Origin of the sequence: Paraburkholderia edwinii (assembly GCF_019428685.1) — a bacterium.
GTDB lineage: Bacteria > Pseudomonadota > Gammaproteobacteria > Burkholderiales > Burkholderiaceae > Paraburkholderia > Paraburkholderia edwinii.
In genome coordinates, this window is the sequence record NZ_CP080096.1 from 2936941 (window position 1) to 3167626 (window position 230686).

201 protein-coding genes, 2 pseudogenes and 1 riboswitch (2 of these 204 running past the window's edge) are annotated in these 230686 nt (G+C 62.6%); of the genes and pseudogenes, 100 read left to right on the top strand and 103 right to left on the bottom strand.

Annotation, left to right across the window (positions count from 1 at the left end; all coding sequences use genetic code 11):
* A protein-coding gene (locus KZJ38_RS34450) for an NCS2 family permease (protein ID WP_219801484.1) crosses the window boundary here: on the top strand, positions 1-1166 show its 3' portion. 136 nt of this gene lie to the left of the window's left edge; 1166 of the gene's 1302 nt are visible here — the last part of the coding sequence; its start codon lies off the left edge, out of view; its stop codon occupies positions 1164-1166.
* A 48-nt stretch (positions 1167-1214) separates the two neighbouring features.
* Positions 1215-1745 (top strand): cytochrome b, encoded by a 531-nt coding sequence (locus tag KZJ38_RS34455; protein WP_219801485.1) that lies wholly within the window; start codon positions 1215-1217, stop codon positions 1743-1745.
* 15 nt (positions 1746-1760) lie between these two features.
* Here the strand turns inward: KZJ38_RS34455 and KZJ38_RS34460 are convergent, their stop codons facing one another.
* Positions 1761-2051, bottom strand: coding sequence for a DUF1488 family protein (locus KZJ38_RS34460; protein ID WP_219801486.1), 291 nt, complete (start codon positions 2049-2051; stop codon positions 1761-1763).
* Positions 2052-2582: 531 nt separating this feature from the next.
* On the opposite strand from KZJ38_RS34460, the pseudogene KZJ38_RS34465 reads away from it, so the two are divergent.
* From KZJ38_RS34465 to KZJ38_RS34475, 3 genes and pseudogenes are all read left to right on the top strand, one after another.
* Positions 2583-4618, top strand: a pseudogene (locus tag KZJ38_RS34465) (sigma-54-dependent Fis family transcriptional regulator).
* Between the two features lie 38 nt (positions 4619-4656).
* Positions 4657-5823, top strand: coding sequence for a VIT1/CCC1 transporter family protein (locus KZJ38_RS34470; RefSeq protein WP_219801487.1), 1167 nt, complete (start codon positions 4657-4659; stop codon positions 5821-5823).
* A 179-nt stretch (positions 5824-6002) separates the two neighbouring features.
* On the top strand, positions 6003-6302 hold the full coding sequence (locus KZJ38_RS34475; RefSeq protein ID WP_219801488.1) for a 2Fe-2S iron-sulfur cluster-binding protein: 300 nt from the start codon (positions 6003-6005) through the stop codon (positions 6300-6302).
* A gap of 65 nt (positions 6303-6367) precedes the next feature.
* Here KZJ38_RS34475 and KZJ38_RS34480 read toward each other — a convergent pair whose 3' ends face one another.
* Positions 6368-6694: a helix-turn-helix domain-containing protein gene (locus KZJ38_RS34480; protein WP_219801489.1), complete on the bottom strand. Its 327-nt coding sequence runs from the start codon at positions 6692-6694 to the stop codon at positions 6368-6370.
* Positions 6678-6941 (bottom strand): type II toxin-antitoxin system RelE family toxin, encoded by a 264-nt coding sequence (locus KZJ38_RS34485; protein ID WP_425518396.1) that lies wholly within the window; start codon positions 6939-6941, stop codon positions 6678-6680. Before KZJ38_RS34485 ends, KZJ38_RS34480 begins: the two co-directional genes overlap by 17 nt.
* 348 nt (positions 6942-7289) lie before the next feature.
* Here KZJ38_RS34485 and KZJ38_RS34490 point away from each other — a divergent pair, with 348 nt between their 5' ends.
* Positions 7290-8534, top strand: a complete 1245-nt coding sequence (locus KZJ38_RS34490) for an NAD(P)/FAD-dependent oxidoreductase (protein ID WP_219801490.1) — start codon at positions 7290-7292, stop codon at positions 8532-8534.
* A 57-nt stretch (positions 8535-8591) separates the two neighbouring features.
* Here the strand turns inward: KZJ38_RS34490 and KZJ38_RS34495 are convergent, their stop codons facing one another.
* Complete coding sequence (locus tag KZJ38_RS34495) at positions 8592-9536, bottom strand: AEC family transporter (protein WP_219801491.1); 945 nt, start codon at positions 9534-9536, stop codon at positions 8592-8594.
* Positions 9537-9636: 100 nt separating this feature from the next.
* On the opposite strand from KZJ38_RS34495, the gene KZJ38_RS34500 reads away from it, so the two are divergent.
* Entirely contained in the window at positions 9637-10578 is a 942-nt protein-coding gene (locus tag KZJ38_RS34500; protein WP_219801492.1) for a LysR family transcriptional regulator, read from the top strand.
* On the opposite strand, the gene KZJ38_RS34505 is transcribed toward KZJ38_RS34500, so the two are convergent.
* Positions 10575-11318, bottom strand: a complete 744-nt coding sequence (locus KZJ38_RS34505) for a CbtA family protein (protein WP_219801493.1) — start codon at positions 11316-11318, stop codon at positions 10575-10577. The genes KZJ38_RS34500 and KZJ38_RS34505 overlap by 4 nt on opposite strands.
* Positions 11319-11332: 14 nt before the next feature.
* The gene (locus tag KZJ38_RS34510; protein ID WP_219801494.1) at positions 11333-11560 is read right to left on the bottom strand and encodes a CbtB domain-containing protein; all 228 of its coding nucleotides are present in this window, start codon (positions 11558-11560) and stop codon (positions 11333-11335) included.
* 41 nt (positions 11561-11601) lie between these two features.
* Positions 11602-11746: riboswitch (cobalamin riboswitch) on the bottom strand.
* Positions 11747-11805: 59 nt separating this feature from the next.
* On the opposite strand from KZJ38_RS34510, the gene KZJ38_RS34515 reads away from it, so the two are divergent.
* Positions 11806-12411 (top strand): histidine phosphatase family protein, encoded by a 606-nt coding sequence (locus KZJ38_RS34515; RefSeq protein ID WP_219801495.1) that lies wholly within the window; start codon positions 11806-11808, stop codon positions 12409-12411.
* Positions 12412-12567: 156 nt separating this feature from the next.
* Positions 12568-13092 (top strand): hypothetical protein, encoded by a 525-nt coding sequence (locus KZJ38_RS34520; RefSeq protein ID WP_219801496.1) that lies wholly within the window; start codon positions 12568-12570, stop codon positions 13090-13092.
* Positions 13093-13251: 159 nt separating this feature from the next.
* Here KZJ38_RS34520 and KZJ38_RS34525 read toward each other — a convergent pair whose 3' ends face one another.
* A complete protein-coding gene (locus KZJ38_RS34525) occupies positions 13252-14484 on the bottom strand; it encodes a dienelactone hydrolase family protein (RefSeq protein ID WP_219801497.1) in 1233 nt (410 codons plus the stop codon).
* A gap of 471 nt (positions 14485-14955) precedes the next feature.
* Between KZJ38_RS34525 and nirB the strand changes: the two genes are divergently transcribed.
* The 5 genes from nirB (at position 14956) to KZJ38_RS34550 (ending at position 22320) form a co-directional block, all read left to right on the top strand.
* On the top strand, positions 14956-17388 hold the full coding sequence (nirB, locus tag KZJ38_RS34530) for a nitrite reductase large subunit NirB (RefSeq protein WP_219801498.1): 2433 nt from the start codon (positions 14956-14958) through the stop codon (positions 17386-17388).
* Positions 17389-17400: 12 nt separating this feature from the next.
* A complete protein-coding gene (gene nirD / locus KZJ38_RS34535; RefSeq protein WP_425518397.1) occupies positions 17401-17730 on the top strand; it encodes a nitrite reductase small subunit NirD in 330 nt (109 codons plus the stop codon).
* Positions 17731-17770: 40 nt separating this feature from the next.
* Positions 17771-20461, top strand: coding sequence for a nitrate reductase (locus tag KZJ38_RS34540; protein WP_219801499.1), 2691 nt, complete (start codon positions 17771-17773; stop codon positions 20459-20461).
* Between the two features lie 103 nt (positions 20462-20564).
* On the top strand, positions 20565-21140 hold the full coding sequence (locus KZJ38_RS34545) for an ANTAR domain-containing response regulator (protein ID WP_219801500.1): 576 nt from the start codon (positions 20565-20567) through the stop codon (positions 21138-21140).
* 10 nt (positions 21141-21150) lie between these two features.
* On the top strand, positions 21151-22320 hold the full coding sequence (locus tag KZJ38_RS34550; RefSeq protein ID WP_219801501.1) for a CmpA/NrtA family ABC transporter substrate-binding protein: 1170 nt from the start codon (positions 21151-21153) through the stop codon (positions 22318-22320).
* 60 nt (positions 22321-22380) lie between these two features.
* Here KZJ38_RS34550 and KZJ38_RS34555 read toward each other — a convergent pair whose 3' ends face one another.
* The 7 genes from KZJ38_RS34555 to KZJ38_RS34585 form a co-directional block, all read right to left on the bottom strand.
* Entirely contained in the window at positions 22381-23307 is a 927-nt protein-coding gene (locus tag KZJ38_RS34555; RefSeq protein ID WP_246641919.1) for a dihydrodipicolinate synthase family protein, read from the bottom strand.
* A 12-nt stretch (positions 23308-23319) separates the two neighbouring features.
* Positions 23320-25032 (bottom strand): IlvD/Edd family dehydratase, encoded by a 1713-nt coding sequence (locus KZJ38_RS34560; RefSeq protein WP_219801502.1) that lies wholly within the window; start codon positions 25030-25032, stop codon positions 23320-23322.
* A 106-nt stretch (positions 25033-25138) separates the two neighbouring features.
* Positions 25139-26500: a TolC family outer membrane protein gene (locus tag KZJ38_RS34565; protein ID WP_246641920.1), complete on the bottom strand. Its 1362-nt coding sequence runs from the start codon at positions 26498-26500 to the stop codon at positions 25139-25141.
* Positions 26493-28613, bottom strand: a complete 2121-nt coding sequence (locus tag KZJ38_RS34570; protein WP_219801503.1) for a peptidase domain-containing ABC transporter — start codon at positions 28611-28613, stop codon at positions 26493-26495. Before KZJ38_RS34570 ends, KZJ38_RS34565 begins: the two co-directional genes overlap by 8 nt.
* 2 nt (positions 28614-28615) lie before the next feature.
* A complete protein-coding gene (locus KZJ38_RS34575) occupies positions 28616-29815 on the bottom strand; it encodes an HlyD family secretion protein (protein ID WP_219801504.1) in 1200 nt (399 codons plus the stop codon).
* Positions 29816-29908: 93 nt separating this feature from the next.
* Positions 29909-30862, bottom strand: a complete 954-nt coding sequence (locus KZJ38_RS34580) for a lysophospholipid acyltransferase family protein (RefSeq protein WP_246641921.1) — start codon at positions 30860-30862, stop codon at positions 29909-29911.
* A gap of 89 nt (positions 30863-30951) precedes the next feature.
* Positions 30952-31101 (bottom strand): hypothetical protein, encoded by a 150-nt coding sequence (locus tag KZJ38_RS34585; RefSeq protein ID WP_219801505.1) that lies wholly within the window; start codon positions 31099-31101, stop codon positions 30952-30954.
* A 454-nt stretch (positions 31102-31555) separates the two neighbouring features.
* Here KZJ38_RS34585 and KZJ38_RS34590 point away from each other — a divergent pair, with 454 nt between their 5' ends.
* Entirely contained in the window at positions 31556-32236 is a 681-nt protein-coding gene (locus tag KZJ38_RS34590) for a response regulator (RefSeq protein ID WP_246641922.1), read from the top strand.
* Between the two features lie 79 nt (positions 32237-32315).
* On the opposite strand, the gene rhaS is transcribed toward KZJ38_RS34590, so the two are convergent.
* The 6 genes from rhaS to rhaM all read right to left on the bottom strand — a co-directional run bounded on the left by rhaS (position 32316) and on the right by rhaM (position 38416).
* Positions 32316-33347, bottom strand: coding sequence for a rhamnose ABC transporter substrate-binding protein (rhaS, locus tag KZJ38_RS34595; RefSeq protein ID WP_219801507.1), 1032 nt, complete (start codon positions 33345-33347; stop codon positions 32316-32318).
* An 85-nt stretch (positions 33348-33432) separates the two neighbouring features.
* A complete protein-coding gene (locus KZJ38_RS34600) occupies positions 33433-34458 on the bottom strand; it encodes an ABC transporter permease (protein WP_219801508.1) in 1026 nt (341 codons plus the stop codon).
* Complete coding sequence (locus tag KZJ38_RS34605; protein ID WP_219801509.1) at positions 34451-35521, bottom strand: ABC transporter permease; 1071 nt, start codon at positions 35519-35521, stop codon at positions 34451-34453. The genes KZJ38_RS34600 and KZJ38_RS34605 overlap by 8 nt, the downstream gene beginning before the upstream one ends.
* Positions 35518-37047: a sugar ABC transporter ATP-binding protein gene (locus KZJ38_RS34610; RefSeq protein ID WP_219801510.1), complete on the bottom strand. Its 1530-nt coding sequence runs from the start codon at positions 37045-37047 to the stop codon at positions 35518-35520. The genes KZJ38_RS34605 and KZJ38_RS34610 overlap by 4 nt, the downstream gene beginning before the upstream one ends.
* Before the next feature lie 105 nt (positions 37048-37152).
* A complete protein-coding gene (locus tag KZJ38_RS34615; protein ID WP_219801511.1) occupies positions 37153-38046 on the bottom strand; it encodes an amidohydrolase family protein in 894 nt (297 codons plus the stop codon).
* Positions 38047-38080: 34 nt separating this feature from the next.
* A complete protein-coding gene (gene rhaM, locus KZJ38_RS34620) occupies positions 38081-38416 on the bottom strand; it encodes an L-rhamnose mutarotase (RefSeq protein WP_219801512.1) in 336 nt (111 codons plus the stop codon).
* Positions 38417-38615: 199 nt separating this feature from the next.
* Between rhaM and KZJ38_RS34625 the strand changes: the two genes are divergently transcribed.
* A complete protein-coding gene (locus tag KZJ38_RS34625; RefSeq protein ID WP_219801513.1) occupies positions 38616-39626 on the top strand; it encodes a LysR family transcriptional regulator in 1011 nt (336 codons plus the stop codon).
* Positions 39627-39657: 31 nt separating this feature from the next.
* Here KZJ38_RS34625 and lra1 read toward each other — a convergent pair whose 3' ends face one another.
* From lra1 to KZJ38_RS34650, 5 genes are all read right to left on the bottom strand, one after another.
* The gene (gene lra1 / locus KZJ38_RS34630; protein WP_219801514.1) at positions 39658-40440 is read right to left on the bottom strand and encodes an L-rhamnose 1-dehydrogenase Lra1; all 783 of its coding nucleotides are present in this window, start codon (positions 40438-40440) and stop codon (positions 39658-39660) included.
* A gap of 93 nt (positions 40441-40533) precedes the next feature.
* Positions 40534-41712 carry an L-rhamnonate dehydratase gene (gene rhmD, locus KZJ38_RS34635; protein WP_219801515.1) on the bottom strand — a complete coding sequence of 393 codons (1179 nt, stop codon included), beginning with the start codon at positions 41710-41712 and terminating at the stop codon, positions 40534-40536.
* 157 nt (positions 41713-41869) lie between these two features.
* Positions 41870-42622: an SDR family NAD(P)-dependent oxidoreductase gene (locus KZJ38_RS34640; protein WP_219803802.1), complete on the bottom strand. Its 753-nt coding sequence runs from the start codon at positions 42620-42622 to the stop codon at positions 41870-41872.
* A 219-nt stretch (positions 42623-42841) separates the two neighbouring features.
* On the bottom strand, positions 42842-43066 hold the full coding sequence (locus tag KZJ38_RS34645; RefSeq protein ID WP_219801516.1) for a hypothetical protein: 225 nt from the start codon (positions 43064-43066) through the stop codon (positions 42842-42844).
* Between the two features lie 141 nt (positions 43067-43207).
* Positions 43208-43942: an SDR family NAD(P)-dependent oxidoreductase gene (locus KZJ38_RS34650; RefSeq protein WP_219801517.1), complete on the bottom strand. Its 735-nt coding sequence runs from the start codon at positions 43940-43942 to the stop codon at positions 43208-43210.
* A 134-nt stretch (positions 43943-44076) separates the two neighbouring features.
* Between KZJ38_RS34650 and KZJ38_RS34655 the strand changes: the two genes are divergently transcribed.
* A complete protein-coding gene (locus tag KZJ38_RS34655; protein WP_219801518.1) occupies positions 44077-45183 on the top strand; it encodes a DnaJ C-terminal domain-containing protein in 1107 nt (368 codons plus the stop codon).
* Between the two features lie 49 nt (positions 45184-45232).
* Here the strand turns inward: KZJ38_RS34655 and KZJ38_RS34660 are convergent, their stop codons facing one another.
* On the bottom strand, positions 45233-45730 hold the full coding sequence (locus KZJ38_RS34660) for a DUF3280 domain-containing protein (RefSeq protein ID WP_219801519.1): 498 nt from the start codon (positions 45728-45730) through the stop codon (positions 45233-45235).
* 311 nt (positions 45731-46041) lie between these two features.
* Here KZJ38_RS34660 and KZJ38_RS34665 point away from each other — a divergent pair, with 311 nt between their 5' ends.
* From KZJ38_RS34665 to KZJ38_RS34680, 4 genes are all read left to right on the top strand, one after another.
* The gene (locus KZJ38_RS34665) at positions 46042-46584 is read left to right on the top strand and encodes an ankyrin repeat domain-containing protein (RefSeq protein ID WP_219801520.1); all 543 of its coding nucleotides are present in this window, start codon (positions 46042-46044) and stop codon (positions 46582-46584) included.
* 168 nt (positions 46585-46752) lie between these two features.
* On the top strand, positions 46753-47613 hold the full coding sequence (locus KZJ38_RS34670) for a MurR/RpiR family transcriptional regulator (protein WP_219801521.1): 861 nt from the start codon (positions 46753-46755) through the stop codon (positions 47611-47613).
* 165 nt (positions 47614-47778) lie between these two features.
* Complete coding sequence (locus KZJ38_RS34675; RefSeq protein ID WP_219801522.1) at positions 47779-49125, top strand: aspartate aminotransferase family protein; 1347 nt, start codon at positions 47779-47781, stop codon at positions 49123-49125.
* Between the two features lie 31 nt (positions 49126-49156).
* Positions 49157-49711, top strand: coding sequence for a carboxymuconolactone decarboxylase family protein (locus KZJ38_RS34680; protein ID WP_219801523.1), 555 nt, complete (start codon positions 49157-49159; stop codon positions 49709-49711).
* A 52-nt stretch (positions 49712-49763) separates the two neighbouring features.
* Here KZJ38_RS34680 and KZJ38_RS34685 read toward each other — a convergent pair whose 3' ends face one another.
* The 3 genes from KZJ38_RS34685 to KZJ38_RS34695 form a co-directional block, all read right to left on the bottom strand.
* A complete protein-coding gene (locus tag KZJ38_RS34685; RefSeq protein WP_219801524.1) occupies positions 49764-50657 on the bottom strand; it encodes a glutamate/aspartate ABC transporter substrate-binding protein in 894 nt (297 codons plus the stop codon).
* Between the two features lie 225 nt (positions 50658-50882).
* A complete protein-coding gene (locus KZJ38_RS34690) occupies positions 50883-51959 on the bottom strand; it encodes a DUF6765 family protein (RefSeq protein WP_219801525.1) in 1077 nt (358 codons plus the stop codon).
* A 225-nt stretch (positions 51960-52184) separates the two neighbouring features.
* Entirely contained in the window at positions 52185-53195 is a 1011-nt protein-coding gene (locus KZJ38_RS34695) for an alpha/beta hydrolase (protein WP_219801526.1), read from the bottom strand.
* A gap of 258 nt (positions 53196-53453) precedes the next feature.
* Here KZJ38_RS34695 and KZJ38_RS34700 point away from each other — a divergent pair, with 258 nt between their 5' ends.
* Both KZJ38_RS34700 and KZJ38_RS34705 read left to right on the top strand, forming a co-directional pair.
* Positions 53454-53801 (top strand): DUF4148 domain-containing protein, encoded by a 348-nt coding sequence (locus tag KZJ38_RS34700; protein ID WP_219801527.1) that lies wholly within the window; start codon positions 53454-53456, stop codon positions 53799-53801.
* Positions 53802-53830: 29 nt separating this feature from the next.
* Positions 53831-54325, top strand: coding sequence for a YkgB family protein (locus KZJ38_RS34705; protein ID WP_219801528.1), 495 nt, complete (start codon positions 53831-53833; stop codon positions 54323-54325).
* A 156-nt stretch (positions 54326-54481) separates the two neighbouring features.
* Here KZJ38_RS34705 and KZJ38_RS34710 read toward each other — a convergent pair whose 3' ends face one another.
* Positions 54482-55804 (bottom strand): TIGR00366 family protein, encoded by a 1323-nt coding sequence (locus KZJ38_RS34710; RefSeq protein ID WP_219801529.1) that lies wholly within the window; start codon positions 55802-55804, stop codon positions 54482-54484.
* Between the two features lie 91 nt (positions 55805-55895).
* Complete coding sequence (locus tag KZJ38_RS34715) at positions 55896-56096, bottom strand: hypothetical protein (RefSeq protein WP_219801530.1); 201 nt, start codon at positions 56094-56096, stop codon at positions 55896-55898.
* Here KZJ38_RS34715 and cuyB point away from each other — a divergent pair.
* The 8 genes from cuyB (at position 56095) to KZJ38_RS34755 (ending at position 64466) form a co-directional block, all read left to right on the top strand.
* Positions 56095-56904 (top strand): cysteate racemase, encoded by an 810-nt coding sequence (gene cuyB, locus KZJ38_RS34720; RefSeq protein ID WP_219801531.1) that lies wholly within the window; start codon positions 56095-56097, stop codon positions 56902-56904. The two genes, KZJ38_RS34715 and cuyB, sit on opposite strands and share 2 nt — an antisense overlap.
* A gap of 169 nt (positions 56905-57073) precedes the next feature.
* On the top strand, positions 57074-58402 hold the full coding sequence (locus KZJ38_RS34725; RefSeq protein WP_246641923.1) for a dicarboxylate/amino acid:cation symporter: 1329 nt from the start codon (positions 57074-57076) through the stop codon (positions 58400-58402).
* 323 nt (positions 58403-58725) lie between these two features.
* Entirely contained in the window at positions 58726-59391 is a 666-nt protein-coding gene (locus tag KZJ38_RS34730; RefSeq protein WP_219801533.1) for an NADPH-dependent FMN reductase, read from the top strand.
* Between the two features lie 241 nt (positions 59392-59632).
* Positions 59633-59848 carry a transcriptional regulator gene (locus tag KZJ38_RS34735; RefSeq protein ID WP_219801534.1) on the top strand — a complete coding sequence of 72 codons (216 nt, stop codon included), beginning with the start codon at positions 59633-59635 and terminating at the stop codon, positions 59846-59848.
* 240 nt (positions 59849-60088) lie between these two features.
* Positions 60089-60988 (top strand): ferritin-like domain-containing protein, encoded by a 900-nt coding sequence (locus KZJ38_RS34740; protein WP_219801535.1) that lies wholly within the window; start codon positions 60089-60091, stop codon positions 60986-60988.
* 101 nt (positions 60989-61089) lie between these two features.
* Positions 61090-62535 carry an indoleacetamide hydrolase gene (gene iaaH / locus KZJ38_RS34745; RefSeq protein ID WP_219801536.1) on the top strand — a complete coding sequence of 482 codons (1446 nt, stop codon included), beginning with the start codon at positions 61090-61092 and terminating at the stop codon, positions 62533-62535.
* A gap of 19 nt (positions 62536-62554) precedes the next feature.
* Positions 62555-63301 carry a CDP-diacylglycerol diphosphatase gene (locus KZJ38_RS34750; protein WP_219801537.1) on the top strand — a complete coding sequence of 249 codons (747 nt, stop codon included), beginning with the start codon at positions 62555-62557 and terminating at the stop codon, positions 63299-63301.
* Positions 63302-63434: 133 nt separating this feature from the next.
* Positions 63435-64466, top strand: coding sequence for a fatty acid desaturase (locus KZJ38_RS34755; protein WP_219801538.1), 1032 nt, complete (start codon positions 63435-63437; stop codon positions 64464-64466).
* Here KZJ38_RS34755 and KZJ38_RS34760 read toward each other — a convergent pair.
* From KZJ38_RS34760 to KZJ38_RS34770, 3 genes are all read right to left on the bottom strand, one after another.
* Positions 64445-65956, bottom strand: coding sequence for an aldehyde dehydrogenase (locus KZJ38_RS34760; RefSeq protein WP_219801539.1), 1512 nt, complete (start codon positions 65954-65956; stop codon positions 64445-64447). The genes KZJ38_RS34755 and KZJ38_RS34760 overlap by 22 nt on opposite strands.
* A 69-nt stretch (positions 65957-66025) precedes the next feature.
* Positions 66026-67426, bottom strand: coding sequence for an MFS transporter (locus KZJ38_RS34765; RefSeq protein ID WP_219801540.1), 1401 nt, complete (start codon positions 67424-67426; stop codon positions 66026-66028).
* Positions 67427-67596: 170 nt separating this feature from the next.
* A complete protein-coding gene (locus KZJ38_RS34770) occupies positions 67597-68328 on the bottom strand; it encodes an enoyl-CoA hydratase/isomerase family protein (protein ID WP_219801541.1) in 732 nt (243 codons plus the stop codon).
* Positions 68329-68486: 158 nt separating this feature from the next.
* Here KZJ38_RS34770 and KZJ38_RS34775 point away from each other — a divergent pair, with 158 nt between their 5' ends.
* Together KZJ38_RS34775 and KZJ38_RS34780 are read left to right on the top strand one after the other, a co-directional pair.
* Positions 68487-69242 (top strand): GntR family transcriptional regulator, encoded by a 756-nt coding sequence (locus KZJ38_RS34775; RefSeq protein WP_246641924.1) that lies wholly within the window; start codon positions 68487-68489, stop codon positions 69240-69242.
* 119 nt (positions 69243-69361) lie between these two features.
* Positions 69362-70162: a phosphate/phosphite/phosphonate ABC transporter substrate-binding protein gene (locus KZJ38_RS34780; protein WP_219801542.1), complete on the top strand. Its 801-nt coding sequence runs from the start codon at positions 69362-69364 to the stop codon at positions 70160-70162.
* 114 nt (positions 70163-70276) lie between these two features.
* Here KZJ38_RS34780 and KZJ38_RS34785 read toward each other — a convergent pair whose 3' ends face one another.
* The 4 genes from KZJ38_RS34785 to KZJ38_RS34800 form a co-directional block, all read right to left on the bottom strand.
* Positions 70277-72310, bottom strand: coding sequence for an acetyl/propionyl/methylcrotonyl-CoA carboxylase subunit alpha (locus tag KZJ38_RS34785; RefSeq protein WP_219801543.1), 2034 nt, complete (start codon positions 72308-72310; stop codon positions 70277-70279).
* A 33-nt stretch (positions 72311-72343) separates the two neighbouring features.
* The gene (locus KZJ38_RS34790) at positions 72344-73132 is read right to left on the bottom strand and encodes an enoyl-CoA hydratase/isomerase family protein (RefSeq protein ID WP_219803804.1); all 789 of its coding nucleotides are present in this window, start codon (positions 73130-73132) and stop codon (positions 72344-72346) included.
* 135 nt (positions 73133-73267) lie between these two features.
* On the bottom strand, positions 73268-74875 hold the full coding sequence (locus KZJ38_RS34795; RefSeq protein ID WP_219801544.1) for a carboxyl transferase domain-containing protein: 1608 nt from the start codon (positions 74873-74875) through the stop codon (positions 73268-73270).
* 18 nt (positions 74876-74893) lie between these two features.
* The gene (locus KZJ38_RS34800) at positions 74894-76075 is read right to left on the bottom strand and encodes an isovaleryl-CoA dehydrogenase (protein ID WP_219801545.1); all 1182 of its coding nucleotides are present in this window, start codon (positions 76073-76075) and stop codon (positions 74894-74896) included.
* 368 nt (positions 76076-76443) lie between these two features.
* Between KZJ38_RS34800 and KZJ38_RS34805 the strand changes: the two genes are divergently transcribed.
* From KZJ38_RS34805 to KZJ38_RS34825, 6 genes are all read left to right on the top strand, one after another.
* On the top strand, positions 76444-77226 hold the full coding sequence (locus KZJ38_RS34805; RefSeq protein ID WP_219801546.1) for a TetR/AcrR family transcriptional regulator: 783 nt from the start codon (positions 76444-76446) through the stop codon (positions 77224-77226).
* 154 nt (positions 77227-77380) lie between these two features.
* On the top strand, positions 77381-77599 hold the full coding sequence (locus KZJ38_RS36820; protein WP_425518432.1) for a hypothetical protein: 219 nt from the start codon (positions 77381-77383) through the stop codon (positions 77597-77599).
* 292 nt (positions 77600-77891) lie between these two features.
* Positions 77892-78686 carry a gamma-glutamyl-gamma-aminobutyrate hydrolase family protein gene (locus tag KZJ38_RS34810; RefSeq protein ID WP_219801547.1) on the top strand — a complete coding sequence of 265 codons (795 nt, stop codon included), beginning with the start codon at positions 77892-77894 and terminating at the stop codon, positions 78684-78686.
* A gap of 57 nt (positions 78687-78743) precedes the next feature.
* Positions 78744-80078, top strand: coding sequence for a glutamine synthetase family protein (locus tag KZJ38_RS34815; RefSeq protein ID WP_219801548.1), 1335 nt, complete (start codon positions 78744-78746; stop codon positions 80076-80078).
* A 17-nt stretch (positions 80079-80095) separates the two neighbouring features.
* A complete protein-coding gene (locus KZJ38_RS34820) occupies positions 80096-81544 on the top strand; it encodes an aspartate aminotransferase family protein (protein ID WP_219801549.1) in 1449 nt (482 codons plus the stop codon).
* Positions 81545-81689: 145 nt separating this feature from the next.
* The gene (locus KZJ38_RS34825; RefSeq protein WP_219801550.1) at positions 81690-82994 is read left to right on the top strand and encodes an NAD(P)/FAD-dependent oxidoreductase; all 1305 of its coding nucleotides are present in this window, start codon (positions 81690-81692) and stop codon (positions 82992-82994) included.
* Positions 82995-83034: 40 nt separating this feature from the next.
* Here KZJ38_RS34825 and KZJ38_RS34830 read toward each other — a convergent pair whose 3' ends face one another.
* Both KZJ38_RS34830 and KZJ38_RS37240 read right to left on the bottom strand, forming a co-directional pair.
* Positions 83035-84150, bottom strand: coding sequence for an FAD-dependent oxidoreductase (locus tag KZJ38_RS34830; protein ID WP_343223866.1), 1116 nt, complete (start codon positions 84148-84150; stop codon positions 83035-83037).
* Between the two features lie 45 nt (positions 84151-84195).
* Positions 84196-84315 (bottom strand): annotated as a pseudogene (locus KZJ38_RS37240) (NAD(P)-binding protein); the annotation flags it as partial.
* A gap of 221 nt (positions 84316-84536) precedes the next feature.
* Between KZJ38_RS37240 and KZJ38_RS34835 the strand changes: the two are divergent.
* On the top strand, positions 84537-84989 hold the full coding sequence (locus KZJ38_RS34835; protein WP_343223867.1) for a hypothetical protein: 453 nt from the start codon (positions 84537-84539) through the stop codon (positions 84987-84989).
* A gap of 3 nt (positions 84990-84992) precedes the next feature.
* Here the strand turns inward: KZJ38_RS34835 and KZJ38_RS34840 are convergent, their stop codons facing one another.
* Positions 84993-86312, bottom strand: coding sequence for a serine hydrolase domain-containing protein (locus KZJ38_RS34840; RefSeq protein ID WP_219801552.1), 1320 nt, complete (start codon positions 86310-86312; stop codon positions 84993-84995).
* 260 nt (positions 86313-86572) lie between these two features.
* Here KZJ38_RS34840 and KZJ38_RS34845 point away from each other — a divergent pair, with 260 nt between their 5' ends.
* Positions 86573-87778 (top strand): cytochrome P450, encoded by a 1206-nt coding sequence (locus KZJ38_RS34845; protein ID WP_219801553.1) that lies wholly within the window; start codon positions 86573-86575, stop codon positions 87776-87778.
* A 10-nt stretch (positions 87779-87788) separates the two neighbouring features.
* Positions 87789-88802, top strand: a complete 1014-nt coding sequence (locus tag KZJ38_RS34850; RefSeq protein WP_219801554.1) for a DUF2891 domain-containing protein — start codon at positions 87789-87791, stop codon at positions 88800-88802.
* On the opposite strand, the gene KZJ38_RS34855 is transcribed toward KZJ38_RS34850, so the two are convergent.
* The gene (locus KZJ38_RS34855; protein ID WP_219801555.1) at positions 88803-90233 is read right to left on the bottom strand and encodes a tetratricopeptide repeat protein; all 1431 of its coding nucleotides are present in this window, start codon (positions 90231-90233) and stop codon (positions 88803-88805) included. It lies immediately after the preceding gene.
* A gap of 312 nt (positions 90234-90545) precedes the next feature.
* On the opposite strand from KZJ38_RS34855, the gene KZJ38_RS34860 reads away from it, so the two are divergent.
* A complete protein-coding gene (locus tag KZJ38_RS34860) occupies positions 90546-91406 on the top strand; it encodes an alpha/beta fold hydrolase (protein WP_219801556.1) in 861 nt (286 codons plus the stop codon).
* Between the two features lie 395 nt (positions 91407-91801).
* Positions 91802-93172, top strand: coding sequence for an oxalate/formate MFS antiporter (gene oxlT / locus KZJ38_RS34865; RefSeq protein ID WP_219801557.1), 1371 nt, complete (start codon positions 91802-91804; stop codon positions 93170-93172).
* A gap of 112 nt (positions 93173-93284) precedes the next feature.
* Here oxlT and KZJ38_RS34870 read toward each other — a convergent pair whose 3' ends face one another.
* On the bottom strand, positions 93285-94277 hold the full coding sequence (locus KZJ38_RS34870; RefSeq protein ID WP_219801558.1) for an aldo/keto reductase: 993 nt from the start codon (positions 94275-94277) through the stop codon (positions 93285-93287).
* Positions 94278-94405: 128 nt separating this feature from the next.
* A complete protein-coding gene (locus tag KZJ38_RS34875; protein WP_219801559.1) occupies positions 94406-95320 on the bottom strand; it encodes a LysR family transcriptional regulator in 915 nt (304 codons plus the stop codon).
* Positions 95321-95459: 139 nt separating this feature from the next.
* Here KZJ38_RS34875 and KZJ38_RS34880 point away from each other — a divergent pair, with 139 nt between their 5' ends.
* Together KZJ38_RS34880 and KZJ38_RS34885 are read left to right on the top strand one after the other, a co-directional pair.
* A complete protein-coding gene (locus tag KZJ38_RS34880; RefSeq protein WP_219801560.1) occupies positions 95460-96824 on the top strand; it encodes an MFS transporter in 1365 nt (454 codons plus the stop codon).
* Positions 96825-96852: 28 nt separating this feature from the next.
* Positions 96853-98100, top strand: a complete 1248-nt coding sequence (locus KZJ38_RS34885) for a metal-dependent hydrolase family protein (protein ID WP_219801561.1) — start codon at positions 96853-96855, stop codon at positions 98098-98100.
* A gap of 19 nt (positions 98101-98119) precedes the next feature.
* Here KZJ38_RS34885 and KZJ38_RS34890 read toward each other — a convergent pair whose 3' ends face one another.
* Entirely contained in the window at positions 98120-98455 is a 336-nt protein-coding gene (locus tag KZJ38_RS34890) for a cupin domain-containing protein (protein ID WP_219801562.1), read from the bottom strand.
* Positions 98456-98646: 191 nt separating this feature from the next.
* A complete protein-coding gene (uilS, locus tag KZJ38_RS34895) occupies positions 98647-99507 on the bottom strand; it encodes a UilS family quorum-quenching N-acyl-homoserine lactonase (protein ID WP_219801563.1) in 861 nt (286 codons plus the stop codon).
* A 993-nt stretch (positions 99508-100500) separates the two neighbouring features.
* Here uilS and KZJ38_RS34900 point away from each other — a divergent pair.
* Complete coding sequence (locus KZJ38_RS34900; RefSeq protein ID WP_219801564.1) at positions 100501-100929, top strand: winged helix-turn-helix transcriptional regulator; 429 nt, start codon at positions 100501-100503, stop codon at positions 100927-100929.
* Between the two features lie 190 nt (positions 100930-101119).
* On the opposite strand, the gene KZJ38_RS34905 is transcribed toward KZJ38_RS34900, so the two are convergent.
* Positions 101120-102073 (bottom strand): helix-turn-helix domain-containing protein, encoded by a 954-nt coding sequence (locus KZJ38_RS34905; RefSeq protein ID WP_219801565.1) that lies wholly within the window; start codon positions 102071-102073, stop codon positions 101120-101122.
* A 65-nt stretch (positions 102074-102138) separates the two neighbouring features.
* Entirely contained in the window at positions 102139-103476 is a 1338-nt protein-coding gene (locus KZJ38_RS34910) for a hypothetical protein (protein WP_219801566.1), read from the bottom strand.
* Between the two features lie 361 nt (positions 103477-103837).
* Between KZJ38_RS34910 and KZJ38_RS34915 the strand changes: the two genes are divergently transcribed.
* The 3 genes from KZJ38_RS34915 (at position 103838) to KZJ38_RS34925 (ending at position 107744) form a co-directional block, all read left to right on the top strand.
* Complete coding sequence (locus KZJ38_RS34915) at positions 103838-105280, top strand: flagellin N-terminal helical domain-containing protein (RefSeq protein ID WP_219801567.1); 1443 nt, start codon at positions 103838-103840, stop codon at positions 105278-105280.
* A gap of 179 nt (positions 105281-105459) precedes the next feature.
* On the top strand, positions 105460-107043 hold the full coding sequence (gene fliD / locus KZJ38_RS34920) for a flagellar filament capping protein FliD (RefSeq protein WP_219801568.1): 1584 nt from the start codon (positions 105460-105462) through the stop codon (positions 107041-107043).
* Positions 107044-107300: 257 nt separating this feature from the next.
* Positions 107301-107744: a hypothetical protein gene (locus KZJ38_RS34925; protein ID WP_219801569.1), complete on the top strand. Its 444-nt coding sequence runs from the start codon at positions 107301-107303 to the stop codon at positions 107742-107744.
* Positions 107745-107847: 103 nt separating this feature from the next.
* Here the strand turns inward: KZJ38_RS34925 and ilvC are convergent, their stop codons facing one another.
* Positions 107848-108864, bottom strand: coding sequence for a ketol-acid reductoisomerase (ilvC, locus tag KZJ38_RS34930; protein WP_219801570.1), 1017 nt, complete (start codon positions 108862-108864; stop codon positions 107848-107850).
* A 372-nt stretch (positions 108865-109236) separates the two neighbouring features.
* On the opposite strand from ilvC, the gene KZJ38_RS34935 reads away from it, so the two are divergent.
* On the top strand, positions 109237-110655 hold the full coding sequence (locus KZJ38_RS34935; protein WP_219801571.1) for an amidase: 1419 nt from the start codon (positions 109237-109239) through the stop codon (positions 110653-110655).
* A gap of 354 nt (positions 110656-111009) precedes the next feature.
* Positions 111010-112593: a DHA2 family efflux MFS transporter permease subunit gene (locus tag KZJ38_RS34940; protein ID WP_219801572.1), complete on the top strand. Its 1584-nt coding sequence runs from the start codon at positions 111010-111012 to the stop codon at positions 112591-112593.
* 219 nt (positions 112594-112812) lie between these two features.
* Here KZJ38_RS34940 and KZJ38_RS34945 read toward each other — a convergent pair whose 3' ends face one another.
* Positions 112813-113388 (bottom strand): TetR/AcrR family transcriptional regulator, encoded by a 576-nt coding sequence (locus tag KZJ38_RS34945; RefSeq protein WP_219801573.1) that lies wholly within the window; start codon positions 113386-113388, stop codon positions 112813-112815.
* Positions 113389-113699: 311 nt separating this feature from the next.
* Here KZJ38_RS34945 and KZJ38_RS34950 point away from each other — a divergent pair, with 311 nt between their 5' ends.
* From KZJ38_RS34950 to KZJ38_RS34980, 7 genes are all read left to right on the top strand, one after another.
* The gene (locus KZJ38_RS34950) at positions 113700-115112 is read left to right on the top strand and encodes an amidase (protein WP_219801574.1); all 1413 of its coding nucleotides are present in this window, start codon (positions 113700-113702) and stop codon (positions 115110-115112) included.
* A 106-nt stretch (positions 115113-115218) separates the two neighbouring features.
* Positions 115219-116262 (top strand): alpha/beta fold hydrolase, encoded by a 1044-nt coding sequence (locus tag KZJ38_RS34955; RefSeq protein ID WP_219801575.1) that lies wholly within the window; start codon positions 115219-115221, stop codon positions 116260-116262.
* Between the two features lie 111 nt (positions 116263-116373).
* Entirely contained in the window at positions 116374-117003 is a 630-nt protein-coding gene (locus KZJ38_RS34960; protein ID WP_219801576.1) for a cysteine hydrolase family protein, read from the top strand.
* A 508-nt stretch (positions 117004-117511) separates the two neighbouring features.
* Positions 117512-118516 carry a sugar ABC transporter substrate-binding protein gene (locus KZJ38_RS34965; protein ID WP_219801577.1) on the top strand — a complete coding sequence of 335 codons (1005 nt, stop codon included), beginning with the start codon at positions 117512-117514 and terminating at the stop codon, positions 118514-118516.
* Positions 118517-118597: 81 nt separating this feature from the next.
* Positions 118598-119593: an ABC transporter permease gene (locus KZJ38_RS34970; RefSeq protein WP_219801578.1), complete on the top strand. Its 996-nt coding sequence runs from the start codon at positions 118598-118600 to the stop codon at positions 119591-119593.
* A 92-nt stretch (positions 119594-119685) separates the two neighbouring features.
* Positions 119686-120498: an ATP-binding cassette domain-containing protein gene (locus KZJ38_RS34975; RefSeq protein ID WP_219801579.1), complete on the top strand. Its 813-nt coding sequence runs from the start codon at positions 119686-119688 to the stop codon at positions 120496-120498.
* A 74-nt stretch (positions 120499-120572) separates the two neighbouring features.
* On the top strand, positions 120573-121796 hold the full coding sequence (locus tag KZJ38_RS34980; RefSeq protein ID WP_219801580.1) for an ROK family transcriptional regulator: 1224 nt from the start codon (positions 120573-120575) through the stop codon (positions 121794-121796).
* Here the strand turns inward: KZJ38_RS34980 and KZJ38_RS34985 are convergent, their stop codons facing one another.
* Positions 121797-124886 carry a transglycosylase domain-containing protein gene (locus KZJ38_RS34985; RefSeq protein ID WP_219801581.1) on the bottom strand — a complete coding sequence of 1030 codons (3090 nt, stop codon included), beginning with the start codon at positions 124884-124886 and terminating at the stop codon, positions 121797-121799. It abuts the gene before it with no gap.
* A gap of 286 nt (positions 124887-125172) precedes the next feature.
* On the opposite strand from KZJ38_RS34985, the gene KZJ38_RS34990 reads away from it, so the two are divergent.
* The 3 genes from KZJ38_RS34990 (at position 125173) to KZJ38_RS35000 (ending at position 127473) form a co-directional block, all read left to right on the top strand.
* Complete coding sequence (locus tag KZJ38_RS34990; protein ID WP_219801582.1) at positions 125173-126489, top strand: NAD(P)/FAD-dependent oxidoreductase; 1317 nt, start codon at positions 125173-125175, stop codon at positions 126487-126489.
* A gap of 157 nt (positions 126490-126646) precedes the next feature.
* Positions 126647-126997, top strand: coding sequence for a hypothetical protein (locus tag KZJ38_RS34995; RefSeq protein ID WP_246641927.1), 351 nt, complete (start codon positions 126647-126649; stop codon positions 126995-126997).
* A 266-nt stretch (positions 126998-127263) separates the two neighbouring features.
* On the top strand, positions 127264-127473 hold the full coding sequence (locus KZJ38_RS35000) for a hypothetical protein (protein WP_219803807.1): 210 nt from the start codon (positions 127264-127266) through the stop codon (positions 127471-127473).
* Positions 127474-127490: 17 nt separating this feature from the next.
* On the opposite strand, the gene KZJ38_RS35005 is transcribed toward KZJ38_RS35000, so the two are convergent.
* The 6 genes from KZJ38_RS35005 to KZJ38_RS35030 form a co-directional block, all read right to left on the bottom strand.
* Positions 127491-127826: a hypothetical protein gene (locus KZJ38_RS35005; protein ID WP_219801583.1), complete on the bottom strand. Its 336-nt coding sequence runs from the start codon at positions 127824-127826 to the stop codon at positions 127491-127493.
* 37 nt (positions 127827-127863) lie between these two features.
* Entirely contained in the window at positions 127864-128706 is an 843-nt protein-coding gene (locus KZJ38_RS35010) for a helix-turn-helix transcriptional regulator (RefSeq protein ID WP_425518398.1), read from the bottom strand.
* A gap of 197 nt (positions 128707-128903) precedes the next feature.
* On the bottom strand, positions 128904-130247 hold the full coding sequence (locus KZJ38_RS35015) for an FAD-dependent oxidoreductase (RefSeq protein ID WP_219801584.1): 1344 nt from the start codon (positions 130245-130247) through the stop codon (positions 128904-128906).
* A 6-nt stretch (positions 130248-130253) separates the two neighbouring features.
* Positions 130254-130547: a 2Fe-2S iron-sulfur cluster-binding protein gene (locus KZJ38_RS35020; RefSeq protein ID WP_219801585.1), complete on the bottom strand. Its 294-nt coding sequence runs from the start codon at positions 130545-130547 to the stop codon at positions 130254-130256.
* A complete protein-coding gene (locus KZJ38_RS35025; RefSeq protein WP_219801586.1) occupies positions 130540-131697 on the bottom strand; it encodes an NAD(P)/FAD-dependent oxidoreductase in 1158 nt (385 codons plus the stop codon). The genes KZJ38_RS35020 and KZJ38_RS35025 overlap by 8 nt, the downstream gene beginning before the upstream one ends.
* Before the next feature lie 103 nt (positions 131698-131800).
* Positions 131801-132766: a 4-hydroxyproline epimerase gene (locus KZJ38_RS35030; RefSeq protein ID WP_219801587.1), complete on the bottom strand. Its 966-nt coding sequence runs from the start codon at positions 132764-132766 to the stop codon at positions 131801-131803.
* Between the two features lie 371 nt (positions 132767-133137).
* On the opposite strand from KZJ38_RS35030, the gene KZJ38_RS35035 reads away from it, so the two are divergent.
* Both KZJ38_RS35035 and KZJ38_RS35040 read left to right on the top strand, forming a co-directional pair.
* Positions 133138-134043 carry a dihydrodipicolinate synthase family protein gene (locus KZJ38_RS35035; RefSeq protein WP_219801588.1) on the top strand — a complete coding sequence of 302 codons (906 nt, stop codon included), beginning with the start codon at positions 133138-133140 and terminating at the stop codon, positions 134041-134043.
* Positions 134044-134282: 239 nt separating this feature from the next.
* Complete coding sequence (locus KZJ38_RS35040) at positions 134283-135425, top strand: branched-chain amino acid ABC transporter substrate-binding protein (protein ID WP_219801589.1); 1143 nt, start codon at positions 134283-134285, stop codon at positions 135423-135425.
* An 85-nt stretch (positions 135426-135510) separates the two neighbouring features.
* Here KZJ38_RS35040 and KZJ38_RS35045 read toward each other — a convergent pair whose 3' ends face one another.
* Positions 135511-136248, bottom strand: a complete 738-nt coding sequence (locus KZJ38_RS35045; RefSeq protein WP_219801590.1) for a response regulator transcription factor — start codon at positions 136246-136248, stop codon at positions 135511-135513.
* 160 nt (positions 136249-136408) lie between these two features.
* Here KZJ38_RS35045 and KZJ38_RS35050 point away from each other — a divergent pair, with 160 nt between their 5' ends.
* On the top strand, positions 136409-137881 hold the full coding sequence (locus KZJ38_RS35050; RefSeq protein WP_219801591.1) for an MFS transporter: 1473 nt from the start codon (positions 136409-136411) through the stop codon (positions 137879-137881).
* Positions 137882-137885: 4 nt separating this feature from the next.
* Here KZJ38_RS35050 and KZJ38_RS35055 read toward each other — a convergent pair whose 3' ends face one another.
* Both KZJ38_RS35055 and KZJ38_RS35060 read right to left on the bottom strand, forming a co-directional pair.
* Entirely contained in the window at positions 137886-138158 is a 273-nt protein-coding gene (locus KZJ38_RS35055; protein ID WP_219801592.1) for a hypothetical protein, read from the bottom strand.
* A 67-nt stretch (positions 138159-138225) separates the two neighbouring features.
* Positions 138226-138657, bottom strand: a complete 432-nt coding sequence (locus tag KZJ38_RS35060) for a DoxX family protein (protein WP_219801593.1) — start codon at positions 138655-138657, stop codon at positions 138226-138228.
* 264 nt (positions 138658-138921) lie between these two features.
* Between KZJ38_RS35060 and KZJ38_RS35065 the strand changes: the two genes are divergently transcribed.
* Positions 138922-139647 (top strand): DeoR/GlpR family DNA-binding transcription regulator, encoded by a 726-nt coding sequence (locus tag KZJ38_RS35065; protein ID WP_219801594.1) that lies wholly within the window; start codon positions 138922-138924, stop codon positions 139645-139647.
* Positions 139648-139704: 57 nt separating this feature from the next.
* Here the strand turns inward: KZJ38_RS35065 and KZJ38_RS35070 are convergent, their stop codons facing one another.
* The 8 genes from KZJ38_RS35070 to deoC all read right to left on the bottom strand — a co-directional run bounded on the left by KZJ38_RS35070 (position 139705) and on the right by deoC (position 149664).
* Positions 139705-140754 carry an ABC transporter permease gene (locus KZJ38_RS35070; RefSeq protein ID WP_219801595.1) on the bottom strand — a complete coding sequence of 350 codons (1050 nt, stop codon included), beginning with the start codon at positions 140752-140754 and terminating at the stop codon, positions 139705-139707.
* Positions 140755-140822: 68 nt separating this feature from the next.
* On the bottom strand, positions 140823-142361 hold the full coding sequence (locus KZJ38_RS35075) for a sugar ABC transporter ATP-binding protein (RefSeq protein WP_219801596.1): 1539 nt from the start codon (positions 142359-142361) through the stop codon (positions 140823-140825).
* Between the two features lie 139 nt (positions 142362-142500).
* A complete protein-coding gene (locus KZJ38_RS35080; protein WP_219801597.1) occupies positions 142501-143505 on the bottom strand; it encodes an autoinducer 2 ABC transporter substrate-binding protein in 1005 nt (334 codons plus the stop codon).
* A gap of 92 nt (positions 143506-143597) precedes the next feature.
* Positions 143598-144641, bottom strand: a complete 1044-nt coding sequence (locus KZJ38_RS35085; protein WP_219801598.1) for an ABC transporter permease — start codon at positions 144639-144641, stop codon at positions 143598-143600.
* 36 nt (positions 144642-144677) lie between these two features.
* Positions 144678-145634 carry a ribokinase gene (gene rbsK / locus KZJ38_RS35090; protein ID WP_219801599.1) on the bottom strand — a complete coding sequence of 319 codons (957 nt, stop codon included), beginning with the start codon at positions 145632-145634 and terminating at the stop codon, positions 144678-144680.
* Positions 145631-146134 (bottom strand): RbsD/FucU family protein, encoded by a 504-nt coding sequence (locus tag KZJ38_RS35095; protein ID WP_219801600.1) that lies wholly within the window; start codon positions 146132-146134, stop codon positions 145631-145633. The genes rbsK and KZJ38_RS35095 overlap by 4 nt, the downstream gene beginning before the upstream one ends.
* Positions 146135-146207: 73 nt before the next feature.
* Positions 146208-148625 (bottom strand): aldehyde dehydrogenase family protein, encoded by a 2418-nt coding sequence (locus KZJ38_RS35100; protein WP_219801601.1) that lies wholly within the window; start codon positions 148623-148625, stop codon positions 146208-146210.
* 28 nt (positions 148626-148653) lie between these two features.
* Complete coding sequence (gene deoC, locus KZJ38_RS35105; RefSeq protein ID WP_219801602.1) at positions 148654-149664, bottom strand: deoxyribose-phosphate aldolase; 1011 nt, start codon at positions 149662-149664, stop codon at positions 148654-148656.
* A 442-nt stretch (positions 149665-150106) separates the two neighbouring features.
* Between deoC and KZJ38_RS35110 the strand changes: the two genes are divergently transcribed.
* Positions 150107-151003, top strand: coding sequence for a fructose bisphosphate aldolase (locus KZJ38_RS35110; protein ID WP_219801603.1), 897 nt, complete (start codon positions 150107-150109; stop codon positions 151001-151003).
* 34 nt (positions 151004-151037) lie between these two features.
* Here KZJ38_RS35110 and KZJ38_RS35115 read toward each other — a convergent pair whose 3' ends face one another.
* The 3 genes from KZJ38_RS35115 to KZJ38_RS35125 form a co-directional block, all read right to left on the bottom strand.
* Positions 151038-151718 carry a response regulator transcription factor gene (locus tag KZJ38_RS35115; protein WP_219801604.1) on the bottom strand — a complete coding sequence of 227 codons (681 nt, stop codon included), beginning with the start codon at positions 151716-151718 and terminating at the stop codon, positions 151038-151040.
* Positions 151719-152001: 283 nt separating this feature from the next.
* Complete coding sequence (locus KZJ38_RS36825; RefSeq protein ID WP_246641928.1) at positions 152002-152352, bottom strand: hypothetical protein; 351 nt, start codon at positions 152350-152352, stop codon at positions 152002-152004.
* A 32-nt stretch (positions 152353-152384) separates the two neighbouring features.
* Positions 152385-152753 carry a nuclear transport factor 2 family protein gene (locus KZJ38_RS35125; RefSeq protein ID WP_219801605.1) on the bottom strand — a complete coding sequence of 123 codons (369 nt, stop codon included), beginning with the start codon at positions 152751-152753 and terminating at the stop codon, positions 152385-152387.
* A gap of 317 nt (positions 152754-153070) precedes the next feature.
* Between KZJ38_RS35125 and KZJ38_RS35130 the strand changes: the two genes are divergently transcribed.
* The 3 genes from KZJ38_RS35130 (at position 153071) to flhC (ending at position 155673) form a co-directional block, all read left to right on the top strand.
* Positions 153071-153919: an MmyB family transcriptional regulator gene (locus KZJ38_RS35130; RefSeq protein WP_485020626.1), complete on the top strand. Its 849-nt coding sequence runs from the start codon at positions 153071-153073 to the stop codon at positions 153917-153919.
* A gap of 682 nt (positions 153920-154601) precedes the next feature.
* Positions 154602-154922, top strand: coding sequence for a flagellar transcriptional regulator FlhD (gene flhD, locus KZJ38_RS35135; RefSeq protein ID WP_219801606.1), 321 nt, complete (start codon positions 154602-154604; stop codon positions 154920-154922).
* Positions 154923-154935: 13 nt separating this feature from the next.
* Entirely contained in the window at positions 154936-155673 is a 738-nt protein-coding gene (gene flhC / locus KZJ38_RS35140) for a flagellar transcriptional regulator FlhC (protein ID WP_246641929.1), read from the top strand.
* Between the two features lie 119 nt (positions 155674-155792).
* On the opposite strand, the gene KZJ38_RS35145 is transcribed toward flhC, so the two are convergent.
* The 6 genes from KZJ38_RS35145 to KZJ38_RS35170 form a co-directional block, all read right to left on the bottom strand.
* The gene (locus KZJ38_RS35145; RefSeq protein ID WP_219801607.1) at positions 155793-157121 is read right to left on the bottom strand and encodes an Nramp family divalent metal transporter; all 1329 of its coding nucleotides are present in this window, start codon (positions 157119-157121) and stop codon (positions 155793-155795) included.
* Positions 157122-157189: 68 nt separating this feature from the next.
* Positions 157190-158416, bottom strand: coding sequence for an acyl-CoA dehydrogenase family protein (locus KZJ38_RS35150; protein WP_219801608.1), 1227 nt, complete (start codon positions 158414-158416; stop codon positions 157190-157192).
* 155 nt (positions 158417-158571) lie between these two features.
* Positions 158572-160116 (bottom strand): efflux transporter outer membrane subunit, encoded by a 1545-nt coding sequence (locus KZJ38_RS35155; protein ID WP_219801609.1) that lies wholly within the window; start codon positions 160114-160116, stop codon positions 158572-158574.
* Positions 160117-160138: 22 nt separating this feature from the next.
* On the bottom strand, positions 160139-163324 hold the full coding sequence (locus tag KZJ38_RS35160; protein ID WP_219801610.1) for an efflux RND transporter permease subunit: 3186 nt from the start codon (positions 163322-163324) through the stop codon (positions 160139-160141).
* A 55-nt stretch (positions 163325-163379) separates the two neighbouring features.
* The gene (locus KZJ38_RS35165) at positions 163380-164609 is read right to left on the bottom strand and encodes an efflux RND transporter periplasmic adaptor subunit (RefSeq protein ID WP_219801611.1); all 1230 of its coding nucleotides are present in this window, start codon (positions 164607-164609) and stop codon (positions 163380-163382) included.
* A 137-nt stretch (positions 164610-164746) separates the two neighbouring features.
* Positions 164747-165607 carry an alpha/beta hydrolase gene (locus tag KZJ38_RS35170; protein WP_219801612.1) on the bottom strand — a complete coding sequence of 287 codons (861 nt, stop codon included), beginning with the start codon at positions 165605-165607 and terminating at the stop codon, positions 164747-164749.
* A gap of 244 nt (positions 165608-165851) precedes the next feature.
* Between KZJ38_RS35170 and KZJ38_RS35175 the strand changes: the two genes are divergently transcribed.
* Both KZJ38_RS35175 and KZJ38_RS35180 read left to right on the top strand, forming a co-directional pair.
* Positions 165852-166856: a LysR family transcriptional regulator gene (locus KZJ38_RS35175; RefSeq protein ID WP_219801613.1), complete on the top strand. Its 1005-nt coding sequence runs from the start codon at positions 165852-165854 to the stop codon at positions 166854-166856.
* Between the two features lie 207 nt (positions 166857-167063).
* Positions 167064-167321 carry a hypothetical protein gene (locus KZJ38_RS35180; RefSeq protein WP_219801614.1) on the top strand — a complete coding sequence of 86 codons (258 nt, stop codon included), beginning with the start codon at positions 167064-167066 and terminating at the stop codon, positions 167319-167321.
* 255 nt (positions 167322-167576) lie between these two features.
* Here KZJ38_RS35180 and KZJ38_RS35185 read toward each other — a convergent pair whose 3' ends face one another.
* The 4 genes from KZJ38_RS35185 to KZJ38_RS35200 form a co-directional block, all read right to left on the bottom strand.
* Positions 167577-168743, bottom strand: a complete 1167-nt coding sequence (locus KZJ38_RS35185) for a purine-nucleoside phosphorylase (RefSeq protein WP_425518399.1) — start codon at positions 168741-168743, stop codon at positions 167577-167579.
* A gap of 129 nt (positions 168744-168872) precedes the next feature.
* Positions 168873-169778: a cation diffusion facilitator family transporter gene (locus KZJ38_RS35190; RefSeq protein WP_219801616.1), complete on the bottom strand. Its 906-nt coding sequence runs from the start codon at positions 169776-169778 to the stop codon at positions 168873-168875.
* Positions 169779-169876: 98 nt separating this feature from the next.
* Complete coding sequence (selD, locus tag KZJ38_RS35195; RefSeq protein WP_219801617.1) at positions 169877-170941, bottom strand: selenide, water dikinase SelD; 1065 nt, start codon at positions 170939-170941, stop codon at positions 169877-169879.
* Positions 170942-171013: 72 nt separating this feature from the next.
* A complete protein-coding gene (locus tag KZJ38_RS35200) occupies positions 171014-175885 on the bottom strand; it encodes an NAD-glutamate dehydrogenase (protein WP_219801618.1) in 4872 nt (1623 codons plus the stop codon).
* A gap of 430 nt (positions 175886-176315) precedes the next feature.
* On the opposite strand from KZJ38_RS35200, the gene KZJ38_RS35205 reads away from it, so the two are divergent.
* Positions 176316-177611 carry an acetate kinase gene (locus KZJ38_RS35205; RefSeq protein ID WP_219801619.1) on the top strand — a complete coding sequence of 432 codons (1296 nt, stop codon included), beginning with the start codon at positions 176316-176318 and terminating at the stop codon, positions 177609-177611.
* A 116-nt stretch (positions 177612-177727) separates the two neighbouring features.
* On the opposite strand, the gene KZJ38_RS35210 is transcribed toward KZJ38_RS35205, so the two are convergent.
* The 7 genes from KZJ38_RS35210 to KZJ38_RS35240 form a co-directional block, all read right to left on the bottom strand.
* Entirely contained in the window at positions 177728-179488 is a 1761-nt protein-coding gene (locus KZJ38_RS35210) for a hypothetical protein (RefSeq protein ID WP_219801620.1), read from the bottom strand.
* Positions 179489-179495: 7 nt separating this feature from the next.
* On the bottom strand, positions 179496-180242 hold the full coding sequence (locus tag KZJ38_RS35215; RefSeq protein ID WP_219801621.1) for a C39 family peptidase: 747 nt from the start codon (positions 180240-180242) through the stop codon (positions 179496-179498).
* A 6-nt stretch (positions 180243-180248) separates the two neighbouring features.
* A complete protein-coding gene (locus tag KZJ38_RS36830) occupies positions 180249-180662 on the bottom strand; it encodes a hypothetical protein (protein ID WP_246641930.1) in 414 nt (137 codons plus the stop codon).
* A 194-nt stretch (positions 180663-180856) separates the two neighbouring features.
* On the bottom strand, positions 180857-182086 hold the full coding sequence (locus KZJ38_RS35225; RefSeq protein ID WP_219801622.1) for a hypothetical protein: 1230 nt from the start codon (positions 182084-182086) through the stop codon (positions 180857-180859).
* Between the two features lie 30 nt (positions 182087-182116).
* On the bottom strand, positions 182117-183349 hold the full coding sequence (locus KZJ38_RS35230; protein ID WP_219801623.1) for a hypothetical protein: 1233 nt from the start codon (positions 183347-183349) through the stop codon (positions 182117-182119).
* 624 nt (positions 183350-183973) lie between these two features.
* Positions 183974-184741 carry an alpha/beta fold hydrolase gene (locus KZJ38_RS35235; protein ID WP_219801624.1) on the bottom strand — a complete coding sequence of 256 codons (768 nt, stop codon included), beginning with the start codon at positions 184739-184741 and terminating at the stop codon, positions 183974-183976.
* The gene (locus tag KZJ38_RS35240) at positions 184738-185775 is read right to left on the bottom strand and encodes a M14 family zinc carboxypeptidase (protein WP_219801625.1); all 1038 of its coding nucleotides are present in this window, start codon (positions 185773-185775) and stop codon (positions 184738-184740) included. Before KZJ38_RS35240 ends, KZJ38_RS35235 begins: the two co-directional genes overlap by 4 nt.
* Positions 185776-186075: 300 nt before the next feature.
* Between KZJ38_RS35240 and phnC the strand changes: the two genes are divergently transcribed.
* From phnC to KZJ38_RS35260, 4 genes are all read left to right on the top strand, one after another.
* On the top strand, positions 186076-186921 hold the full coding sequence (gene phnC, locus KZJ38_RS35245) for a phosphonate ABC transporter ATP-binding protein (RefSeq protein WP_219801626.1): 846 nt from the start codon (positions 186076-186078) through the stop codon (positions 186919-186921).
* A 72-nt stretch (positions 186922-186993) separates the two neighbouring features.
* Positions 186994-187971 (top strand): phosphonate ABC transporter substrate-binding protein, encoded by a 978-nt coding sequence (phnD, locus tag KZJ38_RS35250; protein WP_219801627.1) that lies wholly within the window; start codon positions 186994-186996, stop codon positions 187969-187971.
* Positions 187971-188801: a phosphonate ABC transporter, permease protein PhnE gene (gene phnE / locus KZJ38_RS35255; protein ID WP_219801628.1), complete on the top strand. Its 831-nt coding sequence runs from the start codon at positions 187971-187973 to the stop codon at positions 188799-188801. The genes phnD and phnE overlap by 1 nt, the downstream gene beginning before the upstream one ends.
* 141 nt (positions 188802-188942) lie before the next feature.
* Positions 188943-190226, top strand: coding sequence for a 4-aminobutyrate--2-oxoglutarate transaminase (locus tag KZJ38_RS35260; protein ID WP_219801629.1), 1284 nt, complete (start codon positions 188943-188945; stop codon positions 190224-190226).
* Between the two features lie 64 nt (positions 190227-190290).
* Here the strand turns inward: KZJ38_RS35260 and lipA are convergent, their stop codons facing one another.
* From lipA to KZJ38_RS35285, 5 genes are read right to left on the bottom strand one after another with little or no spacing between them, the layout of a single operon-like run.
* Positions 190291-191295: a lipoyl synthase gene (gene lipA / locus KZJ38_RS35265; protein WP_219801630.1), complete on the bottom strand. Its 1005-nt coding sequence runs from the start codon at positions 191293-191295 to the stop codon at positions 190291-190293.
* Positions 191296-191297: 2 nt separating this feature from the next.
* A complete protein-coding gene (locus KZJ38_RS35270) occupies positions 191298-192416 on the bottom strand; it encodes an acetoin dehydrogenase dihydrolipoyllysine-residue acetyltransferase subunit (protein ID WP_219801631.1) in 1119 nt (372 codons plus the stop codon).
* Between the two features lie 51 nt (positions 192417-192467).
* Complete coding sequence (locus KZJ38_RS35275; RefSeq protein WP_219801632.1) at positions 192468-193481, bottom strand: alpha-ketoacid dehydrogenase subunit beta; 1014 nt, start codon at positions 193479-193481, stop codon at positions 192468-192470.
* Between the two features lie 60 nt (positions 193482-193541).
* Positions 193542-194525 (bottom strand): thiamine pyrophosphate-dependent dehydrogenase E1 component subunit alpha, encoded by a 984-nt coding sequence (locus KZJ38_RS35280; protein ID WP_219801633.1) that lies wholly within the window; start codon positions 194523-194525, stop codon positions 193542-193544.
* 22 nt (positions 194526-194547) lie between these two features.
* The gene (locus tag KZJ38_RS35285) at positions 194548-195615 is read right to left on the bottom strand and encodes an ATP-NAD kinase family protein (RefSeq protein ID WP_219801634.1); all 1068 of its coding nucleotides are present in this window, start codon (positions 195613-195615) and stop codon (positions 194548-194550) included.
* 404 nt (positions 195616-196019) lie between these two features.
* On the opposite strand from KZJ38_RS35285, the gene KZJ38_RS35290 reads away from it, so the two are divergent.
* Positions 196020-198050 carry a sigma-54-dependent Fis family transcriptional regulator gene (locus KZJ38_RS35290; RefSeq protein WP_219801635.1) on the top strand — a complete coding sequence of 677 codons (2031 nt, stop codon included), beginning with the start codon at positions 196020-196022 and terminating at the stop codon, positions 198048-198050.
* A 151-nt stretch (positions 198051-198201) separates the two neighbouring features.
* Here KZJ38_RS35290 and KZJ38_RS35295 read toward each other — a convergent pair whose 3' ends face one another.
* On the bottom strand, positions 198202-198417 hold the full coding sequence (locus tag KZJ38_RS35295) for a hypothetical protein (RefSeq protein WP_219801636.1): 216 nt from the start codon (positions 198415-198417) through the stop codon (positions 198202-198204).
* Positions 198418-198559: 142 nt separating this feature from the next.
* Positions 198560-199546 carry a helix-turn-helix transcriptional regulator gene (locus tag KZJ38_RS35300; RefSeq protein ID WP_219801637.1) on the bottom strand — a complete coding sequence of 329 codons (987 nt, stop codon included), beginning with the start codon at positions 199544-199546 and terminating at the stop codon, positions 198560-198562.
* Between the two features lie 87 nt (positions 199547-199633).
* Here KZJ38_RS35300 and KZJ38_RS35305 point away from each other — a divergent pair, with 87 nt between their 5' ends.
* The 3 genes from KZJ38_RS35305 to KZJ38_RS35315 all read left to right on the top strand — a co-directional run bounded on the left by KZJ38_RS35305 (position 199634) and on the right by KZJ38_RS35315 (position 201984).
* Positions 199634-199972, top strand: coding sequence for a putative quinol monooxygenase (locus KZJ38_RS35305; protein WP_219801638.1), 339 nt, complete (start codon positions 199634-199636; stop codon positions 199970-199972).
* 74 nt (positions 199973-200046) lie between these two features.
* Entirely contained in the window at positions 200047-201312 is a 1266-nt protein-coding gene (locus tag KZJ38_RS35310) for an APC family permease (protein ID WP_246641931.1), read from the top strand.
* Positions 201313-201585: 273 nt separating this feature from the next.
* Positions 201586-201984, top strand: a complete 399-nt coding sequence (locus KZJ38_RS35315) for a DUF2917 domain-containing protein (protein WP_219801640.1) — start codon at positions 201586-201588, stop codon at positions 201982-201984.
* 147 nt (positions 201985-202131) lie between these two features.
* On the opposite strand, the gene KZJ38_RS35320 is transcribed toward KZJ38_RS35315, so the two are convergent.
* Positions 202132-202722, bottom strand: coding sequence for a copper-binding protein (locus tag KZJ38_RS35320; protein WP_219801641.1), 591 nt, complete (start codon positions 202720-202722; stop codon positions 202132-202134).
* 296 nt (positions 202723-203018) lie between these two features.
* Positions 203019-204221: a 3-oxoadipyl-CoA thiolase gene (gene pcaF / locus KZJ38_RS35325; RefSeq protein ID WP_219801642.1), complete on the bottom strand. Its 1203-nt coding sequence runs from the start codon at positions 204219-204221 to the stop codon at positions 203019-203021.
* Positions 204222-204431: 210 nt separating this feature from the next.
* Here pcaF and KZJ38_RS35330 point away from each other — a divergent pair, with 210 nt between their 5' ends.
* Positions 204432-205262: an IclR family transcriptional regulator gene (locus KZJ38_RS35330; protein WP_219801643.1), complete on the top strand. Its 831-nt coding sequence runs from the start codon at positions 204432-204434 to the stop codon at positions 205260-205262.
* A gap of 76 nt (positions 205263-205338) precedes the next feature.
* Here the strand turns inward: KZJ38_RS35330 and KZJ38_RS35335 are convergent, their stop codons facing one another.
* The 4 genes from KZJ38_RS35335 to phnF all read right to left on the bottom strand — a co-directional run bounded on the left by KZJ38_RS35335 (position 205339) and on the right by phnF (position 208773).
* Positions 205339-206529 carry a M20 aminoacylase family protein gene (locus KZJ38_RS35335; protein ID WP_219801644.1) on the bottom strand — a complete coding sequence of 397 codons (1191 nt, stop codon included), beginning with the start codon at positions 206527-206529 and terminating at the stop codon, positions 205339-205341.
* Positions 206530-206614: 85 nt separating this feature from the next.
* Positions 206615-207160: a phosphonate metabolism protein/1,5-bisphosphokinase (PRPP-forming) PhnN gene (gene phnN, locus KZJ38_RS35340; protein ID WP_219801645.1), complete on the bottom strand. Its 546-nt coding sequence runs from the start codon at positions 207158-207160 to the stop codon at positions 206615-206617.
* Positions 207161-207163: 3 nt separating this feature from the next.
* Complete coding sequence (locus KZJ38_RS35345) at positions 207164-207985, bottom strand: DUF1045 domain-containing protein (RefSeq protein WP_219801646.1); 822 nt, start codon at positions 207983-207985, stop codon at positions 207164-207166.
* 35 nt (positions 207986-208020) lie between these two features.
* Positions 208021-208773 carry a phosphonate metabolism transcriptional regulator PhnF gene (phnF, locus tag KZJ38_RS35350; RefSeq protein WP_219801647.1) on the bottom strand — a complete coding sequence of 251 codons (753 nt, stop codon included), beginning with the start codon at positions 208771-208773 and terminating at the stop codon, positions 208021-208023.
* 174 nt (positions 208774-208947) lie between these two features.
* On the opposite strand from phnF, the gene phnG reads away from it, so the two are divergent.
* From phnG to KZJ38_RS35405, 11 genes are all read left to right on the top strand, one after another.
* Positions 208948-209475, top strand: coding sequence for a phosphonate C-P lyase system protein PhnG (phnG, locus tag KZJ38_RS35355; RefSeq protein ID WP_219801648.1), 528 nt, complete (start codon positions 208948-208950; stop codon positions 209473-209475).
* On the top strand, positions 209475-210131 hold the full coding sequence (gene phnH, locus KZJ38_RS35360) for a phosphonate C-P lyase system protein PhnH (RefSeq protein WP_219801649.1): 657 nt from the start codon (positions 209475-209477) through the stop codon (positions 210129-210131). Before phnG ends, phnH begins: the two co-directional genes overlap by 1 nt.
* On the top strand, positions 210131-211378 hold the full coding sequence (locus KZJ38_RS35365; protein WP_219801650.1) for a carbon-phosphorus lyase complex subunit: 1248 nt from the start codon (positions 210131-210133) through the stop codon (positions 211376-211378). Before phnH ends, KZJ38_RS35365 begins: the two co-directional genes overlap by 1 nt.
* On the top strand, positions 211375-212307 hold the full coding sequence (locus KZJ38_RS35370) for an alpha-D-ribose 1-methylphosphonate 5-phosphate C-P-lyase PhnJ (protein WP_219801651.1): 933 nt from the start codon (positions 211375-211377) through the stop codon (positions 212305-212307). Before KZJ38_RS35365 ends, KZJ38_RS35370 begins: the two co-directional genes overlap by 4 nt.
* Positions 212304-213086 carry a phosphonate C-P lyase system protein PhnK gene (gene phnK, locus KZJ38_RS35375; RefSeq protein WP_219801652.1) on the top strand — a complete coding sequence of 261 codons (783 nt, stop codon included), beginning with the start codon at positions 212304-212306 and terminating at the stop codon, positions 213084-213086. The genes KZJ38_RS35370 and phnK overlap by 4 nt, the downstream gene beginning before the upstream one ends.
* Positions 213087-213094: 8 nt before the next feature.
* On the top strand, positions 213095-213883 hold the full coding sequence (phnL, locus tag KZJ38_RS35380; RefSeq protein ID WP_219801653.1) for a phosphonate C-P lyase system protein PhnL: 789 nt from the start codon (positions 213095-213097) through the stop codon (positions 213881-213883).
* A gap of 27 nt (positions 213884-213910) precedes the next feature.
* The gene (locus KZJ38_RS35385) at positions 213911-215044 is read left to right on the top strand and encodes an alpha-D-ribose 1-methylphosphonate 5-triphosphate diphosphatase (protein WP_219801654.1); all 1134 of its coding nucleotides are present in this window, start codon (positions 213911-213913) and stop codon (positions 215042-215044) included.
* Positions 215045-215425: 381 nt separating this feature from the next.
* On the top strand, positions 215426-216208 hold the full coding sequence (locus KZJ38_RS35390; protein WP_219801655.1) for an ABC transporter substrate-binding protein: 783 nt from the start codon (positions 215426-215428) through the stop codon (positions 216206-216208).
* A gap of 158 nt (positions 216209-216366) precedes the next feature.
* The gene (locus KZJ38_RS35395; protein WP_219801656.1) at positions 216367-217482 is read left to right on the top strand and encodes a succinylglutamate desuccinylase/aspartoacylase family protein; all 1116 of its coding nucleotides are present in this window, start codon (positions 216367-216369) and stop codon (positions 217480-217482) included.
* 387 nt (positions 217483-217869) lie between these two features.
* Positions 217870-219039 (top strand): porin, encoded by a 1170-nt coding sequence (locus KZJ38_RS35400; protein WP_219801657.1) that lies wholly within the window; start codon positions 217870-217872, stop codon positions 219037-219039.
* Positions 219040-219263: 224 nt separating this feature from the next.
* Positions 219264-220508 (top strand): MFS transporter, encoded by a 1245-nt coding sequence (locus KZJ38_RS35405; protein ID WP_219801658.1) that lies wholly within the window; start codon positions 219264-219266, stop codon positions 220506-220508.
* Here the strand turns inward: KZJ38_RS35405 and KZJ38_RS35410 are convergent.
* Positions 220456-221787: a LysR family transcriptional regulator gene (locus KZJ38_RS35410; protein ID WP_246641932.1), complete on the bottom strand. Its 1332-nt coding sequence runs from the start codon at positions 221785-221787 to the stop codon at positions 220456-220458. The genes KZJ38_RS35405 and KZJ38_RS35410 overlap by 53 nt on opposite strands.
* Before the next feature lie 199 nt (positions 221788-221986).
* Here KZJ38_RS35410 and KZJ38_RS35415 point away from each other — a divergent pair, with 199 nt between their 5' ends.
* From KZJ38_RS35415 to KZJ38_RS35445, 7 genes are all read left to right on the top strand, one after another.
* Positions 221987-222838: an amidohydrolase family protein gene (locus KZJ38_RS35415; RefSeq protein WP_219801659.1), complete on the top strand. Its 852-nt coding sequence runs from the start codon at positions 221987-221989 to the stop codon at positions 222836-222838.
* A 62-nt stretch (positions 222839-222900) separates the two neighbouring features.
* Positions 222901-223812 (top strand): substrate-binding domain-containing protein, encoded by a 912-nt coding sequence (locus KZJ38_RS35420; RefSeq protein WP_219801660.1) that lies wholly within the window; start codon positions 222901-222903, stop codon positions 223810-223812.
* Positions 223813-223954: 142 nt separating this feature from the next.
* A complete protein-coding gene (gene dctA, locus KZJ38_RS35425; RefSeq protein WP_219801661.1) occupies positions 223955-225313 on the top strand; it encodes a C4-dicarboxylate transporter DctA in 1359 nt (452 codons plus the stop codon).
* 193 nt (positions 225314-225506) lie between these two features.
* Positions 225507-226547 carry a porin gene (locus KZJ38_RS35430; RefSeq protein ID WP_219801662.1) on the top strand — a complete coding sequence of 347 codons (1041 nt, stop codon included), beginning with the start codon at positions 225507-225509 and terminating at the stop codon, positions 226545-226547.
* Positions 226548-226654: 107 nt separating this feature from the next.
* Positions 226655-227038: a DUF6232 family protein gene (locus tag KZJ38_RS35435; RefSeq protein WP_219801663.1), complete on the top strand. Its 384-nt coding sequence runs from the start codon at positions 226655-226657 to the stop codon at positions 227036-227038.
* A gap of 137 nt (positions 227039-227175) precedes the next feature.
* The gene (locus KZJ38_RS35440) at positions 227176-227508 is read left to right on the top strand and encodes a hypothetical protein (protein ID WP_219801664.1); all 333 of its coding nucleotides are present in this window, start codon (positions 227176-227178) and stop codon (positions 227506-227508) included.
* A 156-nt stretch (positions 227509-227664) separates the two neighbouring features.
* Complete coding sequence (locus KZJ38_RS35445) at positions 227665-228741, top strand: hypothetical protein (RefSeq protein ID WP_246641933.1); 1077 nt, start codon at positions 227665-227667, stop codon at positions 228739-228741.
* A gap of 63 nt (positions 228742-228804) precedes the next feature.
* Here the strand turns inward: KZJ38_RS35445 and KZJ38_RS35450 are convergent, their stop codons facing one another.
* Positions 228805-230686: the 3' portion of a glycogen/starch/alpha-glucan phosphorylase gene (locus KZJ38_RS35450; protein ID WP_219801665.1), read on the bottom strand. It continues 572 nt past the right edge of the window; 1882 of the gene's 2454 nt are visible here — the last part of the coding sequence; the start codon falls outside the window, past its right edge; its stop codon occupies positions 228805-228807.

Consider the following 230686-nt stretch of genomic DNA (forward strand, 5'->3'; position numbering starts at 1 on the left):
GCATGCCGAAAGATTCCGTATTCGTGGCGACCTGTATCGTTGCCGCGCTCGCGTCCGTCATCATGGGTCTCTATGCGAACTACCCAATTGCGCTCGCGCCGGGCATGGGGCTCAACGCGTACTTCGCGTACACGGTCGTCAAAGGCATGCATTTCCCGTGGCAAGCGGCGCTTGGGGCCGTATTCATTTCCGGCTGCCTGTTCATGATCGTCACGCTGTTTCGCGTGCGCGAAGTGATCGTCAACGGCATTCCGCACTCGATCCGCATTGCGATTACCGGCGGCATCGGGCTCTTTCTCGCCATCATCTCGCTCAAGTCCGCCGGCATCGTGACCGGCAATCCAGCCACGCTCGTCACGCTCGGCAATCTGCATGACGCGCATGCCGTGCTGGCCATCATCGGCTTTTTCGCGATCGTCACGCTCGATTATCTGCGTGTGCGCGGGGCGATTCTGATCGGCATCGTCGGCGTGACCGTGCTGAGCTTTTTCTTCGGCGGCAACGAGTTCCACGGCGTCGTCTCCATGCCGCCGTCGATCGAGCCGACGCTCTTCAAGCTCGACATCCATGGCGCGTTGTCGACGGGCGTCCTGAATGTCGTGCTCGTCTTCTTTCTCGTCGAACTGTTCGATGCGACCGGCACGCTGATGGGCGTCGCAAACCGCGCGGGGCTGCTCGTGCACGGCAAGATGCACCGGCTCAACCGGGCGCTGCTCGCGGACAGCACCGCGATTCTCGCGGGCTCGGTGCTCGGCACGTCGTCGACGACGGCGTATATCGAGAGCGCGTCGGGCGTGCAGGCGGGCGGCCGCACCGGTGTAACCGCCCTGACCGTCGCCGCGCTGTTTTTGCTGAGCCTCTTCTTCGCGCCGCTGGCCGGTGTCGTGCCGGCTTATGCAACTGCTCCCGCGCTGCTCTATGTGTCCTGTTTGATGCTGCGCGAGATGGCCGACCTGCCGTGGGACGATGCGACCGAAGTCGTGCCGGCCGCTCTCACCGCCTTGCTGATGCCGTTTACCTACTCGATCGCGAATGGGGTCGCGTTCGGCTTTATCTCCTACGCGGGGCTCAAGCTGCTGACGGGACAGGCGCGGCAAGTGAAGCTCGTCGTCTGGATCATCGCGGTGGTCTTCCTGCTGCGTTTCTTCTATCTCGGCGCGGAATAACCGCGGCCACCTCAAGCACAAGAACAAAATCGGTCAAGGAGCAAATGCATGTCCGCTTACGCGACGCAGGAACGCTACTCGAAGCCTGCGATCTTTTTTCATTGGGCCATTTTTCTGCTGGTCGCGACTGCGTTTTTCGCGATTGAAATTCGCGGACCGAAAGGCAGCGACAGCCGCGCGCTGTGGACCGCCGTGCATATGTGGGCCGGCGCGCTCGTGCTGTCGCTCGCGGTGCTGCGGCTCTTGTGGCGTCTGTGGCGCGGTGCACCTGCCGAAGTGGAAGTGAATGCGCTTCTGACCTTTCTCGCGCGGCTCGTTCATCTCGCGCTATACGTGTTTATCTTCGCGCAGCCGCTGCTCGGGATTCTGATGGTCAACGCAGGCGGTCATCCGGTCACGCTTGCCGGGACTGATTTTCAGATCGTGCTGGTAGGCGCCGACCCGGGCGCGCGGCACGCGCTGCACGCGGCACACGTGTGGCTCGGCAACGCGTTCTATTGGGTCATTGGCCTGCATGCGCTGGCGGCGATCGCGCATCAACTGCTATTCAGGGATCGCACGCTGCAGCGAATGATGTAACCCACCACTTCTGGATTACGAGCGCACGTTCGCCTCGTAAAACCGGACATACCCGCTGCGCAACACCGCGCATTGCGCGCGTGTCTCGGACAGCAGCCGGCGCGTCGCGGCTTCGATACGCGAGCGGTGCGTATCGAACGCGCCGAGCATGTCTTCGAAGCGCGGCGACGCCGCGCCGAAGTGGTCTTCCAGTGCTTCAGCCGTAATCGTGCATTCCACCCTTTCACCATCGACCATTGCCGTAAAAGCCACGGTCAGCTCTCGCCCTGAATATTCAGGGGGCTCGTTCGGAAAAATGATCTGCATGGGAATTGCCTGCCGGGTAGAACACCGTTACCAAGGCCGCGCCTGCCCTTCGGGTACCTCCGTCGTGGCACGCAGGCGCGGATCGAACCGCCGCGAACTGTGCGCGAGCGCACCGCCGAAACGATTTCATTTACTTTAGACGACTTCCGCCGCGCCGCAAGTTTTCCGTTGACGCACCCCATCGCGGTGCCTGAAGGCGGCGAAACAAGCCCTACTGCGGTGCAAAATCACCCAGCGCATGACGCCGCGCTTGCGCTCGCGGCGGCGCTACGTGAGTTGTGCAATCGAACGAATAACACTTCTAATCATTGCCTGCGCCGAAAGAACCGCAAGCGGCGCCTGGCCGGCCGTGTCCGACGGACGCGGCGTCCTGTAAGATGACCGGTGACCGGCAATCGTATGCTGCAGTGCCAAATAAATGGCACGAAGACACGACGAAGCCGGCCGCCTCCAGGCGGCCCGGCTTTGCATTCCACCGGAGACAAGCCTGTGAATCGTCGTCCTGCTGTTGGACAACCCGTTGGGCAAGCCATCGGACAGCCCCTCGGACAGCCAGTTGGACATCCCGCGGCTCAACTCGACGTGATCGCCCAGGCGCACGCGCGCTCGCGCAATTTCGGTCTGCATGCGCACGAGGCGCCGGATTTCCATCCGCTGCGGCATACCCAGTTGCAGGACGTCGTCGAGCGCAACCAATCGCTCTACTCGCACGCGCTGCCCGTCATGGAAACGCTGCACGCGCAGATCGTCGACACGCAAAGCATGGTGCTGCTGACGGACAACCACGGCGTGATCCTGCACAGCCTCGGCGATAGCGACTTCGTCGAGAAAGCGCGGCGCGTGGCGCTGTGCCCCGGCGTATCGTGGGCCGAGGCCGACCGCGGCACCAACGCAATCGGCACCGCGCTCGCGGACGGGCGGCCGACCGTCGTGCACGGCGGCGAGCACGTTCTGCATGCGAACCGCATCCTCTCCTGCTCGTGCGCACCGATTGTCGACCCGTACGGCCAAACCATCGGCGCACTCGACGTAAGCGGCGATACGCGCGGCTTTCACAAGCACACGCTTGCGCTGGTGAGGATGTCCGCGCAGATCATCGAGAATCACCTGTTTGCGAACCGGTTTGCCGATGCCGTGCGCGTGCGCTTCCATGCGCGCGCGGAATTTATCGGCACGCTGTTCGAAGGGCTCGCCGCATTCTCGCCTGCCGGCCGCTTTCTCTCCGCGAATCGCAGTGCGCTATTCCAGTTCGGCCGGCCGCTTGCCGCACTCGACCGGCAACCGTTCGATGCGCTGTTCGGCGCGCCGTTCGCGGCGCTCGTCAACGAGGCGGAGCGCGCGCCGGGCGAATGCATGACGCTGACCTTGCCGAGCGGCGTGCGGGTGATCGCGCGAGCCGAGCACCGTGCGCGGCCAGCGTTCGTCGCGGGCGGCCTCAGTGGCCACGACCGTGACCACGCCCGTGACCACCACCGCGACCATCGTTACGACCGGGACGACAGCGCATCGGCGAACCCATCGACCGGCGCCGGACACGCCTATCCGGACCCGCGCGCCGTGACTTTCGCGACGCTCGATACCGGCGACGCGAGAATGGCGGACGTTCTGCGCCGCGTCGAAAAGATAGGCGGCCGCGACATTCCGTTGCTCGTGCTCGGCAAGACGGGCACCGGCAAGGAATGGCTCGCGCGCGCGTTTCATTGCGAATCGCCGCGCCGCGCGGCGCCGTTCGTCGCTGTCAATTGCGCCTCGCTGCCTGATACGCTGATTGAAGCCGAACTGTTCGGCTATGAGGATGGCGCCTTCACCGGCGCGCGCAAGCGCGGCAATGCCGGCAAGATCGTGCAGGCCGACGGCGGCACGCTCTTTCTCGATGAAATCGGCGATATGCCGCTGGCACAGCAGGTACGGCTGATGCGCGTGCTGTCGTGCCGCTCGGCGGCACGCGCGCGGTTCCGGTCGATGTCAGGATTATCTGCGCAACGCACCGCAACCTGCGCGAGATGATCGACGCGGGCGCGTTTCGCGAAGACCTGTATTACCGGATCAACGGCCTGGCCGTCACCTTGCCCGCGTTGTGCGAACGCACGGACCTCGCGGCGCTGGTCGACAGGATGCTGGCGGAGCAGCGCCGCGACGAGCCGCGCACGCCAGCGCGGGTAACCCGTAAAGTGCTCGAACTGTTCGGGCGCTGCCTGTGGCCCGGCAATCTGCGGCAACTGTCGAACGTGCTGCGCACCGCCGGCATCATGGCGGAAGGCGCGGACGCAATCGATCTCGAGCATCTGCCCGAGGATTTTCTCGAAGACCATGCGGCCGCGCAAAAACAGGAACTCGACGGCCAGGAAGCGTCGTTCGTCATCGACGGGAATGCGGCGTTGCGCGCGCAGTCGACGTGCTCTTCCGATTCCGTCACGCACCCGCCCGCGCGCATGACCGAATGGCAGGCCGCGCTGATCGAGCAGACGCTGGCGCGGCACGGCGGTAATATCTCAGCAGCGTCGCGTGAACTCGGGCTCGCGCGCAACACGGTGTACCGCTATCTGCGCATGCGCGGCGCGCACTGAGCGCGTTGCGCCGTCCATCGACCGCAAACCGATCGGCAATGGCCACGCGTCACGAACTCAAACGATTCCGCACGAACCTCGCCGACGAACTCGACAGCGCCGCGCTCTACGACACGCTCGCCCGCGTCGAAACAGACGCGGCGCGCCGCGCGGTATTCGCACAACTGGCCGGCGCGGAACGCGAGCACGCGAATATCTGGCTCGATAAACTGCGCGCGAGCGGCGTGCGCGTGCGGACCCACCATCTGAGCGTGAAGACCTGGCTGATGCGCGCGCTGATTCATACGCTCGGCCCGTCATCCGTGCTGCCGGCGCTCGCCGCCGCGGAGACTGCCGATCGCGACAAGTATGCGCATCAACCCGACGCCGCGCAGCTTTCGGCAGACGAGCAGCGTCATGCGGCCGTCATGGAGGCCGTCGTCGCACAAGACATCCAGCGCGCTAGAAGGCTGCTGGGCACTCGCGCGCGGCGGCACCGCACCCCTTCCGTCGCGCGCGCGGTCCAGGCGGAGGCATGGCACAAGGGCGTCGCGTCGGGCAACGATCTGCGCGCCGCGGTGCTCGGCGCAAACGACGGCCTCGTGTCGAACTTCTGCCTGATCATGGGTGTCTCCGGCGCGGGTACGGGCAACAAGGTCATCATGCTGACAGGCCTCGCCGGCCTGATTGCGGGTGCATGCTCGATGGCGCTCGGCGAATGGCTGTCGGTCACGAATGCACGCGAACTCGCGCGCACGCAGATCGCGAAGGAAGCGGACGAACTCGAGCACGCACCGGAAGCGGAACGCCGCGAACTCGTGATGATTTACGAGGCGAAAGGCATCGACCACGCCGAAGCAAAACGCGTCGCCGCGCAAATCATGCGCGATAAACAGAAGGCGCTCGATACACTGACGCGCGAAGAGCTAGGCATCGACCCCGCGGAACTTGGCGGCAACCCATGGTCGGCCGCCGGTGTGTCGTTTTGCCTGTTTTCGCTCGGCGCGCTGTTTCCGGTGCTGCCGTTTCTCTGGGCGCAGGGGAGCACGGCGATTCTCCATTGCGTGGCGCTCAGCGCGTTCGGGCTTGCGGCGGTCGGCGTGTTTACATCGCTATTCAATGGGCGCGGCGCCGCGTTTTCGGCGATGCGGCAGATCGTGATCGGATTGATTGCGGCTGCGTTTACGTTCGGAGTGGGCCATCTGCTCGGGGTGTCGATTTCGTAATCGGGCGTTCTTGCGATCTATTGATCGCGTCATCGCGTCATCGCGTGACCGGGGTCGCATCCTGCGTGTATGAGCCGCCTCGCCACGTGGCCACGTGTTAGCCGCAGTTCCGCTAAACTCCGCTACGCCTTCCCATATCGACCGGCCCAGGCGCTTCTTCGCCACCCCGATCAATTGCAATGCTCGAACCTGACGCGATTTACACCGTCCTTATCGAACCGCTCGGACGCACGTTCGAAGCGCCCGAGTCGCTGACCCTGCTCGAAGCGGCCGCCTTCGCCGGTCTACGTCTGCCGCGCTCGTGCCGCAACGGCACATGCCGCACGTGCCTGTGCAAAATGACCGCGGGCAGCGTGCGCTATCAGATCGAGTGGCCCGGCGTGAGCGCCGAGGAAAAGGCCGAAGGCTATATCCTGCCGTGCGTCGCGATCGCCGAAAGCGACCTTGTGATCGAGGTGACGGGCGTGCAGGAGATGTGAGTATCTGTCAGCTCGCGGCATGGGCCGCGAGCTAAAAGACGTGAAGGAAAAACGGGAAGGAACGATCAGAGGTCGAGTTGATCCGAGGTGATGTCAAGCGCGGCGGCGATCTTGTCACGCGTGGACCGGCGCAGACGATCGCTGCTTTCCTGCTGCGCATAGGCCGATTGGCTAATACCCAGGCGTTGCGCGACTTCGGCTTGCGTCAGGCCCAAATGCTCGCGCCATGCGCGCACAGGCGTCGCGCCGTCGACCGTGCGACTCACCACATCGTGAGGGATCAGGCCGCGTTCGCCGCTGCGTTCGGCCAGATACTGCATGTAGGGAATGACCACGAAAGCCGGCGCACCATCGGCGCCCGTTATAAGTTGAATATTAGTAGGTGCGTTCATCGCGTTTCCTCACTTCCTCGATCTCGACAACCTTGATCTCGCCGTCCCAGTTGAACAGCACCCGAAAGTCACCAATGCGGAGCCGGTAACCGTGCAAATGATTCGTCAAATGCACCACATTCTGGCAAAACGGCATTGACACCAGTGTACTTACGCCATCACGGATCGTGACCTGATGCTGACGGTCCAGCTTGCGTAGTTGCCGGACCGCCTTCGTGGTCCAGTTTATCGAATTCAATGGATTCATTATAAGCAAAAAATAAGTTTAAGGTAAACATAAATTCGCTCTTTTCCGGTTGGTTTTTTTGCACGGTCCACAACGGCATGTCTGCCGCCGTCAGCCTTCTGACCGATCTGCTTGTTAGTGATGCTGACGGTACGAAACATCGGCGCCTGGTGCGCTAACAGGTCCCGCATACTCGCACAACACGCTTGTTTGCGGACCATACGAAAACTCTGAAAAGCGGTCCCGCCTGGAAGCCTTCGCGCCGTGCATCTTTCGATATCGACGGGCACCCTATAATCGCCAGGTCAGCGATCGATATCGCGACGCGACAGCCCGCACCTCGCCCTAATCAACGAACAGACACCCGGCATGGACTTCGACGTCATCGTTCTCGGCGCCGGCATCATCGGCGTCTCATCGGCTGTGCATCTGCAGGACCGCGGGCTGCGCGTCGCGCTCGTCGACCGCCGCGATCCCGGCGAAGAAACGAGCTTCGGCAACGCGGGGCTGATCGAGCGTTCGTCGATCGTGCCGTACGGCTTTCCACGCCAGTTGCGCACCTTGCTGCGCTACGCGCGCAATCGCTCCACCGATCTCTACTGGGATTACAAAGCGCTGCCCTCCTACGCCGGATGGCTGATGCGCTATTGGTGGGAATCGCAGCCGCAACGCCACGCGGCCGCCGCGCGCGACATGCTGCCGCTTATCAGCGCGTGCATCGACGAGCACGACGCATTGATCGCGCGCGCGGGCGCCGGTCAACTCGTGCACGACGGCGGATGGATCGAGGCGTACCGCACTGCCGCCGCGCTCGATAAGGAACGCGTCAACGCCGAAGTCGACGCACGCGAACACGGCCTGCGCGTCGAACCGCTCGATGCAGCCGCACTACGCGCGCGCGAGCCGAGCATCGGCGAAGACATCTGCGGCGGTTTGCATTGGCGCGATCCGAAGAGCGTGCGCAGTCCGGGCGCGCTCGTGAAAAGCTACGCTCGGCTTTTCGAAAGCATCGGCGGTGTGTTCATCCATGGCGACGCGACGACGCTGCGCGCCGAAAGTGGCGCATGGACCGTCGAGACGGCATCCGGGCTCCTGAGCGCGCCGAACGTCGTGGTTGCTCTCGGCCCGTGGTCCGATCTGGTGTTCGAGCCGCTCGGGTATCGCATTCCGCTGCGCGCGAAGCGCGGCTATCACATGCACTATCGGCCGACGCGCAACCCGTTGTCGGTCCCTGTCGTCGATATCGAACGCGGTTATGTCGTGGCTCCGATGGAAGACAACCGGCTGCGCGTCACGACCGGTGCGGAGCTTGCGGCGCGCGGCACGCCGCCCACCGGCATTCAGCTTGCGCGCGTCGAGCCGCTCGCGCGCGCGGCGTTCGGCATCGGTGAACGGCTCGATGCGGCGCCGTGGCTTGGCATGCGCCCGTGCACACCGGATATGCGGCCGGTGATCGGGCCCGCGCCGCGGCATCGTGGCTTGTGGTTCGCGTTCGGCCACAACCATCATGGGCTCACGCTCGGACCGGTCACCGGCCGGCTGCTTGCCGAGATGATGACCGGCGCCGCGCCGTTTACCGATCCGCGGCCGTATCGCGTCGAACGCTTCGGTTAGGGCCGGAGGCGGTCTTCGTGCTGTCGCAAGGGGAACTACCGCGGCTCGAGAGATTCGTCAGAAGCCATGCCGCTGCATGATCAGCAATAGCAACGACAGCGTCACGATTGAAGCAACCGTCGAAAACAGAATGGTCTGCGACGTTACGTGCGCCTCGCGTTGATAGAACTCGGCGAGCATGTACGGCCCCGTACCGGTCGGCAGCGCGGCAAGCAATACCGCGACACCGACCGTATCGGCCGGCAGCGCGAACACCCGCGACGCCATCCACCAGGCGAACGCCGGCTGCACGATCAGCTTGAGCGCGGTGAACACGAACGACGTATTGCGTCCGTTGCCCGCTTGCCGCTTCTCCGCCAGAAAGAGCCCGAGGCTCACGAGTGCGCACGGGCTCGCCGCGCCGGCCAATAATTTGAGGAAGGTCTCGGCACTATGCGGCAGCGTCCAATGCGCGCTCGCCACGAGCGCACCCGCGATCGGCGAAACGATCAGCGGATTTTTGGCGAGCGAGCGCAGCACCTTGAAGCCGAGCTTGTGCGGCGCACGCTCGGTCTGCAATCCGACTTCAATCAGCACGATCGCGAAGGCGAACAGCACGCACGCGACGATGATCGTCGCGATTGTGGTCGGCGTCAGGCTTGCATTGCCGAATACGATCAGCGCGAGCGGAAAGCCGATGTACCCGGTATTCGGATACGACGCCGCGATCGCATCGACGCTCGCATCGGCAAGGTGCCGTCCTTGTACAAGCCGCACGATCAGCACGCCGACAAACAGCACCGCGCACGCGACCGAGAACGTCGCGACGAAACCCGGCTGATCGAGCTGATGCCAGGTGGAATGCGCCATCGTGTCGAATAGCAGCGCGGGCAGCGCAAGCCACACGACAAAGCGGTTCAGTTCGGAAGCGGCGCTGGGCCCGAGCAGATTGCGGCGCCGGCAACCGAAACCGGCGAGGATCAAAGCAAAAACGGGAATCAGGATTTCGAGCGTGGACAACATCGGGTCATGCACTTCGACAGTCGGAAGGCCGTTAGCGTAAACCCGATCAACGATACAATCCAATGCCGATTGAATTGCTCAACAATACCTTTTTTGCATCATGGTCGATGTCAAGCCACTCCGCTATTTCGTCACCCTCGCCGAGACGCGTCACTTTGGCCGCGCCGCCGCGCGGCTCAATCTGTCGCAACCCCCGCTGAGCCGTCAGCTTGCCGCGCTCGAAGCCTCGCTCGGCGTGACGTTGATCGAGCGCAATTCGCGCAGCGTCACCCTGACCGCGGCGGGCGCGCGCTTCTACGCCGATGCGAAGGCGATTCTCGCGGCCATCGATCAGGCCGGCCGCAATGCCCGCGCCGCCGTGCTCGGCGAGCGAGGCGAACTGACGATCGGTTTTACGATGTGCGCCGCTTACAGCGTGCTGCCCACCTACGCACGCCGCTACGGTGCCGCCTTTCCGGACGTCACGCTGAACCTGCGGGAAATCGTCTCGAACGATCTCGCGCCGCAGGTGCTCGACGGGCAGCTCGATGCGGCGATCATGCTGTCGGGCGCCCCACCCCATGGCCTGGCCGCCCGCACCGTGCTTACCGAGCCGCTGTGCGTCGCGCTGCCGCGCCGGCATCCGCTCGCCCGCGCGAGGCGGCTCGCCATTGCGCAGCTTGCGCATGAGCCGTTCGTCATCGCGGCGAGAGAGGTTGGCGAGGGACTGCATACGACGATCGTCGAACACTGCCGCACGGGTGGGTTCGAGCCCGATGTGCGCTTCGAAGTGCGTCTGCAGCAAACCGTCCTGAGTCTCGTCGACGAAGGCGCGGGGGTCGCGCTCGTGCCGACGTCGATGCAGCGTGCTCAACTGGCGGGCGTGGTGTTCAAGTCGCTTGCGCAGGCGCCGTCGATTTCCCAGGTGCTCGTCTGGCTAGCGACGAACCGGAACCCGTGTCTCGCACGGTTTCTCGAGCTGGTCGAACAGGCTACCAATGAAAACGGCCTGCACGGGGTTGCCGTGCAGGCCGCGGAAGGCGGACACCAGCGCGCGCTTTAACCGGCCAGTCGCTGCTCCGGACGCGCCGCGCGCGACAAGCGCTGCAAGCGTTCGGCGAGCGCGCCGAACAGCAAACCGATCGCCGCCCACAACACCGCCTGCATGCCGAGCGCGGCAACACGGAACTTCCACAGTACGACTGCCGGAAACGCATCCGGCACTTCGTTGATGACCGGCAAGCCAGTCTGCACCGCCGCGATGATCACGATAAAGACGAGTCCCGCGACGATCGATCCGTTCCATGCGCCGAAGCGCACAGCCGCGCGACGCCGCACTTTCATTGAAAACACGAGGGCGGTCAGCGAAATGACGATCATCAGGAAATACAGCCCGGTGCGATAGCCGATCGTCTCCGGGTCGCCGACCGACGGCGGATTCGGCGGATACTTGAGCGCCGGTACGATTGCGATTGCAAGGAACGCGCCGAGCGCGAGCCACGCGGACAGTGCACGCACGCTCAACTTCCCGGCGCGGCCATACAGATATGCGAAGGTCAACGAGAAGAGCCCGCCTACAGCAGCGCCATACACGACGACACCGGTAAAGAGGCCGATACCCGCCTGCGTGCCGCGACTCACGAGTTCGGGCTCGGGTGCTTCGCCCTTCGCCGCGTCGGTTTTTTCTTCGAATGAAATAGCCTGGTCGACCTGCGGCTCGCCGACCACGCGCGCCAAACCGAATGTGAGCAGCCCCGCGGCGATGCCTGCGAGCATGCCGCGCACCAGCAATTTACCTACCATGGTTCGCTCCTGCGTCAGTGGCAGGGGAAGCCGAGCAGATGGCGGCCGTCGTGGACGAATTCGTGCACGTACATGCCGGGAATCAGCGAAGTCGCGCCCTGTTCGGCGCCGATGAAATAGAGCGCGAGCAACAACAGCAGGCCGCCGAAGACAACCCACGGCAACAGCTCGCGCAGCGGAATGGGCGTGGGCTGGGCGGCGGGTTCGAGTGCGTCGATCGGCTTGAAAACAGCGTCGGACATGACGGATATCTCCCTGGGGTTACGCGCCCCGATAGTTCGATTGAAGGAAATGGCACGAAGCTGGGTCTGACTCCCGGACCATCGATATGGCCGATTACAGTGGCGCGACCGCGCCGGGCTTGCACCGGCTTCCGCGCTTCGAGTAGCGCTTATTCTACGCGTTAAACTGTGCGGCCTAATGAAAGCTTTTCGCGAGCCGTGCGAATGTGCGCAGGCGTGCGGCCCGTGCACTCGAACGACATGACATGCAGACACGTCTCTGGTTGATCAGCCACGCATCGACTGCGGCGCAACGCAGCGCGACGTTCGCGGACGCGAACGAGCCGCTCGACGCGCGCGGCCTCGCCGAAGCGAACGCGTATGCGCAGCGCGCCCGCTTCGCATTCGACGGTGCACGCGAAGTACGTGCATTGACGAGTCCCGCAGCGTGCGCGCGCGACACGGCACAGGCGCTTGGCTTGAACGCGACAGTCGCCGCCGGGCTTGCCGATACGGATTACGGCGATTGGCGACGCGCGCGCGTCGCCGATATCGTCGTGCAGGCGCCGCAGGCACTGGATGCATGGCTGCGCGATCCAGCTGCGGCACCACCGCGCGGCGAATCGTTCGAAGCGGTTGTCGCACGCGTCGGCGCGTGGCTCGACGCGCTAGCGAATGACGATCTGGCTGATCTCACGGTCATCGCAATTACACATGCGGCCGTGTTGCGCGCGGCGCTCATCCATGTACTGCACGCGCCTGCCGCGGCATTCACGCAAATCGAAATCGCGCCGCTCGCAACAATCGAATTACGGTATTCGAAGCGCGGCTGGGCGTGGTGGCCTGACGCGCGAGCGAACTTGCAGCCATAGCGCGAAGCACCGCCTGGCAAGCGCACATTGCCTTAATCGAAGCCGTAGATAGGCCATTCGGCAGATTTCGCAGCGAACGGCGCACCGGTATCATCGCCCGTCACCCCATAGCCGGTCATAGGCGAGCGGCACAACGATACCGGACGATACCGAGCGATGCCGCTTTACCCGAACATTGATAACGAGATTCGCGCGCACATGAGTCGCATAGCCGAAGGCGAGCGCGTCAAGCCAATTGCCGTCGGCCGGCTGACCGACGATCAGCATCAGGCGATCTCAAGGCTACGGCTTTCCGTCGGACTGCCGGGGCTCGACGATCCTGAAATCTTGCTGCTCGGGCGTCACATCCACCAAAGCCGCGTGGTCAAGGATCAATACCAGCTCGACGACGTTCTATGCCAGATCCGTAGTTCGCTCGCGGAAACATCGGTCGTCCACGGTTCGTCGAAAATGACCGTCGTAAAGAGCACCGTTCCTCGGGCGGACGGTTACGGTTCAATGGTCAGGGATGAGGCTGTGCTTGAACTGCTGGCTCGCAAGCCGAAGGCGGAGTTGTTTTCCGTTATTCCGAAGGGAGACATTCCGCCAGCGAAACGTACGCAAAATCGTACGCAAACCCGCCCGCAAATAACGGGAGACCAGAAAAAGGAAAGGCCGCTCGAGAGCGGCCTGGAAGCTTGATGAATTTGCTCGCCCGGGTAACGAAAAGCTGGTCCGACGCCCCAGCAAATTCAACGGACAAATCGTACCTGTTATCGACGGTTCCCGCAAGCCATCCCGCGATTTGATCGCGGCTAGTCCGCCCAACCGTGCGCGTCCCGCCATCACATAAAACGCGCCTCAACCCGGCTTGTCGTCTCCCCCGCTCATCCCGGGCATCAACGTATCGCTGGGCCGCGCAATATCGAGCACCTTGCGCGCAGACTGAATACCAACCACCGGCAACCCCGCGGTATCGAGCATGCCGATCTGCGCGAGCACGGTCGCCTGATCCCAGTACACATGCAGGTTGTCGATCTTGTCGCCGCGAAAGCAGATCACCGCAACCATTGCGACTTCGAAGTATTTGCCCGTCGGTTCGACGCCCGGCAGCATCCAGTGCATCTCGCATGTGTGCGTACAACGAAACACAAATTCGTCGACGATCCGGTCGACGCCGACCGTGAACGACACCGGCACATGCTGCGCATCGGGCGGAAACGAATGCATGAACTCTTCGACGTAGAAGCGTCTGAGCGATTCGCGGCCGATGCCGCCTGTCATCGTCGGCACGTCGTTGAAGTAGGGATCGTCGACCATCGTCGACATCACAGCGTCGGCGTCGCGCGTGACGTACTTGTGGTACGAGTGCCGCTTCCAGACGCGTTCGATTGCGTAGATCGGCCCCATCGTTTTCTTGAGCAGCGACAACGAACGCGAATACGACAGCGCCGCCGACGGCCGGTCGAATTCGGGGCCGGGCACCGTAAACGCCTCGCCGCACTCGTATTCATAGATCGTCACGCCCGGCTTGTACTCGAACGCCGCGCGGATCTTGCCGCGCATGAGCACGTCGTGCGCGGACGAAATACGCCCGGACAGATGCAGCACCACCGGGCAGCGCAAGCGCCGCGCATCGCTGAGGTGCGCCTCGAGCGAGGCGCCGCAGTAGCCGACCGCACAGTCCACGTCCGTATAGGCCGCCGCGAGCACGGCTAGCTTGCCGCCAGGCCCGAAGCCGAGCACGCCGATCTTGCCGTCGTGCGCCGGATGGTCGCGCAATGCTTCGAAGGTCGAATTGATGTCGTCGACGGCATGGTCGACGTCGAGAAGCCGGTTGAATTCGTGTGCGAGCGTCACGTCGTCGCCGTGACGCTTGAACAACTTGCGCGGCGAGAGCCGCCAGTAAAGATCGGGCACGACCACCACGTAACCCTCTTCGGCATAACGCCGCGCCATCGCCTTGATGGGCTCGTCGATGCCATAAATGTCGTGCAGCAGCACGAGCCCCGGCGCCGGTCTGTGCGCGGGTAATGCAATATGGCCTGCGAAACTCCGGCCATGGCTCGCAGCAATTTCAATCGAATCGTCCATCGTCCATCTTGTTGTTACACCGGTCGGTGATGCGTGAGAGCCAGTCGTTTTCCAGAACGCCTGAGCACATCACTTATTCCAGCCGTAATAAATGAGAAAGCCTTCGGGCATCGCATCGGCGCGCGTTCGCGCTAAATCAGTGCATCGCCCGCCGCGCGCACTGCTGCGGTGCAATACAAACGCCGCAACGAATCCGCTAAACGCGTTGCCCCATAAGGATCTGCGGCTTTGCTGCTGAATGGCATGAGCGTTGCTTAAAGCGGTTCGTGGCCCGCAAAGACGCGGGTGACACCAGCGAAACCGCCCTACGCCATCGGCGAAAGCGCTTCGCGGAAATACACGGCCGCGGGTCCCGCAACATAGCAACGCATGAACCGGGATTTCGGCAGACAACAGTCGGGCAATGGCGTTCGACGTGCGTCGCATCGGGTTTCCTCACCCGCTGCGCGATACCTCGGCTGAACGGACATCATGAGCAAACCCCGACTCGTCGTCATCGGCAACGGCATGGCCGGCATCCGCACGCTCGAAGAACTGTTGACGATCGCCCCCGATCAATACGACATCACGGTCTTCGGCGCCGAACCGCACCCGAACTACAACCGCATCCTGCTGTCGCCCGTGCTCGCCGGCGAGCAGACCTTCAGCGACATCGTGCTCAATCCCATCGAGTGGTACGAGCAGAATGGCATTCGGCTGCATCTGGGAAAGACCGTCGAAAAGATCGACCGCGTGCGCCGCAAGGTGATCGCCACCGACGGCACCGAAGCGCCGTACGAGCGCCTGCTGATCGCGACCGGCTCGACGCCGTTCATCCTGCCTGTGCCGGGCAATACGTTGAAGGGCGTGATCAGCTATCGGGACATCTACGATACGCAAACAATGATCGACACGGCTGCGGTGAAACGTCACGCCGTTGTAATCGGCGGCGGCCTGCTCGGCCTTGAAGCCGCGAACGGTCTGAAGCTGCGCGGCATGGACGTGACCGTCGTGCACCTCGCCGATACGCTGCTCGAGCGGCAACTCGATGCGACTGCGGGACGCCTCCTGCAGCGCTCGCTCGAAACACGCGGACTCAAATTCCTGCTCAGCAAGGCAACCGCGGAAATTACCGGCAACGATGCGGGCGACGTGACCGGCGTCGTGTTCAAGGACGGCGACGCGATTCCCTCGGACCTCGTCGTGATGGCCGCGGGCATCCGCCCGAACACGGCGCTTGCCGAAGCAGCCGGGCTGCACTGCAATCGCGGCATCGTCGTCAGCGATGCGTTGCAGACCTACGATCCGCGCATCTATGCGGTTGGCGAATGCGTGAGCCATCGCGGCATCGCGTATGGTCTCGTCGCGCCGCTCTTCGAGCAGGCGAAAGTGGCCGCGAACCATCTCGCGCTGATGGGCATCGGCAGCTACAAAGGCTCGGTGCTGTCGACGAAACTGAAGGTAACCGGTATCGACCTGTTTTCCGCAGGCGACTTCATGGGCAGCGACGGCACCGAGGAAATCGTACTGTCCGATCCCGCGGGCGGTGTCTACAAGAAGCTCGTGATCAAGGACGATCAACTGGTCGGCGCCTGCCTCTATGGCGACACCGCCGATGGCGCGTGGTACTTCAAGCTGCTGCGCGAAGGCCGCAAGCTCGGCGAGCTGCGCGATCACATCATGTTCGGCGAGTCGAGCGTCGGCGACGCGGGCGTGCAAGGGCAAAGCCGCGCGGCCGCGATGGCCGACAGCGACGAAGTGTGCGGCTGCAACGGCGTATGCAAAGGCACGATCGTCAAGGCGATCACCGAAAAGGGCCTGTTTACGCTCGACGACGTGAAGAAGCACACCAAGGCATCGAGCTCGTGCGGCTCGTGCACGGGGCTCGTCGAACAGATCCTGATGAGCACGGTCGGCGCGAACTTCCAGGAACCGCCGAAGACGAAGGCCGTATGCGGCTGCACGGACCGCAATCACGGCGAAGTGCGCAAGGCGATTCGCGACCATCATCTGCTCACGCACCGCGAGGTCTACGACTTCCTCGAATGGCGCACGCCGAACGGCTGCGCGACCTGCCGCCCGGCGATCAACTATTACCTGCTGTCGACATGGCCGCGCGAAGCCGTCGACGATCCGCAGAGCCGTTTCGTCAACGAACGCGTGCACGCGAACATCCAGAAGGACAACACGTTCTCGGTGATCCCGCAAATGAAGGGCGGTGTGACGAACTCGGCCGAACTGCGCCGCATCGCGGACGTGGCCGACAAGTACAACGTGCCGATGGTCAAGGTGACGGGCGGCCAGCGCATCGACCTGTTCGGCATCAGGAAGGAAGACCTGCCACACGTGTGGAAAGACCTCGGCATGAAGTCGGGCCACGGATATGGCAAATCGATCCGCACCGTAAAAACCTGCGTGGGCAGCGAGTTTTGCCGCTTCGGCACGCAAAACAGCACGCAGATGGGCATCGATCTCGAAACGATGCTCGCGAATATGTGGTCGCCCCACAAGACGAAGCTGGCGGTGTCGGGCTGCCCGCGCAATTGCGCCGAGGCCGGCATCAAGGACGTCGGCGTGATTGCGGTCGACAGCGGCTGGGAGCTCTATGTGGGCGGCAATGGCGGCATCAAGACCGAAGTCGCGCAGTTCCTCGTGAAGGTGAAGACGCCCGACGAAGTGAAGGAATACACGGGTGCGTTCCTGCAGCTCTATCGCGAGGAAGCGTATTACCTCGATCGCACCGTGCACTACATCGCGCGCGTCGGCCTCGACTACGTGAAGCAGAAAGTGGTCGAAGACGCGGCAAGCCGCAAGGCACTGTACGAACGGCTGCTCTATTCGCTCGAAGGCCTGCCCGATCCGTGGGAAGCGCGCATCGAAGGCATGCAGAAAAACGAGTACATCCCGCTCAAGGTAGTGGCCTGAAGGAACATGACCATGGATATGCAAGTGACCCGCGCATGGACGCGCATCTGCACCGTCGCCGACATTCCGCCGCTCGGCAGCCGCGTGCTCGAACGCGAGAACGGCAATATCGCGATCTTTCGCACGGCGCAGGACAACGTGTATGCGCTGCTCGACCGTTGTCCGCACAAGGGCGGCGCGCTGTCGCTCGGCATCGTGCACGGCGAGAGCGTGACCTGCCCGCTGCACGCGTGGAATATCGATCTCGCGAGCGGTGTCGCGAAGGCGCCCGATGAAGGTTGCGCGCGCCACTTTCCGGTGCGCGTCGATGAAGATGGCGCGGTTTATCTGTGCCTCGAATAGCGACGCACTCACAGACGCAATGAGGCGCAATGGAGGTTCGATGAAAACCGTCACCCGTTCCACCTGCTGTTATTGCGGCGTCGGCTGCGGCGTGCTGATCGAGGCGGAGGACGGGCGCATCACCGGCGTGAAGGGCGACCCCGAACATCCGGCCAACTTCGGCAAGCTCTGCAGCAAAGGGCTCGCGCTCGCCGACAGCGCGCGCAGCGACAGCGGCCGCGTGCTGCAACCCGAGTTGCGCACGCGGCGCGACGCGCCGCGCCACGCGGTGCCGTGGGACGAGGCACTCGATACAGTCGCACAACGCTTTGCCGATGTGATCGCCGAACACGGCCCCGATGCCGTCGCGTTCTATCTGTCCGGCCAGTTGCTGACCGAAGACTATTACGTCTTCAACAAGCTCGCCAAGGGGCTCGTCGGCACCAACAACATCGATACGAATTCGCGCCTGTGCATGTCGAGCGCGGTGACCGCGTACAAGATGGCATTGGGCGCCGACGGCCCGCCGACCTGCTATGAGGACCTCGAACTCGCGCAGACCGTGCTGTTCGCAGGCAGCAATATGGCGTGGGCACATCCGGTTCTGTTTCGCCGGCTCGAAGCGGCCAGGGCCGCAAACCCGGCTATCCGCTGGATCGTCGTCGACCCGCGCCGCACCGATACGGCCGCGATGGCCGATCTGCATCTCGCGATCCAGCCGGGCACCGATGTCGCACTCTTCAACGGCATGCTGCATCACCTGATCTGGGAAGGCCTTGTCGATCGCGACTATATCGATGCGCACACAACCGGTTTCGACGAGCTGAAGAAGCTGGTGCGCGAGTTCACGCCGCGTGTCGCGGCCGAATTGTGCGGCATCGCGGAGCAGGACCTGCTGCAGGCGGCCGAATGGTTCGGCGCAAGCCCTGCTGCGTTGTCGCTGTACTGCATGGGCCTGAACCAGTCGAGCCACGGCACCGACAAGAATCTTGCACTGATCAACCTGCATCTGGCGACGCGCCAGATCGGCCGTCCCGGCGCGGGTCCTTTTTCGCTGACCGGCCAGCCGAACGCGATGGGTGGCCGCGAAGTCGGCGGCATGGCGACGATGCTCGCCGCGCACCGCGATATCGGTAACGCCGCGCATCGCGAAGAAGTGGCGCGACTCTGGGGTCTGTCCGATGCGGCGCGCCTGTCGGGCTCGCCCGGCCTGCCCGCGGTCGATATGTTCGAAGCGCTGCGCAGCGGCAAGGTGAAAGCGGTCTGGATTGCGTGCACGAACCCCGTGCATTCGATGCCCGACATCGCGAAGGTGCGCGAGGCACTCGATCAGGCGGAATTCGTCGTCGTGCAGGACGCGTTCATGCAAACCGACACCGTGCCGTACGCGGACGTCTTGCTGCCTGCGGCGACGTGGGGCGAAAAGGCGGGCACCGTTACGAACTCGGAGCGGCGCATCACGCGCGTGCGTGCCGCGGTTGCGCCCGCTGGCGAGGCGAAGCCGGACTGGTGGATCGCCAACGAAGTCGCGCGCCGCATCGCGCAAAAGCTCGTACGCGAGCCGCAGATGTTCGGCTTCGAGCATACCGAAGCCGTGTTCGACGAACATCGCGCGCTGACCGAGGGCCGCGATCTCGACATCGGCGGCATCAGCTATGCGCTGCTCGACGCGCAAGGTCCGCAGCAATGGCCATTTCCGCCGGGCCGTGAAGAAGGCGATGCACGCCGCTATACCGACGGCCGCTTCGCGACCGCGGACGGCCGCGCGCGCTTTCATGCAACGCAATATCTGCCGGTGGCCGACGAGGTCAACGCGCGCTTCCCGTTCCGTCTGACGACAGGCCGCCTGCGCGATCAGTGGCATGGCATGAGCCGCACGGGCCGCGTGGCGAAGCTGTTTTCGCATGCGCCGGAGCCGGCGCTGACGATGCACCCCGGCGACGCCGCACGGCGCGGTCTCGCCGAAGGCGATCTCGTGCACGTAAAGAGCCGCCGCGGCGCGCTAGTGCTGCCGCTGCAAATTTCCGACGACATGCAGTCCGGCGCGGTATTCGCGGCGATGCACTGGAGCGGCCAGTTCGTCGCGAGCGGCGGCATCAACGAAACGACGCATGGCGCGGTCGATCCGCATTCGAAGCAGCCCGAACTGAAGCACGCGGCCGTGCGCATCGAGCGCGCCGACCTGCCATGGCGGATGATCGCGGCGCGCCGCGGCGATACGCTGGCATTGCAGGCCGCGCTGCAGCCGCTGCTCAAGGAATGCGCGTACGCATCGGTCACCTTCGACGCCGACGATCTGCTGATTCTGCGCGCCGCGCATACCGCCGCGCCGCAAGGCTGGCTCGAGCGCGTCTATGCGGCGCTCGAGCTGCCGTCGGGCGACGATACGCTCGAATACCGAGACGCACGGCGCGGGCTTGACAAGCGCGCGATCTGGCGCGAAAACGTGATCGACGGCTTCGTGCTGGCCGGCGACACCGCAAACGGCGCCGCATTGCTGGCAAAATTGCGCGATGCGAGGCCGTGGAGCGGTCCGCGTTTCGCCGCATTCGCGGGCCTGCGCGCCGAACCGGCGGTACGCGATCGGGTCGTATGCGGCTGCATGCAGGTGAAGGCATCGAGCATCAACGAGGCGATTGCCCATGGCGCGACCGTGCCGGAACTGAAGGCAAAGCTCGGCTGTGGCACAGTCTGCGGTTCGTGCCTGCCGGAACTGAAACGGCTCGTCGACACTGCCGCTGTTGCGGGCTGACGTCGCAGTTGCGAAGGCCGGCGCGAAAACCTGCGCAAAAAAGAACGCGAAGTCCGGCAACGCGGCGCCGCCCCGCGCTACTGAAGAATCGAACTGGAAGACCATGCTGCGTGTACTGCTCGTAACCGATACCGACAAGCCGATAGGCGAATTGCGCGAAACGCTCGCGCAGCTCGGCTACGACATGCTGGCCGGCACGGCGACACCGCAGGCGCTGCACCGAACCGTCGAAAGCGAACGGCCCGACGTGATCATCATCGATACCGAATCGCCGTCGCGCGATACGCTCGAACAGCTTGCGGTGATGAATGCGACCGCGCCGCGCCCCGTACTGATGTTCAGCAACGACGCAAATCAGCAGCTGATTCGCGATGCGGTCGGCGCGGGCGTGACCGCGTATCTCGTCGAAGGTCTCGCGACCGAACGCCTCGCACCGATTCTCGAAGTGGCGCTCGCGCGCTTCGCGCAGGAATCGCAACTGCGCGAGCGTCTCGCGCAGGCCGAAAACGAACTCGCCGAGCGCAAGCTGATCGACCGCGCAAAACGCGTGCTGATGGAGCGTCAGAAGATGACCGAGCACGCAGCGTACGCGACGCTGCGCAAACGCGCGATGGACCAGAGCGTCAAACTCGTCGACGTCGCGCGCCAGATCGTCGCGTCGGCGGGCTTGCCGGAATGATGGGCCGCTTATGACTGAATCTACACACACGGTTGGACTGGACGCATCGCACACGGCGCACGCTTCGTCCGGCCGGCTCGAAAAAACGCATCTGCGGCTAGGCTTCGTCGCGCTCAGCGACGCTGCGCCGCTCGTTGCCGCGAAGCTCTACGAATTCGGCCACGCGCATGGGCTCACGCTCGAACTCGTCCGTCAGCCGTCGTGGGCTGCGGTGCGAGACAAGCTCATCTCCGGCGATCTCGATGCCGCGCATGCGCTGTACGGCCTCGTCTACGGCGTGCAGCTCGGCCTCGGCGGACCGCAAACCGATATGGCCGTGCTGATGGTGCTGAACCGCAACGGCCAGGCGATCACGCTGTCGCGGCGCCTCACTGAAGCACTCGCGTCGCATCGTACGCTGCCGGAAGCGCTTGCGACGCTCGGCCGCAAGCCCGTGTTCGCTCAAACGTTCCCCACTGGAACGCATGCAATGTGGCTGTATTACTGGCTCGCCGCACAACACGTGCACCCATTGCGCGATATCGAAAGCGTCGTGATTCCGCCGCCGCAGATGGTCGATGCCCTCGCACAGGACCGGCTCGATGGCCTATGCGTCGGCGAACCGTGGAATGCGGTGGCAGAGGCTCGCGGCGTTGGCGGGACCATTACCTATAGCAGCGAGATCTGGCCGGATCACCCGGAGAAGGTGCTCGCCTGCCGGCGCGATTTTGTGAGCCGCTTTCCGAATACATCGCGTGCGCTCGTGCAGACGATGCTCGAAGCCTGCCGCTGGCTTGACGACGACCGCCATTGTTCGGAAATTGCGCGACGGCTCGCACAGCCGGAATTTATCGGCGTGCCGGTGGAGGCGATCGCACCGCGTTTGCAGCGCGAAACCGGAACCGGCACGCGTTTGCCGGTCCGCTTCTTCGCGGGCAGCGGCAACGTGAACTATCCGCGGCCCGATGATGGGGTCTGGTTTTTAACGCAATATCAGCGTTGGGGAATGATTGACGCGCGTGACGACTATGCGCAGATCGCCGCCCAGATCAACCAGACTCAGCTCTATCGCGAAGCGGCGCAAAACGTCGGCGTGACCGTGCCGGTCACTCAGGCGCCGCAGGTATTGATCGACGGGTGTGTCTGGGATGGCTCGAACCCGGTGCAATACGCGAACACGTTCGCGATTCGAGGCCTGTGACTCGCCTGCGATAGACCGCTCCGCTGTTTGCTTTGCTGCTTGCTTTGCTGTTCGCGCCGCTTATCGACGCTTATCGCTGAACTCACCAAGACTTGCCACAAAACGCTGCGCACACTCGAGGCCAAACGCGGTCGGCGCAACGCCACGATCGTGCGCCACGTCAAACCCCAATCGCCACGCGGCAATGCGTTTGCCGTAACACGTGAGCGTATCGAGCGATTGCATCACGAACACAATCGCGGGCAATAGTTGCGCGTACAAGCTTTCCGCCCGTGCGATATCGCCCTCAGCAAACGCCTGATAGATTGCGGCCTGCCAGTCGAACGTATCGGGCGCTACGATCAGCCCCGCGCACCCGGCGCGCAGATTATCGACGAGTTCCTGCCCGCCCCTGCCGTTGAATACCGGTAAAGCCTGACCGAGCGCGCGCAGGCGCTCGATCGTCGCGCGTATCGTCACCGCCGGCCCTTCACCCTTTAGCCAGCGAAACTGCGGACATTGCGCCGCAAGCGTAACGATCGATTGCGCGGACAAGCCGACGCCCAGATACTCGGGCGCATTCTGAATGCCGGCCGGCAGATGTGTGCGACGCATCACCGCCGCGAAGAAGTCGAAATAGAACGACTCGGGCCGGCCGCGCGTCGCAGGAGGCTGCAAGATCAGGCCCGTGGCGCCGCGCTCCTCCGCATGGTCGGCCAACGCAACCTGCGCATCGACCGTATCGCCGGTAATCGTCACGGCCAACGGCACGCGCGATGCGATATCGGCCGCCGCCCAATCGATCAGCGAACGTTTTTCATCGAGCGTCAATCGATTGACCTCGGTCGCAAGACCGAGAATCACGATGCCGCTCGCGCCCGCTGCAATCGTCGCATCGACCTGGCGGCGCATCGCATCGCGATCGAGACTGTCCTGCGCATCGAAGTACGCATACAGCACAGGCCACATGCCGGCAGGCGGCGCAGGCAAGTCCGCGATGGCGCTCATGATTTGCGTCGCTCAATGCGAATCGCGCGGCACCGGCGCACCGCTCGCGCCGACCAGAAAGTCGAGATCGGCGCCCTGATCCGCCTGCAAGACATGCTCGACATAAAGCCGGTAATAGCCGCGCTTCGGCAATTCGGGCGCTTGCCAGGCCGCACGCCGGCGTTCGAGTTCCTCGTCGGAGACTTCGAGATGCAGTCTGCGCGCTTTCAGATCGAGCTCGATCATGTCGCCCGTGCGCACGAGCGCGAGCGGCCCGCCCGCCGCGGCCTCCGGCGACACATGCAGCACCACGGCGCCATACGCGGTGCCGCTCATCCGTCCGTCGGAGATCCGCACCATATCGGTAATGCCTTTTTGCAGCACCTTTTTCGGTAGCGGCATATTGCCGACTTCCGCGAAGCCCGGATAACCCTTCGGCCCCGCGCCCTTCAGCACCATGACGCAGTTTTCGTCGATATCGAGCGACTCGTCGTCGACCTTCGCATGCAATTCCTCGACGTTCTCGAATACGACCGCGCGGCCGCGATGCTTGAGCAGCGATTCGGTTGCCGCCGACGGCTTGATCACCGCGCCGTTCGGTGCGAGATTGCCCTTGAGCACCGCGATGCCCGCATGCGGCTTGAACGGCTTCGCAAACGACGTAATGACCTGCTCGTTGTAATTCGGCGCCTCGCTGACGTTGTCCCAGATCGTTTTGCCGTTCACAGTCAGCGCATCGCGATGCAACAGTCCCTGTTCGCCGAGTTGCCGCAACACGGCAGGCAAGCCGCCCGCGTAATAGAAGTCTTCCATCAGGAATTCGCCGGACGGCTGCAGGTTCACGAGGCACGGCACTTCGGAACCGAGCTCCCAGTCTTCGAGCGTCAGTTCGACGCCGATGCGTTTTGCGATCGCAAGCAGGTGCACGACCGCATTCGTCGAACCGCCGATCGCCGCATTGGTGCGGATCGCGTTTTCAAATGCCTGACGTGTCAGAATCTTGTCCATCGTCAGATCGTCGCGGACCATATCGACGATGCGGCGCCCTGCCATATGCGCGAGCACCTGGCGGCGCGCGTCGACCGCGGGAATTGCCGCATTGTGCGGCAGGCCCATGCCGAGCGATTCGACCATCGAGGCCATCGTCGACGCCGTGCCCATCGTCATGCAGTGGCCGCGCGAGCGGTTCATGCACGATTCCGCTTCGACGAATTCCTGCTGCGTCATCGTGCCCGCGCGCACTTCCTCGGACATTTGCCAGACGCCGGTGCCCGAGCCGAGCGTGCCGCCGCGAAACCGGCCGTTGAGCATCGGCCCGCCCGATACGGCCAGCGAGGGCAGATTGCATGACGCGGCGCCCATCAGCAACGCCGGCGTGGTCTTGTCGCAGCCCACCAGCAGAATCACGCCGTCGATCGGATTGCCGCGAATCGATTCTTCGACGTCCATCGACGCGAGATTACGAAACAGCATCGCCGTAGGCCGCAAATTCGATTCGCCGAGCGACATCACCGGAAATTCGAGCGGCAGACCGCCCGCTTCACGCACGCCACGCTTGACGTAGTCGGCCAGCTCGCGGAAATGCGCGTTGCATGGCGTAAGTTCGGACCATGTATTGCAGATGCCGATCACGGGCCGGCCATCGAATTCGTCGTGCGGAATGCCCTGATTCTTCATCCACGAGCGGTGGATAAAGCCATCTTTGTCGTCCCTGCCGAACCAGCTCTGCGAGCGGAGCTTGCGCATGTCGCCTCCTATGTCTTTTTTGCGTTTGCCGTCTGTTGCGGCAAGTCCTGAGCTTACCGCATTGGGGTCGCGCCGGCAGCGGCTAGCCTCGCGGCAGGCATTCGCGTTATCCCCTACCCGCCGGTGCCGGTGCCGGTACTTTACCGTCGTCGCGTTGCCCCATGAGTAACGTGCCGATCGCCGCAATATCGTCGACATCGAGCGTCGCGGCCTCGGCTTTCAATTGCAGCAATGCGACGATCGTGTCGTAACGCGCGGCGCGCAAATCTCGGCGCGCCACGTAAAGCGCATTCAACGTGCGCAGCACGTCGGTGCTGGTCCGGCTGCCGACCTTGTAGCCCGCTTGCGTGGCGTCCAGCGTATCGCGGGACGCTTCGACAAAATCGATCAGCATGCGGGTCCGCTCGCGCCCCCCTTCGTAGCGCGCGAAACTGTCGCGCGCGGCCGCTTCGGCATTGCGCTGCGCGGACAGCAGGCCGTTGTGCGCCTTGTCTTCGAGCGCCAGCGACGCCTTGACCTTCGACTGCGCTTCGCCGCCCGAAAAAATCGGAATGGTCACCGTCAGCATGGCCGTGGTCGTAGTGGTCGGCCTCGCGTAGCCGGCAGCCGCGCCGGCCGGCGTGTAGCTCGCGGTCACGCCCGCCACCGGATAGTGCGCGGCGCGCGCCTTGGTCACATCGTATTGCGCGATCTGCCAGTCGAGCTGCCGCATCTGCACATCGAAACCATGCTCGCGTGCCTGCGTCGCCCAGTCTTCCGGGTCGGCAGGCGCCGCCGCCGGCAGCGGCATTGCGCCACGCAAACGCGCAAGCGGTTCGAAAGGCGCGCCCGTCAATTGTTCGAGCGCACGGCGCCGCGCTTGCAGACTCACCTGCGCGACGCGCTGCTGCAGGACAATTTCGTCGCGCAGCGTTTGCGCGTCGCGCAAATCGATTACGGTTGCCTCGCCGGCGTCGCGCCGGCGCTGCAGTTGGCCGTATTCGACATCGATCGCGGCAAGGTAGTCGTCGATGCGACGCACCTCGTCTTCAGCCGCGAGTTCGTCGAAATACGCCTTCGCCGCGCGAAGAATCGACGCCTGTTGCGCACCGCCGAATTCGACCGCGCCGCGTGCCTCGACCAGATCCGCCTGCTGATAGTTGGTCCAGCGGGTCCAGTCGAACAGCGGTTGTGTCAGGCTGACGCTCCAGCCGCTTTGCCAGTAATCGCTGCGTGGAAAGCCTTCCGTATCGATGCGGTTATAGCCGCGCCCCCAGCCGCCTGAAAGCTGCGGCAGCAGCGCAGCGCGTGCAATCGGCACCGCCTGCCGCGCAGCGTCATACGAAGCGCGCGCCTGCGCGACGCTTGCGTCGTGATCGACCGCCTGTTCGACGACCGACAACAAATCCGCCGCATACGTATAGCCGCTGCCGCACAGCATCACCACAAGCGCACCTGCCGCGCTGATTGCCCGACGTCGATTAACCATGCGTGGGCTCCATTTCAAGGCTCGCACTACTAGACGTGTCGCGCAGCAATGCGCCGTCGTGCAGCCGATAGCGAATGTCGAATGCCGCGGCGAGTGTCGGATCGTGCGTGATCACGACCACCGTGCAATCGAGTTGCCGCAGCAAGGCGGCGATGTGCCGGACCGACACCGGGTCGAGATTCGAAGTCGGCTCGTCGAGCAGCAGCAGGCTGCGCCGCTGATAGAGCGCACGCGCGAGCAGCAGCCGCTGCCGTTGGCCAGCCGAAATATTGGCGATCGTGTCGCTGATCACGGTGCGCGTGCGCATCGGCAGACGCATCACGTCGTCGAGCAAGCCGACCGCGGCAAGCGTCGCATGCACCCGCTCTTCATCGATGCTCGCTGCGAACAGCGATACGTTATCGGCAATCGAGCCATGCAGAATCAGATCGCCCTGCCGCATATGCGCGGCGTGGCGACGAATTTCGTCGACGCTCAGATTGCGCCAGTCGATACCGTTTAGCGCAATATGTCCTTCCTGCAGCGGTTCGGCCGCGGACAGCAGCTTGAATAGCGTCGATTTACCGCTTCCCGACGGACCGGCAATCGCAATCTTGTCGCCGCTGCGAATATCGATGCTCGCGTTTTTCAGCACGGGCTGATCGGATACGCCGTAGCGAAACGTGACGTCGCGCACTTCGATCTGCCGGAATTCGCGAACCTCCGCTGCTTTCAGACTGTCCGCGAGCGGCGTATAGCGTTCCTCCTCGCAGTCGGCGATATCGGCCACGCGCGCCACAGGCACGCTCAGCATCAGATACGCGAAGCCCGAGTTGATCGCATGTGCGAAACGCTCCGACAACAGCGACTTGTAGATCAGGAACGAATAGAAAACGCCGGCGGAAACTGCGCCGCTCAGCATCAGGCGCGCGGCGAACCACGTAATTGCAATCGTGTCCGCGTAATTGACAAGCTTCAGGATCGCATCGCGCGTGTTCGTCAGGCGTGCGCTCGACAGCGTCGCCACGATGTACTCCTTGTATTTCGTCATAAATAGCGCGGTGCGGCGCGTCTCGCCCTGCGCAAGCTTAATAAGCGATGCGGCGCGAATCGTCTCGATCAGCGCGTCGTCGCAACGCGCCGAACGTTCGACTACAAGCGCGTGCGTATCCCGCATCCGCGCGAACATCGCCACCGCAATCGCGACATAAATGGCAAACATCGCCAGCGCAACCAGCGTGAGCCGCCGGCTTTGCATCAGCATCAGGCCGAGCGCCAGCACCCCGACGGTCACGTCAATGCACAGCGATACGAAGGTGCGCGTCGCGTACACGCTGATTTCGTCCTGCGCTTTGACGCGCGCGAATACGTCCCCCACGTGGCGCTTCTCAAACCACGACATCGGATTGCGCAGCAAGTGGCCGAGCAGTCCTTCCGTCGTGTTGATGCGCACGCGTCCGTGCAACAATTCGACGAGCGTCGTTTCGACATACTGACTCAACGCACCGGCCACGAAAATACTGGCGAACGTAAGCACCAGCACATTCAACAGATTCAGATTGTCCGCGGCGACGACATAGTCGAGCACGAGGTTGCCGAGATACGGCATGGCCAGAATGGCGAACTGACTGCCGAGCGCGACGAATAGTATCTTTGCCAGGTGTTGCCGCAGCAACGGGTTCAGTGCCCGCACGCGCGCGAGCGCCGCCGGAATGCGCGACTTCACGCGAATCCGCGGCAGCGCCGGCGTCGGCGCACATTCGAGCAGATAGCCCGAAACGCTCGCAACGAACGTATCGATCGAGATGCGACGCTTGCCGCTCGCCGGATCGATCACCTGCACATAGCCGCGGCCGCACTTGTCGAACACCACAAAATGCGCACCGCCGAAATGCAGAATGGAGCCGCGCGCGATCGAATGCAGATCGGCGCCCGCATCGAAACGGTAGGCCTGCACCGCAAGACCGAACTCGACGGCCACGTCGTACAGGTCCATCAGCGAAAGGCCATTCGATGAAATCGGCCGGAACACCGACAGCTCGCGCACTTCAGTTGCACGGCCCAGATGCGACAGCACCATGGCAAGACACGCGTAACCGCATTCGGCCACTTCGTTCTGGTAGATGATGCGCACGTTCAACCTCTCAAGACGCGGAAAAGCGGCGCTAGCACCCACTCGGCAATCGTCCTGCGTTCGACCACGATGCTCGCCATCGCCCGCATGCCCGGCAGAATTTCGAAGTGCTGTCCCTCGAAATCGAAGGTGCGGCCGCGCAGTGTCGCCCATGCCATATAGTTGTCGCCGGCCGGCTTGCTGGCGTTTCTCGGGTTACCGCCCGGCGTCGCGGGCGCCTCCACCGTCGTATCGGACAACGCATCGATTCGCGCTTCGTAGGTGCCGAATTTCGTGTAGGGAAACGCGTCGAACTTGAGCCGCACGGTCTGGCCGATGCGAACGAAGCCGCGGCGGCGCGATGGAATCAGCAGCGCGGCGCGCAAACCGCGATCGTCGCCGGTTGCGATGACGAGCGCGACGTCTTCGGGGGCTAGCATGCGGCCCGGCACGAGGCTCGAGAACGTGACGATGCCCGCTTTCGGCGCGGAGATCGTCGTATCCTGGCGCGACTGCTCGAAACGCAACTGGATATCCTGTACATCGCGCGCATGGCGCGCGTCGAGTTCCTTCAGTTGCGCTTCGAGATCGGCACGTGTGTTGCGCGATGCGCCGATCTCGCCGACCAGTTGCGCGCGCCGCGCCACGCTTTGCGCGACACTCGACCTCGCCTGGTGCACGTCCGCCCTCGCATCTTCGACCCGATTGGCCGTAACAAGCCCGGCAGCCGACTCGAGCCGCTCGAGCTTGCGCGCCGAACCGGCAGCAAGCGCCTCGGTCTGCGCGATCTGTTCGTCGAGCGCGGGCAGTTCGGCGCGACGGCTCGCCTCCGTTGCTTGCGCGCCGTCCAGTTGCGCGCGCAACTGGATCTTGCGCTGCGCCCACTGCGCGTCGGCGGCCGCAAGCTGTTCGTCGCGCATGCGCGCATCGAAATCGAAACGCTGGCTGCCGTCGCTCGCCAAAGAAAGATCGCGCTGCAAGCGAAAAAGCGGCGCGCCCTGCGCGATGTGCGCAGCCGGTTGTGCGTAAATCGATGTGACAAGCCCGCTGATGCCGCGAATTTTCACTTCCGATGAAGACACGATTTCACACGGCACATCCTGCTTGATTTCGATCTGGTGGTTAAACGCAAAGACAATCGCGGCAACGGTCAGCGCCGATGTCGCATACGCGATCCATCGCCATGGGACGTCGCGAAACTGGGGCAGACTCGTTGGATCCATTCTTCTCAGGCAAAAGCCGGCCACAACAGGCGGCATGTACAGGTAAAGGGTGAAGCCTCGCGCGCGTTGAGCCGTTGAATCGCTGAGCGTCGGTCAGCGCGACGCGGCGAACGCATAGACCGACGGATGACCGGTCACGAGCGAACGCGCGAAGTTATCGGTCAACGCGCGCTCGATGCAGTCGGCGACGCGCTGCGGCGCGTCCGAGGCAGCGAGAGCGATCGGATCGCACACCCGGGCGTCGAACCGGCCTCGCTCGAAGCGCAGATAGAACGGCAGCAGCCAGGCATCGAGCGGCGCGCCAAGGCGAAACACGCCGCGATGAATGCGCGCGGCACGGCCGAACATTTCGACGCCCACTGTCTCCATCGGGTAACGCGCGAACGTATAGGGCGGCACATCCGCAAACAGCACGACCACGCCATGGCGGCGCAGCGACCGGATAACGCGCAACCCGAGCGCATTGCGGTTCTCGCCGCTGTACGTGTGCATCACTTCGATACCCGGAATCAGCGCATCGTCGTCGCCGTACTGGTTGCGCGGCACGCCGGACACGACGCCGATCGACTCGAGCCCGAGCAGCCTGCGCAATTCGTCGACCACATAGATGTTCGCGTATTGCGACACGTAGTGAAACGGCGCGACGATTACCGGCCGGTCAGGGGCCTGCGCCTTCAGTTCGGAAATTCTTCGTGCAATGGCCGCGGCGACCGCGTTCAATTCGGGCCATGCCTCGGCGCGCTTTAATTGCCGGCCAAAATGCAACCGCTGGTCGATCAGCCTTTCGAGACGCGCACCCGCCAGCACATCGCGCCGCTTCAATGAAGACAGCCGCCAAACGTCATGTCCGGCCTCCCAGCGCTCGAGTCCGTTCCAGCGCGCACGCGCATCGACGAGGCCGCTCAGCGTCGAACCGGCGATCGCAAGACGCTCGATCGCAAGCATCGATAGACGACACAGGAGGCGCGCACGGATCCGGTAATACGCCGCCGCGATCGGTCGCATCGCTAGCGACAGCAGACGCCGCGGGGAAAGTCGAATGTTCATCGCTACGATGCGCGGCAAGACGGTGTTGCCGCAGCGGACTCACAGAGACCGCCGCGGCAATGCCACCGTCGAGAACGGCGCTTACCGGCTCAATGCTTCGATGGTTGGGACGGCGATGACGACGATGCCGCCACCTGCACCATCACCACCGATGTCGATGAGGCGTAACTGGAAGAGCCTTTATTTGCGCCGCCAGCAATGCCGGCCTGAGCCAGCGTGTTGCGATCGATCTTCTGCATAGTCAGCCGCCCATCTTCACTACGACCACGGTCGTCACTTTGGCAGCAGAGGAGCTACGCTTGTTGCAGCCGCCTGAGAGGCGCACCTGAGCCAATGAATTGCGATCGATTTTCTGCATGCTTAGCGCACCTGCACGATGACCACCGAAGCCGCGCTAGCGGAAGACGAGCTACGCTTGTTGCAGCCCCCGGCAACATTCGCTTGAGTCAGTGCATTGCGTTCGATTTTTTGCATTTATTAACCTCAGAATGGATAAGTACGACCATCCGGAACCCGTTATTCAAAAGGCGTTCCGGACCGGCTGAAGTATCTGCAATGCGCCGCCGCCAATCTATAGGATTTCTTCGATTCCGCGCTTCCGATGCGTAAAATATCGTCACTTCGCTGCGCAAGCAGCGATCGAACGCTAGAATCGCCGCGTTATGAAAGCCGCGGTCATGCACCGCTATGAGCATGTGCGTCCATTCCAATAGTCCACTGATTCGCGAAACCCGGATCGCCATCGCCGACGATCATCCGGTCATTCGTCATGCGGTCGCATCCGCGATCAGCCGCATCGCAGGCATGCGTATCGCCGCGAGCGTCGCTTCGGGTACCGAACTACTCGATGCGCTGCAAACCGGAGAATGGCATCTGATCGTCACCGATCTCCTGATGTATGGCGAGCAGGCCGATCGCGATGGATTGCATCTGGTGACACGCCTCAAGCGGCTCTATCCGGCCATACCGCTTATGGTGTTCACCATGGTTCAGAATCGCGACATCCTGCATGAACTCGACCAGATGCAGGTTGCCGGCATTGTGTCGAAGTCCGAAAGCATTGGCGTATTCATGGAAGCGGTGCTCGACGTCGCGGTGCATCGACAGCCGTTCCGGTCGGCCAGCGTGCAGGACATCCTTCGTGGTCCGGATATCGCGACGCTCGATCCTGTCGTACGTTCTTCACTGACGGCGAGGGAGCTCGAAGTGATCCGCCTTTATGGCGCGGGACTGTCGCTCACGGAAATCGCAGCGCGCCTGAACCGTTCGATCTCCACCGTCGCCACGCAGAAGAGCAAGGCAATGCGCAAACTCGGCATCGAAACGAACGCGGACATGATCCGCTATGCGCAGGCCAATCGGCTTATTCAATAGAAAAGCCGCGCAGGGGGCCTGCGCGGCTCGTGATTTACATCGACGTTCAACCGTTTCCGCGCTTTGGCGGCAGCCGTCGTCAGAAGTTGAAGTTGTCGATGTTGCTCGCGTCGAACGTGGTCGGCGGCCCAAGAATGATCTCGCCGTTCGCGCCGATCGTGCGCTTGCCGAGTTTGCCCGCTTCGAACGACTCGCCTTCCTTGCCGCTGATCGTGCCCGATGCGAGGTTCGCCGCCGCATAGGCCGCGAGATAGCCGAGTTGACCCGGGTCCCACAACTGGAACGCCTTAACCGTGCCGTTCTTCACGAACGCGCGCATCTGGTTCGGCGTGCCGAGGCCCGTGACCGCGACCTTGCCCTTGCTCGACGACGTCGAGATATAACGCGCGGCCGCCGCGATGCCGACCGAGGTCGGCGCAACGATCGCCTTCAGGTTCGGATACGCCTGCAGCAAGCCTTGCGTCTCGACGAACGACTTCTGGTCGTCGTCGTTGCCGTAGGCGATCTTCACGAGCTTCATCTTCGAATACTCGGGCTTTTTCAGCTCTTCCTGCATCCACTTGATCCACGTGTTCTGATTCGTTGCGTTCGGCGTTGCCGACAGAATCGCGAACTCGCCCTCGCCGCCCATCAGCTTGGACACGAGCTGGATCTGACCGCGGCCGATACTCTCGGCGTTCGCCTGGTTCACGAATAACTGGCGTCCGTCAGGCGCCGTATCCGAGTCGAACGTGACGACCTTGATGCCTTGCGACATCGCCTTCTTCAGATACGGCACGAGCGCGTTCGCATCGTTCGCGGCGATCACGATGGCGTTTTGCCGTTGCGTAATCAACGTGTTGATATACGACACTTGCGACGAAGCGCCCGCGTCCGACGGACCGACCACCTTGCCGTCGCCCTTGAATTCCTTGATCGCGGCCATGCCGCCGTCGTCCGCGATCACTTCGTATGGGTTGTTGATCTGCTTCGGGACGAAGGCGATCTTCAAGCCGTTTTTCAGATCGGCCGCGTGTGCGGCGCTCGCGACGCCGAGCATCGCCGCGCATAGCAGCGCCGCGGATAGTGCGGTTTTCGCCGTGCTTTTCGCATACCGCAGAGGTTTATCCATTTGTCTGTCTCCTCGCTGGAATTAGCGGACCGTTCCGGTCCGGGTTGTTGATATCGGTCACTACCCTGTCCCTGTCACTGCGTTTTTAGTTTGCAGCTTGCGAAGACGCCGACTTCGCCAGAAAACGCCGATCGCGCATCGCGCGCCAGCGCGCCACGAGATTCGGAATCAGCACGGAAGCAAGCAGCAATGCACCAGTGACGATGGTCAGCGTTTCGCTCGATACGTCGTCGAGCGTCAGCGCATTCTTCAATACGCCGATAATCAGCAGCGACAGCAGCACGCCAATCATCGAGCCGCGTCCGCCGAAAATGCTGACGCCGCCGAACAGCACCGCCGCGATCACGGAGAGCTCGAACCCTTCTCCGTTGTCGCCACGCGCACTCGTGAAACGCAGCGTATAGACGATGCCGGCCAGCGCGCTCATCACGCCCGACAGCACGAAGGTGGTAAGCCGAATCTTCGCGACTTCGATGCCCGAGAATGCGGCGGCCGTCGGATTCGCGCCGATCGCATAGAGGCTGCGGCCAAACGCGGTGGCCTGCAGCAGCACGGTAAACACCACGGCGCACACGATGACGATCACGAACGGCAGCGGAATAAACGTGGCGCCAAGCGTATCCATGCCGAACGCGGTATAGCCCGGCGGAAAATCCGCCACCGCCTGATCGCCGAGCAGCACATACGCAAGACCGCGAAACAGCGCGAGCGTGCCGATGGTGACCGCCAGCGAAGGCAGATTCAGCTTCACGATCACGAGCCCGTTCAACAAGCCCGCCAGCATGCCGAACAGCAGCACGAGCACGATAACCACGGGCATCGGCAAGCCCATATGCCATAGCACGCCCATCAACGCGCTCGACGCGCCGAGCACGGACGCCACGGAAAGGTCGATTTCGGCGGCCACGATAATCAGCGTCATCGGCAGCGCCATCAATGCAATCTCGGTCAGATCGGCGAGCACGTTCGACAGGTTCGCACCGGTCAGAAACACCGGCGACAGCACGCGGCCGAGCACCAGCGACAGCGCGAGCACGATCACGAGCAGCGTCTCCCAGCGCAGCGGCGTTTGCCGCTTGCGCGTAAGCAGCGCGGAATCGGGTTTAGCCATGATCGCGTTTCCTCATCATGCGTTTGGCGACGGAGCGAGCCAGCAAGGTATCGACGGTGATCGCAGCGACGATCAGCGCGCCTTCGATGGCTTGCTCCCAGAACGGCGAAACGTGCAGCACGACCAGCGCGATGCTGATCACGCCAAGCACAAGCGCACCGAGCGTCGCGCCGAGTATCGTGCCGACGCCGCCCGTAATCGCGACACTGCCGACCACCGCGGCCGCGACGACCTGCAATTCGATGCCTTTCGCCGTGCTGGCGTCGACGGTACCGAAACGCGCAAGCCACAACGCACCGGCAAAGCCTGCAATCGCGCCCGACAGCAGAAAACCCGACATCACGCGCCGCTCGACGTTGACGCCCGCCAGCCGCGCCGCTTCCGGATTTGAGCCGATTGCGTAATGCTCGCGGCCGCCGCGGAAATGCTTCAGATAAACGCCGAGCGCGATCAATACCGCGGCCGCAATCAGCGCAAGCGTCGGAATACCGAACGCCGTGCCGGTCGCGAGCCGCGAGAACGCGTCGGGCAGACTCGTTGCGTTGATTTGTCCGCCGTGCACCCATGCGTAGTCGGCGCCGCGGAAAATATAGAGCGTCGATAGCGTCGCCACGAGCGAAGGTACGCGTCCGACCGCGACGAGCAGCGCGTTGATGCCGCCCGCAACAAGTCCGATCACAAGGCCCGCTGCGAGCGCGACGAGCACCGGCATCTGCGGGAACGCAACATACAAACTACCGACCGCATACGCGCTGATGCCGACCGTCGATCCGACCGACAGATCGATATGGCGCATCAGAATCACAACGGTCATCCCCGCGGTCAGCAAGCTGATGATCGAAACATTCAGCAGGACGTCCCGCAGGTTTTGCAGATTCAGGAATTGCGGCCGCGCGAGCGCGGTGCCGACGATCAGCAACAGCAGTACGACAAAGAGCGTCGTTTCGCGGCTCTTCGCCAGCGTGCCGATCACGCTGCCCGCGCGCGGTGCGGCGCGCTTTTCGCCTGACGGTTGCACTGGCGCGGCGTGAGTCGATCCATGAGTCGATGAATGGCGCATCATGCGGCATGCCCCCATTGAGCGGCGCCCTGTCCGAGCGCCGCGCTCATGATCCGTTCCTCGCTCGCGTCGGCACGCGTGATTTCGGCGCTGATACGTCCTTCGTGCATCACGAGCACGCGGTCGGCCATGCCGAGCACTTCGGGCAGCTCGCTCGAAATCATCAGCACGGCCATGCCGTTCTGCACGAGTTCCGATAGCGCGCTATACACTTCGGCCTTCGCGCCGACGTCGATGCCGCGCGTCGGTTCGTCGATGATCAGCACGTTCGGGTTCGTCGCGAGCCATTTGCCGAGCACGACTTTCTGCTGGTTACCGCCGGAAAGCGTACCTGCCGCTGCGCTCGGGTCGTCGGCTTTCAGGCGCAGCCGCTTGCCCCAATGCGCCGCGAGTTGTGTCTCGCTGCGCGTGGAGATGAGGCCGTGCCGAACGAGGCGGCCCAGCACCGTCAGCGACGCATTGCGCGCGATGCTCAATTCGAGCGCAAGCCCTTGCTGACGCCGATCCTCCGGCACGAGCGCGAGCCCTGCGCGCACGGCGGCGGCCGGACGTCCTGACGCAAGCCGTTTGCCGCCGAGCAGCACCTCGCCTGAGTCGTATGCGTCGATACCGAAAATCGCGCGCGCGACTTCGCTGCGTCCCGCGCCGACAAGACCCGCCAGCGCGACGATTTCGCCCGCGCGCACTTCGAAGGAAATGTCCTTGAATACGCCGATGCGCGTCAGGTTGCGCACGGCAAGCCGCACTTCACCAGGCGTCACTTCGGCTTTCGGGTAGAACGTTTCGAGGTCGCGGCCAACCATCTTCGCGACGATCTGGTCGGTGGTCAGCGCCGAGGTCGGTGCGTCGAATACTTTTGCGCCGTCGCGCATGATCGTGACGTGCTGAGTGAGCGCGAACACTTCGTCGAGCCGGTGCGTGATGAACAGGATCGCGACATCGCGTTCGCGCAGCTTGCGCACGATCGCAAAGAGCCGCTCGACTTCGGGCAACGACAAGGCGGCGGTCGGCTCGTCCATGATCAGCACGCTCGCGTTAAGCGAGAGCGCCTTCGCGATTTCGATAACCTGCTGGTCGGCAATCGAAAGCCCGCGCACGAGCTGGTCGGCGCGCAGATCGACGCCGAGCGACGCCAGCAGGCCGTTCACTTCGTCGCGCATCGCGTCGTATTGAATGCGGCCGATGCGGTCCACGGGCTGCCGGCCCATATAGATGTTCTCCGCAATCGATAGATCGAAGAACAGCGTCGGTTCCTGATAGATGACGGCCAGGCCCGCGTCGCGCGCTTCCGCCGGCGTCGCGAAGTGACGCGGCGTGCCGTCGATATAAAGCTCGCCCGTGTCGGGCTGATGCACGCCCGCGAGAATCTTGACGAGCGTCGACTTGCCGGCGCCGTTCTCGCCGAGCAACGCATGCACTTCTCCAGGCCATAAGACGAGTCCGCCGTTGGCGAGCGCGCGAACGCGCCCGAACGATTTGCTCGCGTGTTTCAGTTCCAGCCTCGGCGCCGCGTCGGTGTCATGCTGCACTGCGTGTCTCCTCCAGCAAGCGGCATCGTGGGTGTGCCGCGTTATTACGGTTGCCTCAGGGTACTTTTCAGGGCTCCGTCAAAGCGTCGCGTCGAAGCGTTTGTGTCAAATGCGGTAAACGCGCCCCGCATTGCGCACGAACAGCGCCGCTTTCTCGGCATCGCTCGCGCCGCCGACAATCGCCGCATAGGCGTTCCACAAATCCGCATACGAGCCGAACTGCCGGTCGACCGGGAAATTCGACGCGAACATCGCACGCTCGACGCCGAACGTATCGATCGTTTCCAGCACATAAGGCCGCAAGCTCTCGACCGTCCAACGGTGATCGAACATTGCGAGCCCGCTGATCTTCACCGCGACGTTCGCGCAGCCCGCAAGCTTGCGCATCCCTTCACGCCAGGCGCGATAGCCCGCGACGCTATCGCGGTCGACAAACATACCCGTGTGATTGACGATGAACTGCGTATCCGCATGTTCGCGCGCAAGCGCGGCCGCCTCTTCCATTTGCGACGGATACAGCTGCATATCGAACGACATCCCATGCTGACGCAGCCGCGCGAAATTCGCGCGCCACGTCGCATCGCGCAACAGATGACGGCCGATATAGTCGTACAGCCTGTTCTCGTGCACGTTCAGGATCTGCCGTACGCCGCGCGTGTTCGCGAATGCGGCGTGTCCTTCGAGTACCTGCGCCGCATTGGGTGCGGAAAGATCGACGCCCGCGACAATGCCGTTCGGCATGCGGCGCGATGAAGGTTCGTCGGCCACCTGCTGCAACCAACGCGTTTCTTCGACGGGGTCCGACGGATCGTGATTCGCCTCGACATGCACCACTTTCAGGACTTCGACGGGCTGCGCATCCTTAAGCAGGTCGCTGAGCAGATAGTCATGCTGCAAATCGCGCGCGTCGCCGACAAACGATATGCCCGGGTTCGCCAGCCACGGATAGTGATGCGTCTTCAGGTCCCACAGATGAATGTGCGGGTCGACCACTTGCATGGAAGTCCTTTATCTGTTGAGCGTCGTCAGTCCATCAGGTTTGTAGCGCATCAACACCCGGCAATCGGAATACGCGCGAAAGCGGCTGCTGAAGCGGTGTGTGATCCGTGGCGGTCTGCATGAGGTCCGCCATGTAATCCCACCATTTGCGCATCACAGCGAGATGCGGCAGTTCGTCCATCGTGTGATCGGCGGTGCGCGTGAGCACCGCGAACAGATGATGCGTTGCGTCATCGTAGTAGATCGAATAATCGCGCACGCCGGCTTGATGCAATGCATCAACCAGCTCCGGCCAGATCTCGTTGTGGCGCCGTTCGTATTCGTCGCGCATGCCGGGGTTCAGCACCATCCGGAAAGCGATTGTCTCCATGCCGCGCTCCATGTCCTCGCTTGATGTCCCGCTAACTCCCGCCGTGCTTTTCGTGCCGGGCTAAGGCTTTCGGGTGCCGTTCGCCGCGGTTGACGGGCGCTTTCGCGGTCGCGCGTATGCAACGACTATAATTCGGGCGTCGATAGCCTCTCAATCCGTTGTTCGGATAGGGCGATACCGAAACCGAATCGCACACCTCATGAGCCAGAACGCCGCCACCGTCGCCCTTATCAACCGGCTCAAGTTCAAACATCTTGCGCTGCTCGTCGCACTCGACGACACCCGCAACGTCCATCAGGCGGCCGACGCCATCAACGTCGCGCAGCCGAGCGCGAGCCGCATGCTCGGCGATATCGAGGAAGCGCTCGGCTTTCTGCTGTTCGAGCGCAACGCGCGCGGCATGCAGCCGACGCCGCTCGGCGTCGTTACGCTCGCCTATGCGCGCCGCGCGCTCGCCGAACTGACGCGCTTTGCCGACGACCTCGAAGTGAAGCGCAAAGGCGGCCACGGCCAGCTCACCGTGGGCGCCATCATGGGCGCTGCGCCCGACCTGCTCGCGATGGCCGTCGCGACACTGAAGACCGAGCGGCCGCTGCTCAACGTCTGCATCCTCGGCGAAACGAGCGACCAGGTCGTGCAGTTGCTGCATCGCCGCGAAGTCGACCTCGCGCTCGGGCGCCTCACCCATCCGCTGCAGCACAACGATTTCAGCTTCGAGCCGCTCGCGCGCGAAACGCTGCTGCTGGTCGTGCGCGCCGTGCATCCGCTTGCAAGCCGTACGACGCTCTCGCTGCCCGAAGTGATCGGCTGGCCGTGGGTTGCGCAGCCGATTTCGAGCCCCGCGCGCGTGCTGTTCGAAGAAGAACTCGCACGCGCGGGGCTGACCACGCCCGCCAATCTCACCGAATGCGCATCGATTTTCGCGACGCTGCAGCTGCTCGAAAACTACGATGCCGTTGCGATGCTGCCCGAATCGGTCGTGCGCGACCATGTGCGCGGCAAGCTGCTGGTCGCGCTGCCGGTTGAAATCGGCAAGAGCCTCGCGGGCTTCGGCATTCTGACGCGCAAGGAAGAACCGCTCGCCGAGCCGGCCGAACGCTTTGTCGAATTGCTGCGTCAGCATTCGCTTACGCTAAAGCGCGATGCGCCCGCGGCCGGCGATGTCGCGTCTGCCAGTCGTGCCGCGCCCAAGACTGCGTCCGCGCATTGAACATCACAATGAGCATCGCAATGAGCACGCCTCATTGCAGATTCACGAACAGGCCGCCGTCGACGAGTAACGCGGCACCCGTCACATAGCGCGCCCGGTCCGACGCAAGAAACACGACGCAATCAGCAACGTCGTCGGGACGGCCTAGGCGCCCGAGCGGAATGCGCTTTTCGAAGTACGCCTTCTTGGCTTCGTCGGCGAGGTCTTCCGCGTTGAGGTCCGTTGCGATTGTGCCGGGCATGACCGAATTGCAGCGAATGCCATACGGCCCGAGCGCGATCGCGCACGACTGCATCAGCGAATGCACGCCGGCCTTGGTCGGCGTGTAATGCGTCTGCATGCCGCCGCCGACCAGCGCGCTGATCGAACTCGTCGCGACGATCGCGCCACCCGTGCCCTGCGCTTTCATCTGCTGCGCGGCGGCCTGCGTCACGAAGAATGCGCCGTTCAGGTTCACCGCCACCGTCGTTTCGAGCACGTCGGCCGGCATATCGAGAAACGCGTGAAACGGGCAGATGCCCGCATTACTCGCGAGCACGTCGACCTTGCCGAACGCCTCGACCGTGCGGCGCACGAGTTCCGGTCCGGTCGCGCGATCGGCGACGTTGCCTTCGACCGCGATCACGCGGCGGCCCAGCGCTTCGATTTCCTCGACGACTTCCGCGACCGCGGAGCGGCGGTTATACGACGCGTCGTTGTCGCCCCAGTAATTGATCGCGACATCCGCGCCGTCTTTTGCGCACGCCACCGCAATCGCGCGGCCGATACCGCGCGAGCCGCCCGTCACGATCACCGCCTTGTCTTTCAGCAACACAACTGTCTCCTTCGTTGACTGACCTGGTGCCTTGATGCTTTTAATGCGTGCCTTTTATGCGTGCTTTTTATGCGTGCTTTTTATGCGGCGCTTTTAGTGCGGGTACGGCCGCGCAAGCGCGCATTCCGGATTCAACCGCACGCCGAAGCCCGGCGTGTCCGGCACCTTCAACCTGCCGCTCACCGGTACCGGCTCGTCGAGCAGAAGCGGCGTGAACATCGGCACGACTTCATCGGCCTTCGGCGCCATCATCAGGAACTCGGAGAACGGCGAGTTATGTCGCGTCACCACGAAGTGATAGCTGTACACCGACGATCCATGCGGCACGACCAGCACGTTATGCGCATCGGCAAGCGCCGAAATCTTGATCAGCTCGGTAATGCCGCCGCACCAGCCGACGTCCGGCTGGATCAGATCGCAGCATTCCATTTCGAGCAGCATCCGGAAGCCCCAGCGCGTCGCTTCGTGTTCGCCGGTGGACACCATCATGCCTCGCGGAACGTTGCGGCGCAGTTCGGCGTAACCCCAGTAGTCATCGGGCGGCAACGCTTCCTCGATCCATTTGAGACCGTACTCGTGCGCCGCCTTCGCGAACTTCGTCGCATAGTTGACGTCGAGGCTCATCCAGCAGTCGTACATGAGCCAGAAATCGTCGCCGACGCGGCTGCGCATATCGGCGAGACGCTCGATGTTCTGCCTGAACCCCGCCTCGCCTTCCGCGGGACCGTGCTGCAGCGGCAGCTTGCCGCCGATAAAGCCCATGTCTTTCGCGAGATCGGGCCGCGCGCCGGTCGCATAAAACTGCAGCTCATCGCGTACCGGTCCGCCCAATAGTTGGTACACCGGCTCTTTACGCACTTTCGCGAGCAGATCCCACAACGCGAGATCGACGCCCGAGATCGTATTGAGCACGATGCCTTTGCGTCCGTAATAGAGCGTCGAAAAGTACATCTGATCCCACATCTTCTCGATGTCGGTCACGAGCTGCCCTTCGAGAAAGCGCGCGAGATGCCGCTCGACGATAAACGCGCCGATCTCGCCGCCCGTCGTGACCGCGAAGCCGACCGTGCCGTCACTCGCTTCGATCTCGACGACGAGCGTGCCGAGCACGTTAATGCCGAACGACTGCCGGCTTTGCCGGTATTCGGGATAGCGCGCCATCGGCGTCGAGATGTGATCGTCGATCCAGTGGCCGCCGGCCTGATCGTGATAGTCGGCGCCGCCGCCGCGGACGACGAAGGCACGCACGTGCCGGATAGTGGGCATCGCCATGTTAGTAGGCTCCGTTATGTTTTGCGCTGGCGCGCTGATGCGGTTGAACGCTTGCGTTGATGCGGTTGTGCGCGCAACCAGTTGTGCGCGGACGGACGGTCGTGCACGGCGCGGCGCGCGGGAAAGACGAATCGCTCGAATCGATCGGCAGTCCGCGTCAGTAAGTCGCGCGGCCGCCGGACAGGTCGAATACCGAGCCGGTACTGAACGCGCAGTCTTCCGACGACAGCCAGAGAATCATCGACGCGGCCTCTTCGGGCAGCAGGAAGCGGTTCATCGGAATTTTCGACAGCATGTAGTCGATGTGTTCCTGCTTCATCGTGTCGAAGATCTCAGTCTTCGCGGCTGCCGGGGTGACGGCGTTCACGAGAATGTTTTTGGTGGCGAGTTCCTTGCCGAGCGATTTCGTGAGCCCGATCAAGCCAGCCTTCGACGCGCTGTAGTGCGATGCGTTCGGATTGCCTTCCTTGCCCGCCACCGAAGCAATATTGACGATGCGGCCGTAGTTCTGTTTGATCATCAGCGGCACGATCGCGCGGCACGTGAGGTACGGGCCGATCAGGTTCACGTCGATCACGCGGCGCCACACGTCGGGCGTGAGATCCCACAATGTGCCGTTGCCTCCGGTAATGCCCGCGCAATTGATCAGCACGTGAATCGCGCCATGTGCGGCGACGGTTGCGGCAACTGCCTTGTCGATCGACGCTTCGTCGGTCAGTTCGACCGTCGCGGCCGACACGGCGCCGAGCGCTTCGAGTTCTTTTTTGCTGCGCTCGAGGCGCTCGCTATCGATATCCCACAGCGCGACTTGCGCGCCCGAACGCAGTGCGCGTTGCGCGACTGCATAGCCGATGCCGCGCGCACCGCCGGTAATGACGACGACGCGGCCCTCCAGATCGATCTGATTCATCATGCGCTCCTGTACGGCGCACGGCTTGCGAGCGCGCCGCTATATCGTTATTGCCGGCTTGTGACGGGTTCCGGTTCAAACAATATAAAGCCGCACGCGATGCGGGAACAATCCGGGTATTGGATGGGGTGATAGCAAAAGTGGATCGGGCTTACGCCCGAGGCACGATTGAATAAAGAAGGGGAAGAATGGGAAGCTGACTTATATTAATGCGCGCGATTAGTGCGCGCGACGCGTACCCTTGACTGCGGAATCGAAAAGTCGCTCCGCTTCGGTCAATTCCTCGAGCGCGCGTTCGAGGCGCGACACTGCATCCGAGTGGCTGATCGACGCTTCATCTTCGACTTCTCCGCGCACAAGCCGGAATGCCTGCTCGACATTGCGCGTCGCTTGCATGTAGCGCGCTGCGGCATTCGACTCGCGCGAATTCGAAATGGCTGCCATGGTGGTTCTCCGTCTGCCTGCACATTGCACAGACGCCAGGTTACCAGGCCGGCAACGCGCTGTCCAGGAACGCGCGCACACTGTTGTAAACAGTCACACCGGCCGCATCAAGCTGCTCACGCATGAGCGTGCACCTTAGCTTTAGCTGCTCATATACCAGCCGCCATTTACATTGATGGTCTGGCCGTTTATATAGCCATTGCTCGCGAGCAGCACCGCGATGTCGGCCACTTCGGCGACGTCGCCGAGGCGCCCCACCGGAATCACATCGCGTTTGATGTTCGGATTGCCGGCAACCATATCGGTCTCGATCAGCGCGGGCGCGATCGCGTTCGACGTGACGCCCGTTTTCGCGAGCAAGCTCGCATAACTGTGCGCGAGCCCGATCATGCCCGCCTTCGACGCCGCATAGTGCGGACCGATCACGCCGCCCGTCTGCGCGGCCACCGACGACAGCATGATCAGACGTCCCCAACCGCGCGACACCATTTCAGGCGCGACCTCCTGCGACGCGAGCCAGGCCGAGGTGAGATTCGTCGCGATCGTCGTATGCCAGTCGTCGGCGGTGAGCTGCTGCCACGGCTTTGCGTAACCGATGCCTGCATTGTTGACGAGCACGTCAATCTTGCCGAACGCGTCGCGCGTGTTGTCAGCCATCTTTTTGATCGCGGCGGCATCGCGCACGTCGACCTGAATCGCGATCGCTTTCGCACCGGCCGCTTCGATCTGCGCGACCGTTTCGCGCGCGGGTTCAACCGCATCCTTGTACGTGAGCGCAACCGACATCCCGCACTTTCCATACGCAAGCGCAATGGCCTTGCCGATGCCGCGGCTGCCGCCCGTCACGAGCGCGACTTTTCCTGCCAGATCCGTCATTTCAAACCTCCTTACTGTTAGCGACAGCCACGCGGCCGCCCTTTCCGCCTAAGTTGTCTTTCAAACAATTTTCACCGCGAACCGATCGCATCACTTGATAGACTTGCGGCTTGCACAGACGACGGATAGAACGCGTGAGCATCGGGGAATACTACAAGCGGCTGAACCTGCCTGAAACCGCATCGCCGGAAGAGATCAAGAAAGCGTATCGGCGCCTGCGCGCGAAGTACCATCCAGACCTCAACAAGGGCAGCGAATCGAACGTCGAGCCCGTCTTCAAGCGCATTCAGGAAGCATTCGAAGTCTTGACCGGCGCACGCGCGCCCGCGGTGCAAAGCCCTTCCGCCGCGCAAAAAGAGAGCCGTCATACGCAGGCGCGCCCGCCCCGACCTCAGCCGCAACCGCGTTCGCCGCGCGCGAACGAACGCGATACGGACAGCAAGCCCTGGTCCACGACCTCGGACCGCTGGCAGGCATACCGTTCAAACGAAGACCGGCCGCCGATGCGCGGCGCGAACCGCCACGACAAGCTTTATGTGCCGCTCGATGTCGCGTTGAACGGCGGCCACGTGCCGACCAGTTACCAGATAACCGCGCCGTGCCGGCAATGTGGCGGCATGAGTGGCGGCATGAGCGCGCGCTTCAACGCCGGGCCTTGCGCCGATTGCGATGGCCAGGGCAAAACCGCGCTCGGCGCACGCTGCGGTACGTGCGGCGGCACCGGACGCGCCAGCGTCGATCGCTGCGCCGCGTGCCAGAACACGGGCTCCGAAAGCTACTGGAAAACCGACCAGGTTGCCGTGCCTGCCGGCGCCTGGGATGGCCAGCAACTGACGGTGCCCGACGGCGGCTTTCCCGGCGCGAACGGCGGCACCGCAGGCAACGCCGTGCTCTCTATCGTCATTCTGTGCGGCTCCGATTTCGAGCGCGACGGACTCAATCTGAAGAGCGAACTGAAAGTCGATTTCGTGACTGCCACGCTCGGCGGCACATTCGAAACGCATCTGCTCGGGCGCAACCTGCGCGTCGCGATTCCGCCGAACTCGGCGCAAGGCAGTGTGATCCGCCTGTCCGCGCACGGGCTATCTGATGCATCAGGCAATCAGGGCGAACTCAGATTGCAGCTTGTGCTCGCGATGCCGGATGCGGCGGGTTACCTGACCGACGAACAGCGTGCGCAGCTCAAGCAGATGTTCGACGATGCCGCGCGGCGCGGCAAAAGCGACGACAACGCGCAGTGACTGCACGCCGCGATGCGGTCTGCCATGCGGTGGGAAGCGGTGACAAGCATCAATGCGCCGTATCGCGATCCTCAGCGAGCAGATCAACAAGCGCCTTCACGCCGCGACGCCATGACAGATCCGTATTGCCGCGAATATCGACTGAGCGCTGAAACACCGTCTTCCCGCTCGCGACATCTTCAATACGCAAATTGATGTTGATGATCAGGTTGCTGATCTTTTGCACCCAGCACACGCCCACGCGCTCGGTTCCGAGCTTGCGGCCGATATCGAGTTCGCAGCCGTTGCACGCGTTCAGGTTCTGCGACGCCGAGAGCTTGCCGATCAATGCGCTAGCCGGCGCGTTATCGGCGACGCGATAGAGCGAGCGGTCGCGCAACTGCGCGCGCAGTTCGTCGCTGATCATATGCACGCGCGCGGCGTCCTGCTGCGTGGTGGCTGCGTCGTTATACGAAGCGTTGTCGTCGATCAGCGTGCAATCGGTTACGGCGATCGAATTAGCTGCAGGCGTCGCGCCCTGCGCGGCGACTATCGGAAATAGCGCCATACATAGCGCGCACAGCTTACGCGCGGCATTGCGCTTCAACGCGTGGGCAGCATAAACAGCAGCAGGGTATCGATCGTTAGCAGCCGCCATGATGGCTGTCCTCGCAAGGGGGATCGCGTTAAACGCGACCGCTCTCGCTCCAATCGCGGCCGCCCCGACTGCACACAGCATGTTCCGGGCCTACGGTAGCGCGTTCATGCGCCGTTTGCCCACGCCATCGAACGATCCGCGCTATGCTTGACGCAGCCTTGGCGCCGGTCGATGCCGCTTTGCACACCGGCGCCGCCCGCCCCTATCACGAGGAGTCCGCGATGACCGACACCCAGAAACCGACGCAAGCGCAGCAACCATCCGAAGAAATCGACCCGCAACTGATCGAACTCGCACACGAGGTGTTCGAACTCGCGCGGCGTGGCGATGCGACGATGCTGGCCGCGGTGATCGAGAAAGGCGTGCCGCCGAACCTTCGTAACGATAAGGGCGATAGCCTCGTGATGCTGGCCGCTTACCACGGCCACGAGGATGCGGTGCGTACGCTGCTCGAACGGGGCGCCGACCCAAACCTGCGCAACAACAACGGCCAGACGCCGATTGCGGGCGCCGCATTCAAGGGCTTCAAGCCGATCATCGAAATCCTGCTCGATCATGGCGCCGATGTGGAAGGTGCGTCGCCGGACGGCCGCACTGCATTGATGGTGGCCGCGATGTTCAATCGCACCGACATCGTCGACTTGCTGATTTCGCGCGGCGCGAACCCGCAGGCACGCGACGCGGGCGGCAATTCGGCCGCCGACGCGGCCGCGCGGATGGGTGCCGGCGACACCGCCGCACAACTGACGAAGCCACGCGGCTGAATTTCATCCTGCGTCCCTATTGCGGCGAACCGCCTCCGGTTCGCCCTGCTTCCTTCGGACAACGCCTTGCTCGTGGTTAAATAGCGCCGGCTCATACTGCTTGCAGCGCAAGCCGCTGCAAAACCCTGCTGTCCCGCTGTGATACCCGCCCTACCACGAGGCACCCCGGTGACCCAGACCTTCGACGCGCTCGCGGCGACGATCCGCGAGAAGTTTCCTGAACTGAGCCCGCAATTTCAGCTTGCGGCGGCGTTTCTACTCGACAATCCCGATGAAGTCGCCGTGCTGTCGATGCGCAAGGTCGCCGAGCGCGCGAACGTCCAGCCGGCTGCGATGGTGCGTCTGGCGCAGTATCTCGGCTTTCCCGGCTGGAACGAGTTGCGCGAGATCTTCGTCGGCCGTCTGCGCACGCGTCCCGAACCGCTGACCGCGAAGGCGCGTTCGCTCGTCAAAGGCGGCTCGGGCAACCGGCTGACGCAAGACCTCGCCGCGGCGCAGGCACATAACCTCGAAACCACGGTCGCACATAACGCAGCGCTCGTCGCCGAAGCCGCGAAGCTGATCCGCAAGGCGCCGCATGTGCATGTCGCCGGGTTCCGCTCGTGTTTTCCGGTTGCGTTCGGCATGGTCTACGGCTATCGCCTGTTCCGCTCGTCGGTAAGCCTGATTTCCGCGGAAGCGGGCACGCTCGAAATGCAGCTGCGCGGCATCGAAAAACGCCATGCGACAGTGGTGATCAGCTTTGCACCATATTCCACCGAAGCGGTGCGCGTTGCGGAAGCTGCCGTGCGGCAGGGTTCGCGGCTGATCGCGCTAACCGACAGCGCGGTGTCGCCGATCGCGCTGAACGCGGACCAGACGCTGATTTTTTCGCATGAAACGCCGTCGTTCTTTCCGTCGCTTGTCGCAGCCTCGGCACTGGCGGAGATGCTCGTCGCGCATCTGCTCGCGCTCGAAGGCAAGGAAGCGGTTGAGCAGCTTGAAGCGGCGGAAGCCGAATTGCATGCGAGCGGCGCGTATTCCGCGTAAATGCGCCGTTTAAGCGGGCAGTGTAGCAACGCAGCCCTGCAAGCCCCAGATAAAAGCGAGGCACCCAGGTCCCCACCTCCACACGATTTCCCGCATTGACAACATTTGTTGTTGTTCATGTAGAATTTTGCATCGTGTGTTTCATCCGCTTCCGGAGGCCGGACCATGACCAGGGTATTCCATCGCGCGCCGCGCGCCACGTTACCGGTCGCGGTGGCGGGCGATGGCATCGAGATCGTCGACTCGCAAGGCAAGCGTTATATCGACGCAAGCGGCGGCGCGGCCGTATCGTGCCTCGGGCACAGCAACCAGCGCGTCATCGACGCAATCAGGCGCCAGGTCCAGCAGCTGCCGTACGCGCACACGTCGTTTTTCACCACTGAAGCCGCCGAGCAACTGGCCGGGCATCTCGTCGATGCAGCGCCCGCCGGCTTAAGCCATGTCTATTTCGTATCCGGCGGTTCGGAAGCCATCGAAGCCGCGTTGAAGCTCGCCCGCCAGTACTTCGTCGAAAAGGGCGAGACGCAGCGGCGGCATTTCATTGCGCGACGCCAGAGCTACCACGGCAATACACTCGGCGCGCTCGCGATCGGCGGCAATGCATGGCGCCGCGAGCCATTCCTGCCGATCCTGATCGAAGCGCACCATGTGAGCCCCTGCTTCGCGTATCGGGAACGGCACGCCGGCGAAAGCGACGAAGCGTACGCGCAACGTCTTGCCGACGAACTCGAAGCGAAGATCGTCGAACTCGGTACCGATACGGTCGCGGCCTTCGTCGCCGAAACCGTGGTCGGCGCGACGGCCGGCGCCGTGCCGCCGGTGCGCGACTACTTCCGCAAGATTCGCGCCGTCTGCGACAAATACGGCGTGCTGCTGATTCTCGACGAGATCATGTCCGGCATGGGCCGCACCGGCTATCTGTACGCCTGCGAAGAAGACGGCGTCGCGCCGGACCTGTTGACCATTGCAAAGGGACTCGGCGCCGGCTATCAGGCGATCGGCGCGACGCTTGTCAGCGAAGATATCTATCGGACCATCGTCGGCGGATCGGGGTTCTTTCAGCACGGGCACACGTATATCGGGCATGCGGCCGCGTGCGCGGCGGCGCTCGAAGTGCAGAAAGTAATTGCCGAAGAACGGCTGCTCGATAACGTCAAGGCGCGTGGCGAACAGTTGCGTGCGCTGCTGCGCGAGCGCTATGCGAACCATCCGTATATCGGCGATGTGCGCGGGCGTGGTCTCTTTGTCGGCGTCGAACTCGTGCACGATCGCGCGACGAAGGCGCCGTTCGAGCCGCAGCACAAACTGCATGCGCTGATTAAAGGCGAAGCGATGCAGCGCGGGCTGATGGTGTATCCGATGGGCGGCACGGTCGACGGCAAGCGCGGCGATCATGTGCTGCTTGCGCCGCCGTTTATCTGCACCGAACAGCAGATTGCGACGATTGTCGAGCGGCTCGACGGTGCGATCGGCGCCGCGCTGGCGAAGATCGGCGCGCCGCCGGCGCTATGATGGGTGCGCTCTCCTTCACTTCGACCCGACCATGAGCCAAAGACTTCCGCAATTCCAGGCCGCCACGGCCACCGACGAACAGAAGGCGGTTCTCCAGGACATCCTGAGCGGCCCGCGCGGCAATCTCAACGGCCCGTTTCTCGGCTGGATTTTCAGCCCGGAGCTCGCGCAGCATGCGCAGCGTCTGGGGGCGTTCTGCCGGTATCAGACTGGCTTGCCGCTACGCCTGTCGGAATTGGCGATTCTTGTCACGGCCGCGCGCTGGCAGGCGCAGGCCGAGTGGTACATCCACTATCCGATCGCCATGCAGGCGGGCCTGCCGGCCGACGTCGCCGAGGCGATTCGCATCGGTCTCGAACCGAAGTTCGCCGATGAAGACGACAAGCTGATCTACCGGTTCGCCACCGAACTGTACCAAGCAAAGCGCGTGTCGGATGCTACCTATAAACAGGCGGCCGACCGCTTCGGCCATACGGTCGTCGTTAATCTTGTCGGCCTGCTTGGTTACTACGCGCTGGTTGCGATGACGCTCAATGTGTTCGAGATGCGCGCGGAAGGCCAGGACTCGCTGCCGTTCCACGAGTGAGTAAGCGTTAGAAGCAAACGCTGCGCGCCACCGTCCGGTGGCGCGCCTTTATTCATTCGAACGCCTTGTCGTTAGGGTTCGCGTAAAGCTTCTCCATCGTCTGGCTCATCGGGAAATCGAAGTTGATCCCTTTCGGCGGCACCGGTTTCATAAACCATTTGTCGTACATCGTTTTGATCTCGCCGCTTTTCATGATCTGCGTCATCGTATCGTCGACGAGCTTGCGGAATTCGGGGTCGTCCTTGCGCATCATAAAGCCGTACGCCTCCGACGATTGCGGCGTGCCGACGATCACCCAGTCGGACGGTTTCGACGTTAGCGAGCGCGTGCCGGCGAGCAGCACGTCGTCCATCATGTACGCCACCGCGCGGCCCGTTTCGAGCATCGCGCGGCCTTCGCCGTAGTCCTTCGCGCTAACGATCTGCATATTCATTTTCTTCTCCTCGTTCATCTTGCGGAGAATGCGCTCGGACGTCGTGCCCTGATTGGTCACCACCACCTTGCCGGCGAGATCGGGAAAGTCCTTGATGCCGGAGTCTTTGCGCGTCAGGAGGCGAGTGGTCGCCACGAAAAATGTATCGGAAAACGCGACCTGATTTTGCCGCGATGTCAGGTTCGTCGTGACGCCGCATTCGAGGTCGACAGTGCCGTTCTGCACGAGCGACATGCGGTTTTGCGAGGTCACCGGAATAAAGCGCACGCGCATGTCGGGACGTTTCGTCTTTGTCTTGACCGCGTCGATCACCTTGTTGCAGATGTCTTGCGAAAAACCGATCACGTCGTTATTCGCGTCCATGTACGAAAACGGAATCGACGTCTCGCGATGGCCGATCGCGATCAGGTTGACGCTCTGCACCTTTGAAAGCGTCGACGCGGTGTCGTCGGCGCGGGCGCCGGTCGAGAGCAGAGCGAGCGCGGCGAGCGCCAGCAGCGACGAACGTTTCATCGTTTTCCCCTTTGTGTTGCCCCGTACGATTGCGCACGCTCATACGGTTCGCATTCGCGTGTCGAATGACGGCGGACAACAGATGGTTCGCGGCACACGCGATATGAAACATATGTTGCCATGAATAAAATTCCGGCAACATATGGTTTCCACTAGGGAAACGAGCAAAAAAATGGCGCGCCCGACATTGGGTGCGCCGCTCTTGAGCCGGAAAAGCCGTCTAAATTACGCAAGCCTCAACCCACGCGCCGGCAGAATCTCCTGCACGATTGCAAAGCGCTGCTCCTTCACCGCGTCGTGAAACTTGCGATAGTCGCTGCTTTCGAAGGTCTTCGAGTATTTCGGCTGCACCTTGCCGTCGTCCCTTACCTTGATGCCCGTCGCGATGTGCTTCCACGAGCCCGGGCCTTTTGCGACGTAGTCCGGTATGGTTTCCTGAATGCCAGGAATCGAGCCGGCCAGCACCGCATCGCGAATGACTTCAAGGCGCTTCATTTCATCCCGGTCGGTGTTGTTCGCGAGCAATTGCTGCAGCGCCGTTTTCGCGGCGGCCGACAGGCCTGGCTGACCGGCGAAATCGGCGGCCTGCGGCGCAACCCACGCCTGCACGACGCGGCATGCCATGTCCGCGGCCTCCATGAATTGCGGCAGGTTATCGCGGTGCACGGCTTCGTTCTTGCCGTTCACGTAATGCCATTTCGCCCACGGCAGGTCCGGGTAAGTCAGCGCAGCGCCATGACCGAGCGGCAGCGCACGCGTCAGCACATCGGACTGCAGTTTGTCGATCAGGTGTTCGGTGTAACGCTCGATCCGTTCGAGCCAGTCTTCGCGTGTGCAATCGTCCGCTTCGAGGTGCGACACCTTGTTGTAGTCCGATTCGATGCCCGAGAAGCCCTGGTGTGCCCACGTATCGACGTAGGTGTGCAGCGTCGTGCCAAGCCGGTGCAGCGCATTGTCGGCGCCGCGGCGTTCGAGCGCGTGCCTCACGAGTTCACGCGCGACGTCGCTGTCGGGACGGCAGATCGCGCGTTGCTCGAGCGTTTTGCCGACGCCCGCAGGCAAAAAATGAAACGGCGTCCAGACGAGCCGGTTCAAATCGTCTTGCGTGTTCACGTAGTCGAACAGCTTGTGTGCCGATGCAAAGCGCTCGAATTGCTCGCCGCCGGCGAACCGCAGCAGCCCCGGTGTCGTTGCGTCGTCGATGTACTGGCACGCGTGCGCGACAGTCTGTGCGTCCTTTGGGGACAACCCGCCGAGCCGTGTCGTGATGTAGACCACCCCGTAGTGGAAATCGATGTTCATTTGCTGTCTCCGTATGGTTATCTTTTGCTTTGCGCGGTGCGTCGGTCCCGTGCCACGCGCTGTGTAGGCACTGCCTAATACAAACTGCGACAAAACCACGACAAAATCGCACCAACCCGCGGCAAGCTGCGGTGCAAACGACAACACCGATTCGCGAGCAGTGGCCTCATCCGGAAGTCGAATCAGCCACGCCCGCTTTTAACTTCAACGGCATTAATCAATCAATTAATCACGACGTTTTGATGAAAACGCCTCGCGCAGCGCCGCTGCCGACCGCTCGATCAACGCCTTCCCCGCATCGAGCGCGCCGGCAAACGACGCGAAGCCGTGGATCATCCCCTGCCAGCAGACATGTTCAACTTCAACTTTCGCCGCACGCAGTTTCGCCGCGTATTCATTGCCTTCGTCGCACAGCGGATCGTGATCGGCGGTGACGATCGTCACCGGCGCGAGACCGGTCAGATCGGTCGCGAACAGCGGCGAAACGTCGGGCGACGCACGGTCGATTCCCGACGGCAGCCACGCATCGTAGCGCTCTTTCATATCATTGCGGTCGACGAGAAAGGCAGGCGTGCCGAACGTCTGCCATGACGGTCGAGACATCGTCGCATCGGTGTTCGGATAAAGCAGTAGTTGCAGACGCAACGACATGCCGCTCGCCCGCGCGCGTTGCGCGACGAGCGCCGCCAGCAGACCGCCCGCGCTATCGCCGCCGACCGCGAGACGCGTGGCATCGACATCGATTTCAACGGCATGCACGGCGACCCATTGCAATGCAGCCCACGCGTCGTCCGTTGCAGCCGGGTACGGGTGCTCGGGAGCGAGCCGGTAGTCGACCGCAATCACGACACACTGCGCGCGATTCGCGAACGCGCGCATCAACACGTCGTGACTCTCGAGATTGCCGGAGACGAAGCCACCGCCGTGATAGTAGAGCAACGCGGGCGCGCGGGAGATCGCCCCATTACCCGCGGCAGCATCCGTGCCGCCCGCACGATCGCCGCGTGGATCGTAGATACGCACGGGAATCGCGCCGCCGGGCCCCGGCAAAGTTCGATCCACCACCTTCGCCACCCCTTCCGGCATTCCGCGCGCCGGCGTGTGGCGCGCGCTTCGTGCGCGCGCGGCGGCAACACGTTCCGCAAAGGTCGACGGTACCGCCGACGCGGGTTGTGCGGCTACCTGTTGCCTCATCTGTTCGAGCAATGCCACCACTTGCGGGTCGAGTTCGTCCATCGGTGTGGCCTCCGTCTGTTGTCGGAAACGATCGATTTCCACCTAACGCATGGCGCGCCCCGAATATTCCGCCCGGTGCGACGCACCCCGTGGCGTTTCGCTTCGCAATGCCGAACCTCGACGCGCGCAGGCGCCGCCGCCGGGCCGTGATCCGATTGAGCAGTTTCATGAGCCGCCGCGCCATTCACGCCGCCAGTGCGCGCCCCTAAAGTTCAGCCCATGCCGTCGCCGACGGAAACTTTTCTAGAGGTGTTAGCCATGAAACATCTGAATCGCGCTCTTATCGTCGCATCGCTCGTCATCGCTCCTTTCGCTGCTCATGCAGCTGATATCGCGCCGCTTACTCGCGCTCAGGTGCGCGCCGAGCTGATCCAGGCCGAACAGAACGGGACGTATCCGACCAGCAAGGTGCACTACCCGGACGCGCAGCCGGATGCGGCCACCGTCTATGTCGCAAATCGCGCGGCCGCCAAAGCCGCTGCCAATAGCGCGTACGGCGGCTCGGTTGCCGGCAGCTCCGCTACCGGTGCGCCCGCGGTTTCAGGTGGCGGCGGCGCGGTATCGAGCGAGCGCCCGCAGTTCGGCAACCTGTATAGCCACCATTAAGTTTTTGAACAACGCAAAGAGGAATACACATGAACACACTGATCAACAATCTGGCCCGAACCGGCCTGATGAAACAGGACTTCACGTATCACGTCGTCCGCGCATCGATGGTGCTGATCTTCGCTTTTTTCGGGTACCAGAAATGGTTCCAATATGAAGCGCAAGTGCTCATTCCGTATATCAGCCACGGACCGCTGATTTTCTGGCTGTACCCGGTGTTCGGCATTCGCGGCGCCAGCTGGTTTCTCGGCGTATCCGAGTGGTTCTTCGGCGCGCTGCTGTTTATCGGCTTCTGGAACAAGCGCATCGGTGTGCTCGGCGCACTCGGCTCGATCGCGACCTTCGTCGGCACTGTGACGATCATTCCATTCATGCCTGACGGCTGGGCCGCATCGGCCGGCGGCTTCCCCGCGATGGTCGGCAATGTGCCGTTCCTGATGAAGGATGTCGTGCTGCTCGCGGTGTCGGTCTATCTGCTCAAGGAAGACGTGGCGCGAGTGCTTGCCGAACGGCGCACGAAATAAGGCGAGGAGACCAGGCAGAAAGACAAAGCGAGGAGACGATCGGCCGAAAACGCTAACGCGTAACAAAGCCGGTAGATGGAGGTTGGTTTGAGGGCGCGTGCAATTGACTGTTGCACGCGCCCTTCGGCCATTTGAATGCCTTGAAACGTTGGAGGCTTAGAACAGATACATTCCGGCGACAAAAATAACGCCTGAAAACAGCAGCGCCGTCACGCAATAGCCCATGATGTCGCGTACGCCAAGACCCGCGATCGCGAGCGCCGGCAGCGCCCAGAATGGCTGCGCCATATTGGTCCACGCTTCGCCGTACGCAATCGCCATGGCCGACTTGCCGAGATCCGCACCGAGCGCCTGCGCGGCCGGCATCACGAACGGACCCTGCACGACCCAGTGACCGCCGCCGCTAGGCACCGCAAAGTTGATCACGGCCGAACTCAGGAACGCGAGCAGCGGGAACGTGTGCACGTTCGCGATATCGACAAACCATTTCGTGATTACGCCAGCGAGTCCCGAGTGATCCATCAGCGCCTGAATGCCGGCGTAGAACGGGAACTGGATCATGATGCCCGATGCGCCGCGCGCCGCCGCGGCTACCGCGCGCGCATACGCCATCGGCGTCTTGTGCAGCAGCATGCCGGTTGCGAGGAACACGAGGTTCACCGTATCGATATCGAGCGTGAAGCCCTTCGTCACCGTACGCACGACGAGGAAGCCGTAGCAGACCAGCGCGACGAGAATGGCGAGGAAGCGGCTTTCCTCGAGCCGTTCGGCGAGCGTCGCATTCGCGGGCAGCTTGCGTTCGACGGTCGGCGGTTCTTCGAGCAGCGCCGGATCGACCGCGACCACATCCTGCGGCTTCGGCATCATCAAACGCGCGAGAATCGGCAGCAGCACGATCAGGCCGAACGTGATGAACGCGTTATAGCCGGTGAAAATCGTATGCGACACCGGGATCAGGCCAATGGTCTTCTCCATCGGATTGCCCTTGGTCGCCGCGACGAGCGGCACCGAGCCGGACAGGCCACCGTGCCACGTCAGAAAGCCCATATACGCGCACGCGACGAGCAGCCGATAGTCGGTGCCCTTCACGCGCCGCGCGACTTCACGCGAGAGCATCGCGCCGAGCACGAGCCCGAAGCCCCAATTGATTGCGCACGCAACCGCGCCGACGAAGGCGACGAGCATCACGGCCTGCCCCGGCGTGCGCGCCGAGTTCGCGAGCGCGACCAGCATCCGCTTGACGGGGCCCGAGCTCGCGAGCGCATGGCCGGTGACGAGAATCATCGCCATCTGCATCGAGAACGCGAGCAGATTCCAGAAGCCCGCGCCCCATAGTGAAATCAGTTCGACGGGCGGCTTCGGCGTGAGACCGAACGCGAGCGCGAAGGTCGCGATGGTCAGGAAGATGGCGAAAATCAAAGGGTCAGGAAGCACGCGGTGCACGACCTGCGTGAAAAACTGCGAGATGCGCTGAATCAACTGTCTACTCCTTGTCGCCTATTTAATTTGCACGCGATTCGCATGCGGCTTTGGATATGGCGGGTTTCCCCATGGTCATCCGGCGAGCCTTTCATTTTTCTTCATCGCGGCCGCCGGCAAGGGCAGAATTTTTGCATAAAACGGTCAGCCGCGTGCCCAAAGTATGCAAATCGCAAGGCTTACAGGTGTGGCAAACATCGGTGACAAACATCAGCGCCGCAAATGGATCTGGAACATTACGGCGCTGAAAACTATTATCGACGCCATACCTTCTACGATCGGGAATCGTCATGGGCAATGGCGCACCTTCGGCGGGGCTGGTGATCGGCGTGCTGGGCGGCATGGGGCCGCAGGCGACCGCCGACTTTCTCATGAAGCTCACTGCCGCGACGCCTGCCGAATGCGAGCAGGACCATCTGCGCGTGCATATCGATTCGAACCCGAAAGTGCCGGACCGCAGCGAGGCGATCATGGGCCGCGGCGCGTCGCCGGGCGCGGTGCTCGCCGGGATGGCCGCCGGCCTCGAGCGCGCCGGCGCCGATTTTCTGGTGATGCCCTGCAATACCGCGCATGCGTTCGAGGCCGACATTCGCGCGGCGGTTAGCGTGCCCTTCGTCAGCATGATCGAGGAAACCCGCGCGGCCTGCGAACAGGCCTTCCCCGACGCAACGCGCTTCGGTCTGCTTGCGACGAGCGGGTGTGTCCATGCACTTCTCTATCAAAACGCTTTCACCCGCGCCGGTCGCCGCACGGTCGTTCTTGACGCTGCTGACCAGGAAAGCCTGATGGCCTTGCTGTACCGGGTCAAACGCGGCGACCGTTCCAACGCCGTGCGCGCTGCGATGCGCACCTATGGCGAAGGCTTGATCGACGCGGGCGCGGATATGGTTATCGCGGCCTGCTCCGAAGTCCCGCTCGTGCTGGCCGACGGCGATCTCACGCGGCCCGTGCTCGATGCAACCGCGCTGCTCGCGCGGCGCTGCGTGCGCTACGCGTATGGCTTCGAGCCGCTGCCGGCCGCTCAACCAAGCGCTCAACCAGCCACACAACCAGCCACACAACCAGGCGCACATCCCATCGCTTCGATGTCGGCTTCGTGACGCCAAACGCGGCTTCACTCGCTGTACCGCACCGTCATCCGATGCGGCGCATTGAATTTTGGTCGATGAAGATACGGCTGCGGCACGCCCCGCAAGACCGCAAAAACCGGCGCGCCGCCCGTAACGCATAAGTCAATTTCAATGCGCATCCATGCGCGGGAGACAAAGCGTGAAACAGAACAGACTGGGGCTGGTCATCGTTATCGGCATGCTGCTTGGTGTCGCGGCGGGCTACGTATGCCATCAATCGGCCGATTCGCCCGCTGCGGCGAAGGAAATGGCCAGCAATTTCTCGTTGATTACGGATATCTTTCTACGGCTCATCAAGATGGTGATCGCGCCGCTCGTATTCAGCGGCATCATTTCTGGGCTGGCCGCGATCGGCGACCCGAAAGTGGTCGGCCGTGCGGGCCTGAAGGCGCTCGGCTGGTTTGTCTGCGCGTCGTTCACGTCGCTATTGATCGGCATGGTGCTCGCCAACGCCTTCGATCTCGGGCACGCCATGAGCCTGCATGTGCCGGCCGCCGGCGCGGCGGGCGTCAGCACCGCTGCGTTCAATCTGCACAACTTCATTACGCACATCGTGCCGTCGAGCATTATCGAAGCGATGGCGAACAACGAGATTCTGCCGATCCTCGTGTTCTCGGTGTTTTTCGGCATCGCGATGGGCTCGATGAAAGACCGGCTGCCGCCCGCGCTGCTGTCGTCGATCGAGGGGCTGTTCTCGATCATGCTCAGAATTACCGGTTACGTGATGTGGTTCGCGCCGCTCGGCGTGTTCGGCGCGGTGGCCGCTGTCATCACTGTGCAAGGGCTCGGCATGCTTGTCACGTATGGCAAGTTTATCGGCGCGGTCTATTTCAGCATGATGGTGTTATGGTGCGTGCTGCTCGCGGCCGGCTACGGCGTGCTCGGCAAACCGGTCTTCGCACTGATGAAGCTGATTCGCGAGCCGATGATCATCGCGTTCTGCACGGCGAGCAGCGAAGCCGCTTACCCGAAAACCATCGAGCAGCTCACGCGCTTCGGCGTCAAGCCGCGTATCAGCAACTTCGTGCTGCCGCTTGCGTACTCGTTCAATCTGGACGGTTCGATGATGTATCAGGCGTTCGCCGCGCTCTTTATCGCGCAGGCGTACAACATTCACCTGTCGTTCGGCCAACAGTTCTGGATGCTGCTGGTGATGATGCTGACGAGCAAGGGCGTGGCCGGCGTGCCGCGCGCGGCGATCGTCGTCATTGCTGCGACCTTGCCGCTGTTCGGGCTGCCGGTCGAAGGCGTCGTGCTGCTGCTTGCGATCGACCAGTTCATCGATATGGGCCGCACAACCACGAACGTGGTCGGCAACAGCATCGCGTCGGCGGTCATCGCGAAGTGGGAAAACGGCCTCGCGCCGTGGAGCGGAACCGCCTATCCGTTATCCGAAGCAATCCCATCGATGCATGACGATATGGCCGGCGCGCACGCCTCAACTGTGCCGCACCCGGCGCCGCATTGATCCCTGTCGGCAGCGGTCTTCTCACTAGCCCGCTTGAACGACAGGCGCTTCATCCGCAAAGCTCAAGCGTGTTGAACTTCACACCGCCGCTCCGCAACAGCAAACAGCAACCTGTGCGGAGCGGCACGTCCGCTGGCCTTTGTGCAAACAAGCCTTGTTCGGTATATCGTTAGAACGAAAAGTCGGTTCGCGCCGCACGCATCGAACTCTAAGATAGCGATTCTGGCCGCTTGTATTGCCTATCGTCTATCTGCGCGCGTAATCGTTCGCGCTGCATGCGATGCGGTCATCGCGGCCACCGTCACCGAGCAAGGAGTCTTTAGTTGAACCGTTTCGAGCATTCCCGCGTGCCGCTCGTGGTCGGCATCGGCGGCACGACACGCGCCGCATCGTCGACTGAGCGCGCGCTTGCCATCGCGCTACGCGGCGCGCAAGACGCCGGTACGCAGACGCGTCTGTTCGGCGGCGCGTTCCTGCATCGGCTGCCGCACTATGCGCCTGAAAACGACGAGCGCACCGACGAGCAGCTCGAACTGATCGAAGCCGTGCGCCATGCCGACGCGCTGATCATCGCCACGCCCGGCTATCACGGCGGGGTATCGGGCCTCGTGAAGAACGCGCTCGATACGCTCGAAGACCTGCGCGACGACGCGCGTCCGTATCTCGACGGCCGCGCGGCCGGCTGCATCGTCACCGCGTACGGATGGCAGGCCGCGGGCTCGGTGCTCACCTCGCTGCGCTCGATCGTGCACGCGCTGCGCGGCTGGCCGACGCCGTTCGGCGCCGGCATCAATACGCTCGAAACACGTTTCGACAACGACGGGCACTGCTCGGATCCGAAGGTCGCGGAACAGCTCGCCACGGTCGGCCGCCAGGCCGCCCAGTTCGCGCTCGCATTCGGGGGGCAGGCGCTGGCCGGAGATAACGGCGTGGCCGGCAGCGGCCCGGCGCACGCCAGCGCCGCGGGGATCTTCGCGCTGGCCGACTGACGCGCGCCCGCGGGGCAAGCGGGATGGGCATCGATACATCGCGTTCACACGCCCACATGTTGCGTCCATGTGTTGCGTCCATCCGTCACACAGTAGGCCGTCCACCGAGCCATGCCGCAAAGCAATGCGGCCATACGCACAAAGCGTCGGCGAAACCGTGTGCCAGCCCACAGACGTGCGCGCATTGGCGACCGATAGTCGCGTCAAACCGGACCAATAAAACGCCGGACGCAAGAGCAAAATGAACCGACTGATTCGCTACAAGGGTTACCAGGTCGCGCCCGCCGCGCAGCGCCTGCCGAACGGGCTGTTCGCGGCCAACCTGACCATCGAGAAAAGCGCGGCCGAGCCGGGGCACGCGTATTCGTTCGACGCCCTCGACTACTTCTTCGACGAAGAACATGCGCTCGCCTACGCATTCCGCTGGGGCCGGCTGTGGGTCGACGACCATCAATAGCCGTGCGGCACCCGATCAGCGGTTCATACGATACACGCGCAAACACGCACTGAAATCCTGTCCGCTTCCGGCGGGGCCAGCGCTTTCATTCCGGCCGCAAAGACCTTCGAACGTGCCGCGCGCGATGCGTCGCGAAGTCCGTCAGCCGCGCCTCACGCGCCAGCGCAAGCGGCATTCCAGTGTGTTGTGACAAAATAGGGTGACATATGTCATACGTAAGATGCGTTAAATAAATTTGCCATGTCCGATACCCTGACAGATGCTGCCGCCGAAGACTACGCGCTGCGAAACTGGACATTCCGGGACCAGGCCCGCATGCGGATCGGCTCCGAGGCCCACAAGCAGATGTACTGCCGCATGTTGCTGGAAACCCATAACCCGTATAAACCTGCCGTACTCGACTGGCCACCGCTCGCGCCCGACGCACTGAAGCGCCTCACTTCGCTGCCGATCTGGGACATCGCCGTACAAACCGAAGGCCGCGCATCGATTCGCGTAGCCACCTACGCCGCCACGCTCAACGACCCGCTTCTGCGCGAAGCGATCGAAATGGACGCCGCCGAAGAAGCGCGTCATAAGCACGTGCTATCTCGCCTCGTCGCGGCCTATGGCATCGAGCTCGCGCCCGAGCCTGAATATCCGGCGCCGCGCGACGCCGAATGGGCGTGGATGTTTACGGGCTACAGCGAATGCATCGACAGTTTCTTCGCCTTCGGCCTGTTCCGTTCAGCCCAGCAATCGGGCTACTTCCCCGAGTCGCTCGTCGAAACGTTCGAGCCTGTCATTCAGGAAGAAGCGCGCCACATCCTTTTCTTTATCAACTGGGTCGCGTGGTACCGGCGCAGGATGCCGTGGTGGCGTCGCCCGTGGCACTCGCTGCGCGTCGCCGCGATCTGGGTCAAACTGGTGTGGGACCGGGTGGGCATGGCAAAGGGCATGGACGCTGACGGCGTGATGCACGACTCGAATTTCCTCGCCGCGAACAGCGCGTCGATCGGCGCCGCGCTCGACGCGCGGCAACTTCTCGAGCTATGCCTCGTCGAAAACGACCAGCGCATGAGCGGCTATGATGGGCGTCTGCTGCGCCCGACGCTGATGCCGTGGCTCGCGCGGCTCGCCCTGCGTTTCATGAAGAAATAAAGGCGCAGTGTTGCGCCCGCTTTGCGCCCGCCCCGTGCCACGCGGCCCGTCCGCTCCGGCGCGGGTCAGCCTACGCGCGTCCGACCGGGAGGAAACACCGCATGGCATGGACTGTCGACGAACAGCTGGCACTCACCGCTTGCGAAGCAGTCGCGGCGATCCAGGCGGGCAAGCTGCGCGCGACCGATTACGTCGCGACGCTGCTCGCGCGCGCGGCGGCCCTGTCGAGCCTCAATGCGTTGACCGCGCTCAATATGGAAGGCGCGCTTGCGGCCGCGCAGCGCATCGACGCGTTAGCGCCCGACGAGAAGGCGCGTCTGCCGCTCGCGGGCCTGCCGGTGGTCGTAAAGGACAATATCAACACGGCAGATCTGCAAACCGCCGGCGCCACGCCCGCACTCGCCGACTTCAAACCGAAAACCAACGCGCCTTCAGTCCAGCGCCTGCTCGATGCGGGCGCAGTGCTGCTCGGAAAAGCGAACATGCACGAGCTCGCATGCGGCATCACGAGCACGAATTTCGCGGCGCCGGGGCCCGTGCGCAATCCATACGACCCAGGCCTGATTCCAGGCGGCTCGTCGGGCGGCAATGCGGTCGCGGTGGCCGCACGCATCGCGCCGGCGGGCATCGGCACCGACACGAGCGGATCGAACCGCATTCCGGCCGCATTGACCGGATGCGTCGGCTTCCGGCCATCGGTCGGCAACGGCGGCGCGGAACGCCGCTATCACGATCCGCAAGCGCTGCTGCCGTTGAGCCACACACGCGATACGGCCGGCCCGATCGCGCGCACGGTGGCCGACGCCGCGCTGCTCGATGCGGTCATTACCGGCGATACCGCGCAGCCCTCAGTCACACTGGCCGGCTTGCGTATCGGCTTGCCCGCGCCGCTGTGGGACGGCCTCGATGCGTCGATTGAAGCGGTCGCGCGCGGCGCGCAGCGCAAGCTCGAAGCCGCGGGCGTCCTGTTCGTCGAACTCGGGATGAGCGAGCTGATGCCGCTCAACGACCGTACGACGCCGATCACGGCCCACGAAACACTCGCCGATGTGCGCGCATGGCTTGTTGCGAACGACGCGCCGGTGCAGACGGTCGAGGAATTGGCGCTTTCGATTGCGAGCCCCGACGTGCGCGAGATTTTCGCCGCGATTCTCGCGGACCCGTTCGCGCCGCTTTATCAGTCCGCGCTCACCACATGGCGGCCGCAGTTGCAGCAGCTTTACGCCACGACATTCGCGAATGAGCGCGTCGATGCGTTGATGTTTCCAACCACGATTCTTCCCGCCACGCCGCTCGACGATATTCGCGGCTCGTCGGTTGTATCGCTGCACGGCCAGATGCTCGATACGATGACCGCCTATCTGCGCAATACAGACCCTTCCGCCAATGCGGGGCTGCCCGGTCTGTCGCTGCCCGCGGGACGAACCGCGGACGGCTTGCCTGTAGGCATCGAACTCGATGGCCCGGTCGGCAGCGACCGGCGCCTCCTTGCGATCGGTAGCGCATTCGAACAGGTTCTCGGCGCGCTCGCGCCACCCATAATTTAACTACCGATGAGTCTTTTCCATGCTCCTCTTCTTGCGAAAAACACTGGTCTTTTCGCTGGCCGTGATTGTCGGCGGCTGCGCGTCGCTGGCGGCCAGCAACCCGAATGCACTATGGCAGATCGTCAGTGAACAGTGCGTGCCGCCCGAGCAATCGACCGGCAAACCCGGCGTATGCACGGACGTCAATTTGCAGAAACGCTTTGCGATCCTCAAGGATATTGTCGGCGACACGCAGTATCTGCTGATCCCGACCGACCGCGTGACCGGTATCGAAAGCCCGCTGATTCTGCAGCCCGACGCGCCCGATTACTGGGTCGACGCCTGGAATGCGCGGCATTACGTCGATGAACGGGCGAAGATTCAATTGCAGGCCGATCAGCTCGGGCTCGAGATCAATTCGCAATTCCGGCGCTCGCAACAGCAGTTGCATATTCATATCGATTGCATGCGCGAAGATATCGTCGCCGCGCTTGCGCCGTATCACGACCAGGTGCTTTACCAGTGGCATCCCGCGACACTCGACAAGCAGCGTTATCGGGTGATGCGCGTGCCGAACCTCGAGGGCGAGAACAATCCGTTCCGTGTCGTCGCGCGCGATCATCCGGATTCCGCGCAGATGTCCGAGCAGACCATACTCGTCACGGGCGCAGGGCGGACCACGAAGGATGGCTGGCTGATCGTCAATAGCGCGCTGAATATCGAGGACGGCAGCGGCACGGCCGAACCGTTGCTCGATCATGAATGCAAGCTCGCGAAACACGGTTGAGCCCTCTGCTTAAGCGTTTTTTCAGCGAAGCTTTGCGTGACAAATTGGTTTCACCGCGCGTAACCGGCCGGTAGGATCGGGTTCGATCGACGTCGGGGCCTTCAGCCCGGCGTATCAACGACCGGACCCGCCGATGGCTTTTTATCTCGATGACAGTCAGCGTCAAGCTTTACTACACCGCCGTGCCAGCCTGACGTGGCGCAGCGAATGGCCGACCTGGCTCGTCATCGTGGCGATTTACGCGGGATGGTTCGGTGTCGCGACGCACGCGCGCGTGCTCGGTATGCCCGTCACGATCGCGTTGCTCGCGCTATTCGGCGCGTGGTATCTGTCGTTGCAGCATGAACTGCTGCATGGGCATCCGACGCGTTCGCCGTTGATCAACGGCCTGATCGGGTTTATGCCGCTCGCGGTGTGGTTTCCGTACCGCGTGTATCGCGACCTGCACTTGCGGCACCACGACGATCCGCACTTGACGCGCCCCGAGCACGATCCGGAAAGCTATTTCGTGAGTCGTGCCGCGTGGGATCGTGCGGGTCCGATGCTGCGCACGTTGTTGACGGCGCGCAATACGTTTATCGGCCGCCTGTTGCTCGGGCCCGCGTTTTCGCTCGCCGCAACCGCAAGCGACGCATCGCGCAAACTCCTGCAGCGCGATTTCAGCGACGTGCCCGCGTGGCTCGCGCATGGCGCGGCGCTCACCGCGTTGACTGTGTGGCTCGCACGCGAGTGCGGCATTTCACCGTGGCTCTTTATTGTCGGCGCCGGTTATCCCGCATTGGCGTTGAATGCGGTTCGCTCATTTCACGAACATCGCAGCGCGGATGCGTATGAGCACCGCTCGGTCATCAACGAGGCGGCATGGTTCTGGCGGTTGCTGTTTCTGAATAACAACTACCACGCGGTACATCATGATCTGCCGGGGCTGCCGTGGTTTGCGTTGCGTGGCATCTATCGCGAGCGCCGCGCGGCATACCTGCATCGCAACGGCGGTTTTCTCGTGAGCGGCTATGGCGACTGGCTCACGTCGTACGCGGCAAAACCGATCGTGCACCCGGTGCACGCGCTCAAGCAAACCGGCGCCGCTTCGACCACGCGGCGCCGGCCACTTCAACCGAAGCTTGCGCTACGGCGTCAGCGTCTTCAGTTCAGACGCTTCAACTGACCGTCGTCCGCGTACCAGTCGACCGTCTTGCCCGTCGTGTTGATCGTCACCGCGCGCGGCTCGGTGAACTGGTCGAACGACTCGATACCGGTTTCGCGACCCACGCCGCTGTTCTTGAAGCCGCCCCACGGCGATGCCGGGTCGAGACGGTGATGGTCGTTGACCCACACCATACCGAACTCGAGCTTGCTCGCCACACGATGCGCGCGCGCGACATCGATCGTCCACACCGATGCGGCGAGACCAAACTGCGTGTCGTTGGCGATGCGAATCGCGTCGGCTTCGTCCTTGAACGGCATCACTACAGTAACCGGGCCGAACACTTCGTCCTGACCGATCTCGCAGCGCGGATCGACGTCGTACAGCACCGTCGGCTCGAGGAAGAAGCCTTGCGACAGATGCGATGGAATCTTGCCGCCCGTCAAAAGCTTCGCGCCGTCCTGTTCCGCGCGCGCAAGCATCGCGAGAATGCGCTGGCGCGAGCGGTCGGAAATCACCGGGCCAAGCTGCGTCTTCGGGTCTTCCGGGTTGCCGACGCGAATGCCGCCCGCCTTCGTGCGGAAGCGCTCGAGGAATTGCTGATACATCGTTTCCTGCACGAGAATGCGCGCACCACACACACAGGTCTGCCCCGCACCGATAAATGACGCAAATGCGGCGCCGTTAACAGCCCGTTCGATATCCATATCGTCGAACAGGATCACCGCGCCCTTGCCGCCCAGTTCAAGCGTGGTCAGCGCGAACGTGCGCGCGGCCGCTTCGCCGATCGAGCGGCCTACGTCCGTGCCGCCCGTGAACACGACCTTGCGGATCAGTTCGTGCTTCGCGAGCGCGGCGCCGCACACGCGGCCTTCGCCGTTCACGACGTTGACCACGCCCTTCGGCACGCCCGCTTCTTCGAGCAGGCGCACGAGGCGCACCGTGGTCAGCGGGGTTTGTTCGGATGCCTTGATGACGACGCTATTTCCGGTGGCCAGCGCCGGCGCGAGGCTCTTCGACAGAATCATCAGCGGGTGATTGAACGACGTCATCAGCGCGACGACGCCGAGCGCCACGCGCTGCGTGTAGCACAGGTACGGCCCTTCGATCGGAATCACGTCGCTGCGGCGCGTCAGCGACAGCGCGGCGAAGTAGCGATAGAACTGCGGCAGGCGCGAAATCTGCGCGCGCGTTTCGGAGATCGGGCGGCCGTTGTTCAGCGTTTCGAGCTTGTAGAAGTTCTCGAGGTCCGCTTCGAACAGGTCGGCGAATTTGTTGATGATGCGCGAGCGCTGCTGGATCGGCATGTCGCGCCATTCGCCGCGCTCGAACGCGGCGTTGCCGGCGCGCACGGCGCGATCGACATCGGCTTCCGACGCTGCGGCCAGACTGCCGATCACCGCGCCCGTTGCCGGGTTCACGATGTCCATCGTGCGGCCGCCTTCGGCGCCGGTCCATTCGCCATCGATCAGAAGCTGGGCTTCGAGGTGCTGCTTGTTGACTGCATCCATTGCGATTTCCTTGCGGTTTTCCGGTGCGGTTTCAGGTTTCTTGAGTTCTGGTTGCGTGTTGCTTGACGGTTACTTGAGCGGCGACACCCGCGCGGCGGCGTTGACGCCGTCGTGCGCGAGCGCGTCGCCCGGTTGAAGGTCTTCGAGGCGCTGGCCCGTCGGTTCGACGCCGAGCCATGCGACTACCACGATCTGGACCGCGAGCAGGCCGATCATCAGCGCGAGCACACCGACGACACCATGCTGCGCAAACAGCGCGACGACGATAAACGGCGTCACGATCGTCGCGCCACGTCCCAGCGTATTACAGATGCCCGATGCGCGCAGACGCACCTCGGTCGGGAACAGTTCGGGCACGTACACGGCGAACAGCAGCGCGACGAGCACGTAGATCGGGATCGTCAACAGCAGGCCGACCACCGGCAGCAGCAGCGGATTGCTGACGAACGGGTAGATCGCGCCGAACAGAATGGCCAGCAGCGACGCGATGATGATGGTCTTCTTACGGCCCCACGAATCGGCGGTGAACGCGCCAATCGCCGAACCCACGGGCGCGCCGATCGACATCACGAGCGCATAGCCGAACGACTTCGCGATGCTGAAGCCCTGGTGCACGAAGAACGTCGGCAGCCACGTGACAAAGCCGTATAGCAGCGTGTTGATCACCACCAGACACACGCAGCCGACAATCATCCGCTGCAGCATCGTGCCGACGAACAGCGACCCGAAGCTCAGCGGCTGTTGCGCATGCGCGGGCTTCGCGGCTGCAATGGCCGGCTGCGGCAAAGGCTTGCCCTGCTCCTTCGTGACCTCGCCTTCAATGCGTTGCAGGATCGCTTCGGCTTCCTTGTCGCGGCCGGCGGATTCGAGCCAGCGCGGCGACTCGGGCAGCGATTTGCGCGCGTACCAGACGCCGAGCGCGCCGATGCCGCCGAGCACGAACATCGCGCGCCAGCCGAGGGCCGGAATCACGAGCAGGCCGATCAGGCCCGCGATCGGCAGGCCGGTCACGACGAACACCGCCATTAACCCCTGCAGCCGGCCGCGCTTGCGCGGCGGCACGAACTCGGCAAGCGTCGAATAGCCGACCACGTTTTCCGCGCCGAGGCCTACGCCCATCAGGAAGCGGCACGCAATCAGCAGATTCATGGTCGGCGAAATCGCGGCGCCGAGCGACGCGATACCGAAGATCGCGAGATTCACCTGATACGTGAAGCGGCGCCCGAAGCGGTCACCGAGAAAGCCGGTGACGAGCGAGCCGATCATCATGCCGAGAAACGTCAGCGACACGAACAGCGCGTTTTGCGCGAGCGTCGAGAAGCCTGATTTCAGCGTCGCACCAAGCACCGTGGACGCGACATAGATGTCGAAGCCGTCGAAAAACATGCCGATGCCGATCAACCACATGATCCGGCGATGAAACGCCGACATCGGCAGCCGATCGAGTCTTGCACCTGCGTTCACGTTCATGTTGTACGTCTCCAGCCAGTTTCCGGTCGGTTGTTGTTTTGCGCGGCGGGGTGTGGTTGCCGCGGGTGTGTCGGGTTTTGCGTTAAAGGTTGCTTACCGCTTGATGCGTTGGGCTTGCGTTCAGCTTGAATAGGGCTCGCGTGGGCCGTTGCGACATCAGCGGCTTTACCTTAGCGGCTCTGCAACAACCGCATGGTCGTCACGGTTAGCGTTTCGGCGGCGAAGCGGAAGTTCTGTTCAAGCGCATTCTCTTCGACTGACTGGAAAAACGCCTTGCAATCGCGCGCGCCCGCTTCGTTGAGGGCGAGGATTCGTTCGATCAGCGTGTCCGTTGCATTGTTCAGCGTATCGGGCTCGGCGATTTGCGTGATCAGACCCGCATCGAGCGCGACGGCCGGCGTCATCGGTTCGCCGAACAGCACCATCGGGAACACGCGCTTGGGCAGCGCATAGCGTCCGAGGTACGCCATGATCGCGGCCGGCGGCAGGCCTGCTTTCATTTCCGGGAACGCAAGGCGCGCAGCGCTCGACACGATCGCGAAATCGCACAGGATCGCAAGGCCGAAGCCGAAGCCGAACGCGTCGCCCTGCACTTCGGCGACGCTGATCAGCGACGAACTGCGCACCAGCTTCTTCAGTTCGATCAGCCGCGCGACTTCCGCGTGAATCGATACCGCGTCGCGACCCGCGCGTTCGCGACCCTTGCAGAACGCGTTGCCCACGGCGCGCAGCCGCAGCACGCGCGCGGTCGGCTCGATCGCCTCGCTGCGCAGGGCGGCAATCATCGCGTCGAACATCGGACCGGTAATTTCATTGGCGGCGTCCGGGTTGTTCAGCGTGAACGTGAGCACCGCGCCGGACTTTTCGATCAATACGGGCTGCGGCAAAGAAACGTGTTCCACGTGCTCTCCTTGGTTCGGTTCCTGTTTTCGAATCCTGGTTTGGGCGGATTCGATGTTGTATAATCTGTATACAGCGTATTCAATGAATATTGCAGTGTCAACCGGAATGCTCAGCAAGGGGTTATTACGGGAGACCGGACGGGAGAAGGGAGCTCCAATTGCGAACCGCAAAAAAAGCCGAAAAAGGCCAGCATCAGGACATGCCGCTCGCGCCGCCGCTCGATACGATCGGCCGCAAGTACCACGCGCGCATGCGCACCATCCACGCGACGAGCGACTCGTTGAGCGAAGGCGTCGTCGTGCCGGCGCTGCGCGAGGCGATTGTCGAAGGCGTGCTCGCGCCCGGCAGCCGCCTGTCCGAAGTACAGGTTGCGAAGCAGTTGAATGTGAGCCGCACGCCGATGCGCGAAGCGTTCGCGCAACTCGAACGTGAAGGGCTTGTCACGATGCTGCCGCGCGTCGGCGCATTCGTGCGCTCAGTCAGTGTGCGCGACGTCGAAGAGATCTATACGGTGCGTTCGGCGCTTGAATGCCTTGCCGTGCAACTCGCCGCGGACCGCATCACCGCGCTCGGGCGCGCGCAGCTCGATGACGTGGTCACCGCGATGGAAACGGCCGTCTCCGGCGACGATCCTGCCAGTTACGTCGATGCGCTCGATCGCTTCTATACGGTCGTGATGACGATTGCCGATAACCGCACGCTGCAGGAAAGCCATGCCGCGCTGATCGGCCCGGTGCGGCGCGTACGGCGTATCGCGATGGCGCGCGGCGGGCGGATGCGGTCGTCGTTCGAGCAGTCGGTGCGGATTCGCGATGCGATCGTGAGCCACGATCCAGGTGTGCAGGATCTGATGCGCGCGCAATTGCAGGGCGCGTGCAAGGCGGCGCTCGATGTATTGAATCACGTGGAATGACGGTGATGTGATGCAGGCTCTCGCGCGGCCGCGTTGCGCGGTCCCGCGGCGCCGCATGGCGTAGTACGGTTGCTTGGGTTTGGCGCAGCGTCCGATCATGTGACAGAATCGGGCGCATCATGAATCCAGTTCCGTGGGTTGCCGCGCTGCCGATGTACAACGTCTCGCCATCGCTCGAAGCGTGCTGGCGCGAGTGGCTTGCGGACGTGCTACACGTCGTCGAACCGGCGGCGCGCATTGTCGAAAGCGATAGCGGTCTTGACGCGCTCTGGCGTCGCGATGATCTGCTGCTCTCGCAAACGTGCGGTTATCCGTTGACGCATGAGCTGCGCGACATCGTGCAACTCGTTGCGACGCCCTGCTTCGATGCGCCGGGCTGCGATGGTCCTTATTATTCGAGCGCACTCGTCACGCATGCCGATGCGTCGTTCGCTACGCTCGAAAACTTCCGCGGTTCGACCGTTGCGTTCAATCAGACCGACTCGAACAGCGGTTTCAATGTGTTGCGCCACGCGGTTGCGCCGCTAGCGCGCGGCGGCAGGTTCTTCGGCTCGTCGCTACAGACAGGTTCCCATATCGCTTCGCTGCAGGCAGTGGCCGAGCGCCGCGCGGATCTCGCCGCGATCGACTGCGTGACGATGGCGTTTGTGTGCGACGAACGGCCCGCGCTGGCGCAGGCCGTCAAGCAAATCGAGTGGACTGAAGCGTCGCCGGGGCTGCCGCTGATTGCATCGAAAGCGGTGCCGGCTGAGCGGATTGCCGAGTTGAGAAGCGCATTGAAAGAAGCGCTCGCGATGCGGCCTGAGCGTGCGCGTCGGCTGCGTTTGAAGGGCTTTGCAACGCTTTCGATGGATGACTATGCGCACATCACGCAGCTCGAAAACGAGGCCATCGAATCGGGTTATGCGCGGCTAGCGTGAAGATGTAAGAACCGGGACCGGCTAGCGCAATTCACGATCGACAATCCACTACCCGTGACGCTCGATTCGTGTTCACGCATGCGGTGCGGTCCAGCGAATTCCAGAGAATCCGAATCACTCGCTCGCCAGCACGAGCAATTGCGCCCCTTCGGCGACCTGATCGCCGACCGCATACAACAGCTCCGCCACGGTGCCCGCGGCAGGCGCGCCGATCGTATGCTCCATCTTCATCGCTTCCATCACGATCAACGGCGCACCCTTTTCGACCTTCTCGCCCGGCTCGACAAGCACCGCGATCACCTTTCCCGGCATCGGCGCCGTCAAGCGGCCTTCGCCATGCTCGGCGTCCGCCGCATGCGCGAGTAGATTCTGCCATTCGAACGCAAGCGCCTCGCCGCGGCAGAACACATGGAACGTATCGCCGTCGACAAACACGCGGCCCGTGACGCGAGTATTCCCGAGCGTGGCGCCATATTCGTGCGGCCCCGCGCTGACCCACCACGCGAAAGGCTCGCGGCGTCCCGCGAATGCGAGCGTCTGCTCGGCGCCATCGCGGGCGAATGTGACGGTGAACGGCGTGTCGCTTTCGACGTCGTTCCAGTTCAGCGTCTGTTGATAGCCGCTATTCAGACGCCAGTGCGCGAGCGCTTCCCACGGCGAGGCGCCGCTCGCGGCGGCCACGCCGCCCGCTGCATCGCCCTCGCGCTCGAGCAAGGCCGCGCATGCCAACGCGAGCGCGGCGTCGAACGGCTTTTGCGCGGGCGCAAACAAGGTATCGCGATGCCGTTCGATCAAACCGGTATCGAGGTCGGCGCTCGCAAACGGTTCGCTCGTGACGATACGCCGCAAGAACTCGACGTTCGTGTGCGGCCCGACCACTTCGCATGCCTGCAGCGCGCGACTCATCCGCTGCAACGCGTCGGCGCGTGTGGCGCCATACACGATCAGCTTCGCGATCATCGGGTCGTAGAACGGCGTGATCGTGTCGCCCTCGCGTACGCCGCTATCGATACGCACGGTCGCGCGCGGACCGCCCGGCAACGCGCCGATCGTGAATTCGACGCCTGCGGGCATGCGCAAATGCTTGAGCGTGCCTGTCGAAGGCAGAAAGCCGCGCGCCGGATGCTCGGCATAGATCCGCGCTTCGATCGCATGCCCGTGCAATTGCAACTGTTCCTGCGTGCACGGCAGCGATTCGCCGGCTGCGACGCGCAACTGCCATTCGACGAGGTCGTGCCTGGTCACCATTTCGGTCACCGGATGCTCGACCTGCAGCCGCGTGTTCATTTCCATGAAATAGAAATCGCGGCCCGTCATGATGAATTCGACGGTACCGGCGCCGACATAGTCGACCGCGCGCGCGGCCGCGACCGCCGCTTCCCCCATCGCGCGGCGCATGGCATCGGGAAGCCCCGGCGCGGGCGCTTCTTCGAGCACTTTCTGATGGCGCCGCTGCACCGAGCAGTCGCGATCGAACAGATAGACCGCGCCGCCGTGCATATCGGCGAACACCTGCACTTCGACGTGGCGCGGCCGCGTCAGATACTTTTCGATCAGCACGCGATCGTTGCCGAAGCTGCTCGCCGCTTCGCGTTTACACGACGCGAGCGCCGCCGCAAAATCTTCGCCGCGCTCGACGACGCGCATTCCTTTGCCGCCGCCGCCCGCGCTGGCCTTCAACAGCACCGGGTAGCCGATCGCATCGGCCTCGCGCCTGAGCAGATCAGCGTCCTGGCTGTCGCCGTGATAGCCGGGTACCAGCGGCACCGCGGCCGCGTGCATCAACGCCTTCGCCGCCGCTTTCGAGCCCATCGCGGCGATCGCCTCGACCGGCGGCCCGATAAACACGATGCCCGCCGCCTTGCATGCCTGCGCGAAGTCTTCGTTTTCCGACAGAAAGCCGTAGCCCGGGTGCACGGCCTGTGCGCCGCTGACACGCGCCGCATCGATAATCCGCTCGATGCGCAGATAGCTTTCGGCCGCCGTCGAGCCGCCGATATGCACGGCTTCATCGCAGGCCGCGACGTGCTTCGCGTTCGCATCCGCATCGGAATAGACCGCCACGCTTGCGATGCCGAGCCGCTTGCACGTGGCGGCAACGCGGCACGCTATTTCGCCGCGGTTCGCAATGAGGATCTTGTTGAACATGGTTTGCCCTGGCGCTGTGGTTTGCGTTGCGGATTATTGTGTGCGCCACACCGGCGCGCGCTTCTCGAGGAACGACGCCACGCCTTCGCGCCCTTCCGCGCTAGCCCGCACCTGCGCGATGCGCGCGGCCGTTTCCTCGATCAAGGCCGTGTCGAGCTCGCGGCCCGCGATGTCCTGTACGAGCTGCTTGCACGCGCGCACCGCGCGCGGTCCGTTCGAACATAGAATCGCCGCGAGTTGCTGCACGGTGTCGTCGAGTTTGTCTTCGCTGACGGCTTCGCTAACGAATCCCAGGCGCAGCGCGGTCGCGCAGTCGAACTGTTCGGCCGTCGCGAAGTAGCGGCGCGAGGCGCGCTCGCCGAGCGCGTGGATGACATAGGGCGCGATTGTCGCGGGAATCAGGCCGAGGCGTGCTTCTGAAAGGCAGAAGCGCGCGGTGTCCGCAGCAATCACGATATCGCACGCGGCGATGAGTCCCATGCCGCCCGCGTAGGCGTCGCCGTTCACGCGCGCGATCACGGGCTTCGAGCAGCGGTAGATCGACCACAGCATGTCGGCGAGACGCATCGCGTCGGCACGGTTCTCGTCATCCGAGTAGCCGGCCATCTTCTTCATCCAGTTCAGGTCCGCGCCCGCGCAAAATGCCTTGCCGTTTGCGCCGAGCACGACGGCGCGTAGATCGTCGCGCTCGCTCAGCTCGCGAAACACGGCCGTAAGCTCGCCGATCATCGTTTCGTTGAACGCGTTGCGCACGTCGGGACGATTCAGCGTGACCGTCGCCACCTGATGCGTGACTTCGACGATCAGCGTTTCAGGCTTCACTTCATTCACCATTCGAGACTCCTTGCGCGGTCCTGCCGTCCATTTCACATCGCAAACCTGCCGGGCATTTCATGCTGCGGGCTTCGTTCGACGCATCGCATCGCGTAGTGGACGACGCTCGCTCCGTGCTGCGCGTTACATCCGGAACACGCCAAAACGCGTATCTTCGATCGGCGCGTTCATCGCAGCCGACAAACCGAGGCCCAGCACGTCGCGCGTTTGCGCCGGATCGATCACGCCGTCGTCCCAAAGCCGCGCGCTCGCATAGTACGGGTGGCCCTGGTGCTCGTATTGCGCGCGAATCGGCTGCTTGAATGCCTCTTCCTCGGCGGCGCTCCATGTGCCGCCCTTCGCTTCGATACCGTCACGCTTCACCGTGGCCAGCACCGAAGCGGCCTGCTCGCCGCCCATCACCGAAATGCGCGCGTTCGGCCACATCCACAGAAAACGCGGCGAGTAGGCGCGGCCGCACATCCCATAGTTGCCCGCGCCGAACGAGCCGCCGATGATGACCGTGAACTTCGGCACCTTCGCGGTCGCGACCGCGGTCACCATCTTTGCGCCATTGCGCGCGATGCCTTCGTTCTCATATTTGCGGCCGACCATAAAGCCCGTGATGTTCTGCAGGAATACGAGCGGGATCTTGCGCTGGCAGCACAGTTCGATGAAATGCGTGCCCTTTAACGCCGACTCCGAAAACAGAATGCCGTTGTTCGCAACGATGCCGACCGGATGCCCCCAGATATGCGCAAAACCGGTGACGAGCGTCGTGCCGTAGCGCGCCTTGAATTCATCGAAAGCGGAATCGTCGACGATACGTGCGATCACTTCGCGAATGTCGAACGGCTTGCGCGTGTCGACAGGAATCACGCCGTAGATGCTCTTCGCGTCGTAACGCGGCGGCTTCGGTTCCTGCAGCGCAAGCGGCTGCTCCTTGCGGCGGTTCAGATTCGCGACAATGCTGCGCGCGATGGCGAGCGCATGCGCATCGTTTTGCGCGAGATGATCGACCACGCCCGACAGGCGTGTGTGCACGTCGCCGCCGCCGAGGTCTTCGGCGCTGACTTCCTCACCGGTCGCCGCCTTCACGAGCGGCGGCCCGCCGAGAAAAATCGTGCCCTGGTTCTTCACGATGATCGACTCGTCGCTCATCGCCGGCACATAGGCGCCGCCCGCAGTGCACGACCCCATCACGACCGCGATCTGCGGAATGCCCGCCGCGGACAGATTCGCCTGGTTATAGAAGATGCGGCCGAAGTGGTCGCGATCGGGAAACACGTCGTCCTGATTCGGCAGATTGGCGCCGCCCGAATCGACGAGATACACGCAAGGCAAGCGGTTTTCGGCGGCGATCTCCTGCGCGCGCACATGCTTCTTGACCGTGATCGGGTAGTACGTGCCGCCCTTTACGGTCGCATCGTTGCAGACAATCACGCACTCCTGCCCCGCGATGCGTCCAATGCCGGTGATGACGCCCGCGCCCGGCGCGTCGTCGTTGTACATGCCGAATGCGGCGAGCTGCGAGAGCTCGAGAAACGGCGTGCCGGGGTCGAGCAGTTGCGCCACACGCTCGCGCGGCAACAGTTTGCCGCGCGATATGTGCTTGTCGCGCGCGGCCTCGCCGCCGCCCAGCGCGAGCTTGCCGATCTTCTCGCGCAGGTCCGCGACGAGCGCTTCGAGCGCCGAGACGTTCGCGCGGAAATCGTCCGAGCGCGGATTCAACTTCGTTTCGATGACCGGCATTGCGTGCTTCTCCTTCTGCTACATGGTTTCGGCAAACAGCTCGCGGCCGATCAGCATGCGGCGAATCTCACTCGTGCCCGCGCCGATCTCGTAGAGCTTCGCGTCGCGCCACAGGCGGCCGACCGGATATTCATTGATATAACCATTGCCCCCGAGAATCTGGATCGCTTCGCCGGCCATCCACGTGGCCTTTTCCGCGGTGTAGAGAATGACGCCCGCGCAATCCTTGCGTACATGCCGGATATGATCTTTGCCGAGCGTGTCGAGGTTGCGGCCCACCGCATACAGATACGCACGGCATGCCTGGAATGTCGTATAGAGATCGGCAAGCTTGCCCTGGATCAGCTGGAATTCGCCGATCGGCTGGCCGAACTGCTTGCGGTCGTGCACGTAAGGCACCACGGCGTCCATCACCGCGGCCATGATGCCGGTCGGGCCGCCTGCCAGGACAGCACGCTCATAATCGAGCCCGCTCATCAGCACCTTGACGCCGCCATTGAGCTCGCCGAGCACATTCTCCTGCGGCACCTCGACGTCCTGAAACACGAGCTCGCCGGTATGCGAGCCGCGCATACCGAGCTTGTCGAGCTTCTGCGCGACAGAAAAGCCGCGCATGCCCTTCTCGACGATGAACGCGGTGATGCCGCGCGCGCCCGCTTCGATGTCCGTCTTCGCATAGACGACCAACGTATCGCAATCGGGACCGTTGGTAATCCACATCTTGGTACCGTTCAGCACGTAATGGTCGCCTTTTTTGTCCGCACGCAATTTCATGCTGACGACATCCGAGCCCGCATTCGGCTCGCTCATCGCGAGCGCGCCGACGTGTTCGCCCGACACGAGCTTCGGCAGATACTTGCGCTTCTGCGCTTCGGTGCCGTTGCGATGGATCTGGTTCACGCACAGATTCGAATGGGCGCCATAAGACAACCCGACCGACGCCGAGGCGCGGGAGATCTCTTCCATCGCGACCATATGCGCGGTGTAGCCCATGCCCGCGCCGCCGTATTCCTCGGCTACTGTCATGCCGAGCACGCCGAGGTCGCCGAATTTACGCCAGAGGTCCATCGGAAATTGATCGGTCCGGTCGATTTCGCCGGCACGCGGCGCGATCTCTTTCGCCGCGAACCCCGCGATGCTGTCGCGCAGCATTTCGACTTCTTCGCCGAGTGGGAATTGCAGGCCGGGCAAGTTGCTCATTCGAATCTCCCAGATATGCGGCCGGAGGTGCGGGCCGGATGCGCGGCACGCTGTAAGGCCTGCCGCAAGGCCCGATGGACAGTGGGCCGCCGCGCGGCCGATGCGCGACGTGTATGCCGCACCGCAGTAGCCGGAATTTTCTGAGCAAGGCTCAGCATTTCCGCGACTGCGGAATACGCTTTGCGGTCGCGATGTACCATCGATCGCAACCGCCGTTACAGTGCGCATTTCACGCCAGATTTACGTAAGCGTCAATAGGTATTTCTGAGCGAAGCTCATAAATCTGGAAGCGCACTTTAGCCTTACGTGCCATGCTAGTATCGACACGTGCCGGGCCCATCCGGCACTGAAATCTGAATTGGGCTCATATGATGCGCGTAACAAGGGACGAGACGCCGGCGTCGCGCCGGCAGCCGGCGGGACGCAAGTCGCAGCAACGTGTGAAGGAAATCCTCGAAGCCGGCCGCGACGTGTTCTCCGAGAAGGGATACGAGCGGGCGACCACCGCCGAGATCGCGCATCGCCTCGGCATTTCCGAAGCCACCGTATTCAGCTATTTCCGCGGCAAGCGCGAGTTGTGCGCGCGTGTGATCGGCGACTGGTACGACGAAATCATCGAAGCGATCGAAGCCGGCTTGCCGCGCGACGGCGGCGTGCGTCAGCAGTTCGCGTTTATCGTTCGCACTCATTTGCGGCTCATGCTCGTGAACGGCACGGGGTTGTGCTCGCTCGTGCTCTCCGAAGGGCGCACGCAGCAACACGAATTGAGCGAGGCGCTGACAGGGTTGCATCGGCGTTATACCGCACCGCTGATGCGCGTGCTTGCGCAGGGACAGGCCACGGGCCAGGTGCGCGCCGATATGCCGCTGCGCCTTTTGCGCTCGCTCGTGTTCGGGCCGATGGAGCATGTGCTGTGGGAAGCGACGCTCGCGAACCGCCGCTCCGATATCGACGCCACCGCGGATCGACTCATCGACGTGCTGTGGTCCGCGCTGCAGCCGCCCGACGTCGCGCGCACAGCGCTGGCGCAATTTCGTCATGATGTGAGCGAAGCAACACGCCGGCTCGAGCAGGCGGAAGCCGCGTTGCGCGAAACACCACCCACGCGAGAAACGCGGCGCTCACGCAAGGACAACAGTGGCGGTGCATAAGCGGCGCCTACTTCGACGCTTTTCGTTGCGAGACCTGGTACACATGCGTCCGGCGAAATGAATTGACACGTTTTCTGGCTCGTATATCCTGAATATGTAAGGTCGTTTACCTCAACGCACCAAATCGAGTGTCATCGTGAAAGTCCGAGGCCCTTTGGTAAGGTGGAACCGCAGCCAGCCCGCGAGGTGTCTTCGCGCTGACTGCACCAACGCCGACAGTATCGGCAGCGATATGCACGCAATACGCGTATTGCGCCGCTTCCTGTCCGTCTTTGTCATCCTTTCCCGCCGTTCGGTCAGACGCCACAACATCGTCTGCGCACGCGCCTTCGTCGCCATTCATTCCGACGGCGTCGCATCCCTGCTGCCCTAGCGCCTCTTACGGCATTTCCGTTTTCGCTACCGCTCCGATTCGCCTCGTCTGCGCACGCATTCGCGTCGCGCGACGGTGTGATCGCGCGCGTGCCGACACTGCTAGTGAAGCTGTGCGCAGCGACGCCTGTCAGCGCGCGGCCAGGTTGTGGTCGCGCGATGCGTGGCGCGTAGCCCGGCTATTCCGGCTATTCGTATCGCGTGGTGCGATGCGCTGACCGCTGTCGCGCCAAACGACGCTATTCATAGTGTTTTCACGTCTTTCCCAAACCCGACAAGTTTGGCCATTAGTCATGCAAACGAAACCTCTGGTCGGTGTCACTGCCGACCGAACGACGATCGGCGCGCATCCGTCGCATGTGACCGGCGAAAAGTATCTGACCGCGGTAGTCAATGGTGCGCATGCGTTGGCCGTCATGCTGCCCGCGCTCGGCTGCAGGCAGCGCACGGCAGACATTCTTGCAGCCGTCGATGGCCTGCTGTTTACCGGCAGCTACTCGAACGTCGAACCGCATCGCTATAACGGTCCGCCGAGCGCACCGGGCACGCTGCACGACGCCGCGCGCGATGCAACGACATTACCGCTATTGCGCGCCGCGATCGACGCAGGCGTGCCCGTGCTGGCGATCTGTCGCGGGTTTCAGGAGATGAATGTGGTGTTCGGTGGAACGCTGCATCAAAGCGTGCACGCGGTACAAGGCTACGACGATCACCGCGAAAACGGCGACGACGGCCTCGACGTTCAATACGGGCCTTCGCATCCGTTGCGGCTTGCGCCGGACGGACTGCTCGCCCGTCTGGCTTCGGGTGCGCAGACTGTGCGCGTCAACTCGTTGCATGCGCAAGGAATCGAGCGGCTCGGCGACAGACTGCGCATCGAAGCCCGCGCGCCTGATGGACTGATTGAAGCGATCAGCGTTGACGATGCACGCGCATTCGCGCTCGGCGTGCAATGGCATCCGGAATGGAAGTTCGCCGCCGATCCGCTGTCGACCGCAATCTTTCGCGCGTTCGGCGACGCGTGCCGCGAACGGATGCAAAACCGCGCGCATGCGGGCGCTACAGATGCACCGCTTGCGAACAGGTAAATGACGTTTTCCGATTCATGCACAAGCGCACTTTGCGGGCACACAGAGAGAACAATCATGTACGACATCGATGAATTTCTGAAGAAGCACCATATCACCGAGATCGAAGCCATCATCCCCGATATGGCCGGCATTGCGCGCGGCAAGATCATTCCGCGCAGCAAGTTCGAATCCGGTGAAACGATGCGGCTGCCGCAGGCCGTCATGGTGCAAACCGTCACCGGCGACTATCCGTCGGACGGAAGTTTGACCGGCGTGACCGACCCCGACATGGTGTGCGTGCCCGATGCATCGACGATCCGCATCATCCCGTGGGCGGTCGATCCGACCGCGCAGGTCATTCACGATTGCGTGCATTTCGACGGCACGCCCGTCGAAATCTCGCCGCGCCGCGTCTTGCGGCGCGTGCTCGATCTCTACCAGGAGAAGGGCTGGAAGCCGATCGTCGCGCCCGAACTCGAGTTCTATCTCGTCGATATGAACAAGGACCCCGATCTGCCGCTGCGACCGCCGATCGGCCGAACCGGTCGCGCGGAAACCGGACGGCAGGCGTATTCGATCGAAGCGGTCAACGAATTCGATCCGCTTTTCGAAGATATCTACGAGTATTGCGACATTCAGGAACTCGAAGTAGACACGCTGATTCACGAAGTCGGCGCCGCGCAGATGGAAATCAACTTTCTGCATGGCGACCCGCTCAATCTCGCCGACCGTGTGTTTCTGTTCAAGCGTACGGTCCGTGAAGCGGCATTGCGCCACCAGATGTACGCGACCTTTATGGCCAAGCCGATGGAAGGCGAACCAGGTTCGGCAATGCACGTGCATCAAAGCCTCGTCGACATACATAGCGGCGAGAACCTGTTCACCGGCCGCGACGGCGAACCCACCGCCCTTTTCCACGGCTATCTCGCGGGCCTGCAGAAATACACACCTGCGCTGATGCCGATCTTCGCGCCGTATATCAATTCGTATCGCCGCCTGTCGCGCTTCATGGCGGCGCCGATCAACGTGCAATGGGGCTACGACAACCGCACAGTCGGCTTTCGCATTCCGCATTCGGGGCCTAACGCACGGCGCATCGAAAACCGTATTCCCGGCGTCGATTGCAATCCGTATCTTGCGATCGCGGGGACCCTCGCGGCCGGTTACCTCGGCATGACGCAGCATCTGCGTCCGACCGAGCCGCTATCGAGCGACGGATACCAGATGCCGTATCAGCTGCCGCGTAATCTCGAAGAAGGCCTCACGCTGATGGCGGCGTGCACGCCGCTTGCAGAGACGCTCGGCGAGCGGTTCGTCAAAGCCTATCTGACATTGAAAGAAACCGAATACGACGCGTTCTTCCGCGTGATCAGCTCGTGGGAACGCAGGCATTTGCTGCTGCATGTCTAACGATACCGGAGCCAAACATGAGCTTGACGACAGAAGAAGCCGTCTACGCGACGCCAACACCGGCGACGAATAATGAACGGCAACGCGAAGCATCACGGCGTGCACGCAGCACCGCCGAATACCGCGCGCTCGATGCCGCGCATCATATCCACCCGTTCTCCGATATGGGAACGCTGAACCGCACTGGCAGCCGGGTTGTCGTGAAGGCCGAAGGGGTCTACCTGTGGGATTCAGACGGTAACCGGATTATCGACGGTATGGCTGGCCTGTGGTGCGTGAATGTCGGCTATGGCCGCAAGGAACTCGCGGACGCCGCCTACCGGCAGATTCGGGAACTTTCGTTTTACAACACCTTTTTCAAGACCACGCATCCGCCTGTCATCGAGCTGTCGGCACTGCTCGCGGAGTTGACGCCGACGCCGTTCAATCACTTCTTCTATTGCAACAGCGGCTCCGAGGCCAACGATACGATGCTGCGTATCGCGCATCGTTATTGGGCTGCGCTCGGCAAGCCCGGCAAAAAATATGTGATCGCGCGCAAAAACGGCTACCACGGCTCGACGATCGCGGGCGGCACGCTCGGCGGCATGGACTATATGCACGAGCAAATGCCGTCGCCGGTGGCGCATATCGTGCATATCGATCAGCCGTATTTCTTCGGAGAAGCGGCCGCCGACGTGACGCCCGAAGCGTTCGGCCTCGAACGCGCGCGGCAACTCGAAGCGAAAATTCTCGAGCTCGGTGCGGAGAACGTCGCTGCGTTTATTGGTGAGCCTTTCCAGGGAGCGGGCGGCGTCATCTTTCCGCCGTCGAGCTATTGGCCTGAAATTCAACGTATTTGCCGCAAATACGATGTGCTGCTCGTGGCAGATGAAGTGATCGGCGGTTTCGGCCGTACCGGCGAATGGTTTGCCCATCAGCACTTCGGTCTCGAACCCGATCTGATGACACTCGCTAAAGGGATGACAAGCGGATATGTGCCGATGGGCGCGGTCGGCTTGCACGACCGCATCGCGCGAGCGCTGATTGAAAATGGCGAATTCAATCATGGCATGACGTATTCAGGTCATCCGGTCGCTGCCGCGGTTGCCATCGCCAATCTCACGCTGCTGCGCGAAGAAGGGATTGTCGAGCGCGTCAGGGACGAAACGGGGCCCTATTTTCAGGGCCTGCTGCGCGATACGTTTGCGGGGCATCCGATGGTCGGCGAGGTGGCGGGAGTGGGTCTTGTTGCGGGCGTGCAGCTCGCGAAGGAGCCGGCCACACGCGGGCGCTTCGAAAATGGCGCCGAGGTCGGCACGATGTGCCGCGATTTCTGCTTCAACGGCCATCTAATCATGCGCGCGACCGGAGACCGCATGCTGCTGTCTCCGCCGCTCGTTATCACGAAGAGCGAGATCGATGAGATTGTCGAGAAGGCAAAGCGAGCGATAGATGCGACCGCACGACAGATAGGCGTCGCATGAGGATGTGAAGGCCTTTGGCCATCTGGCTGGCCTGCGCGCAAACAAACGGCGCAGGCCACTTGCGCTACAAACACCGGTAGAATTGCCGATCCCAGCCGGCGTCCGCATTGCCCGGCAAGCAATCCTTTCCGCCTCCCCTCTTTCAATGACCGACGCCCTCGATCGCCGCGCCGACGCACTGATCCAGAACTCGTACTACGAGGCCAATGTCCGCCGCCCCGCTACCGACGATCCGATCCTCGACGGCACGCTCGAAGCGGACGTCTGTGTAATCGGTGCGGGGTTTTCGGGCCTGTCCGTCGCGCTCGAATGCCGCGCGCGCGGCCTGTCCGTTATCGTGGTCGACGCGCACCGGCCCGGTTGGGGTGCATCAGGCCGCAACGGCGGACAGATGCTGGTCGGCTTTGCCAAAGATGAAGTGATCGAGCAGCAGCTGGGCGCCGATGGTGCGCGTGCCGCGTGGTCTTTGTCGGTGGATGGCGTCGCACTGGTGCGCGAGCGCATCGAGCGCTATGGAATCGACTGCGATTTCACGCAGGGTTACCTGACCGTCGCGACCCGAGAAAAGCGCATAGCGGATCTTCGCGCATGGATGGATGCAGCCGCGACGCGCTGGGGTTATCCGCATCTGCAATGGCTCGACCGCGATGCGATTCGCTCGCGCATCGCATCCGAACGCTATCTGGCCGGTGTGTTCGACCCGGTCTCCGGGCATTTGCATCCGCTCAAATATTGTCTTGGTCTTGCCGACGCGGCCCGCAAAGAAGGTGCACTGCTTTTCGCCCATTCGCCGGTGATCGAGGTCGTACGCGGCGCACAACCGGTTGTTCGCACAACGAGCGGCGAAGTGCGCTGCCGATTTGTTGCCGCATGTGGAAACGCGACGCTCGGCAACGTGCTGCCTTCGGCCATTGCCGCGCGCATCGCGCCGATTGCGTCGTATATCGTCGCGACCGAACCGCTCGGCAAGGCACGCGCGGATGCGCTGATTGCGGGACGCGCCGCGGTTTGCGATAACAACTTCTTCCTCGATTACTTTCGCGTGTCGGCCGACCATCGCCTGCTGTTCGGCGGCCGAGCGACATCGGCAGGCATGGCGCCCGAGCGGCTCGCCGAGGCCATCCGCAAGCGAATGCTCGCGGTTTTCCCGCAACTCGCCGATGCGCGCATCGACTATGCATGGGGCGGCTTCGTCGACGTCACGCGCAATCGCGCGCCGGATTTCGGCGCGATCGACCCGAACTATTTCTATGTGCAAGGCTTTGCAGGCCACGGTGTCGCGCTGACGGGCATCGCTGGCCGCGTTGTTGCACAAGCGATCGCGCAAGACCGTGCCGCGCTCGACCTCTTTGCGAGGATCAGGCACGCGCGATTTCCGGGTTGCCCAGCATTACGCGGCCCCGCACTCGAACTCGGCATGCTGTATCACAGGGTTCGTGAGTTGTTTTAGGCGCGCGGCAGGCGGAATTCCAGAATCCACAGCTTAAGCATTACTCGAATTCACGTCGGGTCGCGGTCACGACCTGCTGCTTGAGGAACGGGACAGCGTTGACGACGCGCATCGTCGAGCGTACGAAACCGAGCATGGCTCGCCCCGCAACCGGCCGATGTAGCAGGCTTCGATCGTCGTAACGCTCGCGTGATTTTAAAACCGCGTCGAAGCCGTATTGCCGCATCTGGTGTTCGTATGCGGCAACCGCGGTGCCCAGCGTTGCATGCCCTCGCACAACACTCCCCAATTCATGCGATAACAAGGCGGCGTCGCGCAGTGCGGTATTGGCGCCTGCGCCGCCGCCCGGTGTCATCAGATGGATCGCATCGCCGAGCACCGTGACAGGTCCGGTTTTCCACGCCGTGACGGGTGCGGACGTCCGGATGTTGCCGATAAACAAACTATCGGGATCGGCCGCGGCATAAAGCGATTTCAGACGTGGATGCCAATTGCGCGTCGCATCGCGAACAAGCGCGAGATGGTCGATGTCGGGCATCAGCGGGTCTGCCGACCAGTTCGAAACAGCGCCCCAAACGGCCCATGTGATGACGTCGCGCCTGTCGACATACTGCATCCCGGACCACTGGGAATCGGTGTCTCGCGGCTCGTCGAACGAAAGCGCATGCACGACGCCGCCAAAGCCTTTCGGCGCGAGTACCAATGTGATGCCGTTCAATATCTTCGCAGGCAGCAGCTCTCGCGTGCGCGCGTCCAGGGGCGTCGTTCCTGCGATTCCCACGATGCCCGTTTCCTCGATCTGCGCGTGCGGTAACAGTTGGCTGCGCACCCTGGAGTTGGCGCCGTCGGCGCCGACGATCAGATCCGCTTCCGCGATGCTGCCATCGGCAAAATGCGCGGCGACCGTGCCGCCGCCACGCTCCGTGTAGCGTATAAATCTTTTATCGAAGTGGACTTTGCCTTCCAGGCCGCTCATCATGACCTGTCTTAACGTAAGGCGTGTCGCGGAACGTCCGACCCCCACGTCGCCGAGATCCACGCTGAGCGTTTCTTTAAGGCACTCGGTCATGTAGTTCAGGTATCGCGGCGTACGCGCGCATGCCGCGTTGAAAAAATCCATCACGTTTTCCGGCAGGCATTCACGCAACGCCTTCATGCCGATGCCGTCGATGCCGATGCGATATCCGGGCGGTCCATCGACTCTCGTGCGATCGCGCTCAAATACATTGACCTCTATTCCCCGGCGATGAAGGCCGTGCGCGAGGCAAAGGCCCCCGGTTCCTGCGCCTATGATCGCAACACGTAAGGGTTTTGTGTTCATATCCGCGGCTTCCGACTGGTAAGGATTGCGAGTTGTATCGTGCGCTTATCCCCTAAGTCTCTCTCTAAAGGGATAGAAGCCCGACGAGCGAATCCTTGCGCAAACCGCGGCATCTTCCAGGTCTGAATCCGAATTCAAGCCGCACGTTACGAACAGATCGTGTCGTGGAAAATCGACAACAATATTTGAGTATTCAATAACACGCTAACGCAGAAACATGCATGTACGATTCACCGAAACTTGCATATTCACGTATTTCAGATCGAAAGAAATCTGACGGAACACGTCGGGATATTCGCAAAGCAGCCCGCGATACCGGCATATTCAGGTCTTTAACGCTACCTATGCGCGAGGTCACCATGCAATACGTTTGGCCGTTTCTTGTCGGCGCGTTTCTATGTAATTCGATCCCTCACCTGTGTGCAGGCCTGCAGGGTCGCCTGTTCCCTACTCCCTTTGCGCGCCCACCAGGGGTGGGCGATTCATCGCCGATCGTGAACGTCGTGTGGGGATTCGTGAATCTCGTTATCGCGTCGGTTATTGCCTGGTATCGCTGGGACATGTCCGGTGCTGTACCGGATGGCGTGGCCGCCCTGTTCGGCGGCCTGGTCATGGCGCTGTCCCTGGCTTTCCATTTTGGAAAAGTACAGCGCCGCAAGAGCACGCAAACCTAGTCGTTACGCATGCCGCAATCCGTCGTAAAGCCGCGCTTCGAACTGCCCGTACAGATCGACGACACGCGCATCGTAGAAAGGAAGCGTCTGCGTAAAGAGCGATCCCGCAACGCGTTTCACAGGATCCAGCCAGAAGTATGTGTTTAGCAGTCCGGCCCAGCTCACACTGCCCGCGCTGCGGCCGTGCGGACCCGGCTGCACGTTGATGTCGAACGACAGCCCCCACTTCTGCGGCTGCCCGGGAAACTGATCGAAGCTGTTCGACCACGACGGCTGAGCCGATTTCATTTCGACGACCTGAATATCGCCAATGTGATTGCGGAACATCGCCGCTACGGTGTCCGGGCGCAATACGCGTTCGCCGCGGTAGGCGCCGTCGTTGAGCAACATCTGCAGAAACGCCATGTAGTTGCGCGGTGTGCTGAAGAGTCCACCGCCGCCCATAAAGAACTCGGGGCGCTGGTTTATTTCGAATGGCTCCGGCGTCAGCGATCCGTCCGCCTGGCGGCGATGCATCGCCGCGACGCGGCGCTTCTGTTCGCTGTCGATCAGGAAGCCCGTGTCGCGCATGCCGAGCGGCTCGAAGATATGCTCGCGGAAATAAACTTCCAGCGACTGATCGGTGACTGCTTCGACGAGCTTACCGACCCAGTCCATGCTGATGCCGTACTGCCAGCGCTCGCCAGGCTCGAACTCGAGCGGTGCGGCAAAGGCGCCATTCAGCGAATAGCCGATGTCCGGCATGCCCGTCGCTTTTTCATACCGGATGAGCGGCTCGCTCCAGATGCTGTACGTGTAGCCCGATGTATGCGTCAGCAGATGGCGTACCGTGATCGCCTTACGCGCCGGACGCAGTATCGGCGCACCTGACGCATCGAATCCCGCAAGGATTTGCGGCGCCTTCAGTTGCGGCAGGATGTCGGCGGCCGGCTGCTCGAGTTGCAGCTTGCCCTGTTCGACAAGCTGCATGCAGGCGGTGGCGGTAATGGCCTTGGTCATCGACGCGAGCCAGAAGACCGAGTCCGGACCGATCGGCGCGCCGGTGCGAATATCGGTCGCGCCGGCCGATCCTTCGTAGACGAGCCCGCGCTGCGTCGCGCCCAGTGCGACGACGCCCGCAACCACACCATTTTCAACCGAGCGCTGCAGGCATTGGTCGATCGATGCATACGCGGAGCCGGCGTGCCGCACTGCCTCCGCGCGCTTGGGCGCCTGCGCCGATGCCGCGTGCGCGCTTCGATCCGTCAGCGCGCCCCATGTCGCGGCGGCCGCCATACCCACCGCCCCTTTGAGCAGGCGCCGGCGATTCATTCCATCTCTCATCTATTTTCTCCAGAGCGTTTGTGCTGTGTATCCGGATTCGGTACCGATGCGACGGAATTCTGGAGAGGCGGCAGCAGAAGAAACATGCCCGGAAGGACACTAGAAAAGTGACGAAGCGTCACGAATGGGCACGTGACCCGGAATAACAGCTATCGCATGGCTGTTCCAGTCTATAGGCCGGTTTCGCGCGCGTGAGCTGATGTAGCGCGCCGCGGCCCCTGGTGTCGGTTTCCGACTGTCCGCCTGATGGAGCCCATGCGATGCAATTCAGCGATTTCTCGAACGCTGCGTTCTTTACCAACCCTTATCCCCTCTATGACGAAATGCGCGCCGCCGGGCCGCTCGTCAAACTCTCCCCGGGGCTGTACGTAACCGGGCAGTATTCGGTTGTGCACGATTTGCTGTTCGACCGGCGTTTCGGCAAAGGCATCGAGGCCAGTGTGAAGGCCCGATACGGCGAGAACGCCGTCGAGCAGCCAATTTTTCGCATGGCGCGTCACATGCTGGCCGGGCTGAACCCGCCGGTCCATACGCGAGTACGCGCCCTGCTGATGAAGTCATTTACGGCTCGCCAGCTGGAGCGCTTTCGTCAGGCGTCGCACGACATTTCGCATCGTCTTGCCGATGCGCTCATCGCCAGCGATGAACCGGATGTGATCCGCGACTTTGCATTTCCGCTGCCTATGCAGATCATTTGCACGATCATGAACATCCCGCTGGAAGATGCGCCGATGATAAAGCAGCTAACCGACAATGCATCCAGCGTGCTCGATGTCAATCTCATGAGCCCGGAGCAGCTTCAGAAGGCTAACGATTCGGTGCTCGAACTGCACCGGTATTTCACGGTGCTATTCGAGGCACGCAGGCGAAACCCTGGCGACGACCTCATATCGCAAATGGTTGCGGCCGAGGAAAACGGCGACGTGATGACGAACGAGGAACTTTTCGCGAACGTTCTTCTTCTGTTTGTGGCCGGTCATGAAACCACGACCAACATCATTGGCAACTCGCTGGTTTCCTTGCACCGGCATCCGGAACAATTGATTCTCGCCAGGTCGAATCCGGCCATGCTGCCGAATGTCATCATGGAATGTATGCGCCATGAAACGTCGGTTCAATCGACCATGCGTGTCGCGCTCGAAGATGCGGAAGTCGAGGGCGTTCAGATCGCTCGCGGCGATGTGGTGTTCGTCTGGCTCGGCTCGGCGCATCGTGATCCCGGCATGTTCGTCGAGCCGGACAGATTGAAGATCGACAGATCGTTCAAGGATGTCAAAATACTGAGCTTCGGCGGCGGCCTGCACTTTTGCCTTGGCGCGCGGCTTGCATCGATGGAGATCGAAGCTGCGCTGGGCACGCTGTTTTCCCGGCTGCCGGACATGCGCATTACCAATCTCGACGATCTGCACTGGCACAAGCGTTCCCAGCTTCGCGGCGTCGAGTCTTTGCAGATAGCCCCTTCCTGACGACGCTTCCATGACCACCCAGTTCACTGCCGCCCTCGCATCGAAATTCGCGAACCTCGCGCTCGGTCACCTGACGCGCGAGTACCCGAACCAGCTGACTCATCGGCTCGCCGGGCCGCAGGATGTCAAAAGTCCGCGTTCGCTGCACCCGATCTTTTACGGCAGTTTCGACTGGCATTCGTGCGTGCATGGCTACTGGCTCGTGCTGCGTCTGATCGACCGCTTTCCGGATTTGCCCGAAGCCGCGCGCATCGTCGAGGTGGTCGACACGCATTTCACCGACGCGAACGTTGCCGGTGAACTCGCCTATCTGGATTTGCCGCATAACCGCGGCTTCGAGCGGCCGTATGGCTGGGCGTGGCTGCTGGCACTCGCAGCAGAGGTCGAAGCGTCGAAGCTTCCGCAAGCCGCGCGTTGGACAAAATCGCTCGCGCCGCTTGCCGATGCTTTCGTCGAACGCTTCGAGGAATTTCTTCCGAAGTCGACCTACCCGCTGCGTGTCGGCACGCACTTCAACACCGCATTCGCGCTGACGCTCGCGCTCGATTTCGCGCGCGCGTCTTCTTCGCGCAGAGGGCTCGAGACGCTGATCGTCGATTCCGCGAAACGCTGGTATCTGAATGATGCGGGCTGCCAGGCATGGGAACCGTCGGGTGACGAATTTCTGTCGCCGTCGTTAATGGAGGCGGAATTGATGCGCCGCGTGCTCGCGCCCGCTGAGTTCGACGTCTGGTTTATGCGCTTTCTGCCCGCGCTTGCGTCACGCGAACCCGCTACGCTATTCGTGCCTGCGGCCGTGTCCGATCGCAGCGACGGCAAGATCGCGCATCTCGACGGGCTCAACCTCAGCCGCGCGTGGTGCCAACGCTCGCTTACGCGAGCATTGCCCGAAAGCGATGCGCGGCGCGCGGTGCTGCTCGATGCCGCCGGGCATCATCTGCAAAGCGCGCTCAAGCATGTGGCCGGCGACTATATGGGCGAGCATTGGCTCGCGACATTCGCCACGCTCGCACTCGAAGCGTGATCAACTGGCGTCGGCCCCGCGCTGGCCTTCGCCCTCCCCTTTATCCCCTTTAACCTTGCCCGAAGCAATGCGCGCAAGCATCGCATGGAACGCGCGCTTGATCCGCTCGACGCTTGCGGTCTTGTAGGGAAACGACCCGTTGTCGCCGTGCGCCAGCATGCACGCGTTGACCTCGAACACGACAACCGCACCTTGCGTGTCGAGCGCGCAATCGATGCCGAAGTAGTCGAGCCCGATCGACTCGCCAATCGTACGCAGCGCGGCGTACTGCGTTTCACCGAATACGCTTGCCGGGTTGTCGAGGAATGCCTGCTCCTCTTCCTGCATCCACGGCGTACGCGCCATCGCAGTCGTTGCGTGGTGCACTTTCCACTGGTCGCCGATCGCGAGGTGATACGGCAGGATCTCGCCGTCGACGTAAAAGAAGCGGTATTTACGGTAGTGCCCGTCCTGCGACTGATAGTCGACAAACGGCGTCAGATAGTAGTCGCAACTGTCGCCGTGCCGCTCGACGAAGGCGCGCACTTGCCACATCAGGTGCGCCAGCTCGAAGTCGTTGCCGCCGTGCGTGCCGGCCCGTCGCAACAGCAACGGAAACGTCCATGGAAACGCCGCTTCATCGGCAATCAGCGCGCGAAGCGCATCGGTCGTGTACAGGCGCGCTTGCGGCACGATGCATCCCGGCGTATCGGCAATCAGTTTCGCAATCGATTCGCGCCCCGTGTTTGCAATCCGTTTCGGGTGATTGACGACCGGCTTGCCGACCTGCTCGACGAACTCTTCCGCCAGCGCGAGCATCGGGCCGCACTGATCGACATCGGCGATCAGATTCACCACGACGTCGCCACTATTGCGCAAGACTTCGTTGTCGTATTTGAAGTCCTGCAGCAGGTTCAGCACGTTGCTGTCGAACGGCGCGCCTTCGACAAGATACGAAAACGGCGTATTGCCGCGCCCGGGCGCGAAAACGAACAGCGCGCTAAATGGCGACGGCTTGACGGCCGACGGCACGCTGACGAACAGCTTGTGCTCGAGCGCGCGACGATAATGCGCGTCGGCCTCCTCGTTCAGATACAGCGACTGCTCGAAGTTCGCAACGAGGTGCAATGTTTCAGGGTCGTTCGGCTGCTTTTCGAGGATGCTCCTGAAATGCTCGAGCGCACGTTGAGGGCGCCCGGCGCTCGCGTGCGCAAACCCGATCTCGCGATGCACCGGCACACATTCGTCTGGATCTTCGGAGAGCATCGGCATCAGCCAGCCAATCGCCGCGTCGTACCGGTTTGTCCGGTTCAATACCTCGGCCAGACCGAAGCGCGCGCTCCAATGCGTCGGCGCGCTCTTGATTACTTCGAGGTACAGATTTTCGGCGAGATCGAAACGACCTTCACGATGATGGCTAAACGCGCTTTGCAGCAGACTGTTGATGGACATGGCGGGGAGCGCGTGAGGAAGTCATGCGGCGCGCGGGTCGCGCCGCGCGCACGAAACATAGCAGAACTTCGGTGCGCATAGGGCTACCTGAATGCGGCACGTAAGGTTCTGTTTTTTACGCCGAAACAATTGAAAGGTTTAAAAGAGGCCTAAAGCGCCCGAATGCCTAAAGGAATTTTCGCGTGCAGCGATTGTTATATGGATGAAACCCATCGATGAAACCGATGCGCGCGCATGCTATGCCGGATCGCATGCGCGCTAGCCATCCGGTAACCATCAACACGCAACCTTAACGCTACGCTAGCCCATAACATGCCCACTGAAAAACCGTCGTTTCTGCTTATCCACGGCGCCTGGCACGGCGCTTTCACATGGCGTCGTCTGGCTCCGCTGCTCGAAGCGCGTGGCCACGTCGTGCGTGCATACGACCTGCCCGGCGCCGGTGCGCAAGCGAAGCAGCCGGCGTCGTATCTTCGGCAGCCGCGCGACAATGAAGCATTCGCCGCCGAACCGACATTGAATTCGGGAGTGACGCAGGACGACCGCACGCAAGCCGCAATTGCATGGATCGAGGATATGCATCGGCAAACAGGCTTACCCGTGATTACGGTCGGCCATTCGCTCGGCGGCGTGACGCTTACCGGCGTCGCGCAAGCGCGCCCCGAGCTCGTGCATGCGGCCGTCTATCTCGCCGCGTACATGGTGCCGCCCGGTCAGGTGCCTGCGAAGATTCGCGCGCTTCCATCGATGAACGGCTCGCTGGTCGGCTTGCTGGGCAAAGGCGATCCATTGAAAACCGGCGCGTCCCGCATCGACCCGCGCAACCCCGACCCCGCGTATCGCGAATTGCTCAGGCGTGCGTTTTATGGCGATATCGACGAAGCCGCCCTCGACGACGAACTCTCGCTACTGCATTGCGATGAGCCGGTGAGCGCGCTCACCTCGCCGTCCGAGATGACGCGCGAGCGCTTCGGCAGCGTACCGCGGCACTACATTCGCACGGCCAACGATTCGACGATGATGCCCGCCGCCCAGGACCATCTGATTTCCACCGTCGACGCCGCAATGGGCAATGCGACCACCCTGCATACACTATCGTCCGACCATTCGCCGCATGTGACGCAGCCCGCGGCGCTCGCCGCTTTGCTTTCCTCGATCGCCGCTAACGTTTAGGCGGCCTCGCGAAAGCCTGTGCGGCACCGCACCAACACCTACAAAGAAAAAACTTTACATTACGATTTACTTTCAACTATAAAGGTAACGCATGTCGCGAACCCGCTTTGTCTCGCCGCATGTCCTCGCCCGCCGACGCTTGTACGGCGGGCTTTTTTTTGGGTGACGCCCGCTCATTCATGCGCTGCCTTCATTTTCCTTTCGTTCGACAAAACGCCTGGTGAAAACCCCGCCAATCCTTTCTCTTGACTTACTTGATATATCACATACTGTATCGACTTATGACCGGCCCTAAAACTGCCCTTTGCCAGGCTTGAGTCAAGGTTGGCGACGACACAGCCCGGTCGTCTCCTCCCCACAAACATAAATTAAGGCAGTCATACATTGGAGACATCATGAGATCGGATCGAGAGGAACAGGCGGGACAAGCGTCGTCGTGGATGGCGTCGCCGTGGGTACAGCTGGTATTCGGCGTGATATGCATGGCGATGATCGCCAATATGCAGTACGGCTGGACGCTATTCGTCAACCCGATCAACGAGAAGTATCAGTGGGGGCGCGCGGCGATTCAGGTGGCGTTCACCATCTTCGTGGTCACTGAGACGTGGCTCGTGCCCGTTGAAGGATATCTCGTCGACCGCTTCGGACCGAGGCCGGTCGTGGTTGGAGGCGGCATTCTGTGCGCGCTCGCGTGGGCGTTGAACTCGGTCGCGTCTTCGCTGCCGTTGCTCTATTTCGCGGCAGCAATCGGCGGTGTCGGCGCGGGCGCGGTATACGGCACCTGCGTTGGCAATGCGCTCAAATGGTTTCCGAGTCGCCGCGGCCTTGCTGCAGGGATCACGGCGGCCGGCTTCGGCATGGGCTCGGCCGCAACGGTGGTGCCGATCGCCAACATGATCAAGAGCAGCGGCTATGAAGCGACGTTCCTGTGGTTCGGCTTAGGCCAGGGCATTATCGTGTTCCTGCTCGGCCTTGCCTTGCTGGCGCCGCCGAAAAGCCTGCTTGAAAGCGCAAAGACCGCGGCAACGAACACGGCCAACGCGGTCAAGCGCACGATCTACAACGCGACGCCTCGCGAAGTGGTGAGTTCGCCGGTGTTCTGGGTCATGTACCTGATGTTCGTGATGATGGCCGCGGGCGGCCTCATGGCAACGGCTCAACTCGGTCCGATCGCCAAAGACTTCGGTTTGCAGGACTCGCCGGTTTCATTGGTTGGCCTTACGTTGCCCGCGCTGACCTTTGCATTGACGATCGACCGCGTGCTTAACGGTTTGACGCGACCGTTCTTCGGCTGGGTGTCGGACCGCATCGGCCGCGAGAACACGATGTTCATCGCGTTCGCAATCGAGGCAGTCGGCATCGTTCTGCTGTCGCGGTATGGGCATAGCCCGACTGCGTTCGTCATCCTGACGGGTATCGTGTTCTTCGCATGGGGCGAGATCTATAGCCTGTTCCCCGCGACTTGCGGCGACACGTATGGTCCGAAATTCGCCGCGACGAATGCCGGTTTGCTCTACACGGCGAAGGGCACCGCGGCGCTGCTCGTACCGTTCACGAGCGTCATTACCGCCGCGACGGGCAGCTGGCACGCGGTGTTTATGCTGGCGGCCGGCATGGCAGCTGTTGCGGCGCTGCTCGCGATCTTCGTCTTGAAGCCGATGCGGCGCGCGCATGCTGAACGGCACTCATCGCCCGCATTCGACCTGCCTTACGGCGCGGGACCGCTCGTTAGCGAATCGGCGCGCGTGTCGGGCGTCGACCGATAAGGCATAGCGAATGCGGCATTCATTGCCGTCTGCGTGAGCGCTTAAGCAATAAAAACGGGTCGCCTTTTGCCGGCGACCCGTTTTTGTCATTGACGACCGCTTGCGCGTTTTCTTACCAGCGCTGATGCACGTGCGGTGCGATCAGTTGATCGTAGATTCGGCGTGCGTGGGCCATCGTCTCTTCGGTCAAGGCGCCAAGCGCGCTCGCCTCGGCATTGGCCTTCGCCTGCGCGGCGTTTTTAGCGCCGGGAATCACGACCGATACGGCCTTTTCCATCAGGATCCAGCGCAGCGCGAACTGCGCCATCGTCGCGCCTTGCGGCACATCCGCGCGCAGCGCTTCGACCGCTTCCAATGCGACGTCGTACGGCACGCCCGAAAAAGTCTCGCCGACATCGAACGCTTCGCCATGGCGATTGAAGTTGCGATGGTCGTCGGCTGCAAACGTGGATTGTGCGTTGAGCTTGCCCGTCAGCATGCCGCTTGCGAGCGGCACGCGAACGATCACCGCAACATTCTTCGCCTGCGCTTCGCGGAAGAACAATTGCGCGGGACGCTGGCGGAAAATGTTATAGATGATCTGCACCGATACGACATTCGGATACTCGATCGCCTTCAGCGCTTCTTCGACGCGTTCAACCGACACGCCATAGTGGCGCAGCTTGCCCGCAGCGACCAGTTCGTCGAGCCCGTCGAACAGTTGCGGGCGGAAGTAAACATCGGTGGGCGGGCAATGCAATTGCACGAGGTCGAGCGTATCGACGCCGAGGTTTTCGCGGCTGCGGTCGATAAACGCTTCGATATTGGCCTTCGTATAGCCGTCGGCCACATGCGGGCTCAGTCTGCGCCCGGCTTTGGTTGCGACCACGGGCCGCGTGCCGCCGCGCTCGCGCAGCACGTCGCGAATGATCCGCTCCGAGCGGCCGTCGCCGTACACGTCCGCGGTATCGATGAATGTGACGCCGGCATCGAGCGCCGCATGCAGCGCGTCTCGCGCGTCCGCATCGGACACATCGCCCCATGAACCGCCGATCGCCCACGCACCGAAGCCGATTTCTGAAACGTCCCAGCCGGTACGGCTGAAACGGCGATGATGAATCTGCATGAATGTCTCCTCGAAGCTCACAATTTGGGATCGGCTCGCGCCCGCAAGACCGCTAGTGTGCCAGCAAGTTGCGAGATGCGCTGACACGCTTATGCACCCGTTACACACCCCACGCACCTCACGCACCTTTACGCACCGCCGAACATGCTCACCAGTTGCTCGCGCAACCATCGGTGCGCGGGCACCGTTTCATTGCGTTGATGCCAGAACAGGCTGATCACGCGCTCGGGCGCCTCGAGCGGCGCCCGCACGCCGACGAGTTCGCCGCTCATGCCGAAACGTTCGCACAGGTCGCGCGGCATGACCGCGATCAAATCGCTTGAGCGAATCATTTCGCAGGCAACCGTATAGTGGTTGACGGTTGTGACAAGATTGCGCTTGAGACCGCGCGACGCGAGAAAAATATCGAACGACGGTTGTGTCTGGCCCGCAAGGCTGATGTCGACATGCCGCGCGTTAAGAAAACGCCGCGTGGTCAGACGGCCGGCCGTTGCAAGCGGATGATCGCGCCGCATCAGGCAGGCATAGTCGACGCTCCATAGCGAGCGCGCACGGATATAAGGAGGCGGCAAGGTCTCGTTCACATACACGCCGATCAGGCAATCCACGCGATTGTCTTCGAGCAGCGTCGGCGCATCGAGCAGCAGGTTCGGCACCGAGTGAAAGCGCAGACCCGGCGACGCGGAGCCAAAGCGCGCAACAAGCCGCGGCATGACGATGCCCGCGACATAGTCGGACATCGAAAGACTAAAGCTCGCTTGCGCGCTCTCCGCCAAGAACGTTTCTTCGTCGAGCGCCGCGCGAATACGCGACAACGATTCGCCGACCGGCCCCCACAACGCAATCGCACGCTGCGTCGGGGTGACGCCCGCGCCGTTGCGCACGAAAAGCGGATCGTCGAAGGCTTCGCGCAGGCGGCTTAGCGCATTGCTTACCGCCGGTTGCGTAAGCGACAGCTTCGACGCGGCGCGCGTGACCGCGCCCTCCGACATCAGCGCCTCGAACACTTTGAGCAGATTCAGATCGAGCGTCCTGAAGTTCATCACGCCTCCATTCACCACGCTTATATGGCGGATCACGATTATAAATATTTGTGACGTTAAGCATGGCCCTAGAATCGGCCCTGCAGGGTACGACGCCCGCTTCTCTAAGCGCCGTTCAGGACAATGGGAGAGACAAACCGTGTCGACGATTTCCGGCCGCATCGAGCGCCTGCCGTTCGGGCGTTTCCACAAGCGCCTGCTGTTGATGGGCGGTCTCGGCTACACGTTCGATGCGATGGACGCCGCCGCCGTTGCGTTCGTGCTGCCGGTGCTGCGTCACGACTGGGCGCTGACGAGCGTGCAGACTGGCGTGCTTGGCAGCGGCAATTTCATCGGCTATTTCTTCGGCGCATTGTCTGCAGGTACGCTCGGCGATCTGATCGGCCGGCGCAAGGTGATGATGTGGGCGCTGCTGCTGTATAGCGTCGCGACCATCGTCAGCGCCACGACTCATTCGTGGCCCGCGTTCCTCGCATCGCGAATCGTTTCCGGCATCGGCACCGGCGCGGAAAGCGCGATCATCGCGCCGTATCTCGCGGAGTTCGTCGCGCGGCGTTATCGCGGGCTTTTTACGGGTTCGCTCGCCGGCTTCTTTTCATTCGGATTCGTTGGCGCGGCGCTGCTCGGTTACTTCATCGTGCCGGCGTTTCCCGCAGGCTGGCGCGCGGTGCTCTACATCACCGCGGTGCCGGTCGTGATGCTGCTGTGGTGGCGCCGCGCGCTGCCCGAATCGCCGCGCTGGCTCGAAAGCCGCGGCCACAGTGCGGAAGCGGACCGCGTGCTAAGGAAAATCGAAAACGAGTTCATAACGGCCGGCGTTGCGTTGCCTGAACCCGAGCCGATCGGCACGAGCGGCGCATCATCCGCGGCGACCGGCACGCTGCTCGCCAATTTCCGCGCACTGTGGATCGGTAAGCAGGTGCGCATCACCACGATGACCTGGCTGATGTGGCTATCGATCACTTTCAGCTATTACGCGTTCTTCACGTGGATTCCTGGCCTGCTCGTGCAGCGCGGCATGAGCATCACGCAAAGCTTCGGCTACTCGGTCGCGATCTATCTTGCGCAGGTGCCCGGCTATTTCAGCGCATCGTGGTTCAACGAACGCATCGGCCGGCAAGCGACGATCGCGTCGTATATGGTGCTTGGCGGCGCGTGCGCACTCGGCATGGCATTCGCGTCGACCGGCGGCGAGATCATGCTGTCGGGCATTTGCCTGTCGTTCTTTATGAACGGCACGTATGCCGGCGTTTACGCCTACACAGCCGAAGTGTTCCCGACTGCCGTGCGCACGACAGGCACCGGACTTGCGTCGGCAATCGGACGCATCGGCGCGATCGCGTCGCCGATACTCGTCGGCTATCTGTTTCCGAAATTCGGCTTTGGCGGTGTATTTGGCACAACGACCATCGTGCTATTGCTCGGCGCCATTTCGGTGCTTGTGATGGGCATACCGACACGTGGACGCTCGCTTGAAGACATCGCCGCAGGCGAAGCGATATAACGCTGCTCGATTGAACGAGGAGAAAGTCGTGGAATCCACGCTATTCAGGAATGCTGCACTACTCGACCCGCTGCAAGGCGAGTTGCTCGAAACGCGCGATGTACTCGTCGAAAGCGGTGTGGTGAAGGAAGTGTCCGACCAGCCGTTGCAAAGCAAGGCCGCGCGTGTGATCGATCTCAAGGGCAAGACGCTGATGCCCGGCCTGATCGATCTGCACGTGCATGTGGTCGCTGTGCAGTTGAATCTGTCGCAACTCGTGCATGTGCCGAATGTGCTCGTCACGCTACGCTCGGTGCCGCTTATGCGCGGCATGCTGCGGCGCGGCTTTACAACGGTCCGCGATGCGGGCGGCGCAAACGCGCCGCATAAGCAGGCCGTCGAAAGCGGGCTTGCGGTCGGGCCGCGCATGTTCGTCGCGGGCCGTGCACTGAGCCCGACCGCCGGTCACGGCGATATGCGCTCACGCTCCGACTATATCGGCCCGAGTGCGCCGTGCGGCTGCTGCGTGCGCGTCGGTGCGTTGTCGCGCGTTGCGGACGGCGTCGACGAAGTACGTAAGGCGGCACGCGAAGAGCTGCAGATGGGTGCCGACCACCTGAAGATCATGGCGTCGGGCGGCGTCGCATCGCCGACCGATCCGGTCGGCGTGTTCGGTTTCGCCGAAGATGAAGTGCGCGCCATCGTCGACGAAGCACGTGCACGGCATACGTATGTGATGGCGCATGCTTATACGGCCGAGTCGATTGCGCGGGTCGTGCGCTGCGGCGTTCGCACGATCGAGCACGGCAATCTGATCGACGTGCCGACCGCGAAGCTGATGGCCGAGGCCGGCACCTATGTCGTGCCGACGCTCGTCACCTACGACGCGCTCGCAAGCGAAGGCGCGCAGTACGGGCTCGCGGAAGAAAGCGTGGCGAAGATCGAGGACGTACGTGAAGCTGGGAAGCGTTCGCTCGAAATCTATCGCGACGCGGGCGTGAAAATGGGCTTCGGCTCGGATCTGCTCGGTCCGTCGCAGCGACTGCAAAGCAATGAGTTTCTGATTCGCGCGGATGTCCTGGGCGCGGCCGAGGCGATCCGCAGTGCAACGGTAATCGGCGCGGAAGTGCTGGGCTTGCCGGAAAAACTCGGCTGCATCGCGCCGGGTGCGTGGGCCGATATGATCGTCGTCGATGGCAATCCGCTTAAAGATGTCGCCTGCTTGACGGGGCAAGGCGAGCGCATTCCGCTGGTGATGAAAGGCGGCAAGATCGAGTTCGATGAGCTGGAGCGGTAGCTCCTTCGTGCGCAATCAGCTACTTGTACTCGACCAATATCTCGCGATAGGGCTTATCTCCCTCATTCCGCGCTTTATGAGTCGCGGGAACGCGCATCCCTTTGCCAACGCTCGACAGTATTTCGAGGTACCCGTTTTCGCACAGTAACGAGTAGACGCCACCTGTCGATACCTCGAAGGTGCCCAGATCGCTACCGTGCTCATCGAAGATGCGCAGCGGTGCGCCTTCAATGGCGTACCACATGTACGAATGCATATGGGTGTGCACGGGCGTTTCTTCACCTGGATCGAGAATAAGGTCCCATACGATGATCTTATCGTTTTCAAATACTTTCTCGGTACCCACACCGGCCATGGCTTTCTCCTTGAGTTTTCGAAGCGATCGATCTCACGATTCTCCGCATCAATATCGTGACCTGCCTCCGAACTCCGGAAACTCAGGCATGTTGTGCGAAGCATTAGGCTCCGTGACTGCACCAGCCAGCCGTGCCGGTGCGCGTGAGGCGACCTCATGGTCGCCCGCAACACCCGACGTCATCGTTCACGCTATAGATGCTCGCGAAACCACTGAATCTGCACGTCGATACTGCTCGCGAAGTGCGGCCCTTCGTACATGTCGTAGTGCCCGGCAGCTTCCTCGATATGAAGCTTCTTTACAGGCGTTCCAAGCGCCGCAAAGAGCTCCTTGCCGTGGTCTGGCGGATTCACTCCGTCTTCGCCCGCCACGACCACCAGCACCGGGCATGCAACGCGAGCCGCGTACACCCCCGGTTTGTAGTTCAGCATCTCGCGAACGGTCAGAAACGGAATCTTGATATCCATTGCCGGATAGCGCTGGCGGCTTTCCTCCACGAACGCCTTCGATTGCGGGTCCGTCAGCACCTTCGTGATGGCAACCATCATCTCCCTGCCTGTGCTCTGCTTTTTTTCGTGCATACGCTCCAGTGTCGCGACGAATGCCTGCTTTTCAGCTTCGGTCATATTGCGCGTGACGACCCGTTCGCCATCCGCGAAGCCGAGTTGACTCACCACGGCTTTGATCGATGGGTCACTCGCAGCTGCGGCCAGCACATGACCACCGCCAAGCGATGTGCCCCACAACCCGACGCGACTAGCGTCGACGCCAGGCAGTTCCTTGACGAAGCCGATAACGGCGTGAATGTCCTCGATCTGCATGGCGGGGACGAGGCGGCCAGGCTCTCCTGCGCTCGCACCAAAGCCGCGGTAGTCGAAAGTGACAGCGGCATAGCCAGCGCCAACGAAGGCCTCGGCAAATCCAGGCAGCAGCAACTCCTGGATGCCGCAGAATCCGTGGCACAAGACGATGACCGGCACGGGAGCCTGTGTGTCGGGGCGACGTAGCGTCACTGCGATATCACTGGCGGTTCGATATGAAGTCGTTTCCATGTAAGTGGGAAGTAAATATGACGGGTGGCTGGATTACTGCGCGCGCCGTCGTTGATCAAAATGCGCGCGCAATGCTAGCGAAATCGGAGCAGCAAAACCTTGGCCGGCGAAGATTCATGGGGCCGCCGCCGCGACGGCTTTGACCGAGCTGGCAACAGGACAGAAGGAGTGTATCGAAAAACGCGCGATGCCGAGCACAGCAGCGCGCAAGGCAGCACGGTGGCATCATCCAGGCCGTGGTCTTCAACAACCCCCAGGATCCGCGCGCATCGAGCACACGAAGATTCTTGACGAGTGGGGCTATCGCTCTTATCATGCACCCTAACCAACGTTAGGTAGTCTATCAATTTGCGCAAACGGGACGGACGGGGCGCCCGCCAGAAGCGGCCTCGGATACAGGATCCCGTTTGGCTTACTCATATTAGTGCATATACACCATATGAATTGTCGATGGACCGCGCCGACCCAACCCTCAACGGGACAATTGCATTTTCCGCTGAAGGAAGACCGATGACTGTGACTCGCCGGGATGTTCTCGTGGCCGTAGGCGCCGTTGCTTCGGCGTTGGCCGCTTCCAGGAGCACCTTCGCCCGTTCAACCACCCAAGCGACCATGGGAGGAATGCTGTGTCACGACCGACTCAATCTGAAAACTTAAACCTCCGAACGACGGCGTCGCTTGAATCAGTCAGCGTGGTCCGGAATCTGCATCCGGACTTTTAAGCGGCGCTCATGCGGCAAGCGGTTTCTCAACAGCCTCTTAGTAGTCCGTTACCTTTAAATGAAATAACGACGCTGCAAAGCGAGCCATCCAATATGCTTCACTAAATCATTCTCTAAAGTCTCGCAACCGTTTAAATGTCTGCCGAACGTTTTAAGGCGTAGAAAATGTGCTGTATCGCGACGTACATTCACGGTGAACGCTATAGTACAGTCTGGTGCGTTATCTAAAAAGATTAGCGCGACTCCTAAGTATCCTTAACGGAACTGCAGTATGCTCGAGCAAGTTATTTCTTCCGAAGTGGACGCCTGTCGCGTTCTTCTAGATCAACTGGCTGATAAGTGGACTTTCACAGTCTTTCTCGCGCTTCGCGATCAACCGCACCGCTTCAATGAACTCAGGCGGCGGGTACCCGGTATCACTCAGAAGGCGCTCACTCAAAGCCTACGTCGCCTGGAACGCAATGGCATGGTCTCGCGACGTATTGTCGAAACGGCTCCGCCAGGCGTCGAGTACTCCGTCTCGGCTATTGGCAAAAGCATGTCGGAGCCGCTCGATGTTCTCGCTCAATGGGCCGTGCGACAACTTCCGTCGATACTGGCGGCCCAGGCGCAATTCGATTCGCGCCCTGAAAGTCATGCGCACTCCGACGCGGCCGACCTCGCAGACTACGATACTGTCACGGTGCGCAGCCGATTCTAAAATTTTTTCCCGGTTAATATGATGACCATCATATAACCTTTCGCCGACATTTCTGGAGATTACTGCTCTCAAGCGTGAGGCGCGCTGCCGATCGGATTCCCGCACAACAACATGGACCGAACGCCGATGCTCGGGAAAGTGCCGGCTACCCTCGACGGCCTATGCGCGGGAACAGCCCTCAGGTCCCACTTTATTTGACTGCCTCCTGTTCGGCGCACTGGAGCGTGGTTGGACTCACGCCATATTGCCTCTTGAACGCGCGGCTGAAATGCGCCGCACTGACAAAACCGCAGTGCCACGCGACATCACTAATGCGAACACTTTCATCGCTGTGCGCAAGGATCTTCTCCGCTTTCGCAAGCCGTTGCTGCAAAAGGTAGCGCATCACAGAAGTCCCCTCCTGCGCAAAAATTCTCGATAAATGCCGTTTTGACACTCCCATGGCGCCCGCTACGAAGTCGAGGTCAATGTTTTCATTTCCGACGTTCCGCTCAATAAAACGTTTGACCTTTCTTAGCATCATTTCAGGACGCGTCCGACCGTTGGGCGCTGCAAGCTCGTCGGCAATTTCCCCCATCAAATGAGTCAGAAGTTCGGCGACCCGCCATCTGGTGTACACGCTGCTCGCCTCGCCATAGGCTGCCGCGCCCGTCAGCATTGACTGCAGCATCAGCACGTCCGGCGACGCATTGTTGACCAGGAGCAAATCACGGCCCAAGGATATCTTTCCCCTTGTTTCGAGCGAAGCTTTCGGCACTCGAAGCAATAGTCCGCGCGAATCCGGACCTGATGCCTGTGCATATTTGACACTGCCGTCAAGAAGAAGACACGAGTTTGATTTCAGCCGTACAGACTTTCCGTTTTGCTCGATCTCGGTCGAGCCGCTCTCGGTCAGGAATACGACGACAGTGTTCCTTCTCCAGCTATCGAGGCCCGGCCCCGGTTTCCAGATCCACTGCTGGCCTGACAGATCGGCAACCTCGAATCGGACGTCCCCCATAAACCACGACGCCGTGAGGAGCTGACGCTCGACTCCCGTGTCAAACGCGCACTGCATGCTCCAGTTTTTTTGCACAAGTCGACACCATTCATCCTCGAACTTCGGTGTTTCCTTTTCGAGAGCACGCGCAACAAAGTTCATCATTTTCTCAATTTCGCCGCTTCTTGCCTGGTTCGTCCCGAGGTGAGCGGATGGGGTGTATCTCTCCGCTATTGCACATCCGCAGTAGCTCGATCTGGCATTCGCAGCTGAAGAATTCTGCTTGCCTCATCGAAAGTGCTGCCATGCTCCCAGCGCGACAAAGCTTGGAGACATTGGACTAGCTGCTGCTCATGGAAGTCGACAAGCAGCGCGTCGTCTTTAACGAGACGCTTTGCTATCTGTACGGCTGCTTCATGGCATGCGGCTTGGGAATACCATCTCGTCAGAGCGATCAGGCACGCGGTGATAGCTTCACCGTTCATTTGCTCCACCAACGAAATGTCATCCACAATGCGCTGCGAAAGCCTGATTGCCGCCGCCGCGGTCGCTGTCGAATCGTGCAACCTGGAAAGAGCGCCAAGGCAGTTAACGACATGCTTCACGCTTAAGCGATGACATATAGACGCGTCCGACGCGATGCGCCTCGACAATCGAGTGGCGGCGCTGGAACAAACCTCGTCCGAACACCACTTCGCTAACGCATCCAGGCAGACCGCCACATGCCTGCCATTCAGATGATGTCGTAAGGGACCGTCCTCCGTCAGCCGCCTGGCCAGTCTTTGGCCGGCCGCATGACAGGCTTCATCGTCGCTCCACGTTCCCAACCCGCTTAGACAATGCGTAAGACGCACGCCGTTCAATTGCCGTATTAGCGACTCATCCGTTGAGAGGCGTCGTGCAAACCGTCGCGCCGCCTCCTCGCAGGTTCGGTCGTTGCTCCACTTTCCCAGCGCGTACAGACAACTCGCAACCTCTTGCGCATTCATCCGCGCCAGCAACAGTTGATCGCCGACAATCCGCTCGGCAAGCTGTACGCTCGCGCCCCGGCACACCTCTTCATCGGGCCATTTGCTCAGCGCGTTCAGGACACCAGCGATCTCATGTCTGTGGAGCGCATTGGCGAGAACCTTATCGACGAAGATTCTGGTTGCCAGTCGCACGGCCGCAGCACGGCACACCGGTTCCTTGTCCCATTTATTCAACGCATCGAGACACGAGGCCAACTGCTGGCTGTTGATTGACCAGAAAAGCGAGTCGTCCGTAGCCAATCGTTTCGTGAGAGCCAAGCCGGCTTCGCGGAATATATCTTCCCTATACCACGCAGAAAGCGCGCTCAAACATGCCGCGAATTCGTCGGCATTCATCCGCAAGCAAATCGCCTCGTCGATCGTCAGCCTGCTTGCCAGGCTTCTCGCGGCGCTTTCGCATCTAGCGTCCTTATATTCGTGACTTAGCGAAACCAGAAAGGCGGTTATCTCACCGCTGCCAAGCTCAACGACCGACGCATCCCGTCCGCCAAGGTATTCAGCCACTCTCATGGCTGACAGTATAGACGTGTTGTTCACTTGAGAATCACCACAGTTACTGTGTACGTTTGGACCGTCGGGTTCCTAAATAAGCAAACCGGGTGTTTGACGCCTAAAAGGAACCAGGTAGCCTTTTGGATCCCTATAGCTAAATAGTTCGGCTATTACTTATTCAAGCACTTCCCGATGTTCATGGCCAAGCATCTTGATTCAATGCTTTAGTCGACGTTTGACCGCTCTGGACATTTTCTTGTCCGTTCGAGCCTTTAAGGCTTAAGCCGCTAAAAATGCTATTCCTTCTGCCGTCAACGCCTTTTGAGGCAAGCAACTATCGATCAATGTGCGCCTCCTCTAATCTCAACCTTGTCGTGCACCACGCTACCTTTTCAAGGAGGACCGTATGGATATCAACACCAATATTCCCTCGCTTATCGCCCAGCAGAACCTGAACGCCAATAACAGCAGCCTGAACACAGCAATTCAGCGCCTGTCGTCGGGTAAGCGCATCAACAGCGCGGCAGACGATGCGGCTGGCCTGGCCGTCGTCACGACCATGACGACGCAGGAAAATGGCCTGAACCAGGGTATTCAGAATGCCAATAACGGCGTGACACTGGTGCAGACAATCGGCTCTGCGTTGAGCAGCATGACAAGCAGCTTGCAGCGCATCTACCAGCTGGCAAACGAGGCATTGCAAGGCACGTTGACGCCGGCTAACCAGCAAGCGCTGCAAAAGGAAGTGGAGGAGCAAACTCAGGAAATCAACCGGCTTGCTTCGACAACGCAATACAACGGTCTCACCCTGCTAAACGGCGCGGCCGGTGTCCTGCAAGTGCAGGTCGGTGCGGACGTTGGTCAAACCGTGGCGATCGATCTGAGCCAAGGGGTATCTGCGGCATCGCTCGGCGGCGGCGTCGTTCAGTCGGGCATCACGCTTGGCACAGTGACGGGCCTGAACCTTAACGCGAATGGCTCGGAAGCGAGCGGCGCAGGCGCGATAACGGAAATCCACATCATCTCGGACGGTAACGGTGGATTCACGTTCGAGGACCAGAACGACGCCGCTATCTCGACGACAGCGTCGTCCGCACTCTTTACGGTCACGACGACCAACGGCATTTCATCGCTGTCGCTAAACTCGTTGGGGTCGGATTCACTCCTGCCTACCAACGACCTCGCCTCCATCAACGCCGCGATCACCGCCAACGCAGCAACGGCTTCGGAAGATACCGTGTTCGGCAAGATTTCGGGCATCGACCTCGACGCTTCGACCGGCCTGAATGCAACGGCGGGCGCTTCGAACGTCGTTACAACCGTCAGCGTCGAATCGGATGGCAAGGGCGGCGTCAAGTACGTTGATCAGAACGGTACCCAGCTGAGCTCGGGCGCGACCGCGGGTCTCTTTAACACGGCAGCCGGCGGTACGATTTCGTTCGCCAACGCGCCGGCCAGCACCATCGGCTCGACCCAGGCGGGTGTACAACCGGCGGGCAGCGTGCTTGGGGAAATCAACCAGCTGAATGTGCCGAGCACCGTATCGCAGATCGACGTCAGCACGTCCGAAGGTGCCAATAACGCGATCAATTCCGTCCAGAACGCACTCGCAACGATCGCGAACATGCAGGCGTCGCTCGGCGCTGTGCAAAATCGCTTCACCGCGATTGCGCAAACGCAGCAGGCCCAATCGACCGACCTCGCAACGGCGGCGTCGGGTTACATGGACGCCGACTTCGCGCAAGAAACGGCTAATTTGAGCAAGACGCAAGTGCTGGTTCAAGCTTCTATCTCGGTCGTCGCGCAAGCGAATGCATTGCCGCAACAAGTGCTGAAGCTGTTGCAGTGATTACTCGCCATCGTTTGTAGATGGTATGCAGGACAAAGCAGTTCCGGGTAGGTAACGTGCGCGGGGCGAGCCGGTGGTCATGTCATGCGGCTCCCCCACGCGCGGCTCCCGGCGAACACCAGGCGTTCTGCATCCGCAATGACCTATCACCCGCCTGACGGGCCGAATGGAGCTTCCTAATGTCGACCTCATCCGTTACCTCCGCAGCCGCAAAAGCCGCGCAAGACGCCGCTACCGCAGTTCAGCAGGCCGCCCAATCGCTGATTTCCTCCTCGACCGGCAGCACGGTGGACGTCAACTCGCTCGTATCCGCGCTGGCGACAGCGAAAACCGCAGGCCCGGCCGCATTGATTACTGCGCAGGCTGGAGAGGACGAGGCTCAGATCAGCAGCCTCGCGACGCTGTCGGCCGCCATGTCCGGACTGCAGGCGGCAATCGGGCCGTTTCTGAGCGGCAACGCACTTTCATCGACCACGGCCACGCTAAGCGGCGCCGGGATTACGGCAAAGACCGCTAGCGGTGCATCGGGCGCCACCTATCAGATCAACACGACGCAGTTCGCGCAGTCGCAGTCGATCACGTCGGGTTCGTTCTCTCAGGCGGACTCGGCTGCAATGGGCTCGGGGACGCTGGTCATCTCCTTAGGCAGCGGATCGACCGCGAAATCGTTTCAGGTCACCGTCGACCCGTCGAACGACAGCCTTCAGGACATTGCAAACGACATCAATTCGGAGTCCGGCAATCCCGGCGTCAAGGCACTGGTGATCAATGGCGCCAACGGCCAGTCGCTCAGCTTGCAGTCCACATCGACCGGCTCATCAAGCATGATCAGCGTCGACGTGCAAAATGCGACCAGCAGTACCAGCCCGATCAGTCAGCTTGAAGTCACTTCGTCCGTCACCACCGATTCGAGTGCACCGGTTGGCTCGTCGACGGTCTCTTCTCCGTCCGGCGGCTGGACGCAATCGCAGGCTGCGCAGGACGCGCGCCTGACCATTAACAATCAGCTCGTCACGAGTTCGACGAACACCATTTCGGGCGCGATTCCCGGCGTAACACTGACGCTCGATCCGACCAATGCTAAAGCCATCGGCCAGCAAACACTGACCGTCGCACCGGACCACGGTTCGGTTGAGAGTGAACTGTCCTCGTTCGTCACGGCTTATAACGCGGTAATCAATCAGTTGAACTCGCTTGCCGCGCCGAACGTTGCGGGCACGTCCGGCACTGGCGGCACGTTGCTAGGCGACGAAATGATCAACCAGATCGGCGCGTCGCTTAGCGGCATTGCGGGCGGCGCGGTATCGAGCGGCGGCATCGCGGGCACCCTCGCTTCGCTAGGCATTTCGTTGCAAGTCGACACGGCTACGAATCCCCAGCCGTTTGCCCAGCTCCAGATCGACGCGGATGCTAACAGCCCCACGCTCGACGACGCAGTGACAAACAACCCCGCGCTGATTAGTGCGCTGTTCAATGACACCAACGGGATCGCTCAGCAACTCGACTCGATGTTGACCGCGTACACGTCCCCCGACAAGGGCATTATCCAGTCGCGCACGGACGCACTCACCGCCGATATCACCAGCCTGTCGAAACAGCAGGACGATCTGGACGACTACAAGGCGGTGCTGATGTCGCAGTACAACGATCAGTTCACCGCACTCGATACGCTGATGGCACAGGCGCAAACGAACCAGAACTACCTCACGGCCCTGTTCGGCGGCAGCAACAGCAGCGGCGCCCTGGCCCAGAACAACAACTAGGCGCGCTTCGCCGCCGTGAAGATATGCCCATCAGTCGGAATAAGATACTTGAGCGCGTCGTCGAAATGGGCTTGTCGGGCTGGGTTCCCTGCAAAGAGAAGTCACCGCGGTATCGAAATGGCCTGTACGTATCGTCTATAGCCACACTACGTCAACGACGCGCTCAAGGGAACCCTTTCCGGATTTGCAGCGTATAGACCCGGGAATAAATTGCAACGGGTGCTGTTTTATCATTCGAACGAGTTCTATGGCGGCCGATGGTGAGCATCCACCACTCAATTCTTCTTCCTGCAGTTGTTCTGGCAACATGGACGTCGATCTGGCATTGGGGGCGCAGGCTCGTTGGCTTTCTACTCACCCTGATTTTCGGCATCCCGATGCGCGGTAGTGCGCAGTGGATATCAAATCGTACGATCGCGATCGACTCCCTGAGAGACGGGATCTGGCTCAATCCCCATCGCGATGGTTTGCTGAATGCACCGGTTATTTTTTACGTTCTGTCCATGGCCTTCGCGATCACGCGCGAAGTCGATTACCTGGATTTTGTATTGGCCTGGAGTTATGTAGCACTTGGTATCGTTTTTAGCCTAAGCGACGCGCTTTCGATCGGCACGATCAACAGACAACTCCTGTTTTTTTCTTCCATCGCCCTCCTTCAAATATTCTCCGTACGGTTCATGTTTGTCTCCTTCGTTAGTTGAGTAAAAGTCAAATCTGAATTTCCGTTAGAGACACACACGAAGAGGCCCGGCCGACGTCGCGTGGACAACATCAGCCGGGCCTCACACGTTTTCAGACCACGTATCAATTCTTCGACTGGTCGACGAGCTTGTTCTTCGCGATCCACGGCATCATGGCGCGCAGCTTGGCACCGACCTGCTCGATCGGGTGCTCTGCGGTCAGACGGCGACGCGATTGCAGCGTCGGCGCACCGGCGCGGTTTTCGATGATGAAGCTCTTCGCGTACTCGCCCGTCTGGATGTCCTTCAGCACATCCTTCATCACCTTCTTCGTTTGGTCGGTGATGATGCGCGGGCCCGTCACGTACTCGCCGTACTCGGCGTTGTTCGAGATCGAGTAGTTCATGTTCGCGATGCCGCCTTCGTAGATCAGGTCGACGATCAGCTTCATTTCATGCAGGCATTCGAAATAGGCCATTTCCGGTGCGTAACCTGCCTCGACCAGCGTCTCGAAACCGGCCTTGATCAGATCGATGGTGCCGCCGCACAGCACGGCCTGTTCGCCGAACAGATCCGTTTCGGTTTCTTCGCGGAAGTTCGTTTCGATAATGCCGGCACGGCCACCGCCGATGGCCGCCGCGTAGGACAGCGCGACTTCGCGCGCCGCGCCTGACTTGTCCTGCGCAATCGCGACCAGCATCGGCACGCCGCCGCCTTGCGAGTACGTGCTGCGCACCGTGTGACCCGGCGCCTTCGGCGCGATCATGATCACGTCGAGGTCCGCACGCGGAATCACCTGGCCGTAGTGCACGTTAAAGCCGTGCGCAAATGAAAGTGCCGCGCCCTGCTTGATGTGCGCGTGCACTTCGTTCTTGTACACCTCGGCGATCTGCTCGTCCGGCAGCAGCAGCATGACGACGTCAGCGCCCTTCACTGCCTCGGCCACTTCCTTCACGGCGAGGCCCGCGTTTTCAGCCTTGCTCCACGAAGCGCCGCCCTTGCGAAGACCGACCGTCACTTTCACGCCGCTTTCTTTCAGGTTCAGTGCGTGCGCATGGCCCTGCGAACCGTAACCGATGATCGTGACCTGCTTGCCCTTGATGAGGGAAAGGTCGGCATCCTTGTCATAAAAAACCTTCACGATTTCTCCTACTTGGTAAACATGGTGAGTAACTGCCGTTTTAGCGAGGGCGTTCGGCAACGACTCGCAAGTTTCCTTCTCACGCGTCGAAAGGCTGACTCGCCGCAGCGCCAGACGTCGAACCTCGCATGACCGCCAGTAACTCGTCAAATTAAACTTTAACCGTTTCGACGGCGCTGGGCCGCCTCGCTTAGGCACTAGCTTGATGGTGGCCACAGAGAAGGCAGCTTGCAAACCCCCTTCGAAAACACGCGTTGACGACTCGAACGATAGGATCTAGAATTTTGCCTAACAAACGTTCGGTAGTAAAGCACGTTATCGTTGGTCAGGCATCGGCTTTCGCCAGCAACTGTTAAACATCGGAGTTCGACCATGAAGTCAGAGATCTTGTATCAGGACGCGACAGGACTGGCTGAACTAATCCGCACACGGAAGATCTCACCCGTCGAGGTCGTTCAGGCGCATCTTGATCGAATCGAGGCCGTCAATCCAAAAGTCAACGCCATTGTCACGGTTGCAGAGGATGCGTTGAGAGCCGCGAAGGCAGCAGAGACCGCGGTGCTGCAAGGTCATGAACTTGGGCCGCTGCACGGCGTGCCCTTTACCGTGAAGGACTCCATCGACACCGCGGGCGTGCCGACCCAACGCGGCTCGCTGATTTTCAAGGGCCGCGTACCCGACATCGACGCGACCAGCGTCGCCCGCATGAAGAAGGCCGGTGGCATTCTGCTGGCAAAAACAAATCTTCCTGAGTTTTCCTACTCATTCGAAACCGTCAACCTTCTCAGTGGCCGTTCGAACAATCCGTGGGACCTCGAGCGCACGCCCGGTGGTTCGAGCGGCGGGGAATCGGCGGCCATCGCGGCAGGTATGTCGCCGATCGGACTCGGCACTGATCTCGGAAACTCATTACGCGGACCCGCCGCGCAGACCGGAATTGTGTCGCTGAAGGCGACGCACGGGCGCGTGCCGATGACGGGAATCTGGCCGCGCGCGCCGCGCCGCTTCTGGCATGTCGGCCCCATGGCTCGCAGTATTCGTGACCTTGCACTCGCATTTTCGCAGTTGTGCGGTCCTGACGGCCAGGACGCTTTCGCGACCAGCACCGTCCAGTTCGATGCGGGAACGGGTTATTCGCTCCTTAAGCCTCATAGGCAGCTGCGCGTGGGCTGGATGGTGGAACCCGGCTTCGGCCCGGTCGATCCGGAAGTTGTTGCCACTGTTGAAGCGGCCGTGGAAGCGCTGAAGAACGTGGGATGCCTTGTTGAGCCGGTACGTATACCCGCGCTCGCGCGAGACTTCGCGAATGACGTGTTCAACCGTCTGCACGTTATGGAAATGAAACGGGAATTTGCGGAAGCCACTGCCGGACACCACCCTGACGGGTTGTACAAGACGACAACGAAAATGCTCGCGCGGCCCGATGTATCCATGAAGGACTATATTGACGCGGAGCTAGCCGCCGAGCGTCTGCGCGACGGATATGCCGAATTCTTCACGAGGTACGATGCGTTAATTACTCACGTATTGCCGATTCCGGCTCACAAGCATGGCATCGATGCACTCACCATCAACGGTCAGACCCTGGACGTCTCTTACATCCGGGGTGCGGCTGTCCCGCTTAACGTCACGGGCTTGCCCGGCATCTCCATGCGGTTTGGGACGAGCAAGGAAGGACTACCGATCAGCGTTCAGATCGTTAGCAGCTGGCAAGCGGAGTCCACTATCCTTCACCTGGCAACCATGCTCGAATCGGTCAGCCCGGTTCGTGGCCTGCGCCCTGACATTTGAGCAACAGGCGGCCGGTTGAGCAGGGCGCTGCGCACCGCTTCAGGCCGGCCTGACCGGAATCGGTAACGGAGATTCTACAAATCAGTCATCGGTGTATCCTGCTCAAGCAGATACTAAGTATATTTAATGAAATCTATTTGCCGCTTTGAGATCCCGGCATTTCGGATCACGGCAGTGAAATTCCACTTGAATATGTGCATATGCATTAGTAGACTGTCAATCCATCGAATGTGTTGCCCTACGGCTGCGGAACAGAACGCGCAAAGCGGTATCGGGGCTTAATCTCAGAGACAACTGGAAAAGCGCATCGCTTTCTTTTAGTTGCAAGAATGTGCATATACACCAATTGACATCATGAGCGCCTCTACCGATGCACCACTGCCGAATCCCATGGACCTGCCAACGAGTACGAAGCTCTTCGCATTCGGCATTATGTGTCTGGGCTTCTTCATGGCAACGCTCGATATCCAGATCGTCGCGTCATCGCTACGCGACATTGGAGGTGGGCTCTCTGCCAGCCAGGACGAGCTGTCATGGGTGCAGACGTCTTACCTAATTGCGGAAATTATCGTCATTCCGATGTCGGGCTGGCTGACGCGAGTTTTCTCCACGCGCTGGGTATTCACATTTTCCGCATTCGGTTTTACGGTCACCAGCATGCTTTGCGGACTCGCATGGGACATCGATTCGATGATCCTGTTTCGCGGTCTGCAAGGCGCGCTTGGCGCCGCGATGATACCCACCGTCTATACAACCGTATTTGTGATCTTCCCGCCGAAGCAACGACTCGCCGCATCAACGACAATCGGTGCGCTCTCGACGCTTGCCCCAACGATCGGTCCGGTTATCGGGGGCTGGGTGACGTCCGAGTGGTCATGGCACTGGCTGTTCTATCTGAACGTTGTACCGGGCATTGCCGTGACCTTGTTTGTGCCCCGGTACGTGAACTTTGATCGAGCGAATTTTTCCCTCCTCAAGAAAGGGGACTATTTAGGCGTATTACTGATGTCCGGGTGTTTGGGCTGCCTTGAGTATGTGCTTGAAGAAGGGCCGCGCAAGAACTGGCTCGGCGACGACGCCATTCTCACGTATGCGTGGATCTGCGCCATATGTGGTTTTCTGTTTCTCGTGCATGCATTCACCGCAAGAGAACCGATTGTCGACCTGAGAGCGCTGGCTGTGCGCAACTTCGGAATCTGCAGCCTTTTGTCGTTCATCATCGGTATCGGCATTTTCTGCACGGTTTATTTGACACCTGTGTTTCTCACACGCGTGCGAGGCTTCGATTCGCTTCAAACGGGCGTTGCATTACTGTCCGTTGGATGTTTCCAGCTGCTCGGCATGGTGGTCTATAGCCGGCTTGCAAAATTCATCAGCATGCGTTTCCTGATGATGATAGGTCTCGCGATGTTCGGTATCGGCTGTTACCTTTATGTACCGTTGACCAACGACTGGGGCTGGCAGCAACTGCTGCTTCCTCAGGCGCTACGCGGATTCGGCCAGCAGTTTGCCATTCCGCCCATTGTCATTCTGGCATTGGGATCCCTGCCGCCCGAGCGGCTCAGAGCGGCGAGCGGGCTTTTCAACCTCATGCGTAATCTAGGCGGTGCGATCGGCATTGCGGTCGTAAGCACGATGTTGAACGATCGCCTGAACTTCCATTATGAAGTTCTCGCGGAGCACGTCAGTGTCGGCCGACCGGTAGTGGGGGCGTTTTTTCAACAGCAGGCCGCACGGCTCTCGCATGTAGCCGGAGACACGCTCAATGCCGCCAATGCCAGTATGAGCATGCTGCAATCCCTTGTGATGCGCGAGGCACTCACGCTGACATTCGCCGACACGTTCCTTGCCGTCGCGCTGTGCTTCGGCGTGGGTCTCATTTGCGCGTTCTTTACACGAGTTATCACGAATGCGGCTCCTCCGCCCGATGCGCATTGAGCGCTACTCACCCGTTGGGCGGAGCCGCCTGACTCGTTCAATCATTACTTCTTTGCAGAGATTTATTCTCGAGGCTCGCATTCTTGGCAGACCCTAATGTGTTGTCTTTGGCAATCTCAAGAAGCTGGGAGCGGAATTCATCGCCTGTTTTTCATCGAGCTGTCAAACGATGCCGGGAGCGAAGGCCGGTCTCGCGGTAGGAGAACGGCCTTCTCTTTCCTACTCGGGCAACAGTCCGGCCGACCGGTAACTGTCGATCAACGCATCGAAGAGCTTGATATCGGAACGGCCTCGCGCCATCAGTTGCGCGCCCGAAACTGCAGCGAATATGGCGCGCGCGCGCTTTTTGGCGTCCCTGGAGCCAACGATTCCGGCCGCCACAAGATTTTTTCCAAGCCATGCTACGTTGACGTCGGCAAAAGCCTGGATTTCGATCTTCACGACGTCGGGCAGATCGTCGTATTCGGCGGTCATAAAGCTGGCCAGACACATGCGGTTGTCGTTTTCGAGCGACGCACGAAAGGTCCCCGGGAACTTACGCAAGCAATCGGCCGCATCGGGGGTCTTTGCAGACAGCACTTCAAGCGCCGCCGCCGCATCTTCCCAGTAACGCTTCGCGACAGCCGCGGCGAGATCGGCCTTGCTCGGGAAATGGTGGTACAGGCTCGCAGCCTTGATACCCACTTCCTGAGCCAAGGTACGAAGGTTCAAACCACCGTAGCCGTGCGCCTGCGCAATTCTCGTTGCGGCAAGCAGGATCTTGTCACTGGAACTTGTGCTTTCCTGATTCGCCACGAATTTCCCCTCGATGAAAATGAACCGCCTCGCATTCGGAGTGGCGGCTTGACTTATGAATCTGCCCTCGGAACAGCGGTGCTGCCGGGTTGCCGAGCGTAGTTTGCCTCAGTTTCCGCCGTTCGGGATACCGCCCGACAATTCCGTCAGCTCACGCTAAGCGTCGCGCTTGCCGCTGCCGCCATCCATGTGGTCCGTTCGAAAGATGTTGACGAAAGGAAGTATAGCGCCTAATCTTCGCCCTAACAAACGTTAGGCAGTCTAAAAACCTGACCTTGTTGGCTACTTTTCCGACACTTTGAGAGTTTCTAATGAGCACTGAACTTATCTCCCAGGACGCAACCCGCCTCGCTGAACTGATTCGAAACAAGGAAGTTTCGCCGGTAGAGGTTGTGCAAGCGCATCTGAATCGTATCGATGCAGTCGACTCCAAAATCAACGCCATCGTCACGGTCGCCGACGACGCGCTCGAAGCGGCGAGGGTCGCGGAAGCAGCGGTGATGGCAGGCGAAGAACTTGGGCCGCTACATGGCGTTCCTTTCACGGCGAAAGATTCCATCGACACCGCCGGCGTGCTGACGCAACGTGCCTCGCCTATCTTCAAGGGCCGCGTTCCCGACACCGACGCAACGAGCATCGTTCGCATGAAAAAGGCGGGCGGCATTCTGCTGGCGAAAACCAACCATCCTGAGTTTTCGTTCTGGATCGAAACCGATAACCTGCTTTCGGGACGCACGCGCAACCCGTGGAATCTCGATCGCACGCCGGGTGGATCGAGCGGCGGCGAATCGGCGGCCGTCGCAGCGCTGATGTCGCCACTCGGGCTCGCCACCGACGTCGCGATTTCGGTGCGCGGGCCGGCAGCGCTGACCGGCGTGGTCGGACTGAAAGCGACTCACGGGCGGATTCCGATGACGGGTATCTGGCCGCGCGTGCCGCGCCGCTTCTGGCACATTGGCCCGATCGCGCGCAGCGTTCGCGACATCGCACTCGCCTATTCGCTGCTGGCCGGTCCTGACGGCGCAGATGGTTTTTCGACGGCGCCGCTGAGTCTCGATGCCGGCGTGGTATCCAAACCGGGCCGGCCGATTCGGGTTGGCGTGCTGATCGATGCTTTCGCTCCCGTGGACCTTGACGTCGCCGCTACGGTGCTGGCCTCGGCCGAAGCGCTGAAGGGCCTGCGCATCACCGTGGAGCCGGTGCGCATTCCGGTGCTGGAGCAGATCAACGCGCTCGAGTTGCTCTGGAAACTTCAGGTCATGGAAACCAAGCCCGCTTTCAAGAAGGTGACGGCCGGGCACGAAGACAAGATCTTCAAGCACGTTCAGGGCGTCTATGACACGCCGGACACGTCGATCGCCGATTTCGTCGACGCGGAGCAGAAGGCGGAACAACTGCGCGACGGCTTTGCCGAGTACTTCCAGCGCTACGACGCATTGCTTACCCCGGTGACCACGGTGCCGGCACACGCGCACGACGCCGCTGAATTCAACATCAACGGCCAGTCGGTGTCTTCGCTGCACGTCATGACCGCTACTGCGCCGCTCAATGTGACCGGGCTTCCGGGCCTGTCGCTGCGGTTCGGTACGAGCCGTGAAGGGCTGCCGGTCGGCGTGCAACTCGTCGCGCCGTGGCTGGCGGAGTCGACGATCCTGCACCTCGCTTCGCTGCTCGAAGCCGTGAGCCCGGTGCGTGGTCTTTATCCGGACCTGTCGAACATCTGAGTCGAGCCATCGATCTCCCGGCCCACGGATGCCATGCAACCTGGGCCGGGCCGCTCACGAGCGACACCCCGATTACGCCACGTACCTGCCCACAGTCATTTCAGACATGTCGAATCCAATCAGCACCCAGCGCCGCCGCCTGTTGAGCAGCAGCACGGCGCTCGCCGCTCTAACCTTGCTGGACCGTGCCGGAACCGTCCATGCGAGCGCGGCATATCAGACCACGTCCCCGCCGCGGACGGCGTCATCCGCTTCGTTCGGTCCGATTCGTCAGGTCGAGGCCGGCGGGTTGAGTATCGGCTATGCCGAGGAAGGTCCGGCGAACGGGCCAGTCGTCATCCTGCTGCATGGCTGGCCCCACGATATTCACAGTTTCATCGACGTGGCCCCGCTCCTGGCGGCCGCGGGCTACCGCGTCATCGTGCCGTACCTTAGGGGTTACGGCTCGACACGCATCCTTTCGCCAAGCGCGCCACGCAACGGCCAGCAATCGATCTTCGCGGTAGACGTGATTGCCCTGATGGATGCGTTGAAGATCGACAAGGCGGTGTTGGCGGGTTTCGACTGGGGCGGACGGGCGGCCAATATCATCGCTGCAATCTGGCCTGAACGTTGTCGCGCCCTCGTCTCGGCGAGTGGTTACCTTATCAGCAGCCAGGAAGCCAATCGCAAGCCTGCGCCGCCGCAGGTCGAACTGCAGGCGTGGTTCCAGTATTACTTCGCCACTGAGCGCGGCGCGGCCGGATACGCGGAGCAGCGCGACGAATTCAACAAGCTGATCTGGCAGCGCGCGTCGCCGCGATTCAGGTTCGATGACGCCACATACCTGCGCACCGCTCAATCGTTCGACAATCCGGACCATGTCGCCATCGTCATTCATAACTACCGCTGGCGGTTGGGACTCGCACAGGGCGAGCGGCAATACGACGACCTCGAGAAGCGGCTGGCGCAGGCGCCGAAGATTTCCGTGCCCACGATCACGCTGGAAGGCGACGCAAACGGCGCACCGCATCAGCCGCCCGCCGCCTATGCCGGACAGTACATCGGCAAATATCAGCACCGTGACATCAGCGGCGGCATCGGACATAACTTGCCACAGGAAACGCCCAGTGCATTTGCGCAAGCCGTACTACAGGTTGTCACGCTATAAACGCAGCGAGCGCTGCGCGCTGGTCCGGCGGTATGAAGGTGCTCGCAGGAAACTTAGTTGTCTTTATTCACTAACTGTCGTCCGCTGACGGCCTTTTTCACAGGTACTACCATGTCAAAGCAAGCACCGCGCCGCGCGTTGATTGTCATCGACGTCCAGAATGAGTACGTCACGGGTAACTTCCGCATCGAATATCCGCCTGTCGAATCCTCGTTGCCGAATATCGGCAAAGCGATTGACGCCGCCAACGCACATGGCGTTCCGGTCGTGCTCGTGCAACACGTCTTGCCGGCTGACGCACCGATATTCGCAGAGGGTAGCGATGGCGCGAAACTGCATCCTGTCGTTGCGGACCGCCCTCACGACCATGTCGTGACCAAAGTTTTGCCAAGCACATTTTCCAGCGCCGGCTTCGACGACTGGCTAAAGGAACACGAGATCGATACGTTGACCGTTATCGGCTACATGACGCAGAACTGCAATGACGCCACGATACGCGAAGCGATGCACAAGGGCTACGCCGTCGAGTTCTTGCCGGATGCGGCCGGTTCGCTGTCGTACAAGAACAAGGCGGGCTACGCGAGCGCCGAGGAGATGCATCGCATCATTAGCGTCATTATGGAGTCGACCTATGCGGCGACGATGTCTACCGAAGAGTGGGTGGAAAATCTGAGTAACCCGACCCACGTTGCGTGCGACAACATCTACTACTCGAATCTCCGTGCACACGGAAAGATGTGAGATTGACGCGGAGCGCGGCTTCATGGGCGAGCCAGTGTAGGAAGTGTCGACGTCGACATGCCTTGAACGACGGGACGTCCCTCGCATGATGGCTCCGACGCGAAAAAAAGAAACGACAGGTCGAAAAGACATCGAGAGGATGCCTTGCGATCTGAACATTGAACGGTAGAGCAAACGTTTTTCTCCATATTTACCCCTACTTCCCGAACCTGGCGAATCGCCTCTCGCGGTCCACAGAGCCAATGCCGGTACGGCTTCGGCGCAATCGGCACATGCAATTCACCGTGCGCCGCAGCAAATTCCTCCGCCTTGACACACCGTCGCCGCGCTCATTAAATAAAGCCAATTGATTTAGTCGCGGGACACAGCCCCGACCTCAGCAAGTCACAAGCGACAAGCGGCGCCAACATTCGAGAGGCTTCTCACGGCCCTCCGCGCCCGATCCACAGAGAATTCGAATCGACTGCAGTCCATAACGTCGTTGTCAATCACTTGGAGGAGCGTATTCATGAACCAGAAATCGAGCGTGCCGAGCGCCGCTAAGCGGATCGTTGCGGTTTGCGCGGCGGCATCGGCCGTGTTGTGCATCGGCACGAGCCAGGCAGCAGATCAACCCGTGGTCGGCCTCATTACGAAGACCGACACGAACCCGTTCTTCGTGAAGATGCGCCAGGGCGCCGAAGGCGCCGCACAGAAAGACGGCGCGAAGTTGATGACCGCAGCCGGCAAGTTCGACGGCGACAATGCAAGCCAGGTGACCGCGATCGAAAACATGCTGACGGCCGGCGCAAAAGCGATTCTGATCACGCCGAGCGATACGAAGGCGATCGTGCCGAGCATCAGGAAGGCACGTGCAGCCGGCGCAATCGTGATCGCACTCGATACGCCGACCGATCCGCAAGACGCGACCGACGCGCTCTTTGCCACCGATAACTTCAAGGCGGGCGTGCTGATCGGCGAATACGCGAAGGCCGCGCTCGGTGGCAAGCCCGCGAAGATCGCGACACTCGACCTCGCGCCGGGCGTGACGGTCGGCGTGCTGCGGCATAACGGTTTTCTGAAGGGCTTCGGCATCAAGGAAGGCGACCCGTCGATCGTCTGCAGCCAGGACACGCGCGGCGACCAGGCGAAGGGGCAAACGGCGATGGAAAACTGCCTGCAGAAAGCGCCCGACATCAACGTCGTCTATACGATCAACGAACCTGCCGCGGCCGGCGCGTATCGCGCACTGAAGTCCGCGGGCAAAGACAAGGGTGTGATGATCGTATCGATCGACGGCGGCTGCGAAGGCGTACGCAACGTGAAGGCCGGCGCGATCGCCGCGACCTCGCAGCAATATCCTTTGAAGATGGCTCAGCTCGGCGTGGACGCGGGCGTCGAATACGCGAAGACCGGCAAGAAGCCGAGCGGCTATCACGATACCGGCGTCACGCTGATTTCCGACAAGCCGCAATCGGGCGTCGACAGCAAAGACACCGCATTCGGCCTCGAGAACTGCTGGGGCAACAAGTAACAACCCGCATCACCGTATCGACCGGCGCTGCGCGGTAAGCGCGTGTGCGCCGGTGGCATCAACGCATCGAGGAAACACATCATGTCGACGCCCACCCCCGCCGCCCCCGCCCACCATCACCGGCGATTTGCCGACCGCTTGCCGACGCTCGCCGAAGCCGGCCCGCTTATCGCTCTGGTGCTTGCGTGCGCATTCTTTATTTCGCAAAGCGACCGCTTTCTGTCCGCGCAAAACCTTTCGTTGATTCTGCAACAAACGATGGTCGTCGCGGTGATCGCCATCGGCCAGACGCTGATCGTCCTGACCGGCGGCATCGATCTGTCGTGCGGGATGGTGATGGCGTTCGGCTCGATCGTCATGACCAAATTCGCGGTGGTACTCGGCGTACCGCCGATACTGGCAATTCTATGCGGGATCGGCGCGAGTGCATTGTTCGGTCTTCTGAACGGTGCGCTGATCACGCGAATCAAGCTGCCTTCGTTTATCGTCACCCTGGGTACGCTGAACATCGCGTTCGCCCTGACGCAGATCTACTCGAACGCCGAAAGCGTGTCGAACCTGCCCGACGCGATCATGTTCTTCGGCAGCACGTTCAGGCTCGGACCTGCGGAAGTCACGTACGGCACCGTGCTGACGCTGCTGATGTATCTCGCGACATGGTTCGTCCTGCGCGATACCGTGCCCGGCCGTCATCTGTACGCGCTCGGCAACAACGCGGAAGCAGCGCGTTTGATGGGTCTTTCGTCGCAGAAGATTCTGCTCACCGTGTATACGCTGTCCGGCGCGATCTACGGCGTCGCCGCGCTGCTCGCCGTATCGCGTACCGGCGTCGGCGATCCGCAGGCCGGTCAAACCGAAAACCTCGACAGCATTACCGCGGTCGTGCTCGGCGGCACGAGTCTGTTCGGCGGACGCGGTTCGATCGCGGGCACGCTGCTCGGTGCGCTGATTGTCGGGGTGTTTCGTAACGGCTTGACGCTGATCGGTGTGTCGTCCGTCTACCAGGTGCTGATTACCGGCATTCTCGTGATTCTCGCGGTCGCCGCAGACAAACTTTCGCGACGCGGCGTGCGCTAGGCGCTGGGCGCTAAGCGCCAGACCACTGGCGTTTGACGCCTCACGCAGCAGCACAATCATCTTTGGCACCGCATTCAAGCATGGAGCCCGTCATGTCGACGACATCCGTTCCCTCTTCAGCCGCCGCTTCCGCCGCTACGCCCGTGCTCGAAGCACGCGGCCTGATCAAACGCTATGGCCAGGTCACCGCGCTCGACGGCTGCGATTTCGAAGTCCTGCCCGGCGAAATCATGGCCGTGATCGGCGACAACGGCGCCGGAAAATCGTCGTTGATCAAGGCGCTGTCCGGCGCCACCGTCCCCGACGAAGGCGAGATCCGTCTCGACGGCAAGCCCGTTCGATTCCGCAGTCCGCTCGATGCGCGCGAACAGGGTATCGAAACCGTCTACCAGGACCTCGCCGTCGCTCCGGCGATGAGCATCGCCGAAAATCTGTTTCTGGCGCGCGAGCTGCGCAAACCGGGTTGGCGCGGCTCGCTGCTCAAGATGATCGACAAGCGCCGCATGCTCGAAGAAGCGACCGCCCATATGAAAGACCTGCAAATCGGCATCCGTTCGATGCGTCAGGCCGTCGAAACGCTCTCGGGCGGCCAGCGCCAGGGCGTGGCCGTTGCGCGCAGCGCGGCTTTCGCGCGGCACGTCGTGATCCTCGACGAACCGACCGCCGCGCTCGGCGTGAAGGAAGGCAACATGGTGCTCGAACTGATTCGCCGCGTTCGCGATCGCGGGCTGCCGGTCATTCTGATCAGCCACAACATGCCGCACGTGTTCGAGATCGCGGATCGAATCCATATCCAGCGTCTCGGACGGCGCGCGGCGCTCGTGAATCGCAAGGACATCCATATGTCCGAAGCGGTCGCGATCATGACCGGCGCAAAAGAGGCGGACGTGAAGGCGATTGCATGATGCTTGCGACGACCGCCACGCACGCAAACGCAAGCAACCTTTGCGTGCGCATCTAAAGCCCGCTCACGATAACCATGGACACTGGCACCCGCTCGCCGCTCAAACGCACGGTCGGCTCGAACCAGGTCGGCATGCGCCAGTTCAACGAGCGCATCGTGCTACAGGCGATCCGCTTGCACGGACCGCTGCCGAAGGCCGATGTCGGTCGGCTGACGCGCCTGTCGATGCAGACCGTTTCGATGATCATCGACCGGCTGATCGACGACGGCCTGCTCGTCAAGCAGGCGCGCGTGCGCGGCCGCATCGGTCAGCCCTCCGTGCCGATTGCGCTGCGGCCTGAAGGCGCGTACACGATCGGCATCAAGGTCGGGCGGCGCAGCCTCGACGTACTCGCCATGGATTTCGTGGGCAGCGTCTGCTGCCGCGAGGTGCTCGAGTATGCGTACCCGGACCCGCGCACGCTCTTTCCCGCACTGGAAAACAAGCTCGCGCGCGTGAACGATGCGCTAGGAGCAGCGAGAAAACGCAACGTGGTTGGCGTCGGCGTCGCAGCGCCATTATGGTTAGGCGGCTGGCACGAATTTCTCGGCGCACCGCGCGACGCGCTCGATGCATGGCGCGACATCGATATCCGCGCGCGCATCGCGACGATGACCGGCTTGCCGGTCGAGTTCGCCAAGGACACAACCGCGGCCTGCGCAGCCGAACTCGTGATGGGCCAGGGGCGCGGCATCCATCATTTCCTGTATCTGTTCGTCGGTACGTTTATCGGCGGCGGCCTCGTGATCGACGGGCGCCTGCATGGCGGGCCGCACGATAACGCGGGCGCGGTCGGTTCGATTCCGCTTGCCGGCCGTGCACGCGACCCCGCGCGGCAGTTGCTGCACGCGGCATCGGGCTTCGTGCTCGAGCGCCTGTTCACCGAGGCCGGCGCGCCGCCCGCCGCCGCGCACGATCATCGCGCGTTATCCGCGGACCTGTGGCGGCTGACCGAGCAATGGCTCGACACCGCATGCCCCGCCATCGCAAGCGCGCTGACCAACGCGGCGGCGTTGCTCGATCTGGAAGCCGTGGTGATCGACGGCGAGCTGGACCGTCAGTTGTTGCGCGAAATCATTCGGCGTACCGAACGCGTGCTCGACCGCTACGAATGGGAGGGCATCGTGCGCCCGCAATTGCTCGAGGGAACGATCGGCTCCGACGCGCGCGCCATGGGTGGCGCGATTCTGCCGCTCTACGCGCATTTCGCGCCCGTGCACGAACTCTTTCTGAAGCCTGCGGCCGAAGCCGGTCTCTAGCTATTTCGCCGCCGGCTGCCCGCTTGCCGCCGCGACGCGCCTCTCCGCCCGCTGCGACGGCGTATCGAGCAGCGGCTGCAGTGCAGCCCCCATCGACTTCACCAACTGCACCGACAGCGCGCTCGTGAAGTCGAAACGGCCCGCATAGGGTTCATGCACGACGGCCGTCATGGTGCCGAAATACCGGTCGCCGATCTCGAATACAAACGTCGCCGTGCGATTGACCTTGCGCGATTCGATCAAACGCCCGCCCTTTGCATAGACATTGAAGCGCTGATCGCCCGTGCCGGTCTTGCCCGATACGGGCAGCACCTGGCCATTCGGAAACCGAAGGCCGTCCGCCAGCCGGCGCGCGGTGCCGCCCGCGACGACATCGCGCACCAGCGACTGCACGACACGCGCGATATCGGGCGACAGCACCTGATCAGGCTGCGCCTGCGCGCGCGTAAAGCGCGTTTCATACGGCGTGCCCTTCGCAAATTCGAGGTCCGTAATACTGTGTGTCGGCACCTGCTTGCCGCCGTTCGAAATAATGCCGATCAGCTGTGCGAGCGCGGCCGGCCGATCGCCCGACGCGCCGATCGCCGCGCCATACGACGGCGTAAGTTTCGCAAACGGGTAGCCGAGCGCGCGCCACGACTTGCCGATCTCCTCATACGCGCGCTGCTCGACCATGCGCTTGATGCGGCGATTCTGCGTCGCGTGATAACGCGTCTTGAAGAGCCACTTGTAAGCATCGGTGCGCGCGTCGCGGCTCGCTTCCTGCACCTCATTGAGGCTCGCATCGGGATGCGTGCGCAGATAGTTGACGGTCCACAGTTCGAGCGGATGCACGCTCGAAATATAGCCGCGGTCGTTCAGGTTGAACTTGTCGATGCTGTACTTCGTATAGAGATCCGCCAGATCTACATTGCCGAGAATGCCTTCGTCGGGTGTGCCCTTGAGCGCCGCGCGCATCTGCACGTTGAACCATTCCTGCGATGCGTCGGGCGCGACACTACGCAATACCGTTGCGACCTTGGGCGGCGTTTTGCGCACCGTGCGCAGCAACGCGGCGAGCGCGTCGTCGGGCGTCTTGCCGTGATACTTCGTGTAGAAGCGGTTCATATAAACGCGGCTTTCCTGATCCGCGAAGCGCGTCAGATACATCTTGCGCGCGGCCGGGTCGTCGAGCCATTGCGTGCTCGGGCCCGACGTCTGGATCATTTCGTAGTGGACGATATCGCGCATCATCCGCACGAAAACCAGATTCACCGAATGCTGGAAAGCACGATGCACGGTCAGGATGCGGCCGTTGTCGCTCGATTCGAAATTGCTGAATACCTGCCCGCCGCCGCCCGTGAAAAACATCTCGCCGGCGCTCGCCGAATACTTGCGCTCGGTCGCCGCATCGAGCATCGCGGGCAGCGAGTGATCCTTCGTATGCAGCAGATAATCGATCGCCCAGCGCGTCAACCCGTCGGACGGATCGGGCTTGACCGCACGCAGTTCGTCGTCGCTCATCGACGCATAGCGTCCATGCAGTTCTTCGACGATCTGCAGATACGTCACAATCGTGCGCAGTTTCGCCGTCGAACCGAGGTTCAAACGCGCGCCCTGGTTGATATCGAACGGCTGGTCAACGCTATCGGTCTGCACGCGCGTCAGGTTTTGCCCGCCGTGCTTTTCGAACAATGTGAAGCTATACGAAATTTTCGACGGGTCGTCTTGCGGGCGCAGCATGTCCTTGCCGTACAGACCCGCGGCCCGCGCGCCGTCCTTGGTTTGCGCAGCGGCGAGCCGGTCGCTGACCGCCTGTTGCACTTCGTTGTCGAGCGTCGCGGTTGCGGTCAGATCGAGGCGGTCGAGATCGTACAGATTGCTTACGCCCAATGCGGTCATCAGATGCGAACGCAGCGACGTCACCGCCTTGCGCGCAACGAACGACTCCGTCGCCGGCGGCAACGACGCACGATGCAATTCGACCGGCGCCGAGAGCGCCGCGTCGCGTAGCGCAACCGAAATCGCACCGCCGCTCGCGAGCAGCCGCAAATAACTGTCGGTCAACGAGGCGAGATCCTCATTCTTGCGCAACAGGAAATGCGACGGTCCGCGCTGCGCGATCATCAGCGACAGCACCTGGCGGAACGCAAGGCCCTGCTCAGGCAAGTTCTGTTCGGTCTGAGGCGCGGCAAGAATGCGGTTCACCTCGTCGAAATCGCGGCCATACCATGCGGCGAGCCCGTCGCCGATTCCGTTGATTTCGCCGATGCCCGGCTGCGCCGCGAGCGGCACCGAATTCAGATAACGCACGACGATCTGCTGGCGCGCTTCCATCGTGCGCGGTCCGTCCAGATACGCGCGCACCGAAGCCGATGCGATTTGCCGCAGCTTTTCCTGCGGCGTCGCGGTGCGGCCACCCGGCGAATGCCGGAATTTCTCGATCTGCGTCGCGAGCGTGCTGCCGCCCGGCTGCGGCTGGTTATGGTTGAAAAAGCGCAGTCCCTGGTCGGCGAGCGCGCGGCCAAAGCGCGTCCAGTCGATCGCCGGGTTGCGGTTCGGTTGATCTGCGTCAAGCAAATGACGGTCTTCGATAAAAAGCAGCCCGTTGACGATCAGCGGGGGAATCGCGTCGAAGCCGCTGTAGATCCGTTTGGGATAATCGTCGCCGAACAGTTGAATGCCGGTCGAATCGTAAAGGCGCAAGCCGGCCTGGTCTTTCTCTTCGAAGGGGATGAACAGGCCATCGTCGGCAAGCGACAGCATGCGGTCCGAATCGCGCGCCTGGGATGCGACTGCGAAACCGCGTTCGCGCAGCCGCCGTTCGATCGACGGCAACAGCGAGTATCCAAGCCGGATATCGTAAGGGCCGTCCTTCGGAAAACGAATATTGTCGCTTGGGCCCGTCGCAACGGTGAAACCGACTTCGCTGGTGAGCTCCGACAGATACCGCGCCTGTAGCCGCGAGGTATCCATTTCGATCTGCACGACGCGCACGCCGGCCGCGACCGCCACCAGAAACGCTAAAAATATGCCCCACTTCAGCCACTTCCAGGTGGACGTAGTGCCGGAGGTACGCAGCGGCGGAACGCGAAGCAGCGGCCGATTCATGGTGGCGTCTCCTTGCAGATGCCAGACCACAAAAAATGCGACTCGTATCAGTCTAGCGCGTAACGGAGGTTTGCGAATGACCACAGCGCAAAGTGGTGCCTGCAATGAGTACGCTACGCAACACTCGTGCCGCGGCGTTCGCTGCAATGCCGCGCCGGGCGGGCTTTTCCGGCTTGGCGCATGCGTGCCAGACCCGATGCCGGCGCACCCTTCCCCTATGGAAAGCCCGATAGGAGCGGCGCCGAATTTTCAGTACCATAGCCGCCCGTTTCAAGCGGAACCGCTTATGCAAAGCTTCTACGAAGCGACCGTCAGCCGGCCTGAACGTCCGCGTTTGACCGGCCGGCACAGCACTCGCGTATGCATCGTCGGCGGCGGCCTGGCCGGCCTGTCGACTGCGCTCGGGCTTGCCGAGCGCGGCGTGCGCGAGGTCGTCGTGCTCGAAGCGGAACAGGTCGGCTTCGGCGCATCGGGGCGCAACGGCGGTTTCGTGTTCGGCGGCTATAGCCTCGACTGCGCGGACCTGCTGAGCATTCTCGGGCCGTCACGTGCGCGCGAACTGTACGCGCTGACCACCGATGCGGTCGATCTGATGCGCGAGCGCATTCGCCGCTATCGCATCGATTGCGATGCCACCGATGCCGGCGTGATTCTCGCGAACTGGTTCGACGAGCCGGCGCGGCTCGAGGCTCAACGCCGGTTGATGAAGGAATCGTTCGGCGTCGACTGGGAACCGCTCGATCGGCGCGAACTCGCGGCAAAGCTCAAAACCACGCGTTATCACGGCGGTCTTTTCGAGCGCCATGCATTTCACTTTCATCCGTTGAAGTATGTCGCCGGCATCGCCGCCGCGGCGAGCGACACCGGTGTCCGTATTTATGAGCATTCGCCGGTGCGTGGGCTGCGCGCCCAAAGCAGCGGATTCGTCGTCGAGACCGCGGACGGCGCCGTCGACGCCGAACATGTCGTGATGGCGGGCGGCGGCTATGCGCGCAACGTCTATCGGCGCGTCGAACGTGCGGTGCTGCCGATCGCCACCTACGTGATCGCAACCGAACCGCTCGGCGAGAGACTCAAAGAGGCGATCGACTGCGCGTCGGCCGTCTACGACACGCGCTTTGCATTCGACTACTACCGGCCGCTGCCCGATACGCGCATTTTGTGGGGCGGCCGGATCTCGATTGTCGAGCGCACGCCGCAGGCCATCATGCGGCTCTTACGCGGCGATTTGCTAAAGGTGTATCCGCAACTGCACGACGTGCGCATCGACTACGCATGGGGCGGCCTGATGAGCTATGCGCGTCACAAGATGCCGCAGATCGGTCAAAGCGCGGATGGCGTCTGGTATGCGGTCGGCTTCGGCGGCCATGGCATGGCGCCGACCACCGTTTGCGGCGAACTGCTCGCGGCGGCTATCAGCGGCGAAAAGCCGGTGCCCGAGGCGTTTGCGGAGTTCGGTTTGACGCCCACGTTCGGCGCTTTCGGACTCGCCGCCGCACAATTGACTTACTCCGCCATGCAGACGCGCGATGCTTTTGCTGCGAGATCTACAGCGAAATCGGCGGCGAAACTCCATGCGAAGCGGCGCACGCCATCACGCTAAGCGATGCGAATCAAACCGCTGCAAGATACACAAAATCGCCGCCTTTCCGTCGTTCATCATTGACTGCCGATTCGGCTTCTGGCTGGGCACGACCCTTGCGCCGATATAATTTCATCCTGTGTCACTACCATTTGCCGTTTGAATATCAAGGAGCGCCATGAGGAATCCGTTCAAAGCATCGTTATATACCGCCGCCCTGCTCGTCCCTTTTGCGCTTGGCGCATGTGCGCAATTTCAGCACAATCCCGATGCAGGCGATCCGGAAAACGACCAGATGACCAATCGCCCGGTTAACGATGTCGTTCAATGCCTCGAACAGGAAGCGAAAAAGCACGATACAAAGGTCACCACCTCGCCTATTCCTCAAGGCACGATGCTTGACTTCGGCGATTCGAATATCGTCAAGGTCCGCACCGATAACGGCGGCACCACCTACCGCTATTACGCAGGCAAGCGGCACATGTCGAACATGTGGATCGAAGGGGCCAGCAAGACATGCGCGCCGTGACCTCGTGATCTAAGCGAAAGCAAACGGCAATCGATTCGACATGCGAACCCGGCAACGCCGATGCGAACGCACACAGCCCGTGTGGCGTGCTGTCGCATCCTTGTCTTAAGTGTCGTTTAAGTTTCGCTCATCAAGATGCGATGCACTCGAATCGAACCGTGATCCGTATGAGGTGCCCGATGCACAACAATGACGATAACAACACGCGTGACACTCAGAAGACCCCGGCCGATTCTTCCGCGCCGGTAGCCGCCAAGCGGCCTACGATGCTGCGGCGGCTGCTGAGCCACCACGAGCTCGCGACGCTGCTATTGCTGTTGCACGCGCCTGTCGATGCGCATGCGAAGCCTGAAATTCCGATGCTGCAGGAAGCGGGACTGGTTGAAAGCATTGCATCGGCCGATGCCGGTGCGCCGCGTATTCGTCTGACTGATGAAGGCAACGCCGTCCTGCGCGGCCTCGGCCTCGGCGTCTGATAGCGCCGTTTCTGTCGTCAAGCTTGCCACACCGCGTATCCTGCCTCACGTAATCCGATCGCAAGCTCCACTTCCATATCGCGTGCGCCGTCGTACGGCATCGGATTGTAAAAGTCATACAGTTCAGGCATCAGCCGCAGACCGTAATCGCGCACATAGCGATTCGCCTGAATGTCCGCCTTGTGCCGGTCGAAGCGCAAGTCCGGGTCGAGGCCTGTCATCCCCACATACACGCAAGGCCTGGCGAAGCGATAGTCGGGATTCGCGCGCCTGAAGCGTGCTTCGTTCCATACGGTGTCGTCGAGGGCGACGACGTATACGTAATAGCGCAGCGCGGCGCCTCGTTTTTTCATTTCCCTTTGCGGCGCACGCGCATTGTGATGCGGCGAATCATGCGGCCGCGCGCTGGCGGCCATTGCCGAGCAGCAGTAACCGGTATTCGGTCGGCGTGACGCCGACGGTCGCCTTGAATTGCCGTGTGAATGCGCTGTGATCGGTATAGCCGCACAATGCGGCGACATCGGTGACCTTGTCGTGCGAGACGAGCAGCGCGGTCGCCGCATCGAGACGCGTTTTCAGCAGCACTTGCCGCGGCGTCAGATGGAACACCTTGTGGAAATAGCGTTCGAGTTGCGCAACGGACATGTCCGCCATCGACGCAAGCTGCTTCAGATTTAACGGCTGCACATAGTTTTGCTGGATGTACTGGACGACGATCGCAAGACGGCTGTAGGCCGGGTGACTGCTCTCATCGGCTTTCAGATCGCGTGACGTGCCCGCGAGGCCGACAATGTGCCCCGCCGCATCGCGCAGCGGCTGCTTGCAGGTCAGGCACCAACCCGGCTGGCGGCCCGGATACAGATGCAGTTCGAGCTGATCGAGCATCTGGTTGCCGACATGAATCACCGCCTGGTCCTGCGCGGTATAGATGCGGCCGAAACGGCTCGGAAAGACGTCTTCGGCGGTCTTGCCGAGCAACGCTTCCTTTTCCTTATAACCGCAGCGCGATACCAGCGTGCGGTTGACGAGCGCATAGCGCGCTTCGGCATCCTTCACAAAGAACACGGTGTCGGGCATGGCGTCGAAGACCGGCTCGAGCAGCGTGAAATGCGCGAGCATCGCGGTGAGCGGCGTCTCCACCGCACCGGGTTCCTGCGTCCCATAAGGACTTCCTTCGGTCGCCCCATTGGGACTTCCTTCGGGCGCGTCCAGCGGATGAGCCAGCGTGGTCATTATTTGCGGATTCCTCGTTCGCTGTGCGGTGCGGCGCGCCTGTCGCGTCGCCGGGCAGGACGTTGCCTCAACCGTCCCACAAGGACTTCGTTCGAGCGCTCCGAAGGGACTTCATTCGGGTGTGCGGACGATTATAGGGCCGCGCGGCGCGCTACAAAATTCGGGGCGCGCCCGAGTATGCGCGACCTTTTTGTCCTTTATTCCGCCGTCGGCGCGGTGTCCGGCGCGGCTTCGAGCAGCGTGCCGATCCGCGCGGGGCTGAACGGCGGCCGCGCCTGTGCGGTATTCCAGCCGAAATAGACTTCGGCCGCGCATCCGCAGATGCGCCCCTGGCAAGGGCCCATTCCGCAGCGCGTGTGCAGCTTCGCATCGCGCCAGCTCGCGTGCTCGCGCACCTGCGCGCAGGTGACGTCTTCGCAGCGGCAAAACAAGGTATCGTCCGGGGGCAGCGTGCGCGCCACCCCGCCGAGCGCGAACGCCGTCTCGACACGCCGTGCGAAGCGCCGCCAGCGATCGCGCTGCGTCTGCAGTTGCGCGGCTTCACGCTGTGCATCGACAGCCTGCAGTCCCGCGATTTCGCCTTCGACACTCGCGAGCTCCATTCCGCCGACTCCCGTGCACTCGCCCGCGGCAAACACATGCGCGAGCGATGTGCGCTGTGCGTCGTCGACAATCAGCGCGCTGCCCGCCACAGGATCGCGACGGATCGCGCAGCCGAGCGCCTCGCCGACCGTGACGTTCGGCACCAGCCCATAGCCGCACGCGATACGCTCGCAGTCGAGCACGACATCGCCAGCGATGTCCGCATCCGCATCCGCATCGGCATTGCGGTCTCGCCGGATTCTGATCTGCTCGACGCGATCGCTGCCGATCGCTTCGCGCACGACGCTGCCGGTCCAGTAGCGCATTCCAGCAAATCCGCGCGTAAGCTGCGCGGCCTGCCACAGTTTCGACGGCGTCGCGATAAGCCCCGCACCAAAGCGCGCGACCGCCGTCCACGGCGCCTGCTCGACCACGGCGATCACGTTGGCGCCCGCCTGCCGCGCGGTCGCAAGCGATGCGATCAGCAGCGGTCCGCTGCCGGCTATCACGATCCGTTCGCCGCGCACGGGTACGCCGCCCTTGATCAACGCCTGCAATCCGCCTGCGCCGGTTACGCCGGGCAAGGTCCAGCCCTTGAACGGCAGCATTCGCTCGCGTGCTCCGGTCGCAAGAATCAGCCGCTCATAACCGAGTTCGAGCGCGCCGTGTTCCACCGATTCGACGAGCAGGCTGCGTTCGTCGAGCGGCGCGACGACGCGCGCTGACGAAAATATGTCAACGCTATTCGTGCCGCGCAACGCGTCGAGGCGTTCGTTCAATGCCGGAGCTGGCGGATGCGAGGGACCGTGGCGCCATACCTGACCGCCTGCACGCGGGTTATCGTCAAGTACGGCGATGCGTACGTGCGCATGCCCCTGTGCCTGCGCGGCCGCGCGCGCAGCGCTCAAGCCCGCCGGTCCCGCGCCTACGATGACGACGTCATAGTGTTGTCTGTTCATGCCGTGTCACCGTCGCGCGCGTGCACCTGTCGTCTCGATCGTCTGTCCATCGCGGCAAAGCGTCTGGCACGCGAGCGCATGGGCGAAGCCGTCGATGGTCACGCGGCATTCGTGGCACACGCCCATGCCGCACAGCGCCGTGCGCGGCATGCCGCTTATCGAGGTTCGTGTGCCTGCGATGCCGGCATGGGCCGCGAGCGCGGCCGCGACGGTCGAGCCTTCGGGTAGCTCGAGAACATGTCCGTCAACGGTTACGTGCACGCGTATGTTACGTGCGTTAGCTTCGTTCGCGTCACGCATGGCAAAGTCCGAGTGTGAAGCGTGAGGGCAAATAAGGATCAATCGGGATCGTCGTCGCATCGCCGGTGATTTGCGCAGCAAGCAATTGCGCCGTAGCAAGCGATGTCGTGACGCCGAGGCCTTCGTGGCCGACCGCAAGCCAGACTTCCTCGCGCGAATTACCGGCCGCCGGTGCGACGGCCGCCGAAACGCCGTACCGCCCGATCAGCGGCAACCCATCAGGCGTCGCCGCCCGAAAACCGGTCCACGCACGAATGCCGTTCAATTTCGGTAGCTGCGGCAAATAACGCGCCGCGCGCCGCAACATCTGCGCGAGCACGGGCATTTCAACCGCAGGGTCGGTGGTATCGAATTGCCTCGACGAGCCGATCAGCAGTTGCCCGGTTGGCCTTGGCTGCGCGTTGAATGCGACCGAGGTGCCAGTCGCGTGATGCGCGCTCTTGATATAGCCGAGTTCGAGCAGCTCATGCCGGATCAGCCCCGGATAACGGTCTGTGATCAACAAATGGCCTTTCTTTGGTTGCAGTGGCAACGATCGCACAAGCCCGCTCGCACCGATGCCGTTCGCCACGATCACATGCGCGGCCTCGATGCGCTCACCATTCGCAAGCGTCACCGCGTGCGTGTCGACTGCGACGGCGCGCGCGCCGAGCCGCACGTCGATCCGCGCAGCGGCCGGGGACATTTGCAACAGCCACTGTGTAACCGACGGCGCGTAGACGATGCTGTCCTGCTCGATCAGCAGACCGCCGGCCATGCCATGCACCAGAGCGGGCTCGCACTCGCGCAACGCGGCCGCATCGAGCAACTGCGATGCAACGCCTTGCGCCGCGAACGCATCGTGCATGGCACAAGCCGCTTGCCATTCTTCGTCATCCTCCGCGACCCAGAGCGTGCCACAACGCGAAAACGCATCGCGCTCGCGCAGCTGCGGCGCGAGCGCGAGCCATAAGTCGCGCGAATACCGGCTCAGCGCGAATTCCGCCGGCGAGTCGTGCATCACGACGATATGCCCCATGCCCGCCGCGGTCGCGCCGCCGCCAATGCCGTGCTCGTCGAGTACCCGCACGCGCAGGCCGCGCGCAGCCAGTTCCGCTGCGCACGCCGCGCCGACAATGCCCGCGCCGACGATCAGTACATCCGCTTTCATCTACCGCCTCGCGTACCTGCTGCTCCGGTCGTCGCCCACGCCCTGGTTGCGCGCGCAACGGTTCCCGCGCCCGTGGCTATTAGAGGCGCTGCGATCGCTGACGTCATCGCGTCGGAATGCCCCATGCAAACGGGTCGCGCTCGTCGAAGCACAAGCGGCTCTCCGCCATGATGTGGGCGTGGCCGGTAATAGTCGGCACGATCGCGGTCACGCCATCGACCGGTTCGGCCTGCGCGTAACTCGCTTCGAACACACTGCCGATAATGCTTTCCTGATGCCATATCGCGCCCGGCGCGAGCTTGCCGTCGGCGGCCAGACACGCGACCTTGGCGCTCGTTCCCGTTCCGCACGGCGAGCGATCGTAAGCATTGCCAGGACACAGCACGAAGCTACGGCTATCGATACCCGCGCGCGAACCGGGGCCGAACAGCTCAATGTGGTCGATATAGCCGTCGGCTGCACCCGTGATGCCGGATGCGCTCAGCGCATCGCGCATCGCCGACGTGAACGTAGTCAGCTCTCCGATATTCGCGGGCACGAGCGTGCGCCCGTGATCCGCGACCAGGAAGAACCAGTTGCCACCCCACGCAATATCGCCCGTGAACGCGCCATAGCCCGGCACCTCGACCTTCACATCCTTCTTATGCCGATACGACGGCACATTACGCACCGATACGCTCAAATCGTCATTGAGCGTCGCTTCGACGATGCCGACCGGCGTCTCGATCCGGTGCCGGCCCGGGCCGATACGGCCCATATGCGCAAGCGACACGACGAGGCCAATCGTGCCGTGTCCGCACATGCCGAGATAGCCCACGTTATTGAAAAAGATCACGCCCGCCGCGCATTCCGGATCGTGCGGCTCGCACAGCAGCGCACCGACGACAACATCCGAGCCGCGCGGCTCGGTCACGATGCCGGCTCGCCAGTCGTCGAAACGCGTGCGGAAAACATGAAGGCGCTCGGTCAGCGTGCCGCTGCCGAGCTCGGGGCCGCCGGACACGACGAGCCGCGTGGGCTCGCCGCCGGTGTGCGAATCGATGACGTTCAGGGTTTTCATGGCGGACATGTTAGAAACGCGGCACGCGCGAGTCTTGACCCGGTTGCGCGCCGATTATGACGATTTCAGCATAGCGATGATTGCGCCGTGCCATTGTAGCGAATGCAGCGGTGGCGCCGCAGGCCGCGCCTGTCTCGCGTGCGCCTCGTGCTTCGTTTCTTCCGCTTCGATCCGTACCGTCGCTCTGCCGTTAGAGCAGTTCACCGCACACCTGGTGACAACCCCAATTGAGTCAATACCCCTTTACCAAAGGTTCAGGACGCCTATTCGCTGCAATCTTCACTATGCTGAAATCGTCACGCAGCACGCGCGAATCGCGCAAGACGGCCGATTTTGACGTGCTTACACTGCGATCGAATCATCAACTCAGGAGAGCAGTCGTGGCGCATATCTGGGAAGGCGTATTGCCCGCCGTCACCACCAAATTCAACGCGGATTTCAGCATAGACCGCGCATGGACGAAGAAAAATATCGAAGCACAGATCGATGCGGGCGTCGACGGCATCATCGTATGCGGCTCGCTCGGCGAAGCGTCGACGCTTTCTCTCGATGAAAAGCTGCAGGTGCTCGATATCGCCGTCGAGGCATCGCAAGGCCGCGTACCGGTTCTGCTGACGATCGCCGAAAACAGCACGCTCGACGCATGCCGCCAGGCCGAAGCCGGCGCGAAGCACGGCGCGGCCGGCTATATGGTGCTGCCGGGCCTGCGCTATCTGTCCGACCGCCGCGAAACAATCAACCATTTCCGCATGGTTGCGAACGCAAGCAGTTTGCCGCTGATGATCTACAACAATCCGCTCGCTTACGGTGTCGATATGACGCCCGAGATGTTCGCGGAGGTCGCTGACGAAAAGAAGATCGTCGCGATCAAGGAATCGTGCGGCGACGTGCGGCGCGTGACCGATCTGATCAACGCGGTCGGCGACCGTTACGCGATTCTGTGCGGCGTCGACAATCTCGCGCTCGAAGCGATGATGATGGGCGCGCACGGCTGGGTCGCCGGGCTCGTCTGCGCGTTTCCGAAAGAGACGGTTGCGATCTACAAGCTGTTCAAGGCCGGCCGCATCGAGGAAGCGCGTGCGATCTATCGCTGGTTCGCGCCGCTGCTCGCGCTCGATGTGTCGGCCAAGCTCGTGCAGAACATCAAGCTTGCCGAAACAATCGTCGGCCTCGGCACGGAACCGGTGCGGCCGCCGCGTCTGCCGCTGGCCGGCGACGAGCGCAAGGCCGTCGAAGCGCTGATTCGCCGCTCGATCGAAACGCGCCCGGCGCTGCCGAAGCTGTAAGCGCACGCGCGGCATCGCGTACGTGCAGCTATTTAGTGCATCTGGCTGCAGCACTCAACTACAGCACCATACCGCAGCACCATACCGCAGCACCAAACCGCGGTGTGCATGCCACGCACGCACACCGCGCGTCTCAAGGCATTCGCAACACCACGCTTGTCATCGAGGTTGGTCCACGACGCACCGGCCGCGTGCGCTTCAAGCCGCGCCTGCGTTCATTCATACACGGGGGAGTCATAGTGAAGCTCAAGGTATCGCATATCGTGATCGCATCGGCGCTCGCGTGGGCAACCGGCGCGCAGGCAGCAGACGGCGATGTCGTGAAGATCGGTTTTGCCGCGCCGTTGACCGGCCAGCAGTCGAACTACGGCACCGACATGCAAAAAGGCGCGCAGCTCGCCATCGACGATTTCAACGCGACACATCCGGTAATCGGCGGCAAGCCGGTTACATTCTCGCTGACCTCCGAAGACGACCAGGCCGATCCGCGCACCGGTACGACCGTCGCGCAGCGCCTGATCGACGACGGCGTGCGCGGTATTGTCGGCCACTTCAACTCGGGCACGAGCATTCCGGCTTCGGACCTGTACAACCGCGCGGGTCTGCCGCAGGTGTCGATGGCAACGTCGCCGGTCTATACGGCACGCGGCTACAAAACGACGTACCGGCTGCTCACGAGCGATTCGCAAGCCGGCAGCATCATGGGCACCTACGTGGTGAACAAGCTCAAATACAAGCGCGTCGCGATTATCGACGACCGCACCGCATACGGTCAGGGCATTGCCGACGAGTTCGCGACGGCCGTGACGGCGGCGGGCGGCACGGTCGTCAAGCGCGATTACACGAACGATAAGGCGCTCGACTTCTCAGCGATCCTGACCAACATGAAAGGCCTCGAGCCGGATGCGATTTTCTATGGCGGCGGCGACGCGCAATCGTCGCCGATGATCCGCAAGATGCGCCAGCTCGGCATCAAGTCGGCGTTCATCACGGGCGAGATGTCGAAGTCGCCGACGTTCCTGAAGGTAGGCGGCAACGCGGCGGAAGGCTCGATCGTCTATATGGGCGGATTGCCGAAAGAGAAGATGCCGGGCTTTTCCGGCTTCGAATCCCGCTACAAGGCGCGCTTCCACGAAGACCCCGTCACGTACTCGCCGTACTCGTACGACGGCACGATCGCGCTCCTGACCGCAATGAAAGACGCCAACTCGACCGACCCGAAGGTGTACACATCGTGGCTCGACAAGGTGAAGATCAAAGGTGTGACGTCGAACGACGTCGCATACGACTCGAAAGGCGATCTGAAAGATGCGCCGGTGACGATCTACAAGGTGGAAAAAGGCGGATTCGTGCCGATGGATACGATCGGCGGAAAGAGCTGATCGAGCCGGCGGAAGCATCCGGCCAAATCAATCCGGTTGATGCATACCGCGCGCGGCCCTTGCCGCGCGCTCTTCTTTTAAACGATCAGGCCGCGGCGGCCGCGGCCGTTTCTGCCCCTTCAGCCGCTGCGTTTTCCTCGCGCACGCAAAGAAGCCGGTAGCCGCTCTTGTACACCGGTTGCAGACGGTAGTCGTTGTGCTCTTCGATTTGCAACAGCAGACGCAGGCGCGACACGTGACTATCGATCGTGCGCGTGACTTCGCGAAACTCGCGCCCCCACACCATCGCGAAGATATGATCGCGCGACAGCACGCGGCCCACATTCGAAAAGAACAGCGCGGCCAGGCGAAACTGCGTGCCCGAAAGCTGCACCGGTGTGCCGCGCAAGGTCACGATCTGACGGCGCGTATCGAAATGGTACGGCCCGACGTCGAAACTCGACACGCCGAATCGCTCCGGATAGGCGCGCCGCAATAGCGACGTGACCCGCTCGCGGAATTCCGCGGTACGCACCGGAAAAGTCACGTAGTCGTCGGCGCCGGCGATCAGCGCGCGCACGACGCTTTCTTCGGAGTCGTCGGTCGATGCGAAGATGACCGGCACGCGATCGCCGTTCACGGCGCGCATCGATTTCAATACGTCGATGCCAGACATTCGGACACCGTGCCAATCGAGCACGAGCAGATCCGCGGTGGATCGCGCGAGCGCTTTCGACATGGTCAGACCATCGTCATAGACCATGCAGCTATGGCCGGCCTGTACAAGGATGCGCTCCAGTTGCTTGCTTCGCACCGGGTCGCGTTGAAGGATTGCTATACGCATTGTAAAAATTCTCGACTGTTGCCTCGGTGGCGATTCTCTGGGCACCAAATACCTGTGCCCATAAGATCAGTCTGAATTTGCGGCTTTGCGCCGATATTCGCGTCGATATTTCGCGAGAGCCCGAAACGTTGCGACAACACTTCGCCCTACCATGGGTGTCATGAAAACCCTATCCGTTTCCTCCTCGTCCGGGCCGTCGCCATCGGCCTCCTCGTCGCGTTTGACGCCCGCGCTGGCACGAATCGTTGCGACAGTCAGCGTCGGCTTTGTCGTCACACAACTCGATGTCACGATCGTCAATGTCGCGCTCGCGCGCATCGGCGCGGACCTTCATGCGAACGTCACAGCGCTGCAATGGATCGTCGACGCGTACACGCTCGCGTTCGCGGTGCTGATGCTGTCGGCAGGCGCGCTCGGCGATCGTTTCGGAGCCCGCAGAATGTTCGCAGCCGGGATCGCGCTGTTCGCGTTTGCATCATTGCTGTGCGGGCTCGCCTCGAATGGCGCATGGCTGGTCGCCGCGCGCGCGTGCCAGGGCATCGGCGCGGCTGCGATGCTGCCGAATTCGCTGGCGCTGCTCAACCGGTCGTGCGCGCATGATCCCAAGCTGCGCGCGCGTGCGGTCGGCCTATGGACCGCCACAGGCTCGATTTCGATCGCGGCCGGTCCGGTGATCGGCGGTGTGCTGATCGATGCATTCGGCTGGCGCAGCATCTTTCTCGTGAATCTGCCATTGTGCGCGGCGGGCCTCGCGGCAACCTTCGCGTGGCTGCCGAAAGCTGCGCCTGCAACGAACATAGCGAACGCATCGAACTCGACGACTGCCGCACCACATGCAGCGGCGCGCGGCATCGATCCGCTCGGTCAGCTATTCGCAGTCGTAGCGTTGACCGCATTCACAGGCGCGGTCATCCAATGGCGGCCGCTCGGACTCACGCATCCGTTTGTCGCGGGTGGTTTTGGCCTTGCGCTCGCCGCCGCGTGGGCGTTCATCGCAACCGAGCGGCGCATCGCCACACCGATGCTGCCGCTGTCGCTGTTCCGCAAGCGCACGTTCAGCGCTGCCGTGCTGTTCGGCATCTGCGTGAATCTGACGTACTACGGTGTTGTGTTCGTATTGAGCCTGTTCCTGCAGCGTGTGCGCGGCGATACGCCGTTGCAGGCGGGCCTCGCCTTCCTGCCGCTCACCGGAGGATTTCTGGTTTCGAACGTCGTGAGCGGCTGGGTGGTCGGCAAATTCGGCGCGCGCGTGCCGATGCTGACCGGCTCCTTGATTGCCGCGCTCGGCTACGGGCTCCTGCATCAGGTCGGCGCGCAGACGCCATGGTGGGCATTGCTCGTGCCGTTTCTGCTGATTCCGTCCGGCATGGGGCTCGCCGTTCCCGCGATGACGACCGCGGTGCTCGCATCAGCCGACGCGCAGCGCGCCGGCACGGCCTCGGCGGTGCTCAATACCGCGCGCCAGGCCGGCGGCGCGGTCGGGGTCGCGGCATTCGGCGCGCTCGCGAGCGGCGCGCAAGCCGCGCATATCGTGGACGGCCTGCACGCCGCGATGGCCATTTCGACGGCTATTCTGCTGCTCGCCGCGGTGCTTGCGCGCGGTGTCGAACCTCATCCGCATGCACGCGGATAAGGCCTTACAGGGTGACTTCCTGAATTTCCCCGGAATCGAGGGCCTTTTCGATGAGCCCTTCGCTCTGCGTTTTGCGAATCGCGTTTGCAACGAGATCTTCGGGCTCTTCTATTTCAGCCTTGATCGTGCTGATCAAACCGGACGCATCGAGAATAACGAGCGTCTTGGCCGAATCGGCCTGGCTGATGATGACGCGATGCGGTGTCGGCCCTTCGCCGAGGCTCGCGCAAAACTGCAAGACCTGGCCACCAATCGAATGGTCGAAAGCTTGAATCATTTGCGTGCTCCTTGTCAGCTCACTAAAGCCCACTAGAGGCTCGGGGCCCATTAGAGGCTCAGGCCCACTAGAGGCTCAGCCCACTACGCGGCGCCCGTGCACCATCGATGCTGATGCCCCCCGCGCCGGTCACGGTCAATAACAGGAAGCCGCCCGCAATCGCAATGTTCTTCCAGAAATGCACGACCATGTCGCGCTGCAGGGCGGCATCCGTGACATTCCAGAAATCATGCCCGAGAATCGCGGTCGCCACCGTGTAGATCGCAAGAATCAAACCGACCGCGCGAATCCTGAAGCCCACCACGAGAAAAATTCCGCCAAGCAGCTCGATCGCAATGACAAGCGGGGCTGCGAATGTCACGAACGGCACGCCCTGCGCCTGCAGGTAACCGACAAAACTTGCGTAACCGAGCCCTTTCATCGCTGCGCCCCAGAGGAACAGCACCGCAAGTGCAACACGCGCAAGAAAAATCACGCCGGACTCGACGGCACGCGACATGGATAGTCTCCTCCCTTTCAAATATGCAGAAGACCTTGCGAAAAAGCGTCAGTTCCCTGATTAGCGTGGCGCGGGTTCGCCATTGCCGTTATATGCACCAGGTATGGGATGCTGCAAAAAAGTACGTGCATCGCGTAAAAAAGCGTTCTAAAGCGTGTTTTTAAACCACCGCGTGTCACATGCGTTGTTATAATCCTCTCATAACTCGAACGAAATATAACGCCATTCCTGACGTGCCCCCAACGCGTCGCCCTCGAGGATTCCATGCTCAAAACTGAACGTCTGCGCGTGCTTGCCGATGCGTTGGCAAGGCAAAGTGTGATGCGTCTGCGCGATGCGGCGTCACTGCTCGGCGTTTCGGAAATGACGGTGCGCCGCGACATCGCTGCGAGTCCAGGAAAATTCACGTATCTCGGCGGCTATATCGTTAGCGCGACCGACGTGCCCAATAACGCCGGCTATTCACTCGAAGAGGAACAGGATCACTTTGCGCAGGCGAAGGCCGAAGCGTCGTCGATTGCGGCAGGGTTGATTGTCAGCAACGAAACGATCTTCATCGACTGCGGGACGACGCTCACCACGCTCGCGCGGCTGATTTCCGCAGAAACGAATGTGACGGTTGTCTGTTATTCGTTGAACGTGGCCGAAATTCTGCGGCGCAAGCCGAATGTGCGGATGATCCTGCTAGGCGGTGTCTATGTGCCATCGTCCGATTCGTTTTCCGGCGAGGAAAGCATCGACGTGCTGCGCCGCATGGGCATCAACAAGGCGTTTCTTTCGGCAGGCGGCGTCGATCCGGCGCGCGGCGTCACGTGCTGGAATTTTCATGAGGTCGCGCTCAAGCAGGCCGCCATGGCCAGCGCAGTCGAAAGCCACCTCGTGGTGGACAGCAGCAAATTTGGTGTGGTGAAGGCGGTGCGCTTTTCGCAGATCGACGATTTCGATTCGATCATCACCGAGAAAGGACAAGAGAAACGCCGGCCTAAATAAGCGCCGGCGTTTTTGCATCGCGTGATGGATGGTTTGGCGCGCCCCGCGCGCCGCGCTTTACTGCTTCTTGCGCTGCAGCGCGAACAGCGTGCCGGCGATCAGAATAAACGCGCCGATAATCACCTTCTGCCAGGTGCTCGGCACGCCGACCAGAATCAGCACGTTGTTGATCAGCGTCACGAGCACGACGCCAAGCAGCGTACCCACCACCGTGCCGGTGCCGCCGGTAATGCGCGCGCCGCCAAGAATCACCGCCGCGATCACATCGAGTTCCGTGCCCACGAGGTCGAACGGATTGGCGAGCCGGTTGTTCGACACGTGCAGAATGCCCGCGATACCGGCCAGCATGCCCGTATAGCCGAACACAAACAGATGAATCGCGCGCAGGTTGTAGCCGAGCCGCTCCGCAATCGCGAGGCTGCCGCCCATTGCATAGACGCCGCGTCCCATCATCGTGCGATTGAGCAGCCACCACGTCACCACTGCCGCAATCACGAGCGCGAGCACCGACGCCGGCAACACCGCGCGCAGACCGTCGGTCGTGTGATAGAAAAACAGCGGAATGCGCCCGAAGTGATCCATGCTGTGCGGGATGTTCATAAAGAACACGGTGCCGATGAAGGTCAGCAAAATCCCGCGATACAGGTATTGCGTGCCGATCGTCACGATCAGCGACGGCGCCTTGAGCCGATAGACGAGCACGCCGTTGATGAGCCCGAGAAGAATGCCGCCGATGGCGCCCGTCAGCAGAATCAGCGCGAACGGCGCATCGGGCCACCACGCGAACACGGCCTTCGTGATCGCGTACATGGTCAGCGCGGCGATCGCGGTGAACGACACGTCGATGCCGCCCGACGCGAGCACGACGAGCGTGCCGAGCGCGAATAGCGACACCGTGGTCGCCGAATGCAGCAGGTCGAACAGTGTGGCGAACTGGAAAAAGCGCGGGTTGATCGCGCCGACGATTACGCACGCCACGACGATCAGGCCGAAGGTAAACCATTCCGGCTGGCGCGCAAGACGCGCGCGCCAGCTGGGCGGCTTGACCTCGGGTGCAATTTTGCCGACGTTGGAAGTGGCCATGGTCCGGTTCACGCTCGATGACATCGTTGACTTCCTTTAAGCTTTAAAACTTCGAAGCGCTGAATCTGCGTCTGCTCATGCTCAAGCTGTGCTCAAGCTGCTTCCGACAGCAACGCGCGATACAGGTCCGCTTCGTGCAACTGGTCCGCGCGGTATTCGTTCGCGACGCGGCCCTTCTTCATCATCAGAATGCGGTCGCAGTTCTGCAGCAGTTCGGGCAAGTCGTCGCTAATCAGAATGATGCCGATGCCCTGCTGCGACAGCCGCTGCATGATGCGATAAATGATGTCCTTCGAACCGACGTCGACACCGACGGTCGGCCCATGCAGAATCAGCACGCGCGGGTCGATCGCAAGCCAGCGGCCGATCAGCACGCGTTGCTGGTTGCCGCCTGACAGCGATTGCACGGGCTTGTCGACATCGGGGGTGGCGATCTGCAGTTCTTTCACGGTTTCTACCGCGAGCGCCTGGGCGCGGGCGCGGTCGACCTGGCCGAAGCGGTCGCGCAAGCTCGAGATCATCGCGGTAATCACGTTGTCGCGAATCGGCTTGTCGAGAAACAGGCCTTCATTGAGGCGGTCTTCGGGCACGTAGCCGATGCGGTGTTCTTTCGCATCGGAAGGCGTGCGCACGGTAATCGATTTGCCGTCGAGCGTCAGTTCGCCTTTTTCCGCCGGCGCGACGCCGGCCAGCGCGCGCGCCAGTTCGTTGCGGCCCGAATCGAGCAGCCCCGTCACGCCGAGAATTTCGCCGCGCTGCAGGGTGAACGACACATCGCTGAACTGCCCCGCACGCGTCAGATGCCTGACGTCGAGCACGATTTCGCTGCCGACGCCCGTGCCGCCTTCGCGGTAACGCTCGTTCGACAGTCGCCGCCCCGTCATCAGTTCGCTGATCTGCGCTTTCGTGTACTGCTCGATCGGGCCTTGCGCCATCTTCTGGCCATCGCGCAGCACGATCACTTCACCGCCGATCGCATAGCATTCGTCGAGCTTGTGGCTCACAAACAGCACCGTCACGCCTTGCGCGCGCAGGTCGGCAAGCACGGCGATCAGGTTATCGACTTCCTTTTGCGTGAGCGACGTGGTCGGTTCGTCCATGATCACGAACTTCGCTTCGCTCGCAATCGCGCGTGCGATTGCGACGAGCTGGCGCGTCGCCAGCGGCAGCTGTTCGATGAGCGTCGCCTGGAATTCCGGATCGCCGGGCAGGCCGACCGCATGCAATGCGCGCTTTGCCGTTTCCATGAGCGCCTTGCGATCGAAGGTGCGCGCAAGGCGCCCCTTGTGCTCGGCCAGTTCCGTTGTGAGCGCAACGTTTTCCGCAACGCTCATGTTCGGCAGCAGCGACAGATCCTGATACACAGTCTCGATGCCGGCCGCGAGCGACTCGAGCGCCGACAGGCGCGCATGCCGCACGCCTTCGATCACGAGTTCGCCTTCATCGGGCGGCTGCGCACCCGAGATGATCTTGATCAGCGTGCTCTTGCCGCAGCCGTTTTCGCCGAGCAGGTGATAGATCTGCCCGCGCTGGAACGACAGGCTCACGCCGCGCAGCGCATGCACGCCGGTAAAGCGCTTGTGCACGCCGACCACTTCGAGAAACGGTGTCGAGGAAACGGGTGAGTTCATGATACAAAGCCGTTAGTCTTCAAACGCGCATCCACGCCGGAAAAAACACACTGCACACTGCATGACATGGCGCGGATGCGCGGTAACACAAGAGTTAAAGACAGGAACAAAGCTGATTCGAAATGCCAACTAATCCTGCTTAGAACGAGTATTGCTTGTAGTTCGACTTGTCGACGCTGACCCAGCCCTGACCACGAACGATAATGCCCTTACCCGGGCCTTTCGACACGGTCACCTTCTCGTAGCCCGGCAGACCGAGGTTCGCGCCGTTTTCGACTGTCTTGCCGTCGAGCAGCATCTTCGCGACCTTGTTCATTGCAATGCCAGCAAGCTTCGGATCCCAGAACGCAATGCCGTTGATCGCGCCGCTTTCGAGGTACTTGCCCGCTTCGGTCGGAAGGCCTGTGCCGTACACGCAGATCTTGCCCTGCCGGCCCGATTCCTCGACCGCGCGGCCGATGCCGATCACGTCGAGCGACGACGACCCCTGAAAGCCTTTCAGATCGGGGTATTTGCGCAGCACTTCCTTCGCCACTTCGTAGGCGCGCTCGCCGTCGTTATTCGTTTCGAGGTTCTTCTCGACAAGCTGCATCTTCGGGTACTTCTTCGCCGCATTGGCGATGCCGCCGTCGGCCCACTGCACCTGCGAGCGGCTGCCGAGCGAGCCGACCAGCGTCGCCCACTTGCCTTCGCTATGCATGCACGACGCGAGCCGCTCGTTGAGCGCAGCGCCGTACTCGCTATTGTCGAAGGCCTCGACGTCGACATTCGTGTTCTTCTCGTTGTCCGCTTCGTGCGTGACGACCTTGATGCCGCGGTCCATCGCTTTCTTGAGCGCCGGTTCGAGCGTCGGCGGGTCATACGGAACGACCGCGATCGCGTTCACTTTCTTCGCGATCAGGTCTTCGATAATCTTCAGCTGCTGTGCCGCATCGGCACGCCCCGGGCCCGTCTGATAAACCGTGATGCCGGGGTTCTCCTTGCCGAACTCCTTGACGCCTTCGTCCATCCGGTTGAACCAGCTGATGCCCGTCACCTTGACCACCGTGACAATCGTTTCATTGGTTGCCGCATAGGCAGTGGCCGCGACACCGGCGGCAAGCGCGCATGCTGTGAGGGCAACGCTGAATCGTACGGATTTCATATTAGTTGTCTCCTGACTTATTCGTTGATGCCCCACGATTGACGAAGACGGACGCCCGAGGCACGTCGCCCGCCCGATTTCATTGCGGCGCGCTAACCGCGCGCTTCACGCTTGCCGCCGGTTTGCGGCGGCTTTGCTTCGAGGCCGAAGATCGCACGCACGCGCACACCGCCCGCGAACGCAAGCGAGAGCAGCAGCAGAAAGCCCCACGCGCAATCGCCGAAAAACTGCGAGACGCCAAGCAGATTGAACAGGCTCGACAGGAACTGCAGCACGGTTGCAGCAAAGAACACGCAGATGATGCGTCCGTAGCCACCGGCCGGATTCACCCCGCCCATCACCGCGATCAGGATCGCGATCAGGAGATACGAATTGCCGTAATCCCATTTCGCGCTCAGCGTGTGCGACACGCTGACCAGCCCCGCCAGCGAAGCGAGCACGCCGCACATCGTGTAGGTGATGATCAGCATCCGGTCGCGCGGAATGCCTGCGTAGAACGCGGCGCGCTGGTTCGTGCCCATCAGATAGAGACGCAGGCCGAACGGCGTGCGCCTGAGCAGCCAGCCGAGCAATACGACGGCCCCCATAAAGATGATGAACTGGATCGGCACCTGGAAAAACGTGCCGTTGCCGATGTCGGAAAGCGGCTCGACGTAATCGACGTGCACCGATGCGCCATTGCTAAGCGCCACGGCAATGCCCGTGAACAGCAGCTGCGTGCCGAGCGTGCAAAGAATCGGCGTGAGCTTGAGGCGCGCGATGATAATGCCGTTCAACAGGCCGCCGATCAGCCCCGAAACCAGCACGATCACGCAGAACAGTGCGGTAAACAGCGCCGGCGAATCGTCGCCGCTCACGAACTTCGGCACGATCAGCGCCGCGATCATGCCCGACAGGTTCGCGAGCCCGACGCCGGAAAGGTCGATGCCGCCGTTGCCCGACAGCATCGACAGCATGATGCCGAGTGCAAGCAGCGCGATTTCGGGAAGCTGCGCGCCCATCGACTGCAGATTGTCGATACCGACAAACGCGCCATGCGACAACCCGATCGCGACAAGCACGACCACCAGATTCACGGCGAGCAGAAAATTCAGCTGCCGGTCATGAAACCATCTTGAGAGAAGAGATCCGTTCATTCGCGCCTTCCTTACGACTGATCCGTTCGCCCGCGTTTAGCGTGCCGCCTCGGCCTCGCGGCCGAGCACTTCATCGATTTCCCGGCGCGTCGGCATCGACGGCGCGGTACCAGGACGCGTAACCGAAATCCCCGCGAGCGCGCTACCGAAGCGCATCGCCGAAACGGCGTCTTCGCCACGCGCCAGCGCCGCCGCGAAACCGCCGGTGAAGCCGTCGCCGGCGCCCGCGGTCTCGACGACACGTCCGCAGCGATACGCGGCCACGAACACCGATTGCTGCGCCGAATGCAGCAGCGCACCGGCTTCACCGAGCGTGACGATGACCGTGCCGACGCCCTTTTTCAGCAGCACGTCGGCTGCGCGGCGCGCGTCGTCGATGTCGTTGACGGGCATGCCGGTCAGCGCCGCGGCTTCGGTTTCGTTCGGCGTGATGTAGTCGCACAGCGGGAAGATGTCGTCGTCGAGCGGCAACGCGGGAGCGGGATTGAACACCGTCGTCACGCCGTGCTTGCGCGCGACTTCGAGGCCGCGTTTCGCAGCCGGAATCGGCTGCTCGAGCTGCGTGACGAACACACGCGCACTGGCGATATCGGCTTCGATTTCGTCGACGTCCGCGGCACTCATCGTGCCCGCGGCGCCCGACGCGACGATGATCGCGTTCATGCCCGTCGTGTCGTCGACGAAAATGTGCGCGGCGCCCGTCGATGCGCCTTCGACGATCTTCGCGCGTGACGTGATGCCTTCGGCCTTCCACGTCGCTTGCGCGATCTCACCGAATGCGTCGTTACCGAGGCGCGTGCAGAACACCACATCGGCGCCCGCGCGCGCGGCTGCGACAGCCTGGTTCGAGCCCTTGCCGCCGGGGCCCATCGCGAAAGCGGACCCGGCAATGGTTTCGCCGATCAGCGGCATGCGCGCCGCACGAAACGTCAGATCGGTCACGTAGATGCCGAGGATCACCACGCGGCCTTGCACTTGCGACTGCGTGGTCATTTGCCTTGATCCTTCTTCGCGGCGCCCCCCATGGGGACTTGCTTCGCGGCGTCCGGCGCGAGCTGCACGCCTTTCTTGAATACGAAACAGCCATAACCGCGTTGCTCGCCGGTCGCGATCACGCAATAAGCCTTGCGGGCGCGCTCGTAAAACGCGAAGCGTTCGATCGATCTGAACGCAAGCTCACGGCCTTCCGCCGCATTCACTTCCGCTTGCGCTTCGCGCTGCACGGCCGGAATGGTATTCGGCTCGCCGACCACTTCCATGCGCAGCGCCGGATCGTCGACGAAGGTGTCGAGCGGCATCACGGACAGCACCGCGCGAACCGCGCGGGGCGCATCGGCGCCGTCGATACGCAGCAGCTTGCCGAGTACCGTTGCACGCGCAACGGAGTCGGCGGGAAAATTCGCATCGCAAATGATCAGCTCGTCGCCGTGCCCCATCGCGCGCAGCGCGTACAGCACGTCGGCATTGAGCAGCGGATCTACATTCTTCAGCACGTTGTCTCCTCCGTTTCGATTGGCGTGAAGCGTGATTGCAAGGTTAGCCTTCAACCTTTGGACATCACGCGTATCAATCGCCGTACGGGATCCAGATGTTCTTCACCTGCACAGCCTGGCGCAGCAGCGCCTGCCCTTCAGTCGAGCGGTCGAACCAGTCGAAGCGGCGCCCGTAGTCGACGAACGTGCGCTTCAGGTTGCCGGTCGACACGCGCTCGACCTTCGTCGATTCGCTTGCATCGCCGAAACACCAGAGCGCGTCGACGTCGTCATGTTTGGCAAGCGCGTCGAGCAAACCCGCGCGCTCGCCGGTGACGATATTCAGCACGCCCGCGGGCACATCCGATGTTTCCACGACCTGATAAAAATCCGTTGCGGCAAGCGGGCACGTCTCGCTCGGCAAGGCGATCACGCGATTGCCCATCGCCAGCGCCGGCGCCACCAGCGACACGAACGCGAGCAGCGGCGCTTCGTCCGGGCACGCAATGCCGATCACGCCGAGCGGCTCGTGCATCGCAAGCGCCACGCCGCGCAGCGGCGGCGCATGCACGGCGCCGTCGTACTTGTCGGCCCACGCCGCGTACGTGAAGAGGCGATTGACCGATGCTTCGACTTCGTTGCGTGCTTGCGCTTCGCTCGCGCCCGTGCGCGCCATCAATTGCGCGACAAACTCATGCGAACGCACCGCGAGGTTTTCAGCAAGGAAATACAGCACCTGCGCGCGGTTATGGGCGGTTGTGCCCGACCATTTCTGCGCGTTGCGCGCGGCGGCCACCGCATTGCGAATGTCCTTGCGGTTGCCCGCGCCGACTTCGCCCGCGAGCGAGCCGTCCGCTGCGTACACGGGCAACGAATAGCCGCTGTCCGGCCGCACCTGCTTGCCGCCGACAAAAAGCTTGGCGGTGCGATCGACGCCGAACGGATCGTCCGACTGCCATGCAACGCTTGCATTTTCAACGCCGTCAGCCGTCAACGCTTCGCTCGCTACGCGCTGTACCGCACGCCGCTGCGGCAGATTAAGCCAGGCGTTCGGCTTCAGGTATTCGTGAATGCCCTCGCGCCCGCCTTCGCGGCCATAGCCCGACTCGCGATAGCCGCCGAAGCCGACCGCCGCGTCGAACAGATTCGTTGCGTTGACCCAGACCACACCGCACGCAAGACGCGGCGCGATATCGAGCGCGCGGCCGATCGTCTCGCTCCAGACGCTGGCGGCAAGCCCATAACGCGTGTTGTTGGCGAGCGAAACCGCTTCGTCGGGTGTGCGAAAGCTCATCGTTACCAGCACGGGGCCGAAAATCTCTTCCTGCGCGAGCATCGACGCAGGCGCGACGCCGGTCACGAGCGTCGGCGGATAGAAGCAGCCCTGGCGCGGCATGTCGGTTTCCGACGATTGCCAGACCTGGCAACCTTCGCGCCGCCCTGCTTCGACGAGCGACTGGATCCGCTCGAGCTGGACCGGATCGACGATCGCGCCAATATCGATGCCCTTGTCGAGCGACGGCCCGACGCGCAGCGTCGCCATGCGGCGCTTGAGCTTTTCGATAAAGCGCGCTTCGACGCCTTCCTGCACGAGCAGGCGCGAACCTGCGCAGCACACCTGGCCCTGATTGAACCAGATCGCGTCGACCACGCCTTCAACGGCGCCGTCGAGGTCCGCATCGTCGAATACGATAAACGGCGACTTGCCGCCGAGTTCGAGCGTCAGCGATTTGCCGGAGCCCGCTGTGGCTTCGCGAATCAGACGGCCCACTTCAGTCGAACCGGTGAACGCGATCTTGTCGACGTCCGGATGATCGACCAGCGCCGCGCCGGTGCGGCCGTCGCCCGTCACGACGTTGAGCACGCCCGACGGCAACCCCGCGCGCTGCGCGAGTTCAGCGAACAGCAAGGCGGTGAGCGGCGTGTATTCGGCCGGTTTCAATACGACGCAGTTGCCCGTGGCGAGCGCGGGCGCGATCTTCCACGCGAGCATCAGCAGCGGGAAATTCCACGGCACGATCTGGCCGATCACGCCGAGCGGCGCGTAGTCCGCGAATTCGCTGTCCTGCAGTTGCGCCCAGCCGGCGTGGTGCAGAAAGTGCCGCGCGACGAGCGGAATATCGAGGTCGCGCGTTTCGCGAATCGGCTTGCCGTTATCGAGCGCCTCGAGCACCGCGAACAGACGGCTATGCCGCTGCACCATGCGCGCCAGCGCATACAGGTGCCGCGCACGGCCCGCGCCGCCCAGCGCGCGCCATGCGGGTTGCGCGGCGCGCGCGGCAGCCACCGCCGCATCGACATCGGCCGTATCGCCCTGCGCGATCTGCGCGAGTTCCTCGCCCGTTGCCGGCTCGTGCGTCGCGAAACGCTCGCTCGAAGACGGCGCGCGCCACGCGCCGCCGATGAAATGACCGAAGACGCCGTGATGCTGCGCAAGCCACGCGCGTGCGGGCTTGTCGTCCTCCGGTGCGGGACCGTAATCCATCGATGAAAAATACTCGGCTACGCTCATGAGAATCGGAATGCTTGCGGATGCAACGTTATGCCACGGGGTGGCGATTGAAGGACGAGTAACGGCCGCTCGCGTGATGCTCGAGCTGACGCTCGATATCGGCAAGCAGGCTCGACGCGCCGATCCGGAACAATTCGGGCTCGAGCCAGGGGCGGCCCAGCTCTTCCTTCATCAGGATCTGATAGAGCAACGCGGTCTTCGCATCGGAGACGCCGCCGGCCGGCTTGAAGCCGATCAGCACTCCCGTGCGCGCGTGATATTCGCGAATCATGCGGACCATCACGAGCGACACGTCGAGCGTCGCGTTCACGCCCTCCTTGCCCGTCGACGTCTTGATGAAATCGGCGCCGGCCATCATGCAGACCATCGATGCACGCGCCACGTTCGACAGCGTGCGGATATCGCCGGTCGCGAGAATCGCTTTCAGATGCGCGTGGCCGCACGCGGCGCGGAAGTCGCGCACTTCTTCATAGAGCGCGCGCCAGTTGCCGGTCAGCACATACTCGCGCGTGACGACGATATCGATTTCTTCGGCGCCGTCGGCCACCGACGCTTCGATCTCCTTCAGTTTCAGCTCGTGCGGATTGAGACCCGCCGGGAAACCCGTCGAAACCGCCGCCACCGGAATGCCACTGCCGCGCAGCGCATCGACCGCGGTGGCGACGAAACGGTGATACACGCACACTGCGCCCGTGGTGATGCCGTGCGGCGCGATGCCGAGTTCGGCGAGGAGGTCCGCGCGCACCGGCTGGCGCGCTTTCGCGCACAGGCGCCGCACGCGGCCTTCAGTATCGTCGCCGTTCAGCGTCGTGAGATCGATGCAGGTGATCGCTTTGAGCAGCCAGGCGGCCTGCGCATCTTTCTTGACGGTGCGGCGCGTGCCGAGCGTCGCGGTGCGCCGCTCGACTGCCGATTGATTGACCCGCATCTCGTCGAACCACGAAGGATCGAACGGTACGCCAGGGTTGCGCGCGGGATGGACGATGGCGCCGCGCGACAGCGCGACGACGGAGGAAGACAAGGTAGAAGCTTCAGGCATGAGACGTTCGCGGTTTTGTGCAATGCACAGCAACGACTGATGGTTTGTTCGCAATCAATCGTATTCCAATGAGAGGATCTTAACAAGTGTCGTTACGTTGATTTCACGCCACTGTTCATCCGCTACCGGCCGCGCGCGCGCCGGCGCCCCGCCGCACAAGGCTTCCGGCCCGGTGCACGCACGTATCGGGGTTTTCACCTAAAACGCGGGTCAGCGTGTCAAAGCGGACGGAATGCGCGGCACATACGTTGCTCAATGCGAAGGCTAAACCGAAAGGTGGAGGCGCGTGAGCCCGGCTCTGCGCGGCCCGCCAAGCGCGGCGTCGCATCGATTTCACGAGATCGCCCGCCATTGCCAGTACACTTTCATATCGACGGATTCAACGGACCCGAAGCGGGTGCGCTTTGCAGCGATTTTTGTTTTAGCTCACGGAGAAACGCTCATGGCAAACGACAAAATGCTTGCGCAGATGACTGACAAGCCGGGATTCATCGCTGCTCTCGATCAGAGCGGCGGCTCGACGCCCGGTGCACTGAAGCAATACGGAATTCCGGAAGACGCCTATAGCGGCGACGCGGAAATGTTCAAGCTGATGCACGAGATGCGCGCGCGCATCATCACAGCGCCGTCGTTCACCGGCGACAAGGTGATCGGCGCGATCCTGTTTGAAATGACGATGGACGGCCAGGTGGAGGGCAAGCCCGCGCCGTCGTTCCTGTGGGAAGACCGCGGCGTGGTGCCGTTCCTGAAGGTCGACAAGGGCCTCCTCGAAGAAGCCGACGGCGTTCGTCTGATGAAACCGATCCCCGGCCTCGACGCGCTGCTCGAGCGCGCGGCGAAGCTCGGCATCTTCGGCACGAAAATGCGTTCGCTGATCAACCAGAATTCGGCCGCGGGCATCGCCGCGATCGTCAAACAGCAGTTCGAATTCGGCGCGCAGATCAGCAAGCATGGGCTCGTGCCGATTCTCGAACCGGAAGTGTCGATCAAGACGCCCGACAAGGCCGGCGCCGAAAAGGTGCTGCTCGCCGAACTGCACAAGGGCCTCAATGCGCTGCCGGAAACGAGCCAGGTCATGCTGAAGCTGACGCTGCCGGAAGTGCCGGACTTCTATCAGCCGCTGGTCGATCATCCGCGCGTCGTGCGCGTCGTCGCGCTATCGGGCGGCTATACGCTCGACGATGCGTGCGAGCGTCTCGCGTCGAACGATGGCGTGATCGCCAGCTTCTCGCGCGCGCTGATCAACGACCTGAAGAAATCGATGAGCGACAGCGAGTTCAATTCGACACTGTCCAAGGCGATCGATCAGATCTATCAGGCGTCGGTCGTCAAGAACTGAACGCGTTTTAGTGTGTGATCAAGGCGGGGCTGGCCTATATACCAGCCCCGCTTTTTTGATGCGACGTTTCCTGCAATCCAAGCACGCCGCCCATCAATACGAAATCCACCAGCGACTTCGACTGCATCTTTTTCATCGCCTGATTGCGGTGAAACTTCGTCGTGTTTTCGCTGAGGCTCATTTCTTCGGCAATCTGCCGGTTGCGCAAGCCGTTGACCACGCGCGCCATCACCTGCCGCTCGCGCGGCGTCAGCGATGCATAACGGCGCCGCAACTCCGCAAACGAACGATCGGCTTCGCGGCGCTCTTCGTCGTCGGAGAGCGCGAGCGTCACGGCATCGAGCAGATCCTGGTCGCGAAACGGCTTGGCGAGAAAATCGGCGGCGCCCGCCTTCATCGCCCTGACCGACATCGCAATATCGCCGTGCGCGGTCATGAATACAATCGGAATTCTCATCTGTTGCGCGGCGATCTGTTCCTGCACGACAAGGCCGCTTTGTCCACGCAATCGCACGTCGAGAATCAGGCACGCGGGCATATCGGGCATTTCATAAGCGAAGAATTCATGCGCGCTCGAAAAGGTTTCGACGCGCATGCCGACCGATCTCAGTAATGCGCTTACTGCTTCGCGTATTGAATTGTCGTCGTCGATTACATAGACGATTGCCTGTGCCGCACTCGTCACAGCAGGCGCTGCGGACTCACTTTTGATCATGCTTCTGCTTCATCACTCGAATGAGCGCAATTCAATAATGCATGCGCTCGCATTAATGCACTCATCACGCGTGTTAAACGCGCGATAGAACGACTACTCAAGTGCTTTGGCAGATCTTGTCACGTTTTTAAGCTGAATGCCGCATCCGAATATCAGTCATCACTGTATGGAATGGGACGCGGTTTTTAAGCGCGATTGATGACGCAAATGAGCGCAGACGAGGTACGCAGATCCGATGCGCAGAATCGCGCGAGCAAGCGGGAGCGTGGCCCGCTACGACCCGCTAGGCAAGCGATGAGGAATCCGACGCAGCGGCGTAGTCCTGCGTCACGGACACGGGCGCGCCGCAGGATGAGTGTTCGTCTTGCAAGCCGCCTTGCGCGGCCGCACGCCGGGTGGCCTGCCGCTCAACGACGACATGCCGGCAAAACCACCTGACCCATCCGACCATCGCAAGCAGCATGAGCCCCGTGCCGCCCAGCACCGGTTCGCGAAGCGCGACGATCGCGAGGAACGCGAACGCGCGCGTGCCGGCGAATAACGCGAAACCCGCGATCGCGGCAGACAGCGCATCGACGACACCAAGCGCACGCGCGAATTTTGCGGCGGGTGGCGCGGCAGCGGGCTCATGCATTTGAAGTTCTCCTTGTCAGTAACGAATTGATATCAAGCTGCCGCCGGCGCTTCGTCGAGAAAGCCGGTGACCGTCTGCAAGCGTCCGCTCGCATCGACCTGACCGAAATCGGAGCCTTTGATAATCGAAACACCTTCAGGCGTCGACAATTCCCACGAAAATCTCAGGCGATCCGCGAAACTGTCGACCGCGGTCGTACGGCGAAACGTGTGTTGCGGAAAGCGCTCGTGCACCGCGCGGATCATCGCGTCGATGCCGTCGTGCGCCTGCGCGGACAGCAACGGGTCGGCATACGTGGCATCGCTTGCCCACGTCGCGGCGATCAGTTCCTTGCGGCGTGACGCGTCGGTTTCGTTCCAGGTGTCGAAATAACGATCGACCAAAGCCGTGTGCGCATTCATTGCAAGCTCCTTCAGAAAGATTGATCGGTTGATCCAGAGCGGCGAGACGAAGTTGAATGTTCGCTGCAAGCTCTGACTGAAGGTTCTGCGATGCGCGGCCGGAAGTCGATTACGTGCGAGGTAATGGGTTCGCAACGCGTCTTTCACGAACCGCTCGCACTACGTAAGGACGGCAGATCGAAACAGCCTGTGAAGGACAAAACACCCATGGCCGCCGATGTATTCCTGACTCCGGTTCCGCCATGGCGATTTCGCCTGCGCGTCCCGTTACCTCGGAGGTAATGGATTTCGGGCGCGCATTGGCTATCATCGCCGGCATGGACACGCACACCTTTTCCCCGAGCGAGCGCGCGGTACCGCCGATGAGCCGGACCGTCGGCGACCTGTTGCGCGAATGGCGTCAGCGACGCCGCATGAGCCAGTTGCTGCTCGCGTCCGAAGCGGACGTGTCGACGCGCCATTTGAGCTTTGTTGAGTCTGGGCGGGCCACGCCGAGCCGCGAAATGATCATGCATCTCGCCGAACGGCTCGACGTGCCGCTGCGCGCGCGCAATGCGCTGCTCGTGGCGGCCGGATATGCACCGCTCTTTCGCGAGCGGCCGCTGTCCGATCCGCAGCTGGGCGCCGCACGCGAAGCCGTGGAGCGGGTATTGAAGGGCCACGAGCCCTATCCGGCCATCGCGGTCGACCGGCACTGGACCATCGTCGCCGCAAACCGCGCGCTGGCGCCGCTCATCGCGGCGGCCTCGCCCGCGCTGCTCGCGCCCCCGGTCAACGCGTTGCGCCTCTCGCTGCATCCGGACGGCATCGCGTCCTCGATCGTCAACTGGCACGCGTGGCGCGCGCACCTGCTCGCGCGGCTGCAGCGGCAGGTCGAAGTGAGCGGCGACGCAACGCTCGCGGCCTTGCACGAGGAACTGGCCGGCTACCCGGCGCCATCAGGCGCCCAGGATACGCAGCCCGCAGAGACGGCGCCAGTCGATCAGATCGTGGTGCCGTTGCGACTCGCTACGCCGCACGGTGTGCTGTCGTTCTTCAGCACGACAACGGTGTTCGGCACGCCGGTCGACGTCACGCTGTCGGAACTCGCCATCGAGGCGTTCTTCCCGGCCGACCAGCAGACCGCCGACACGTTGCGCGAGCTGGCCTCGATGCAGGCGACATAGGTAACAAACGCGGCAGCGAGCCATGGACAGCGCGGCCGGTTACGAGCCGCCCTGAGCACCCCAAGAGCCTTAGGCGGCCGCACAGCCCCGCCAGGCAAGGCCGGATTCACAACTTCCGTTAAGCATTCCCACCCTCGCAGCACCCAATCGCTAAAAGCGCCCGTAACCAGTTACAAATGCCCGGACGCGCGCGCCGAGTTTGTTACATCCAATGTGCATAGGCGTTACAAATTCGCCTTTCGCGTCGACAAGGGAATACCCGCAGTTTTTACCGCGAACAGCAATCCCTTGCTTTTCCCTTTCTTAAAAGAATTGGCTGCTGCAGCGTCCGCACAAGTCTCGCGACAAGCTTCGGCAAAATTTCCCAAGCCCTTTCCTAGCAAGGCTTCCAGCCATGTCGACGCGCGAACTCGTTGACCCGTCAAAGACTATTACGGCTTTGTGAAAAACTTACCGGAATTGCGTTGAATTTTTGAGACATTTTTTTGAGAAAAGGATTGCTTTCTGCAAAACGTGTTCATACAATTCGCTCCGTGCTGTTACTAAATGTAACGACCTGTATCAAAGAGTCGCCAGTTGTTTCAGAGCGACCTTGAGCGAACGGAGCAAACGTTTCCGGCGACTCAAAGACCATAACGGCATAGCAATGCCGACAAACAATCGGGGCTTCGGGAACGAAAAAATGGACCGTAGCAGCGAGACGCTGGAATCTATCCGCGAAATCAATCTGTCGTACATCATGCTCGCGCAACGTATGTTGCGCGAGGACAAGCCAGTCGGGATGTTCCGGCTGGGTCTGTCGTCGGAATTGGCTGATTTGCTGGCCGGTCTGTCTCTCGCGCAGATCGTCAAGCTGGCCTCTTCCGACCAGCTTTTATGCTTTTTCCGCTTCAACGATCACACGATGCTGTCGGCGTTGACGCAGACGTCGAAGCACACAGAAGTCGCTTCGACGCATACGGCGATTCTGCTTGCCGGCCAGCCCGCAGAGCAGTTTGCCTGAACGGGAGGCCGCCATGCTCAAGCGAAGCTTGACCGAAGACGCGCAAGAAGTGTTTCGCGCAATCGCGCTGATCGAACTCGGCGCGCGCATGCAGGTGCTGGAAAGCGAACTGACGCTTTCCCGCGACCGCATGATCCGTCTGTACCGTGAAGTCAAAGGCGCATCGCCACCGAAAGGCATGCTGCCGTTCTCGGCCGACTGGTACATGACGTGGCTCGCGAATATCCACGCGTCGCTGTTCTATAACACGTACCTGTTTCTGAAGAACGAGGCGCGCTGCTCGCACCTCGACGCGCTGACGAAGGGTTACCGGCTCTATCTCGAGCACTGCAAGCACGCGAACTCGGAGCCGGTGCTGGATCTGACGCGCGCATGGACACTCGTGCGTTTCTTCGACGCGGACATGCTGCAGCTCACGCGCTGCTGCCGCTGCACGGGCAAGTTCGTGGCGCACAAGCACGATTTGCAGAATAACGTGGTGTGCGGCGCGTGCCAGCCGCCGTCGCGCGCCGGCAAGACGAAGAAAGCCGCTGCCGCGAAGCTCGAAACGCAAGCGCAGGTCGATTCGCAACCGCAGGTTGTGCCACATGCGGTGCCTCATGTGCTGCCTCATGTGCTGCCAAACGCGGTGCCGCAAGTTGCTGAACCGGCCGTGGCCGAATTGCGCGAAGCGGTTGAGGCGATCGATGAAGCGATTGCGCAAGCCGCGATCGACGAGCTCGAACCCGAAACTGCGCTCGCCGCTGCCTGAGCTCTCCGCTTTAGTTCCTCTTTAGTTCTTTCCGCGTCTTTCCCGTTTCCGGCGCGCCATCGGGGCGCGCCGGTTTTCATTTCCCGGCCCGGTTTCAGCGGCTCATTTTCAACTCATCTTCAACTGAGCCACCCCACCGTCTGCACGACGAGCCACACGTTCGCGGCGCTGATCACCGCGAAAAGCGCCCACGCCAGCATGCGCGTCGGCAGCCGGTTCGCGAATTCGCCCATCAGCGCGCGGTCGTCGGTCATGCGGATCAGCGGGTACAGCGCAAACGGCAATTGCAGGCTCAGCACGACCTGGCTCGCGACGAGCAATTCGCCGACCGCGCCGTTACCCAACAGCTGAATGCCGATCAGTGCGGGGATCAGCGCCAGCGCGCGCGTGATCAACCGGCGTTGCCAGCATGGGATATTGAGGTCGAGAAAGCCTTCCATGATGACCTGTCCCGCCACCGTGCCCGTGAACGTCGAGCTTTGGCCGGACGCGAATAGCGTGACCGCGAACAGAATCGCCGCGAGACTCGTGCCGACAATCGGTGCGAGCAGCTTGTAGGCGTCCTCGATTTCGGTCACCTGATTGTGGCCGGTCGAATGAAACGCGGCGGCGGCGAGAATCAGGATTGCCGCGTTGATCAGCAGTGCGAGCAGCAACGAGACGATCGTATCGATGCGCGACATCGCGATCGCCGAGCCGATGCCCTTCGAGTTACGCTTCACCGCACGCGTCTGCACGACCGACGAATGCAGATACAGGTTGTGCGGCATCACGGTCGCACCGAGGATGCCGATCGCCAGATAGAGCGGCTCGCGGCTGTTGATCGCCTGCCACGACGGCACCATGCCATGCGCCACCGCCGACCAGTCCGGCTTCACGAGCGCGAGCTCGATCACATAGCCGACGCCTATCGTCGCGATCAGCCCCAGCATGATCGCCTCGAGATCGCGGAAATTCTTGCCCTGCAAACCGAGCACGATCAGCGTATCGAGCGCGGTGAGCAATACGCCGGTGGTTAATGAAATCTTGAACAGCAGATGGAACGCAAGCGCGCCGCCGAGCACCTCGGCGAGGTCGCACGCGATGATCGAGATTTCAGCGAGCAGCCACTGGACGCGCACGACGCCCGGCGAATAGCGGGCGCGCGACAGCTGCGCGAGGTCTTTGCCGGTCGCGATGCCAAGCCGCATGCTCAGGCACTGCAGCACCATCGCCGCGAGGCTCGACAGCACGACGACGAACAGCAGGCTATAGCCGTAGCGCGAGCCGGCCTCGATATCGGTCGCCCAGTTGCCCGGGTCCATATAGCCGATCGATATGAGCAGGCCGGGGCCCGCGAACTGCAGAATGCGCTTCCAGAACGGTGCGTTCGGATTGACTGCGACGGAGCCTTGAACTTCGGCCGGGCAAAACGGCGCGGTTGCCGTAGTCGGTAGTTTGAACTGCAAGCCGGTGACCCTCGAGTTGGTTGAAGCCGAGCCGCACCACGAGGCCGTGTGCCGTGCCGCCGACTCCCTCAAGTGTACAAAGAAACGTCCGGCAGCGTCCCTTCCAGCGCGTAGCGCCCGATATCGCGGACCCGGTAGTCGAGCGGGTCGTGCAGCGTATGCACGCGCGCATTGCGCCAGAAGCGGTCGAGCGCGAGCGGCGCGCCGGTCGCGCGGGCGCCGCATGCGTCGAACAGCGCTTCGCTGACGTCGAGCGCCGCGCGATGCGCGAAGACCTTCGCTTCGGAGGTTGCGAGCGCAACGTGTGCACGCTGCTGGGCGTCGAGCGCGAAGCCTTTGTTCCACGCGTCGTCGAGTGCGCGGGCTGCGCGGTCGGCCATCGCTTCGGCGCCGATCGTCTTCAGGCGCATTTCGCCGAAGCGTTGCAATTGATACGGATCGTCGGCGGCGCGCGCGACACCCGAGGTGATCCAGGGCCGCGTGTACTGCGTGAAATAGCGGCGCGCTTCATCGAGCGCGCCCTGCGCGATGCCGACGAACAGATTGGTCAGCACGAGTTGTGAAACGAGCGTGCGCAACGTGACACGCGGCACGTCCGAACGATGCATCACTTCGTGCGGCTCAAGCCTGACATTGTCGAACGATACCGTGCCACTGTCGGTCTGACGCTGTCCGATCGGGTCCCAGTCGTCATGGACCGTGATGCCCTCGCGCGTGGTCGGCACGACGCCGTAGACCGATTTGCCGGCCGCCGCGTCGTGGCCGGACACGGTCATCATCTGCGAGCCGCGCGTGCCGGAGCAGAAGCCCTTCGCGCCGTGCAGGCGATAGCCGCCGTCGGTCGTTGCGGTTGCAACGAGTCGCGTATCGAGCGGATTGACCGCATTGCCCCACCACCACTGTTCCCTGACCGTACCGTTCAGATAACGCGCGCGTTGCTCGGCGTTGCCCCAGACGTCGACGCTGACGATCTGCAGGCACTGAAACCCCAGCAGATGCGCAAGCGCGCTGTCGACGGTCGCGATCGCGCGAATCGTCTGATACACGTCGTACCAATGCGCGCCATCTAGACCGCCAGAAGCGCCGCCAAAAGCGCCGCCGAATTCGTGCGGCACCGCGAGCGTCAGCAAACCGGCATCGGCGATCCACTGCTTTTCGCGCGCGGCGTGGCCGCCGGCGCGGTCGCGTTCGGCTGCCGTTTCACGCAATGCGGTAATGAGCGAGGTCAGGTCTTGCACCGGCGCGTAAGCGTGAGGTTGCGTTTCGCGTTCGGCCGGCTGGCGCGCGTCGTTCATGCGTTCTCCGTCGACGTCCGTGCCCGGAACGGCACGAGTGCGAACAGTTTAGCGGGATCGCGCGTTTCCGGACCTGGTTTTCGGACCCAGCAACGGCGAAGCGGCCGCTTTACAACCGCGGCCGCTTCGTTCGCACCGGCACTACACCGGCACGACTACTGCTTCGCGACCTGCTCCGCGTCCGCGCCGCCGTTGGCGTTCATCCCAACCGCCGGCGTCGCGTCGTTCGCCTTCATATCGCCCCACCCGCCGCCGAGCGCGCGAATCAGGTTGACCGTCGCGACCGCCTGGACGCCGGTCAGCTGGCTCGCCTGCAACTGCGTCTGCAGCACCTGGCGCTCGGCGTCGATCACGTCGAGGTACGCGATCTGCCCTTCCTGATACTGCGTCGCCGACAGATGCGCCGAACGTTGCGACGCATTGACCGCATCGTTCTCCTGCTGGATCTGATCGTCGAGCAGACGCAGATCGGACAGGTTGTCTTCGACTTCGCGGAACGCCTGCAGCACCTGCTGACGATACTGCGCGACATCTTCGTCGTACTTCCCGCGCGCCTGATCGACCCCGGCGCGGCGACGGCCGCCGTCGAAGAGCGGCATGGTCAGCGCCGTGCCCGCGAACGGCCCGAGCAGGAACGCGCGGCTCGACCAGTGAAACAGGTCGGCCAGCGTGCCCGCCTCGAAACCGCCCGCCGCCGTGATGTTGAGCTGCGGGAAATACGCGGACTTCGCCAGGCCGACGCGCGCATTCGCCGCGGCCATCGCGCGTTCGGCCGCCGCGACGTCGGGGCGGCGCTCGAGCAACGCGGACGGCAAGCCCGCCGGCACGCGCGCGGTGACCGGCACGAGCGGCGATTCGGGGAACGAAAAGTCCGCCGGCGCCTTGCCGAGCAGAATCGCGAGGCTATGCTCGGACGCCGCACGCTGACGCGCCACGCCGACCGCATCCGCACGCGCGGTCGAAAGCTCGTTCTTCGCGCGCGACAGGTCGAGTTCGCTGACTTCGCCTTCGCTAAAGCGTCGCTGTACGAGCTTTAACGAATCCTCGCGCAACTTCACGGTCTGGCGAAACAGGTTCACCTGCGTATCGAACTCGCGCAGCTGGAAGTAGTTCTGCGCGACGTCGGCCTGCAACGCGAGCTGCACCGAACGGAACAGCGCTTCGCTCTCTTGCGCATCGGCTTGCGTCGCATGGACGTTCGAGCTGATACGGCCGAACAGATCGACTTCGTACGAAGCGGTCGCCTGGGCGCGCCACAGCGTCTGCGTCGGCACGTTTGCATTCGGCGGCAGGAACTGCGACGCCGGCGACAGCCGCTGACGCGTCGGCCCGAAGCCCGCATCGATGGTCGGGAACCAGTCGGAGCGCGCGTTCTGCACCAGCGCGCGCGACTGCTGCACACGCGCCGCCGCCGCCTTCAGGTCCTGATTCGCCGCGGCGGCCTGCTGCTCGAGGTCGTTGAGCACCGGGTCGCCGAAGATCGCCCACCATTCGCCGCGGTGCGCGGCGTCGGCCGGCTCCGCGGTTTTCCACGTGCCCATATCCTTCGCGTCGCCTGCCGGCGCTTCCTTGAAGGCGGCCGGCGTCGGCGCATCGGGCCGCTTGTAGGTCGGCTCGACCGAGCACGCTGCCAGCAGAACCAGCAATAGCGCGCTCGCTGCCGCGCGGCCGAGGCCGCGCATCGTTTGGTCTTTTTTCATGTTTCCGTCCTCAGTGCGCGCTTTATGCATCGGTTGTTTGCGCAACCATATGCGGCGCATCTTTCTGTGCAACGTGAATCTTGCCGCCTGCCAGCAGGCGCAGCACGACATAGAACACCGGCGTCAGCATCAGGCCGAACAGCGTCACGCCGAGCATGCCGAAGAACACCGCGATACCCATCGCGTGGCGCATCTCCGAACCGGCACCCGACGACAGCACGAGCGGCACCACACCCATGATGAACGCGATCGACGTCATCAGAATCGGGCGCAGACGCAGCCGGCTTGCTTCGATGGCCGCGGCGACCGGAGAACGTCCGTCGTGTTCGAGCTCGCGCGCGAATTCCACGATCAGAATCGCGTTCTTCGATGCGAGACCCACCAGCACCATCAGGCCAATCTGCGTGAAGATGTTGTTGTCGCCGTCCGTGAGCCACACGCCCGCCAGCGCGGACAGCACGCTCATCGGCACGATCAGGATCACCGCGAGCGGCAGCGTCAGGCTCTCGTACAGCGCGGCCAGCACGAGGAACACGAGCAGCACGCTGATCGGAAACACCCAGAGGCCCGCGTTGCCCGCGAGAATCTGCTGATACGTGAGGTCGGTCCATTCGAGCTTCACGCCGCGCGGCAGCGTGGCGGCCGCGACGCGTTCGGCCGCCGCCTGCGCCTCACCCGACGAATAGCCCGGCGCCGGACCGCCGTTGATGTCCGCTGCCGTGTAACCGTTGTAGCGAACCACCATCTCCGGACCGAAAGTCGGTGTCACCTTCACGAGCGACGACAGCGGCACCATGTCGCCATTCACATTGCGCGTCTTCAACTGACCGATGTCTTCGGCCGTCGCGCGGAACGGCGCGTCAGCCTGCACACGCACCTGATACACGCGGCCAAAGCGGTTAAAGTCGTTCACATACAGCGAGCCCAGGTAGATCTGCATCGTGTTGAACACGTCCGTCACCGCAACGCCCAACTGCTTCGCCTTCACGCGGTCCAGATCGACGTTCAGCTGCGGGACGTTGATCTGATAGCTCGAGAACGTCGGGCCCAGCTCCGGCGTTTGCGAGGCTTTCTTCACAAAGGCCTCGGCCGCGTCGTTGAGCGCCGCATAGCCGACCGAACCGTGATCCTCGAGCTGCATCTTGAAGCCGCCGAGCGTGCCGAGACCAAGCACCGGCGGCGGCGGGAACACCGCGACGAACGAGCCTTTGATACTGGCGTATTTGCCGTTCAGCGCACCGGCAATCGCACCGGCCGACAACGCCTTGCCTTTGCGTTCGTCGAAGGGCTTGAGCGTGACGAACACGATGCCCGCGCTCGAGCTATTCGTGAAGCCGTTCACCGAGAGACCCGGGAACGCAACGGCGCTTTCGACGCCCGGCTGCTTCAGCGCAATCGCGCTCATATCGCGAATCACGCCTTCGGTGCGGTCAAGCGATGCACCGTTCGGCAATTGCGCGAACGCGATCAGATACTCCTTGTCCTGTGCGGGCACGAAGCCGCCCGGCACCGCGCGATAGACCACGGCGGTGAGGGCAAGCAGCACCGCATACACGATGAGCATGGCGCCCTTGTGCCGCAGCACGCCGGTCACACCCCTGCCGTACGCTTCCGAGCCGCGATGAAATACCTTGTTGAAGCGCTTGAAGAAGCCACCGAGCACGCGGTTCATCGCGCGCGTGAGCCAGTCTTCCTTATCGCCATGACCGCGCAGCAGCATCGCCGCAAGCGCCGGCGACAGCGTCAGCGAGTTGAACGCCGAGATCACCGTCGAAATGGCGATGGTCATCGCGAACTGCTTGTAGAACTGGCCGGTCAGGCCCGTCATGAACGCGAGCGGCACGAACACGGCGACCAGCGTCAGCGCGATCGCGATAATCGGCCCGCTCACTTCCTGCATCGCCTTATAGGTGGCCTCGCGCGCACTGAGCCCGCGTTCGATGTTCCGTTCGACGTTTTCCACCACCACGATCGCATCGTCGACGACGATACCGATCGCAAGCACCATCCCGAACAGCGACAGCGCATTGATCGAGAAGCCGAACGCGAGCAGCAGCGAGAACGTACCGACGATCGACACCGGCACGGCGATCAACGGAATGATCGACGCGCGCCACGTCTGCAGGAACACGATCACCACGACCACGACGAGCGCGATCGCTTCGAGCAGCGTGTGAATCACCGCTTCGATACTCGAGCGCACGAACTGCGTCGGGTCGTAGACGATCTTGTACTGCACGCCCGCCGGCATATCGGCGGCGAGTTCCTTCATCGTCTTGCGCACTTCGTCGGAAATCTGCAGCGAGTTCGCGCCCGGCGACTGGTTGATGGCAAGCGCCACGGCCGGTTTGTTATCGAGCAGCGAACGCAGACCGTATTCAGACGCGGCAAGCTCGATGCGCCCGATATCGTGCAGGTACGTCACGGCGCCATCAGGCGCCGTCTTCACGACGATGTCGCCGAATTCGCTCTCGGTCTTCAGTCGACCGCGCGCGTTCACGAGCAACTGCAATTGTGTGCCCGGCACCGAAGGCGACGCGCCGATCACGCCGGCCGCGACCTGGATGTTCTGTTCGCGAATCGCGTTGACCACTTCGGTTGCCGTCAGATTGCGCTCCGACACCTTGCTCGGATCGAGCCATACGCGCATCGCGTAGTCGCCCGCGCCCCACAACTGCACTTCGCCGACGCCGCGAATCCGCTGCAGCCGGTCGCGCACGTTGAGCAACGCGTAGTTGCGCAGATACGTCATGTCGTAGCGGTCGTTCGGCGAGATCAGGTGCACGACCATCGTCAGCGTCGGCGAGCTCTTGATCGTCGTGACGCCGAGACGCTGCACGTCTTCCGGCAAACGCGGCAAGGCCTGGTTCACACGGTTCTGCACGAGCTGCGTCGCGAGGTCGGGGTTCGTGCCGAGCGCGAAAGTAACCGTCAGCGTGAGATTGCCGTCGCTATTGGCCTGCGACTGCATGTACAGCATGTTCTCGACTCCGTTGATCTGCTCTTCGAGCGGCGAAGCCACGGCTTCGGCGATCACCTTCGGGTTCGCGCCCGGATACTGCGCCTTCACGACCACCGACGGCGGCACGACTTCCGGATACTCCGAAATCGGCAGCTTGAACAACGCGATGATGCCGCCCAGCAGAATGAGGACCGATAGCACGCCCGCGAAAATGGGGCGGTCGATAAAAAACTTGGATATGTTCATATGAGGCTCTGTACGTTAAGGCGCTGCCGCATCTAAGCGATGTGCAACGCGAGCATCACGAATTCTTCTTTGCGTTCGTGCGGGCGGGCTGACCTTCTGCAACCGATGCATCGCTCTTCGGCTCGCCGTCGCCGCCCGTCATCGGCACCACGTGCGCCTTGATCTGTTCGCCGGGCCGCACGCGCTGCGTGCCGTTCACGACGATGCGTTCGCCGTTCAGCAGGCCGCCAGTCACCACGCGCAAGTTGCCTTGCAGGTGGCCGATCTGCACTTCGCGATAGGCAACCTTGTCGCTCTTGTCGACGACGAGCACGAACTTCTTGTCCTGGTCGGTGCCGATTGCGGCATCGTCGATCAGCAGCGCCGCGTGCGGCGCGCTGCCGCTCACCTTCACGCGTGCATAGAGGCCCGGAACCAGCGTGCCGTCGGCGTTATCGAAGCGCGCGCGCACGCGGATCGTGCCCGACGACGTATCGAGCCGGTTATCGACCGAGTCGATCACGCCCGAGCGCGAGTAGCCGCTTTCGTTTGCAAGACCGAGTTCGACGGGCACCTTGCCGCTGTTCTTCACCTGGCTGATGTACTGCAGGTACGTCTGTTCGTCCGCATCGAACGATGCGTAGATCGGCGAGACCGACACCAGCGTCGTGAGCGCCGGCGCACCCGCACCCGCGCTGACCACGTTGCCGAGCGTGATTTCGGCGCGCGACACGCGGCCTGATACCGGCGCCGTAACCTTCGTATAGCCGAGGTTGATCTGCGCGGCTTCGAGCGCGGCTTGCGCGGCCTTCACGTTGGCGTCGGCCGAGCGCGAGGCGTTCTGCTTCTCGTCGTAGTCGCGCTTCGCGATCGCGTTGTCGCCGATCAAACGTTGCGCGCGCTCCCAATCCGTTTGCGCATATTGGCGCTGCGCCTGCGCGGCGGCCAGTTGCGCGGCCGTGCGATCGACTTCGGCCTGATACGGACGCGGATCGATGACAAACAGCGTATCGCCCTTCTTGACGAGCGCGCCGTCCTTAAAATTCACCGCGACGATCGTGCCCGGCACCTGCGGACGGATGTCGACCTTGTCGATCGCCTCGAGACGCCCTGAATACGATTGCCAGTCGGTGATCGTTTTCTGCACCACGGCGGCGACATCGACTTCGGTCAACGGCGCGGCCTGCGCCGGCGATTCGGAACGCGCATCGACGCGAATCGCACCGAGCGTGCCGATCCCGGCAATGACGATAACGGCGACAGCGGCGATGGTCAGCCTGGTGCGCGAGAGAGGAAGCAATGACATGACAGACTCCGTTTAAATGGCTTGAAGTTGGTTTGTTTGTTTATCGGAGGGGCGCGCAAAAACGCGCGCGCGACCGGCACACTGCGGCGGTGCACCGGCTTGTTTCACACAGCGTTCACACGCGGGTTACACCTTGTTCACGCGCTGCCGCGCTTATCGCGTGCGGCAAAACGACAGCGGAAAAAACTCACCGCTTCCTGCAGCGCGGCCGGATAATCGGCCAGCGCCGCGTGCGACAGATTCGGAAAGCGGATGACCTGCGTCAGCACGCCCGCGGCAATCAGATTGCCGGCGTACTTTTCCGCTTCGACATGCAAAACGTCGTTACCTGCGGTGGCGATCAGCGTGTCGGGCAGATTCGCGAGTCGCAACGCTTCGAGCGGCGCCGCGTACGGATGCATACGCTGGGCCGCTTTCGGCAGATACGCGCGATAGCACGCCGCGCATTCGCTGGCCGTGATGTCCGAACCCAGCCGCTGCTCGTCGCCAAGCCGCGTGAGGCTCGGGTCGAGCATCGGCCCGAACAGCGCTTGCGCTTCGATACGCACATCGCCGCGGTCACGCGCCATAAACGCGAGACAGTTGGCGAGCTGGCCGCCGGCGTCGTACCCCGCGACGCCGATCCGTTTCGTGTCTGCACCAAAAGCGCGCGCTCGCGTCGTGACCCACAGCACCGCGCGATGCGCGTCTTCCGGCGCGGCCGGAAACGGGAATTGCGGCGCAAGCGAGTAGCCGACCGACACGACCAGCGCCGGCAATTTCTCGGCGAAATAGCGCGACGCGAAATCGGCATCGTCGATCGATCCGCGCACGAAGCCGCCGCCATGGAAATACAGCAGGATCGGCAAGCTGGCCTTGCCCGTCTGGCGGTAAAGCCGCAGCGTGATGTCCTGTGCGTACCCCTCGATGCTCACGTCGCTGACATCGAGCGACGTGCGACCGCCTGCCGGGCCGCTACCCGGAGGAACCAGCGAGTGACGCGAGTTAAATGCATCCATATCGAACGGCGACAATGCGCGAAATTAAGCGAACGGGGCGAATTGTGCGTTCTGCAAACTTCCAAATAAATGCCTATAATCCGGCAACACAATTCGGTGCGCCTGAACAATAAGTCTGCGTTGTTCAACGTTAGGCCTCGAGAGATGCACCTGCCCCGTATTGCTCAATAGGTGGCATTCAGCCTCGCGGCCTTATCTGCTCCCGCCGCGCGCACCGCTTGCACTCAATCTTCCGGAGGTTGCAATGGACCGGCTCCAGGCCATGCAAGTGTTCACCCGGGTCGTCGATACGAACAGCTTCACGCGCGCAGCGGAAACGCTCGATCTGCCGCGCGCCTCGGTGACGACCATCATCCAGAACCTCGAAGCGTTTCTGGGTACGCGTCTGTTGCATCGGACCACGCGCCGCCTGTCGCTCACGCCCGACGGCGCTGCGTACTACGAACGCTGCGTGCGCATCCTGGCCGATGTCGAGGAAACCGAAGCGAGTTTCCAGAGCGGCAATAAGAAGCCGCACGGCAAGCTGCGCATCGATATGCCGGGCTCGCTCGGCAGGCTGCTCGTCATACCGAAGCTCTGTGAATTCCACAAGCTCTATCCTGATATCGACTTGCAGCTCGGCTTGACTGACCGGCCGGTCGACCTTTTGCAGGAAGGTGTCGATTGCGTCGTGCGCGTCGGCGCGTTGCAGGATTCTTCTTTGGTCGCGCGCCGCATCGGTCTGTTCGAAGGCGTGTCGTGCGCGGCGCCGTCGTATCTCGAACGCGCCGGTACGCCGCGCACGCTCGAGGATCTCGAGCAGCACAACGCCGTCAATTATTTCTCGAGCCGCACGGGCCGCACCTTCGATTGGGAATTTCTCGTCGGCGGCAAGGAAGTCCCTGTGAAGATGAAGGGCATTGTGTCGGTCAATGATGCGGACGCCTACGTGACGTGCGGCCTTGAAGGCTTCGGGCTGATTCAGCCGCCGCTTTTCATGGTGCTGCCGCATCTGCGCTCGGGTCAGCTCGTCGAAGTGCTGCCCGATTTCAAGCCGCTGCCGATGCCGATCTCAGTGGTCTATCCGCACAGCAAGCATCTGTCGTCGAAGGTGCGCGTATTCGTCGACTGGGTGGCCGAGCTGTTCGACAGCTGTCCGCTGCTGAGCGGCCGCGGCAGTCTCGACAAGCCGTGTACCGCACGAACGATCGAACAGCGCGAAGAGGCGCCGGTGCTTGATACGCCCGTTGTTTCCGAATGGGTTGCATGAGGTTCAGGCAAAACCCACGCAATCCGTGTGTGATTCTCATCTGATAAAAGCGCGGCACGGCCGCGCTTTTTTTCGCGTTTTGATTGTTCCGCATTCGCGACAATTCATTTCGCAAATGGCGGATTTATCGCCCGCGCTTCACCGCCTACATTTCATCCTGTCGCGGCGCTATACGTCAGCGCCGCAAACGAATGACAGGAGTGAATCATGAAGCGCAGTCTTTTCGCAGTTCTCGCTCTCACGGTATTGGCCAGCACGTCCGCATTCGCACAAGGCGGCGGTGGAATCGGTCGCGCCGGTACGTATCAGCAGCAATGGTGGTCGGACGGCAGCAGCGTGACGCGTGCACAGGTCAAGGCGGGAATCGCCGCATCGCATGGCTATACGGTGCAAAACGCCGATGCGGGCAATACCGCTCGCGTGGCCGATCAGAACGGCAATGCAGCGAATCGCGCGAGCGAATAGTAAATCAGTTAATCCCTTGCGCCGTGTAGGGTGAAGCGCTTTGATCGCGCAGAGTCACACGGCAGCAAAGCAAGGCTACTGGTAAGTGAATTGTTGATATAGGAGAGCCGAACATGAGCCCGTCCGAACTCGATGATTGGTCGACGAACGTTCCTGTGTGGACGCCGTATCGTTCCAGATAAAGCAATACTGTATTCCGGCGCCTGCTTCGTTACAGGCTGACCGGTACGAAGATTAAAAGGGCGTGCCTTCGGATTACTTCGTGGGCACGCCTTTTTGCCATTCGCTCCACTGCGTGACGATCGATTGCACCAGCGGACTGCCCGCGCGATAGAGGTTGGCAAGCGCGATATCGCCGCCGCCCTGCTCATTCGTATTCAGCAGATTATCGACGCTCGATACGCCCTTCGGCGGCCGGTCGAAATCCGCGCCAGTGCGCAACACGGCGACGCGCTGCAAATCGACGCGCTCCGCGCTCGCCGCGCGCTTCAGCGCTTCATACGTGGCGTTATCTTCCTGCTGAGTCGTGCAGTAATTGCCCTTGCCGTCCGTGACGATTCTCGTCCATTCGCGCGCGCGTTCGCCCATCGCATTGCCGGACCACCAGGTATCGCCGGACAGCGTGTCGCACTGAACGACCCTCGGCGGCTGGTTCGCCGGCGCGTAGTCGTATTTCGCGCGCGTGGCCTGCGCTTGCGAGGCATCCGCGAGTTCGACATCACGCGAGAGCGCAAGCGCGGCATCGGTCAAGCGATGGTTCAGTTCGAATACTTCGGTTCGATATTCGAGCGGCGGCTTGTCGCTCTGGTTCTTCGCGAAGATGCCGAGATAACCGGTAGTCCAGTTCGGCGGCGCTTCGCGGCTGTCAACCTCCCATTGAATATCGAAGTCGACCAGGTAATTCGCCCATGTCGCGGTGCCGAGCGTGCCGCGCGCCGGGTCGATACCGGCCACACCGGCGATCAGAAAATACGTGTGGCGCAAGTCGAAGCGCGGCGAAAACGTCAGCGCCATCATCGACGCGGCCGCGTTCGCGTGGCCCATGCCCGTTGTCATCACGCAGACGCTCATTTCGTTGCAGCGAACCACCGGATAATCGGGCGACAGGCCCGGCACGCGGATCTCCTGCCACGGGCCCAGTTTATCGAGCCAGACCTTTCCTTCGGGGCCGAACATCGAGACGATCATGACCTTCGGCGCGAGAACCCGGGCGGTATGCGCGGCGGCGCTTTTATGGGTCGTCGAATGCGGCTCAGTTTGCGCTTGAGTCTGGTTTTGAGCTTGCGTTTGAGCTTGTGTTTGCGCACCCGCGACAGCCGGCAGTAAAGAAACAAATACCGCCGCGGTGGCGATTGCGAATGCGTTTAATGCGGTTAAAGTGCGGCGGCGTTGAATATCAGTCAAACGGCGGCGGGTTTTCATCGAGCGTAGTTCCTTTTATTCTTTGCTACCGGAGGTTTTAAGCGCAAACAAGTATAGTGGCGCGTTTCAACCCACGCTCGTTAAACTTGCCCTGCCTGTCGCCGCCTGCGAAGCATCGCACCGGCCGCATTATGTGCGCGGCACATCCGGCTCGAAGAACACCCAGCGCACCTGCGGAAACTTCTCCTGCAACTCCGCTTCGATGATATTGATTGCGTCCACCATCGCGCGTCCGCTGTTGTAATCGATCATTTCAGCCTGCACGGCCACCACGACATGCCGTCCCCATTGCAGCGTGATCAGATTGATGATGCTGCGAATCTCGGTGCGCGCACGCAGATGCGCATCGATCGCGCGACGAACCTCAGGGCTCGCCGATTCGCCGATAATCATCGACTTCACTTCGCGCGCCACGAGCCACGCGATCACCATCAGCAGCACACCGACGCCGATTGAACCGAGCGCGTCGAATATCGGGTTGCCGGTCAGCATCGTCAGCAGCACCGCGACGAAGGCAATCGCGAGGCCTGCAAGCGCCGCGATGTCTTCGCCCGCGACCACCAGCAGTTCGGACTCGCGCGTCTCGCGAAACCAGCGCCACAGCGATTTATCCGGATTGTTCTTGCGGATCTCGCGCATCGCGCCCATCAGCGACAGCGCTTCGAGCACGACCGACACGCCCAGCACCGCTAGCGCGATATACGCATACGAGAGCGGCTCGTGCACGAGCACGCGGTGCACGCCTTCATAAACCGAAAACGCGCCGCCGACGAAGAACAGCAGCAGCGCGACGATCAGCGAATAGAAATAGATCGCGCGGCCCGCGCCGAGCGGATGCAGCGGGCTCGCGGGCCGGCGTGCCTGACGCAGGCCGAACAGCAGCAGCACCTGGTTGCCGCAGTCGGCGCTCGAGTGGATGGCTTCGGCGAACATCGCGCCTGAGCCCGTAAAGGCCGCCGCCGCGAACTTGCAAACGGCGATGCCGATATTTGCGGCAAGCGCGTAAAAGATGGCTTTCGGCGATTCTTCCGTCATCGTCGGTATAAGAAGATATTAGACGTGAGTGTCAAACGAACGCTTCGAGCGACTGTTCAAACCACGCTTCAAGCGACCTCAGGCAACCTTGGGCAACCTCAAACGACTTCGATTCGCGCCGGGCCGCCCGTCATTTCGCCGATCACCGTGGCACGCGCGAAGCCATCGTCGCGGAAAATCGCGAGCACTTCATCGACCGTATCGGGCGTGCAGGCGACGAGCAGGCCGCCCGACGTTTGCGGATCGGTCAGCAGTGCACGCGCGGTATCCGGCAAGCCGTCGGCCAACTGCACCTGCTCGCCGTACGACGCCCAGTTGCGGCCGGATGCGCCCGTGAAGACGCCGGCCGCGGCAAACGCGTCGACGCCGTCGAGCCATGGCAGGTCCGCGTAACGCACGCGGGCGCCGAGCCCCGCGCCGCGCGCCATTTCGAGCGCATGGCCGAGCAGGCCGAAGCCCGTCACGTCGGTCAGCGCATGCACACCCGGCAGCGCGGCAAGCGCGGTGCCGGGCCGGTTCAGCTTCGTGGTCGACTCGATCATCTGCGCGTAGCCCGCATCGCTGAGCTGGTTCTTCTTGAGCGCCGCCGACAGCACGCCGACGCCGAGCGGCTTGCCGAGCACGAGCACGTCGCCGGCCTGCGCGGCCGCATTGCGTTTGACGCGCTGCGGATGCACGACGCCGAGCGCGGCGAGGCCATAGATCGGCTCGACCGAATCGATCGAATGGCCGCCCGCGACCGGAATGCCCGCTTGCGTGCAGACGTCTTCGCCGCCGCGCAACACCGCGGCGATCACGTCATGCGGCAGCACGTTGATCGGCATGCCGACCAGCGCAAGCGCGAGTATGGGCTTGCCGCCCATCGCGTAGACGTCGGACAGCGCGTTGGTTGCGGCGATGCGGCCGAAATCGTACGGATCGTCGACGATCGGCATAAAGAAATCGGTGGTCGCGATAATCGCCTGCTCGTCGTTGAGGCGATAGACGGCGGCATCGTCGGCGGTTTCGGTGCCGACCAGCAGATCGGGGAACGTCGGCAGCGGCATGCTGCGCTTGAGCAGATTCGACAGGACAGCCGGCGCGATCTTGCAGCCGCAGCCGCCGCCATGCGACAGGCTCGTCAGACGGGGGACAGTGGGGTTCGGCGTAGCGGTTTCGGTCATGGCAAACGGAATGCGATGGTGAAGACAGCCGATATTATCGGCTGTCTGGCGGAATCCGCGTTACAACAACGCTCAAGTGGTGCCTGATGGCATGCAATGCCGCTCCAGCGCCGCCATTTCACGCACCACGACGAGCAGCATCGACAAGCTTGCGCCGCCGGCCGCACGCAGATCGTTGAGCAATTGCGCATAGCGCGCGAGCGCGGTTTCGCGCCGTGCGCGCCACGCTTCGACAAGCGTGCCGGGCTCGGTCATGTCGGATGCATCCGGCGCTTGCGCCAGCGCACTCGTCGCAAGCTGGCGTTTCAGGCGCGCCAGTTCGGCGAGCGCCGCGGCGCGGGCCATCACGTCCCAATGCGTGGGCGTCGGCAGTGCGGCGGCGCGCTCGCTGATCCAGTGATAGTTCAGCTGCGTGCCGAGCGCGAAATAGACGCCCGCGACCTGTTCGAGGCTGCGGCCGCTCGTCGCCGCGACTTCGGCGATATCGAGCAGCGCGGCCGGAATTTCGCCGCTTGCCACGCGCACGGCAAGATCGCTATCCACACCGGCATCGACCAGCACACGCTGCCGCTCGGACAACGCCTCGATATCGGCTGCCGGCAGCAGCGCCGGCAATTGCGGCGCGAGCCGCTGCGCCGCGTCGCGGCAGCGCCCGATCAGCGCCGCTGCGCCGCCATCGTGAAGCTCGCCCGTTTGCAGATGACGCAGGAACCACAGCGCCGCACTTTCGAGCAACCGCGTGATTTCGACGAACATGCGCGCCTGCACATCGTCGGGCACGCGATTGTCGAGCGCGTCGATCCTGCGCCATACGTCGTCGAGATCGAAGACGCTACGCGCCATCAGACACGCGCGCACGATATCGCCCGGTTGCGCGTCGGTTTCCTCCATCATCCGGTGCACGAATGCGCAGCCGACGCGGTTAACCAGACCGTTCGTCAGAAACGTCGCGAGAATCTCGCGGCGCAGCGGATGTCGATGCATCGGCTCGTCGAAGCGCTCGCGCAGCGGCTGCGGGAAGTACCCGGCGAGCATGCCGGCCACGAGCGCATCTTCGGGCACGTCCGATTCGAGCAGCGCGTCGTACAACCACATCTTGCTGTACGCGAGCAGCACCGCGCGTTCCGGCGACGTCAGGCCCTGCTTCTCCGCATGCCGTTCGTTGATCTGCTCGTCGGTCGGAAGGAACTCGATCACGCGGTTCAAGCGGCCGATGCGTTCGAGATAGCGCATCAGACGCGTCTCCATATCGAGCAGATCGGCTGCGTAGCGGCCCGCGATCGATAGCGCCTGCGTCTGATAGTAGTTGTCCTGCAGCACGAGCAGGCCGACTTCCTCGGTCATTTCCGCCAGCAGGGCGTTGCGCTGCTTGTCGGTCATCTCGCCGTCCGCGACCACCAGTCCTAACAGGATCTTGATGTTCACTTCGTGATCCGAACAGTCGACACCCGCGGAATTGTCGATCGCATCGGTATTGATGCGCCCACCGCGTTGCGCGAATTCGATGCGGCCGTATTGCGTCAGGCCGAGATTGCCGCCTTCGGCGACGACCTTGCAGCGCAGTTCGCTGCCGTTCACGCGCACCGCGTCGTTCGTCCGGTCGCCGACCTGCGCATGCGTTTCATGGCTCGCTTTCACATAGGTGCCGATGCCGCCGTTGTACAGCAGATCGACCGGCGCCTGCAGAATCGCGCGCATCAGTTCGTTCGGCGTCAGCGCCGTCGCGCTAATGCCGAGCACAGCTTGCACCGCGGCCGAGATCGGCACCGTTTTCGCGGTGCGCGGGAAAATGCCGCCGCCCGCCGAGATCAGCGAAGGATCGTAATCGGCCCAGCTCGAACGCTCGAGGCCGAACAGTCGCTGCCGTTCGGCAAAACTCGTCGCCGTATCGGGGTTCGGATCGAGAAACACATGACGGTGATCGAACGCCGCCACGAGTTTGATATGCGGCGACAGCAGCATGCCGTTGCCGAACACATCGCCCGACATATCGCCGACACCGACCACGGTGAAGTCGGCCGCCTGCGTATCGACGCCCATTTCGCGGAAGTGCCGCTTGACCGACTCCCACGCGCCGCGCGCGGTAATCGCCATTTTCTTGTGGTCGTAGCCGACCGAGCCGCCCGATGCGAAGGCATCGTCGAGCCAGAAGCCGTATTGCTGCGAGATCGCGTTCGCGTAGTCGGAGAACGTCGCCGTGCCTTTGTCCGCCGCGACGACGAGATACGGATCGTCCGGATCGTGGCGCACGACGTCGGACGGCGGCACGATCTCTGTGCCCGAGCGGTTGTCGGTCAGATCGAGCAGTCCGCGCAAAAACGTCTGGTAGCACGCGACGCCTTCGCGCAGCCACGCTTCGCGATCCGTTTGCGGCGGCGGATTCTTCACGACAAAGCCGCCTTTCGAGCCGACCGGCACGATCACGACGTTCTTCACCATCTGCGCTTTCATGAGCCCGAGCACTTCGGTGCGGAAATCCTCGCGGCGATCGGACCAGCGCAAGCCGCCGCGCGCGACGCGTCCGCCGCGCAGATGGACGCCTTCCACACGCGGCGAATAGACCCAGATTTCGAACATCGGCTTCGGTTCGGGCAGGCCCGGCACTTTCGCGGGATCGAACTTGAACGACAGATACGGCATCGGCTTGCCCTGCGCGTCGCGATGAAAATAGTTCGTGCGCACCGACGCGTTGATCACGCCGAGAAACTGGCGCAGGATGCGGTCTTCGTCGAGATTGGGCACCTGATCGAGCGCGCCTTCGATCACTTGCAGCAGCCTCTCGACGCGCGCTTCGCGCCCCGTGCCCGGCGACGGATCGAAGCGCGCGATAAATAGCTCGACGAGCACGCGCGCGATGGCCGGATTCCCGGTTACCGCGCCCACGATATACGCATCGCTGAAGGTCGACCCGACCTGCCGCAAATACTTCGCGTACGCGCGCAGGATCGTCACCTCGCGCGCGGCCAGATGCGCGCTCAGCACGAGTTTGTTCAGACTGTCGTTTTCGATGGTGCCGCACCAGACCTGTTCGAACGCGTCTTCGAACAGGTCTTTCACGCGCTCGATATCGAATTCGGTTTCGTCGGCCAGTTCCAGGCCGAAGTCGTGAATCCATGCGGGCTGCGCATGCGGCGCTTCGATCAGATACGGGCGCTCTTCGTCGACGCGCACGCCGAGATGCTCGAGCATCGGCAGGCTGCGCGACAGCGCGATCGGGTCGCCGACGCGGTACACCTTGAAGCGGAACGCGCGCGGCGCCGATTCGATCGGCCTGTACAGGTTCATCGCGAGGTGGCCGGTTGCCTGCACGCGCTCGATCAGCTCGATATCGCGTACTGCCGTGCGTGCCGCGTAGTCGTCGCGATAGCCGGCCGGAAACGAATCGGCATAGTGCTGCAGCAGACGGTTGCCCTGCTCTTCGCCGAACGCGTCGAGCAGCGCGTCGGCGAGATCGTCCTGCCAGCGGCGCGAAACCTGCACGAGCCGCGTTTCGAGCTCGCGTGTATCGACCTCATGCATTGCGCCCGGCTCCGCGCGCACGACGAAGTGAATCCGCGCCAGCGTCGACTCCGATAACAACGGCGTGAACTCGACCGCTTTACCGTTGAACACTTCGAGCAGCAGCTTGGCGATGCGCCGGCGCAGGTCGGTCGTGTACTTTTCGCGCGGCACGAACACGAGGCACGATACGAAGCGGTCGAAGCGGTCGCGCCGCACGAAAATACGCGTGCGCTGATGTTCCTGCAAGCGCAGGATGCCCATCGAGATGTCGTACAGATCTTTTTCGTCGGCCTGAATCAGTTCGTCGCGCGGATAGGTTTCGAGCACCGTGACCAGCGATTTGCCGAGGTGGCCTTTCGGCAGAAAACCCGCGCGCCGCACGATATTGGCTATTTTGCGGCGGACGATCGGAATGTCGGCAGCCGAACCGATATAGGCGGTCGATGTGTAAAGCCCGATGAAACGCCGCTCGCCGGTAATCTTTCCATCGCGCCCGACGAGCTTCACGCCGACATAGTCGAGATAACCGGGCCGGTGCACGGTCGCGCGCGAATTGGCCTTCGTCAGGAAGATCGGCAATGCGCCGCTGATAATTTCCGCGGCCGCGGGCGGCAACGGCGTCACATCGGGCGTGGGTTCGTCGCGCAAGGCATCGCGCAGGATGCCGAGGCCCGTGCCCGGCACCGCGCGCAGACCGAAGCCGCCGCCGTGCGAGACGAGCTCGTAATCGCGCTGGCCGAGAAACGTGAAGTGATCGGCGACCATCCATTCGAGAAACGCGCGTGCTTCGACGCCGTCCGCGCTCGTTTCACGCGCGGCCAGGTCCTTGATCGTGCCGCGCGCGATATCGGCGATCTTCTGCCAGTCCTCGACGGCGGCGCGCACGTCGCCGAGCACGCGCGCAATCGAGGCGCGCAACGCTTCGAGCTTCGCCGCGTCGCCGCAACGGTCCACTTCGAAATGGATAAACGAGGCGAGCTGCGATTGTCCGTCGTCCGGGGCCGAGCCGCCGACGGCAACGCGCTCGATATTGCCGTCCTTGCCGCGCCAGATGCGGAACACGGGGTGCACCACCGAATGCAGCGAAAGCCCGAGGCCGTTCACCGCCATCGATACGGAGTCGACCAGAAACGGCATGTCGTCGTTGACGATCTCGAGGACCGTATGGTCCGAATGCCAGCCGTGCTGTTCAAGAATCGGGTTGTACACACGCAGCCGTTCGCTGCCCGGCACAAAACGCTGCGCGGTTTGCCAGTGCGCCATCGCGGCGCCGTACAGGTCAGGAATATTGCGGCTTTGCAGTTCGTCGGCGTCGACGAAATCGTAGTAATGCCGCAGGAAAGGTTCGACTATTGCGAAGGCCGGTTCGGGCAACCGGCTCCGCGCGAACTCGACGACATCGTTGAGCAGATGCGCGACGGCTTCTTCGTTTTTCGCTTGCATGACGTCCTCCACGGCGGGTGGCGATCCACTGCATCGGCGATACATCGGCATTATGCACCCTGCCCGCGACCCCTCTGTGTGCATGCGCACATGGAAATGCGGATTAGCTGTTCATGGTTTTTCCCATCAATCCCTGCATTCGAATTGCCATTGCTTTATTTAACGTACTTTCGATGAATTTTAAAAACCGCTCGAATAACTATGTTTGTTAATTTATCGACTCAACCTTAGGACGCTTTTTGATTAGCCAATATCGAAACGATGGTCTAGTCTTTTAAAGTGCATCGCTCCCCGGCGAATCAGCACGACGCAATCGTCCCTTCTGGCAAAACGCGGCTAGCATGCCGACGCTTTTGCGCGCGTGGACAGGCGCTTCCGGTACCGTCAAGCGCCCGCAGACACCTGCAAGCCCTGACATGGAGACACAACCATGAAGCGCGAGCCATTGCGGCGTTTTCGCACGATCAGCTATGCGACTTTATTTCTTTTCTTTCATGCCGAATTACATGCGCAGTCGATTGACGATCAGTCCGCACAGGAAAATGTTGCAACGCTTCGCCAGGAATTGAACAACCGCATTAAAGAACTCGACGCATTGAAGCGGAAACTCGCCGAGGAAGAAGCGAATTTCCAGCAATTGAGCCGCGCGCTCGATGCGAAGTTGCTTGAAACGAAACGCGGGGCGGGTGAACCCTCAACCCAACCCGCACCTCAGGCCATCGCCCCTTCACCACAACAACCGGTCGGCCAGGCGCCGGTGCCCGACACCGCGCCGCCAGCCGTCGCACCGATCTTCGATCAGCCGGGCGTGCTGACGCCGCGTAACAAGCTCACACTCGAGCCGTCGTTCCAGTTCGGCTATTCGTCGTCGGACCGCGTGGCGTTAGTCGGCTACACGATCATTCCAGCGTTGCTAATCGGCCTGATCGACGTGCGCGAAATCAAATCGACCGTGCTGACCGCGGGGCTCGCGGCACGCTATGGCATCACGAACCGGATGGAAATCGAAGTGCGCGTGCCGTACGTGTATTCGACCAACGACACGGTCAGCCGCGAAGTCTTCACCGGGTCCGCACAGGACAACGTGTTCAACAGCTCCGGCCACGATATCGGCGATGTCGAAATGACGCTGCGCTATCAGCTCAACGAAGGCGGTCCCGACAAGTTCTACTACGTCGGCTGGCTGCGCTTCAAGACCGCGACGGGCAAGAGCCCGTTCGATGTCGTCACCGATTGCGTGACGCGCTGCATCGGCAACACGACAGGCACAGGCCTGCCGCTCGAGCAGCCGACCGGCAGCGGCTTCTATGCGATCCAGCCCGGTCTCACGTGGCTGTTTCCGAGCGATCCGGTCGTGTTCTTCGGCAACTTCAGCTATTTGCACAGCTTCGGCCGCAGCGATCTGAGCCTCACGATTCTCAATGGCGAGAAAGACTTTGTCGGACGCGTGCAGCCCGGCGATATCTGGGGCTTCAATATCGGCATGGGTCTCGCGCTCAACGAGAAATCGTCGTTCAGTATCGGTTACGACCAGAGCATCGTGCTGCCGACGAAGCAGAACGGCGAGACTGTGCCCGGCTCCGTGCGCGTCGTGCTCGGTACGCTGCTGGTCGGCTACTCGTATCGGCTCTCGCCGAAGACCACGCTGAATTTCTCGCTCGGCGCGGGGCTGACGCGCGATACGCCCGATATCACGCTGACGTTCCGGTTGCCGATTACGTTCTGAGCGATATTCGCCGCGCGGTGAGCGGTGCGTGGTGCGTGGTGCGTAGCGCCCTGTGCTAGCACGCTGCGGATCGCAACGCATCACCCGCGTGCGCTGATTTCGCGCACGCGCGTCGATTATCGCGGTCGCACCGCGTTGGTCAGCGCACCGCCCAACGTCGAACCGACATTGAAATTCTTGAACATCGACAGCGAATTGACGGTCGTGTTGATCGTCGTGAGTGCCTGGATGTTCTGATTGTTCAGCGTGTTCTGGATCACCGCGCCTGACAGCGCCGGCATCGCGCCCGGCTGCACGACATTGCCCGGCCCGTTCTGGATCAGCGAACCCGCGTTGACCGATGCGAGCTGCTGCGCCTGCTGCGCGCTGAGGTTAGCGATATCGGGAATGTTGAAGCTCGTCGTCGTCACGAGATTGCCGTTGACGACCACCATCCGCGACACGCCGAACGACACTTTCAAACCCGACGACAGATCGAAGCCTCCGCGCATCGTGTCGAGGCGTTCATCGCTGATCGCCACTTTGTCGGGCGTCGACCAGTTCGGGTCGGTTTTGCTGGTCGGGACGGTTGCCGCGGTTGGGACATGAACCGGCGGTTGCACTTGCGGTTGAGCAGAGGATTGCGTCTCGCGGCTTGCTGCAGTCGATGCATTACCGCGCGACGGGACCGCGATCGGGGCCGCGTATGAAACGGGTTTGGCTTCTGATGGCGTCGCCTGCGATAGCTTCGCTGGCGGGTTCGCTGCTTGCTGCGTCGATGCCGGCAATGCCTCCGAGCCGGAAGCGATTTGCGAATCGATCGCACTCGCAAATACTGTTCGTGTGCCCGGTTGACGCCCCGGCCGCGGCAAAATCAATCGCACCGGCAGCGCGTGCTGATCCGCTGCCATCGCGTCCGACGAATTCATGTGCATCAACATGAACGGTTGCGCGTGCGCCAGAAGCTTCGCGCCTTTGCGCGCTACACCAGAAGGGAGCAACGGCGTGCGTTCCTCGCTACGCCCAGGCACTGCAACAGGCGCTGCATACGAAACATGCCGTGCGTGAGCCGCGGCGGCAGCCGCTTGCGCGTCCTCTTGTGTGACAAGCCAGCCTTGCCATTCCGCAAACCCATCCACCGTCGGCAATACTTTCGTGTGGGACGGAACCGATAACGCCGTTTCAACCGAAAGCGCATCGCCGCTGGCATGGGAATCGGCGTCAACAGGCGCATCCGCTTTCGCCGCACGAAGCGGAACCGCAACCGGCGCTGCGTAAGAAATCGGCGGCTTGTGAACCGGCAGCGGAACATTCGGCAATAACGCCGGCTTCGCGGCACGCGGCAACGCCGCATCGCGCGGCGCGTCTTGCTGCAAACCCTCGCCGGCATCCTCGCGCACGACGTCGGGTAAATCACGCGCATCGTCGACACGCGCCGCGTTTTCGAGCGGCACCGGCCGCACCGGCGCCGCGATATCCGCATCCGCAAGCGACATCGCGTCGCGGCGCGACTTCCCCCATTCCAGTTCATTCGCCTGCGCGTCGGCGAGGAACGGCGCTGCTGTCGGTGTACTCATAGTCGCGACCGTGTCGGTATGCACTGGAACGGCAATCGGCGCCGCGTACGAAACGGCCACGCTCAACGCATTCGCCGCATCGGTCACGCATTGTGCATCCGATTCCGTAGCATCGACAATCGGAAAATTTGCGGACGTGCTTATGCATCCTTCGCGGCATCCTTCACGCGGTAGCGCGAGCAGCGCGTCGGCTGCGGCTGCGGATTCCACCATCGTCCGCGCGACTGCTTCGGCCTGTTGCGCGTGCGCCACCGCGAGCGGCGCAACGCTCGTGCAGGCGACCGTTGCAATTCGTGCAAGCTTGCAGGTCTGAGTCTTCATGATGGTCTCAGAAGTCGCTCGGTCCGTGTTTGGGTATCACGACAAAGTAGAGTCCGTCGCGATTGATACCGGTATAGAGCGGCGCGCTCGGCGCGACGCGCCAGTCGTCCGGGCTATTGAAAATGCCCATGCCCGGTTTGTTGTGGATCACGAACAAAACCTGGTCTTCCCATTTCTTTTCGAAGCTTTGCAGCGGCATCGGCCGCGTGCCCGTCGCCGGATCGCCGATCAGCACGCGGTCGTTGCGCAATCCCTTGACGACGACGAAGTGGTGATAGCCGCTCTCGCTGATCAGCACGATCGCCGGCGTATTCGTCTCCGCGAGTTTTTTCAGCGGCAGTTCGTAGCCGTCCGCGACAAAACCGCGCCGCTCGAGAAAGCGCTTGATATCGAGCAGCGAAAATCCTTGCTGCCGGATCTTCTGCTGATCGCCGCTCTCGAACATCTCCTGAAACGCGGTCTGTTCGCTGACCGGATAGTTGTACTGATACGTAAGCAGCGTCGCGACCGCCGCCGATCCGCAACTGAAGTCGTACTGCTGCTTGATGGTCCGCTTGAAACGCGCCTCCTTGAGGCTCGTCACATGCATTGCGTAGTTCGCGCCGGACGGATCGACGATCGTGATTTCGTCGGCGCGCGCGGCATTCGCGAACGGTAGTGCGCAGACAAGCGTCAGCGCGAGCGCGGAAGCGGATGCGGCGCCGAACGCAAGCGAAACGGCGGACGAGCACGCACGACGGGCGAAATCGCTCATCGCGGTTCAGTTCCCGAACCGCACGTTCAGCACGGTCGCGTTCTGGATCAGCACATTCGCGCCGGAATTCTGGATCACGGTCGGCAGGCCGCTCGCATTCGCGAAGGAACCCTGACTGATCGAATTCGATCCGGTCTCGACGCGGTTCGCCGTGTTGTTCGCGACGCGTCCCGTCAAATCGTTCTGGCCGATCAGCGCGTCGCCGCCACGATGCGCGTCCAGTTCGTCGGCTGTCATCGCGACGCCGAATGCGTCGTCGTGCGAGCTCATCGATGTCGCCTGCGTCTGCGTCGACGATAACGCCGGCATCGGCGCCGGCTCCGACGTCGCCGCCGTTCCATCCGCCGCGCACGCGAGTCCATGCACGGCGAACCACATCATCGGTACCACGAGCAACGAAAAACGCTTGCGCATCTGCATGAGCGTCTCCTTCGTCCCGAACCAGCGCGCGAGCGCCGCATCGGGACACGGGATGTCTGAGGTCAGCGCCGGACGCGGCAACCGGCTGTGTCGGTTGCCCGCCCGGTCGTGGAGCTCGGCCGCGGAACGTGCGGGGACTGCACGTTCCGCGGGGAGTCTCCGGCATCGACGTTCGAGGCGTCTACCGCTGCGGATCAATGTCCGACAGTCAGATTCGCCTGAACGGTGATGGCCTGTTGCGCGAGCGATGCGGCCGCACTCGTCTGGTTCATCACCGCAATGCCCGCTGCCGACTGCGCCGCTGCCGTCATTGTGTTGCTCATGTCGAACGTGCCGGCATTGACGGTATTGCTGCCGGCTCCGCCTCCCGCACCGCCTGCGCCGCCGCTGCCTGCCGCGCCGGTTCCGGTTGCGCCCGCCGCGCCGGCCACGCCCATCGCACCAGCCGCGCCCGCTCCGCCGGTTGCGCTGCCGTTGCTTGCCGTCGACGTCGAGCTACCGTTGGTCGCGGTGCCGCCCGTGCCCGTGCCGCCTGCTCCGCCCGCGCCCGCAGTGGCTGTCGCCGCGCCGCCGTCGCCGCCGGTGCCGCTGCCGGCTCCGCCGGTTGCGGTCGTGGCGCCGGTCGTGCCCGCGCCGCCGGTTGCCGTCGCCGTGCCGCCCGTTGCGCTGCCGGCGCCACCCGCACCGCCGGCACCGCCCGCGCCACCCGCCGACGTCGCCGTCGCGCTACCCGACATCGAGCGCGCCCTGCCGCCCGCACCGCCGTCTCCGCCTCCACCACCATCGCCACCGTTACCGCCCGCGCCACCGCCGCGCGCACCCGCGAAGCCACCCGCCGCGCCGCTCAAGCCGACCGCGAAACCGCCGTGGCCGCTGCCGTCGCCGCCCTGCGTGCCGCCTGCGCTGGCTCGTCCGCCGCGCGCGCCGTCGCCGCCGTAACCGGTGCCGGCCACTGCGCCATCGTTGGTCACGGCGCCTGCCGTTGCACTGCCGTTACGCGCATTACCGCCATTGCCGCCGCTACCGCTACTGCCCGAATCGCCGCCGTCGCCGCCGATACCGATGCCGCCGAAGCCGGTACCGCCACGCCCGCCGCCTCCACCCGCGGCGCTGCCGGTGTTGAGCGCAACGTTGCCGATGCCGTGGACGCCAAGTCCGGTCACCGAACCGTTGAGCTTGCCGAGCGCGACTGCCTTGCTGCTGTTGAACGAGTCCTGATAGACCTTGGCGCCCGCCGCGATCTCATTCGCGTTTGCGCCGGACTGGCTGGTCTGGTTCGACGTCGCTGAAGCCGTCGACGTATTCGAACCGCCGGCCGCGGTCTGATTGCAGGACTCCTTGCCGTCGCTGCACGGATTCGCGAGCACATACCCGCTCGCGGTGAGCGCAAGGACAGCAGCGCTCGCCATCAGAGTCTTTCTCATAAGAGCCTCCTGTGACTGTGACGGGTCGCGTTAGTGGCCAACGGTCAGGTTGGCCTGCACCGTGACCGCCTGCTGCACGAGCGACGCGAGACCGCTGTTCTGGTTCATCACGACGATGCCGGCCGCCGATTGCGCAGCGCCCGTCATCGTGTTGCTCATGTTGAAGGTGCCTGCGTCGACGGTGTTGGTGCCGCCGGCTCCGCCCGCGCCGCCGGCCGCGCCATTGCCCACGCCGCCCGTGCCCGTGCCGCCTGCACCGCCCGCTCCACCGGCCGCACCCGCCGCACCGACGCCTGCAGTCGCACTGCCGTTGCTCGCCGTCGTCGTCGCGTTGCCGTTGCTCGCCGCGCCACCCGTGCCCGTACCGCCCGCGCCGCCTGCACCGGCATTCGCGGTCGCCGCGCCGCCATTGCCGCCCGTGCCCGTGCCCGCACCGCCGGTGCCCGAGGTCGCGCCGGTGGTACCTGCGCCGCCGGTGCCGCTGCCTGCGCCACCCGTTGCGCTGCCCGCGCCGCCGGCCGCGCCCGCACCCCCCGCACCGCCCGGCGAGGTGGAGCTCACGGTCGCGCCGTCGCCGCCGCGCGCATTGCCGCCGGCGCCGCCATTGCCGCCTGCACCGGAATTGCCGCCGTTGCCGCCCGCACCACCGCCGCGGCCGCCCGCGAAGCCACCGAGCGCAAGACTGCCGGCAGCGCCCAACGCGCCCCTGCCGGTGCCGTTGCCGCCCTGCGTACCGCCTGCATGCGCGGAGCCGCCGCTTGCGCCGTCACCCGCTTTGCCGTCGCCGGCCGCCGCGCCCGCGTTGTAGGCGTCGCCGGCTCGCGCGCTGCCGTTCCTCGCGTTGCCGCCGTCGCCGCCGCTGCCGCCGGCTCCGCCCGCGCCGCCGTTGCCGCCGACGCCGATGCCGCCGAAGCCTGCGCCGCCCTTCCCGCCACGGCCGCCGGCGGCACTGCCGTAGTTGGTCGCGACATTACCGATATTGCTCACGCCGACATGGCTCACGGTGCCGTCGAGCCGGCTCAGCGCGACGACTTTCGTGTTGTTGTAGGAGTCCTGCCAGAGCTTGGCGCCCGACGCGATTTCATTGGCGTTGCTGCCGGACGTCGAGGTTTGTGTGGATGCCGCCGAGCTTGTCAGCGTGTTGCTGCCGCCGGCGGCCGTCTGATCGCACGATGAGTCGTTGCCACTGCAAGGATTTGCCATTGCATAACCGCTGAAGCCGAGCGCGAGAGCGGCAGCGGTCGCCAGTAAAGTTGTTCGCATGGAATTCTCCACAAGGGATGGGGGGCGGCTTGGCGGCACCTGCGCCGATCCGCGGCCCTCCTGCATAGGTGGTGCCATGCGCGACAACATTTGCCTGAAACAGGCGATCTATTTCTCTCCGGATACGCTTTACGATTTATCCAGGGTTTACGCGTGCGTTTTTTGTTTCCGCTTTGAAACAGTCAAATCGACACTGCGCTGCATCAATATTTTTATGCGGATTTGTAATATGTTTTGATTCAAATGGTTGTGATGATATTTTCTGGTTTATTCGAGAATATTAAAATGTTTCTGTTTTGTTGAACATGTCCCCCGTTTCGCCCGGCAAGCGCACCGTTACGACGCATACAGCACCGCTCAAGACCTTGATTTATCAAGCCTCACGCGCTAGCAGCGCGATTGCTTTCCCCGTATCGCAAGCATCCGGCATGATTTCCAAAACGTATCGTTTACGATTTTCGCAAAATCATGCGACAGCCTTGCACGATATATTTTTCACTACCGTATTGGTCACCACGATTGATATTACAAACTAAGTATCTTTTGCAAAGTTCGCCACCGCACAAATGATAACATACGCTTTAAAAATCATTAATTAACGTTTTCTAAATTCGAACCGAAACGTTAATTTTCATTTGCGGGGAACTGGCGCAGAACATCGCGCAGCTGGGCGACGATCCATGCGGGATCGTCATGCGGAATATCGTGACCCGCCGATGCGTGCTGCCGGTGCGGCGCGCACCACGCGGCCGCGACACTCGCGGAACACGCAGGATCCACGAGGCCATCCGCGGCCGAAGAGAGAATCAGCGTGCGGCATGCGGGCGGCTGCGCCGCCGCGCGAAACGTCGCCGCCGCCGTGAGTTGGCGCAAGGCGTTGAGGCGGGTCACCGGCGCGCTGCGTCGAATCGCAGCCCACGCGTCGATGTCGGCGGCGAGCGTGTGCCGGTTATTGCAGGTCATCGCGTGAATCGCGCTTTCCGCGGCGCACGCGTCGCGCCAGTGCGCGATGACGCGCATCAGCACCGGCCATGCTCGCGGGCGCAGCCGCTCGTGCGGCCGGTTGAACGGACGCATGCTCGAGTTGATCAGCACGAGCGATTCGATTTCATGCGGATGCCGCTGCGCCCAGTCCGTTGCGACCATTCCGCCGAGCGACATCGCCAGCACGCGGTACGGTCCCGGCACACCGCTTTCGAACACAACGTGCCGCACGAAGCCCACCATATCCGCCACGCTGCATGACGAGCGCAGCCGCGCAAATTCGCCGTTGCCGGGCAGATCGATCGACAGCACGCGCGCGCCGTCGAAAGTGTCGGCAAGGTGCTGCGGCAAAACGCCCCAGTGCCGTGCTTCACGCGTGAGCCCGCGCAGCAGGATCCATGCGCTCATACGCGCTGCGGCCCGTACCAGAGGTCGAACGCATGCTGCAGCAGTTGCTGGCGCACCGCGCCCTGCGGTAGCCAGCGCTGCGACGAATACGCCGCGCGGGTCAGGAAGTCGAGCAGATTCGCATGACGCCGCAGCACGCGTTCGGTGCGATGTGCTTTCACCGGATTGAACATGCCCTGCCGCGAAAAGATCTGCCGCGGATTCTTCTTGATCCATAGCCACGAGCCGAGCTCGAGCGTCATCGGCAGAAAAATGCTTGACGGCGGGCGGCGGTCATAGGCGCAGTCCCACAGGTCGCCGTGCAGCAGATATTGGTGGCTTTGCGGCTCGAACATATAGCCGTGGTGAGGATGCGCGCGCTCGAACATCGTCTTCAATGCATACATCTCGGCAAGATGCGGCATGGCGCGGCGCGTGCGCGCATACGGAAACCAGATACTGTCGCGCCAGCCGTATCCGGAATGGCAATCGAGCGCGACACTGAACGGCCGCGCCGCGAGCTCGTTCTCGACGACTTGCAGCAAGGCGACCGCTTCGGCCTCCATCGGCGCGCCGCGCCGGCCGCGATACCACGGCAGCCAGGCGCCGAGGCGTTGCCCGCCGGCCAGCCACGGCACGTGCTCGTCGGCATCCTGTGGGCCGTTGCGCATCAGGTCGACGCCATTCGGATTCGCGCGCGTCGCGGCCCACATGCCGCCCGGATTCACGATTGGTACGAAGATTAGCCGCACCGATTGCAATTGGCGCACGAGCAGTTCGTCCCATTCGAGCCGCCCGATCAGCGAACGCATGTAATCGAGCACGAGCTGCGAGCCGATCCGCTCGAGCCCGTGAATGCCGCCGAAAAATCCGATCGCGGGCGCAAGCGGATCCGTCGAGCCGATGCTCGCCGTAAAAACGCAGAATGTTCTGCCCCGCACCCGTGTTTCGCAGACGCTGCGAATCTCGAAGATTGCCCTGCTTGCTTCGAGTATGGCCTTCTGCTCTTCGTACTCCGCGAATGAATCGGGCAAAAAGCTGAGAACCTGTTGCATGACGGCGCCGGTAGAAGGCTACGTTATTGGGGACGGCTCATGCACTGACCCTTCAAATATAGCCTGTACGACGCGCGATTAAATGACAGTGTCGCGACGCACGCACAGCAAACAAACAACAGTCACATGACTGACACATACGCACACATGTGCAGGTTTTCGGCCTGTGCCTGGTGTGCTATTACGTTCTGATACATATAGTCGTCTAGACGTTGGGACACCTTCACTCAACCGTCATAGTCGCTTCCTAGAATGTGCCCGAACGTTCCGGCAAAAACCGGCGTCTTCGACAGGATATCTATGGAAGCCATCCGCATCGAACGTTTGAGCAAGACGTTCAACAACGGCCGCAAAGCGCTCGATGAAATCGATCTGCGTGTCGAGCCCGGCGAAATGGTCGCGCTGATCGGCGCTTCCGGTTCGGGCAAATCGACGTTGCTGCGGCACATTGCCGGCTTCACCGCTTCCGATGCGCAACCATCGCGAATTGAGATTCTCGGCCGGCCGATCCAGCACAACGGCCGCATCGTGCGCGAAGTGCGGCGCATCCGCCGCGACATCGGCTTCGTGTTCCAGCAGTTCAATCTCGTCAATCGCATGTCGGTCGAAACGAATGTGCTGGTCGGCGCGCTCGCGCGTTTGCCGTTGTGGCGCCGGCTGACGGGCGCCTTTCCGCGCCACGAACGCGAGCTTTCGCTTGCGGCGTTGCGTGAAGTCGGCATCGGCGACCATCTGCACGAACGCGCGGGCAATCTGTCCGGCGGCCAGCAGCAGCGCGCGGCGATCGCGCGCGCACTCGTGCAGCAGGCGCGCATCATTCTCGCCGACGAACCGATCGCATCGCTCGATCCCGAATCGTCGCGCCGCGTGATGGAGATGCTGCGCAAGCTCAACACCGAACGTCAGCTGACCGTGCTCGTGTCGCTGCATCAGGTCGATATCGCGATGCAGTACTGCCCGCGCACGGTCGCGCTCCGGCGCGGCAAGATCGTCTACGACGGCCCGTCGGCAAGACTCACACCGGCGCTGTTGCAGCAGCTCTATGGCGACGACGCGCGCGAGCTGCTCGATGAACCTGCAGACGACGACGCATCGCACGCTTCGCAGTTGTACCCGTTTGCGCTGGATCCGGCGCACTCCACGTGATGCCGCGAAAAGCGGACAACACGATTATTCCAGGCTGTCTTAAATCGACCAACCAACCGGGACTCTGAACCCATGAAATTCTTGCGCTCACTGATCGTCGGCGTAGCGGCATTCGCCTGCGTCGCTGCTCACGCTGAAGATCCGAAAGAACTCAATTTCGGCATCATCTCGACCGATGCATCGAGCACGCTGCGCCAACGCTGGCAACCGCTGATCGACGACCTGAACAAGAAGACCGGCCTGCACGTGAAGGCGTTCTTCGCGACCGACTACGCGGGCATCATCGAAGGGATGCGCTTCAACAAGGTTCAGATCGGCTACTTCGGCAATGCATCGGCGATGGAAGCAGTCGACCGTTCGAACGGCGAGATCTTCGTGAAGACGGTCACCGCGGACGGCTCGGGCGGCTACAAGTCGCTGCTGATCACGAACGTGAACAGCCGCTTCAAGACGCTCGACGATGTGTTCAAGAACACGAAGGACGTGAACCTCGGCTGGGGCGATCCGAATTCGACGTCGGGCACGCTGATTCCGGGCTACGACCTGTTCGCGAAGCGCGGCGTGACGGTGAACAGCGCGACGTTCAAGACAGTGCTGCCGTCGAGCCACGAAGCGAACCTGCTGGCCGTGGTCAACGACAAGATCGACGTCGCGACGAACAACACGATGGAACTGGATCGCCTGAAGATGCAGCATCCGGACAAGTTCGCGCAGGTGCGCGTGCTGTGGACCTCGCCGCTGATTCCGAGCGACCCGCTCGTGTGGCGCAAGGACCTGCCGCAGGACACGAAGGACAAGCTGCGCGACTTCTTCGTCAACTACGCGAAGACGGATCCGCACGAGAAGGAAGTGATGAAGAATCTGACCACGTTTAGCGGCTTTGTCGCATCGTCGGACGCGCAGCTGTTGCCGATCCGTCAGGTCGCGCTGTTCCAGCTGAAGCAGAAGATCGAAGCGGACAAGAATCTCTCCGATGCGGACCGCAAGACGCAGACCGCCGCGATCGATGCGAAGCTCACCGCACTCAATAACGAGGCGCCGAAGCAATAATGAACACCGCCGACCTGACCTCCGGTCGTAGCGCGCAGCAGAAAGCGGCCGCGGCCCACTCCGCCGCGGCCGCCGGCAAGCGCAGCTGGGGCTCGACGCTCAGCTGGATCGCGTTGATCGCGGTGCTCGGCGCGTCGTGGCACGCCGCGGACATGCGCCCGCTCGACCTGTTCGCCGATGCGGGCAACATGGGACAGTTCGCCAAGGACTTCTTCCCGCCCAACTTCGACGACTGGCACATCTATGTGCACGAGATGCTCGTGACGCTCGCGGTTGCCGTGTGGGGCACCGCGCTGTCGATCGTCTGCGCGATTCCGTGCGGGCTGATGTCCGCGCACAACATGGCGCCGGTCTGGGTCGTGCAGCCGATGCGGCGCGTGATGGACGCGTGCCGCGCGATCAACGAGATGGTGTTCGCGATGCTGTTTATCGTCGCGGTCGGTCTCGGTCCGTTCGCGGGTGTGCTCGCGTTGTGGGTGCATACGACCGGCGTGCTCGCCAAGCTGTTCGCGGAGGCCGTCGAAGCGATCGATCCGCGCCCGGCCGAAGGCGTGCGCGCGACCGGCGCAACGAGTCTCGACGAAATCATCTATGGCGTGCTGCCGCAAGTGTTGCCGCTGTGGATTTCGTACGCGCTGTACCGGTTCGAGTCGAACGTGCGTTCGGCGATGGTGGTCGGGATGGTCGGTGCGGGTGGTATCGGCGTGGTGCTGTACGAGTCGATCCGCTCGTTCGATTATGCGCAAACGAGTGCGGTGCTGATTATGGTCGTGGTCGTGGTGACGGCGATCGATCTGATTTCCGCAAAATTGCGGGAACGGGTGATTTAAACAGATCGGTTGCCATGCCGGGAGCCATGCAAAGTGGCTCCCCCAATCTCTCCGGAATGGCTCTGAAATAAAGAGCCAAACCTGTCTATAGTCGCGCCATATACCGCGCGGCCTCGCGTTGAGACAGGAGGAGAGATTCCGATGAACAATGCCGAACTCAAAGCCCGTAAGGACGCCGCCACACCGCGCGGCGTCGGCGTGACCTGCGACTTCTTCGCCGAGCGTGCCGAAAACGCCGAGTTGTGGGACATCGAAGGCCGCCGCTTTATCGACTTCGCGTCGGGTATCGCGGTCAATAACACCGGGCACCGCCATCCGAAGATTGTTGCGGCCATTCGCGCGCAGCTCGATCGGTTCACGCATACCGCGTATCAGGTCGTGCCGTATGCGTCTTATGTCGAGCTCGCTGAAAAGATCAACCGCCGCGCGCCCGGCGACGCTCCGAAGAAGACCGCATTCTTCACCACCGGCGCCGAGGCCGTTGAAAACGCGATCAAGATCGCGCGCGCCGCGACCGGTCGACCCGGCGTCATCGCATTTAGCGGCGCGTTTCATGGCCGCACGCTGATGGGCATGGCGCTGACGGGCAAAGTCGCGCCGTACAAGGTCGGCTTCGGTCCGTTTCCGTCCGATGTCTTTCACGCGCCGTTTCCGAATCCTCTGCATGGCGTAACAACCGAAGACTCGCTTAGAGCGCTCGATACGCTATTCAAGGCCGATGTCGATCCGAAGCGCGTCGCGGCCATCATCTTCGAACCCGTACAAGGCGAAGGCGGTTTCTATCAGGCGCCGGCCGACTTCGTGCGCGCATTGCGCCAGCTCTGCGATCAGCACGGCATCCTGATGATCGCAGATGAAGTGCAAACGGGCTTCGCCCGCACGGGCAAACTGTTCGCGATGCATCACTACGACGTCGCGCCCGACCTGATGACAATGGCCAAGAGTCTCGCGGGCGGCATGCCGCTATCGGGCGTCGTCGGCCGCGCGGACATCATGGACGCGCCGGCGCCGGGCGGCCTCGGCGGCACCTATGCGGGCAATCCGCTCGCGGTGGCGGCCGCGCTCGCGGTGCTCGACATCATCGACGAAGAGCAGTTGTGCGAACGCGCAAACCGGCTCGGCGAGCGGCTCAAGACCAGGCTCGGCGACCTGCAACGCAGCGTGCCGCAAATCGCCGATGTGCGTGGGCCCGGCGCGATGGTCGCCGTCGAATTCTGCCGGCCCGGCACGCATGAACCCGATGCGGAATACACGCGCCGCGTGCAGGCGCGCGCGCTCGAACGCGGTCTGTTGCTGCTCGTCTGCGGCGTTTATTCGAATGTGATCCGCTTTCTGTTTCCGCTCACGATTCAGGATGCGGTGTTCGATGAGGCGCTCGGCATTCTCGACGACGTACTGAAGGAAAACCACCGCGCGGCCGCCTGAGCGTTCATGCGGTTTCCGGAGCACGCGGGCCTCACTTTGGCTTCGCATAGACTTCACCCGCGCTTTATGGCCCCGTGCTCCGGCTAACCTCATCGGCGTGATACGAAGACCTCACAAGCGGGCCCGCCACCACCTCCTTGAAGCCGAGCCGCCTGCCGGCGTCGCGCCACGCCGCGAATGTTTCCGGCGGCACGTAGCGCCGCACGGGCATATGAAACTTCGAAGGCGCGAGATACTGGCCGATCGTCAGCACATCGACATCGTGCGCACGGATGTCGCGCATCGTATCGAGTAACGCCGCATCGGTTTCGCCGAGCCCCGCCATCAATCCGGATTTCGTCAGCATGGCCGGCTGCGCTTTTTTCACGCGCGCCAGCAGTTCGAGCGAACCTTCGTAGCTCGCGCCCGCGCGTGCGGCCCGATACAAGGCCGGCACCGTCTCCACGTTGTGATTGAACACATCGGGCCACGCAGCCGATAGTGCATCGAGCGCGCGTTCCACGCGTCCGCGAAAATCCGGCGTCAGCAGTTCGACGCGAATACCGGGCACTCGCTCGCGCAGCAACGCCACGCAGCGCGCAAAATGCGCGGCGCCGCCGTCGCGCAGATCGTCGCGATCCACTGACGTGATCACCACGTACCGCAGCCCCAACGCGGCCACCGCATCGGCGAGCCGTGCCGGTTCTGCTTCGTCGAGCGCATCGGGGCGGCCATGCGCGACATCGCAGAATGCGCAGCGCCGCGTGCACACGCCGCCCATGATCATGAACGTCGCGGTCCGTTGTGCGAAGCATTCGCCGATGTTCGGACACATCGCTTCCTCACAGACCGAATGCAGGCGATGCGCACGCAGAATCGCTGCCATGCCAGCCACCGTTTCGCTCATCATCGGTTTCGCATGCAGCCACGGTGGCTTCGGCAAGACGTCCGCGCGCACAGCAGGCACGATCTTGACCGGAATACGCGCCAGCTTGTCGCGGCTGCGCAGGCCGTGCTGCCCGAGCGCTGTCGCGCCCGAGCCGCCCGACGCTGAATGCTCGACTTCGTTGTGCCGCACGGCCTCGCGCATCGTCATGCTCCCCCGAAGAAGTCGTTCAACAGCCGATTCACTTCGGACGCCGCTTCCATATGCACCATATGGCCTTTGCCCTCGAGCACATGCACGCGGATATCGCCGGGCAATCCTTGCGCGTGCCGCGCGGGGATGATCTGGTCCTGCGCACCCCAGATCACCATCGCGCGCGGCGCCAGCGTGCCGACGCGGTCGCGGTAGATCTTCTGCTGCACGCCATCGACGAACGCGCGCGCCGCGATTTTCTGCAGTGCCTCGTTGACGCCTTCGAGCCGCTTGTACTTCACGATATCCTCGATCATTTGCCGCGTGACGAGTGCAGGGTCCGCGAACAGCTGCAGCATGTGCGGCTTCAAAGTATTGCGGCTGCTGCCCGCCACGAAGCCCTCGATATACGCGCGGTTGATCTCCTCGCCGAGCCCCGCGCCGCTGATCAGCGTCAGCGACGCGACCCGCGCCGGTGCATTCGCGGCGATCGTCATCGCCACGAGGCTGCCCATCGAATGCCCGACCAGATGCGCGCGCTCGATGCCGCGGTCGTCGAGAAACGCGAGTACCGCATCGGCCAGTTCCTCGACGCTGCCCGACTCGACGGCCTTGCCCGATTCGCCATGCCCCGGCAGATCGAGCGCCCACACCTCGCGGTGCGCGGCAAGGTCCGCATGATTGAACATCCATGCGTTGAGGTCGCCGCCGAAGCCGTGGATCAGCACCGCGGGCGTGCCGCCGCCCGCACCGACCTTCAGAAACCGCACGGTGCGGCCGCCAATCTGCGCTTTCTCCGGCTGCGGCCCGGAATCGGCCTCGGCCGCGGCCGCCGGCACGAAGTCGCGCTGGAATGCGGCGACCGCTTCGTCGATTTCGGCATCGGGCGTCTCGACGTCGGCGACGACGCCGAGCAGCGCGCCGACCGGCAAGGTATCGCCCTCCTGCGCGATCTGCCGGCGCAACGTGCCGTCGAAGGCGCACTCGACGCCCGATGAAATCTTGTCGGTCTCGACATCGAGCAGTTCGTCACCGCGGCTGACCTTATCGCCCATCGACTTCAGCCAGCCGTTGACCTGGCCCTGCTCCATCGACAGGCCCCACTTGGGCATCGTTACCATATGAATCGGCATTGCTCTTTACCTCTCTCAGTGCATCGTTCAGGGCGTCGCTCGGTGTGTCGATCAGTGGCTGGACTTCGTCGCTTTGGTGACCGCCGCGGCGATCTGATCCGCCGACGGGATGTACAGGTCCTCCAGCACGCTCGCAAACGGCGCGGGCGTGTGCGGCGCGGTGACGAGCTCGATCGGCGCCTTCAGCGAATGAAACGCCTTCTGCGCGACGAGCGCGGCGATATCGGTCGCCATCGAGCAGCGCGGATTCGCTTCGTCGACCACCACCACGCGGCCGGTCCGCTCCGCGCTTTCGAGGATCGTCTCCTCGTCGAGCGGCGAGGTCGTGCGCAGATCGATGATGTCGACGTGAATGCCGGTTTTCGCGAGTTTGTCGGCCGCTTCTGTCGCAAAGTGCACCATGCGGCCATACGTCACGATCGTCGCGTCGTCGCCTTCGCGCACGACGTTCGCCTCGCCGAACGGAATCGTGTACAGCTCTTCGGGCACGTCGCCTTCGCGGCCGTACAGCAACTTATGCTCGCAGAAAATCACCGGGTCGTTATCGCGGATCGCCTGAATCATCAGGCCCTTCGCATCGTACGGCGTCGAGGGGCACACCACTTTCAATCCGGGCACATGCGTAAACAGCGACGTCAGCATTTGCGAGTGTTGCGCCGCCGCGCGCAAGCCAGCGCCCTGCATCGTGCGGATCACAACCGGCGTCACCGCCTTGCCGCCGAACATATAGCGGAATTTCGCGGCCTGATTGAAGATCTGGTCGAAGCAGACGCCCATGAAATCGATAAACATCAGTTCCGCGACCGGCCGCATACCGCACGCGGCCGCGCCGACCGCCGCGCCGATAAAGCCGCCTTCCGATAACGGCGTATCGAGCACGCGCCCCGGATACTTGTGATAAAGCCCCTTCGTGACGCCGAGCACGCCGCCCCATGCGTCATGCTCGCCGGGCGCACCTTCGCCGCCCGCGTTGTCTTCGCCCATTACGATGACGCTTTCGTCGCGCGCCATCTCCTGACTCAACGCTTCGTTGATCGCCTGTGAATAGCTGATCTTGCGTGCCATGTCCGTCTCCTTGAATATCTCTACGCGTATGCGTGGCTTTGCTTGCAGCCGCTGGGTCAGTTAGGGATACGACACGTACACATCGGTCAGCAGATCTTCGGCGCCAGGCACCGGTGCCGCCTTCGCTTCGCTCACCGCATCGTCGATCAGCTGTTTCACTTTCGCATCGACGTCGCGCAGTTCGCCCGCGCTCAGCATCTCAGCGCGCACCACGCGTTCCTCGAAGCGCTTGAGGCAATCCTTCTCGTCGCGCAGTTTCTGCACTTCGCCGGCCGCGCGATACGTCTGTGCATCGCCTTCAAAGTGGCCGAAATAGCGCGACAGCTTCATTTCGACGAGCGTCGGCCCGCCGCCGCCGCGCGCGCGTTCGATCGCTTCGCCGACCGCTTCGTGCACCGCGAAGAAATCGAAGCCGTCGACGATCACACCCGGCATGCCGAATCCGCTCGCGCGGTCCGCGATGTTGTCCGCCGCCACAGCCCACGAGGACGAGGTCGATTCCGCGTAACCGTTGTTCTCCGCGATAAAGATCGCGGGCAGCCGCCAGATCGACGCGAGGTTCATCGACTCGAAAATCACGCCCTGATTCGATGCGCCGTCGCCGAAGAAGCACACGCCGACGCCGCCGGTCTTCTTGTACTTCGCCGCGAGCGCCGCGCCGCAAACCAGCGGCCCGCCCGCGCCGACGATGCCGTTCGCGCCGAGCATGCCCTTCGACAGATCCGCGATATGCATCGAGCCGCCTTTACCGCGGCAAACGCCGGTCGTGCGGCCGTAGATTTCGGCCATCATGCCGCGCACGTCGACGCCCTTCGCGATGCAGTGGCCGTGGCCGCGGTGGGTGGTCGCGACATAGTCGGCATCGTTCAGATGCAGCATCGTGCCGACCGCGGACGCCTCTTCGCCCGCATACAGATGCACGAAGCCCGGAATCTCGCCGGTCGCGAACTCGACATGCAGCCGCTCCTCGAATTCGCGGATCGTGCGCATCATGCGATACGCGTCCAGCAGCTTTTGCTTGCTCAACTGACTCGAAACAGACATGGTGTGTCTCCTTTCCGTCTGATCATCGGGTGATGTAATGGCGCTGCGCGGCCATCTCGCGCATCAATTGCCGCGACGCCGAATAACGCAGCGTGCGGCCCACGTCGACCGTCAACGGCCCGGCCCAGTCCAGCGCGATCTCATAGCGATCGTCGCGCTCCAGTTCGATTTCGCGTTCGCCATCGAAGGCGAGCGTGCCGCGCCCCGCGTCGAGCGGCAGCCATTCGCCGACTTCGAGCCGGTCGCAGGTGCGCATCGTCACCTGGCCGACGCGGCCCGGCGCGAGCGGCGCAAACACCGGCACGCCCGCTCCGCCGTCGTGTGCAAAGGTCAGATGCAAGCCGTGCGACGCGCTGCGTTCGACCGGCGCCCACGCGCCGCCGATCGACGACAGGCCAATGCCGTCGGGCGGCGCGAAGGTCAGATAGAGCGCGTCGATATCGGCCGGATCCGATACCGTGCGTGCGCCGATAAAACGCTGGCGGCTCACGCACACGTCGACGAGCGCGATCTCTTCGCGGCCGCGATTCGGGCCGGCGACGCAACGCACGACGAGCCGTTTGTTGCGCGTCAACGCGACGTCGGGCGGCACGACGCCGGCCGCGACGAGCGCGCCCGCGAGGCCCGCGACCGTCGCTTCGCGCATCTCGGGGAAGGCGTTATTGGTGCCGGTGGAAAGCGTGAGCAAGGGCACGCTGCCGCAATGCGCCGCGACCGCGCGATGCGTGCCGTCGCCGCCTAACACGGCGATCAGGTCGACGCCGGCGTGCACCATGTAGTCGACGCCCGCGTGCGTGTCCGTGACGCTGTCGGAGATCGGCAGATCGAGAAATTCGACGTCCGGCCAATGCTCGGGGTAGCCGAGCGCCGCATGCGTATCGAGTGCGCGGCATAGCAGCGCCGCGACGCCGGTCTTGTCGCGCAGCGTCAGCACGCGGCCGTCTCCGAGCATGCCGAGCCCCGCGAGCAGGCGCACGACCATGTTCGCCTTCTCGGCGGTCGGGAACACCGATGCATGAGTCGTTAGCCGGCGGATATCGCGGCCGGATGCGGGATTCGCGATCACGCCGACGGTGATGGGCGATGGCAAGGGTTGTCTCCGTTGATGAGGTGCGGCATGCGCTTTTGACGGAGCATTACTGCAATGCCCATGCCAAAAATTTTTGTTTTGGGTCAAAGCGTGGTGAGCCATCTGCATCAAGGCTCGCAGCGCCGGGGCGAGTGCGCGGCGCACTTTGGAAACGCAACATGACGCGGTGCAAGAGGGTCGACGTGTCTCACGTCTCGTATGTGACAAGCATTCCGAATGAACCGACGCGATCGGCCATCCACTGCCGGCGCGCGTTTTCGCGCTTTTCTCAGGCGCCATGGCCGTCTCACGCCACCTGAGACGATCGTCTCAACTGTCTCGCGTGCTGCATTGCGGTGTGATTAAGCGAGAGGGATGTGCTACAAGAAAGTTCCACCTCAGTGCGACGTTCGACGGGAGCCGCCATGCCCTACGTCTCTCAAACGCAGCACATCGATCGTGTTCGCGGCGCCATCGAAGGTCGCCTGCCTGCGCCGGCCGCGCCCGATGCGCAGCGGCTCGTGTCGTCGTGGCAGCGCTCTTACGAGCAATACCGGCTCGATCCCGGTTCCGTCGTCGGGCCTCGCGTGCTTACGTCTGCGGAATTACGCGAGGTACAAGGTAAGGAAGAAGCGTTTTTGCGCGCATCGGGGCAGTGCCTCACGCGCCTGCACGAGATGATTCGCGTTGCCGACTATTGCGTGCTGCTGACCGATGCGCACGGCGTGACGATCGACTACCGGCTCGAGCGCGACCGGCGCAGCGACTTCAAGCATGCGGGGCTTTATATCGGCTCGTGCTGGTCGGAACGCGAAGAAGGCACCTGTGCCGTCGCCAATGTGCTGACCGATCTCGCGCCGATCACCGTGCACAAGATCGATCATTTCCGCGCGGCATTCACCACACTGACCTGCAGTGCATCGCCGATTTTCGCGCCGACCGGCGAGCTGATCGGCGTGCTCGATGCGTCGGCTGTGCAATCGCCCGATAACCGCGACAGCCAGCGGCTCGTGTTTCAACTGGTGCGGCAAAGCGCGGCCTTGATCGAAGACGGCTACTTCCTCAATCAGACCGCACAGCATTGGTTGCTGTTCGGCCATCAAAGCCGCAACTTCGTCGAGGCGCAGCCCGAGGTGCTGATCGCGTTCGACGAATGCGGCAATATCGCGGCGTCGAACCGCAAGGCGCAGGAATGCATTGCGGGCCTCAGCGGTCCGCGTCACATCGATGAGATCTTCGATACGTCGGCGATTCATCTGCATGATGTCGCGCGCGGCGACACGATCGTGCCGCTGCGTTTGCGCGCGAGCGGCACGCTGCTGTATGCGCGGATTCGCGAGCCGCTGAAGCGGGTGTCGCGCGGCTTGCGCGCGCTGACGGGTGCGGCTGCGGCGGCGACTGCGGGTGCGTCCGGGTCCGCGTCTTTGTCGAGCGGCTCGCGCGATGCAGGCCGTCACACCGGCAGCGATGCGCTGCGCGATGTCGGCGCGCTGGGCCGCTTTCTGCGCAGCCGCGACGCGCGTATCGCACGCAATGCGGAGGTCGCATTGCGCATCGCCGGCAAGCGGTTGCCGATCCTCATACTCGGCGAAACGGGTGTCGGCAAGGAAGTATTCGCGCATGCACTGCACGATTCGGGCACGCGGCGCGCGCGGCCCTTCGTCGCCGTCAATTGCGGGGCAATTCCGGAATCGCTGATCGAGAGCGAACTGTTCGGTTATGCGCCGGGCGCCTTCACGGGCGCGCGCAGCCGCGGCGCGCGCGGCAAGATCGCGCATGCGCATACGGGCACGCTGTTTCTCGATGAGATCGGCGATATGCCGCTGAGTCTGCAGACGCGTCTTCTGCGCGTGCTCGCCGAAGGCGAAGTGATGCCGCTGGGCGGCGATACGCCAGTGCGCGTCGATATCGATGTGATCTGCGCGACGCACCGCGATTTACAGCGGATGGTCGCCGATGGCACGTTCCGCGAAGACCTGTATTACCGGCTAAGCGGCGCGACATTGCATATGCCGCCGCTGCGCGAGCGCGAAGACATACTCGACGTCGTACATGAAGTGTTCGATGAAGAAGCGCAAGGCGCCGGCCACGCGCTCACGCTCGATGCGCATCTCGCCGAGCGGCTCTGCGCGTTCGGCTGGCCCGGCAATATCCGGCAGCTGCGCAATGTGTTGCGCTATGCGTGCGCAGTGTGCGACGCGACGCGCGTCGATCTGCGCCATCTGTCACCGGACGTTGCGGCAATACTTGCGCCGGGCCATCTCGAGGCCGGCGGCCGTGCGCTTACGGCGCTTGCGCCGCTCGCGAATGCCGGCGACGAACGGGCTAGGATCGTCGATGCGCTGACGCGGCATCAGTGGCACCCGAACGCGGCGGCGCAGGCGCTCGGCATCTCGCGCGCAACGCTGTACCGCCGCATTGCAAAGCTGGGGATAGTCGGACCTCATCGGGGCTAGCCTGCGGCTCGCGGGTGTTCCGGCGCGGCGGGTTCGTTTAGCTGGCCGTCCACACGCTGATTGGCAAAGCGCTCCATGCGGTTTTATGCGCGGTTTTACGCGTGGGTTTTCGCTTTAGCGCGCGCTTTCGCCTTATCGCCGCGATGTGCCGTTACTGCTCGGCCAGTTTGCTGCGGCTCCGGTTACGGCCGAGATGGCGGCCACCCCCAACATGCGGTGCATCGGCGGTTTCGCTGTCGGTGAGGTCCGCGTAACGCCCATGGTGCCCCGAGCGCGACATCAGCTTTTCAGGAATGCTTGTCGCAAGAAGATAAGTCGTCCACGCGCCGAATGCGACCACCGCAAGGGCCAAAAGAAGGATCTGCATAACGTCTCCACAATGCTGCCGCGCCAATGCGCGGATGTTCAGCCTCGACATTACACAAGCTACATCGCCACAGCATGCACACTTTGACCGGTTGGCCTGAATCACAGTTCGGTTGGCAGAAAACACACGCAAAACGAACGCGCTAGCCGGCATTGAGCGTGGCGATACGCTGCGCGAGGCGCCGTAGGCGAACCCGCAATTCGGGCGGCTCGAGCACTTCGACATGCCCTGCAAAGCCGAGCAGCTGCTCGGCCGCATAGTCGAGCTGTTCGATGGGCAGCGTGACTTCCTGCCAGCCGTCTTCATCCGGCTCCGTGCTATGCGCCTGTTCGACCGCCGCGGCGCCAAGCCGGTCGAGCCGCAGCATCCCCTCCTGAGTCAGACGCAGGCGCGCGACGTTTTTCAACAGGCTCTTTTCGAATGCCGCGACCGAGCCTGCCCATTCGCTGCGCAGATCGAACGAATCGGGCCGCTCGAAAGTCTCGTCGAGCACGCTCAGATGCGTGATATTCGCGACCTTGTAGATGCGCAGCTGCGTGCGCGCACGCGCGACCAGGTACCAGTCGCCGGCTTTGTGCACAAGACCCAGCGGATCGCGAATTCGCTCGGGCTCGGGTTTGGAGCCGCGGTTGCCCGCGCCTGACGATGCCCAGCTCAGGTAGTGCATCGCGACGCGCTTCTGTTCCCACACCGCGCTTGCGAGCAACGTCAGGTGCGGCACCTGCGCGGGCCGCCGATACCAGCCGACCGGATCGATATGAAGCCGCGAGCCGATACGCGATGCGTCGGGCGCCGCATCGGGCAGCGCCGTGACGAGCTTCAGCTGCGCGGCGCGCAATTGTTCCGAGAGGCCAAGATCGGTTGCCGCGCCGGCGAGGCCCGCAATCGACAGCGTCTCGGCCTCCGCCTTCGTGATGCCGGTCAGCCGCGCGCGATAGCCGTCGAGCAGTGCGAAGCCGCCGCCCGGCCCGCGATCCGCGTAGACGGGCACGCCCGCCGCGCTTAAGTGATCGATATCGCGGTAGACCGTGCGCACCGATACGTCGAATTCCTCAGCGAGCGCTTGCGCGGTCACGCGGCCTTTGACCTGCAGCAACAGCAGCATCGACACGAGCCGGCTTGGGCGCAATTGCGTTCTCCGAAAAATTCATGACATCGGTTGTCAGCTATTGGCGAGTATAACTGGCGGCATGTGCGATTGATCAGGAGTTGCAACATGTCGGTGACTTACGTCATTCGTTTTCAGGTCATTCCGGAAAAGCTCGATCGTTTTATGCGCCTGCTCGACGGCGTGCTCGATGCGATGCGCGTCGAGCCGAATTTCCATCAGGCGATCCTGCATCGCGATCCCGATTGCCCTCACCGGCTCATGCTCTATGAAACGTGGGAGAGCCATGAAGACGTGCTCGCGGAACAATTGAACCGTCCGTACCGCCAGGCCTATCACGAGGCGCTGCCCGAGCTGCTCGCGAAACCGCGCGAAGTGACGATCTGGGAAGCCATGCGCGTCGATCGCAATATGCCGCGCACTGAGGTCGGGGCGTTGCAGGCATGAGTGCCTCGCCAGTGCAGCGGGCAAGTTCGGGCGCTGGCTCTTCAGGAGCTTCAGCTTCCGGGCGTCTTGGCGTCATGCAAGGCGCTGCCCTTTACGTCGGCGCCGTACTCGGCACGGGCGTCATCGCATTGCCTGCCTTGGCCGCGGAAGTGGCCGGCCCCGCATCGCTGATCGCGTGGGCTGCACTCGTGTTGCTGTCCGTGCCGCTTGCCGCGACATTCGCCGCGCTCGGCGCGCGTTACCCGGACGCAGGCGGCGTATCGACCTATGTGCGCAATGCGTTTGGGCCGCGCGCGGCCGCGATCATCGGCTGGTGCTTTTACTTCGCGGTGCCGGCGGGTTCGCCCGCCGCGGCCATGTTCGGCGGCGCCTACGTGGCTGCCGCGTTCGGCGGCGGTCAGGTTGCGGTGATCGGTACCGCGGCGGCGCTGATGCTGATCGTGACCGCCGCCAATGCGTTCGGCGTCACCGTGTCCGGGCGTTTGCAACTGGCGCTCGCGGTCGTGCTCGTCGCGCTGCTGCTTGCGGCGATCCTCGCATCGGCGCCGCATGCGCGCACGGCGAACCTGCAGCCGTTCGCGCCGCATGGCTGGCTCGCGATCGGCCCTGCGGCGGCGTTGCTGGTCTGGAGCTTCGCGGGTTGGGAAGCAATCACTCACCTTGCCGCCGAGTTTCGCCGCCCCGCGCGCGATCTGCCGCTTGCGACCGGCATCGCGGTATGTGTGGTCGGCTTGCTCTACATCGGCGTGGCGGCCGCAAGCGTGCTCGTGCTTGGGCCCGCGGCCGGCAAGTCGAGCGCGCCGCTTGCGGAACTGCTCGCGACGGGTCTTGGCGGCAAGGTGCAGGTGCTTGCGGCAGCCGCCGCGTTGCTGCTGACGCTAGGCACGATGAACGCGTATTTCGCCGGCGCCGCCAAGCTCGGCGCCGCGCTTGGGCGCGACGGCGCGCTGCCGGCGTGGCTCGCCGCGGGCAGCCGCGCCGGCGATGTGCCGCGCCGCAGTCTGCTGGTGGTTGCCGCGCTCGCCTTGATCACGCTGTGCGCGGCTGTGATTGCCGGCGTCGGGCCGCGGCCGCTCGTACTGCTGACGACCGGTTCGTTCGTCACGGTCTATGCACTCGGCACGGCAGCCGCGTTGCGCCTGCTGCCGAAGCGCAGTGGCGCACGCCGCTGCGCGTGCGTTGCGCTCGTCGCCGTTGCGGCATTGTTTGCAGCGACGGGCTGGTATCTGTTGTGGCCGTTGGCCATTACGGGCTGCGCGCTGCTTTATCTGCACGTGCGCGAGCGGTTCGCTACCCATGCCTCACAAAGCGATATATCGCAGTCCGTGAAGATCAGATGACCGTGAATTTTAATGCTTTAGCAACAAATTTTATTGACAAGCCGCGCCTCGCCAGACACACTCGTTGACATGCTTACGCTTATCTCCACCGCCATTGTCATTTGGAACCCGATGCGAGCCGCCATTAACGGCGGGCCATTGGGAGCGTTTGCGTATTAGCAGTCTGGAATAAACAAAACATCCCTAAGGCCCCGCCGGCAACGGAAGGGGCCTTTTTGTTTTGTGCGTGGCTTTCCGTTCTGTTCTCCGGCTCAATCGTCGATGGAGTACAACATGAACCAGGCAAGCCCGCAGTTCACCGATCCTTTATCGGATGTCTCACCACCCGAGGTCTCTTCACCCTGCGTGGAGAGACTGCCCAGGGTCGTCATGCACTTCGAAGTACAGCCAGGCGCAACGCTGTCCTGGCGAGTCGAGGAGCACTGCGAACTGAACGTGAACAGTGAGCGCGTATGGCTGACGCGCGCTTCATCGCCTTACGACTACTGGCTGCAGCCCGGCTATTCGATTCAATTGCGACGCGGCGAGCGCGTATGGGTCAGCACCGATGGCAAGCTTGCCGCGCGCCTTTCGTTAGTCACTTATCCGCGCAAACGGCGTGGCGTGTTTTATCGTTGGCTTGAGCGTTTGTCGCGACTGAATCCGGACATTTATGCACCGAACTCGCGGTGATCTTGCCAGCTGCGCATTGGGGACGCTAAAGGTCGCCAAGACGAAGTGGCAAAGAAGAAAACGGGAAGCACGCTGCTGCCGCGCGATGCTGTTGCGCGGCAGCGCTTTCAGCGCGTGGATAGATTGCGGCCGGGTTGCCGCCGCCCACTACTGCGCGGTGGTCGACGCGCCGCTCGGCGTGATCTTCACCGCAGCTGCCGAGACAAACACAGCATGCACCGTGTCGCCAACCTTCAGGCTCTTCAGGTCGATGTCCGGACCGACATCGAGCGTCTGCGTTTGATACGCGCCACGCAACGTGACCATGCGCTTCTTACGGTCGATCTTCTGCACGGTGGCGAGCACTTCGATCTGCTTCGCGGTTTGATAACCGCCCGACGCCGGCTGATAGACCTGCGTGTCGACGCGCTCGCGAATGCCCTTGTCGGCGCCCTTCACTTTTTCCGCGGTTACGAGCAAAGCGTTCTTGTACTCGGCATCGACGTTATCGCCGACCTTGAGCTTGTCGAAGCCCGGCACCTCGTCGCTGACCAGAATCATCGCCGTGCGCCCGTTCGGACCTTGCAGCGTGACGGTACGTGAGGCCGTATCGATAGCCACGATCTTCGCCTGGATATGCACCGGCTGCACCGCGCTCACGACATCTTGCGCGGAATTGGCAAGTGTGTCTTGCGCATACGCGGGCTGTGCCATATACGCGAGCGCGACCAGGGCGGCTGCTCCCATTGCTTTCTTCATTCGGGTTCTCCTTCAAGAGCGTTTTCAGTCACTGGCTAATACGGGCTTTTATAAAAATATGCCGTATTGAAAAACAGTTCGTCATCCAGACGAAAACGCATCATAACCCAGCTGAAAGCCAATAGATCCCGCGATTTTTCAGATTGTGTAAAAGTTTGGATGCCTTTTGAATTGTGAAGCGAAGGCTTCACGCATGCAGCACTCATGCAGCACTCATTTAGCATTCACGCCGCGGGAAAAGCGTTGCAAAACGTTAAGCTTTTCCCGCCGTGCGATGTGTCACATGCGACGGTTCATCACACGCGTTCAAGCGCAATGGCAATGCCCTGCCCGACACCGATGCACATCGTGCACAGGGCAAAGCGGCCCTGCGTGCGCTGCAACTGATACATCGCGGTCGTCACGAGACGCGCGCCGCTCATGCCGAGCGGATGACCGAGCGCAATTGCGCCACCGTTCGGATTGACGCGCGGATCGTCGCCGGCCACGCCGAGCATGCGCAGCACGGCGAGACCTTGCGATGCGAATGCTTCGTTCAGTTCGATGACATCGAACTGGTCGAGCTTCATGCCAAGGCGCGCAAGCAGTTTTTGCGTAGCAGGCGCGGGGCCGATGCCCATCACGCGCGGCGCCACGCCGGCCGTCGCCACGCCAAGCACACGTGCGCGCGGCGTCAGACCAAAACGTTGCGCGATCGCTTCGTTTGCAAGCAACAATGCAGCGGCGCCATCGTTGACGCCCGACGCGTTGCCGGCCGTCACCGTGCCGTCGGCGCGCACCACGCCTTTGAGTTTCGCCAGCGCTTCAAGGCTCGTTTCGCGCGGATGTTCGTCATTCGAAACGACGAGCGGATCGCCCTTCTTCTGCGGCACCGTCACCGCGACGATTTCCTGCGCGAGCGTGCCGTCGCGTTGCGCACGCGACGCGTTCAACTGGCTGCGCAGCGCGAACGCGTCCTGATCGGCACGGCTCACGTTGAATTCCTGTGCGACGTTCTCGCCCGTTTCCGGCATCGAATCGACGCCATACATCTGCTTCATGAGCGGATTGACAAAGCGCCAGCCGATGGTCGTATCGAAGATGTCGGCCTGGCGCGCGAATGCGGTGGTCGCCTTGCCCATCACGAACGGCGCGCGGCTCATGCTTTCGACGCCGCCCGCGATCATCAGCCCCGCTTCGCCGGCCTTGATGGCGCGCGCGGCAATACCGACCGCGTCCATGCCCGAACCGCACAGCCGGTTGATGGTCGAGCCCGGCACGCCTTGCGGCAGGCCCGCGAGCAACAACGACATGCGCGCGACGTTACGGTTGTCTTCGCCGGCCTGATTCGCGCAGCCGTAGATCAGATCGTCGACGGCGTTCCAGTCGACTTCCTTGTTGCGCTCGATCAGCGCCTTCAACGGCACGGCGCCGAGGTCGTCTGCGCGAACCGACGACAGGGAACCTGCGTAGCGGCCGATCGGTGTGCGAATGGCGTCACAGAGGAAAGCTTCACTCATCTTGGTATCTCCGACATTGCTTCAACGGGCTTGCTGGGAAAGACCATTTGTTCTATATGCGAACTTATGGTCTAATATCGAACAATTTTACACCGATGATAGGCGTGCGCGGAAAAGCCTGTCAACGTCTGCGCGGATGGGCTTTTGCCCTGCGGCTGGTCTGCTGCATTGTCCGCGCTTCGTCCGCTTTGCTCTCCATCGCCCGCAAACATGGCCACCCATCAAGACACTCGAACGCTGCAACCCGCCCCCGTCACGGACGCGGATGTGCCGGACAAACCGGGCGACTCCTACGTGCAATCGTTCGCGCGCGGCCTCGCGGTGATTCGCGCGTTCAATGCGGAGCGCCCCGCGCAAACGCTGACCGACGTCGCGGCCGCGACCGGCCTCACGCGCGCCGGCGCGCGCCGCATCCTGCTGACGCTGCAAACGCTCGGTTACGTGGAAGCCGATGGGCGCCTGTTCCGCCTCACGCCGCGCATTCTCGATCTCGGCTTCGCCTATCTGACGTCGATGCCGTTCTGGAACGTCGCCGAGCCTGTGATGGAAGAACTATCGGCAGAGGTGCACGAAAGCTGCTCGGCGGCCGTGCTCGACCGCACGGAGATCGTCTATGTGCTACGCGTGCCGACGCACAAGATCATGACCATCAATCTTTCGATCGGCAGCCGTCTGCCCGCATGGTGCACCTCGATGGGACGCGTGCTGCTTTCGTCACTCGACGATGCCGCGCTCGATGCTGTGCTCGACGCATCGAACCTGCACGCGCACACGCCGCGCACGGTCACCGGCAAAGACGAGCTCAAGCAGATCATCGCGCAGGTGCGCCGCCAGGGCTGGGCGATCACCGATCAGGAGCTCGAAGAAGGCCTGATTTCGATATCGGCGCCGATTCGCAACCGGCAAGGCCGCATCATCGCGGCAATGAATATCAGCGGGAACGCGCAGCGCAATTCGGCCAAACAGATGATGAAGACGTTTCTCGAACCGCTGCAAAAAGCGGCGCAGAACGTCTCCGAGATGGTCGCGCTGCGCGGGTGAAATCGCGTGGCTGGCCAACGTGTGGCTGAAAAACGCGCGCGTGAAGCGTGAATAGCGCGCGCGCAAGAACACACGATTACCGGCTCAAATAGCGCTCGACAAGCCGTGCCCAATACGCCGCTCCGATCGGCAGATTTCGATCGTTGAAATCGTAGTGCGGGTTGTGCACCATGCAGCCGTCTTCGCCGACGCCGTTGCCGAGGCGCAAAAACGTGCCCGGCCGCTGCTGCAGCATGAACGAAAAATCTTCGCTGCCCATCAGCATGTCCGTATGGGCGACGACGTTGTCGTTGCCGACCAGTTCGCGTGCGACTTCAATCGCGAACTCCGTCTCCGCGTCCGAATTGATCACGACCGGATAACCTTCGATGTACTCGACATTCGCCTTGCCGCCGTAACTCGCGGCCTGGCCCTCGGCCAGTTCCGTGATGCGCTTTTTCAGCAACGCGCGCACTTCGGCGCTAAACGAGCGCACGCTCAGTTCGAGCTTCGCAGTGCCGGGAATCACATTGTTGACGGTGCCCGCATGCATCGAGCCGACCGTCACAACCGCGGGCTGAGCGGGGTCCACATTGCGCGCGACGACGGTCTGCAAGGCCATCACGATACTCGCGGCAATCACGACCGGATCGACCGTCAGATGCGGCCGCGCCGCGTGGCCACCCACGCCTTCGACGGTGATCACCGCCTTGTCGCCGGCGGACATGAACGGACCTTTGCGGAACAGGAACTTGCCGGGCTCGGCGCCCGGATGGTTGTGCATGCCGAACACCGCGTCGCACGGAAAGCGCTCGAACAGACCGTCTTCGATCATCTTCTTCGCGCCGCTGTCGATACCGCTTTCTTCCGCTGGTTGAAAGTACAGATGCACCGTGCCGGAGAAACGGCGCGTCTGCGCCAGATGTTGGGCGGCGCCGAGCAGCATCGTCGTGTGGCCGTCGTGGCCGCACGCGTGCATCTTGCCGTGCGTGCCGCTCGCGTAGGGCAGCCCCGTCTGCTCGATGATCGGCAGCGCGTCCATGTCCGCGCGAATGCCGATGCTGCGCGTGCCAGTGCCCGCTTTCAGCGTGCCGACCACACCGGTGCGGCCGACGCCGCGCGTGACCTGCCAGCCCCACGCTTCGAGTTTGCTTGCGACGAGCGCGGCGGTCTCGACTTCTTCGTAAGCGAGTTCGGGATGGTGGTGAATCTGGTGGCGGATGTCGCGCAACGAGGCGGCGGCGGGTTCGAGATCGGCTACTTCGGCAAAACGGGCTGCGTCTGTCATCGACTGGCTCCATGCGTTCGGCGCCGCGTCGCGCGCGGCGAACAGGCGTGCACTATAGCAGCACGATTCAGATGCGGATTGAGCTTCAGATACGGCCGCGCAGCACCCGCACGAAGGCGTGGCCCGCCTCATCGAGCACGCCTGAATTATCGATGCGGGTCAGCCGCGCGCCGTCGGGCAGCGAAAACGGCGCCAGGCGCGCGAGCCGCGCCGCAATCTGTTCGGCCGTTTCGCGCGCGCGTGCGCCGAGGCGCGCCGCGAGAATATGCGGCTCGGCTTCGACGTGCACGATTTCCGCATGCGGGTAGCGCTCGAGCGCACGCTCGAGATGCTGCCGCGAGCCGTTGACAACGACCGTGCAGCCACGCGCAAGCCACGTGTCGAGTTCGATACCGATGCCATAGCGCAGCGTATGACTCGACCATTCGAGTGCGAAAAGACCGAGCGCCGAGCGCGCTTCGAACTCTTCGGGCGTGAGCGCGATATGGTTTTCGTTGCTGCCCGCGCTGCGCGTGATGTACCGGTGCGCGAACACGACCGGCGCACCGGCGACATGATCGCGCGCGAAATGCAGCAGCGAATCCTTACCTGCGCCCGACGGGCCCATCACATAGATCAAACGGCCTTCCATGCCTTACTTCACCTCCGTGTTATCCGATGCACCGATTGCACCGAATGCGATTCGCTGCCAGAGCACAAACGGCTCGCCGGGCGCGGGCTCGACAAAAAGCGCAATGCCCTCGACCGGCAATGGACCCAGCTGCTGCGTCCGCGCATGCCACCATTGAACGATTGCCGCGCGGTCTTGCGCGTCTTCCAGCGAGTTCGACAGCGTCATATGAAAGCGGAATTCGTCAAACACGTATGGGTATCCCCACTCGACGAGCAGCGCGCGTTGCCGTTCAGTGAGCGGCGCAGCAAGCCGCCGCTCGAGGTCCGCCGCCGACGGCGTGGCACGCAGCGCCGCGCATGCGCGCAGTGCGTTCGACGCCACTTCGCGCACGCGCGCATCGGCCTCTTCGCCCGCGGGCCTCAGCGCAACAAAGCGGCCGAGTGTCGCCGCTTCGACGGGCAAGGCGAAGCGCGTTTGCGTGCGCGCCCAACGCTGCGCCGCATCAACGACATCGCGCGGCTGCACGCCATCGACTAGTCGGAATGGAGCAACGAGCGTGCCGTGCCAGCCGTAGCGGCGCGGATCATTCGTCAGACGCGCAAGCGTTTGCGACAGCGGCGGAAAATCGGCGCGCGGTTCGTGTAGAGCACCGCTCTCGGCATCGCGCCCGAGCCATGCGGAACCCGCGTCCCACCATTCTGAGGTCCGCGGCGGCGCGTAGTAAATCGCGATGCGTGACGCGGCGCTCCAGTTCGAGGGGGCGTCGTTAGCCGACGCTTTGGCAGCTAATGCAGCAGAAGACGCCGCCTCACCTGTCGATGCAGCCGCGGCTGCGGAAGACATGGCCTCTTCCCCTTGTCCGTTGGCCCGCGCCGCGCTCATATATCGTTCTCCACGAGCAGTTGCACGCGGTCGGCAGCGAAGTGCGTGAAGCCGTATTTGATCGGCGTGCCCTCGATATCGACATCGACGTTTTCGACCCACAGCACCGGCTGCTGACGATTGATATTGAGGCGGCGCGCGACGTCCGCATCGGGCAGCACACTGCCGATACGGCTCCATTTACGCAGATAGTCGTGCACGCCATATTCGGCGAGCGCCCGCGTCATGCCGCCGGTGCGCTCGAGCGCGTCGGGCAGGTCCGTGAAACGCGCGGCCGGGTACCAGCTGCGCGCATAGGTGAGCGGCACACCGTTCGCTTCGTGCAGCATTTCCATCCGGTACACCATGACGCCCGCGCGCAGCCCCAATGCCTTCGCGACATTCGGCTCGGCCTTCACACGCGACGAAGACAGCAGCACGCCAAGCGATTGCTGCTGCCGCAAGTTTTCAGTGAACCGCGTGCGACGGCCGATCGTATAGTCGATCGCACCCGGTTGAACGAACGTGCCGCGCCCCTGTTCGACGCTGACGAGACCCAGCGCCGCAAGCCCCAGCATCGCGCGGCGGATCGTGTGACGGTTGACGTCGAAGCGTCTCGCGAGTTCGGCTTCGCTCGGCAGGCGCCCTTCTTCGCCGAAGCCGCTTGCGGCGATTTCCGCTGCAAGGATCTGCTCGATCTGCCGCCATACGGCGACGCCGCCGCCGCGTTCGAGCAGCGTTCCGGGAGTCGCATCGTCGTTCGATGTCATGGTGGTGTCATTCCCCTCGGTTCAAATATAACTCTCGATTGTAGTTCGCGAGCCGTGATGAAAATATGAATGTCCGCGCTACACCGTGTCACTGCGGGATTTTACCTACAAACGTCTAGACGTTTAGATGAATAGATGGTCAAATGTCCGCACATCGATACCACGGAACCCCCGATGAGCGATCCTTCCGCCCCCGTTTCTTCCGCCCCGGCCTCGACGTCCGCGCGCCGCGCATGGATCGCCGTGCTGGCGCGCACGCCGCGCGCGGACCTTGAAGCCGCGCTGCAGCGCGCCCTGAACGGCGCCCCGCTACCCGCATACGACTGGCTGCGTCCGCCCGAAACCGGCCTCGCGATGGTGCGCGGCCGAGTCGGCGGTAGCGGCGATGCCTTCAATCTTGGCGAAGCGACGGTTACGCGCGCCACGCTGCGTCTGCGTGGTACGGGGGCCGGTCAACCCGGGGATGACCAACCGGGCGCCGATGCGCCGGTCGGCGTTGCGTGCCATCTCGGCCGCGACCGCCGGCGCGCGGAGCTGGCGGCGCTGGCCGATGCGTTGCTGCAACTGCCGCAGCACCACCCGCATCTGCACGAACAACTGATCGAACCGCTTGCCGCGCGCATCGAGGCCGCGCGCGAAGCGCGCCGGCAAGACACCGCCGATACGCGCGTCGAATTCTTCACGATGGTGCGAGGCGACTGATGAACACACCGAACAATCAGGCGCAGGCTGCGCTGTCTACCTCATTGGCAACACTAACCCCGGGCTTCGCCGATCCGGTGCACGACACGCAAGCGGTGTTTCGCACGCTGCTCGACGTGCTTTCGCGTCCCGGCACGATCGGCACCGTTAGCAACGTGCTGCCTGCGCTGAGCGCAACAGCAAACGCCCCGCATCAACCCGCGGCCGACCGCGCCGCGTTCGCCGCGCTGCTGACGCTCTGCGATTTCTCGACGCCCGTGTGGCTCGCACAGGACGATGTGCCGCTCGCCTCCGCGCTGCGCTTCCATACCGGCGCACCGCTCGTCGATACGCCGCAGCGCGCCGCATTCGCTTATGTACACAACGCTGCCGCGATGCCCGCACTCGAGCACTTCGCGCCTGGCGATCCCGAATCGCCCGAAACGTCGGCCACGCTGCTGATTCGCGTCGCATCGCTCACGAGCGGCACGCCGCTCACGTTGCGCGGCCCGGGCATCGAATCCACACAACGCATCGCGCTCGACGGCCTGCCCGAGCATTTCTGGCTCGAACGCGCGGAACTCGCGCCGCTCTTTCCGTGCGGCATCGACTGCTACTTCGTCTGCGGCGACGCGCTGATGGGTCTGCCGCGCACAACCCAAGTGGAGCTCAACTAATGTACGTTGCCGTCAAGGGTGGAGAGCGCGCCATCGAAGCATCGTGGCGCCTGCTCGACAAGGAGCGTCGCGGCGATACGCAATTCGCCGAACTGAGCGTCGCGCAGATTCGCGAACAGCTGCGGCTCGCGGTCGCGCGTGTGATGACCGAAGGTTCGGTGTACGACGAAGAGCTCGCGGCGCTGGCGATCAAGCAGGCGGCCGGCGACCTCGTCGAAGCGATTTTCCTGCTGCGCGCGTACCGGACCACGCTGCCGCGCTTTGGCTATACGGAGCCGCTGCGCACCGAAGCGATTCTCGCGGAGCGCCGCATTTCCGCGACGTTCAAGGACGTGCCCGGCGGTCAACTGCTTGGGCCGACGTATGACTACACGCAGCGTCTGCTCGACTTCGCGCTGCTGGCGGAAGGCGAAGCTGCTGGCGCAAATTCCGACGCGAACGCAAACGCAAACACAAACGCCGACGCCACAGCACGCAACGCAGCGAAAGCGGAGAAAGAATCGATGCCGCGCGTCGTCGCGCTGCTCGACAAGGAAGGCCTGATCGAACAGGAAACGCCGACGCCCGGCGCGCCCGAACCCGGCGATCTGTCGCGCGAACCGCTCGCGTTTCCGGCAAGCCGCGCGACGCGTCTGCAAAATCTCGCGCGCGGCGACGAAGGCTTTCTGCTTGCAATGGGTTATGCGACGCAGCGCGGCTACGCGCACTCGCATCCGTTCGCGGGCGAAATCCGCTTCGGCTCGATCGCGGTCGAAATGGTGCTCGACGAACTCGGCGAAGCCGTCGAGATCGGCGATATCGATGTGACCGAATGCCAGATGATCAATCAGTTCGCGGGCAGCGCGGAAGCGCCGCCGTCGTTCACGCAGGGCTACGGCCTCGCGTTCGGCCACTCGGAACGCAAGGCGATGGCGATGGCGCTCGTCGACCGCGCGCTGCGCGCCGAAGAGCTCGGCGAAACGCTGCGTTCGCCGACCCAGGACGTCGAATTCATGCTGTCGCATAGCGATAGCGTCGAGGCGTCGGGTTTCGTGCAGCACCTGAAGCTGCCGCATTACGTCGACTTCCAGTCGGAGCTCGAGCTCGTGCGACGGTTGCGTGCACAACGTGCGGCCGCAGGCGTTGGGACCGTGGAAAGGCGCGACGGCGACGAAGCCAATGGCAACCCGCAAGCTCCCGGCCAGGCGCAGGAGCAGACCCAGCAGAAGCGGGCTTCCGAGCCCGCCAAACAGGAACAAGCCGCATGAATTCGCCCGACACACACCTCGCGTCACCCACCCCCGATAGCGCGGCCGAGGGCTACAACTTCGCCTACCTCGACGAACAGACGAAGCGGATGATCCGCCGCGCACTGCTCAAAGCAGTCGCGGTGCCCGGCTACCAGGTGCCGTTTGCGGCGCGCGAAATGCCGCTGCCGTTCGGCTGGGGCACGGGCGGCATTCAGGTCACCGCTTCGATTATCGGTCGCGACGATACGCTCAAGGTCATCGATCAGGGCTCCGATGAAACGACCAATGCGGTCAATATCCGGCGCTTTTTCGCCCGCACCGCGGGCGTCAAAACGACCCGCCGCACGACCGAAGCGACGATCGTGCAGACACGTCACCGCATTCCCGAAACACCGCTGACCGACAAGCAGATTCTCGTCTACCAGGTGCCGAACCCCGAGCCGCTTTACAAGCTCGAGCCGCGCGTCGCCGAAAGCCGAAAGCTGCACGCGCTGGCCGACTACGGCCTGATCAGCGTGAAGCTGTACGAAGACATCGTGCATCACGGCAGCATCGCGACGACTTACGATTACCCGGTGATCGTCAACCACCGCTATTTGACGTCGCCGTCGCCGATCCCGAAGTACGACAACCCCAAGATGCATATGAACGCCGCGCTGCAACTGTTCGGCGCCGGCCGCGAGCGGCGCATCCACGCGATCCCGCCGTACACGCACGTGCGCAGCCTCGACTTCGACGATCACCCGTTCGAAGTGCAGCGCTGGGATCATGCGTGTGCGCTGTGCGGATCGACGGAAAGCTTTCTCGACGAAATGATCGTCGACGATACGGGCAAGCGGATGTTCGTCTGTTCCGATAGCGATTACTGCCATGAGCGGCGCGAAGCACAGGCAGCGCAGCAAATAGAGCAACAGGCCCAGACCGAAGGCGCCGGAGAACACGCATGACGCAAAGGCTCACCCCGCTTCTCTCCGCACGCTCGCTCACCAAGCAGTACGGCGGCCGCAATGGTTGTAGAAACGTCAGCTTCGATCTGTATCCTGGCGAAGTGCTGTGTATCGTCGGCGAATCCGGCTCCGGCAAGACGACGCTTCTGAACACGCTCGCGCTGCGCACCGAAGCCGACAGCGGCTCGCTGCACTACGCGGCCGCGCATGGCGCGACGGTCGATCTGCGCGAGTTGTCCGAGCCGCGCCGGCGGCTTTTGATGCGCACCGAATGGGGTTTTGTTCAGCAGAATCCGCGCGACGGGCTGCGCACCGGCGTGTCCGCGGGCGCCAATATCGGCGAGCCGCTGATGGCCGTCGGCGCGCGCCATTACGGACAGATCCGCGCGCTCGCGACGCAATGGATGGAGCGTGTCGAACTCGACGCCGCGCGCATCGACGAATTTCCGGCCGCGTTTTCGGGCGGCATGCAACAGCGCCTGCAAATTGCGCGCAATCTCGTGACTGGCCCGCGACTCGTGTTTATGGACGAGCCGACCGCCGGTCTCGACGTCTCGGTGCAGGCGCGCCTGCTCGACCTGCTGCGCACGCTGACCGCGACGCTGCATCTGTCGGTGCTGATCGTCACGCACGATATCGGCGTCGCGCGGCTGCTCGCGCACCGGCTCATGGTGATGCAGGGCGGCGAAGTCGTCGAATCGGGCCTGACCGATCAGGTGCTCGACGATCCGCAGCATCCGTACACGCAAACGCTGGTTTCCTCGGTTCTGCCGGTTTGAGGTCTGCGATGTCACTTATCGAATCCAATGGCGCACACACGATCGGACGCACGTTCGTTGATAACCCCGCGCTGATGCTGCGCGCGGTGGGCGTCGCGAAGACCTTCACGCTGCACGGCCAGGGCGGCGTGCAGATCGACGCGCTCGACGGCGTATCGCTCGATGTCGAACGCGGCGAATGCGTCGTGCTGGTCGGCCCTTCGGGCGCCGGCAAGAGTACGCTGTTGCGGTGCCTGTACGGCAACTATCTGGCGAGCGCCGGCACGATCGCGCTGCGCGACGATGCGCGCGCCGATCATAGCGATAGCCGGTACGTCGCGATTACCGGCGCGCAGGCGCACGACGTGCTGTATTTGCGTCGCAGCGTGGTCGGCTACGTGAGCCAGTTCTTGCGCGTGATTCCGCGCGTGACGACGCTGACGCTCGTGGCCGAGCCGCTCGTTTCACGCGGCGTGGCCGAAACCGAAGCGCGCGCACGCGCAGCCGCGCTGCTGGCGCGATTGAATGTGCCGGAACGGCTGTGGTCGCTCGCACCGGCCACGTTTTCGGGCGGCGAACAGCAGCGCGTGAATATCGCGCGCGGCCTGATCGCCGAGCATCCGGTGTTGCTGCTCGACGAACCCACCGCCTCGCTCGACGCGGAAAACCGCGATGTTGTAGCCGATCTCGTGATCGAGGCGCGCGAGCGCGGCGCGGCGATTGTCGGCATCTTCCACGATGAAGACACGCGCGCGAAAGTGGCGACGCGCCGGCTCGAACTGAGGCCACCGCTGCGTCACACGGCTGCAATACACTGATATCCAACACCCATACGGAGTTTTCCGATGTTGATCAGGAACGCCCGCGTCGTCACGCGGGATGAAGAATTCACTGGCGTCGTGTGGATCGAGAACGACGTGATCCGCGACATTTCGCGCGGCACGACGTCCGCGCGCGAGTCGGAGGACTGGGAAGGCGATTACCTGCTGCCCGGCCTGATCGAACTGCACACCGACAATCTCGAGAAGCATCTGGCGCCGCGTCCCGGCGTGTACTGGAACACCGACGCCGCGTTTGTGATTCACGACGCGCAGGTCGCCGCCGCCGGCATTACCACTGTCTTCGACGCGCTCGCGATCGGTTCGCGCGCGCACAACGGCCCGCGCGAGCGCGGCATCCAGACGCGCTGCGCGCAAGCGCTGCAGCGCTTCACCGAGCGCAAGCTGCTGCGCGCGGACCACTTCCTGCATCTGCGCTGCGAGGTGGCGACCGGCGACGTGGTCGAGGTGTTCGACGAGCTGTGCGGACATCCGATGCTGCGGCTCGCTTCGGTGATGGATCACACGCCGGGGCAGCGTCAGTGGCACGATCGCGTGGCGTGGCGCAAGTTCCAGGAGCGCCACGGCAAGCTCACCGACGAGGAAGCCGAACGGACGCTGATGGAGCTCGCCGCGGAACAGCAGCGCTTTGCCGACGCGCACCGTCTGGCGATCATCGACCGCTGCAAGAAGCTGCAGGTGCCGGTCGCGAGCCACGACGACACGCTCGTCGAGCACGTCGAACAGGCGGCCGCCGAAGGCGTCGTGCTGGCCGAATTCCCGACCACGCGCGTCGCAGCCGAAGCGTCGCACCGTCACGGCATCGCGACGATCATGGGCGCGCCGAACGTCGTGCGCGGCGGCTCGCACTCGGGCAACGTGTCGGCGCTCGAACTCGCGAAGGCGGATCTGCTCGATATCCTGTCGTCCGACTATGTGCCGTCGAGCCTGTTGACAGCGGCCTTCGAACTCGTCGAGAAGGCCGGCTGGACGCTGCCGCGCGCGATGCGCACCGTGTCGGCCGAACCCGCGCGTGCGGCCGGCCTGCACGACCGCGGCTCGATCGCCCCGGGCCTGCGCGCCGACTTCGTGCGCGTCACGATGATGGACGCACTGCCGGTGCCGCGCGCCACCTGGCGCGCCGGCGTGCGCGTGGTCTAATCTCCGCGCGCCAGACCAAGAGCACTGAAACAAGCACTGAGACGAGCACTGCCGCCGGCGCCCGCCGTGCGGCAGTGCAGCGAGCCCCTCGCACACGCCGATATCACATCGCGCGGCTTTCGGGACCACCCCGCGTTACCGTATAACTGTCGATCTCCTTTCACCGACGCCCGGCCCGCAAACGCGCGTCAGAGCTTGCTTTGCCACGCCATTCGGGGTTCTACCAGGTCCCCAATATTTTTGGACTGGTAAGCTTGGCGCGCGCTGCTGGCGGCCTGCCGGCGGCCGAAACCACTAAACCCGGCCGCCTATCCGCGCCGGGTCATGTCGCATAGCACAATCCGCATACGCGACTTATCAGAACCACTCGGGAGTAAATCAGTGAAAAAACTGCTCGCGGCCTTGACGGTTGCCCTGCTTGCCACCGTTTCGATCGGCGCACATGCCAAAGACTGGACCACGATCCGTTTCGGCGTCGACGCCAGCTACCCTCCGTTCGAATCGAAGGGCTCCGACGGTAAGCTGGTCGGTTTCGACATCGACCTCGGCAATGAAATCTGCTCGCGCCTGAAGGCGAAATGCGTGTGGGTCGAGAACGACTTCGACGGCATGATCCCGGCGCTGAAGGCGAAGAAGTTCGACGGCGTGCTGTCGTCGATGTCGATGACGCCGCAACGCGCCGAACAGGTCGCTTTCTCGTCGAAGCTGTTCAACACGCCGACGCGCCTCGTCGCGAAGAAAGGCTCGAACATCCAGCCGACGCCTGAATCGCTGGCCGGCAAGTCGGTCGGCGTCGAGCAGGGCACGATCCAGGAAACGTACGCGAAGACCTACTGGGAGCCGAAGGGCGCGAAGGTCGTCGCTTACCAGAACCAGGACCAGGTCTACGCCGACCTGATCTCGGGCCGTCTCGACGCCACGCTGCAAGACGCCGTGCAAGCGGACATCGGCTTCCTGAAGACGCCGCGCGGCGCGGGCTTCCAGTTCGTCGGCAAGGATCTCGAAGACAAGAAGATCCTCGGCGAAGGCGCAGGCATCGGCATGCGCAAGGAAGACACGGATCTGAAGACGAAGATCGACAAGGCGATCGCCGACATCCTCAAGGACGGCACGTACAAGAAGCTCGAGAAGAAGTACTTCGACTTCGACGTGTACGGCGGCTAAGTACGGCTAATAGCGCCTCCGGCGCGGCTCGCCGCGCCGGCCTGGCCAGGCCTCTGCCACCCCGACGGGCTCCGCATGGAGCCCGTTTTCATTCCGGGCGGGCATAATAGCCCGCAGTCAACCGATAAGCGGCCTCTTCGCTTTGCCGCACCTCTCTCATGCAAACGCAAATTCATCCGCTGATTTCCCCGTCGCTTGGCACCGCTCGCAACGTGACGAGCTTCCACTACGGTCCCGGCGGCGGACAGAAGGTGTATATCCAGTCGTCGCTGCATGCCGACGAGCTGCCCGGCATGCTCGTTTCGTGGGCGCTGCGCCGCAAGCTCGAAGCGCTCGAAGCGGCCGGCAAGCTGCGCGGCGAAGTGATCGTGGTGCCGGTCGCCAATCCGATCGGCCTGAACCAGCAGATGCTCGGGCTGCTCGCGGGCCGCTTCGAACTGAACACCGCGCAGAACTTCAACCGCAATTTCCATAACCTCGCGGCGCTCGTCGAGCCCATCATCGAAGGACGTCTGACCGGCGATATCGAGGCCAATCGCCGCGCAATCCGCGCGGCGATGCGCGAAGCCTTGCAGGCGCAAAAGCCGCGTACCGAGCTGGAATCGCACCGCCTCGCGCTGCAGCTGATGTCGTTCGACGCGGACATCGTGCTCGATCTGCATTGCGACTGGGAAGCGGCGCTGCACCTGTACACGAACCCGGACCTGTGGCCCGACGTCGAGCCGCTGTCGCGCTATCTCGACGCCAAGGCGTCGCTGCTCGCGCTCGACTCGGTCGGCAATCCGTTCGACGAGATTCACAGCTTCTGCTGGTCCGATCTGCGCACGCGCTTCGGCGACCGCTTCCCGATTCCCAATGGCTCGATCTCGGTCACGGTCGAACTGCGCAGCCAGCGCGACGTATCGTACGAGTTCGCGGAAAAGGATGCGCAAGGGATCATCGAGTACCTCACGCATCGCGGCGTGATCGAAGGCACGGCTGCGCCGATGCCCGCGCTCGAATTCGCGGCCACGCCGCTTGCCGGCACCGAGCCGGTTGTGTCGCCGGTCAGCGGCGTCGTGGTGTTTCGCGCGGAAGTCGGCAAATGGGTCGACGCGGGCAAGGAAATCGCCGATATCGTCGATCCGCTGACCGATAAAGTCGTCACGTTGAAGTGCACGGTCGCGGGCGTGCTGTACGCGCGGCACGTATCGCGTTTTGCGACGGCCGGGATGGAAGTCGCGCGCGTGGCCGGCGCGAAAGCAATCCGCTCGGGTTCGCTGTTGTCGGCTTAGTCGGCTTAGTCAAGCTTCGTTTTGCGGCCGGAGACGATCGGCCGAATTGCTTCGCATCGGCGCATTCGCGCCACTCACAGCGCTTCAACCGCAAAAAATCGCCCGCTTTAAAGCGGGCGGTTTGCCTTATGCGACATAGATTTACGCGCGAAGAAGAGATTTCTTTCACAGTACCTACATCCATAAACAGCTTGTAGGTATAACTATAAGAAACGAGCAAAAATCCCGCATTCGAGTCCTAAAAATGTAGCTTTTGCACTACATCCAGTGCGTTTTTCGTAATTGTCATATTCAGTTGTATGTAATCCGTTTAAATTCGCGTTCGACGAAAGACCTGCCGAAGAGCATGGCGACAGTCGCTGGCAAATTTCTAAAACGGAGAAATCTTTGAACAAGAAAGTACTGACCACGGCGCTCCTCGCAACTTTTGCGGGCGCTGCGCACGCGCAAAGCAGCGTGACGCTGTACGGGATCATCGACGCTGGTATCAGCTACGTGAATCACAGCGGCGCAAACTCGCAGAAGCTGTTCAAGTATGACGACGGCGTTGCTCAGGGCAGCCGTTGGGGCATGCGCGGTACGGAAGACCTCGGTGGCGGCCTGAAGGCGATCTTCGTGCTCGAAGGCGGCTTCAACAGCGGCAACGGCACGTCGAGCCAAGGTGGCGCACTGTTCGGCCGTCAGGCATTCGTCGGTCTGTCGAAGGACGGCATCGGCGCAGTGACGTTCGGTCGTCAATACTCGTTCTCGACCGACTACCTCGGCGGCGCGTACTCGAACGGTGGCAACACCGTCGGCGGCAACTACTCGTACCACATGAACGACGTCGACCAGCTGACGTCGAGCCGTATCAACAACGCGGTGAAGTTCAGCAGCGCGAACTTCTACGGCCTGACGTTCGGTGCGATGTACGGCTTCTCGAACCAGGCAGGCGCATTCGGCGGTGCTCCGACGGTTGGCACGACGACCGGTTCGTCGCGCGCATACAGCTTCGGCGCGAACTACGCGTACGGTCCGTTCAGCCTCGGCGCTGCTTACACGGACATCAAGTTCCCGGCGCTGGCTGTGCCGGCATTCAACGTTGCCCTCGCGAACTTCAACCCGGGCACGGGCGCATCGGGTGGCGCGGCGATCCGCGATCTGCGCACGTTCGGCGTTGGCGGCCGTTACACGCTCGGCCCGGTGACGGCATGGGCGTTGTACACGAACACGCTGTTCCAGCCGATCACGCTGGGCTCGTCGCTGTACCAGGCTTACGACGTGGGCGGCAAGTACGCCTTCACGCAAGCGCTGTCGGTTGCTGCAGGCTACACGTACTCGAAGGTTGACGGCGCGACGGCGACCGGCCACTGGAACCAGATCACGGGTGCTGTCGACTACGCGCTCAGCAAGCGTACCGACGTGTACTTCCTGACGGTGTTCGAAGACGCGAGCGGCCATGCGGGCAACACGCCGCTGCAATCGCAGATCGGCGACACGAGCTCGTTCTTCGGCAACTCGGGCAGCAACTCGCAAAGCCAGCTGGCGTTCCGCGTCGGCCTGCGCCACAAGTTCTAAATGGCATGAACGGTTGGCCTTGCGGCGAGACGCTCGGCCAGCCTGCTACGAGAGCAGGCAAGGACGCCCTTCGGGGCGTCTTTTTTATTTGCCTTTGCGGATTCCCTCGGGTCGTTCGAGGATCGCTCGCTTCGCTTCCATCGCTTGACGCTTGTTCATCACTGTTCAAACATCCCCATAACGATTGATTCGTTATCGCGTTGAACGATGGGAGCGTAGCGGGAATGGTGGGCGTCAAAACGGCATCGGGCGGGGATGCGGTCCGCCTCGGCCTTAAAGAAAACTGGCGGCAGTTCTCGCTGCTCGTGCTGATCAATGCGTTCGTCGGCGGCATGGTCGGTATCGAGCGGACCGTCGTGCCGCTGATCGGCGCCCAGCAATTTCATATCGGGTCGACGGCGCTGATTACGTCGTTTATCGTCAGCTTCGGCGTCGTCAAGGCGATCGCCAATCTCGTCTCGGGGCAACTCGCGGATACGTGGGGCCGCAAGCGCGTGCTTGTGATCGGCTGGCTACTTGCGCTGCCTGTGCCCTTCATGATCATCGCGGCGCCGCACTGGGAGTGGGTCATCGCGGCCAATGCGCTGCTCGGCGTCAGCCAGGGCTTTGCATGGTCGATGACCGTGCTGATGAAGGTCGATCTGGTGGGCCCGAAAGGCCGCGGCCTCGCGGTGGGCCTCAACGAATTCGCGGGGTATTCCGCGGTAGGTCTGACCGCCTTCTTGACGGGCTATCTCGCGAGCCGTTATGGGCTGCGGCCCACGCCGTTCTATCCCGGGATCGTCTATGCGGCAGCCGGCCTGGTTCTGTCGGTGCTGGTCGTGCGCGATACGCGCGAATATGTCCAACTGGAAGCGGCTGGCAAGGCAAAGGCAGCGTCATCGCTGTCGTTTCGCGAAGTGTTCATGCTGACGTCGTTCAAGGACCGGAATCTGTTCGCCGCGTCGCAAGCGGGGTTGATCAACAATCTCAACGACGGCATGAGCTGGGGCATTTTTCCGCTGTTTTTCACGGGACTCGGGCTCGGCATCGAGCGGATCGGCATCCTGAAGGCCGTCTATCCGATCGTCTGGGGCGTCGGTCAGGTGATCACCGGTCCGCTCAGCGATCGGTGGGGACGCAAGGGGCTGATTGCAGCCGGGATGTGGGTGCAGGCCGCCGGCCTCTTTCTGACTGCGCTCACGGGGCAATTCTGGTGGTGGCTCGTCGCGAGCGTGCTGCTCGGCGTGGGCACCGCGATGGTGTATCCGAGTCTGATCGCCGCGGTATCGGATGCGTCGGAGCCCGGCTGGCGCGCGCGGTCGCTGAGCGTCTACCGGTTCTGGCGAGACCTCGGTTACGCGATCGGCGCCCTGTCGGCAGGCCTGATTGCCGACCGGTTCGGTTTTGCCGACGCGATACTTTCGATTGGCGTTGTTACGCTGATCTCGGGCGTGGTCGTCGCGATCGCGATGCGGGAGCATCGTTGAAAATGGTGCGCTCCTCGCACTCCTCGCGCAGCAGTTCGATAAACGCCTCCTGCACGGCCGTGGAAAGCCAGTCGGTGCGCACCGTATATCCGACCGCGCGGCGCGCCGCGGGCGTGTCGAGTTCGAGCGCGACCATTTCGCTGCCCGGATAGGCCTCGCTGATCTGCGAGCGCGCAAGCAGCGTGATGCAGTCGCTTTCGACGAGCATCGCCATCATCATCGCCAGCGAACTCGTTTCGACGACGATCGTCGGCTTCAATTGCAGCCGCGCAAAGATCGAGTCGATCGTCGTGCGGCGCGGCACGTTACGCTGCGGCACGACCCAGTCGTAACCGGTCAAGTCCTGCGCCCTGATGGTTTTTTTGCCCGCGAGGCGATGCCCTTTGCGCACGGCGATGATGAACGGATCGGCGAACAGTTCGGTTTCCTGCACAGCGCCCGTGAGCCGAGGCGTGCGCAGCGCACCGATGATGATATCGAGCGTGCCGTTACGCAGTTCGCGCAGAAGCCGCGCATGCGAACCTTCGTCGACGGTCAGGCGCGCGGCCGGATAGCGCTCGCGCAAGCGTTGAATCGCGCGCGCCACGAGGCGCGGCGGCAGCATCGGCAATACGCCGATCGCGACCTTGCCGCTCAGCTGGCCGCGCGCGTAGGCGAGGTCTTCGCGCGCCTGCGCAATCTCGTACAGCGCAAGACTCAGGCAACGCGCGAATTCGATGCCGGCCGCGTTCGCCGACACGCTATGCACGCGCCGCCGGTACAACGAAACGCCGACCGTCTGCTCGATCTGCCGCGCCGCGCGATGCACGGCCGGCTGCGAAATGCGCAGCTGCTGCGCGGCCTCGGCGGCCGACCCCGCATTGGCGATCGCGATATGGCAGCGCACCTGCGAGTCGGTCAGATGGCGGCACATGTTTCTTGCGTCGTTTTTTCCATGCGCCGCTGCCGGCGCCGACTGGCCGGTGAGGCTCGCCACCGCGCGCTCCATCTGATCGAGCATGCGCCGCACGCGCCGTTGCACGATCGCGCCTTCGGCCGTCAGTTCGCTGCCGCCGAAGCCGCGCTCGAATAACCGCCCGCCGAAACTCGCTTCGAGCTTGCTGATGGCAAGACTGACCGCCGGCTGCGTGCGGCCCGATTGAAGCGCCGCCTGGCCGATTCCGCCTGCCTCGCACACCGCGTCGAAGAGAAATAGACGCCGCAAACGCGCAAGGTCGTCGCTCTCGTCGCTCTCGTTGACTTCGGCGCGTTGATCGAACCCCATCGAAACTCCGCTCATGGACAGTCGCTCAATTGAAGCCCTTCGGATCGAAATCAGCTCATTTCAACGGGTTCATCCGATCCGAAGCACCTTCGTGAAAACCCCTAGCTTAACTGGAATTTATGCCCTGCGGCGCAGTTCATATTGAGGGATCCGGCCGCATCGCCCTTACAGTAACGACCATTCGATCAAAAAATTTCCCATCAGGAGCACGGTTATGTCCGTCGTCATCGACACGCACACTCATGCAATTTCCCCGGATAAACAGCGCTATCCCGTCGCGCCGGTCGGTGGTCATCAGTCGGAATGGTCGGTGAAGCGTCCAGTCAGTTTCGAAGCGCTGCTTGCGTCGCTGGACGAAGCCGGAATCGATCGTGCGGTCGTTGTGCAGGCATCGACGGTGTACGGCAACGACAATAGTTATGTCGTCGAAGCGGTGCGCAGCCACCCCGACCGCTTCGCGGGCGTGTTCTCCATCGACGTGCTTGCAGGCGATGCCGTCACGCAGATGCAACGCTGGCTCGACGCGGGCCTCTCGGGCCTGCGCCTGTTCACGACCGGCAGCACGATGCCGGGTCAGGCCGGCTGGCTCGACGACGAGCGCTCGTTTCCGGTGTGGGAATACGCGCAACAGCACAACGTATCGATCTGCCTGCAGATGACGGCGCAAGGCATTCCCGCGCTGCTGAACATGCTGAAGCGCTTCCCCGATATTCGCGTGCTGCTCGATCACCTCGCGCGTCCCGAACTCGCGGGCGGCCCGCCGTACGAAGCCGCGGCGCCGTTGTTCAGTCTCGCACCGCATCGCGGCGTGTATCTGAAGCTGACCAACCGCACGATTGCCGAAGCGGCGCGCGGCGCGTCGACGCCGGCTGCGTTCTTTCCGCGCGTGCTCGATGCGTTCGGTGCAGACCGTATTGCATGGGGCTCGAACTTCCCGGCCGCCGAAGGCGCGTTGCCGCAACTGTTCGCCGATGCACGCGAAAGCCTGTCGATGCTGCCCGCCGATGCGCGCGCGGCGATTTTCGGCGGCACCGCGCTGACGATCTATCCGGCGCTCTCCGCGTAGTTTTCACGGCAGTTTTTCCTTTATGGAAACGCGCATCCCGAACCCATCAGGAACACTGAACTGTGAATACCACTACGCCGCCGCTGCGCCTGAAGACCGCGCTCAAGACCTACGTGCATACGCGCGCGCTGAAGTCGCATGAACTGACGGATCCTGCCGTCGAACTCGTATTCGACGAGGTCGAGCCGATTCATCGCGCGTTTGCGCCGATGGCGCGCCGTCAGGCGTACGACGTCAGCGAGCTCGCGATTGCCACCTATCTGCAGGCGAAGGCCTACGATAAGCCCGTGGTGCTGCTGCCCGCAGTGGTCGCGGCGCGTTTTCAGCAGGGCTGCATTATCTATAATGCACGGCGCGGCAAAATCGATACGGGCAACCTCGCAGGCAAGAAAGTCGGCGTGCGTGCATGGTCGCAAACGACGGGGATGTGGGTGCGCGCGATTCTCGCGCAAACGTACGGTGTACCCATCGACCAGATCGATTGGGTCACGATCGAGGGCTCGCATCTCGAGGAGTATCGGGAACCGTCGTTCGTGCGCCGCGCTGAGGCGGGCAAGCAATTGCTCCCGATGCTGCGCGACGGCGAACTCGATGCCGCGATTCTCGGCAACGATCTGCCGGACGAACCGGGGTTCGAACCCGTGATTGCCGACGCAGCCGCCGCCGATCGCGAGTGGTATGCGCTCCACCGCTACGTGCCGATCAATCACGTCGTCGTCGTGACGAAGGCGCTTGCCGATGCGAATCCGCAGGCCGTACGCGCGGTGTACGACCTGCTGTGCCGCGGCAAGGCATCGGCCGCGGCGGAAAACGCGGGCAAGCTGGACAAACTGCTGCTCGGCTATGAGGCGTTGCGCGAGCCGCTTGCCGAGACCATCGCATACTGCGAAGCGCAGCAGTTGCTGCCGCGAAAGCTCACCGTCGATGAGATTTTTGCCGACAGCATCGGCATGCTCGGCGACGCCGCGCGCTGATGCATTGCTGAAGCGGCGGATCGCTGCCGCTTAGTGACCCTAGCGACTGCTTAGTGACCGAGCGCCAGGCGCCACGCAGCCACCCTTTAGCCGACCATTTCGAGCGATCCGCAGTTCGCCGTTGTTTTCAGAAGGAGACGTCATGAGCCTGCCAGGCAACGCCAACGCCACAAAACCGAAAAAGCGCGTGCCGTTCTACCGCGACCTGTCCTTGCAGGTGCTGGCCGGCATGGCGCTCGGCATCGCCACGGGCTACTTCTTCCCGAAGTTCGGCATCAATCTGCAGCCAGTCGGTGACGCATTCATTCGCGTCATCCAGATGCTGATCGGGCCGATCATCTTCTGCACCGTGTGCAGCGGCATTGCCGGCGTGAACGACTTCAAGAAGGTGGGCCGCGTCGCAATCAAAGCGCTCTTCTACTTCGAAGTCGTGACGTCGATCGCGCTCGTGCTTGGGCTGGTCGTCGTCAATGTGCTCAAGCCGGGCGTCGGCATGAACGTCGACATGCATAGCGTGCATTCAGCCGCCGTCGACGCGTACGTCGCGAAGGCGCATCACGTCGTGACCACAAGCGAATTCCTGCTGAACGTGATTCCGCACACGGCCATCAGCGCGTTCGCGGGCGGCGACGTGCTGCAGGTGCTGTTTTTCTCGGTGCTGTTCGCCTTCGGCCTCGCGGCTATCGGCGAGCGTGCGAAGCCCGCAATGAATCTGATCGACGCGGTGTCCGGTTCGCTCTTCTGGATCATCGGCCTCACGATGAAGGTGGCGCCGCTCGCCGCCTTCGGCGCGATCGCGTTCACGGTCAGCAAGTTCGGCTTCGGCACGCTGCTGTCGCTGGGCAAGCTCGTGCTCGAGTTCTATCTGACCTGCGCGCTTTTCATTGCGCTGGTGCTCTGGCCGATCGCGAAGGTGAACGGATTCAGCCTGCCGCGCCTGATGCGCTATATCGGCGCGGAACTGCTGCTCGTGATCGGCACGAGTTCTTCGGAAACGGTCTTTCCTCAATTGATCGACAAGCTCGAACGGCTCGGCTGCGAAAAATCGGTCGTCGGGCTCGTATTGCCGACCGCCTATACGTTCAATCATGACGGCACGTGCCTGTATTTCGCCGCGGCCGCCGTGTTTCTCGCTCAGGCGACCAACACACCGATGGGCTGGCACGAGCAGGTGGTACTGCTCGCCGTGCTGCTGCTCACATCGAAGGGCGCGGCGGGCGTTTCGGGCGCGGCGATCGCGGTGCTCGCCGCGACACTCGCCGCATCGAACACGATTCCCGTGGAGTCGATCGCACTGTTGCTCGGCATTCACAAGGCACTGTCGAGCGCCTTCGTGTTCACGAATATCGTCGGCAATAGCGTAGCGACGATTGTCGTGGCGAACTGGGAAAAAGCATTGGACCGTATCGCGCTTCACAATGAACTGAAAACCGGCTACCAGCCGGCGGACACCCCGCCTCGCCGCATCGAGCGAACGGGCAACAGGAGCGCTGCGAACTAGCGGCACCCGGCAGCAACCTCTTCGACGGTCGAACGCTTCACCCGTAAATCCGCGTTTTCCGTCGACACACCCCGGAATGTCAGTCAGCCGGCGTGTAACTGCCAAGTTTATTTAGTCATACGAATAGTATGGCGGGGCATCGCTTTGCCTCGCGCATGCACAAAACACAAACGAATGGGACCGGAGACAGGCTGTGAAGAGAAGATTTCTGCAATCCATGGGACTTGGGCTGTCGGCAACAGCCGCTGTTATCGTTGCGCAGCCTGCGCATGCGCAATCGAGCGTGCAGCTGTACGGCACCGTGGATGGCGGTATCCGTCACGAAACGAACGCGGCGAAGGGCGGCGGTTCGGTCACGACGATGGATTCGAACGGCTTCTACAGCTCGAACAAGCTCGACTTCCGGGCAAAGGAAGATCTGGGCAACGGCTGGAATGCGCACTTTCTGCTCGAAAGCGGCTTCAATCTCAGCAACGGCAAGTTCGATAACACGACAGGCACGGAATTCAACCGGCAGGCGTTCGTCGGCGTCGGCAACCTGAAATACGGCTCGCTCGATCTCGGCCGCCAGTACACGATCGCGCACGACATCATCAGCATCTACGATCCGTACCATTTTCACTTCACGCCGATCATCCCGTTGACGAAGGCGTCAGACGGCACACGCAACAACAATGACGTGAAGTACAAGAACACCTTCGGCCCGCTGCTGTTCGAAGCCGACAATTCGTTCGGCGGCGTGGCGGGCGACTTCAGCAGCGGCGCGACGCGCGCGGTCGGTCTCAGCTATGCGCTGGGGCCGGTGGCCGTCGGCGGCGTGTACGGGCATCGCAATGTGGCGTCCGGCACGAGCTTCGTGGGCGACAGTTACTACATGGTCGGCGCCGGTTACGCGATTGGGCCCGCGCGCATATCGGGCGGCTTTATGTCCGAGGACCTGCAGACGCCGGCCGCGCCGCACCAGACGACCAACAACGGCTTCGGCGGCCTTTCATGGAACATCACGCCGTATCTGGTTTTCCGCGGCGCGTATTACCAGACCACCGTATCGAACGACAAGGCGGGCCGCGCGGGGCTGTCGGTGCTGTCGCTCGGCTATCTGATGTCGAAGCGCACGACGCTTTACGCGGAATTCGACCACACGTCGTACCGTAAGGCGGTGGTCAGCACGCTGAATCCGGCGGGCGTGTCGAGTCAGACGGCGTTCACTGTCGGTATCGATCATCTGTTCTAGCACGCCGGCTTCGCGCACGCAGGCAACGTGTCGCACTCAAGAGGCAGCGAAAGGTGGGGACACATGGGGCATAATTCACGCATATTTCACACTTTTATGCCCTGCCGATGGATCTTCCCTTCAATGAGCGCGGTGTCTCGGTCACACGCAACGCCTTGTCCGCTGCCGGTCAGGTCTTTCCGCTGCGCGAAATCGGCGGCGTGCGCGTCGTCACCGTACCGCGCAACCGGTCGCTGCCGATCGTCATTTCGGTGGTCGGCGCGGCCGGTACGGTGGTCGGCGGCGTGTTCCAGTCGCCGGCCGGCATCGTGTGCGGCTTGATGCTCGTCGTGGTCGGCTGGCTCACGTGGATCAGCCAGGACGTCACGCACCGGTTGATCGTGCAGTCGGGCAGCGGCGAGCGCGAGGCGTTGTCGAGCCTCGATCTCGACTTCGTCGAGCGCGTCGCGCAGACGGTGCGCGACGCGGTGGAGGCAATACCGGCAAATTGAGCGAGCTGGCGCGACCAAGCCGTTAACAAAAAATTAACGCACCTTCGGCGCGCTTTTGCACTCGTTTAAGACGTGCGAGGCTAGAGTGGACAGGTCATAACAGCCGTGCCGTCCCCGCTCGCGTCGGCACTTCGAAGATGCACGAACCGTCAACCACCCTCGAACGTCACGCGCCGCGCGTGTTGCGTACGCCGGCCGCCCGTCAATTGTCCTCCTCGTTTGTCACCATCGACATCACGGTGCCCGGCACCTCTTCCTCGGTTGGCCGGCGTGCGCTGCATACCGCCCTCGGCACCGACCTGCGTCTCTATGTAATGACCATCGACAAGCGTCATGAGCGCATCACGTTCCGCGTCGAAGTGATGTCGCGCAGCGTCGACGACGTGATCGCCGCATTGACCGGCGGCCTCGAGCGAGCGACGATCGGCCGCGTCAGAGCGACGGCGATCAAACGTCTTCAGGATGCCTAGCTTTCACAGATTTTTGCAGAGACGCTAACGCGCGCGCGTAGAGTTTGCGGTTTTTGTCACCCGCGTTCCCAGCTGCGGACACCTCAAACCTTGGCGCGTGCGTATTCGCGCGACAGGGGTCGTCATTGGGACACGCGTAACCGCAAGGTGTGTCTCATGACGCTTTACTCTTTGCCGCGCCGCGCGGCATCTCTGTCTCGCGCAGGCGCATGCTTCGCCGCCTTGCTGTCCGCGTTGGTAACGGCCGGCTGCGGCACCTCGGTCACGGCGCCGACGCCGCCCGCCTCCACCGCGGGGCTCATCAACGAAGGCCGCGACGGCCTGCTGATTCCATTGCACGTCGAACGCAGCGACCTCGGCCAGGCGCGGCTCGGCCTGCCCACGGTGATCGACGGCAAAGCGGTCTACCTGATGTTCGATACCGGTACGCGCGGGGTGCGGGTGTTGTCTTCGGCGCTGCCGCGCACCAGCTACGCGACCGCCGGCACGCGAACCTCGCTGATCTTCCCAACCGGCGCGCAGGTCTCCGGGCCCTCGGTCAACGTGCCGTTCAGCATGGCCGGCACGAAGCCCGTCGACGTCGCGGTGCAATCGGTCGACGAAGTGCGCTGTATGCCAGGGGCGAAACGCTGCGTCGCGATGGACGGCTACACAGGAGAATTCGGCTGGGCGTTTTCGGGCATTCTCGGCGCCGCGGCCGATGCGCCGAACGATACGTGCTGCACGCAGCCGCTGCGCGCGCTGCCTGCACGTATCGGCGAGCGGTATCTCGTGCATCCGGGCCTTGCGCGGCCGTTTCTGGTGTTGAGCCCGTCGAATGCGGTTGCGACCGGCTTTACTTTGCTGCCGTTGCGCGCGGCGCAGGACGGCGCGCTGCAATGGCCAGCCGGTTGCGTTCAGGTCGCCGACAAGATGCGCTTTTGCGCGCCCGTGGTGTTCGCCACGGGCGGCAGCGGCATGATCCGCATCGAGACCGACAAGGCGCCGAACTGGGTTAGCGACGGCGACGAAAATACCGTGCTCAAGCAAGGCAACTACGACGTGGCGCTAGGCGTCGGGCCGTGGGCGCATCGCTTCGATGGCGCCCAGGTGACGATTGCGAAAACGCAGGCCGGCGCGAACCGGATTGTGATCGGGTTAATGGCGCTGCAGAACATCGATCTGCTGTTCGACTTCAGCAATGGGCAACTTGGCGTGCGTGCAGCGCGCGATGCCGAGACGATCGACGGATAAGCGAAAGCGCAAGCGCGGTGCGGGCTGCGGTCTGCGTCACATCGCAACCCGCACCCGCGCGATTCACTCCATATCGAGCGGCTTCACCTGCCAGATATCGCGCGCATACTCGGCAATCGTGCGATCCGACGAAAACAGACCCATGCCGGCCACGTTCTCGATCGCACTCGCGGCCCAGCCGCGCGCATCGACGAAGCGCCGGTCGACTTCATCCTGCGCCTTCGCAAACGCCGCGAAATCGGCGAGCACCATATAGTGATCGCCCCAATCGACGAGCGTGTGGAAGATGTCCGAAAACCGCAGCGGATCGTCGGGCGAGAAAAACCCGGTGCGAATCTGGTCGAGCGCCATGCGCAATTCCGGGTCGTCTTCGTACAGCTGACGCGGCCTGTAACCGGTCGCGCGCAGATTGTCCACTTCGTCGGCGGTGTGGCCGAAGATAAAGATGTTCTCGCGGCCCACCGCATCGCAAATCTCGATGTTCGCGCCGTCGAGCGTGCCGATCGTCAGCGCGCCGTTCAACGCGAGCTTCATGTTGCCGGTGCCCGACGCCTCGGTGCCCGCCATCGAAATCTGCTCGGACAGATCGGCGGCCGGAATGATCAGCTCCGCGACGCTCACGCCATAGTTCGGCACGAACACCACCTTCAGACGATCGCCGATCACCGGATCGTTATTCACCTTCGCGCCGACGTCGCCGATCAGCTTGATAATCGTCTTCGCCATCCGGTACGCGGACGCGGCCTTGCCGGCGAACATCACGACGCGCGGCACCCAGTCGCGTTGCGGCTCCGCGAGAATCCGGTTGTAACGCACGATCACATGCAGCACGTTCAGCAACTGCCGCTTGTATTCGTGAATCCGTTTGACCTGCAGGTCGAATAGCGCATCCGGATCGAAGCCGATCTTCGTATGCTCGGACAGGCGCTGCACGAGACGCTGCTTGTTTTGCCGCTTCGCTTCGCGGAACGCATCGACGAACGCGGAATCGTTTTTCAGGTCGCGCAGCTTCGCCAGCTCGAACAGATCGCGGCGCCAGTGCGCGCCGATCTGCCGGTCGATCAGCGACGACATCGACGGGCTCGCCTGCGCGAGCCAGCGCCGTGGCGTCACGCCGTTCGTCACGTTCGTAAAGCGCTCGGGGAACATGCGCGCGAAGTCGGCGAAGATATCGCGCGTCATTAGTTGCGAATGCAGCTTCGACACACCGTTGACCTTCTGGCTCGCGACAATCGCGAGATGCGCCATCCGGACGCGCCGCTGCCCGTATTCGTCGACCAGCGAAATGCGGCGGATCATATCGACGTCATGGCCCGAATGCTCACTGACGCGCTTCAGAAACTCCGCATTGATCTCGAAGATGATTTCAAGGTGTCGCGGCAACAGACGCGCGAGCGTTTCGACGTCCCAGGTTTCGAGCGCCTCGGGCATCAGCGTGTGGTTCGTGTACGAGAACACCTGCTGCACGTCTTTCCACGCTTTGTCCCAAGGCACGCGATGCACGTCGACCAGCAGCCGCATCAACTCGGGAATCGCCAGCACCGGGTGCGTGTCGTTCAGATGCACCGCGACCTTCTCCGCGAAGCGGCCGAACGTGCTGTGCGTGCGCAGATAGCGGCGAATCAGATCCTGCATCGTCGCCGAGACGAAGAAGTACTCCTGCCGCAAGCGTAGTTCGCGTCCGGCCGATGTCGAATCGTCCGGATACAGCAGGCGCGAGACATTCTCCGACATGTTTTTCGCGTCGACCGCGCGGCGGTAATCGCCCTGGTTGAACGCGGACAGATCGAGCTCTTCGGTCGCGCGCGCGGACCACAGGCGCAGCGTATTGGTCGCGCTCGTCGCGTAGCCGGGAATGACCGTGTCGTACGCCATGGCGTTCACATGCTGCGTTTCGATCCATTCGATATGGTCGTTGCGCTGCACAGTGCGGCCGCCGAAATGC

Excerpts from the sequence above, each read along its gene's own strand:
- KZJ38_RS34455 (WP_219801485.1), top strand. The coding sequence starts at position 1,215 with ATGTCCGCTTACGCGACGCAGGAACGCTACTCGAAGCCTGCGATCTTT.
- KZJ38_RS34460 (WP_219801486.1), bottom strand. The coding sequence starts at position 2,051 with ATGCAGATCATTTTTCCGAACGAGCCCCCTGAATATTCAGGGCGAGAG.
- KZJ38_RS34470 (WP_219801487.1), top strand. The coding sequence starts at position 4,657 with ATGGCCACGCGTCACGAACTCAAACGATTCCGCACGAACCTCGCCGAC.
- KZJ38_RS34475 (WP_219801488.1), top strand. The coding sequence starts at position 6,003 with ATGCTCGAACCTGACGCGATTTACACCGTCCTTATCGAACCGCTCGGA.
- KZJ38_RS34480 (WP_219801489.1), bottom strand. The coding sequence starts at position 6,694 with ATGAACGCACCTACTAATATTCAACTTATAACGGGCGCCGATGGTGCG.
- KZJ38_RS34485 (WP_425518396.1), bottom strand. The coding sequence starts at position 6,941 with ATGAATCCATTGAATTCGATAAACTGGACCACGAAGGCGGTCCGGCAA.
- KZJ38_RS34490 (WP_219801490.1), top strand. The coding sequence starts at position 7,290 with ATGGACTTCGACGTCATCGTTCTCGGCGCCGGCATCATCGGCGTCTCA.
- KZJ38_RS34495 (WP_219801491.1), bottom strand. The coding sequence starts at position 9,536 with ATGTTGTCCACGCTCGAAATCCTGATTCCCGTTTTTGCTTTGATCCTC.
- KZJ38_RS34500 (WP_219801492.1), top strand. The coding sequence starts at position 9,637 with ATGGTCGATGTCAAGCCACTCCGCTATTTCGTCACCCTCGCCGAGACG.
- KZJ38_RS34505 (WP_219801493.1), bottom strand. The coding sequence starts at position 11,318 with ATGGTAGGTAAATTGCTGGTGCGCGGCATGCTCGCAGGCATCGCCGCG.
- KZJ38_RS34510 (WP_219801494.1), bottom strand. The coding sequence starts at position 11,560 with ATGTCCGACGCTGTTTTCAAGCCGATCGACGCACTCGAACCCGCCGCC.
- KZJ38_RS34515 (WP_219801495.1), top strand. The coding sequence starts at position 11,806 with ATGCAGACACGTCTCTGGTTGATCAGCCACGCATCGACTGCGGCGCAA.
- KZJ38_RS34520 (WP_219801496.1), top strand. The coding sequence starts at position 12,568 with ATGCCGCTTTACCCGAACATTGATAACGAGATTCGCGCGCACATGAGT.
- KZJ38_RS34525 (WP_219801497.1), bottom strand. The coding sequence starts at position 14,484 with ATGGACGATTCGATTGAAATTGCTGCGAGCCATGGCCGGAGTTTCGCA.
- nirB (WP_219801498.1), top strand. The coding sequence starts at position 14,956 with ATGAGCAAACCCCGACTCGTCGTCATCGGCAACGGCATGGCCGGCATC.
- nirD (WP_425518397.1), top strand. The coding sequence starts at position 17,401 with ATGGATATGCAAGTGACCCGCGCATGGACGCGCATCTGCACCGTCGCC.
- KZJ38_RS34540 (WP_219801499.1), top strand. The coding sequence starts at position 17,771 with ATGAAAACCGTCACCCGTTCCACCTGCTGTTATTGCGGCGTCGGCTGC.
- KZJ38_RS34545 (WP_219801500.1), top strand. The coding sequence starts at position 20,565 with ATGCTGCGTGTACTGCTCGTAACCGATACCGACAAGCCGATAGGCGAA.
- KZJ38_RS34550 (WP_219801501.1), top strand. The coding sequence starts at position 21,151 with ATGACTGAATCTACACACACGGTTGGACTGGACGCATCGCACACGGCG.
- KZJ38_RS34555 (WP_246641919.1), bottom strand. The coding sequence starts at position 23,307 with ATGAGCGCCATCGCGGACTTGCCTGCGCCGCCTGCCGGCATGTGGCCT.
- KZJ38_RS34560 (WP_219801502.1), bottom strand. The coding sequence starts at position 25,032 with ATGCGCAAGCTCCGCTCGCAGAGCTGGTTCGGCAGGGACGACAAAGAT.
- KZJ38_RS34565 (WP_246641920.1), bottom strand. The coding sequence starts at position 26,500 with ATGGTTAATCGACGTCGGGCAATCAGCGCGGCAGGTGCGCTTGTGGTG.
- KZJ38_RS34575 (WP_219801504.1), bottom strand. The coding sequence starts at position 29,815 with ATGGATCCAACGAGTCTGCCCCAGTTTCGCGACGTCCCATGGCGATGG.
- KZJ38_RS34580 (WP_246641921.1), bottom strand. The coding sequence starts at position 30,862 with ATGAACATTCGACTTTCCCCGCGGCGTCTGCTGTCGCTAGCGATGCGA.
- KZJ38_RS34585 (WP_219801505.1), bottom strand. The coding sequence starts at position 31,101 with ATGCAGAAGATCGATCGCAACACGCTGGCTCAGGCCGGCATTGCTGGC.
- KZJ38_RS34590 (WP_246641922.1), top strand. The coding sequence starts at position 31,556 with ATGTGCGTCCATTCCAATAGTCCACTGATTCGCGAAACCCGGATCGCC.
- rhaS (WP_219801507.1), bottom strand. The coding sequence starts at position 33,347 with ATGGATAAACCTCTGCGGTATGCGAAAAGCACGGCGAAAACCGCACTA.
- KZJ38_RS34600 (WP_219801508.1), bottom strand. The coding sequence starts at position 34,458 with ATGGCTAAACCCGATTCCGCGCTGCTTACGCGCAAGCGGCAAACGCCG.
- KZJ38_RS34605 (WP_219801509.1), bottom strand. The coding sequence starts at position 35,521 with ATGATGCGCCATTCATCGACTCATGGATCGACTCACGCCGCGCCAGTG.
- KZJ38_RS34615 (WP_219801511.1), bottom strand. The coding sequence starts at position 38,046 with ATGCAAGTGGTCGACCCGCACATTCATCTGTGGGACCTGAAGACGCAT.
- rhaM (WP_219801512.1), bottom strand. The coding sequence starts at position 38,416 with ATGGAGACAATCGCTTTCCGGATGGTGCTGAACCCCGGCATGCGCGAC.
- KZJ38_RS34625 (WP_219801513.1), top strand. The coding sequence starts at position 38,616 with ATGAGCCAGAACGCCGCCACCGTCGCCCTTATCAACCGGCTCAAGTTC.
- rhmD (WP_219801515.1), bottom strand. The coding sequence starts at position 41,712 with ATGGCGATGCCCACTATCCGGCACGTGCGTGCCTTCGTCGTCCGCGGC.
- KZJ38_RS34640 (WP_219803802.1), bottom strand. The coding sequence starts at position 42,622 with ATGAATCAGATCGATCTGGAGGGCCGCGTCGTCGTCATTACCGGCGGT.
- KZJ38_RS34645 (WP_219801516.1), bottom strand. The coding sequence starts at position 43,066 with ATGGCAGCCATTTCGAATTCGCGCGAGTCGAATGCCGCAGCGCGCTAC.
- KZJ38_RS34650 (WP_219801517.1), bottom strand. The coding sequence starts at position 43,942 with ATGACGGATCTGGCAGGAAAAGTCGCGCTCGTGACGGGCGGCAGCCGC.
- KZJ38_RS34660 (WP_219801519.1), bottom strand. The coding sequence starts at position 45,730 with ATGGCGCTATTTCCGATAGTCGCCGCGCAGGGCGCGACGCCTGCAGCT.
- KZJ38_RS34665 (WP_219801520.1), top strand. The coding sequence starts at position 46,042 with ATGACCGACACCCAGAAACCGACGCAAGCGCAGCAACCATCCGAAGAA.
- KZJ38_RS34675 (WP_219801522.1), top strand. The coding sequence starts at position 47,779 with ATGACCAGGGTATTCCATCGCGCGCCGCGCGCCACGTTACCGGTCGCG.
- KZJ38_RS34680 (WP_219801523.1), top strand. The coding sequence starts at position 49,157 with ATGAGCCAAAGACTTCCGCAATTCCAGGCCGCCACGGCCACCGACGAA.
- KZJ38_RS34685 (WP_219801524.1), bottom strand. The coding sequence starts at position 50,657 with ATGAAACGTTCGTCGCTGCTGGCGCTCGCCGCGCTCGCTCTGCTCTCG.
- KZJ38_RS34690 (WP_219801525.1), bottom strand. The coding sequence starts at position 51,959 with ATGAACATCGATTTCCACTACGGGGTGGTCTACATCACGACACGGCTC.
- KZJ38_RS34695 (WP_219801526.1), bottom strand. The coding sequence starts at position 53,195 with ATGGACGAACTCGACCCGCAAGTGGTGGCATTGCTCGAACAGATGAGG.
- KZJ38_RS34700 (WP_219801527.1), top strand. The coding sequence starts at position 53,454 with ATGAAACATCTGAATCGCGCTCTTATCGTCGCATCGCTCGTCATCGCT.
- KZJ38_RS34705 (WP_219801528.1), top strand. The coding sequence starts at position 53,831 with ATGAACACACTGATCAACAATCTGGCCCGAACCGGCCTGATGAAACAG.
- cuyB (WP_219801531.1), top strand. The coding sequence starts at position 56,095 with ATGGGCAATGGCGCACCTTCGGCGGGGCTGGTGATCGGCGTGCTGGGC.
- KZJ38_RS34715 (WP_219801530.1), bottom strand. The coding sequence starts at position 56,096 with ATGACGATTCCCGATCGTAGAAGGTATGGCGTCGATAATAGTTTTCAG.
- KZJ38_RS34735 (WP_219801534.1), top strand. The coding sequence starts at position 59,633 with ATGAACCGACTGATTCGCTACAAGGGTTACCAGGTCGCGCCCGCCGCG.
- KZJ38_RS34740 (WP_219801535.1), top strand. The coding sequence starts at position 60,089 with ATGTCCGATACCCTGACAGATGCTGCCGCCGAAGACTACGCGCTGCGA.
- iaaH (WP_219801536.1), top strand. The coding sequence starts at position 61,090 with ATGGCATGGACTGTCGACGAACAGCTGGCACTCACCGCTTGCGAAGCA.
- KZJ38_RS34750 (WP_219801537.1), top strand. The coding sequence starts at position 62,555 with ATGCTCCTCTTCTTGCGAAAAACACTGGTCTTTTCGCTGGCCGTGATT.
- KZJ38_RS34755 (WP_219801538.1), top strand. The coding sequence starts at position 63,435 with ATGGCTTTTTATCTCGATGACAGTCAGCGTCAAGCTTTACTACACCGC.
- KZJ38_RS34760 (WP_219801539.1), bottom strand. The coding sequence starts at position 65,956 with ATGGATGCAGTCAACAAGCAGCACCTCGAAGCCCAGCTTCTGATCGAT.
- KZJ38_RS34765 (WP_219801540.1), bottom strand. The coding sequence starts at position 67,426 with ATGAACGTGAACGCAGGTGCAAGACTCGATCGGCTGCCGATGTCGGCG.
- KZJ38_RS34780 (WP_219801542.1), top strand. The coding sequence starts at position 69,362 with ATGAATCCAGTTCCGTGGGTTGCCGCGCTGCCGATGTACAACGTCTCG.
- KZJ38_RS34785 (WP_219801543.1), bottom strand. The coding sequence starts at position 72,310 with ATGTTCAACAAGATCCTCATTGCGAACCGCGGCGAAATAGCGTGCCGC.
- KZJ38_RS34795 (WP_219801544.1), bottom strand. The coding sequence starts at position 74,875 with ATGCCGGTCATCGAAACGAAGTTGAATCCGCGCTCGGACGATTTCCGC.
- KZJ38_RS34800 (WP_219801545.1), bottom strand. The coding sequence starts at position 76,075 with ATGAGCAACTTGCCCGGCCTGCAATTCCCACTCGGCGAAGAAGTCGAA.
- KZJ38_RS34805 (WP_219801546.1), top strand. The coding sequence starts at position 76,444 with ATGATGCGCGTAACAAGGGACGAGACGCCGGCGTCGCGCCGGCAGCCG.
- KZJ38_RS34810 (WP_219801547.1), top strand. The coding sequence starts at position 77,892 with ATGCAAACGAAACCTCTGGTCGGTGTCACTGCCGACCGAACGACGATC.
- KZJ38_RS34815 (WP_219801548.1), top strand. The coding sequence starts at position 78,744 with ATGTACGACATCGATGAATTTCTGAAGAAGCACCATATCACCGAGATC.
- KZJ38_RS34820 (WP_219801549.1), top strand. The coding sequence starts at position 80,096 with ATGAGCTTGACGACAGAAGAAGCCGTCTACGCGACGCCAACACCGGCG.
- KZJ38_RS34825 (WP_219801550.1), top strand. The coding sequence starts at position 81,690 with ATGACCGACGCCCTCGATCGCCGCGCCGACGCACTGATCCAGAACTCG.
- KZJ38_RS34830 (WP_343223866.1), bottom strand. The coding sequence starts at position 84,150 with ATGAAGGCGTTGCGTGAATGCCTGCCGGAAAACGTGATGGATTTTTTC.
- KZJ38_RS34835 (WP_343223867.1), top strand. The coding sequence starts at position 84,537 with ATGTACGATTCACCGAAACTTGCATATTCACGTATTTCAGATCGAAAG.
- KZJ38_RS34840 (WP_219801552.1), bottom strand. The coding sequence starts at position 86,312 with ATGAGAGATGGAATGAATCGCCGGCGCCTGCTCAAAGGGGCGGTGGGT.
- KZJ38_RS34845 (WP_219801553.1), top strand. The coding sequence starts at position 86,573 with ATGCAATTCAGCGATTTCTCGAACGCTGCGTTCTTTACCAACCCTTAT.
- KZJ38_RS34850 (WP_219801554.1), top strand. The coding sequence starts at position 87,789 with ATGACCACCCAGTTCACTGCCGCCCTCGCATCGAAATTCGCGAACCTC.
- KZJ38_RS34855 (WP_219801555.1), bottom strand. The coding sequence starts at position 90,233 with ATGTCCATCAACAGTCTGCTGCAAAGCGCGTTTAGCCATCATCGTGAA.
- KZJ38_RS34860 (WP_219801556.1), top strand. The coding sequence starts at position 90,546 with ATGCCCACTGAAAAACCGTCGTTTCTGCTTATCCACGGCGCCTGGCAC.
- oxlT (WP_219801557.1), top strand. The coding sequence starts at position 91,802 with ATGAGATCGGATCGAGAGGAACAGGCGGGACAAGCGTCGTCGTGGATG.
- KZJ38_RS34870 (WP_219801558.1), bottom strand. The coding sequence starts at position 94,277 with ATGCAGATTCATCATCGCCGTTTCAGCCGTACCGGCTGGGACGTTTCA.
- KZJ38_RS34875 (WP_219801559.1), bottom strand. The coding sequence starts at position 95,320 with ATGAACTTCAGGACGCTCGATCTGAATCTGCTCAAAGTGTTCGAGGCG.
- KZJ38_RS34890 (WP_219801562.1), bottom strand. The coding sequence starts at position 98,455 with ATGGCCGGTGTGGGTACCGAGAAAGTATTTGAAAACGATAAGATCATC.
- uilS (WP_219801563.1), bottom strand. The coding sequence starts at position 99,507 with ATGGAAACGACTTCATATCGAACCGCCAGTGATATCGCAGTGACGCTA.
- KZJ38_RS34900 (WP_219801564.1), top strand. The coding sequence starts at position 100,501 with ATGCTCGAGCAAGTTATTTCTTCCGAAGTGGACGCCTGTCGCGTTCTT.
- KZJ38_RS34905 (WP_219801565.1), bottom strand. The coding sequence starts at position 102,073 with ATGATGAACTTTGTTGCGCGTGCTCTCGAAAAGGAAACACCGAAGTTC.
- KZJ38_RS34915 (WP_219801567.1), top strand. The coding sequence starts at position 103,838 with ATGGATATCAACACCAATATTCCCTCGCTTATCGCCCAGCAGAACCTG.
- fliD (WP_219801568.1), top strand. The coding sequence starts at position 105,460 with ATGTCGACCTCATCCGTTACCTCCGCAGCCGCAAAAGCCGCGCAAGAC.
- KZJ38_RS34925 (WP_219801569.1), top strand. The coding sequence starts at position 107,301 with ATGGTGAGCATCCACCACTCAATTCTTCTTCCTGCAGTTGTTCTGGCA.
- KZJ38_RS34935 (WP_219801571.1), top strand. The coding sequence starts at position 109,237 with ATGAAGTCAGAGATCTTGTATCAGGACGCGACAGGACTGGCTGAACTA.
- KZJ38_RS34940 (WP_219801572.1), top strand. The coding sequence starts at position 111,010 with ATGAGCGCCTCTACCGATGCACCACTGCCGAATCCCATGGACCTGCCA.
- KZJ38_RS34950 (WP_219801574.1), top strand. The coding sequence starts at position 113,700 with ATGAGCACTGAACTTATCTCCCAGGACGCAACCCGCCTCGCTGAACTG.
- KZJ38_RS34955 (WP_219801575.1), top strand. The coding sequence starts at position 115,219 with ATGTCGAATCCAATCAGCACCCAGCGCCGCCGCCTGTTGAGCAGCAGC.
- KZJ38_RS34960 (WP_219801576.1), top strand. The coding sequence starts at position 116,374 with ATGTCAAAGCAAGCACCGCGCCGCGCGTTGATTGTCATCGACGTCCAG.
- KZJ38_RS34965 (WP_219801577.1), top strand. The coding sequence starts at position 117,512 with ATGAACCAGAAATCGAGCGTGCCGAGCGCCGCTAAGCGGATCGTTGCG.
- KZJ38_RS34970 (WP_219801578.1), top strand. The coding sequence starts at position 118,598 with ATGTCGACGCCCACCCCCGCCGCCCCCGCCCACCATCACCGGCGATTT.
- KZJ38_RS34975 (WP_219801579.1), top strand. The coding sequence starts at position 119,686 with ATGTCGACGACATCCGTTCCCTCTTCAGCCGCCGCTTCCGCCGCTACG.
- KZJ38_RS34980 (WP_219801580.1), top strand. The coding sequence starts at position 120,573 with ATGGACACTGGCACCCGCTCGCCGCTCAAACGCACGGTCGGCTCGAAC.
- KZJ38_RS34985 (WP_219801581.1), bottom strand. The coding sequence starts at position 124,886 with ATGAATCGGCCGCTGCTTCGCGTTCCGCCGCTGCGTACCTCCGGCACT.
- KZJ38_RS34990 (WP_219801582.1), top strand. The coding sequence starts at position 125,173 with ATGCAAAGCTTCTACGAAGCGACCGTCAGCCGGCCTGAACGTCCGCGT.
- KZJ38_RS34995 (WP_246641927.1), top strand. The coding sequence starts at position 126,647 with ATGAGGAATCCGTTCAAAGCATCGTTATATACCGCCGCCCTGCTCGTC.
- KZJ38_RS35000 (WP_219803807.1), top strand. The coding sequence starts at position 127,264 with ATGCTGCGGCGGCTGCTGAGCCACCACGAGCTCGCGACGCTGCTATTG.
- KZJ38_RS35005 (WP_219801583.1), bottom strand. The coding sequence starts at position 127,826 with ATGAAAAAACGAGGCGCCGCGCTGCGCTATTACGTATACGTCGTCGCC.
- KZJ38_RS35010 (WP_425518398.1), bottom strand. The coding sequence starts at position 128,706 with ATGACCACGCTGGCTCATCCGCTGGACGCGCCCGAAGGAAGTCCCAAT.
- KZJ38_RS35015 (WP_219801584.1), bottom strand. The coding sequence starts at position 130,247 with ATGAACAGACAACACTATGACGTCGTCATCGTAGGCGCGGGACCGGCG.
- KZJ38_RS35020 (WP_219801585.1), bottom strand. The coding sequence starts at position 130,547 with ATGCGTGACGCGAACGAAGCTAACGCACGTAACATACGCGTGCACGTA.
- KZJ38_RS35025 (WP_219801586.1), bottom strand. The coding sequence starts at position 131,697 with ATGAAAGCGGATGTACTGATCGTCGGCGCGGGCATTGTCGGCGCGGCG.
- KZJ38_RS35030 (WP_219801587.1), bottom strand. The coding sequence starts at position 132,766 with ATGTCCGCCATGAAAACCCTGAACGTCATCGATTCGCACACCGGCGGC.
- KZJ38_RS35045 (WP_219801590.1), bottom strand. The coding sequence starts at position 136,248 with ATGCGTATAGCAATCCTTCAACGCGACCCGGTGCGAAGCAAGCAACTG.
- KZJ38_RS35050 (WP_219801591.1), top strand. The coding sequence starts at position 136,409 with ATGAAAACCCTATCCGTTTCCTCCTCGTCCGGGCCGTCGCCATCGGCC.
- KZJ38_RS35055 (WP_219801592.1), bottom strand. The coding sequence starts at position 138,158 with ATGATTCAAGCTTTCGACCATTCGATTGGTGGCCAGGTCTTGCAGTTT.
- KZJ38_RS35060 (WP_219801593.1), bottom strand. The coding sequence starts at position 138,657 with ATGTCGCGTGCCGTCGAGTCCGGCGTGATTTTTCTTGCGCGTGTTGCA.
- KZJ38_RS35065 (WP_219801594.1), top strand. The coding sequence starts at position 138,922 with ATGCTCAAAACTGAACGTCTGCGCGTGCTTGCCGATGCGTTGGCAAGG.
- KZJ38_RS35070 (WP_219801595.1), bottom strand. The coding sequence starts at position 140,754 with ATGTCATCGAGCGTGAACCGGACCATGGCCACTTCCAACGTCGGCAAA.
- KZJ38_RS35075 (WP_219801596.1), bottom strand. The coding sequence starts at position 142,361 with ATGAACTCACCCGTTTCCTCGACACCGTTTCTCGAAGTGGTCGGCGTG.
- KZJ38_RS35080 (WP_219801597.1), bottom strand. The coding sequence starts at position 143,505 with ATGAAATCCGTACGATTCAGCGTTGCCCTCACAGCATGCGCGCTTGCC.
- KZJ38_RS35085 (WP_219801598.1), bottom strand. The coding sequence starts at position 144,641 with ATGAACGGATCTCTTCTCTCAAGATGGTTTCATGACCGGCAGCTGAAT.
- rbsK (WP_219801599.1), bottom strand. The coding sequence starts at position 145,634 with ATGACCACGCAGTCGCAAGTGCAAGGCCGCGTGGTGATCCTCGGCATC.
- KZJ38_RS35100 (WP_219801601.1), bottom strand. The coding sequence starts at position 148,625 with ATGAGCGTAGCCGAGTATTTTTCATCGATGGATTACGGTCCCGCACCG.
- deoC (WP_219801602.1), bottom strand. The coding sequence starts at position 149,664 with ATGCCTGAAGCTTCTACCTTGTCTTCCTCCGTCGTCGCGCTGTCGCGC.
- KZJ38_RS35110 (WP_219801603.1), top strand. The coding sequence starts at position 150,107 with ATGGCAAACGACAAAATGCTTGCGCAGATGACTGACAAGCCGGGATTC.
- KZJ38_RS35115 (WP_219801604.1), bottom strand. The coding sequence starts at position 151,718 with ATGATCAAAAGTGAGTCCGCAGCGCCTGCTGTGACGAGTGCGGCACAG.
- KZJ38_RS36825 (WP_246641928.1), bottom strand. The coding sequence starts at position 152,352 with ATGCATGAGCCCGCTGCCGCGCCACCCGCCGCAAAATTCGCGCGTGCG.
- KZJ38_RS35125 (WP_219801605.1), bottom strand. The coding sequence starts at position 152,753 with ATGAATGCGCACACGGCTTTGGTCGATCGTTATTTCGACACCTGGAAC.
- KZJ38_RS35130 (WP_485020626.1), top strand. The coding sequence starts at position 153,071 with ATGGACACGCACACCTTTTCCCCGAGCGAGCGCGCGGTACCGCCGATG.
- flhD (WP_219801606.1), top strand. The coding sequence starts at position 154,602 with ATGGACCGTAGCAGCGAGACGCTGGAATCTATCCGCGAAATCAATCTG.
- flhC (WP_246641929.1), top strand. The coding sequence starts at position 154,936 with ATGCTCAAGCGAAGCTTGACCGAAGACGCGCAAGAAGTGTTTCGCGCA.
- KZJ38_RS35150 (WP_219801608.1), bottom strand. The coding sequence starts at position 158,416 with ATGAACGACGCGCGCCAGCCGGCCGAACGCGAAACGCAACCTCACGCT.
- KZJ38_RS35155 (WP_219801609.1), bottom strand. The coding sequence starts at position 160,116 with ATGAAAAAAGACCAAACGATGCGCGGCCTCGGCCGCGCGGCAGCGAGC.
- KZJ38_RS35160 (WP_219801610.1), bottom strand. The coding sequence starts at position 163,324 with ATGAACATATCCAAGTTTTTTATCGACCGCCCCATTTTCGCGGGCGTG.
- KZJ38_RS35165 (WP_219801611.1), bottom strand. The coding sequence starts at position 164,609 with ATGTCATTGCTTCCTCTCTCGCGCACCAGGCTGACCATCGCCGCTGTC.
- KZJ38_RS35170 (WP_219801612.1), bottom strand. The coding sequence starts at position 165,607 with ATGGATGCATTTAACTCGCGTCACTCGCTGGTTCCTCCGGGTAGCGGC.
- KZJ38_RS35175 (WP_219801613.1), top strand. The coding sequence starts at position 165,852 with ATGGACCGGCTCCAGGCCATGCAAGTGTTCACCCGGGTCGTCGATACG.
- KZJ38_RS35180 (WP_219801614.1), top strand. The coding sequence starts at position 167,064 with ATGAAGCGCAGTCTTTTCGCAGTTCTCGCTCTCACGGTATTGGCCAGC.
- KZJ38_RS35185 (WP_425518399.1), bottom strand. The coding sequence starts at position 168,743 with ATGAAAACCCGCCGCCGTTTGACTGATATTCAACGCCGCCGCACTTTA.
- KZJ38_RS35190 (WP_219801616.1), bottom strand. The coding sequence starts at position 169,778 with ATGACGGAAGAATCGCCGAAAGCCATCTTTTACGCGCTTGCCGCAAAT.
- selD (WP_219801617.1), bottom strand. The coding sequence starts at position 170,941 with ATGACCGAAACCGCTACGCCGAACCCCACTGTCCCCCGTCTGACGAGC.
- KZJ38_RS35200 (WP_219801618.1), bottom strand. The coding sequence starts at position 175,885 with ATGCAAGCGAAAAACGAAGAAGCCGTCGCGCATCTGCTCAACGATGTC.
- KZJ38_RS35205 (WP_219801619.1), top strand. The coding sequence starts at position 176,316 with ATGAAGCGCGAGCCATTGCGGCGTTTTCGCACGATCAGCTATGCGACT.
- KZJ38_RS35210 (WP_219801620.1), bottom strand. The coding sequence starts at position 179,488 with ATGAAGACTCAGACCTGCAAGCTTGCACGAATTGCAACGGTCGCCTGC.
- KZJ38_RS35215 (WP_219801621.1), bottom strand. The coding sequence starts at position 180,242 with ATGAGCGATTTCGCCCGTCGTGCGTGCTCGTCCGCCGTTTCGCTTGCG.
- KZJ38_RS36830 (WP_246641930.1), bottom strand. The coding sequence starts at position 180,662 with ATGCAGATGCGCAAGCGTTTTTCGTTGCTCGTGGTACCGATGATGTGG.
- KZJ38_RS35225 (WP_219801622.1), bottom strand. The coding sequence starts at position 182,086 with ATGAGAAAGACTCTGATGGCGAGCGCTGCTGTCCTTGCGCTCACCGCG.
- KZJ38_RS35230 (WP_219801623.1), bottom strand. The coding sequence starts at position 183,349 with ATGCGAACAACTTTACTGGCGACCGCTGCCGCTCTCGCGCTCGGCTTC.
- KZJ38_RS35235 (WP_219801624.1), bottom strand. The coding sequence starts at position 184,741 with ATGAGCGCATGGATCCTGCTGCGCGGGCTCACGCGTGAAGCACGGCAC.
- KZJ38_RS35240 (WP_219801625.1), bottom strand. The coding sequence starts at position 185,775 with ATGCAACAGGTTCTCAGCTTTTTGCCCGATTCATTCGCGGAGTACGAA.
- phnC (WP_219801626.1), top strand. The coding sequence starts at position 186,076 with ATGGAAGCCATCCGCATCGAACGTTTGAGCAAGACGTTCAACAACGGC.
- phnD (WP_219801627.1), top strand. The coding sequence starts at position 186,994 with ATGAAATTCTTGCGCTCACTGATCGTCGGCGTAGCGGCATTCGCCTGC.
- phnE (WP_219801628.1), top strand. The coding sequence starts at position 187,971 with ATGAACACCGCCGACCTGACCTCCGGTCGTAGCGCGCAGCAGAAAGCG.
- KZJ38_RS35260 (WP_219801629.1), top strand. The coding sequence starts at position 188,943 with ATGAACAATGCCGAACTCAAAGCCCGTAAGGACGCCGCCACACCGCGC.
- lipA (WP_219801630.1), bottom strand. The coding sequence starts at position 191,295 with ATGCGCGAGGCCGTGCGGCACAACGAAGTCGAGCATTCAGCGTCGGGC.
- KZJ38_RS35270 (WP_219801631.1), bottom strand. The coding sequence starts at position 192,416 with ATGCCGATTCATATGGTAACGATGCCCAAGTGGGGCCTGTCGATGGAG.
- KZJ38_RS35275 (WP_219801632.1), bottom strand. The coding sequence starts at position 193,481 with ATGGCACGCAAGATCAGCTATTCACAGGCGATCAACGAAGCGTTGAGT.
- KZJ38_RS35280 (WP_219801633.1), bottom strand. The coding sequence starts at position 194,525 with ATGTCTGTTTCGAGTCAGTTGAGCAAGCAAAAGCTGCTGGACGCGTAT.
- KZJ38_RS35290 (WP_219801635.1), top strand. The coding sequence starts at position 196,020 with ATGCCCTACGTCTCTCAAACGCAGCACATCGATCGTGTTCGCGGCGCC.
- KZJ38_RS35295 (WP_219801636.1), bottom strand. The coding sequence starts at position 198,417 with ATGCAGATCCTTCTTTTGGCCCTTGCGGTGGTCGCATTCGGCGCGTGG.
- KZJ38_RS35305 (WP_219801638.1), top strand. The coding sequence starts at position 199,634 with ATGTCGGTGACTTACGTCATTCGTTTTCAGGTCATTCCGGAAAAGCTC.
- KZJ38_RS35310 (WP_246641931.1), top strand. The coding sequence starts at position 200,047 with ATGCAAGGCGCTGCCCTTTACGTCGGCGCCGTACTCGGCACGGGCGTC.
- KZJ38_RS35315 (WP_219801640.1), top strand. The coding sequence starts at position 201,586 with ATGAACCAGGCAAGCCCGCAGTTCACCGATCCTTTATCGGATGTCTCA.
- KZJ38_RS35320 (WP_219801641.1), bottom strand. The coding sequence starts at position 202,722 with ATGAAGAAAGCAATGGGAGCAGCCGCCCTGGTCGCGCTCGCGTATATG.
- pcaF (WP_219801642.1), bottom strand. The coding sequence starts at position 204,221 with ATGAGTGAAGCTTTCCTCTGTGACGCCATTCGCACACCGATCGGCCGC.
- KZJ38_RS35330 (WP_219801643.1), top strand. The coding sequence starts at position 204,432 with ATGGCCACCCATCAAGACACTCGAACGCTGCAACCCGCCCCCGTCACG.
- KZJ38_RS35335 (WP_219801644.1), bottom strand. The coding sequence starts at position 206,529 with ATGACAGACGCAGCCCGTTTTGCCGAAGTAGCCGATCTCGAACCCGCC.
- phnN (WP_219801645.1), bottom strand. The coding sequence starts at position 207,160 with ATGGAAGGCCGTTTGATCTATGTGATGGGCCCGTCGGGCGCAGGTAAG.
- KZJ38_RS35345 (WP_219801646.1), bottom strand. The coding sequence starts at position 207,985 with ATGTCTTCCGCAGCCGCGGCTGCATCGACAGGTGAGGCGGCGTCTTCT.
- phnF (WP_219801647.1), bottom strand. The coding sequence starts at position 208,773 with ATGACATCGAACGACGATGCGACTCCCGGAACGCTGCTCGAACGCGGC.
- phnG (WP_219801648.1), top strand. The coding sequence starts at position 208,948 with ATGAGCGATCCTTCCGCCCCCGTTTCTTCCGCCCCGGCCTCGACGTCC.
- phnH (WP_219801649.1), top strand. The coding sequence starts at position 209,475 with ATGAACACACCGAACAATCAGGCGCAGGCTGCGCTGTCTACCTCATTG.
- KZJ38_RS35365 (WP_219801650.1), top strand. The coding sequence starts at position 210,131 with ATGTACGTTGCCGTCAAGGGTGGAGAGCGCGCCATCGAAGCATCGTGG.
- KZJ38_RS35370 (WP_219801651.1), top strand. The coding sequence starts at position 211,375 with ATGAATTCGCCCGACACACACCTCGCGTCACCCACCCCCGATAGCGCG.
- phnK (WP_219801652.1), top strand. The coding sequence starts at position 212,304 with ATGACGCAAAGGCTCACCCCGCTTCTCTCCGCACGCTCGCTCACCAAG.
- phnL (WP_219801653.1), top strand. The coding sequence starts at position 213,095 with ATGTCACTTATCGAATCCAATGGCGCACACACGATCGGACGCACGTTC.
- KZJ38_RS35385 (WP_219801654.1), top strand. The coding sequence starts at position 213,911 with ATGTTGATCAGGAACGCCCGCGTCGTCACGCGGGATGAAGAATTCACT.
- KZJ38_RS35395 (WP_219801656.1), top strand. The coding sequence starts at position 216,367 with ATGCAAACGCAAATTCATCCGCTGATTTCCCCGTCGCTTGGCACCGCT.
- KZJ38_RS35405 (WP_219801658.1), top strand. The coding sequence starts at position 219,264 with ATGGTGGGCGTCAAAACGGCATCGGGCGGGGATGCGGTCCGCCTCGGC.
- KZJ38_RS35410 (WP_246641932.1), bottom strand. The coding sequence starts at position 221,787 with ATGAGCGGAGTTTCGATGGGGTTCGATCAACGCGCCGAAGTCAACGAG.
- KZJ38_RS35415 (WP_219801659.1), top strand. The coding sequence starts at position 221,987 with ATGTCCGTCGTCATCGACACGCACACTCATGCAATTTCCCCGGATAAA.
- dctA (WP_219801661.1), top strand. The coding sequence starts at position 223,955 with ATGAGCCTGCCAGGCAACGCCAACGCCACAAAACCGAAAAAGCGCGTG.
- KZJ38_RS35435 (WP_219801663.1), top strand. The coding sequence starts at position 226,655 with ATGGATCTTCCCTTCAATGAGCGCGGTGTCTCGGTCACACGCAACGCC.
- KZJ38_RS35440 (WP_219801664.1), top strand. The coding sequence starts at position 227,176 with ATGCACGAACCGTCAACCACCCTCGAACGTCACGCGCCGCGCGTGTTG.
- KZJ38_RS35445 (WP_246641933.1), top strand. The coding sequence starts at position 227,665 with ATGACGCTTTACTCTTTGCCGCGCCGCGCGGCATCTCTGTCTCGCGCA.